The sequence below is a fragment of the Pseudomonas sp. AN3A02 genome (assembly GCF_011765255.1).
GTDB lineage: Bacteria > Pseudomonadota > Gammaproteobacteria > Pseudomonadales > Pseudomonadaceae > Aquipseudomonas.
This window is the reverse complement of sequence record NZ_JAARNI010000002.1, coordinates 677,867-904,174: the sequence shown is the minus strand read 5'-3', so window position 1 is coordinate 904,174 and position 226,308 is coordinate 677,867. Positions and strand designations below refer to the sequence as shown.

204 protein-coding genes and 3 pseudogenes (2 of these 207 only partly in view) are annotated in these 226,308 nt (G+C 61.3%); 127 read left to right on the top strand and 80 right to left on the bottom strand.

Going from position 1 to position 226,308, the window contains the following annotated elements:
* The 4 genes and pseudogenes from HBJ59_RS13955 to HBJ59_RS13940 all read left to right on the top strand — a co-directional run.
* Positions 1-7,241: the 3' portion of an autotransporter-associated beta strand repeat-containing protein gene (locus tag HBJ59_RS13955; protein ID WP_372241472.1), read on the top strand. The gene continues 3,292 nt to the left of window position 1, outside the view; the window shows 7,241 of its 10,533 coding nt (coding positions 3,293-10,533); its start codon lies off the left edge, out of view; its stop codon occupies positions 7,239-7,241.
* Between the two features lie 166 nt (positions 7,242-7,407).
* A pseudogene (locus HBJ59_RS13950) lies at positions 7,408-7,774 on the top strand (type II toxin-antitoxin system RelE/ParE family toxin).
* Entirely contained in the window at positions 7,767-8,072 is a 306-nt protein-coding gene (locus HBJ59_RS13945; protein WP_076016282.1) for an XRE family transcriptional regulator, read from the top strand. Before HBJ59_RS13950 ends, HBJ59_RS13945 begins: the two are co-directional and overlap by 8 nt.
* Positions 8,073-8,188: 116 nt before the next feature.
* Positions 8,189-9,085, top strand: a complete 897-nt coding sequence (locus HBJ59_RS13940) for a LysR family transcriptional regulator (protein WP_076016434.1) — start codon at positions 8,189-8,191, stop codon at positions 9,083-9,085.
* Here HBJ59_RS13940 and HBJ59_RS13935 read toward each other — a convergent pair.
* The gene (locus HBJ59_RS13935) at positions 9,075-9,476 is read right to left on the bottom strand and encodes a RidA family protein (RefSeq protein WP_076016281.1); all 402 of its coding nucleotides are present in this window, start codon (positions 9,474-9,476) and stop codon (positions 9,075-9,077) included. The two genes, HBJ59_RS13940 and HBJ59_RS13935, sit on opposite strands and share 11 nt — an antisense overlap.
* A gap of 107 nt (positions 9,477-9,583) precedes the next feature.
* Positions 9,584-10,138, bottom strand: a complete 555-nt coding sequence (locus HBJ59_RS13930) for a hypothetical protein (protein WP_372241476.1) — start codon at positions 10,136-10,138, stop codon at positions 9,584-9,586.
* Between the two features lie 108 nt (positions 10,139-10,246).
* Between HBJ59_RS13930 and HBJ59_RS13925 the strand changes: the two genes are divergently transcribed.
* Positions 10,247-11,800: a DUF726 domain-containing protein gene (locus tag HBJ59_RS13925; protein ID WP_167663878.1), complete on the top strand. Its 1,554-nt coding sequence runs from the start codon at positions 10,247-10,249 to the stop codon at positions 11,798-11,800.
* A 41-nt stretch (positions 11,801-11,841) separates the two neighbouring features.
* Positions 11,842-13,161, top strand: a complete 1,320-nt coding sequence (locus HBJ59_RS13920) for an Nramp family divalent metal transporter (protein WP_076016278.1) — start codon at positions 11,842-11,844, stop codon at positions 13,159-13,161.
* Positions 13,162-13,171: 10 nt separating this feature from the next.
* On the opposite strand, the gene HBJ59_RS13915 is transcribed toward HBJ59_RS13920, so the two are convergent.
* The 3 genes from HBJ59_RS13915 to HBJ59_RS13905 all read right to left on the bottom strand — a co-directional run bounded on the left by HBJ59_RS13915 (position 13,172) and on the right by HBJ59_RS13905 (position 14,988).
* Positions 13,172-13,549, bottom strand: a complete 378-nt coding sequence (locus tag HBJ59_RS13915; protein ID WP_076016277.1) for a type II toxin-antitoxin system VapC family toxin — start codon at positions 13,547-13,549, stop codon at positions 13,172-13,174.
* Positions 13,546-13,917, bottom strand: coding sequence for a type II toxin-antitoxin system Phd/YefM family antitoxin (locus HBJ59_RS31500; RefSeq protein WP_256576938.1), 372 nt, complete (start codon positions 13,915-13,917; stop codon positions 13,546-13,548). Before HBJ59_RS31500 ends, HBJ59_RS13915 begins: the two co-directional genes overlap by 4 nt.
* A 138-nt stretch (positions 13,918-14,055) precedes the next feature.
* Positions 14,056-14,988: a LysR family transcriptional regulator gene (locus HBJ59_RS13905; RefSeq protein ID WP_076016276.1), complete on the bottom strand. Its 933-nt coding sequence runs from the start codon at positions 14,986-14,988 to the stop codon at positions 14,056-14,058.
* 118 nt (positions 14,989-15,106) lie between these two features.
* Here HBJ59_RS13905 and HBJ59_RS13900 point away from each other — a divergent pair, with 118 nt between their 5' ends.
* From HBJ59_RS13900 to HBJ59_RS13890, 3 genes are all read left to right on the top strand, one after another.
* A complete protein-coding gene (locus HBJ59_RS13900; protein WP_076016275.1) occupies positions 15,107-15,592 on the top strand; it encodes a DMT family transporter in 486 nt (161 codons plus the stop codon).
* Positions 15,593-15,596: 4 nt separating this feature from the next.
* Positions 15,597-16,052 (top strand): DMT family transporter, encoded by a 456-nt coding sequence (locus tag HBJ59_RS13895; RefSeq protein ID WP_003208100.1) that lies wholly within the window; start codon positions 15,597-15,599, stop codon positions 16,050-16,052.
* Between the two features lie 92 nt (positions 16,053-16,144).
* Positions 16,145-16,315, top strand: a complete 171-nt coding sequence (locus HBJ59_RS13890) for a metallothionein (RefSeq protein WP_076016274.1) — start codon at positions 16,145-16,147, stop codon at positions 16,313-16,315.
* A 132-nt stretch (positions 16,316-16,447) separates the two neighbouring features.
* Here HBJ59_RS13890 and HBJ59_RS13885 read toward each other — a convergent pair whose 3' ends face one another.
* Entirely contained in the window at positions 16,448-16,690 is a 243-nt protein-coding gene (locus HBJ59_RS13885) for a DUF6555 family protein (RefSeq protein WP_076016273.1), read from the bottom strand.
* Positions 16,691-16,805: 115 nt separating this feature from the next.
* Between HBJ59_RS13885 and HBJ59_RS13880 the strand changes: the two genes are divergently transcribed.
* The 3 genes and pseudogenes from HBJ59_RS13880 (at position 16,806) to HBJ59_RS13870 (ending at position 18,823) form a co-directional block, all read left to right on the top strand.
* Positions 16,806-17,570 carry a helix-turn-helix domain-containing protein gene (locus HBJ59_RS13880; protein WP_167663877.1) on the top strand — a complete coding sequence of 255 codons (765 nt, stop codon included), beginning with the start codon at positions 16,806-16,808 and terminating at the stop codon, positions 17,568-17,570.
* A gap of 89 nt (positions 17,571-17,659) precedes the next feature.
* Complete coding sequence (locus tag HBJ59_RS13875; RefSeq protein WP_167663876.1) at positions 17,660-17,833, top strand: DUF1427 family protein; 174 nt, start codon at positions 17,660-17,662, stop codon at positions 17,831-17,833.
* Between the two features lie 30 nt (positions 17,834-17,863).
* Positions 17,864-18,823, top strand: a pseudogene (locus tag HBJ59_RS13870) (zinc-binding alcohol dehydrogenase family protein).
* A 126-nt stretch (positions 18,824-18,949) separates the two neighbouring features.
* On the opposite strand, the gene HBJ59_RS13865 reads toward HBJ59_RS13870, so the two are convergent.
* The 3 genes from HBJ59_RS13865 to HBJ59_RS13855 all read right to left on the bottom strand — a co-directional run bounded on the left by HBJ59_RS13865 (position 18,950) and on the right by HBJ59_RS13855 (position 22,070).
* Positions 18,950-19,987 (bottom strand): purine nucleoside permease, encoded by a 1,038-nt coding sequence (locus HBJ59_RS13865; RefSeq protein WP_076016269.1) that lies wholly within the window; start codon positions 19,985-19,987, stop codon positions 18,950-18,952.
* Between the two features lie 20 nt (positions 19,988-20,007).
* Positions 20,008-20,964, bottom strand: a complete 957-nt coding sequence (locus HBJ59_RS13860) for a nucleoside-specific channel-forming protein Tsx (RefSeq protein ID WP_167663875.1) — start codon at positions 20,962-20,964, stop codon at positions 20,008-20,010.
* A 155-nt stretch (positions 20,965-21,119) separates the two neighbouring features.
* Positions 21,120-22,070, bottom strand: coding sequence for an AraC family transcriptional regulator (locus HBJ59_RS13855; RefSeq protein ID WP_167663874.1), 951 nt, complete (start codon positions 22,068-22,070; stop codon positions 21,120-21,122).
* A 214-nt stretch (positions 22,071-22,284) separates the two neighbouring features.
* Between HBJ59_RS13855 and HBJ59_RS13850 the strand changes: the two genes are divergently transcribed.
* Both HBJ59_RS13850 and HBJ59_RS13845 read left to right on the top strand, forming a co-directional pair.
* Entirely contained in the window at positions 22,285-23,595 is a 1,311-nt protein-coding gene (locus HBJ59_RS13850) for a sugar ABC transporter substrate-binding protein (protein WP_167663873.1), read from the top strand.
* Between the two features lie 22 nt (positions 23,596-23,617).
* Positions 23,618-24,391 carry an L-iditol 2-dehydrogenase gene (locus HBJ59_RS13845; protein WP_167663872.1) on the top strand — a complete coding sequence of 258 codons (774 nt, stop codon included), beginning with the start codon at positions 23,618-23,620 and terminating at the stop codon, positions 24,389-24,391.
* A gap of 164 nt (positions 24,392-24,555) precedes the next feature.
* On the opposite strand, the gene HBJ59_RS13840 is transcribed toward HBJ59_RS13845, so the two are convergent.
* On the bottom strand, positions 24,556-25,263 hold the full coding sequence (locus HBJ59_RS13840) for an NUDIX hydrolase (RefSeq protein WP_167663871.1): 708 nt from the start codon (positions 25,261-25,263) through the stop codon (positions 24,556-24,558).
* Positions 25,264-25,410: 147 nt separating this feature from the next.
* Between HBJ59_RS13840 and HBJ59_RS13835 the strand changes: the two genes are divergently transcribed.
* Genes HBJ59_RS13835 through nadE form a run of 3 tightly spaced genes read left to right on the top strand, consistent with a single transcriptional unit; the run spans position 25,411 to position 28,109 of the window.
* On the top strand, positions 25,411-26,058 hold the full coding sequence (locus HBJ59_RS13835) for a nicotinamidase (protein WP_167663870.1): 648 nt from the start codon (positions 25,411-25,413) through the stop codon (positions 26,056-26,058).
* Positions 26,059-26,068: 10 nt separating this feature from the next.
* A complete protein-coding gene (gene pncB / locus HBJ59_RS13830) occupies positions 26,069-27,295 on the top strand; it encodes a nicotinate phosphoribosyltransferase (protein WP_076016261.1) in 1,227 nt (408 codons plus the stop codon).
* A gap of 1 nt (position 27,296) precedes the next feature.
* A complete protein-coding gene (gene nadE, locus HBJ59_RS13825) occupies positions 27,297-28,109 on the top strand; it encodes an ammonia-dependent NAD(+) synthetase (RefSeq protein WP_167663869.1) in 813 nt (270 codons plus the stop codon).
* A 52-nt stretch (positions 28,110-28,161) separates the two neighbouring features.
* On the opposite strand, the gene HBJ59_RS13820 is transcribed toward nadE, so the two are convergent.
* Together HBJ59_RS13820 and HBJ59_RS13815 are read right to left on the bottom strand one after the other, a co-directional pair.
* Positions 28,162-29,592 carry a serine hydrolase gene (locus tag HBJ59_RS13820; RefSeq protein ID WP_167663868.1) on the bottom strand — a complete coding sequence of 477 codons (1,431 nt, stop codon included), beginning with the start codon at positions 29,590-29,592 and terminating at the stop codon, positions 28,162-28,164.
* Between the two features lie 26 nt (positions 29,593-29,618).
* The gene (locus HBJ59_RS13815; RefSeq protein ID WP_076016258.1) at positions 29,619-30,533 is read right to left on the bottom strand and encodes a LysR substrate-binding domain-containing protein; all 915 of its coding nucleotides are present in this window, start codon (positions 30,531-30,533) and stop codon (positions 29,619-29,621) included.
* Positions 30,534-30,922: 389 nt separating this feature from the next.
* Here HBJ59_RS13815 and HBJ59_RS13810 point away from each other — a divergent pair, with 389 nt between their 5' ends.
* The 9 genes from HBJ59_RS13810 (at position 30,923) to HBJ59_RS13770 (ending at position 43,345) form a co-directional block, all read left to right on the top strand.
* Positions 30,923-32,482 carry an ABC transporter substrate-binding protein gene (locus HBJ59_RS13810; RefSeq protein WP_076016257.1) on the top strand — a complete coding sequence of 520 codons (1,560 nt, stop codon included), beginning with the start codon at positions 30,923-30,925 and terminating at the stop codon, positions 32,480-32,482.
* Positions 32,483-32,484: 2 nt separating this feature from the next.
* Positions 32,485-33,426 carry an ABC transporter permease gene (locus HBJ59_RS13805; RefSeq protein WP_167663867.1) on the top strand — a complete coding sequence of 314 codons (942 nt, stop codon included), beginning with the start codon at positions 32,485-32,487 and terminating at the stop codon, positions 33,424-33,426.
* A complete protein-coding gene (locus HBJ59_RS13800; protein ID WP_076016256.1) occupies positions 33,423-34,301 on the top strand; it encodes an ABC transporter permease in 879 nt (292 codons plus the stop codon). Before HBJ59_RS13805 ends, HBJ59_RS13800 begins: the two co-directional genes overlap by 4 nt.
* On the top strand, positions 34,298-35,941 hold the full coding sequence (locus HBJ59_RS13795) for an ABC transporter ATP-binding protein (RefSeq protein ID WP_167663866.1): 1,644 nt from the start codon (positions 34,298-34,300) through the stop codon (positions 35,939-35,941). The genes HBJ59_RS13800 and HBJ59_RS13795 overlap by 4 nt, the downstream gene beginning before the upstream one ends.
* A gap of 112 nt (positions 35,942-36,053) precedes the next feature.
* Positions 36,054-37,307 (top strand): OprD family porin, encoded by a 1,254-nt coding sequence (locus HBJ59_RS13790; protein ID WP_167663865.1) that lies wholly within the window; start codon positions 36,054-36,056, stop codon positions 37,305-37,307.
* Positions 37,308-37,514: 207 nt separating this feature from the next.
* Positions 37,515-38,633, top strand: a complete 1,119-nt coding sequence (locus tag HBJ59_RS13785) for a succinylglutamate desuccinylase/aspartoacylase family protein (RefSeq protein ID WP_076016253.1) — start codon at positions 37,515-37,517, stop codon at positions 38,631-38,633.
* A gap of 164 nt (positions 38,634-38,797) precedes the next feature.
* A complete protein-coding gene (gene rocD / locus HBJ59_RS13780) occupies positions 38,798-39,991 on the top strand; it encodes an ornithine--oxo-acid transaminase (protein ID WP_076016252.1) in 1,194 nt (397 codons plus the stop codon).
* Positions 39,988-42,639, top strand: coding sequence for an aconitate hydratase AcnA (gene acnA, locus HBJ59_RS13775; protein WP_076016251.1), 2,652 nt, complete (start codon positions 39,988-39,990; stop codon positions 42,637-42,639). Before rocD ends, acnA begins: the two co-directional genes overlap by 4 nt.
* On the top strand, positions 42,632-43,345 hold the full coding sequence (locus HBJ59_RS13770; protein ID WP_076016250.1) for a transporter substrate-binding domain-containing protein: 714 nt from the start codon (positions 42,632-42,634) through the stop codon (positions 43,343-43,345). Before acnA ends, HBJ59_RS13770 begins: the two co-directional genes overlap by 8 nt.
* Here the strand turns inward: HBJ59_RS13770 and HBJ59_RS13765 are convergent.
* Positions 43,342-43,704: an NUDIX hydrolase gene (locus HBJ59_RS13765; RefSeq protein WP_076016249.1), complete on the bottom strand. Its 363-nt coding sequence runs from the start codon at positions 43,702-43,704 to the stop codon at positions 43,342-43,344. The genes HBJ59_RS13770 and HBJ59_RS13765 overlap by 4 nt on opposite strands.
* A 141-nt stretch (positions 43,705-43,845) precedes the next feature.
* Between HBJ59_RS13765 and HBJ59_RS13760 the strand changes: the two genes are divergently transcribed.
* Both HBJ59_RS13760 and HBJ59_RS13755 read left to right on the top strand, forming a co-directional pair.
* Complete coding sequence (locus HBJ59_RS13760; protein ID WP_076016248.1) at positions 43,846-44,826, top strand: Gfo/Idh/MocA family protein; 981 nt, start codon at positions 43,846-43,848, stop codon at positions 44,824-44,826.
* A gap of 36 nt (positions 44,827-44,862) precedes the next feature.
* Positions 44,863-45,501: a ribonuclease T2 gene (locus tag HBJ59_RS13755; protein WP_076016247.1), complete on the top strand. Its 639-nt coding sequence runs from the start codon at positions 44,863-44,865 to the stop codon at positions 45,499-45,501.
* A 6-nt stretch (positions 45,502-45,507) separates the two neighbouring features.
* Here HBJ59_RS13755 and HBJ59_RS13750 read toward each other — a convergent pair whose 3' ends face one another.
* Genes HBJ59_RS13750 through HBJ59_RS13740 form a run of 3 tightly spaced genes read right to left on the bottom strand, consistent with a single transcriptional unit; the run spans position 45,508 to position 48,797 of the window.
* Positions 45,508-46,350, bottom strand: a complete 843-nt coding sequence (locus HBJ59_RS13750) for a metal-dependent hydrolase (RefSeq protein ID WP_076016246.1) — start codon at positions 46,348-46,350, stop codon at positions 45,508-45,510.
* 15 nt (positions 46,351-46,365) lie between these two features.
* Complete coding sequence (locus HBJ59_RS13745; RefSeq protein ID WP_076016245.1) at positions 46,366-47,265, bottom strand: SDR family oxidoreductase; 900 nt, start codon at positions 47,263-47,265, stop codon at positions 46,366-46,368.
* The gene (locus HBJ59_RS13740) at positions 47,262-48,797 is read right to left on the bottom strand and encodes an NAD(P)/FAD-dependent oxidoreductase (RefSeq protein WP_167663864.1); all 1,536 of its coding nucleotides are present in this window, start codon (positions 48,795-48,797) and stop codon (positions 47,262-47,264) included. The genes HBJ59_RS13745 and HBJ59_RS13740 overlap by 4 nt, the downstream gene beginning before the upstream one ends.
* A 303-nt stretch (positions 48,798-49,100) precedes the next feature.
* Between HBJ59_RS13740 and HBJ59_RS13735 the strand changes: the two genes are divergently transcribed.
* The 11 genes and pseudogenes from HBJ59_RS13735 to HBJ59_RS13690 all read left to right on the top strand — a co-directional run bounded on the left by HBJ59_RS13735 (position 49,101) and on the right by HBJ59_RS13690 (position 62,938).
* A complete protein-coding gene (locus tag HBJ59_RS13735; RefSeq protein WP_167663863.1) occupies positions 49,101-50,099 on the top strand; it encodes an alpha/beta fold hydrolase in 999 nt (332 codons plus the stop codon).
* Between the two features lie 317 nt (positions 50,100-50,416).
* Positions 50,417-51,697 (top strand): alkane 1-monooxygenase, encoded by a 1,281-nt coding sequence (locus HBJ59_RS13730; protein ID WP_167663862.1) that lies wholly within the window; start codon positions 50,417-50,419, stop codon positions 51,695-51,697.
* Positions 51,698-51,843: 146 nt separating this feature from the next.
* Entirely contained in the window at positions 51,844-52,338 is a 495-nt protein-coding gene (praA, locus tag HBJ59_RS13725) for an alkane oxidation protein activator PraA (RefSeq protein ID WP_017479886.1), read from the top strand.
* Between the two features lie 131 nt (positions 52,339-52,469).
* On the top strand, positions 52,470-52,955 hold the full coding sequence (gene praB / locus HBJ59_RS13720) for an alkane oxidation protein activator PraB (protein ID WP_076016241.1): 486 nt from the start codon (positions 52,470-52,472) through the stop codon (positions 52,953-52,955).
* Positions 52,956-53,298: 343 nt separating this feature from the next.
* Positions 53,299-54,744, top strand: a complete 1,446-nt coding sequence (locus tag HBJ59_RS13715; RefSeq protein WP_076016240.1) for an outer membrane protein transport protein — start codon at positions 53,299-53,301, stop codon at positions 54,742-54,744.
* A 260-nt stretch (positions 54,745-55,004) separates the two neighbouring features.
* A complete protein-coding gene (locus HBJ59_RS13710) occupies positions 55,005-57,542 on the top strand; it encodes an acyl-CoA dehydrogenase (protein ID WP_167663861.1) in 2,538 nt (845 codons plus the stop codon).
* Between the two features lie 18 nt (positions 57,543-57,560).
* Positions 57,561-57,647 (top strand): annotated as a pseudogene (locus tag HBJ59_RS31865) (outer membrane lipoprotein carrier protein LolA); the annotation flags it as partial.
* A 23-nt stretch (positions 57,648-57,670) separates the two neighbouring features.
* Positions 57,671-59,014 carry a 3-oxoacyl-ACP reductase gene (locus HBJ59_RS13705; RefSeq protein WP_167663860.1) on the top strand — a complete coding sequence of 448 codons (1,344 nt, stop codon included), beginning with the start codon at positions 57,671-57,673 and terminating at the stop codon, positions 59,012-59,014.
* Positions 59,015-59,017: 3 nt separating this feature from the next.
* A complete protein-coding gene (locus HBJ59_RS13700) occupies positions 59,018-59,908 on the top strand; it encodes a MaoC/PaaZ C-terminal domain-containing protein (RefSeq protein WP_167663859.1) in 891 nt (296 codons plus the stop codon).
* Positions 59,905-61,203 carry an acetyl-CoA C-acetyltransferase gene (locus HBJ59_RS13695; protein WP_167663858.1) on the top strand — a complete coding sequence of 433 codons (1,299 nt, stop codon included), beginning with the start codon at positions 59,905-59,907 and terminating at the stop codon, positions 61,201-61,203. Before HBJ59_RS13700 ends, HBJ59_RS13695 begins: the two co-directional genes overlap by 4 nt.
* A gap of 31 nt (positions 61,204-61,234) precedes the next feature.
* Positions 61,235-62,938, top strand: coding sequence for an AMP-binding protein (locus HBJ59_RS13690; protein ID WP_167663857.1), 1,704 nt, complete (start codon positions 61,235-61,237; stop codon positions 62,936-62,938).
* 99 nt (positions 62,939-63,037) lie between these two features.
* Here the strand turns inward: HBJ59_RS13690 and HBJ59_RS13685 are convergent, their stop codons facing one another.
* Positions 63,038-63,934: a MurR/RpiR family transcriptional regulator gene (locus HBJ59_RS13685; RefSeq protein WP_076016234.1), complete on the bottom strand. Its 897-nt coding sequence runs from the start codon at positions 63,932-63,934 to the stop codon at positions 63,038-63,040.
* A 303-nt stretch (positions 63,935-64,237) separates the two neighbouring features.
* Here HBJ59_RS13685 and iolC point away from each other — a divergent pair, with 303 nt between their 5' ends.
* The 15 genes from iolC (at position 64,238) to HBJ59_RS13610 (ending at position 82,561) form a co-directional block, all read left to right on the top strand.
* Positions 64,238-66,175 carry a 5-dehydro-2-deoxygluconokinase gene (iolC, locus tag HBJ59_RS13680; protein WP_167663856.1) on the top strand — a complete coding sequence of 646 codons (1,938 nt, stop codon included), beginning with the start codon at positions 64,238-64,240 and terminating at the stop codon, positions 66,173-66,175.
* A gap of 156 nt (positions 66,176-66,331) precedes the next feature.
* Entirely contained in the window at positions 66,332-67,225 is an 894-nt protein-coding gene (iolE, locus tag HBJ59_RS13675; protein WP_167663855.1) for a myo-inosose-2 dehydratase, read from the top strand.
* Complete coding sequence (iolB, locus tag HBJ59_RS13670) at positions 67,222-68,016, top strand: 5-deoxy-glucuronate isomerase (RefSeq protein ID WP_167663854.1); 795 nt, start codon at positions 67,222-67,224, stop codon at positions 68,014-68,016. Before iolE ends, iolB begins: the two co-directional genes overlap by 4 nt.
* Positions 68,017-68,041: 25 nt before the next feature.
* The gene (locus HBJ59_RS13665; protein WP_167663853.1) at positions 68,042-69,544 is read left to right on the top strand and encodes a CoA-acylating methylmalonate-semialdehyde dehydrogenase; all 1,503 of its coding nucleotides are present in this window, start codon (positions 68,042-68,044) and stop codon (positions 69,542-69,544) included.
* A gap of 27 nt (positions 69,545-69,571) precedes the next feature.
* Entirely contained in the window at positions 69,572-70,387 is an 816-nt protein-coding gene (locus HBJ59_RS13660; protein WP_167663852.1) for a TIM barrel protein, read from the top strand.
* Between the two features lie 10 nt (positions 70,388-70,397).
* Complete coding sequence (gene iolD, locus HBJ59_RS13655) at positions 70,398-72,329, top strand: 3D-(3,5/4)-trihydroxycyclohexane-1,2-dione acylhydrolase (decyclizing) (RefSeq protein ID WP_167663851.1); 1,932 nt, start codon at positions 70,398-70,400, stop codon at positions 72,327-72,329.
* Between the two features lie 19 nt (positions 72,330-72,348).
* Positions 72,349-73,359, top strand: a complete 1,011-nt coding sequence (locus tag HBJ59_RS13650) for a Gfo/Idh/MocA family protein (protein ID WP_167663850.1) — start codon at positions 72,349-72,351, stop codon at positions 73,357-73,359.
* 160 nt (positions 73,360-73,519) lie between these two features.
* A complete protein-coding gene (locus HBJ59_RS13645) occupies positions 73,520-74,380 on the top strand; it encodes a sugar phosphate isomerase/epimerase family protein (protein WP_167663849.1) in 861 nt (286 codons plus the stop codon).
* A 131-nt stretch (positions 74,381-74,511) separates the two neighbouring features.
* A complete protein-coding gene (locus tag HBJ59_RS13640) occupies positions 74,512-75,552 on the top strand; it encodes a Gfo/Idh/MocA family oxidoreductase (RefSeq protein WP_167663848.1) in 1,041 nt (346 codons plus the stop codon).
* A 365-nt stretch (positions 75,553-75,917) separates the two neighbouring features.
* Positions 75,918-76,853, top strand: a complete 936-nt coding sequence (locus tag HBJ59_RS13635) for a sugar ABC transporter substrate-binding protein (protein ID WP_010173158.1) — start codon at positions 75,918-75,920, stop codon at positions 76,851-76,853.
* Positions 76,854-76,916: 63 nt separating this feature from the next.
* Positions 76,917-78,470, top strand: a complete 1,554-nt coding sequence (locus tag HBJ59_RS13630) for a sugar ABC transporter ATP-binding protein (protein ID WP_167663847.1) — start codon at positions 76,917-76,919, stop codon at positions 78,468-78,470.
* 60 nt (positions 78,471-78,530) lie between these two features.
* Positions 78,531-79,568 (top strand): ABC transporter permease, encoded by a 1,038-nt coding sequence (locus HBJ59_RS13625; RefSeq protein ID WP_003214704.1) that lies wholly within the window; start codon positions 78,531-78,533, stop codon positions 79,566-79,568.
* 420 nt (positions 79,569-79,988) lie between these two features.
* Entirely contained in the window at positions 79,989-80,393 is a 405-nt protein-coding gene (locus tag HBJ59_RS13620) for a TraR/DksA C4-type zinc finger protein (protein ID WP_010173153.1), read from the top strand.
* 169 nt (positions 80,394-80,562) lie between these two features.
* Complete coding sequence (locus HBJ59_RS13615) at positions 80,563-82,233, top strand: methyl-accepting chemotaxis protein (RefSeq protein WP_372241470.1); 1,671 nt, start codon at positions 80,563-80,565, stop codon at positions 82,231-82,233.
* Positions 82,234-82,357: 124 nt separating this feature from the next.
* A complete protein-coding gene (locus HBJ59_RS13610; RefSeq protein ID WP_003214710.1) occupies positions 82,358-82,561 on the top strand; it encodes a hypothetical protein in 204 nt (67 codons plus the stop codon).
* 4 nt (positions 82,562-82,565) lie between these two features.
* Here the strand turns inward: HBJ59_RS13610 and HBJ59_RS13605 are convergent, their stop codons facing one another.
* From HBJ59_RS13605 to HBJ59_RS13595, 3 genes are all read right to left on the bottom strand, one after another.
* Positions 82,566-82,802: a DUF2789 domain-containing protein gene (locus HBJ59_RS13605; RefSeq protein WP_076016222.1), complete on the bottom strand. Its 237-nt coding sequence runs from the start codon at positions 82,800-82,802 to the stop codon at positions 82,566-82,568.
* Between the two features lie 83 nt (positions 82,803-82,885).
* Entirely contained in the window at positions 82,886-83,116 is a 231-nt protein-coding gene (locus HBJ59_RS13600) for a hypothetical protein (protein ID WP_076016221.1), read from the bottom strand.
* Positions 83,117-83,259: 143 nt separating this feature from the next.
* Entirely contained in the window at positions 83,260-83,463 is a 204-nt protein-coding gene (locus HBJ59_RS13595; protein ID WP_083676703.1) for a hypothetical protein, read from the bottom strand.
* A 465-nt stretch (positions 83,464-83,928) separates the two neighbouring features.
* On the opposite strand from HBJ59_RS13595, the gene HBJ59_RS13590 reads away from it, so the two are divergent.
* The 3 genes from HBJ59_RS13590 to HBJ59_RS13580 all read left to right on the top strand — a co-directional run bounded on the left by HBJ59_RS13590 (position 83,929) and on the right by HBJ59_RS13580 (position 85,714).
* Positions 83,929-84,378: a hypothetical protein gene (locus HBJ59_RS13590; protein WP_178124270.1), complete on the top strand. Its 450-nt coding sequence runs from the start codon at positions 83,929-83,931 to the stop codon at positions 84,376-84,378.
* Positions 84,378-84,575, top strand: a complete 198-nt coding sequence (locus HBJ59_RS13585; RefSeq protein WP_167663844.1) for a hypothetical protein — start codon at positions 84,378-84,380, stop codon at positions 84,573-84,575. The genes HBJ59_RS13590 and HBJ59_RS13585 overlap by 1 nt, the downstream gene beginning before the upstream one ends.
* Positions 84,576-84,697: 122 nt before the next feature.
* Positions 84,698-85,714 (top strand): ABC transporter substrate-binding protein, encoded by a 1,017-nt coding sequence (locus HBJ59_RS13580; RefSeq protein WP_167663843.1) that lies wholly within the window; start codon positions 84,698-84,700, stop codon positions 85,712-85,714.
* Between the two features lie 156 nt (positions 85,715-85,870).
* Here the strand turns inward: HBJ59_RS13580 and HBJ59_RS13575 are convergent, their stop codons facing one another.
* Positions 85,871-87,997 (bottom strand): TonB-dependent siderophore receptor, encoded by a 2,127-nt coding sequence (locus HBJ59_RS13575; protein ID WP_167663842.1) that lies wholly within the window; start codon positions 87,995-87,997, stop codon positions 85,871-85,873.
* 94 nt (positions 87,998-88,091) lie between these two features.
* Entirely contained in the window at positions 88,092-88,481 is a 390-nt protein-coding gene (locus HBJ59_RS13570) for a DUF2946 domain-containing protein (protein WP_003214719.1), read from the bottom strand.
* 93 nt (positions 88,482-88,574) lie between these two features.
* Between HBJ59_RS13570 and HBJ59_RS13565 the strand changes: the two genes are divergently transcribed.
* Complete coding sequence (locus tag HBJ59_RS13565) at positions 88,575-89,012, top strand: DUF3995 domain-containing protein (protein WP_076016215.1); 438 nt, start codon at positions 88,575-88,577, stop codon at positions 89,010-89,012.
* Between the two features lie 88 nt (positions 89,013-89,100).
* Here HBJ59_RS13565 and HBJ59_RS32035 read toward each other — a convergent pair whose 3' ends face one another.
* The 11 genes from HBJ59_RS32035 to HBJ59_RS13515 form a co-directional block, all read right to left on the bottom strand.
* Positions 89,101-89,511, bottom strand: coding sequence for a hypothetical protein (locus HBJ59_RS32035; RefSeq protein WP_372241469.1), 411 nt, complete (start codon positions 89,509-89,511; stop codon positions 89,101-89,103).
* 105 nt (positions 89,512-89,616) lie between these two features.
* Complete coding sequence (locus HBJ59_RS13560) at positions 89,617-90,021, bottom strand: Imm50 family immunity protein (RefSeq protein WP_167663841.1); 405 nt, start codon at positions 90,019-90,021, stop codon at positions 89,617-89,619.
* A 168-nt stretch (positions 90,022-90,189) separates the two neighbouring features.
* Positions 90,190-90,618: a hypothetical protein gene (locus HBJ59_RS13555; RefSeq protein ID WP_076016212.1), complete on the bottom strand. Its 429-nt coding sequence runs from the start codon at positions 90,616-90,618 to the stop codon at positions 90,190-90,192.
* Between the two features lie 127 nt (positions 90,619-90,745).
* The gene (locus tag HBJ59_RS13550; RefSeq protein WP_076016211.1) at positions 90,746-91,390 is read right to left on the bottom strand and encodes a hypothetical protein; all 645 of its coding nucleotides are present in this window, start codon (positions 91,388-91,390) and stop codon (positions 90,746-90,748) included.
* Entirely contained in the window at positions 91,387-96,018 is a 4,632-nt protein-coding gene (locus tag HBJ59_RS13545) for an RHS repeat-associated core domain-containing protein (RefSeq protein ID WP_256670835.1), read from the bottom strand. The genes HBJ59_RS13550 and HBJ59_RS13545 overlap by 4 nt, the downstream gene beginning before the upstream one ends.
* 174 nt (positions 96,019-96,192) lie before the next feature.
* Positions 96,193-96,954 carry an SDR family oxidoreductase gene (locus tag HBJ59_RS13540; RefSeq protein WP_167663839.1) on the bottom strand — a complete coding sequence of 254 codons (762 nt, stop codon included), beginning with the start codon at positions 96,952-96,954 and terminating at the stop codon, positions 96,193-96,195.
* Entirely contained in the window at positions 96,947-97,747 is an 801-nt protein-coding gene (locus HBJ59_RS13535; RefSeq protein ID WP_167663838.1) for an SDR family NAD(P)-dependent oxidoreductase, read from the bottom strand. The genes HBJ59_RS13540 and HBJ59_RS13535 overlap by 8 nt, the downstream gene beginning before the upstream one ends.
* Positions 97,740-98,561 carry a molybdenum cofactor biosynthesis F family protein gene (locus HBJ59_RS13530; RefSeq protein ID WP_076016034.1) on the bottom strand — a complete coding sequence of 274 codons (822 nt, stop codon included), beginning with the start codon at positions 98,559-98,561 and terminating at the stop codon, positions 97,740-97,742. Before HBJ59_RS13530 ends, HBJ59_RS13535 begins: the two co-directional genes overlap by 8 nt.
* An 86-nt stretch (positions 98,562-98,647) precedes the next feature.
* Complete coding sequence (locus HBJ59_RS13525; RefSeq protein ID WP_167663837.1) at positions 98,648-99,307, bottom strand: LuxR C-terminal-related transcriptional regulator; 660 nt, start codon at positions 99,305-99,307, stop codon at positions 98,648-98,650.
* A gap of 51 nt (positions 99,308-99,358) precedes the next feature.
* On the bottom strand, positions 99,359-99,724 hold the full coding sequence (locus HBJ59_RS13520) for a cupin domain-containing protein (protein WP_167663836.1): 366 nt from the start codon (positions 99,722-99,724) through the stop codon (positions 99,359-99,361).
* A 260-nt stretch (positions 99,725-99,984) separates the two neighbouring features.
* Positions 99,985-101,283: an FAD-binding oxidoreductase gene (locus HBJ59_RS13515; RefSeq protein ID WP_076016037.1), complete on the bottom strand. Its 1,299-nt coding sequence runs from the start codon at positions 101,281-101,283 to the stop codon at positions 99,985-99,987.
* Between the two features lie 195 nt (positions 101,284-101,478).
* Between HBJ59_RS13515 and hpaR (HBJ59_RS13510) the strand changes: the two genes are divergently transcribed.
* Complete coding sequence (gene hpaR / locus HBJ59_RS13510) at positions 101,479-101,901, top strand: homoprotocatechuate degradation operon regulator HpaR (protein WP_003209875.1); 423 nt, start codon at positions 101,479-101,481, stop codon at positions 101,899-101,901.
* 132 nt (positions 101,902-102,033) lie between these two features.
* On the opposite strand, the gene hpaI is transcribed toward hpaR (HBJ59_RS13510), so the two are convergent.
* The 8 genes from hpaI to HBJ59_RS13470 all read right to left on the bottom strand — a co-directional run bounded on the left by hpaI (position 102,034) and on the right by HBJ59_RS13470 (position 109,333).
* Positions 102,034-102,834 carry a 4-hydroxy-2-oxoheptanedioate aldolase gene (gene hpaI / locus HBJ59_RS13505; RefSeq protein WP_167663835.1) on the bottom strand — a complete coding sequence of 267 codons (801 nt, stop codon included), beginning with the start codon at positions 102,832-102,834 and terminating at the stop codon, positions 102,034-102,036.
* A gap of 18 nt (positions 102,835-102,852) precedes the next feature.
* A complete protein-coding gene (gene hpaH / locus HBJ59_RS13500) occupies positions 102,853-103,656 on the bottom strand; it encodes a 2-oxo-hept-4-ene-1,7-dioate hydratase (RefSeq protein ID WP_167663834.1) in 804 nt (267 codons plus the stop codon).
* 10 nt (positions 103,657-103,666) lie between these two features.
* On the bottom strand, positions 103,667-104,971 hold the full coding sequence (locus HBJ59_RS13495) for an MFS transporter (RefSeq protein WP_076016041.1): 1,305 nt from the start codon (positions 104,969-104,971) through the stop codon (positions 103,667-103,669).
* Between the two features lie 50 nt (positions 104,972-105,021).
* A complete protein-coding gene (locus HBJ59_RS13490) occupies positions 105,022-105,414 on the bottom strand; it encodes a 5-carboxymethyl-2-hydroxymuconate Delta-isomerase (protein ID WP_076016042.1) in 393 nt (130 codons plus the stop codon).
* A gap of 14 nt (positions 105,415-105,428) precedes the next feature.
* Positions 105,429-106,286, bottom strand: a complete 858-nt coding sequence (hpaD, locus tag HBJ59_RS13485; RefSeq protein WP_017478949.1) for a 3,4-dihydroxyphenylacetate 2,3-dioxygenase — start codon at positions 106,284-106,286, stop codon at positions 105,429-105,431.
* A gap of 148 nt (positions 106,287-106,434) precedes the next feature.
* The gene (gene hpaE, locus HBJ59_RS13480; RefSeq protein ID WP_167663833.1) at positions 106,435-107,895 is read right to left on the bottom strand and encodes a 5-carboxymethyl-2-hydroxymuconate semialdehyde dehydrogenase; all 1,461 of its coding nucleotides are present in this window, start codon (positions 107,893-107,895) and stop codon (positions 106,435-106,437) included.
* A 5-nt stretch (positions 107,896-107,900) separates the two neighbouring features.
* Positions 107,901-108,671, bottom strand: a complete 771-nt coding sequence (locus HBJ59_RS13475; protein WP_167663832.1) for a fumarylacetoacetate hydrolase family protein — start codon at positions 108,669-108,671, stop codon at positions 107,901-107,903.
* A complete protein-coding gene (locus tag HBJ59_RS13470) occupies positions 108,668-109,333 on the bottom strand; it encodes a fumarylacetoacetate hydrolase family protein (RefSeq protein WP_167663831.1) in 666 nt (221 codons plus the stop codon). Before HBJ59_RS13470 ends, HBJ59_RS13475 begins: the two co-directional genes overlap by 4 nt.
* A gap of 143 nt (positions 109,334-109,476) precedes the next feature.
* Between HBJ59_RS13470 and hpaA the strand changes: the two genes are divergently transcribed.
* Positions 109,477-110,379, top strand: a complete 903-nt coding sequence (hpaA, locus tag HBJ59_RS13465) for a 4-hydroxyphenylacetate catabolism regulatory protein HpaA (protein WP_003209891.1) — start codon at positions 109,477-109,479, stop codon at positions 110,377-110,379.
* An 11-nt stretch (positions 110,380-110,390) separates the two neighbouring features.
* On the opposite strand, the gene HBJ59_RS13460 is transcribed toward hpaA, so the two are convergent.
* A complete protein-coding gene (locus HBJ59_RS13460) occupies positions 110,391-111,647 on the bottom strand; it encodes an OprD family porin (RefSeq protein ID WP_167663830.1) in 1,257 nt (418 codons plus the stop codon).
* 212 nt (positions 111,648-111,859) lie between these two features.
* On the opposite strand from HBJ59_RS13460, the gene hpaR (HBJ59_RS13455) reads away from it, so the two are divergent.
* On the top strand, positions 111,860-112,282 hold the full coding sequence (gene hpaR, locus HBJ59_RS13455) for a homoprotocatechuate degradation operon regulator HpaR (protein ID WP_010175430.1): 423 nt from the start codon (positions 111,860-111,862) through the stop codon (positions 112,280-112,282).
* A gap of 87 nt (positions 112,283-112,369) precedes the next feature.
* Positions 112,370-114,760, top strand: coding sequence for a TonB-dependent receptor (locus HBJ59_RS13450; protein WP_167663829.1), 2,391 nt, complete (start codon positions 112,370-112,372; stop codon positions 114,758-114,760).
* Here the strand turns inward: HBJ59_RS13450 and HBJ59_RS13445 are convergent.
* The 3 genes from HBJ59_RS13445 to HBJ59_RS13435 are packed head-to-tail and all read right to left on the bottom strand — an operon-like array spanning position 114,730 to position 119,254.
* The gene (locus HBJ59_RS13445; protein WP_167663828.1) at positions 114,730-115,683 is read right to left on the bottom strand and encodes a sulfonate ABC transporter substrate-binding protein; all 954 of its coding nucleotides are present in this window, start codon (positions 115,681-115,683) and stop codon (positions 114,730-114,732) included. The two genes, HBJ59_RS13450 and HBJ59_RS13445, sit on opposite strands and share 31 nt — an antisense overlap.
* Positions 115,680-117,011: an LLM class flavin-dependent oxidoreductase gene (locus tag HBJ59_RS13440; protein ID WP_167663827.1), complete on the bottom strand. Its 1,332-nt coding sequence runs from the start codon at positions 117,009-117,011 to the stop codon at positions 115,680-115,682. Before HBJ59_RS13440 ends, HBJ59_RS13445 begins: the two co-directional genes overlap by 4 nt.
* Positions 117,012-117,013: 2 nt before the next feature.
* The gene (locus tag HBJ59_RS13435; protein ID WP_167663826.1) at positions 117,014-119,254 is read right to left on the bottom strand and encodes a TonB-dependent receptor; all 2,241 of its coding nucleotides are present in this window, start codon (positions 119,252-119,254) and stop codon (positions 117,014-117,016) included.
* Between the two features lie 205 nt (positions 119,255-119,459).
* Here HBJ59_RS13435 and HBJ59_RS13430 point away from each other — a divergent pair, with 205 nt between their 5' ends.
* The gene (locus HBJ59_RS13430; RefSeq protein WP_167663825.1) at positions 119,460-120,500 is read left to right on the top strand and encodes a LacI family DNA-binding transcriptional regulator; all 1,041 of its coding nucleotides are present in this window, start codon (positions 119,460-119,462) and stop codon (positions 120,498-120,500) included.
* Between the two features lie 61 nt (positions 120,501-120,561).
* The gene (locus tag HBJ59_RS13425) at positions 120,562-121,188 is read left to right on the top strand and encodes a TetR/AcrR family transcriptional regulator (RefSeq protein WP_167663824.1); all 627 of its coding nucleotides are present in this window, start codon (positions 120,562-120,564) and stop codon (positions 121,186-121,188) included.
* Between the two features lie 109 nt (positions 121,189-121,297).
* On the opposite strand, the gene HBJ59_RS13420 is transcribed toward HBJ59_RS13425, so the two are convergent.
* A complete protein-coding gene (locus HBJ59_RS13420) occupies positions 121,298-124,051 on the bottom strand; it encodes a glycoside hydrolase family 3 protein (protein ID WP_167663823.1) in 2,754 nt (917 codons plus the stop codon).
* Between the two features lie 508 nt (positions 124,052-124,559).
* Here HBJ59_RS13420 and HBJ59_RS13415 point away from each other — a divergent pair.
* From HBJ59_RS13415 to gspD, 12 genes are all read left to right on the top strand, one after another.
* A complete protein-coding gene (locus HBJ59_RS13415) occupies positions 124,560-124,787 on the top strand; it encodes a hypothetical protein (RefSeq protein WP_076016050.1) in 228 nt (75 codons plus the stop codon).
* Positions 124,788-124,881: 94 nt separating this feature from the next.
* Entirely contained in the window at positions 124,882-126,606 is a 1,725-nt protein-coding gene (gene gspE, locus HBJ59_RS13410) for a type II secretion system ATPase GspE (protein ID WP_167663957.1), read from the top strand.
* On the top strand, positions 126,603-127,805 hold the full coding sequence (gene gspF, locus HBJ59_RS13405) for a type II secretion system inner membrane protein GspF (protein ID WP_167663822.1): 1,203 nt from the start codon (positions 126,603-126,605) through the stop codon (positions 127,803-127,805). Before gspE ends, gspF begins: the two co-directional genes overlap by 4 nt.
* A 20-nt stretch (positions 127,806-127,825) precedes the next feature.
* Positions 127,826-128,251, top strand: a complete 426-nt coding sequence (gene gspG / locus HBJ59_RS13400) for a type II secretion system major pseudopilin GspG (RefSeq protein ID WP_076016052.1) — start codon at positions 127,826-127,828, stop codon at positions 128,249-128,251.
* A complete protein-coding gene (locus tag HBJ59_RS13395; RefSeq protein ID WP_167663821.1) occupies positions 128,251-128,682 on the top strand; it encodes a GspH/FimT family pseudopilin in 432 nt (143 codons plus the stop codon). Before gspG ends, HBJ59_RS13395 begins: the two co-directional genes overlap by 1 nt.
* A complete protein-coding gene (locus HBJ59_RS13390; protein WP_167663820.1) occupies positions 128,679-129,050 on the top strand; it encodes a prepilin-type N-terminal cleavage/methylation domain-containing protein in 372 nt (123 codons plus the stop codon). Before HBJ59_RS13395 ends, HBJ59_RS13390 begins: the two co-directional genes overlap by 4 nt.
* Entirely contained in the window at positions 129,047-129,679 is a 633-nt protein-coding gene (locus tag HBJ59_RS13385) for a prepilin-type N-terminal cleavage/methylation domain-containing protein (protein ID WP_167663819.1), read from the top strand. Before HBJ59_RS13390 ends, HBJ59_RS13385 begins: the two co-directional genes overlap by 4 nt.
* Positions 129,676-130,398, top strand: a complete 723-nt coding sequence (locus HBJ59_RS13380; RefSeq protein WP_167663818.1) for a general secretion pathway protein GspK — start codon at positions 129,676-129,678, stop codon at positions 130,396-130,398. Before HBJ59_RS13385 ends, HBJ59_RS13380 begins: the two co-directional genes overlap by 4 nt.
* Positions 130,395-131,435 carry a type II secretion system protein GspL gene (locus tag HBJ59_RS13375; protein WP_167663817.1) on the top strand — a complete coding sequence of 347 codons (1,041 nt, stop codon included), beginning with the start codon at positions 130,395-130,397 and terminating at the stop codon, positions 131,433-131,435. The genes HBJ59_RS13380 and HBJ59_RS13375 overlap by 4 nt, the downstream gene beginning before the upstream one ends.
* Positions 131,410-132,021: a type II secretion system protein GspM gene (gspM, locus tag HBJ59_RS13370; RefSeq protein WP_167663816.1), complete on the top strand. Its 612-nt coding sequence runs from the start codon at positions 131,410-131,412 to the stop codon at positions 132,019-132,021. The genes HBJ59_RS13375 and gspM overlap by 26 nt, the downstream gene beginning before the upstream one ends.
* A complete protein-coding gene (locus HBJ59_RS13365) occupies positions 132,018-132,542 on the top strand; it encodes a general secretion pathway protein GspN (RefSeq protein ID WP_167663815.1) in 525 nt (174 codons plus the stop codon). Before gspM ends, HBJ59_RS13365 begins: the two co-directional genes overlap by 4 nt.
* Complete coding sequence (gene gspD / locus HBJ59_RS13360) at positions 132,539-134,773, top strand: type II secretion system secretin GspD (RefSeq protein ID WP_167663814.1); 2,235 nt, start codon at positions 132,539-132,541, stop codon at positions 134,771-134,773. The genes HBJ59_RS13365 and gspD overlap by 4 nt, the downstream gene beginning before the upstream one ends.
* Before the next feature lie 6 nt (positions 134,774-134,779).
* On the opposite strand, the gene HBJ59_RS13355 is transcribed toward gspD, so the two are convergent.
* The 6 genes from HBJ59_RS13355 to HBJ59_RS13330 all read right to left on the bottom strand — a co-directional run bounded on the left by HBJ59_RS13355 (position 134,780) and on the right by HBJ59_RS13330 (position 140,103).
* Positions 134,780-135,355: an HD family hydrolase gene (locus tag HBJ59_RS13355; protein ID WP_167663813.1), complete on the bottom strand. Its 576-nt coding sequence runs from the start codon at positions 135,353-135,355 to the stop codon at positions 134,780-134,782.
* 87 nt (positions 135,356-135,442) lie between these two features.
* A complete protein-coding gene (locus HBJ59_RS13350) occupies positions 135,443-136,000 on the bottom strand; it encodes a helix-turn-helix transcriptional regulator (RefSeq protein WP_167663812.1) in 558 nt (185 codons plus the stop codon).
* 97 nt (positions 136,001-136,097) lie between these two features.
* Positions 136,098-136,760, bottom strand: a complete 663-nt coding sequence (locus HBJ59_RS13345; protein WP_167663811.1) for an RraA family protein — start codon at positions 136,758-136,760, stop codon at positions 136,098-136,100.
* Between the two features lie 25 nt (positions 136,761-136,785).
* On the bottom strand, positions 136,786-138,123 hold the full coding sequence (locus tag HBJ59_RS13340; RefSeq protein ID WP_256670826.1) for an MFS transporter: 1,338 nt from the start codon (positions 138,121-138,123) through the stop codon (positions 136,786-136,788).
* 97 nt (positions 138,124-138,220) lie between these two features.
* Positions 138,221-139,450, bottom strand: a complete 1,230-nt coding sequence (locus HBJ59_RS13335) for a pyridoxal phosphate-dependent aminotransferase (protein WP_167663810.1) — start codon at positions 139,448-139,450, stop codon at positions 138,221-138,223.
* On the bottom strand, positions 139,447-140,103 hold the full coding sequence (locus tag HBJ59_RS13330; protein ID WP_167663809.1) for an RraA family protein: 657 nt from the start codon (positions 140,101-140,103) through the stop codon (positions 139,447-139,449). The genes HBJ59_RS13335 and HBJ59_RS13330 overlap by 4 nt, the downstream gene beginning before the upstream one ends.
* A gap of 104 nt (positions 140,104-140,207) precedes the next feature.
* Here HBJ59_RS13330 and HBJ59_RS13325 point away from each other — a divergent pair, with 104 nt between their 5' ends.
* Positions 140,208-141,092, top strand: a complete 885-nt coding sequence (locus HBJ59_RS13325) for a LysR family transcriptional regulator (RefSeq protein ID WP_167663808.1) — start codon at positions 140,208-140,210, stop codon at positions 141,090-141,092.
* Between the two features lie 1,059 nt (positions 141,093-142,151).
* Here HBJ59_RS13325 and HBJ59_RS13320 read toward each other — a convergent pair.
* Positions 142,152-144,977: a winged helix-turn-helix domain-containing protein gene (locus HBJ59_RS13320; protein WP_167663807.1), complete on the bottom strand. Its 2,826-nt coding sequence runs from the start codon at positions 144,975-144,977 to the stop codon at positions 142,152-142,154.
* Positions 144,978-145,553: 576 nt separating this feature from the next.
* On the opposite strand from HBJ59_RS13320, the gene HBJ59_RS13315 reads away from it, so the two are divergent.
* From HBJ59_RS13315 to HBJ59_RS13275, 9 genes are all read left to right on the top strand, one after another.
* Positions 145,554-145,826, top strand: a complete 273-nt coding sequence (locus HBJ59_RS13315; protein ID WP_003211270.1) for a DUF2282 domain-containing protein — start codon at positions 145,554-145,556, stop codon at positions 145,824-145,826.
* Complete coding sequence (locus tag HBJ59_RS13310; RefSeq protein WP_010175348.1) at positions 145,823-146,251, top strand: DoxX family protein; 429 nt, start codon at positions 145,823-145,825, stop codon at positions 146,249-146,251. Before HBJ59_RS13315 ends, HBJ59_RS13310 begins: the two co-directional genes overlap by 4 nt.
* 45 nt (positions 146,252-146,296) lie before the next feature.
* Positions 146,297-147,064: an alpha/beta fold hydrolase gene (locus HBJ59_RS13305; RefSeq protein ID WP_076016068.1), complete on the top strand. Its 768-nt coding sequence runs from the start codon at positions 146,297-146,299 to the stop codon at positions 147,062-147,064.
* A gap of 24 nt (positions 147,065-147,088) precedes the next feature.
* Positions 147,089-147,361 carry a hypothetical protein gene (locus tag HBJ59_RS13300; protein WP_076016069.1) on the top strand — a complete coding sequence of 91 codons (273 nt, stop codon included), beginning with the start codon at positions 147,089-147,091 and terminating at the stop codon, positions 147,359-147,361.
* A gap of 98 nt (positions 147,362-147,459) precedes the next feature.
* Positions 147,460-148,311 carry a DUF692 domain-containing protein gene (locus HBJ59_RS13295; RefSeq protein WP_167663806.1) on the top strand — a complete coding sequence of 284 codons (852 nt, stop codon included), beginning with the start codon at positions 147,460-147,462 and terminating at the stop codon, positions 148,309-148,311.
* Complete coding sequence (locus HBJ59_RS13290; RefSeq protein ID WP_167663805.1) at positions 148,308-149,084, top strand: DNA-binding domain-containing protein; 777 nt, start codon at positions 148,308-148,310, stop codon at positions 149,082-149,084. The genes HBJ59_RS13295 and HBJ59_RS13290 overlap by 4 nt, the downstream gene beginning before the upstream one ends.
* Before the next feature lie 4 nt (positions 149,085-149,088).
* A complete protein-coding gene (locus HBJ59_RS13285) occupies positions 149,089-149,625 on the top strand; it encodes an alpha/beta fold hydrolase (RefSeq protein ID WP_167663804.1) in 537 nt (178 codons plus the stop codon).
* 91 nt (positions 149,626-149,716) lie between these two features.
* Positions 149,717-151,081 carry an MFS transporter gene (locus tag HBJ59_RS13280; RefSeq protein WP_023658995.1) on the top strand — a complete coding sequence of 455 codons (1,365 nt, stop codon included), beginning with the start codon at positions 149,717-149,719 and terminating at the stop codon, positions 151,079-151,081.
* A 75-nt stretch (positions 151,082-151,156) separates the two neighbouring features.
* Positions 151,157-152,287 (top strand): MFS transporter, encoded by a 1,131-nt coding sequence (locus HBJ59_RS13275; protein ID WP_167663803.1) that lies wholly within the window; start codon positions 151,157-151,159, stop codon positions 152,285-152,287.
* 863 nt (positions 152,288-153,150) lie between these two features.
* Here HBJ59_RS13275 and HBJ59_RS13270 read toward each other — a convergent pair.
* Positions 153,151-153,672, bottom strand: a complete 522-nt coding sequence (locus HBJ59_RS13270) for a DUF3087 family protein (RefSeq protein WP_167663802.1) — start codon at positions 153,670-153,672, stop codon at positions 153,151-153,153.
* 153 nt (positions 153,673-153,825) lie between these two features.
* Between HBJ59_RS13270 and HBJ59_RS13265 the strand changes: the two genes are divergently transcribed.
* Together HBJ59_RS13265 and HBJ59_RS13260 are read left to right on the top strand one after the other, a co-directional pair.
* Entirely contained in the window at positions 153,826-153,999 is a 174-nt protein-coding gene (locus HBJ59_RS13265) for a hypothetical protein (protein WP_167663801.1), read from the top strand.
* A gap of 24 nt (positions 154,000-154,023) precedes the next feature.
* Positions 154,024-154,218: a DUF6021 family protein gene (locus HBJ59_RS13260; protein ID WP_167663800.1), complete on the top strand. Its 195-nt coding sequence runs from the start codon at positions 154,024-154,026 to the stop codon at positions 154,216-154,218.
* A 33-nt stretch (positions 154,219-154,251) separates the two neighbouring features.
* On the opposite strand, the gene HBJ59_RS13255 is transcribed toward HBJ59_RS13260, so the two are convergent.
* Positions 154,252-154,497 carry a DUF6555 family protein gene (locus HBJ59_RS13255; RefSeq protein ID WP_063028819.1) on the bottom strand — a complete coding sequence of 82 codons (246 nt, stop codon included), beginning with the start codon at positions 154,495-154,497 and terminating at the stop codon, positions 154,252-154,254.
* Between the two features lie 158 nt (positions 154,498-154,655).
* Here HBJ59_RS13255 and HBJ59_RS13250 point away from each other — a divergent pair, with 158 nt between their 5' ends.
* From HBJ59_RS13250 to HBJ59_RS13230, 5 genes are all read left to right on the top strand, one after another.
* Positions 154,656-155,486 carry an arylamine N-acetyltransferase gene (locus tag HBJ59_RS13250; RefSeq protein ID WP_167663799.1) on the top strand — a complete coding sequence of 277 codons (831 nt, stop codon included), beginning with the start codon at positions 154,656-154,658 and terminating at the stop codon, positions 155,484-155,486.
* Between the two features lie 124 nt (positions 155,487-155,610).
* On the top strand, positions 155,611-156,363 hold the full coding sequence (locus HBJ59_RS13245) for an outer membrane beta-barrel protein (protein WP_076015765.1): 753 nt from the start codon (positions 155,611-155,613) through the stop codon (positions 156,361-156,363).
* A 236-nt stretch (positions 156,364-156,599) separates the two neighbouring features.
* Entirely contained in the window at positions 156,600-156,968 is a 369-nt protein-coding gene (locus tag HBJ59_RS13240) for a cytochrome c5 family protein (RefSeq protein WP_167663798.1), read from the top strand.
* A 77-nt stretch (positions 156,969-157,045) separates the two neighbouring features.
* Positions 157,046-158,374, top strand: coding sequence for a D-arabinono-1,4-lactone oxidase (locus tag HBJ59_RS13235; protein ID WP_167663955.1), 1,329 nt, complete (start codon positions 157,046-157,048; stop codon positions 158,372-158,374).
* The gene (locus HBJ59_RS13230) at positions 158,374-159,642 is read left to right on the top strand and encodes a DSD1 family PLP-dependent enzyme (RefSeq protein WP_167663797.1); all 1,269 of its coding nucleotides are present in this window, start codon (positions 158,374-158,376) and stop codon (positions 159,640-159,642) included. The genes HBJ59_RS13235 and HBJ59_RS13230 overlap by 1 nt, the downstream gene beginning before the upstream one ends.
* 126 nt (positions 159,643-159,768) lie before the next feature.
* Here the strand turns inward: HBJ59_RS13230 and HBJ59_RS13225 are convergent, their stop codons facing one another.
* Complete coding sequence (locus tag HBJ59_RS13225) at positions 159,769-160,710, bottom strand: transporter (protein ID WP_167663796.1); 942 nt, start codon at positions 160,708-160,710, stop codon at positions 159,769-159,771.
* A gap of 203 nt (positions 160,711-160,913) precedes the next feature.
* On the opposite strand from HBJ59_RS13225, the gene HBJ59_RS13220 reads away from it, so the two are divergent.
* The 3 genes from HBJ59_RS13220 to HBJ59_RS13210 all read left to right on the top strand — a co-directional run bounded on the left by HBJ59_RS13220 (position 160,914) and on the right by HBJ59_RS13210 (position 163,301).
* Entirely contained in the window at positions 160,914-161,951 is a 1,038-nt protein-coding gene (locus tag HBJ59_RS13220) for an AraC family transcriptional regulator (RefSeq protein ID WP_167663795.1), read from the top strand.
* Between the two features lie 111 nt (positions 161,952-162,062).
* Positions 162,063-162,500: a carboxymuconolactone decarboxylase family protein gene (locus tag HBJ59_RS13215; RefSeq protein ID WP_167663794.1), complete on the top strand. Its 438-nt coding sequence runs from the start codon at positions 162,063-162,065 to the stop codon at positions 162,498-162,500.
* Positions 162,501-162,848: 348 nt separating this feature from the next.
* Positions 162,849-163,301, top strand: coding sequence for a DUF6124 family protein (locus HBJ59_RS13210; protein ID WP_076015759.1), 453 nt, complete (start codon positions 162,849-162,851; stop codon positions 163,299-163,301).
* Between the two features lie 27 nt (positions 163,302-163,328).
* Here HBJ59_RS13210 and HBJ59_RS13205 read toward each other — a convergent pair whose 3' ends face one another.
* Positions 163,329-165,473, bottom strand: a complete 2,145-nt coding sequence (locus tag HBJ59_RS13205) for a TonB-dependent siderophore receptor (protein ID WP_167663793.1) — start codon at positions 165,471-165,473, stop codon at positions 163,329-163,331.
* A 190-nt stretch (positions 165,474-165,663) separates the two neighbouring features.
* Here HBJ59_RS13205 and HBJ59_RS13200 point away from each other — a divergent pair, with 190 nt between their 5' ends.
* Together HBJ59_RS13200 and HBJ59_RS13195 are read left to right on the top strand one after the other, a co-directional pair.
* Positions 165,664-166,443 carry an acetoin reductase gene (locus tag HBJ59_RS13200; protein WP_167663792.1) on the top strand — a complete coding sequence of 260 codons (780 nt, stop codon included), beginning with the start codon at positions 165,664-165,666 and terminating at the stop codon, positions 166,441-166,443.
* Positions 166,444-166,940: 497 nt separating this feature from the next.
* Positions 166,941-167,423 (top strand): C39 family peptidase, encoded by a 483-nt coding sequence (locus HBJ59_RS13195; protein WP_218585807.1) that lies wholly within the window; start codon positions 166,941-166,943, stop codon positions 167,421-167,423.
* 68 nt (positions 167,424-167,491) lie between these two features.
* Here the strand turns inward: HBJ59_RS13195 and HBJ59_RS13190 are convergent, their stop codons facing one another.
* The gene (locus HBJ59_RS13190) at positions 167,492-169,357 is read right to left on the bottom strand and encodes a sigma-54-dependent Fis family transcriptional regulator (protein ID WP_076015755.1); all 1,866 of its coding nucleotides are present in this window, start codon (positions 169,355-169,357) and stop codon (positions 167,492-167,494) included.
* 310 nt (positions 169,358-169,667) lie between these two features.
* Here HBJ59_RS13190 and HBJ59_RS13185 point away from each other — a divergent pair, with 310 nt between their 5' ends.
* Genes HBJ59_RS13185 through HBJ59_RS13175 form a run of 3 tightly spaced genes read left to right on the top strand, consistent with a single transcriptional unit; the run spans position 169,668 to position 172,804 of the window.
* Positions 169,668-170,645, top strand: coding sequence for a thiamine pyrophosphate-dependent dehydrogenase E1 component subunit alpha (locus HBJ59_RS13185; protein WP_076015754.1), 978 nt, complete (start codon positions 169,668-169,670; stop codon positions 170,643-170,645).
* A 39-nt stretch (positions 170,646-170,684) separates the two neighbouring features.
* Positions 170,685-171,704, top strand: a complete 1,020-nt coding sequence (locus HBJ59_RS13180) for an alpha-ketoacid dehydrogenase subunit beta (RefSeq protein WP_167663790.1) — start codon at positions 170,685-170,687, stop codon at positions 171,702-171,704.
* On the top strand, positions 171,701-172,804 hold the full coding sequence (locus tag HBJ59_RS13175; protein ID WP_167663789.1) for an acetoin dehydrogenase dihydrolipoyllysine-residue acetyltransferase subunit: 1,104 nt from the start codon (positions 171,701-171,703) through the stop codon (positions 172,802-172,804). Before HBJ59_RS13180 ends, HBJ59_RS13175 begins: the two co-directional genes overlap by 4 nt.
* Before the next feature lie 135 nt (positions 172,805-172,939).
* Here HBJ59_RS13175 and HBJ59_RS13170 read toward each other — a convergent pair whose 3' ends face one another.
* Positions 172,940-173,851 carry a helix-turn-helix domain-containing protein gene (locus HBJ59_RS13170; protein ID WP_167663788.1) on the bottom strand — a complete coding sequence of 304 codons (912 nt, stop codon included), beginning with the start codon at positions 173,849-173,851 and terminating at the stop codon, positions 172,940-172,942.
* A 140-nt stretch (positions 173,852-173,991) separates the two neighbouring features.
* Here HBJ59_RS13170 and HBJ59_RS13165 point away from each other — a divergent pair, with 140 nt between their 5' ends.
* The 7 genes from HBJ59_RS13165 to HBJ59_RS13135 all read left to right on the top strand — a co-directional run bounded on the left by HBJ59_RS13165 (position 173,992) and on the right by HBJ59_RS13135 (position 186,026).
* Complete coding sequence (locus HBJ59_RS13165; protein ID WP_167663787.1) at positions 173,992-175,350, top strand: glutamine synthetase family protein; 1,359 nt, start codon at positions 173,992-173,994, stop codon at positions 175,348-175,350.
* Positions 175,351-175,384: 34 nt separating this feature from the next.
* Positions 175,385-176,473 carry a polyamine ABC transporter substrate-binding protein gene (locus HBJ59_RS13160; protein ID WP_167663786.1) on the top strand — a complete coding sequence of 363 codons (1,089 nt, stop codon included), beginning with the start codon at positions 175,385-175,387 and terminating at the stop codon, positions 176,471-176,473.
* Positions 176,470-177,768, top strand: a complete 1,299-nt coding sequence (locus HBJ59_RS13155) for an FAD-binding oxidoreductase (protein ID WP_167663785.1) — start codon at positions 176,470-176,472, stop codon at positions 177,766-177,768. Before HBJ59_RS13160 ends, HBJ59_RS13155 begins: the two co-directional genes overlap by 4 nt.
* A gap of 956 nt (positions 177,769-178,724) precedes the next feature.
* Positions 178,725-179,636 (top strand): SDR family oxidoreductase, encoded by a 912-nt coding sequence (locus tag HBJ59_RS13150; RefSeq protein WP_076017726.1) that lies wholly within the window; start codon positions 178,725-178,727, stop codon positions 179,634-179,636.
* Positions 179,637-180,120: 484 nt separating this feature from the next.
* Positions 180,121-181,911, top strand: coding sequence for a DUF1302 domain-containing protein (locus tag HBJ59_RS13145; protein ID WP_167663784.1), 1,791 nt, complete (start codon positions 180,121-180,123; stop codon positions 181,909-181,911).
* A gap of 26 nt (positions 181,912-181,937) precedes the next feature.
* On the top strand, positions 181,938-183,305 hold the full coding sequence (locus HBJ59_RS13140) for a DUF1329 domain-containing protein (protein ID WP_167663783.1): 1,368 nt from the start codon (positions 181,938-181,940) through the stop codon (positions 183,303-183,305).
* Positions 183,306-183,545: 240 nt separating this feature from the next.
* On the top strand, positions 183,546-186,026 hold the full coding sequence (locus tag HBJ59_RS13135) for a LuxR C-terminal-related transcriptional regulator (RefSeq protein ID WP_167663782.1): 2,481 nt from the start codon (positions 183,546-183,548) through the stop codon (positions 186,024-186,026).
* A gap of 155 nt (positions 186,027-186,181) precedes the next feature.
* Here the strand turns inward: HBJ59_RS13135 and HBJ59_RS13130 are convergent, their stop codons facing one another.
* Positions 186,182-186,970 (bottom strand): IclR family transcriptional regulator, encoded by a 789-nt coding sequence (locus HBJ59_RS13130; protein ID WP_167663781.1) that lies wholly within the window; start codon positions 186,968-186,970, stop codon positions 186,182-186,184.
* A 119-nt stretch (positions 186,971-187,089) separates the two neighbouring features.
* Here HBJ59_RS13130 and hmgA point away from each other — a divergent pair, with 119 nt between their 5' ends.
* The 4 genes from hmgA (at position 187,090) to HBJ59_RS13110 (ending at position 191,844) form a co-directional block, all read left to right on the top strand.
* A complete protein-coding gene (hmgA, locus tag HBJ59_RS13125) occupies positions 187,090-188,373 on the top strand; it encodes a homogentisate 1,2-dioxygenase (RefSeq protein ID WP_167663780.1) in 1,284 nt (427 codons plus the stop codon).
* A 3-nt stretch (positions 188,374-188,376) separates the two neighbouring features.
* On the top strand, positions 188,377-189,663 hold the full coding sequence (gene fahA / locus HBJ59_RS13120; RefSeq protein WP_167663779.1) for a fumarylacetoacetase: 1,287 nt from the start codon (positions 188,377-188,379) through the stop codon (positions 189,661-189,663).
* 12 nt (positions 189,664-189,675) lie between these two features.
* Positions 189,676-190,311: a maleylacetoacetate isomerase gene (gene maiA / locus HBJ59_RS13115; protein WP_167663778.1), complete on the top strand. Its 636-nt coding sequence runs from the start codon at positions 189,676-189,678 to the stop codon at positions 190,309-190,311.
* Positions 190,312-190,476: 165 nt separating this feature from the next.
* Positions 190,477-191,844: an aromatic acid/H+ symport family MFS transporter gene (locus HBJ59_RS13110; protein WP_167663777.1), complete on the top strand. Its 1,368-nt coding sequence runs from the start codon at positions 190,477-190,479 to the stop codon at positions 191,842-191,844.
* Here the strand turns inward: HBJ59_RS13110 and HBJ59_RS13105 are convergent.
* Together HBJ59_RS13105 and HBJ59_RS13100 are read right to left on the bottom strand one after the other, a co-directional pair.
* A complete protein-coding gene (locus HBJ59_RS13105) occupies positions 191,815-192,639 on the bottom strand; it encodes a class I SAM-dependent methyltransferase (protein ID WP_167663776.1) in 825 nt (274 codons plus the stop codon). The two genes, HBJ59_RS13110 and HBJ59_RS13105, sit on opposite strands and share 30 nt — an antisense overlap.
* A gap of 42 nt (positions 192,640-192,681) precedes the next feature.
* Positions 192,682-193,485: a SirB1 family protein gene (locus tag HBJ59_RS13100; RefSeq protein WP_167663775.1), complete on the bottom strand. Its 804-nt coding sequence runs from the start codon at positions 193,483-193,485 to the stop codon at positions 192,682-192,684.
* A gap of 186 nt (positions 193,486-193,671) precedes the next feature.
* On the opposite strand from HBJ59_RS13100, the gene HBJ59_RS13095 reads away from it, so the two are divergent.
* Positions 193,672-194,691 carry a Glu/Leu/Phe/Val dehydrogenase dimerization domain-containing protein gene (locus HBJ59_RS13095; RefSeq protein WP_076017715.1) on the top strand — a complete coding sequence of 340 codons (1,020 nt, stop codon included), beginning with the start codon at positions 193,672-193,674 and terminating at the stop codon, positions 194,689-194,691.
* 6 nt (positions 194,692-194,697) lie between these two features.
* Here HBJ59_RS13095 and HBJ59_RS13090 read toward each other — a convergent pair whose 3' ends face one another.
* A complete protein-coding gene (locus tag HBJ59_RS13090; RefSeq protein WP_167663774.1) occupies positions 194,698-196,005 on the bottom strand; it encodes an acetamidase/formamidase family protein in 1,308 nt (435 codons plus the stop codon).
* 204 nt (positions 196,006-196,209) lie between these two features.
* On the opposite strand from HBJ59_RS13090, the gene HBJ59_RS13085 reads away from it, so the two are divergent.
* A complete protein-coding gene (locus tag HBJ59_RS13085) occupies positions 196,210-196,935 on the top strand; it encodes a dienelactone hydrolase family protein (RefSeq protein ID WP_167663773.1) in 726 nt (241 codons plus the stop codon).
* Between the two features lie 244 nt (positions 196,936-197,179).
* Here the strand turns inward: HBJ59_RS13085 and HBJ59_RS13080 are convergent, their stop codons facing one another.
* Positions 197,180-197,440: a YebG family protein gene (locus HBJ59_RS13080; RefSeq protein WP_003212789.1), complete on the bottom strand. Its 261-nt coding sequence runs from the start codon at positions 197,438-197,440 to the stop codon at positions 197,180-197,182.
* A gap of 465 nt (positions 197,441-197,905) precedes the next feature.
* Here HBJ59_RS13080 and HBJ59_RS13075 point away from each other — a divergent pair, with 465 nt between their 5' ends.
* Complete coding sequence (locus HBJ59_RS13075; RefSeq protein ID WP_167663772.1) at positions 197,906-198,241, top strand: DUF6124 family protein; 336 nt, start codon at positions 197,906-197,908, stop codon at positions 198,239-198,241.
* A 283-nt stretch (positions 198,242-198,524) separates the two neighbouring features.
* Entirely contained in the window at positions 198,525-199,013 is a 489-nt protein-coding gene (locus HBJ59_RS13070; protein WP_167663771.1) for a phosphate-starvation-inducible protein PsiE, read from the top strand.
* On the opposite strand, the gene HBJ59_RS13065 is transcribed toward HBJ59_RS13070, so the two are convergent.
* From HBJ59_RS13065 to HBJ59_RS13055, 3 genes are all read right to left on the bottom strand, one after another.
* Positions 199,010-199,327, bottom strand: coding sequence for a DUF3509 domain-containing protein (locus tag HBJ59_RS13065; RefSeq protein WP_076017627.1), 318 nt, complete (start codon positions 199,325-199,327; stop codon positions 199,010-199,012). The genes HBJ59_RS13070 and HBJ59_RS13065 overlap by 4 nt on opposite strands.
* Before the next feature lie 300 nt (positions 199,328-199,627).
* A complete protein-coding gene (locus HBJ59_RS13060; RefSeq protein ID WP_076017626.1) occupies positions 199,628-200,923 on the bottom strand; it encodes a serine/threonine transporter in 1,296 nt (431 codons plus the stop codon).
* A 60-nt stretch (positions 200,924-200,983) separates the two neighbouring features.
* A complete protein-coding gene (locus tag HBJ59_RS13055; RefSeq protein ID WP_167663770.1) occupies positions 200,984-202,360 on the bottom strand; it encodes an L-serine ammonia-lyase in 1,377 nt (458 codons plus the stop codon).
* 137 nt (positions 202,361-202,497) lie between these two features.
* Here HBJ59_RS13055 and HBJ59_RS13050 point away from each other — a divergent pair, with 137 nt between their 5' ends.
* A complete protein-coding gene (locus tag HBJ59_RS13050) occupies positions 202,498-203,445 on the top strand; it encodes a LysR substrate-binding domain-containing protein (RefSeq protein ID WP_167663769.1) in 948 nt (315 codons plus the stop codon).
* Between the two features lie 211 nt (positions 203,446-203,656).
* Complete coding sequence (locus HBJ59_RS13045) at positions 203,657-204,067, top strand: HPF/RaiA family ribosome-associated protein (protein WP_010176952.1); 411 nt, start codon at positions 203,657-203,659, stop codon at positions 204,065-204,067.
* A gap of 69 nt (positions 204,068-204,136) precedes the next feature.
* On the opposite strand, the gene HBJ59_RS13040 is transcribed toward HBJ59_RS13045, so the two are convergent.
* The gene (locus tag HBJ59_RS13040) at positions 204,137-205,645 is read right to left on the bottom strand and encodes an MFS transporter (RefSeq protein WP_167663768.1); all 1,509 of its coding nucleotides are present in this window, start codon (positions 205,643-205,645) and stop codon (positions 204,137-204,139) included.
* 104 nt (positions 205,646-205,749) lie between these two features.
* On the opposite strand from HBJ59_RS13040, the gene HBJ59_RS13035 reads away from it, so the two are divergent.
* Complete coding sequence (locus HBJ59_RS13035; protein WP_167663767.1) at positions 205,750-206,622, top strand: LysR family transcriptional regulator; 873 nt, start codon at positions 205,750-205,752, stop codon at positions 206,620-206,622.
* On the opposite strand, the gene fecA is transcribed toward HBJ59_RS13035, so the two are convergent.
* The 3 genes from fecA to HBJ59_RS13020 all read right to left on the bottom strand — a co-directional run bounded on the left by fecA (position 206,623) and on the right by HBJ59_RS13020 (position 210,485).
* The gene (gene fecA, locus HBJ59_RS13030) at positions 206,623-208,968 is read right to left on the bottom strand and encodes a TonB-dependent Fe(3+) dicitrate receptor FecA (RefSeq protein WP_167663766.1); all 2,346 of its coding nucleotides are present in this window, start codon (positions 208,966-208,968) and stop codon (positions 206,623-206,625) included.
* A gap of 90 nt (positions 208,969-209,058) precedes the next feature.
* Positions 209,059-210,000, bottom strand: coding sequence for a FecR domain-containing protein (locus HBJ59_RS13025; protein WP_167663765.1), 942 nt, complete (start codon positions 209,998-210,000; stop codon positions 209,059-209,061).
* Positions 209,997-210,485, bottom strand: coding sequence for a sigma-70 family RNA polymerase sigma factor (locus HBJ59_RS13020; protein WP_167663764.1), 489 nt, complete (start codon positions 210,483-210,485; stop codon positions 209,997-209,999). The genes HBJ59_RS13025 and HBJ59_RS13020 overlap by 4 nt, the downstream gene beginning before the upstream one ends.
* 159 nt (positions 210,486-210,644) lie before the next feature.
* Here HBJ59_RS13020 and HBJ59_RS13015 point away from each other — a divergent pair, with 159 nt between their 5' ends.
* From HBJ59_RS13015 to HBJ59_RS12990, 6 genes are all read left to right on the top strand, one after another.
* Complete coding sequence (locus HBJ59_RS13015; RefSeq protein ID WP_167663763.1) at positions 210,645-210,947, top strand: DUF3649 domain-containing protein; 303 nt, start codon at positions 210,645-210,647, stop codon at positions 210,945-210,947.
* Positions 210,944-212,518 carry a PepSY domain-containing protein gene (locus tag HBJ59_RS13010; protein WP_167663762.1) on the top strand — a complete coding sequence of 525 codons (1,575 nt, stop codon included), beginning with the start codon at positions 210,944-210,946 and terminating at the stop codon, positions 212,516-212,518. Before HBJ59_RS13015 ends, HBJ59_RS13010 begins: the two co-directional genes overlap by 4 nt.
* Positions 212,519-212,845, top strand: coding sequence for a DUF3325 domain-containing protein (locus tag HBJ59_RS13005; protein ID WP_076017618.1), 327 nt, complete (start codon positions 212,519-212,521; stop codon positions 212,843-212,845).
* A gap of 11 nt (positions 212,846-212,856) precedes the next feature.
* Complete coding sequence (locus tag HBJ59_RS13000) at positions 212,857-213,417, top strand: RNA polymerase sigma factor (RefSeq protein ID WP_076017617.1); 561 nt, start codon at positions 212,857-212,859, stop codon at positions 213,415-213,417.
* Entirely contained in the window at positions 213,414-214,403 is a 990-nt protein-coding gene (locus tag HBJ59_RS12995) for a FecR family protein (RefSeq protein ID WP_167663761.1), read from the top strand. Before HBJ59_RS13000 ends, HBJ59_RS12995 begins: the two co-directional genes overlap by 4 nt.
* Before the next feature lie 273 nt (positions 214,404-214,676).
* Positions 214,677-216,917: a TonB-dependent receptor gene (locus tag HBJ59_RS12990; RefSeq protein WP_167663760.1), complete on the top strand. Its 2,241-nt coding sequence runs from the start codon at positions 214,677-214,679 to the stop codon at positions 216,915-216,917.
* A gap of 92 nt (positions 216,918-217,009) precedes the next feature.
* Here HBJ59_RS12990 and HBJ59_RS12985 read toward each other — a convergent pair whose 3' ends face one another.
* The gene (locus tag HBJ59_RS12985) at positions 217,010-217,360 is read right to left on the bottom strand and encodes a glutaredoxin family protein (RefSeq protein ID WP_167663759.1); all 351 of its coding nucleotides are present in this window, start codon (positions 217,358-217,360) and stop codon (positions 217,010-217,012) included.
* Positions 217,360-218,364: a nucleoid-associated protein YejK gene (yejK, locus tag HBJ59_RS12980; protein ID WP_003212745.1), complete on the bottom strand. Its 1,005-nt coding sequence runs from the start codon at positions 218,362-218,364 to the stop codon at positions 217,360-217,362. Before yejK ends, HBJ59_RS12985 begins: the two co-directional genes overlap by 1 nt.
* Positions 218,365-218,760: 396 nt before the next feature.
* On the opposite strand from yejK, the gene HBJ59_RS12975 reads away from it, so the two are divergent.
* Positions 218,761-219,042, top strand: a complete 282-nt coding sequence (locus HBJ59_RS12975) for an HU family DNA-binding protein (RefSeq protein ID WP_017476062.1) — start codon at positions 218,761-218,763, stop codon at positions 219,040-219,042.
* Positions 219,043-219,105: 63 nt separating this feature from the next.
* Here HBJ59_RS12975 and rlmF read toward each other — a convergent pair whose 3' ends face one another.
* From rlmF to HBJ59_RS12950, 5 genes are all read right to left on the bottom strand, one after another.
* The gene (gene rlmF / locus HBJ59_RS12970; RefSeq protein WP_167663758.1) at positions 219,106-220,128 is read right to left on the bottom strand and encodes a 23S rRNA (adenine(1618)-N(6))-methyltransferase RlmF; all 1,023 of its coding nucleotides are present in this window, start codon (positions 220,126-220,128) and stop codon (positions 219,106-219,108) included.
* Between the two features lie 85 nt (positions 220,129-220,213).
* Complete coding sequence (locus HBJ59_RS12965) at positions 220,214-221,176, bottom strand: IS110 family transposase (RefSeq protein ID WP_167663757.1); 963 nt, start codon at positions 221,174-221,176, stop codon at positions 220,214-220,216.
* 281 nt (positions 221,177-221,457) lie between these two features.
* Complete coding sequence (locus tag HBJ59_RS12960) at positions 221,458-222,480, bottom strand: transporter (protein ID WP_167663756.1); 1,023 nt, start codon at positions 222,478-222,480, stop codon at positions 221,458-221,460.
* 100 nt (positions 222,481-222,580) lie between these two features.
* Positions 222,581-223,756, bottom strand: coding sequence for a GAF domain-containing sensor histidine kinase (locus HBJ59_RS12955; protein ID WP_167663755.1), 1,176 nt, complete (start codon positions 223,754-223,756; stop codon positions 222,581-222,583).
* Between the two features lie 185 nt (positions 223,757-223,941).
* On the bottom strand, positions 223,942-224,247 hold the full coding sequence (locus tag HBJ59_RS12950; RefSeq protein WP_076016633.1) for a PepSY domain-containing protein: 306 nt from the start codon (positions 224,245-224,247) through the stop codon (positions 223,942-223,944).
* Positions 224,248-224,387: 140 nt separating this feature from the next.
* On the opposite strand from HBJ59_RS12950, the gene HBJ59_RS12945 reads away from it, so the two are divergent.
* Positions 224,388-225,266, top strand: a complete 879-nt coding sequence (locus tag HBJ59_RS12945) for a sterol desaturase family protein (RefSeq protein ID WP_167663754.1) — start codon at positions 224,388-224,390, stop codon at positions 225,264-225,266.
* Between the two features lie 42 nt (positions 225,267-225,308).
* Here HBJ59_RS12945 and HBJ59_RS12940 read toward each other — a convergent pair whose 3' ends face one another.
* Positions 225,309-226,004 (bottom strand): AraC family transcriptional regulator, encoded by a 696-nt coding sequence (locus tag HBJ59_RS12940; protein WP_167663753.1) that lies wholly within the window; start codon positions 226,002-226,004, stop codon positions 225,309-225,311.
* A protein-coding gene (locus tag HBJ59_RS12935) for a glycerophosphodiester phosphodiesterase (RefSeq protein ID WP_167663752.1) crosses the window boundary here: on the bottom strand, positions 226,005-226,308 show its 3' portion. It continues 824 nt past the right edge of the window; only the last 304 of its 1,128 coding nucleotides appear in the window; its start codon lies beyond the right edge, outside the window — the gene reads right to left on this strand; it ends in the stop codon at positions 226,005-226,007. It abuts the gene before it with no gap.

The following is a 226,308-nucleotide window of genomic DNA, read 5'->3' as shown; positions in this document are numbered from 1 at the left end:
AAAACGGTGCGGCCAACCTGATTCTCAACGGTACCAACACGTTTATCGATGGCACCTCGCTGAATGCCGGTACCTTGACCGTCGGCAGTAATGCGGCCCTCGGCACCGGCGATTTGACGGTGGGCGGCGCAGCGACCCTGGACAGTAATGCCGCAGTGGCGCTGACCAACGGAATTGCCCTCAATGCCGACCTCACCGCCGGCGGCACTCAAGGCCTGACACTGGGCGGCCTTATCGGGGGCACCGGTCAGTTGATCAAGAACGGCGCGGCCAACCTGACCCTCAACGGCATCAACACCTACAGCGGCGGCAGCACCCTCAACGCCGGTACCCTGACGCTGGGCAATGGTGCGGCGCTGGGCAGCGGCAACCTGACCGTGGGTGGTACCTCGACGCTGGACAATAGCGCGGCGCTGACCCTGGGCAATGGGATAACCCTCAACGCTGATTTGAATGTGGCTGGCAATAACAACCTGGCGCTGGGCGGCGTGATCAGCGGCGCTGGCGCCCTGAACAAAAATGGCCTGTCGGACCTGACGCTCAGCGGTACCAACACCTTTACCGGCGCCTTGAATGTCCTGTCCGGCAGCGTCACCACCGCCAGCGCAGGTGCGCTGGGCAATACTTCCGGTGCGAATGTCAGTGCCGGTGCGTCGCTGATCATGGGCAGCGATGCCAGCCTGGCGACCCTCGCTGGCAGCGGTGACGTGCAAGTCAGCGGGAGCAACACGTTGTCGGTGGGCGGCCTCAACGCCACCAGCACCTTCGACGGTGGGCTGAGCGGCACCGGCGTCCTGGCCAAGGTCGGCACTGGCACCCTCAACCTCACCGGCATCAATGGCCTCACTGGCGACACCAACGTCAGCGGCGGCACCCTGAACCTCAGCGGCTCGCTGGGCAGTGCCAATGTCAACGTCAATACCGGCGCGACCTTCACCGGCACCGGCTCGGTACTGGGGGCGCTGAACGTCAACAACGGCGGCCACCTGGCCCTGAGCAGCGGCAATACGCTGTCGGCCGGTTCGCTGGTGATGGCCGGCAGCGGCAACCTGGACGTGGCGCTTGGCGCACCGTCCACCACCTCGTTGCTCAACGTCGGCGGCAACCTGACCCTCGATGGCAACCTGAACGTCACCGATGCTGGCGGATTCGGCGTCGGGGTGTATCGCTTGATCAACTACACCGGCGCGCTGACCGACCTGGGCCTGAATGTCACCGGCGTGCCGGTGGGCTTCGGCCTCGGCGACCTGGTGGTGCAAACCTCGGTGGGCAATCAGGTGAACGTGCTGGTGGCGGCGCCGAATGCCAATATCCGCTTCTGGGACGGCAGCCAGACCATCGCCAACGGCGTGGTGGACGGCGGCACCGGCAACTGGACGGCTGGCGGCACCAACTGGACCTCGGTCAACGGCCTGGTCAACCAGCCATGGGCCGCTGACTTCGGCGTGTTCCAGGGAGCTGCGGGCACCGTGACGGTGGTAGGCGGGCAATCGTTCACCGGGCTGCAATTCGTCACCGATGGCTACAACCTGGTGACCGGCGCGGCGGGGCAATTGACGGCGGTGAACGGCACCGGCGGCAACACCGCGATTCGTGTCGATCCGGGTTCCACCGCGACCATCGGCGTGGGCATCGACGGCAGCGGCACCCTGGCCAAACTCGACAGCGGCACCCTCGTGCTTAATGGCGCCAACAGCTACACCGGTGGCACCGAGCTTCAGGGCGGGACATTGGTGGTGGGCAGCAACACGGCCCTTGGCAGCGGACAACTGAGCACTTCGTCCGGCACCACGCTGGACAGCAACACCGCCGTGACCCTGGGCAACGGGGTGAGCCTGCTCGGCAACCTGACGGTCGGCGGCAGCAATGCACTGACCCTCAATGGCGTGATTGGCGGTGTGGGCGGGCTGGTCAAGAACGGCGCGGCCAACCTCACCCTGGGAGGCAATAACGCCTTCCTCGGCCCGGTTGCGCTGAACGCCGGCGGGCTGATCCTGGCGTCGAATTCGGCACTGGGCAGCGCCACACTCAATGCCGCCAACGGCACCACGCTGGATGCGGCCACTGCAGTGAGCGTGAACAACGCGATCAACCTGGCCGGTAACCTCGGGATCGGCGGCACGGCCGACCTGACCCTGGGTGGCGCCCTCAACGGCGCCGGCAGCCTGACCAAAAACGGCGCGGCCAACCTGATCCTGAATGGCACCAACGGCTTCCTCGGCGGGATTAACTTGACCGCCGGGACGCTCACGGCGGGGAACGCTTCGGCGCTGGGCCTGGGTAACCTGACGGTGGCAGGCGCCTCGAACCTGGACAGCAACACGGCATTGAGCCTGGGCAATAACATCGTTCTGAATGCCAACCTGGGCGTCACCGGCAGCAATGACCTGACCCTCGGCGGCGTGATCAACGGCGCAGGCGGCGTGAGTAAAAACGGCAGCGCCAACCTGACGCTCAATGGCACCAACACCTACACCGGCGGCACCACACTGAACGCCGGCACCCTGACCCTCGGCGGTGCAGCGGCGCTCGGCTCAGGCACCTTGACGGTGGCGGGGCCTTCGATGCTGGACAACAGCTCGGCGCTGGTGCTGGCCAACAACGTCACGGTCAACGACAACCTGAATCTGGCCGGCACCAATAACCTGACCCTGGGCGGCGTGCTGGATGGCGCTGGCACCCTGACCAAAAATGGCGCAGCCGACTTGACCCTCGGCGGCAACAACACTTTCAGCGGCAACTTCAATGTACTCGGCGGTAGCCTGACCACCACCAGTGCCACGGCGCTCGGCAACAACGCCGGCTTGACCCTCGGCGCCGGTACCCAGCTCAACCTCGGCGCGTCCGCCAGCCTTGGCAGCCTGACCGGCAACGGCACGGCACTGATCGGCGCAGGCAATACCCTCAGCCTGGGCGGCGGCAACCAGAGCGGTACCTTTGACGGGGTACTCGACGGTGCCGGGCAACTGAACAAACTTGGCACCGGCACCTTGACCCTCAGTGGCATCAACACCCTGGCCGGCGACACCAGCGTCAACGGTGGCACCCTGAACGTCAGCGGCTCCCTGGCCAGCGGCAATGTCGCGGTCAACAGCGGTGCGACGCTCACGGGCACCGGCAGCCTTGGCGGCGCCGTCACCGTGGCCGATGGCGGGCACCTGACAGGCTCGACCGGCAGTACCTTGTCGGTGGGCTCGCTGGTGTTGTCGGGCAACTCCAACCTGGATGTCGGGTTGGGTACACCGGTCGTCGGTGGCGGTAATCCGCTGATCAATGTCGGCGGTAACCTGACCCTCGACGGTAACCTCAACGTCAGCGATATCGGCGGCTTTGGCAGTGGTGTGTATCGCATCATCAACTACACCGGCGGCCTGACCGATAACGGTCTGGTGGTCGGCGCGGTGCCCGGCAGCGTGACGCCCGGGGATCTGCAAGTGCAGACGGCAGTCGGCAATCAGGTCAACCTGCTGGTGACGGCGCCCAACACCACCGTGCAGTTCTGGGATGGCAGCCAACTGGTGGGCGACGGCACCATTAACGGCGGCAGCGGCAACTGGGGCACTGGCACCACCAACTGGACCAGTGTGGACGGTACCGTCAACCAGGCCTGGGGCAACAGTTTCGCGGTGTTCCAGGGCACAGCGGGCACGGTCACGGTCAATGGAACGCAAAGCATCACCGGCCTGCAGTTCGCCACCGACGGCTACAGCCTGGTGGACGGCACGGCGGGCGCGTTGAACCTGGTCAATGGCGGCACGGGGAATTCGGCGATTCGTGTCGACCCTAACAACACTGCCACCATCGGCGTGGCCATCAACGGCGCCGGCACGCTGGGCAAATACGACACCGGCACCCTGGTACTCAATGGCACCAATGGCTATACCGGCGGCACTGCTCTCAACGGCGGCAAGCTGGTGGTGGGCAATGACAGCGCACTCGGCACCGGCGTATTGACGACGGCCAACGGAACAGCGCTGGACAGCAACACGGCGGTCAGCCTGGCTAACGCGGTGGTACTCAATGGCGCCTTGAATGTCGCCGGGTCCAACGCCTTGACCCTGGGCGGTGTGGTCAGCGGCAGCGGTAGCCTGGTCAAGAACGGTGCGGCCAGCCTGACCCTCAATGGCAACAACACCTACAGCGGCGGGACGCAGTTGGCGGCAGGCATGCTGATCCTCGGCAATAACAATGCCCTCGGCAGTGGCGCCCTGGGTGTTACCGGCAATTCAGTGCTCGACAGCACGGCGGCGTTGCAGCTCAACAACGGGATCAACCTCGGTGCACAACTGGGCCTCGCGGGCACGCAAGACACCACCCTCGGTGGCGTCATCAGTGGCACCGGCAGCCTGGTGAAAAACGGCAATGGCTCACTGCTGCTGACGGGTGCCAACACCTACAGCGGCGGCACCACATTGAACGGCGGCATCACCTCGGGTGACACCAGCAGCCTGCAGGGCGCGATCGCCAACAATGCGACCCTGACCTTCGAACAGGCGGCGGATGGCACCTACACCGGCAACCTCACCGGCGCCGGCGTGCTGAACAAAAATGGTACCGGCGACCTGCTGCTCAGTGGCAACAACACCTTTACCGGCGATACCAACGTCAACGCCGGCGGCCTGTTGGTCAATGGCACGTTGAACAGCGCCAATGTGCTGGTGGACAGTGGCGCCTCCCTGGGCGGTTCGGGACAACTGGCGGGCACCGTCACCCTGGCGAACGGCTCGACCCTGACCGCAGGCACCGGCGGCAACCCGTTGTCGGTGGGCGGCCTCAACCTGTCCTCGGGAACCAACCTGGACTTCAGCCTCGGCGCGCCGGGCGCTTCTACCTCGGTGGTGAATGTGGCCGGCAACCTGACCCTGGACGGCACGCTGAACGTCACCGACGCCGGCGGCTTCGGCACCGGGGTTTACCAACTGTTCCGCTACGGCGGCAGCCTGACCGACAACGGCCTGGCTTACGGCACGCTGCCTTCGGGCATCCTTCCGGGCGCACTGACCTTGCAAACCGCGCTGGCCAATCAGGTCAACCTGCTGGTGCAAACCACCCCGGGGCAAGTCCAGTTCTGGAACGGCGGCACCACCAACCCTGACGGCACGATCACCGGCGGTAGCGGTACGTGGGGCCCAGGCACCAACTGGACCGATCCGAACGGCACCCAGGGCCAGGCGTCGACTAACCAGTTCGCAGTGTTTGGCGGGCAGGGCGGGACCGTGACGGTGCTCGGCAATCAAGGCTTTACCGGCCTGCAATTCCTTGATCCGGGCTACTCGCTGGTGGCCGGCGCAGGCGGCACTCTGAGCCCGACCAATGCGCCGGACGGCAGCTTGGCCGCAGCACGGGTTAACGCTGGCGTGACCACGCAGATCGATGCGCCGCTGGTGGGCACAGGCGGTATCAACAAACTGGATGCGGGCACCCTGATACTGACGGGGGCCAATACCTACACCGGCGGCACCACCGTCAGTGGCGGGACCTTGGCCGGTAACACCACCAGCCTGCGGGGCAATATCCGCAACAACGCGCGCTTACTGTTCACGCAACTGAGCAGCGGGCAATTCAACGGAGTGCTGAGCGGTACCGGTGCGCTGGTCAAGCAGGGCGCGGGTACGCTGCTGCTGACCGGCAACCAGCCGTTCAGCGGCACGGTGGCGGTGGATCAGGGTGTGTTGCAAGTCGGCAACGCGGCCAATCCCAATGCCGTATTCGGCGGGCAGGTTACCGTGGCCAATGGTGCCGGGCTGACGGGCAATGGCAGTGTTGGCTCGCTGGTCAACCACGGTTCGGTGACGCCTGACAGTGGCAAGCTGAGCGTCGCCGGCAACTTCACCAACGCCGCCGATGGCGCGCTGAACCTGGTCATCACCCCGTCCGCCGCCGGCGCCCTGGCGGTTGGCGGCACGGCGGACCTGGCGGGCACGCTGAATGTGGTCAATCTGGCACCGTATGCCGGGCCGACTACCTACACCTTGTTGACCGCCGACGGCGGGGTCACGGGTACGTTCGCTACCACCAACCTTGAGAACCTGGCGTTCCTCAATACCGCGCTCAGTTACAGCCCGAACCAGGTTGCGCTGGCGGTCAGCCGCAATAACGTCAGCTACGCCAGCGTGGCGGCCACCGGCAATCAGCGGGCGGTAGCCGCAGCACTGGGCAGTGGCGCAGCAGTGGGCGGTGCGGTGGTGCAAAACGCACTGCTTAACGGCAGTGTCGCCGAGGCTCGCGCCGCGTTCGACAACCTGTCGGGGGAAATCCACGCCAGTACCGCCAGCGCCTTGCTCGAAGACTCGCGTTACATCCGTGACGCGGTCAATGAGCGCCTGCGCCAACCTGGTTGCTACCGCCAGGACGATCCACGCAGCAGCCTGGCACCGAGCGAAAACCAGTTGAGCAGCGCAGGTTGCCATGGCGAAATGGTCGGTTGGGCACGTGTGCTGGGCACCTGGGGGCATATGGGCGGCGACAGCAACACCGCCAGCCTGGACCGCAACCTCAGTGGCTTCCTGCTGGGTACCGACAAACAACTGGATGACGCCTGGCGAGCCGGTGTTGCCGCCGGCTACACCCGCAGCGACCTCGACGCCAAGCACCGCAACTCCAGCGCCGACGTCGACAGCTATCACCTGATGGCCTACACCGCGTATCAGCAGGAAGCCTTCGCCGCACGGATGGGCGTGGCCTACAGCTGGCACGACATCGAGAGCAAGCGCGATGTGGCGGTGGGGGGTGTCGGTCAACGCCTGAAGGCCGATTACAAGGCTCGCAGCGCGCAAGTCTTCGGTGAAGTCGGCTACACCATTCAAACCGGCAGCGTCGCACTGGAACCGTTCGCTGGCCTGGCCTACGTCAACTACGACAGCGACACCATCAAGGAGAAAGGCGGCTCGGCAGCCCTGCGCGGTGATGCTGATCAGGACATTACCTTCTCTACCCTGGGCCTGCGTGCCGGCCAGACCATCACCCTGGGCAACGGCTCGAAAATCACCCCGCGGGGCAGCATCGGCTGGCGTCATGCCTTCGGTGATACCAAGCCGGATGCCGACCTGAGCTTTATCAACGGCGGTGGAACTTCATTCAGCACCCAAGGCGTGCCGATTGCCAAAGACAGCGCCGTGCTGGAAGCCGGCATCGACTATCAGATCAGCCCCAACGGCAAGCTGGGCCTGGGTTACTCCGGCCAGGTCTCGCGCAACGACAAGGACCATGCGATGACCCTCAGTTTCTCCCTCGGTTTCTGATCAAGGCCGAGTCTCTTCAACCGCCCGAAAGGGCGGTTTTTTTTGGGGCGGATAATCGTGCGGGAATAATCTACAAACACTTTCCCGGGGAAAACGAGAGGCTGTGTGCCCCTCAGGCTTCTACAGTTATGCACTTGAGTTTATATTCCATGGATGGCATATTTGCGTGAGTTGGGACGTTGAATATACGGACGAGTTTGGAGGCTGGTGGGGCGATCTGGATACGAAGGAGCAATCCTCGGTATCGGCCAGCGTGAATTTGCTGGGCCTTTTGGGGCCAGGCCTGGGGTTTCCCCCACAGCAGTGATATCAAGGGTTCGCGGCATGGCAACCTGCGAGAACTGCGGATACAGCACGCGGGGCGACCTTATCGGGTGCTGTACGCATTTGATCCACGCCGGTGTGCCTTATTGCTGATAGGCGGGGACAAAACAGGACGAGGCCGCTGGTATGACGAATACGTCCCGCTGGCTGAGACGTTGTATGACGAACATTTGGAAACACTGCGTAAAGAGGGCCGTCACCATGGCTAAAAAATTTAGTGAGCTTCAAGCTGGCATGACACCGCAAGCTCGGGCCGATGCAGAGCGCATCCTCCAGCAGCACCTGAAAGAAATGCCTCTGCATGAACTGCGCAAGGCGCAACAGATGAGCCAGGACACGTTGGCCAAGGCGCTGAATATCAACCAGGCGGCAGTGTCCAAAATGGAGCGTCGCACCGACATGTATATCAGCACGCTGCGTAACTACATTCGCGCCATGGGAGGGGAGCTGGAGATTGTCGCCACGTTTCCTGATGGCCAGGTAAAGATCGAAAACTTTGCCAACTGAGTCATTTTTTCCGTCAACGCCTGGCCATGTGCCGGGCTTTTTGTTATCTGAATACCTGTCGCCATTGTGCAGCTTTATAGACAATACTTGGAATTCTAGCCCTTTTGGCCATCACCATGAACCAACTCCTCGCCATGCGTGCCTTCGTCCGCGTCGTCGAAACCGGCTCCTTCAGCCGCGCCTCCGACCAGCTGGCGCTGCCGCGCTCCACCGTCAGCAAACTCATCACCGACCTGGAGAAGCACCTTGGCGTCAAGCTGATGCACCGCACCACCCGTGCGCTGTCGGCGACGCCGGAAGGGTTGGAGTACTACAACCACGCGCTGTGCCTGGTGGCCGAGCTGGATGAACTGGACAATGCCCTGCGCGGGCAGAAGCTCAAGCCCAGTGGTCACCTGAAGGTGGATGCGCCGGCGTCCTTTGCCAATTGCCTGTTGATTCCTGCGCTGGTGGATTTTCATCGCGAGTATCCCGACATCACCATCGCCCTGGGCATCAGCGACCGCGCCGTGAATATCGTGGGGGAGGGTGTGGATTGCGTGCTGCGGGTTGGCAAGCTGGATGACATGGCCATGATCGGCCGCAAGGTTGCGGACCTGGAATATGTCACTTGCGCTGCGCCGGGCTACCTGGAACGCATGGGTACGCCTGAGTCTCCCGAAGACCTCGAAAAAAACCACCTCAAGGCCGGCTATTTTTTTGCCGGATCGGGCAAGCCGGAACCGTTGATTTTCGAGCAAGGCACGACTCGATACGAGGTAGGCCAGTGCGCCTTTTCGACTAACGAAGGCAATGGCCTCAAGGAAATGCTGCTCGCTGGCCTGGGCGTCGGGCAGCATTTCAAGGCAATCGTTGACTACTACGTCGAGACTGGCCAACTCGTCCCGGTGCTGGCGGACTGGACTCGACCCGCCACGCCGTTGCACATCATCTACCCACCCAATCGACATCAGAACGCGCGGCTGAAGGTGTTTATCGACTGGGTGATCGAGCGGTTCGGCGTCAGGCAATAATCGCCGTCACGCGGATTTCAATACGCATCGCTGGCAGTCCCAGGGCTTCCACCCCCAGTTCGGTCCAGATCGGCGCGTGATTGGGCATGTAATGGCGGTACCACTTGACCATCTGCTCGTTCACCTCGGGAGGAAAACCGCCCACGTGGTAGGAGTTGACGTGGATCACATGCTCCCAGCCGGCACCCGCTTCTGCCAGGGTGCGATCCAGGTTGTGAAAGGCCAGGGCGATCTCGTCGGTGAGGGATTCGGGGATTTGAAACTGGTCATCCCAGCCGCCCTGGCCTGAGGTTTCGACGCGGTTACCCACTTTTACCGCTTGGGCGTAATGCAGGGTTTCGCGTGCAATGTCGCCGTAACCGGGCGTGATGAAGAATTCGGGCTTGCTCATGGTGTTCCTCGGCTTCAATTGACTACCCGGTGACTGTAGTGGACTGAATCGGTGAACAAAATCCCTGGTTTTTGTCATCACTGTCCATGGCTGTGCACAATCTGCACCTAGCAGTTAAAGACCGGTGCGTAGCGCTCTTCACGTTTTTTGAAGTGGATGGGCGCCATGGGGACTTTTTCACCGTTCACGAAGATATCGGGAAATGTCAGGGTGAAATCGTCCATATCGCCTTGGCCCAAACGCGTACCCGGCTCCTCGCTGCTGTAACGCACCCGGGGATCAAAGCCGGCTTCAAGGGGTTTGATGCTGAGCTGATAGGTTTTGCCCGACGCCAGTTGCACGGTGACCAGTGGCGACGCCGCGCTGACCCACAAAGGCGTGTCAGCTTTCCTGGCCGAGGGGTACAGCCGGCCGAACAGGCGCAATTCGGTGCTGGTTGAGCCGTCCGTCGCCTTAGGCGAGGCGACATACATCAATACGTGCACCCCTTTGAGTTCCGCAGAGAGTGGAGCGAAGCTGATAGCCGCCTCTGGGCCCGGGCAGGTGCGATAGAGCACGGCGTTTTGGCCAACGCTGGATTCGGGGTGCAAATAGGGGCCGGTGCTGCATCCGGCCAGAAGGGCCAGCAGAGAATAGAAAACGTAGCGTTTCAAAGGAACCACTCCATGGTGCATTGAGGGCGCTTGCTGCCCGGGCGGGCAGTTTTTCACATTTACCCCGGCAGTGCTTTGATACTATCGCCCTCCGTCGTCACCAGGAGTCACCGCCGCATGCAACACCAGTGGGATGAAATGCACCGCACCCGCAAGCCCACGTTTGTGTTGTGTGGCGAGCCCCAGGGGGATGTGCTCAATCTCTATGTCCATGGGTATTCGGCGTTCTTCAGCCAACAGCAACTGGGCAATTTCTCGCAGCAACTGGCAACCATCGAAGGCTCGACCAACCTGATGCTGTTCTGGCCGGCGGGGCACTTCCTGGAAAACCTGTTTGCACCGTTCAAGGATGTGATTACTTCGATGCTCGGCGGTGGCAGCCTGGGTGCGGCGACTATCGGGGTGGGCAAGGCGATTGCCTATTTCCTCGACCACTACAAAAGCGTCGAGGCGCGGGTGGATGAGGTCGCCAAAAGTCTGCTGCCCGAGTTGGCCAACTACCTGCACGGCGAGTCGATCAAGGTGCGGCAGATCAACCTGATCGGCCATTCCCTGGGCGCGCGTATCCTGGTCAAGAGCCTGCTGGCCAGCCCCGAAGTGGCGCGTGAATTGCCGCTGAACAACCTGTTGCTGATGGGCGGCGCGATTTGCACGTCCAGCCCGTGGGACCTGGTGTCGGCGCCGCTCAAGGGGCGGGTGATCAACTGCCATTCGAGCAAGGATTGGGCGCTGGCGCTCAAGCCCGACACCGAGCGTTGCATCGGCCGTTATGCCATCCCGCTGACACCCGCGCTAAAGGCCAAGGTCGCCAATGTGCACCTGGCCACTTTTGACCATGCCGCTTACTGGCCGCAGTTGAAGACGGTGGTGCAGTACACCGACCTGCTGCAGGAGCGCCGGGGCATGATCCGCGCTGATCAGCGCAGCCCTGAAGTGCGCTTTGCCGAAGAGGATGTGGACCTGTTCCCGCTGCTGGTGCAGGCGCGGCCGGAGGAGCTGAAGTTCTTCGCCGAACTGATGGCGCAAAAGCGCAGTGCCTCGATCGACGCCACAGTGCGCGAACCCTTGAAGCTGGCCATCGAGCTGCAGCGTATGGGCGGCGACACCTTTATGAACCTGGCCCGGGGTCATGGCGTGAGCTATCGCGAAATCGCCCAGGACGTCGCGCAACGGGTGGGTATCAAGTTTGATGAGCCGATCGAGAAAGTGGCTCTGGCGGATCTGGAACTGCAAATCGCCGAGCGACTGATCGAGCAATACAAGGACAAACTCAGCCAGGCCGATCGCCAAGTGTTCGAGGCGGAACTGAAGGCCGCGGCACAAAAGGAGCAGGGTTTTTTCAATCGTTTCGATGTCGGGCGTTCAGCCACCACCGCCCTGAGCGGCACCGCGCTGGCCGGGTTGACCGGGTTTATCCTGCGCCGGGGCGCGGCCACCGCCATTCCCGTGGTAGGGCAGGCGCTGGCGGCGGCGATGCTGCTGGTGAGCGGCGTGCGGGCGTTTTCCGGGCCGGCGTATTCCATCACCACCCTGGCGGTGCTGGTGATCGGGGTGATTCGCGAGCGTCTGGAGCGTGAGGCACTGAACCAGGAGATGGATCTGGTGGTCCAGGTGGTAGAGGCATTTGATCTGCCCCGGGAGACGGTGATGCGTACCGTCGCGTCTGACTGATAAGCTGCGTTCACGTCTTGTGTGAAAGCCTGGTACCCCGCGTGAAATTCAGCCTGCCAAAAATCGCTACTGCACCGTTCTGCCCGCCGGAAGTCGCCGGCTCCATCGTCGTTGATCCCCGTGCGTCGTTTTTCAAGCGCGTGCTGAAGTTCGCCGGGCCAGGCTTGCTGATCTCCATCGGCTACATGGACCCGGGCAACTGGGCCACGGCCATCGAGGCCGGGTCGCGCTACGGCTACAACCTGTTGTTCGTGGTGCTGCTGGCCAGCCTGGCGGGGATGGCGGTGCAGTGCCTGTGCTCGCGGCTGGGCATCGCCACCGGCAAAGACCTCGCGCAACTGAGCCGCGAGCGTTACAGCCGGCGCTCGTCGTTCGTGCAGTGGATCCTCGCGGAAATCTCGATCATCGCCACCGACCTCGCCGAAGTCCTCGGCTGCGCCCTGGCGTTTCACCTGTTGCTGGGGGTGTCGCTGACCACCGGGATTGTCATCACTGCCTTCGATACGTTGCTGATCCTGGCCCTGCAAAATCGCGGCTTCCGCCGACTGGAAGCGATCATGCTGGCGCTGGTGGCAACCATCGGCGTGTGTTTCTTTATCGAGCTGGTGCTGATCAAGCCTTATTGGCCCGACGTGTTCCGTGGTTTCACCCCGTCGCTGTCGGCCATCAGTGACGCCGCACCGTTGTACCTGGCCATCGGCATATTGGGCGCCACGGTGATGCCCCATAACCTGTACCTGCACAGCTCCATCGTGCAAACCCGGCTGTTCGGCAAGGACCTGGCCAGCCGCCAGGACGCGGTCAAGCTGGCGCGTATCGACACCATTGGCTCACTGGCGCTGGCGCTGCTGGTGAATGCGGCGATCCTGGTACTGGCCGCTGCGGCTTTCCATCAGACAGGCCACACCGACGTGGTGGAAATCCAGGACGCCTACCACCTGCTCGACCCGCTGGTGGGCGGTGCCTTCGCCAGTGTGCTGTTTGGTATTGCGCTGTTGGCTTCCGGCCAGAGCTCCACGTTCACCGGCACCATTGCCGGGCAAGTGATCATGGAAGGCTATCTCAACCTGCGCATTCCCTGCTGGCAGCGACGCCTGATTACCCGTGGCCTGGCGCTGATCCCGGCGTTCCTCGGTGTGTGGCTGATGGGCGACGATGCCATCGGCAAGCTGTTGATCCTCAGCCAGGTGGTATTGAGCCTGCAGTTGCCATTTGCGTTGTACCCGCTGATTCGCATGACGGGGGACAAGCGCCTGATGGGGCCATTCGTGAACAGTTTGCCAACGCGGCTGTTGGCTTGGAGTTTGTTTGTGGTGATCAGCGGGGCGAATGCGTGGCTGATCGGGCAGTGGTTGTTTTGAGCGAAGTGATTTACGTCAAGACGGCCAATGATGTGTATTTCGCCACTATTGGGTCGGAGGTCACTAACTTCATCGGCTCAATGATAGCCGTCGCAATGATGAGCCTATCAAACGGGTCCCTGTGATGGTGTTCAAGGTCCTTGACCGCGATGGCGTGCTCCGGGGTTATGGGCAGTTCCACGTAGCCGCTTTCCAGGCAGTATTCGCGAATTTCGTCCAGGTTGACGTTGAGCTTCCCGAGCCCGACCTTTATCGCCAGCTCCCAGAATGTGGCGGCACTGACGTAAATTTCAGCCGCGTTCTCGATCAGCTTTCTGGCCTTCGCTGACAGTTTTGGATCATCGCTCAGGGCCCAAAGCAGGATGTGGGTATCCAGCAGTATTCTCATGGGTGGTTTCCCTCAAACGCATCCAGCATGTCGTCTGGCAATGGCGCATCAAAGTCATCCGGCACCACCAGTTTGCCCTTCATTGCGCCGATTCGCCGGCCTGTCGGTTTCCCGACAGGAACAAGGCGAGCCATCGCGCGCCCATGCTTGGCTATGGTGATGATTTGGCCGGCGGCGGCATCATCGACCAGTTTTGATAAATTATTTTTTGCTTCACCCAACGGTACGGTAATCATTTGGTCTTCCCGAGGTTTTGGCCAAATATAGCCAAAATTTCGTAAGCAGGCAAAGATCAACCGACTGCTGGTGGAAGGTGATTTTTGCAGGGACGATTGTAGGTTTCCGAACGGGTAATGACTGGCATCCATGACGTCTCTCCTGAAGGAATTCGTCGAAGTCTGCCCGAGTGCAAGAGGTTTTTGACCCATGTTTTGGAAAATCAGATCGGACTTACTTAAGGGGGGACTTTTCCCGACAGTGCGGGCCGAATAGTTTCCCACGGTTACTCAACGGTCCCAGTACGGCACGGCCCCAAAACACTCGACGAAGTAGTCGATCACCGTCCGCACCTTCAACGACAGCCGCCGACTGCCCGGCCACAGCGCCGCAATCTGTTGCGGCTCCAGGGTCGTCGCCACTTCATAGTCGGTCAGCACCGCCTGCAGCGTGCCGGCACGCAGCCCTTCGCCGATCAACCAGGATGGAAACACCACCAGCCCCAGGCCCTGCTCGGCGGCGTGGGTCAGGGTGTCGGCGTGGTTACCGGTGATCGGGCCCTTGACGCTGTAGGACGTCCAGTCGTCCTGGTCGCGGCGGAAGAACCAGCGTTGTTGGCCGGTGACGCCCTTGTAGGCCAGGCATTGGTGGTTCACCAGTTCGTCTGGATGCCGGGGGGTTCCGAAGCGCTCCAGGTAGCCAGGGCTGGCAGCCAGGCGAAAGCGCTGGGGCGCGAAGATTCGCGCCTGCATGCCGGAATCGTTCAGCACGCCAATGCGAAACAGCAGGTCGGTGCCGTCTTGCAACGGGTCGACGTAGGTGTCGGTCTGCTGGATATCCAGTTGCAGCTTCGGATACCGCCGGCACAACTCCCCGAGCCACGGCGACAGATGGCGCTGGCCAAACACCATCGGCGCATTGATACGCACCAGGCCACTGGGTTCGTTTTCCTGTTCCTGCAATGCCTGGCCGGCGACTTCCAGTTGCTCCAGCATCAACCGCGCATGATGCCCCAGCAGGCGGCCGGCTTCGGTAGGGCTGACCGCGCGCGTATGGCGGTACAGCAACTGTTGGCCCAAGGCCTGCTCCATCAACTGGATTTGCCGGGAAATGGAGGAGGGCGCCAGCCCTTCACGGCGTGCGACTTCGGAGAAGCTACCGTAATCCAGTACCGCGACAAACAGGCGAAGCGCTTTGAAACTCAGTTCGTTCAAGCCCTGCATCATGACTCCTTGCTGTGCGAATTACGCAAAGGTGTTGTCGGCATGCTCCCATTTATCGCACAGCAGTGCCACCGGATAATGCGCGCCATTGTTCCTCTCTCTAACGCGCAGGTGATGTATGCAGGCTTCTTCAGTGGCGGGTGTGGCTCAGGCCAGGCCCAAGACGTTTCTTCGGTTGTTGCTATTGCCGCTGGTGATTTTCGCCGGCATGGGCTTGTCGGTGGAGGCCGGCTTGCTGGGCCCGCTGGGTGTGCAGGTCGGCCACTTGTGGGCGACCTTGAGTATCTTCGGCGTCGGCTCGGCGATCCTGTTTTTGCTGTTGCTGTTCAGCGGCCCGCAAAAGGGCCCGGCGTTGACCGACCTGCCGCGCTGGCAACTGATCGGCGGCTTCCTGGGGCCGATGTACGTGGTGGTGTTGACCCTGGCTACGCCACATATCGGCATCGCGATGACCATGATTGCGATCTTGTCGGGCCAGGTAGGCAAAAGCGTGTTGATCGACCATTTCGGCTGGTTCGGCACCGCCCGCAAGCGGGTCAACGTTGAGCGCTGGATTGCACTGGCGTTGATTGTGGTGGCACTTGTTCTGATTGCGCGAGGTTAAATCGATGAACCTGATTCTATTGTTGGTGTTGGTCGTGGCCGCCGGTGCGGTATTGAGTGTGCAGGCCGCCATCAACGGCCGCCTCGGGCAGGCGGTGGGCGTATTGCGCAGCAGTCTGCTGACCTTTGTGGTGGGCGCGATCAGTACGGGCTTGCTGATTCTGTTCTTCGAGCCAGCCCACGCCGTCAGCCTGCTGGACGTGCCGAAATGGCAACTGACCGGCGCGTTGTTCGGGGTGGTGTACATGATGGTGATGGTCGGCGCGGTACCGATTGTCGGCACGGCGGTGGCGACGGTAGCGGTGATCGTCGGGCAGTTGGGCATGGGCATGTTGATCGACAATTTTGGCTGGCTCGGCAACCCGGCGATCGAACTGTCCGGCAGCCGGATCGTGGCGATGCTCTGTTTGGCGCTGGCCCTGGTGTTCATGTATCGCAGCAACGCTCGTCGGGCTGACTGAAGGGTCTTTGAACCTTGAATCATTGCCTATAGTCACTGCTTGAGGTGCCGGCGTTCGCCACACCTGGACGACCACGAAAAAGGAGTCTGACCATGCAAGAGAAAACATGCGCCTGCCCTCACTGCAACTGCCAGTTGGGGAAAACCGCGGTGATGAAGGATGGCAAGGGGTATTGCTGCCAAGGCTGCGCCGAGCATCATGCCCATGGTGAGCCTTGTGCTTCGGCGACCGGGTGCGAATGCGCCAAGTCCGCCCACGGCTAACGCGAACGACCTGTACCTGTAGGAGCGAGCGTGCTCGCGAAAAAACCGAGAGCGGCGCGGGGCACCAAATGCCCCGCGTTATCGTTAACGACCTTCGCGAGCACGCTCGCTCCTACAGTTTTCAGGTAGTTTTCAGGCAGTGGAGCGCGCATCCGAGCGGCGCCACTGCACGTTTTCGATACCGAATTTCTCGGCCTGGGGCTGGCTCGTCTTCTTCACCTGCTCCCGGGCAAAGCGCCCGATACGGCCTACGCCGGCATCGCAACTTGCCCAATGCCAGGCTTCGGCGTTGTCGAGTTTTTCCAGACGGATGATGAACGACTTGGGCTGGCCATGCAGCGTGTAGTCGATCACGAAAAGTTTTGCGTTAGTCATGGACCCGTTAACCCTCCCTGTGTCTTTAAGTGACCCTCCTGACGCGGTAAAAATTCACTCGGATTATCTACCGCAGGTCTTATCATGGCTCTCCGCCCTGAATGATGTGCCCTCCATGGCCCTTGCCGCGCCGCCCGACCTCAGTGATCACGCCGTCCCCGTGCAACCTTTGGCGCGCACTTACCCGCGCGGGTTGTACATCGAGCCCCATCAACACGATTGGGGCCAGTTGCTCTATGCCATGAGCGGCGTGATGTGGGTCGAGACACCCCAGGAAGCGCTGGTGGTGCCGCCCCAGCGCGCGGTGTGGCTGCCGCCGGGTGTCGAGCACGGGATTCGTGTGGTGTCGGACCTGCAGATGCGCAACATCTACCTGCGCCCGGCGCTGGCGGCGACCCTGGACAGCCAAGTGCAAGTGATCGAGGTCGGCGGGCTGCTTCGCGAACTGATCGTGGCGCTGGTGGAGCAGGGCGACCAGGGTGACCAGGCCTACTACGAGGCCGTGGTTGGCCTGACCCTGCTGGAACTGCAGCGGGCCCGGCGCTCGCCGATCCGTATCGCCTTGCCCGTGGGCGCCGACCGACGCCTGACGAGTGCCTGTCAGGCGGTAATGGCGTCACCCTCCCTGGATATTCCTTTTGAACAGCATGCCGAAGCGGCCGGTGCCAGCGTGCGTACGTTGGCCAGGCTGTTTCAGAACAGTCTGGGCATGGGCTTTGCCGAGTGGCGCCGCCAGGTGCAGTTGGCCACCGCCGTAGCCGAGTTGATCCAGGGCCAGCCGGTCAGCGCTATCGCCCGTTCCCTGGGGTATTCGCCGAGCAGTTTCAGCGACATGTTTCGCCGCGAACTGGGGATGGCGCCGTCGCAGTATCCCGTCTGAGGCTTGGCCGAAATCCTGAAGCAGTTGGCCGATGCTTCGGATTTGGCTTCCCTACACTGCCCGCATCAACCCTTGCTGCGGAGTGTTCCATGAATTACCTGATTTCCCTGGCCATCGGCCTGTTGGTCGGCGTGATTTACGGTGCCCTGGACTTTCGCTCGCCCGCGCCTCCTGCCATCGCCCTGGTCGGGCTGATGGGCATGTTGATGGGCGAGAAGCTCTGGCCCATGGGTCGGCAGATGGTCAGCGCCTGGTTGTCCTGAAACCCTTTTTAACCTCGATGGATATTGGCCATGAAAGCACTGCAATTTTCCGCCACCGGCGATCTCGCTGCCCTTGCTTACGTCGACGTCGCCACGCCGGTGCCGGCGGCCGGTGAAGTCCTGGTGCGGATCAAGGCTGCCGGGTTGAACCCCAGCGATGTGAAGAACGTGCTCGGGCGTTTTCCCTACACCACCTTGCCACGCATTCCCGGGCGGGACTTCGCCGGGGTGGTGGTGGAAGGTCCGCAGGAATTGGTCGGCCAGGAAGTCTGGGGCACCGGTCGCGACCTGGGCTTTTTCGCTGACGGTTCCCACGCCCAGTACCTCACCGTGTCGGCCAAGGGCGTGGCGCACAAGCCCAGCCATTTGAGCTTTGCCTAGGCCGCCAGTCTCGGCGTGCCGTACACCACGGCGTGGGATGCCCTTGAGCGCAGCGGTGTCGGCAAAGGCACTCGCTTGTTGGTGATTGGTGCCAATGGTGCCGTAGGCAGTGCGGCTTTGGCCCTGGCGAAAATTCGCGGTGCCCAGGTGCTCGGGGCGGTGCGTCGGCCGGAACAGGTTGAGGCCTTGCGTGAGCAGGGTTTCGAGGGCTTGTTACTGGGCCAGCCGGAAGCGCTGGGAGGGCAGGTTAACGCGCTGTTCGGTACGGGCGCCGATGTGATCTTTGACACCACCGGCTTCTGGTTGCCGGCAGCGGTGGCGGCACTTGCACCTTTTGGCCGTATCGCAATCATTGCCGCGCCGGTGGACGGGCATGTGCAACTGCCGGCCCTGGCGTTGTACCGCAAGGGTGGTTCGGTGGTGGGCATCAATTCGTTGCTCTACAACTGCGAACAGTGCGCGGTGATGCTGGAGCAATTCGGGCGGTTCTTCGATGAGGATTTGCTGCCGTTGCCGACCGGTTTGCGGGAAGTGTCGCTGGCTGAAGGTGTGCAGTGCTTTGAGGAAGTGAATCAGGGCAGTGCAGACAAGATTATCTTCCTGCCCTGACCCGCTCATTGTGGGCTCGGGCTTGTGTGGGAGCGGGCTTGCTCGCGAATGCGGTGGAACAGTGCCGAATGTATTGGCTGACACACCGTATTCGCGAGCAAGCCCGCTCCCACATTTGGTCTTTATTCAGGCTTCGGGAACGCCTTTCTCCCACGCCGACCAATTCTTCAGAATCGCCTGTACCAGCGGATTGCCGGTGCGGTACAGGTTCTCCAGCGCCGGCACGAAACCGCCCTGGTCTGCGTACTTCAACAGGTTGTCCACTTCACTGTAGCCCGGGTACGGCCGATCAAAGTCGGAACCGGCCCGCACCACCGCCAGGCGCTTGATGTCCACCAACCCTTCACGGCTGGCCCGCAGCAACGCTTCATAGGTGGAGTTGTCTTCCTGCTGGGTGGTGCAGTACACACCTTTATTGTCCGTCAGCAACTTGGTCCAGACTTCGGCGCGCTCACTCAGGCGAGTCCCGGAGAACCAGGTATTGCCCGCCAGGGTGTCGCACTGGGTGACCTGCGGCGGCTGATTGGCCGGCGCGTAGGGATAGTGTTTGCGCCAGGCCGTGGACTCCTTGCTTTCACTGAGCTCGACTTTCTGCGACAGCGCAAATGCCTTGGCTTGCAGCTTGGGATTGAGCTCGAACACCTCGGTCTTGTAGTCCAGTGGCGGCTTCTCGTTCGGCCCCTTGGTATTGATGCCGATGTAGCCGGTCGGCCAGTCCTTCGGCGCGTCCCGTGAATCCAGCTCCCATTGGGTGCCGAACTCCACCAGGTAATGCGCCCACGCGGCGGTGCCGATGGTGCCGTGGTGCGGGTTGATCCCGGCAATCCCGGCAATCAGGAAGTAGCTTTGGCGCAGGTCGAACTTGGGCGACAACGCCAGTGCCAGGGTCGAGGCGGCGGCGTTGGTCTGGCCCATGCCGGTGACCAGCAGGCACACGTCCTGGGTGTTGCAGCGAATCACCGGATACTCGGCCGACAAGCCCGGCACGCGTACTTCCTGCTTGAGCTCCAGGCGGTCGATCCAGTTCTGCGCCTCAGGGGCGAACATGGTGATCAGCATCACCTTGGGCTTGATCGGGGCCACTGCATCAGCCAGCACGACCTGCGGCAACAGCGCCCCGGCGGCCAGGCCGATGGCGATAGAAAGGCGGGTAAAGGTCTTCATCTACTGCTCCTTGTTCACACTCAGAATTGATAGCCCACACCAGCGTAGTAACCCCAGCCGTTGGAGCGGGCGCGGAAATTACCGTCGCCAAAGTTCAGCTCGCTGCCGTCTTCCCAGTTGCCGCCGTTGTGGAAGTAACGGCCTACCAGGGTGAAACGCAGGTGAGTGAACGAATACAACAGCACGTTTGTTGCAACCAGGGAGTTGGCGGTGCGCGCAGGGTTGTCTTTGTGCAGGTCCGAGCCGAAATCATAGTTGGTGAAGCCGATATAGGTCAGCGACGCACCATTGTCGAAGCTGCCGATGGGCACGATGTATTTCATCTGCGCACGGTAGCCGTCCCACGAATACTCGTTGCTGGCACCGTAGTTTTCCCACTGGTAACGGCCGTAGAAGTTGGCCGACAGGTTGACCCGCGAGTGGGTCTCGATGTCGGTACCCAGGCCGCTATACAGGGTGTTGGCGCGGTTGGCCTTGTTGCTGCCGTGGTCGTAGATCCAGTCAAACGCCACGTACCACTCTTTGAACGGCCCGATGGCCAGGCTGCGGCCCGCCAGGTAGTCAATGGAGATACGCGGCTCGTGCTCCATGAACACTGGGGAGCCGTGGTCCCACGCGCCTTTGTCATTGCTGTTGCCGATGCCGAAGATCTTCGGGATGTCGACGTAGCCATACAGTTCGAACGGGCCCTTGCGGCCGAAGTATTCGTACTCCAGGTACACGTCATCGGCGGGTTTGGGGCCGAAGCTGATGTCTTTGCTGCCGATTACCGTCAGGTCCTGGTTGAACCAGTCCGACAGATACACGCCTTTTTTGGAAGGGCTGGCTTCGGGGGCCAGGGTTTCGCCCTGTGCTGAGTCATCGGAGGGTTTTTCCTGCGCCAAAATGGGTGCACTGAGTACTCCCGTAACGGCAGCCAGTAGCAGGGAAACAGCAAAAGGGGTGGCCGACGCGGGCCGTCTGGAAGTGGGTTGCATTGAAAATCCCTGTTCTTACGCGGTTGTGGCCCGATTCTTCGGGTTGAGGTGAACCTGGTGGCCAAGTTCGTTCCGCAAACGTTTGCACAGGTTGTACCAATTTGTGTCAATTGCATGAAGGAATTGAGAAAAGTGCGATTTAGTCGGCCTTTTGGTCAGAAATGCGCCTTGGTAAATGGCAGCGCCTGATCACCGTTGCGGTTGAACAGGTACATCGCCGTTTCCCTTCGATACTCGCTGGGTGTCTGGTTCATCTCGATGCGAAAGTGCCGGTTGAAGTTGGAGAGGTTGGCGTAGCCCACTTCAAAGCAGATATCGGCCACTGACATTTCGCTTTGCAGCAACAACCGACAGGCGCGCTGCACCCGGAACTTACGCATCAGGTCGATAAAACCGTGGCCGGTGACGCGCTTGAAGAACCGCGAGAAGCCCGGCTCGCTCATGTCCAGGCGTTGGGCGATCACCGACAGCCGCAAATCGCCGGTCAATTCCGTCATCAGGTAGTCGAAAGCCTTGTGAATGCGCTCCGAACTGCGGGCGTCCAGGCTTGGCGTATAACAGGCACTGGCCAGGCAATGGGCTTCCGCCGACGGCGCCTGCATCAAGGTGTGCAGCAGCTGGATGAACAGAATCAGGCGCGCCAGCCCTTGGGCCGAACCGATGGATTCCAGCAGTTGCGCGGCCTTCAGTGCCGTCTCGCCGGTGAACTCCAGGCCGCGCCGGGCCCGGTCAAACAGGCCTTGCAGGTCGCCCAGCTCAGGCAGCGTGGTGCGCAGGGCCAGCAGCGCGGCACCGTCGAACTGCAACACCACATCGCGCCCCGTCAGGTACTCGCCCGGGGCGAGGTCGCCGATCCAGTCGTGGGGCAGGTCGGGGCCGATCAGCGCCACATGGCCGGCGCCAAATGCGCCGATATAGTCGCCCGCCACCAGCTTGCCGCTGCCCTGGCGGATCAGGTGGATTTCGAATTCGGGGTGATGGTTCCAGCGGGCGAGTTCGAACGGATAGTCATGTTCGTACCAGCGAAAGCCATGCTCGGGCTCGGCCAGAATCACTTCCAGCTCGGCGGGGCGTTGCTCGAAAAGGGCGGATCGGCTTGCGGGCATGGGCTTGGCCCTTCTGGGCTTTTTGGAATGGCACCAAAATACGCCCTTTGTCCAAGTAGCCGCTACCCCGGGTTTTGCCCGCCGCTGATACTTTTTTGATCTTCGCGATGCGGTTAAAAAAGTATCAGCCGGGCATCCGCCAGTCGTTTGTCCGGCCCTGGGCAAGCTGCTGTAATCGGGCCGTCAACAACAAAAACAATAAGTGGAAACCGCCATGTTCAAGATTCCGAAAGCGCTGTTCCTGCTCTCCGGCCTCACGCTCGCGACGGCTGCCCATGCTGCCGAAACCGTGACCATCGCCACGGTCAACAACAGTGACATGATCCGCATGCAACGCCTGTCCAAGGTGTTCGAACAGCAGCACCCCGAGGTGAAGCTCAATTGGGTGGTGCTCGAAGAAAATGTGCTGCGCCAGCGCCTCACCACCGACATCGCGACCCAGGGCGGCCAATTCGACGTGCTGACCATCGGCACCTATGAAACCCCGCTTTGGGGCGCCAAGCACTGGCTGGAACCGATCACGCCGCTGCCCGCCGATTATGACGTGGAAGACATCTTCCCTGCAGTGCGCCAGGGCCTGTCGGTGAACAACACCCTCTACGCCTTGCCGTTCTATGGTGAAAGCACCGTCACTTATTACCGTACCGACCTGTTCAAGCAGGCCGGCCTGACGATGCCGGAACATCCAACCTGGACCCAACTGGGCGAGTTCGCCGCCAAGCTACACCAGCCCGCCAAGGACCAATACGGCCTGTGCCTGCGGGGCAAGGCTGGCTGGGGTGAAAACGTCGCGTTGCTGAGCACCATGGCCAACGCCTTTGGTGCGCGCTGGTTTGACGAGCAATGGAAACCCGAACTGACCAGCCCGGAATGGACCGCGGCGGCAAACTTTTACGTCAACACCCTGAAAAACTACGGCCCGCCGGGGGGTTCCAGCAACGGTTTCAACGAAACCCTGGCGCTGTTCAACAGCGGCAAATGCGCGATCTGGGTCGACGCCAGCGTCGCCGGCTCCTTCACCACCGACAAAACCCAAAGCAAGGTCGCCGACAGCGTGGGCTTTGCTGCCGCGCCGACCGAGGTCACCGACAAGGGCTCGTCGTGGCTGTACGCCTGGTCCCTGGCGATCCCGGCCACCTCCAAGCACAAGGACGCCGCCAAAGCCTTCATCACCTGGGCCACTTCCAAGGAATACATCCAGCTGGTGGCGGACAAGGAGGGCATCACCAACGTACCGCCGGGCACGCGCCAGTCCACCTACAACGCGGCGTACCTGGCCGCTGCGCCTTTTGCCAAGGTGACCTTGCAGATGATGCAACACGCCGACCCGGCGCACCCGTCGGCCAAACCCGTGCCGTACGTGGGCATCCAATACGTGACGATCCCCGAGTTCCAGGCCATCGGCACCTCGGTGGGCAAGCTGTTTTCGGCGGCGCTCACCGGCGGCATGACCGTCGACAAGGCACTGGCCGAGGCGCAGTCCACCACGATGCGCGAAATGAAGCGCGCCGGCTACCCGAAATAACCACCTTAGGGACACTGCATTCATGAAACGACTGGAAGGTAAAAGTGCGCTGGTCACCGGCAGCGCCCGAGGCATTGGCCGGGCGTTTGCCCAGGCCTACATCAACGAAGGCGCCACCGTCGCCATCGCCGATATCAACCTGGAACGGGCTCGGGCCACTGCCGCTGAGCTGGGCCCGAAGGCCTATGCGGTGGCGATGGACGTCACCGACCAGGCGTCCATCGACGCCGCGATCGCCGCCGTGGTAGCGCAGGCCGGCAAGCTCGACATCCTGATCAACAACGCGGCCTTGTTCGACTTGGCCCCCATCACCGATATCACCCGCGACAGCTTCGACCGGCTGTTCTCGATCAACGTCGCCGGTACGCTGTTTACCTTGCAAGCGGCGGCCAAGCAGATGATCAAACAGGGCCATGGCGGCAAGATCATCAACATGGCCAGCCAGGCCGGGCGTCGCGGTGAAGCGTTGGTGGCAGTGTACTGCGCGACCAAGGCGGCGGTGATCAGCCTCACGCAGTCGGCGGGGCTGAACTTGATCAAGCAGGGGATCAACGTGAACGCCATCGCACCGGGTGTGGTGGACGGTGAGCATTGGGACGGGGTGGACGCGATGTTTGCCAAACACGAAGGGCTGCCGCTGGGCGAGAAGAAAAAACGCGTGGGCGCCGAGGTGCCGTTTGGGCGGATGGGCACGGCGGAGGATTTGACCGGGATGGCGGTTTTCCTCGCGTCCAAAGAGGCCGACTACGTGGTTGCCCAGACCTACAACGTCGACGGCGGCAACTGGATGAATTGAGTCGGACGCATCTCCTTGAACCACCGCAGATCAAAAAATGTGGGAGCGGGCTTGCTCGCGAAAGCGGTGTATCAGTCAACCTATCCGGCGACTGACACTCCGCATTCGCGAGCAAGCCCGCTCCCACAGTTTGATCTGCATTGCCCAGGGAAGGGTGCTTGGTCTTATTCGGCAAAACTGCGATCAAAGAAGTACACCGCCCCAGGCTTCAGGTTCTCCACTGTCGCCTGCGGCCGTCCGCCCTCGCCATGCTTCTTGCGCCCCGTCTCCCGCAAAAAGCCGGCCTCAGTCAACTTCAGCAACCGCTGGCGAATACTGGTCTTCAGCACCGGCCGCGCCAGCACCAGCGAAAAGATCGTGGTCGCCTCCGGTGCACTGAACTCATTGCCTAAAAACATCAACGGCAAGCTGCTGTACAGCGACTTGGAAAACAGCCTTTCCTGTACCGCCGCCACAATCGCGTTGTGATCGAACGGCAACTTGACCGCGCCTGCCGCCACCGCATCCAGCGAGAACCACCGCTGATGCCCAGCCAGCGTCACCTCGTCAGCCACAATCGCCAGGTAATAGGTCGACGACGACCAGCACCGCGGATCGCGAAACGCATCGCCCACCGTCCCCACTTGCTCATACCAGGCCAGCGCCAGTCCGACTTTGTCACTGGCCCGCAACCGCTCCACGGCATCCTGAAGGCTCAGATCTTGCACGCCGCCGTTCACCACCACGCCCGGTAACGCCCAGTGCCCGGCGAAGGGCTCGGCTTCGCGCTGGTTGAGCAAGATCTTCAACTCCCCGGAGGCACGGCAATAGAACAGCACGCACAAGTCGACGGTGTGCAGGTAAGCGCTAAGGGTTGGGGGGTGGTCTGGCATGTCGGGTCCTGTGGGCAGCGGTAGGGCACAGTCTAACGGATCAAACGGCGATGTCGTGTACTCGATCCAGCATAGGTATTTAAATGTTTCTTGCTATGAAAGTACATGACGTGTACTTTTGTGTCCAGGCCACAGGAGAACACGCACATGACCGTCTCTAAAAACGCTATCGCCTCATTCGACGTCGACGCCCAGAAGAGCTTCACGCCACTGTGCCCCAATGAATTGCCGGTCGCCGGCGGTGACGAGATCGGCGCCGAGCTCAATTACATGGCCAGCCTCGCCGGGCGCCGTGTCGGCAGCAAGGACGCCCACACCCCGCACGCGCCCTGGGTGGTGCAACACCACAGCGAGATGCTGCAACCCACCGGGCTGGCGCATGCCGACGTCACCTGGGTCGCCCACTGCGTACCGGGCACCGAGGGCTTCACCTTGCTGGACGAACTGCCCACGCCCTATGACTACGACTACTTCATCTGGAAAGGCGTCGAGCCCGACCTGCACCCCTACGGCGCCTGCTACCACGACCTCCACGATAAACTCTCCACCGGCGTCATCGAATACCTCAATGCCCAAGGCGTCCAGCGGGTGATCGTCGGCGGCCTTGCCCTGGATTACTGCGTCAAGACCACCGCCTTGCAACTGCTCAAGGCCGGCTTCGAAGTGATCCTGCACCTGCCGGCGTGCCGTGGCATCAGCGAGGACGGCGGCGTGCAGGCGGTCAACCATCTGCAACAAGTCGGTGTTGTGATTACCCGCAATCGGGAAGAACTGGCCGCGATGGCCGCGCGTTAAGGAGTACCTCATGGAAAGTGCATACGACTACGAAAACAGTGTGATCCAGGGTTTGCTGGACACCGACTACTACACCTTCACCATGATGCAGGCCGTGCTGCACCAGCACCCGAATGTCGATGTGGAATACCAGTTCATCGTCCGCTCCAAAGAGAAACTCGGGCACCTGATTCCCGAGCTGCGGGTCGAGCTGGAAAAACTCGCCGGCCTCAGCATGCGCGAAGGCGAGCTGCGCTTTCTGTTCAACCAGCGCCGTGAGTACCTGACCCCGGATTTCGAGCGTTTCCTGGGCCTGTTCCGCTTCAACCTGCGGTATATCCACGTCAGTGAAATCGACGGCCAACTGAACATTCGCGTGGTTGGCCCGATGCTGCACTGCATCATGTTCGAACAGCCGGTATTGGCCCTGGTCAGCGAGCTGCGCAACCGCGACAAATACCCCGACGTGACCCTCGAAGACGTCACCCGCAAGCTTTATCAGAAGTTCGACTGGCTGGAGAAAAACCTCACCCGCGACGAACTGGCCGACCTGCGCGTCTCGGACTTTTCCACCCGCCGCCGGCTGTCGTTCAAGGCCCAGCGCGAAGTGGTCGACATCATGCGCCGTGACTTTCCCGGCCAGTTCATCGGCACCAGCAACGCGCACCTGGCCTACGAATTCGACTTGCCGCTGATCGGCACCATGGCTCACCAATGGCTGATGGTGCACCAGCAACTGGGCCGGCTGCGGGAAAGCCAGAACGCGGCGCTGGAAAACTGGGTGCGCGAATACCGTGGCCGGTTGGGCATCGCCCTGACCGACTGCATCAGCACCGACTTTTTCCTCAAGGATTTCGACCTGTACTTCGCCAAGCTGTACGACGGTTTGCGCCAGGACTCCGGTGACCCGATCGTGTGGGCCGACAAGGTGCTGGCCCGCTACAAGGAGCTGGGCATCGACCCGATGACCAAGGACCTGATGTTCTCCGACGGCCTGAACTTCGAAAAATGCCTGCCGATCCTGCGGCACGTGCGGGGCAAGGCCAAATTCGGCTTCGGCATGGGCACCAGCCTGGCCTGCGATGTGGACGGCGTAGAACCGCTGAGCATCGTGATGAAACTGGTGCGGGTGCATGGCGAGCCGGTGGTGAAATTCTCCGATGACCCGATCAAGAACGTCTGCGAAGACGCCTCGTTCCTGCAGTACGCGGCGCAGGTGTTCAACGTCAGCAACGTCAATCCGCAATTGGGGGTGTGACATGCACAATCAGGCACGTATCGCACAAGCACTGAATATCAACCGGCTGCTCGGCAAGGGTGGCGAGGGCGCTGAGCTGCAGCGGCGTATCGACTTCATCAAGCGCACGTTGCGCCAGTCCGGCTGCCACGTGTTGGTGCTGGGCATCAGCGGCGGCGTCGACTCACTGACCGCCGGGCGCCTGTGCCAACTGGCGGCGGAGCAACTGCGCAACGAGGACTACGAGGCGCGGTTTATCGCCATGCGCCTGCCCTATAAAACCCAGGCGGACGAACGCGACGCCCAGGCTTCCCTGGACTTTATCGCGCCGGACCAGATCGAGCCGCTGAACATTGCCGCCTGTGTCGACGGGCTGATGGGCAGCCTGTCTGCCGGGCAGGCCAGTGCTGAGCGCATCGACTTTATAAAGGGCAACGTCAAGGCCCGGGCGCGGATGATGGCGCAGTACGCCGTGGCCAATTTGTATAACGGCCTGGTGGTGGGCACCGACCACGGCGCAGAGGTGTTGATGGGGTTTTTCACTAAGTTCGGTGATGGCGCCTGCGACCTGGCACCGCTGTCCGGGCTGACCAAGACCCAGGTGCGCCTGCTGGCCGGCGCCCTCGGCGGGCCACCGCACTTGGTGACGAAAGCGCCGACTGCCGACCTGGAAGAGCTGGCCCCGGGGAAGCTGGATGAGCAGGCCTATGGTTGCAGCTATGACGAGATCGACCGCTATCTGATGGGCGAGGTGGTGAGTGAGCGGGTGAGGACGATTGTCGAGAACGCTTACCTCAAGACGGCTCACAAGCGTGCGCTGCCTATCGTTCCATAATGCCCGGAGCGACGAACATCAAAATGCAGGAGCCGGCAAACCAGCTCCTGCATTAGATCTTCATACCCCTCAAGACTTCCTGTTCCTTCCCGGCACTGTTGACGTTGACCGTACGCGCAACACTCACGCGGTCACCGTCAAACTCACACACTACCCGGTCGCGAAACGCCGTCTGCGGGTAGATCCAGGTCATCTCCAGTGTCCTGGCATCCAGCCAGCGCGAGCCGGCAACGAGCTGCGCATCCTTGAATTCATAACCGTGGTGCAGCGCCCGGCCCGGCATGCTGGTGGTGCCGCTGATCCAGTGATCAATCCCCACCTCAAGGGTATGGCTGGCCGTGCTGTCGGTCAGTTGGAAGCGCAGCACATCGCCCTCAACGGCAAACGCCACTTGCTGCACATCCAGTCTGTTAGGTTCCACTTGATACACACCCGTGAAATCCAACGGCGCTGCGCACACTGAAAGCAGTTCAGGCCGCTGCGCCATGTTCGCCAGGCGTTGCTCCAACCGCGCATCTGCTTCTGGGTCGACGCTGCAATCACCACCAAACGCCGCCGGAAAATGCCGCTCGACAAACGGCATCAGCTCCGCCGAATTCTTCATTCCACCGATCACTACCAGCGTTGCGCCGTACTCGCGAAACACCATCGCCATCTGCACAAACACACCCACCGCACTGAAGGCCTGAGCCGGCTTCATCATCCAGTGATAACCGTAGCGGCTGTCCGGCCCGCCTTGTGGGCGTGTGGCCGCTGCAACCCAAGCCGCTGGCAGAACCTGGTGGCCATGCCACACGCCGCCTTGTGCATGCAGCACACCGAGCTTGAGCATGGCCGAGGTCGGTGCCTTCAAGCCATTGCCGCCGGGGTTCACGCCATCGGGGCCGATGTCCCAGCTTTCATTGTGGATGTCCAGCGGCACAAACAGCCGGGGCTTGAGGTACGCGTGCAAGGTTTGCCCGGTGACCTTGTTGATCAGCGCCGACAGCATGTAGCTGGCCGCACTCGTATAGACGTAGGTGGTACCCGGCGCATAGGCCAGCGGGATTTTGAAGAACTCGGCAATCCAGCTGGTCTCGATGCCGCGCCATACTGCGCCCGAGGTGTTGGCGGCGTGGCCGGTGCGCATGCTCAGCAGGTGCTCCACGGTCATGTCTGCCAGGCGCGGGTCGGCATCCGCCGGCAGAAACTCGGGAAAGAACTCCACCAACCGGTCATCCAGCTTCAACAAGCCTTCATCCAGCGCCAGGCCAATGGCACACGCCGTGAAGCTTTTGGCCACCGAGTGCAGTACCCGCGGCTCGTTGGGGTCCACCGGCCAGCTCCAGCCTTCGGCGACCACGTGGCCATGGCGGTGCAGCATCAGGCCTTGCAGGTCGAGGCCGGCGGCTTTCACTTCATCGAGAAAGGCAATCAGGTGCTCGGGGTCAACGCCGACGCTGCTGGCGCTGGCGCGGGACAAACCATCGTAGGACATGGGCATAAACAGGCTCGTGGGGGAGAGGGGAGTCAACGGCTGCGGTGCACCAGCCGCGAATAGGAAATCAGCATGCTGGTCAGCTCCTGGCTGACGCTGGTGAGCGGTGATGAACGGCGGCTGATCAGGCACACATCGCGCGTCGCCAGCGGTTCTTCGATGGCGATAGTGGTCAGGGCGCTGGAAAACAGCTTCATCCCCGGCAGCATGCGCGGCTCGATGGTCAGGTAATCGGTTTCCGAGACGATGTGCAGGGTTTCCAGCAACGAATCGGTGGTGATCGCGATCTTCGGCGGCGCCAGGCCTTGGGTGCGGAACAGTTCGATCAAGCGGTTTTCCGCACCGCCCACCACGCCGGCCGGCCGCACGCTGATCCACTGGCAGTCGGTAAGGGCTTGCACGGATTTTGCCTGGGCTTGCGGGTGGCCCTTGCGCGCAATAATGCCGGCGTTGGAGCTGTAGAGTCGGTCGATGGCCAGGTCGATATCAGCAACGTTCGGCGCCAGCGGGCACAGCACGAAATCCAGGCGGCCATCGCGGACTTTTTCCACCAGGCCCTTGGTGGTTCCGCTGGCTACGTGTACCTGCATGCGCGGGAAGCGCTGGGTGAAGTTGCTCAGCACGGGCAGCAGCAATTCGGCCAAGGGTTCGGAGGTCACGCCCAGGGCAATATGGCCTTCGGGTTCGCCTTTCCAGGGTTGCAGGTCGAGCAGGGCGCGTTCGCAGTCGAGGGTGATGGAGCGGGCACGGGCCAGGAACACCTCGCCGGCGGGGGTCAGGTTGATGCCCTGGTTGGAGCGTTGCAGCAGCACCACCCCGAGTTCCTTTTCCAGGGTCTGGATCGATTGGGTCAGGGTGCTTTGCGCCACATCCAGCTGGCGTGCGGCAGAACGGAAGCTGCCTTTTTCAACCACGGAGCAGAACGCACGAAGATGGGTGAGGGTCATGACAGTCGGCTCAGTCAGTGCTGCATTTAAACCATTGAATGCCAGCCAGCTTATCTGATGACTATAGGTGCGCACAGATCGGTATGCACGATCACGATCATTATTTCTGATCATTGAAATCGCATTTTTTCCCGCTACAGGCCCTGGTTTCTCGGTACGGTAAGCCCAGGGCGACACACGGACGGTTGATGATCGGATAAACCGAGCCCGATCACTCGGAGCGTTCTTCTCAAGCTCATTGGGTGGCGAATAAGATCGGTCCAGGAACATTCGCAAACCGTTATCAGCGACTAAAACAACAACAACTATTCAGGTGTTCGGCCGTGCCTCTTTTTGGGTCCTGCCAGCGTCCGAACCCAAGCGTAAGGATCATTCAAGGTGCATTTATCATGAACAAGACTTTAATCCTGGCTGGCGCCTTGTCCGCCGCGCTGATGGGCACTGCCCACGCCGAGAATCTGTTGAGAGTCGCGTTGAACGCTGACATTCGCAGCACCGAGCCAGGCGTCAACCGTGACACCAACTCCGACGCCGTCATCCTGCACATTACCGAAGGACTGGTGGCCTTCCGTGAGGATGCCACCGTCGGCCCGCTGCTGGCCAAGGACGTGCAGGTGTCCGACGATGGCCTGCGCTACACCTTCCATCTGCGCAGCGGAGTCAAGTTCCAGAACGGTGCGCCGTTGACCTCTGCCGAAGTGTTATGGACCTGGAAGCACTACCTGGACCCGAAAACCCAATGGCGCTGCGCCCCGGAATTCGACGGCCATGGCGGCGCCAAGATTGTCGACATGAGCGCCCCGGATCCACTCACCGTGGTGTTCACTCTGGACAAGCCTAACGGCCTGTTCCTCACCAGCACCGCGTTGCCGGAGTGCGGTGGCAGCGGCATCCTGCACCCCGACTCGGTGGTCGATGGCCAATGGAAAGCGCCCATCGGCACCGGCCCGTTCCGCTTGGGCGAATGGAAACCCGGTCAATACATCGACCTGCTGCGCAACGCCGACTACACCCCGCGTGACGAGAAAGAACCGGATGGCTACACCGGCAATAAAACCACGACCCTCGACCGTGTACGCCTGCTGGTGATCCCCGACCCGGCGGCGGCCAAGGCGGCGTTGCTGTCGAAGAACGTCGACCTGCTGATTGACGTTACGCCCCTGGACGCTACCGAACTGGCCGCCAACCCGGGCATCAAGGTCACCTCCAGCGGCACCATGTCGGTCAACGCATTGCTGTTCCAGACCCGCGACCCCTTACTGAAAGATGTGCGCCTGCGCCAGGCCATCGCCCACTCGCTGGACTCCGCACAAATCGTCGCCGCCCTGACCGGTGGCCGTTCCCAGGCCAACAACTCGATGGTCGCCAGCGGTAGCCACTACCATCAGGCCGTCGAGAATCAGGGCTTCGATTTCGACCCGGCCAAGACCGCACAGCTGCTGCGGGAAGCTGGCTATAAAGGCCAGCCGATCAAGCTGATCGTCAACAAGCGTTACGCCGCGATTTTCGACATGGGCGTGTTCGTGCAAGCCATGGCCAAGGCCAGCGGCCTTAACCTGGAACTGGAAACCCTGGAGTGGGGCACTCAGTTGGAGCGCTACCAGACCGGTAACTACCAGATGATGGCTTTCCCGTACTCCGAACGCCTCGACCCGGCCCTGAGTTTCGACTCGATGACCGGCAACAAGGACAAGGAAGCGCGCAAGGTCTGGGACAACCCCCAAGCTCAGGAATGGCTGCGTGAAGCCCAGCGTGAAGGCGATATCACCAAGCGCCAGGCCTTGTTCGACCAACTGCATCAGCAGATGCTCAAGGACGTGCCGATGATCCCGATGTACAACGGCAATGCGATTGCAGCCAGCCGTGATTACGTGAAAGGCCTGCGCACCTGGCCGGTGTCCAAGCCGCGCTTGTGGACCGTCAGCGTGCCTGCGACCGGGAGTAACTGAGGATGTTGCGTTTCATCTTCCAACGGCTGGCGATGTCGATCCCGACCTTGCTGCTGATCTCGCTGATGGTGTTCGCGATCATCCGCCTGGTGCCCGGTGACCCGGCGCTGCTGATGCTCGGCGACATGGCCGATGCCCACAGCCTGGAGGTCGCCCGCGCGTCCCTGGGCCTGGACCAGCCGCTGCCGCTGCAGTTTGTGATCTGGCTCAAGGCAGTGCTCAGCGGTGACTTCGGGCATTCCATCACCACCAACGAAGCGGTGTTGCCGCTGATTCTTGACCGCTTCCAGGTGAGTGCCGGGATCGTACTGGTATCGGTGTTGCTCGCGGCGTTGATTGCGGTCCCGGCGGGCTTGCTCTCGGCGTGGAAACAGAACAGTTCCCTGGACTTTGGCGTGGTATCTACCGCCACTTTGTTGCTGTCGATCCCGAGCTTCTGGCTGGGATTGCTGTTGCTCTACGCGTTCGGCATCAAGCTCGGCTGGCTGCCGGTGGTGGGTTACGTGTCGTTCGGCCAATCGCCGTGGAAAGCCTTGAGTTTTATCGTGCTGCCGATCGTCACTCTGACATTGGTGGAACTCGGTGCGATCACCCGCATGGCCCGCGCCAGTGCAATCGAAGTGCTGCGCCTGGAATACATCACACACGCCCGGGCCAAGGGGTTGTCGGAGCGGGCGGTGTTATGGCGCCATGCACTGCGCAACTCGTTTGCGCCGACCCTGACCCTGATCGGCCTGATCCTCGGCAACCTGCTCAGCGGTATCGCGGTGCTCGAAACCGTGTTCACCCTGCCAGGCATCGGCCGGCTGATGGTCGACGCTATCTACGCCCGGGACTACCCGGTGCTGCAAGGCTGCCTGCTGCTGGTGACCTTTGTCTATGTGCTGGTCAACCTGTTGGTGGACCTGCTGTACCCGCTCTTCGACCCCAGGGTTAAGTTATGAATAAGCCTCTACCTGCCGCACCCGAGGTGCTGTTGCCGGCACCGGCGCGTGTCCCCAGGGCCTGGCGTGTTCCGCCGCTGAACGCGTTGATCGGCGCGCTGCTGCTGGCCTTGTTGTTGATCATGGCCTTGCTGGGCCTGGTCTGGACGCCCCATGACCCATTGGCCCTGAACCTGTTGGCGCGCTTGCAGGCGCCCACCGCCGCGCACTGGCTGGGCACCGACGAATACGGCCGCGACGTGCTGAGCCGCTTGATGATTGGCGCGCACACCAGCCTGTGGGTGAGTGTGTTGACGGTGACGCTGGCGATTACTGCCGGCACGGTGCTTGGCCTGCTGGCCGGGTTCCTGCGGGGTTGGGTCGACCGTGGCCTGATGATGGTCAACGATGCCTTGCTGGCGTTTCCCGGAATCCTGCTGGCCTTGGGCTTGATGGCAATCATCGGCCCGAGCCTGTACGGCATCGTCTTCGCCTTGAGCCTGGCCTACACGCCATCGGTGGTGCGGGTGGTGCGCGGCACGGTGCTGTCATTGCGGGAGAAGGAGTTTGTCGAAGCCTCGCGGGTGATCGGCAACTCCGAGCTGTACACCATGCTGCGGCACATCGCGCCGAACTGCGTGGCGCCGGTGTGCGTGCTGGCTACCAGCATGTTCGGCTGGGCGATCCTGGCGGAAAGCTCCCTGAGTTTCCTCGGCCTGGGCGTACCGCCGCCGGCTGCCACCTGGGGCAACATGCTCGCCGCCAGCCGGCCGTATATCGCCACGGCCAGTTGGCTGGGGCTGTTTCCCGGTGTCTGCATCGCCATGGCGTTGCTGGCGTTCAACCTGTGTGGCGATGCCTTGCGCGATCGTCTCGACCCGCGGATGAGTAAATGACCATGACTGACATCCTTCTGGCAGTCGACCAACTGAAAATCCGCGTGGGGGCCACCGGCCCGCTGGCGGTCAACGACCTGAGCTTCACCATCGCCCCCGGCGAAATCGTGGCGCTGGTGGGCGAGTCCGGCAGCGGCAAGACCATGGCCGCCCGCGCCGCCATCGGCCTGCTGCCACCGCCGCTTGAGCAATGCAGCGGCCAGGTGCGCTTCCAGGGCCATGACCTGGGCAGCCTTGCGCCTGAGCAACTGCGCCAGTTGCGTGGGGCGAAGATCGGCATGGTGTTCCAGGAACCCATGGTGTCCCTCAACCCGTCCATGAGCATCGGCGAGCAAATGGCCGAAGGGTTGCGCCTGCACACCAAGCTGACGGACGCGCAGATCCGTGAGCGCAGCCTGGAAATGCTCGGGCATATCGGCATCAAGGACGCCGAACGATGCCTGGCGGCGTTTCCCCACGAGTTCTCCGGCGGCATGCGCCAACGCATCATGCTCGCCTCGGTGATGCTGCTGCGCCCGGCCTTGCTGATTGCCGACGAGCCCACCACGGCCCTGGATTGCCTGGCGCAACTGGACGTGTTGAAGCTGATGCTCGACCTGACCCGCGAGCAGGGCACGGCGATCCTGTTTATCAGCCACGACCTGTCACTGGTGGCTCGCTACGCCGACAAAGTGGTGGTGATGCGCGAAGGCCGCGCGGTGGAGCAGGGCACCATCGAACAGATCCTGCTGGCGCCCAAGGCCGAGTACACCCGGCAACTGCTGGAAGCCCTGCCTCGGCGCGGCACCCTGGCGCCATTGCCCAAGGCCGACCGGCCGTTGCTGACGGTCAAGGACGTGTGCATTGAGCACCCGGGGCCCCGCAGCCTCTGGGGCCGCAGCCAGTTCAAGCGCGTGGTGCATTCGGCCAACCTGTCCATCGCACCGGGGGAAACCCTGGCGTTGGTGGGCGGCAGCGGCTCGGGTAAGACCACTCTGGGCCGGGCGATTGTCGGGCTGAACAGCCCGTGTTCCGGCGCCATCGAGTTTGAGGGTGTGGACATTCTCAAGGCCGGCAACCGCGACCATCGCCTGCAATGCCAAATGATTTTCCAGGACCCGTATTCGTCCCTCGACCCGCGGATGAAGATCGGTGACATCCTCGCCGAACCCCTGCGCCATGTGCCCGGTATGACGCCCGCGCAGCGTCGTGAGCGGGTGGCGAAAACCCTGGTGGACATCGGCTTGGCGGAGCAGTTTGTCGAGCGCTTTCCGCACCAGTTGTCCGGTGGCCAGCGTCAACGCGTGGCCATCGGCCGGGCGCTGGTGCGGCACCCGCGACTGGTGATTGCCGATGAGCCGATCTCGGCGTTGGACATGACCATCCAGAAGCAGATTCTTGAGCTGTTCGAACGCCTGCAGGCGCAGTACGGCTTTGCCTGCCTGTTTATCTCCCACGACCTGGCAGCGGTGGAACGCATCGCCCACCGGGTAGCCGTGATGAGCGAGGGCCGGGTGGTGGAAATGGGCGCCCGCGACCAGATCTTCGACAGCCCGCAACACCCTTACACCCGCAAGCTGCTGGCCGCTGCCAGCCCTTTGGAGAAACTTGAAAACGGTGGCTACCGCATCCGCCAGGGCCCCGTACCGCTAGCGCTGTAACCCAGGACAGGCATCACCCGCCGCGCATATCGCTGATTTGCGCGAACGGCGAAGCCATGCCCGAAGAACAATAAAAACACCAACCCCCACCACACTGCCAGGAGCTAAAAAAATGAAAAAATCCCTGACTCAACTGATCACCGGCGTCGGCGTCGTCAGCAGCGGGCTGGTCCCGTCACTGGCCCATGCGGACTTCATCAAGGACAGCAGCGGTACGCTGGAACTGAAGAACTACTACTTCAACCGTGACTACCGGGAAGCGGCCTCCCAGTCGATGCGCGCCGAGTGGGCCCAAGGTTTTATTCTCGGCATCAAGTCCGGTTTCACCGAAGGCACCGTGGGCTTTGGCCTGGACCTGACGGGCATGCTGGGGGTGAAACTCGACTCCAGCCCGGGGCTGTCCGGCACCGGTTTGCTGCAGCGTGACAGCGACAAAAACGTCTCCGACGAGTACTCCAAGCTTGGGGTGACCGCCAAGGCCCGCTTCGCCAAAAGCGAGCTGCGTGTGGGCTACCTGGTACCGGACCTTCCGATCCTGCAACCCAACACCAGCCGTTTGTTCCCGCAGTCCTTCAGCGGCACCCAGCTGGTGTCCAACGACATCAGCAACCTGAAAATCACCCTCGGGCAGATCGACCAGGCCAAGGACCGTGACTCCACCAACTATGAAGACATGAAGCTGACCACGGTGAGCAAGGTCTACAAGAGCACCGCCCTGAGCGACCAGTTTCGCTTTGCCGGTGGCGACTATTCGCTGACCCCCAGCACCTTGCTCAGCTACCACTTCGCGGCGCTGGACAGCATCTACCAGCAGCAATACGTGGGCTTCAAGAACAACTTCGGCCTGGGGCCGGGCACCCTGAAAACCGACGTGCGCTACTTCAAGTCCGACAAGGACGGTGCGGGCCTGGCAGGCAAGGTCGACAACAGCGCCTTGAGTAGCCGCCTGACCTATCAGTACGGCGGCCACAGCATCGGCGGCGGCTTCCAGCAGCAATACGGCACCACGCCGTTTACCTACCTGGATGGCTCCATCAGCTACCTGTTCACCGAGTACCAGTTCAGCAACTTCACCCAGACCAAGGAGCGCGCCTGGCACGCCCGCTACGACTACAACTTCGCCGACCTCGGCCTGCCGGGCCTGCTGGTTGGCATCAAGTACGCCAAGGGTGATTCGGCCGAGGTGCTCGGCTTCAACCGCGAAGGCCGCGAGTGGGAGCGCGACCTGGACCTGGGCTACGTGGTGCAGAACGGGCCGTTCAAGGGCGTGTCGATGCGCTGGCGCAACGCAATGAGCAAAGGTAACTACTTCAACGACGTTAACGAAAACCGCGTGATGTTGGGTTACACCCTGGCGCTCTGGTAACAGGCTCTTGTGGGAGTGGGCTTGCTCGCGAAGGTGGTGGATCAGTCAATGCATTCGGCGACTGGCACTCCGTTTTCGCGAGCAAGCCCGCTCCCGCACTGATCGGATTACCAGATCAAGATAGTGTGGGCCGCCCTTACAGACGATCACGCCGGCTCGTTAATATTTCTTCAGCGTTCATCACTCGAATATCGAGATTCCCGGTTTATGAAACTTAAATCACACCCCTTGCTGCAAGCGACACAAGGTACCCACAGGCACGTGGACAGTGAGCATTACGGTGCAGTGGGTGCAGGGCGAAAAATCTATATCCAGGCGGCGCTGCATGCCGACGAAACCCCGGCACTGCTGGTTGCCGCGCAACTGCGTCGGCAACTGGCGGAACTGGAAAATGCCAACCGCCTGAATGCAGAAATCGTGCTGGTGGCCGTGGCCAACCCGGCTGGGCTCAGCCAATACATCATGGGCGCGCCAAGCGGGCGTTTCGAACTGGCCAGCGGGCGCAACTACAATCGGGGCTTCCCGGTGCCGTACCAGGCGATCGCCGACAAGATCGAGCACCTGCTGGGGCCGGACATCGACGCCAACCGCCAACTGATCCGCCAGGCCTGGGGCGAGTGCCTGCAGGACTCCCGGCCGCTGGACGAATTCCAGTCGCTGCAACGCACCCTGATGCTGCTGGCCCACGACGCCGATATCGTGCTGGACCTGCACTGCTCCCGCGAAGCGGCGATGCATGTGTACACCGGCGAAGCGGTGTGGGCGACCGTGGAGCCGCTGGCGCGTTACATCGGCTCTGAAGCCTCGTTGCTGGCCACCGATTCCCAGGCCAATTCGTTCGATGAGGCGCTGTACCTGCTGTGGGTCAACCTGCGCGAGCGGTTTGGTGATCGGTTTCCGATTCCGGACAGCAGCGTGGCGGTGACCGTCGAGCATCGCGGCCAGCGCGATGTGTCTTATGAATTGGCTGAACATGACGCCACGGCAATTATTGATTACCTGACGCATTTGGGCGCCATTGAAGGTACGCCACGGCCATTGCCGGCCCTGCGTAACCCCGCGACGCCGCTGGCCGGCAGCGAACAGTTCTACGCGCCGAGTGCCGGGGTGCTGGTGCACCGCGCGGCGGTGGGCAGCCGGATCGAGGCGGGGCAGGCGTTGTTCGATATTGTTGATCCCCACAGTGGGCAGACCACGACTGTTGTCAGCCATAACACGGGCGTGCTGTACATGCGCCGCGACGTGCGCTTCGTCAAACCCGGCGATCCGCTGGGGCGCGTATCCGGTGCCACACCGATTCGCAGCGGCAAGCTACTCAGCGCCTGATTTGCCCGCTATGGAATAGGGGCAAAATGTGGGAGCGGGCTTGCTCGCGAATGCGGTGTGCCAGTCAATGCATGTGCTGACTGACCCACCGTATTCGCGAGCAAGCCCGCTCCCACATTGGATCTTTGTTGTTCATTTATTATTTATTTGGCAGGACATCCCTCATGCACCCCAACCCGGCAATCACCCTCGAAAACCAATTCTGCGCCCACAACTATTCCCCCTTGCCGGTGGTGATCGTCAAGGGCGAGGGCGTATGGGCCATTGGTGATGATGGCAAGCGCTACCTGGACATGATGTCGGCCTATTCCGCCGTCAGTCACGGCCACGTCCACCCACGCATCCGCGCCGCCGCCGTGGCGCAGATCGACAAGATCAGCGTGGTGTCGCGGGCGTTCTACAGCGAGCCCTTGGGTAACTTTCTCAAGACCCTGTGCCGCATCACTGGCTTCGACTCGGCCCTGCCGATGAACAGCGGCGCCGAAGCCGTGGAAACCGCGATCAAGGCGGCCCGACGCTGGGGCTACCGAATCAAGGGCGTCCCGGCCAATCAGGCAAACATCGTGGTGGCCGACAACAACTTCCACGGCCGCACTTCGACCATCGTCGGCTTCTCCTCGGAGGCTGACTACAAAGCTGACTTCGGCCCATTCTGCAACGGCTTCACCGAGGCCCGCTTCGGTGACATCGAGAGCTTTCGCCAGGCCATTACCACCGACACCTGCGCGGTGCTGATCGAGCCGATCCAGGGCGAGGCCGGCATTCGCGTGCCACCCGCCGGCTTTCTGCGGGAACTGCGCCAGCTGTGCGACGAGACCAACACCTTGTTGATCCTCGATGAGATCCAGTCTGGCCTGGGCCGCACCGGCAAATGGTTTGCCTTCCAGCACGAAGGCATTCGCCCCGACGCGTTGATCCTTGGCAAAGCCCTGGGCGGCGGGATCATGCCGGTGTCGGCGTTCGTGGCTGATCACTCGATCATGGATCTGTTTGACGCCGGCAGCCACGGCTCGACCTTCGGCGGCAACCCGTTGGCAGCGGCTATCGGCCTTGAAGCGTTGAAGGTGCTGGAAGAGGAGGGTTTGATCGATAACAGCGCGCAACTGGGCCAGTACCTGGTGGAGCGCCTGAAGGCAATGAACTCGCCGGCTATTCGCGAGATACGCGGGCGTGGCTTGTGGGTGGGTGTGGAGCTGGACCGCGATGCCCGGCCGATCTGCGAAGCCCTGCTTGCCGGAGGTCTGCTGACCAAGGAAACCCACGAAAACGTGCTGCGCATTGCGCCGCCGTTGTCCATTACCCGCCAAGAGCTGGACTGGGGCCTCGAGCGTATCGAGCGGGTGTTCAAACAGCTATGAGCGAGTTTCTCAACCACCTCGACATCGACGGTCAGCGCTTCGCCTGGATCGACCTGCACCAGATGCTAAGCCCGACACAACTGCAGCGGCTGCCGTATTCCCTGCGCATCCTCCTGGAAAACATCGCCCGTTGTGCCCCGTTATCACTGCCCCAGGTGTTAGCAAGGGCCATCGGCGACGGGCCGGATTGCGAGGTGCCATTCCAGCCCAATCGGCTGATGTTCCACGACACCACCTGCTTGCCGGCCCTGGCGGATTTCGCCGGGATGCGCGACGTAGTGGCCGAGCTGGGCGGTGATCCACGGGCGGTGAACCCGTCGATCCCGGCGGTGCTGACCATCGACCATTCGGTGATCGTCGAGCACTACGCCGAGGCCGGCGCGGTAGACGCCAACCTGGACATCGACTTTCGCCGCAACAGCGAGCGCTACCGCTTTATCAAGTGGGCCCAGGCCAGCCTCGACAACTTCAAGGTGATCCCGCCGGGCACCGGCATCATTCACCAGATGAACATGGAGTCCATCGCCCAGGTGGTGTGGGAAAGCGCGCCGCGTGACGGCCACGTGCTGTTGCATCCGGACTGCATGGTTGCCACCGACAGCCACACACCGATGATCAATGCCATCGGTGTGCTGGGCTGGGGCGTCGGCGGGCTGGAAGGGCAGGCGGCGATGCTCGGTGAGCCGGTGCCGATTCCTTATCCGCAGGTGGTGGGCATTCGTGTCACCAACGCGTTGCGCGACGGGGTGACGGCCACTGACCTGGCGTTGACGGTGACCGAGTTGCTGCGTCGGCGCAGCATGGTCGGCAAGTTTGTCGAGTTCACCGGGCCGGGCTTGCCGTCCCTGAGTTGGGCAGCGCGGGGCACGGTGGCGAACATGGCCCCGGAATACGGCGCCACCGTGGTGTTTTTCCCGTTTGATGACGAGACGCTGGCGTACCTGAACCTGAGTGCGCGCCCGCAAGCCTTGATCAACAAGGTGTCGGCCTACATGTCGGCGCAATCGCTATGGCGCCGGGAAGACGTTCCCGAGCCGATGTTCGATGAGTTGATCGAGCTGGATCTGGCGCAGGTGGAACCAAGCGTCGCCGGGCCACATCAGCCACATCAGCGCCAGTCGCTGGCAGACGCTGGCGCCTCGTTTCATCAACACGTGAGCGCTGACCCACAGGATTTCTTCGAGCCGTCGTTCCAGGTGCCCATCACCCATGGCGCGGTGGTCATGTCCGCGATTACCAGTTGCACCAACACCGCCAACCCGGCGCAGATGGTGCAGGCCGGGCTCTTCGCCCGCAACGCCCGCGCCCGTGGGCTGACACGCAAGCCGTGGGTCAAGACGTCGCTGTCCCCGGGCTCGCGGGTGGTGGCCGACTACCTTGAGGCCGCCGGTTTGCTGGAGGATTTTGCCGCGCTGGGTTTCGACCTGGCGGGTTTTGGCTGCATGACCTGCATCGGCAATTCCGGCAGCCTTGAAAGCCATGTGGAAACCTTCGCCCAGCAAGGCTTGAAGGGGGTGGTGGTGCTCTCCGGCAATCGCAATTTCGAAGGCCGGGTCAATCCTAAAGTCCCCGCCGGTTACCTCGCATCGCCCGCGTTGTGCGTGGCCTATGCGATTGCCGGCAGCATCGACATTGACCTGTCGGCCCAGCCCCTGGCGAGGGATGCCCAGGGCCAACCGGTGTTCCTCCATGAGCTGATGCCCAGCGAAGCCGAGGTGGCTGCGCAAGTGGCGCAGGTGGTGCGCCCGGCGCTGTTCCGGCAGCGCCAGGAATTGCTGTGGCAAGGCACTCACCATTGGCAGGCGCTGGAAGCCGACGGCAGTGTGCAGTTTGCCTGGCACCCGGACTCCACTTACCTGCGCCGCCCGCACTACCTCGCCGGGGTAACGCCGGCGCCGGCTTCGTCGTTGTCCATCAGCAACGCCCGGGCCTTGGTGGTGCTGGGGGATAATGTCACCACTGACCATATCTCCCCGGCGGGCAGCATTCCCGCCGACAGCCTGGCCGGGCACTGGCTGCGTGAGCGCGGTGAAGCGCTGGCGGACTTCAACCAGTATTCGACCCGCCGCAGTAACCACGAAGTGATGGTGCGCGGCGCGTTTACCAACCCGCGCCTGAGTAACCTGCTGTCCAGCGATCAGCCCCCGCGCCAGGGCGTCTGGGCCTGGAATGCCGACCACAGCGACTACCTGCCGCTGTACCTCGCCGCGCAGAGCTATGCCGGCACGCCGACGGTGTTGTTTGCGGGGATCAATTACGGCGCCGGCTCCAGCCGCGACTGGGCGGCGAAGGTCCTGACCCTGCTGGGGATCAAGGTGGTGGTGGCCCGCAGTATCGAACGGATTCATCGCAGCAACCTGATCGGCATGGGCGTGTTGCCGCTGGTGTTCGATGAGGGCGCATCGGTGCAGGACTTGAACCTTGATGGCAGTGAATCCCTGAACTTCCTTGGCCTGGATCACCTGCGGGTCGGCGAGAACCCGATTACTTTGCTGATTGAGCGTGCCGCTGGTGAAACAGCGCGCACCGCGCTGACCTTGCGCCTCGACTCGCAGCAAGAGCTTGGTTACCTTGAACACGGCGGCGTCTTGCCCTTTGTGATTCGCAAGACCGTGCAAAGAACTGTTCAAGGAGCGCGTAATGATTGACCCGCAGGTACTGCAACAACTGGCCCCCGAGGGCGTGCTCAGGGCGGCCATCAACTTCGGCAACCCGGTGCTGGCCCAGCGCGGTGAAGGCGGCGAGCCCCAGGGCGTGTCGGTGGCATTGGCCACGGCCCTGGCCGATGAGTTGGGTGTGCGGCTTGAATTAGTCACGTTTGAAGCCGCAGGCAAGGTCTTCGCCGCGCTGGCTGACGACATCTGGCGCGTGGCGTTCCTGGCCATCGAGCCGGTGCGCGAGCAGGAAATCGCCTTCAGCGCGCCCTACGTCATCATCAAGGGCACGTACCTGGTGGCGGTTAATTCTCCTTTAAGCAGCGTTGCGCAACTCGATGCTCCCGGCCAGCGCATTGCCGTCGGCCAGGGCGCCGCGTATGACCTGTACCTGAGCCGCACGGTGCAACACGCCGAACTGGTACGCGCGCCCACCTCGGCGGGGGCGGTGGACCTGTTTATCGAGCAAGGGTTGAATGCGGCGGCCGGGGTTCGGGATTACCTGCGAACCCGGGTCGACGGGCGTTGGCGCCTGCTGGACGATGACTTCATGAGCATCAGCCAGGCCGTCGCGGTACCGGTGGCGCACGCAGCCGCTGCCGCGTTCGTCAAATCCTTTGTCGAACGGCAGAAAGCCAATGGCTTGGTAAAACAGGCGTTGTCGCGCAGTAGGCAAAGCCCGGAGCTGGCGGCTCCTTAGAGACGGCGCAGGAAAGATTTGACAATTTTCTGGGTGGCCTGGGTGGTGTCCAGGTCTTTCATCTGGGTGAAGGGATGCCACTGGCATTCCTTGATTTCACTCAGCGGCCGGGCTTCGTCGATATTCACCACCGACGCCTCGAACACGTGGTGCAGCGTGTCGCTGGCCTTCAGTTCCTGCAACAACAGCAAACCGTCGACGTTCAGCCCGGTTTCCTCTTCCAGTTCCCGCGCGGCCGCGCCCACTGGCCGCTCGTCGCGCTCGACCTTGCCGCCGGGCAGTGCCCATTTCGATCGGGCTTTACGCACGAACAGGATGTGCCCGTCGTGCTCGCAAATCACCGTAGCCCTTATTTTCATCGTCTGTGCCCCCGCAGTGAGATGATTGTCATAAAAGTGTAATGCAATTGTCATGCTCAGTCTTTATCCGGCAGGCTGGAGAGGGGGCCGGAAAACACCGATACTGCCCCATCGAAAAAACCTCACCTGAAGGAGATGCAGATGAACACCGTACGCTGGGGCATGATCGGCTGTGGCAGTGTCACTGAACTCAAGAGTGGACCCGCCTTCTACAAAGCGCCAGGTTCGGCGCTGGTTGCCGTGATGGGGCGCCGCGAGGAAGCCGTGCGCGATTATGCGGCACGCCATGGCATTGCCCGGTTCTACACCGACGCCCAGGCGCTGATTGACGACCCGGAAGTGGACGCGGTCTACATCGCCACGCCGCCCGACAGCCACCTCGAATACAGCCTGATGGTGGCCGCTGCGGGCAAGCATTGCTGCGTCGAAAAGCCGATGTCGCTGAATGCCGAGCAAAGCGCGTTGATGCAACGCACCTTCGAGCAGGCCGGGCTGCACCTGTTTGTCTCCTATTACCGGCGTTCCCTGCCGCGCTTCCAGCAGGTGCGGGACTGGCTACAGGACGGGCGCATCGGCGAGTTGCGCCATCTGACCTGGACCTTGTGCAAGCCGCCGTCTGAAGACGATGCCAGCAGTGCCAACTGGCGCACCGACCCGCTGATTGCCGGCGGCGGGTATTTTGCCGACTTGGCCAGCCACGGTTTTGACCTGTTCCAGTACCTGGTCGGGGATATCGTCGATGTGGCCGGGTTTACCGCGCGCCAGGCCGGGCGTTATGCCGCCGAAGATGCCGTCACCGCCTGCTGGACGTTCGCCTCGGGCGCGTTGGGCATGGGCTGCTGGAACTTTGTCGCGGACCGTCGCGAGGACTTGGTGGAGATGATCGGCAGCAAGGGCCGCATCACGTTCTCGGTGTTCGATGAGGCGCCGTTGCGGCTTGAGGGCGAGACCAGCGAAGCGCTGGAGGTGCCCAATCATGCGCATATCCAGTGGCATCACGTACTCGGGATGAACGCGCATATTCGCGGCGAGAGCAAACACCCGGCGCTGGCGATCGAGGCGTTGAAGACCGATCGGGTCATGGACCGGGTGCTACAACGTAACCCCAACCTGGCGGTCTAGCAGTGCTTCAATTTTCTGTTTTTAAGGAATGAACGGATGAAAATCAAAGCAGCCTGGATTGTGTTGTGGTGGGTACTGGCAAGTGCCGCGACGGCAGCGCCGCGGGCCCAGGGGCAGGCCGGGGAGTTTGATCTTTACGTGCTGTCGTTGTCCTGGTCGCCGACCTTCTGCCTGACGCACCCCGACGACCAGCAATGTTCGGGCAAGGGCTACGGGTTTGTGCTGCATGGGCTGTGGCCGCAATACGCGAAGGGTGGCTGGCCGGCGTCCTGTGCGCCGCAGTCGCGCTTGTCGGATGCCGACTATGCTCGGGGCAAGACGTTGTTCCCGTCGCCCAAGCTGCTCAAGCACGAATGGGCCAAGCACGGCACCTGCAGCGGGCTTGAGGCATCAGCCTATCTGGACAAGACCGACGCGGCGCTGGGCGTGGTCAAGATCCCGCAGCAGCTGGAACCCTTCAATGTCCCCAGCGGCCTCGCTGCGCGGGACATTGAAGCGCTGTTTCGCGAGAGCAACCCGGCCATGGGCAACCACGGCCTTGCAGTGATCTGCAAGGGCGCAGTGCTGACCGAAGTGCGGGTGTGCCTGACCAAGGACCTGGCATTCGCCGGCTGCCCGCGCAGCGTCAAAAGCCAGTGCCGGGATGGCGACATTCGTATCCCGACCCAGCGTTAAGCGGACTCAGGCGGGCCCATAACTTTTATGGGTCTGCTCGATCTCTTCCACCAATTGGTCAATGCCCGCCAGGCGCGCCCGGTTGTCGTGGTCCCAGGGATGAAACCCGGGCTTGAAGTAATGCAACCAGGGCAACGCCATACGCGGAAACACACCCTTGGGCCCATAGAGAAACTTGAGCATCCGCCAGAAGCCCTTCAAATGCCCGCCTGAACGCCGGTCGGCAAACAGCAGGCGCAGGTGGAAATCAAAGATCACCACCCAGAACAGCAGCGTGGTGGTCAGCATGGTGCCGGTGCGCAGTAAATAACGCAGGGGCCCTGGCTTGATCACGCTGTTCCACACATCAAAGGCCACCGCCTTGTGCTCGGTTTCTTCCAGGGCATGCCAGTACCACATCTGCTGATAACCCTTGACCGAATCACCGAACCGCGACGGGTCGCTGAGGAGGATTTCCGCGAGCATCGCGGTGTAATGCTCCAGGGCAATGGTCACCGCCAGATTGAACGAGGCGGGCATGTACTTCTTTTGCGCGTCGAGGATCATCTTCAGCCGGCGATCCAGAGTATGCGCGGGCAGCCCGGCGGCTTGCAGCAGGTCGTTATAGGCCACGTGCTCGCGGCTGTGCATGGCTTCCTGGCCGATGAACCCCTGGATTTCCTTCTTCAGTTCCGGGTCTTCGATGCGCTGGCGATAGTGGCGCACGCTGTCCATGAAGAACAGTTCGCCCTGTGGAAACAGCAACGACAGCGCGTTGAAAAAGTGCGTGATGAACGGGCCTTGTTCATGCCAGTTCTTGATGCGTTCGGCCGGCAGGGCAAAACGGAGGTCGCGGCGAATCGGCAGCATGGTCGGTACTCCAGTTCAGAGACGGTGCTCTTCGTTGGTTTCAAGGACGGGCGAGGGCGCACTGCGATGTTTGGGCGCCATGCGTTTGCTGGCGAACACCACCAGCGCTTGATAGGCGGCCGGCAGGCAGCGGGCGAGCAGGTCCAGGAAGTAGGCGTCGCGGCCGATCAGCACGCGGCGTTTGTTTTTGCGTACGCCGTTCAGGATCACTTTGGCGGCCTGGTCGGCGTCGGTGATGAACAGCTTTTCAAAGTCGGCTCGGGCCTGCTGTTCGCTGTGGATCAGAAAGCCGGTCATGTTGGCGTCGATTCGGCTACTGCGGCAGATGTCGGTGCGGATCCCGCCGGGGTGCACGCAGGTGGCCGAGACCCCGCTTTTTTGCAGGTCGAGTTCCTGGCGCAAGGATTCGGTAAAGCCGCGCACGGCGAACTTGGTGGCGTTGTAGCCGCTCATGCCCGGCTGGGCGAACAGGCCGAACACGCTGGAAGTGTTGATCACATGGCCGTCGCCGCTGGCCTTGAGGTAAGGCAAGAAAGCCTTGGTGCCGTAGACCACGCCCCAGAAGTTGATCCCGACGATCCACTCCAGGTCGGTGTAATCCACGCCTTCGACGGTGCTGGACAGCGCAACGCCAGCGTTGTTGAAGATCATATTGATCTGGCCATGTTCCGCGGCGCAACGGGCCGCCCAGTCTTCCACCGCCTGGCGGTCGGAAACGTCCAGCACCTGGGAGGTCACCAGCACTGGCGCAAGCACCTGGGCCTTGATCAGCGCGACGGTCTGCTCCAGGCCCTGGCTGTTTTTATCCGCCAGCGCCAGGTGGCAGCCTTCACGCGCCAGCGTCAGGGCCAACGCGCGGCCCATGCCTGACGCCGCGCCGGTGATGGCCGCCACGCGGCCGTTGAATGACTTCATGACAGGCTCCCTTCTGCGGTGGGGTGGGTATTTGCGGCCGGGCGCGGGGTGGACGGCACCGGCACCAGGCTGGCGACGTAGTCCTTGAGGGCGAAATGCCGGGTGACCTGCTTGAAACGCCAGGTGGAGCCGGGCCACAGCGTGGTGTTCTTGCCGGTGCGCGGGTCCAGGTACCAGCTCTTGCAGCCGCCGGTGGTCCAGATGGTGCTTTTGAGTTTGTCCTGCAGCCTGGCGTTGTAGGCGAGTTCGACCACGGGCTTGACGTCCACCGTGGCGATGCGATGGCGCTGCATTTGGCGCAAGGCATCGAGGATGTAGGTGACCTGGGCCTCGATCATCAAAATCATCGAGTTATGCCCCAGCCCGGTGTTGGGGCCGACGATCAGGAACAGGTTCGGGTAGCCCGGCACTGTGGTACCCAGGTACGCGTGGGCGCCGTCTTGCCAGGTGTCCATCAGGTCGATGCCGTGGCGGCCGATGATGCAGTCCCGGGGCAGGGGATCGGTGGCCTGGAAGCCGGTGCCGAAGATGATGCAATCGGCCGGGTGCTTGATGCCGTCGGCGGTGATCACCCCATCGGCCTCGATGCGCAGCACGTTGTCGGTCACCACCTGCACATTGCTGCGCGACAGTGCCGGGTAGTAGTCGTTGGAGATCAGCACGCGCTTGCAGCCGATGGTGTAGTCCGGCGTCAGGGTCTTGCGCAGGGAAGGGCGGGCCACTTGTTTGTGCAGGTGGCGCACCGCGATTTTCTGCACCATTTTCATCAGGCGCGGGTGCAGGGCAAAGCCCACGACGCGGCCTTCCAGCGCCCAATAGTACGCACCGCGCACCAGGCGCTGAGTGAAGGGCAGATGCTTGAAAGCCCAGCGCTCGACGCGTGAAATCGGCCGGTCGGGTTTGGGCATGATCCACGGTGGGGTGCGCTGGAACAGGTCCAGATGGGCCACCTGCGGCGCAATCTGCGGCACGAACTGAATGGCACTGGCGCCGGTGCCGATCACCGCCACGCGTTTGCCCTTCAACGAATACTCGTGGTCCCACTGCTGGGAGTGGAAGCGCTTGCCCTTGAAGCTGTCCAGGCCGGGAATGTCCGGCAGCGCCGGGCGCGACAAGCCACCCATCCCGGACACCAGCACCCGCGCGCTGACCTGGCGGCCATTGCTGAAACTCAGGCTCCAGCGCTGTTGCGCCTCATCAAACACTGCCTTCTCCAGCCCCATGCCAAAGCGCAGGAACGGCGCCAGCTCGAAGCGTTGGGCGCACTGTTCCAGGTAGGCGCGGATCTCCGCCTGGGGCGCGAATTGCCGCGTCCAGTCCGGGTTGGGTGCAAAGGAAAACGAATAGACATGGGATTGCACGTCGCAGGCGCAGCCAGGGTAGTGGTTGTCCCGCCAGGTGCCGCCGAGGGCATCGGCCTGCTCGGCAATAAAGAAGTCGTTGAACCCGGCTTCCTTGAGTTTGATCGCCATGCACAGCCCGGCAAATCCGGAACCGATGATGGCGATGTCGACGGTGTCATGGGCATTCATAGGCTGTCCCTCGTGGGCCAGTGGCGCCTTACGGGTTTCGACATCGGATGTGCTCCTTGTTTTTGTTTTGGCTTTTAGATAGAACACCATTGCAAAGAAAAATTGAATTTATTATTTTAAAAAAGATTTTAAATAATCTACCTGAAAATTTCGTCTAGGCTACGACCCAGTTCCTCAAGTGCGACTTATCCGACGGACGAGGGCTTTTACGCACGCAGTTAGGTCCAGGGTGTGGACGATGGCTGAGGTCTTGACCAATTCCGGTCGGGCCGCCAGCAACGCAGGGATGCAGAGGACCGAGCTATGGCTGTCGAGTGGGTTGTCGCTGCGGGTGTGTTTGTAGGGTTAAGCGTAGTGTTGTGGGGCTTCAGTGCCCGGATGACACGGCGTATAGAAGCGGCTGTTCCGATCAACGGGCGCTTTCTGGAGATCAATGGCGAGCGCTTTCATTATGTAGACGAGGGCAAGGGCCCGCCGTTGGTGATGATCCACGGGCTGATGGGCAGCAGTCGCAACCTGACGTATGCCTTGTCGGCCCAGTTGCGTGAGCACTTTCGGGTGATCACCCTGGATCGTCCGGGTTCGGGCTATTCCACCCGGCGTGCCGGGACGGCCGCCGACCTGCCTGGCCAGGCCCGGCAAGTCGCCAGCTTTATCAAGACCCTGGACCTGGATAAACCGCTGGTGCTGGGGCATTCCCTTGGCGGGGCGATTTCCCTGGCCCTGGCGCTGGACCATCCCCACGCGGTGTCCGGATTGATCCTGGTGGCGCCGCTCACCCATCCCCAGCGCTTGCTGCCGCTGGTGTTTATGTCGTTGGCGATACGTCCGGGATGGCTGCGACGCTTTATGTCGCACACCCTGACCCTGCCCATCGGCCTGCTGACCAAAGGCTCGGTGGTCAAAGGCGTGTTCGCCCCCGACCCCGCCCCGGAAGACTTCGCCACTCGCGGCGGTGGCTTGCTGGGCATGCGCCCCGACAACTTCTATGCCGCCTCCACCGAGATCAACCTGGTCAACGATTTCCTGCCGGACATGGTCAAGCGCTACCCGCGACTGACGCTGCCCATCGGACTGATCTATGGCGCGCAAGACAAGGTGTTGAACTTCCGCAAACACGGCCAGGCCCTGGCCAGCCTGGTGCCGGGCCTGAAGCTGCAGTTGGTGGAAGGGCGTGGGCATATGCTGCCGATTACCGCTACAGAGCGTGTGGCGGCCGTGGTCGAGCAGGTGGCCAAGCGTGTCCGGCCCCCGGAAAGCGCCACGGTGGTGCATCCGTCGTTTGCCGTGGTGAGTAAATAGTTGTGCGACTGAACTCACGGTTCGACCCCGTCAATGCTTGCCCTAGACACCTGACCAATCGGCTGAAAAAGAGACTGCCCGGTCACGTTCATAAGGGTTCAAGAATTTAGTTGACGACCTAACGATTCCGCGCTATTTATTTAAAAAAATATTTCAATGTCTAATTTGAAATAATTTTTGAAATGCCTAAGAGCGAATAAAATAATGAAAAAAACGCCTTTTATCGCATGGTTGAATTCTCGGAGCAGTCATCGCTCCGTGTACCTGTTCAGTGTTGATTTTTGCTCCCTGCCTACCTGCCTCGTACGGAGGTTGCCATGAATCAGACCCTGGCCGCCCCGAACGTCTGGACCGACGCCAAGCGCCACCTGTGGTGGCTCGGCATCATGCCCCTGGCAACCCCCTTGCTCTCAGGCGCCCTGGCCATCACCACCGGTGTGCAACAACTGTGGTGGGTTGGCGTTCTGGTGATCTTCGGCCTGATCCCATTGATCGACGGCCTGCTGGGTGAAGACGTCAGCAACCCGCCGGAATCCGCCGTCAGCAACCTCGAATCCCAAAGCTACTACCGCTGGATCGTCTACACCGGCGTGCTGTTTGTCATCGCCTCGGTGCTGGTCACCGGGTGGCTGGCGGCAGGCGGGATCGACTGGATCATCAGCGGCGGTCTGCTGCACGCCACCGCTGCGCTGGACCCGTCGAGCTGGCTGGCTAAAACTGCCGCATACATCACGGCCCGCACCCAACTGCACGGCGAAATCAGCTGGTTCACCTACCTGGGCATGGCGATGTCCACTGGCGCCGCCACCGGCATCGCCATCAACACCGCCCATGAGCTGGGGCACAAACCGCGCCTGCTGGAAGTCATCCTGGCCAAGATCACCCTGGCACCGACCTTCTACGGGCACTTCTATACCGAACACAACCGTGGCCACCACGTACGCGTTGCCACCCCGGAAGATCCGGCCAGTTCGCGGTTGGGGGAGAGCTTCTGGGCCTTCCTGCCGCGCTCGGTCTGGTTCAGCGCCCGCTCGGCATGGAACCTGGAACGTGAACGCCTGCGCAAACTCGGCCTGCCGGCCTGGCACTGGAAGAACGCCGTGCTCAGCGCCTGGATGTACAGCGTGGTGTTGTGGGGCGCGATGATCGCCTGGCTCGGTGCGGCAGTGATTCCGTTCCTGATCATCCAGGGCATCTACGGCTTCTCGCTGCTGGAAGTGGTGAACTACGTTGAACACTACGGCCTGAAGCGCCAGAAGTTGCCGAACGGGCGTTATGAACGCTGCTCGCCCCGGCATTCGTGGAACAGCAATCGGATTGTGACCAATATCTTTCTGTTCCAACTGCAGCGGCACTCCGACCATCACGCCAATCCAACCAGAAGTTATCAATCCCTGCGTCACTTTGATGAATCGCCGCAACTGCCATACGGCTATGCCAGCATGATTGTCTGGGCTTACGTGCCGTACTTGTGGCGACGACGCATGGACCACCGAGTCCTTAATCATTATGCCGGGGATATTACCCTGACCAATCTTCAACCTTCACAACGTTTGAAGTACATGGAGAAGTACAGCAACACCACCAAACCCTTCTAACGTAAGCGGTCAGTCGTAGGACGTACTCGGGATCTGTGTATCGCGCAGGTTTTCATCGCCCAGGCTTTACCGGTTTCGAGTACGGCTTAGTTGCAAGAAAGTTGTTTGACCCGAACAAAAATAAAATTAAGGGAAGGACGTACACCATGCAAAATCCTGCCAAGTTCACCACGCACATTGTATTGGCCGCCCTGGGCCTGATCGTTTACCACCAGGCCCAGGCCGCCCGTATCGAACCCGCCGGCAGCGCGTTTACTGCTCAGGGCCCCATCAGCTTTTCCAAGGGCGCGCTGATCAGCGCGGACTGCACCATCAAGGTCGCCGGCAAGGTGGCGGCGGATGGCTCGTCTGTGAACGTCGATAAAGTCGAGTTCGACGGCGGCCTCAAGTGCAGCCGGGTGGAAGCGATCAACTTGCCGTGGGTATTGGTGGCGAAAGATACCAAGAGCGGCTCGATGTCGAAGATCGCCGTGGATGTGCACGCCTTTGGCTTGGGCGGAAAATGCGGGCCTTCTACCGCCGATGGCACGTGGGATAACGCCACGGGCAAGTTAGAGGCTGCCAATGTGCCTATCGGCGAAGACTGCACGATTAAAACGGTGTCGATCAAGATGCCGCCGACTTTCAAAGTTGTTGAGTAACAGTTAGGCGTTGTAGCGGTAATTGAATTGAAATTTGGCTGGAAAGGGAAGTTCTGCAGATTCACCGTGACCTCTCGATCATGGCCATTACCCCTGGCGAAACGACTCGCCATAACATGTGAGGAAAAACAATGAAAAGCTTGAAAACCCTCGTTTGTGCAACTTCTTTCGCAATGTGCTTCGGCGCAGCTTCCATGGCAAGTGCGGCCTCCATCTCACCGGATGGTCCGTTCTCGACCAGCGCCGGCACCATCGTCGTGAAGTCGCCTTCGTCCTTCGGTGCCGCCGTGACCTGCGGCATCACCTTTACCGGCAACGTTAGCGGTGGCGTGGCCTCGATCAACGGTGCATCCCTGACCGGTGGCGGTCTGTGTGGCCTGCCAACGCTGACCAACCTGCCTTGGGTACTGACGGCTGCAACGGGTACCACGGGTAGCGTCACCAACGTCGGCTACAAGATCACCTCGATCCCGGCCACCAACTGCGGCCCAACCACCATCGCTGTGACCTGGACGCCAGGCACCAAAACGCTGTCGGCAGCCAATCAGGCGCTGACCGGCAACTGCACCGTGGTTTCGCTGAGTGTTGTTGCCCCAACGCTGACCGTTAACCCGTAAGCGCGACTCCGTAAAGGGCTGATCACCCCGTTCAAAGACCGGTGCCTCGTGTGAGGCACCGGTTGGGGAAACCACCGGTGGAGCCGGTTGGATACTTTCAAGCCCCGATGACCTGTGGTCTGAGTCCGTCGGGGAGAACAGGACCCACGTGTTGAGCGCAACCCGTCAAGCCATGAATGGCCACTGCACCCTGGTGTCGTTGAACGCCACGCTGACCGGTTCGCTCACCCGCAATCCCTGAATACCGATACACCGTTCCAGGACAGGCGTTCTTTGAAAGACGTTCTGTGGTTATACGACCCACCGGCAGGGGCCGGGTGTAAATAATAATAAGGAGTGCCGCATGAACAATAAGAAACAACACGCTCACACGTTACTGGGACTGGCCCTGTTGGGGGGCTTGATGACCGCGGGGCAAGTCCAGGCGGGTGGGTTCTCCACACCGACCTACGGCGCGCCTGGATGGGGTCGTGCGTTTGGTGGCGGTTCACTGTTCAAAAATGACCCCAGTGCCGCGTACAACAACCCGGCAGCCATGGCCTTTATAGATTCAACCATCGCGCAACAGACCGTTGACTACGCTCGGGTCAAGATCAAATACAGCGGCCAGGCCTATGACTACGCGGGCAACCCGGTGACCAATACGCCCGTACTGGATGACCTGGGCAATACAGGCGACCCGGCCCTTAACAATAATAATGGCGGGCAAGGCGGCTTCACTGCTTGGCTGCCAACCGGCTTTCTGGTGATTCCCATGGGCGACCGTTTCGCCTTTGGTCTCAGCCAAGTCGTACCGCAGGGTATGAAAACCACCTGGAACGAAGATTCAAAACTGCGGGATTTCGCGGTCGATACCAAAATCGAGACCATTGGTCTGACCGGCTCCCTGTCGTTCAAGGTGAATGATCAGTTCTCGGTCGGTGGTGGTGCCATCGTCCAGCGCAGTCAAGGGTTTGTTAGCCAGAACATTGATTTGCTGGCCGCTGCGGATGTTTCTCCTGGGCTGGGAGGCTCAGGGTTCCCCACGGGGCTGGGGCATTCCTTGATGCGTGTGAAAGTCGATAACATCTCTGTGGGCTGGTTTGGTGGCGTGGTTTGGAAGCCGACGCTGCAAGACACACTTGGCTTGAACTATCACGCCAAGATCAAAAACAAGATGACCGGCAAATACAATATCTACACCGATGCCATCGGCCGTAACGCGATGACCAATCCGATCGGTCCAAACGGCGAAACCCTGGTTGAAATCGCCTACCCGGGTCTCAAGCTGTTCCCGGACGGTGCCCACGCCAGTACCCAACTGGATATCCCGGCGACCGCGTCGATTGACTGGGTTCACCAGTTCAACGACCGCTGGACGTTGGGGGTGAGTGCCACCTGGACTGAATGGTCTTCCTTCCAGGACCTGACGCTCAAGTCCCAAGGCACCACCATTGTTGCCATTCCCTACAACTACAAAAACGCCTGGATGACCTCGATTGGCGGCGACTACAAAGCCACCGACGAACTCACCCTGCGCGCTGGTGTGGCTTACGACCAGACACCTACCCGCAACTCCACCCGGGACCCGCGAATTCCGGACGGTGACCGTTACTTCCTGGCCTTTGGTGCCGGTTATGACATCAAGGCGGTTCCTGGCCTGTCGGTGGATGCCGCGTACTCGCACCAATTCGTGCAGAAGGTCAACCTGAAGACCAAGAACGTTGATCGTCTCGGTGGGGCGCAGTTGGATGGCGAGGCTGAATCCTCAGGGGATGTGGTCAGCTTGTCGGCAACCTATAAGTTCTAAGGTTGTCGAGGGCAGTCGTGGAGAAGGGCAGCCAGCGCATCTTGCTGCCCGGCTCCACGCTGTCGTCCGATTTCGATTCCTTGCGCTTAACCTGCAAGGCTGACTTTGTTCAGCCGCTATTTTTTCGTCCAAGCATTAAATAAAAATTTCAAAACAAAATTTGAATTTATCTTTTCAAGTTTGTAGTGTGGCTTTACGTCACAGGTCATTCCGATCTGCCCGGGCGTTTGCCGTACCCTGAATTGAGTAGAGGTATCCCCATGGTTATCTGGTTATTGGCGGGACTCGCAGCAGCGATTGCCCTGGCATATCGACAAGCCGCTGCCACCTTCTGGCTGGGTGCCGGCCTGGTCTGGCTGGTGGTCGGTTACCTGTTCAGCGTGGTGGCCGGTTTCGGCGCCAGCGTGGTGGCGTTGCTGGTGGTATTGCCCGCGTTGCTACTGACGATCAAACCCCTGCGCCGCGCGCTGTTGACCAGCAAGGCCCTGGGCCGTTTCCGCAGCATCATGCCGGCGATGTCCGACACCGAGCGCGCTGCTATCGAATCCGGCACCGTGTGGTGGGACGCCGAGCTGTTCAGCGGCAAACCGCGCTGGGAGCGCCTGCTGCAAGCCGCACCGGCCAGCCTCAGCGCTGAAGAACAGGCCTTTCTCGACAACGAAGTGGAGACCCTGTGCGACATGTCCAACGACTGGGAAACCACCCAGGTCTGGCAAGACATGTCCCCCGAAGGCTGGCAGTACACCAAGGATGCCGGCTTCCTCGGCATGATCATTCCCAAGCAATACGGCGGCAAAGGCTTCTCCCACTATGCGCATTCGCAAGTGGTAATGAAGCTCTCGACCCGTTGCTCGGCGGCGGCGATTTCGGTGATGGTGCCCAACTCCCTGGGCCCGGCAGAACTGCTGCTGCACTACGGCACCGACGCCCAGCGCAACTATTACCTGCCACGCCTGGCCCGTGGCGAAGACATCCCGTGTTTCGCCCTGACCAGCCCGTATGCCGGCTCTGACGCCGGGGCAATTCCAGACCTGGGCATCGTCTGCAAAGGCCTGCACGAAGGTGAGGAAGTGCTGGGTTTCCGCGTGACCTGGGACAAGCGCTACATCACCCTCGGCCCAATCGCCACCGTGCTCGGCCTGGCATTTCGTGCTGAAGATCCTGAGGGTTTGCTCGGCCAGCCCGGCTCCCTGGGCATCACCTGTGCGTTGATCCCGACCACCCATCCGGGCGTGAACAGCGGCCGGCGTCACTGGCCACTCAACGCCGTGTTCCAGAACGGCCCAACCACCGGCAAGGATGTATTTATTCCGCTGGAATGGGTAATCGGTGGCCGCGAACAAGTCGGCAATGGCTGGCGCATGTTGATGGAATGCCTGGCGGCTGGCCGGGCGATTTCGCTGCCGTCGGCCAACGTCGGCCTGGGCAAGGTGGCCGTACGCGGTACCACCGCTTATGCGGCGATGCGCAAACAATTTGGCCTGCCTATCGGCAAGTTCGAAGGCGTGCAAGCGCCCCTGGCACGCATGGCCGGGCATCTGTATGCCTGCGACGCAGTGCGCAAGGTCTCGGTGGCGTCACTGGATGCCGGTGAAAAGCCTTCGGTGATCTCGGCCATCGCCAAATACCATGTCACCGAGCGGGCGCGGATCATCGTCAACGACGGCATGGACATTGTGGCCGGCAAGGGCATCTGCATGGGGCCCAACAACTTTCTCGCCCGGGCTTACCAGCAAAGCCCCATCGCCATCACGGTGGAAGGCGCGAACATAATGACCCGCTGCCTGATCATCTACGGCCAGGGCCTGATTCGTTGCCATCCCTATGTGTTCCGCGAGATGGAAGCGGCGCGCAACACCGACCGGCGCAAGGCCCTGGTGGATTTCGACAGCGCGATGTTCGGGCATCTGAGCTTTGTGCTGGCCAATACCGTACGTGCAGCGGTGCATTCGCTGACGGGCGGGCGGTTGATTTCCGTGCCCGGCAAAACCGATCCCGCGCTGGCGTCCTACTACCGCCAGGCCAATCGGTTGTCGGTGGTACTGGCGTTGATCTCGGACATTTCCATGGGCGTGCTGGGCGGTGCCCTCAAGCGCAAGGAAAGTATCACCGGGCGGCTGGGAGACATTCTGTCCCAGCTGTACATCCTGTCCTGCGTGCTCAAGCGCTTTGAAGATGATGGCCGGCCCCAGGCAGATTTGCCGCTGGTGCATTGGGCGGCCCAGGACGCGTTGCTGCGTGCCCATGAAGCCCTGGCTGAAGTGCTCGACAACTATCCGTCGAAAGCCGCAGCGGCGGTGGTGCGTGGCTTGACCTTCCCGTTTGGCATTCCCCTGCGCAAACCGTCGGATCGCCTGCTGGCGCAAGTGGCGGAGCTGGTGCAAGTGCCGGGGGAAACCCGCGACCGCTTGCTGGGCAATTCCTACATTCCGCGTCCGGAAATCGACAAGCTCGCGTATGGCGAACTGGGCTTCCGTCTGTTGCCACAAGTGGAACTGATCGAGGCGCGGCTCAAGGGTGCGATCAAGCAAGGCCTGATCGAACCGATGCCGATTTCCGGTGTGGCGTTTACGCCGTGGCGAGTCAAGGCACGGGCGCTGGACCTGATCAGCGACGACGAAGACAGCTTGCTGGCGCGCTATGTGGAATACGGCGATCACGCGATCCAGGTGGACGATTTTCCGCAGGACTTCGGCTTGCTGGAAGCCTTGCAACAGCGCCAACAGGCACTGGAACAGGCCGCCAAACCGACCGCCAAACGCCGCGCCAACCAAAGCGAAAACGCGCCGGTCAACTGACCCACTGTAGGAGCGAGCTTGCTCGCGAAGGTCGTTAACGATAACGCGGGAAACCTGACACCCAACGGCGCTCTTCGGTTTTTCGCGAGCAAGCTCGCTCCTACAGAGAATTACGACAGGATCCTTTTATGAGTGACAGCTACCTCTCGTTCGTCAATTCGCCTTGGGGCCGCTGGCTGGCCCGAACCGCGGGCCTGCCGCAACCCCTGGCATTGCAACGCCATCGCAGCGGCCAACACGGCCTGGCCAACCCGGTGATCGTCGCCGGGGCAGGGCGCCTGACTGCTGAGATCCAGCGCATCTTCAGCGCCACCGACACGGTGCCCGCCACCGCCGCGACCCTCAAGGCGCCCTCTACGGTCAAAGTCCAGGGCGCGGTGTTCGACGCCAGCGACATCGCCGACCTCAAGCAACTGGACGAGCTCTACGCATTCTTCCACGCCAATGCCAAGCGCCTGGGCCAACACGCCCGAGTGGTGGTGCTCGGTACCGCGCCGGAGTTGTGCAAGGACTTGCCCCAGGCCATCGCCCAACGCGCCCTCGAAGGCCTGGTGCGCTCACTGGCCAAGGAGCTGCGCCGGGCAATCACCGTGCAGTTGATCTACGTCGCCCCGGGTGCCGAAGGCGCGCTGGAAAGCAGCCTGCGGTTCTTCCTGTCGCGGCGCTCGGCCTATGTCTCGGGGCAGGTGGTGCGCCTTGAGAAACCAGTCGACACCCAAGCCGACATCAACTGGGACAAACCTCTCAGCGGCCGCCGTGCCTTGGTCACCGGCGCGTCCCGTGGCATTGGCCTGGCAATCGCCCAGGTGCTGGCCCGTGACGGCGCGCAGGTGGTCTGCGTGGATGTGCCCCAGGCCCAGGAATCCCTGCAACAGGCGGCCAGCAGTGTCGGTGGCAGCGCACTGGCGCTGGACATCACCGCCACCGACGCCGCGCAGCAACTGCAAGCCCATATAAGCCAACACGGCGCATTCGACGTGGTGGTGCACAACGCCGGGATCACCCGCGACAAGACCATCGCCAAGATGACCGAAGCGGCGTGGCGCAGCGTACTGGCGGTGAACCTGGAAGCGCCGCTGCACCTGAGTACCGCATTGCTGGAAAACCAGGGCCTGAACCCCGGTGGGCGGATCGTGTGTGTCTCGTCGATTTCCGGCATTGCGGGCAACCTCGGGCAAAGCAACTACGCCACGTCCAAAGCCGGTGTGATCGGTCTGGTGCAAGGTCTGGCACCTCAGGCGGCGGCGCAGCAAGTGACCGTGAATGCGGTGGCTCCCGGTTTTATCGAAACCCAGATGACCGCGAAGATCCCGCTGATGATTCGCGAAGCGGGGCGGCGGATGAATTCCATGTCTCAGGGCGGGCAACCCATCGACGTGGCAGAAACCATTGCCTGGCTGGCGCATCCGGCTTCCGGCGGGGTCAATGGCCAGGTGGTGCGGGTCTGCGGCCAAAGCCTGTTGGGAGCCTGACCTATGGACTATGTAACGCAGATTATTGACCCGCCGCCATCACGCTCGCGGCTGTTGCTGGACGGGGTATTGGCCCTGCGCAAACCCAAGGTGGAAGGTACGCCGACGTTACCGAAAGACCGCTTGGTACGGTCGGCCGTTGAGCTGTCTGCCCAGGGGATTGCGGCCTACGGTCGGGCCTGCGGTTTCCGCCGTGAGCAAGGCGTGCCGCTGTCCTATCCCCATGTGCTGGCGTTCCCGCTGCACCTGATGCTGCTGACCCGGCCGAGCTTCCCGTACCCGGCCAGCGGCATGGTGCATTTGGCCAATCGCATCCGTCAGCATCAACGCCTGGACGCGGGCCAGGCCCTGCGGCTGGAGGTGTATTGCGAGCGCTGGGTCGCCCATCCCAAGGGCCAGGCCCTTAGCATCGCCACCCGCGCCTACAGTGCGGGTACCCTGGTGTGGGAGAGCGACAGCCTGTACCTGCGCCGTGACGTAAAAGACCCGGTCGGCGAACCGTGGAACGACGTGCTGCCGTTGCAAGAGGAAGGTTTGCTGCGCACCCAACGTTGGGTGCTGCCGGCCGATCTCGGGCGGCGTTTCGCCAAGGTCTCGGGGGATTTCAATCCGATTCATACCTCGGTGATCGGCGCCAAACTCTTCGGCTTTCGCCGGGCCATCGCCCACGGCATGTGGACCCTTGGCCGCGCACTGGCCGCCCAGCAACCTCCGGGTGGACTGGAGCAGGCCGAAGCCCACTGCGACTTCAAGTTGCCGATCTTCCTGCCCGGCCAGGTCGCCTTGTGGAACGTCCCGCCAACCGGCGCGCGTCGTGAGTTTGAAGTGCGCAATTTCGCCGGTGACAAACCCCATATGCGTGGGCTGTTTATCTGGAATGAGAACCCTCGATGAGTGACTACAGCTTCAACCCGGCCCCGACCCGCCGCGTGGCGATTATCGGCGGCAACCGTATTCCGTTCGCTCGTTCCAATACCGTGTATGCCCATGACAGCAACCAGGATTTGCTGGTCGCTGCCCTGCAAGGCCTGGTGGATCGCTACAACCTTCACGGCCTGCGCCTGGGCGAGTTTGCCGCCGGTGCGGTGATCAAGCATTCCCGGGATTTCAACCTGGCCCGGGAAAGCCTGCTGTCCACCACGCTGTCTCCGGAAACCCCGGCGTACGACCTGCAACAAGCCTGTGGCACCGGCCTGGAGGCCGCGTTGCTGGTGGCGAACAAGATCGCCCTTGGGCAGATCGAAGTGGGCATTGCCGGTGGTTCCGACACGACGTCCGATGCGCCCATCGGCATCAACGAGTCCCTGCGCCGCACGTTGCTTTCAGCCAACCGCGCCAAGGGTACCGGCGCCAAGTTGAAGGCACTGATGAGCGTGCGCCCGTCGATGTTCTTCAAGCCGCTGTTGCCACGCAATGGCGAGCCGCGCACTGGCCTGTCCATGGGTGAACACTGTGAAGAAATGGCCAAGCGTTGGCAGATCAAGCGCCTGGCCCAGGACGAACTGACGCTCACCAGCCACCAGCGGCTGGACGCGGCGTACAAGCAGGGTTTCTTCGATGATTTGATCAGCCCGTATCGCGGCCTGGCCCGGGACAACAACCTGCGGGCCGACACCAGCCTGGAGAAACTCGCCGGCCTGTCCCCGGCCTACGACCGCCAGAACGGCACACTCACCGCCGGCAACTCCACGCCCCTGACCGATGGCGCCTCAGTGGTGTTGCTGGCCAGCGAGGAATGGGCCGCCGAACGCGGCTTGCCGGTTTTGGCCTATTTGAGAACCGGCGAAACCGCAGCGGTGAATTTCGTCGACGGCACCGAAGGCCTGCTGATGGCCCCGGCCTACGCCGTGCCACGCATGCTCAAGCGCGAAGGCCTGACGTTTGCCGACTTCGACCTGTTCGAGATCCATGAAGCCTTCGCCGCCCAGGTGCTGTGCACCCTCAAGGCCTGGGAAGACCCGGACTACTGCCGCGACCGCCTGGGCCTCGACGCGCCGCTGGGCAGCATCGACCGCGCCAAAATGAACGTCAACGGCGGCTCCCTCGGCTGCGGTCACCCGTTCGCTGCCACTGGCGGCCGGCAGCTCGCAGCACTGGCCAAGGCTATTCACCAGCGGGGCGGCGGCCGAGGCTTGATTTCGATCTGCGCGGCGGGCGGGCTGGGCATTACCGCTATCGTCGAAAAGTAGTTCCCACCATAAAAACAACAAGGAGACTGCCATGAACGCTGTAAGCCTGGAACAGACCGAACGCCTCTGGTTGAACGCTTACCTGCCCGGCGTACCGGCAGACATTGATGCAGGCATCGAGGAATACCCGTCGTTGCGCGAGGTGTTCCTGGAACACCTGCACAAATTTCGCGAGCGCGTGGCCTACGTCAGCATCGGCACCGAGATGACCTACGCCGACTGGGAAGTACAGGGCATCGCCTTTGCCGCGTGGCTGCAAGCCCAGGGCGTGAAGAAGGGCGATCGAGTGGCGCTGATGATGCCCAACTGCTTGCAATACCCGATCTGCCTGCTGGGCACGATCCTCGCGGGCGCCGTGGTGGTCAACGTCAACCCGCTCTACACCGCCCGGGAGCTGCAGCATTTGCTCAAGGACAGCGGAGCGGAGACCCTTGTGATCTTCGAAAACTTCGCCCACACCTTAGAGAAGGTGGTCGCGGCCAGCACCGTCAAACGTGTGGTGATTGCCGCCATCGGCGATTTGCTTGGCACCTTCAAGGGCGCGGCGATGAACTTCATCCTGCGCAGCGTGCAGAAGCAGGTTCCGCGCTTCAACCTGCCGGGGGCGGTGCGCTTCAACAAGGTGCTGAAGCAGGGACGCGGGCAGACCCATCTCGCGGTGCCGATGAATCGCGAAGACCTGGCCTTCCTGCAATACACCGGCGGCACCACCGGCGATGCCAAGGGCGTGATGCTCAGCCATCGCAATATTATCGCCAACCTGTTGCAGGCCAAGGCGTGGGTCGGTGATCAACTCGACCAGAACCAGCAGGAAACCAACGTCACGCTGCTGCCGCTCTACCACATCTTTTCCCTGACGGTGAACTGCCTGATGTTCATGTGCCTGGGCGGGCGCAACATCCTGATCGCCAACCCGCGGGACGTGAAACGGGTGCAGATGATCCTGCGCAAGGAGCGTTTCAACGGGATTGCCGGGGTGAACACGCTGTTCAATGGCCTGCTGGAAAACAAGGAGTTCTGCGCCCGGGACTTTTCCGATTTGCGCATGGTGATTGCCGGCGGCATGGCCACCCACACCGCCGTGGCCAAGCGCTGGAAGGAAGTCACCGGCTTGCCGATCATCGAAGGCTACGGCCTCACCGAGTGCTCGCCGGTAGTGAGCATCAGCCCCATCGACATCTCACGCATGCGCGAGATGGAATTCACCGGCAGCATCGGCGTGCCGCTGCCGTCGACCTGGGTGCGGTTTGTTCGTGAAGATGGTGAACTGGCGGAGCTGGGCGAGCAGGGCGAACTCCAAGTACGCGGGCCGCAGGTGATGCAGGGTTACTGGAAGCGCCCGACGGAAACGGCCGAGGTGCTGGATGCCGAAGGGTGGCTGTCCACCGGCGATATCGGGGTGATGAATGAGCAGGGCTTCATCCGCCTGGTGGACCGCAAGAAAGACATGATCCTGGTGTCCGGGTTTAACGTGTACCCCAACGAGATCGAAGACGTGGTGGCGCTGCATCCCGGCGTGGCGGAAGTGGCGGCGATCGGGGTGGAGGATGGGGTGACCGGCGAGCGGGTGAAAATCATCGTGGTGCGCAAGGACCAAAGCTTGACCCAGGAGCAGATTCTGGCGCATTGCCGGGAATATTTGACGGGGTACAAGGTGCCGCGGTTCGTGGAGTTTCGTACGCAAGAGTTGCCCAAGACGACGGTGGGCAAGGTGCTGCGCCGGGCACTGCGCTAAATGTAGGAGCTGGCTTGCCAGCGATGACGGTGTGTCAGCCTGTACATCTGGCACTGATCCACCGCCATCGCAGGCAAGCCAGCTCCTACATGATCGCCGTCAGTCGTCGAATCCCACCTGCTCATGTATCTCATCGACCTTCAATTCCAGCCGATACGCCACGGCAATAAACAATGCCTGGCACAGGCACAGCGTCGCGCTCAGTGACCTGAACGCAAACGACGAGCCTTCATTCACCAGCAACACCGTGCTCGCCCGCTTGGCCAGGGGCGACAGGTTGCTGTCGGTGATAATCAGCGTCTTGGCCTGATGGTGCTGGGCAATCCGCAGGCAGTGCTGGGTTTCCTTGCCGTAGGGCGTAAAGCTGATGGCAATCACCAGGTCATTCGCCCGTACGCTGCGCATCTGCTCGCGGTAGCTGCCGCCCAACCCCGACACCAGGTGAATGCGCTTGTTGGTGTGCTGCAGGTTGTACACCAGGTAATCCGCCACGGCGAACGAGCGGCGCACGCCCACCACGTAGATATTGTCGGCATTCACCACCAGGTCCACGGCCTTGTCGAAGGCCACGTCATCCAGTTCCAGCCCCAGGCGTTCGATCCCCGACAGCGTGGCATTCACGCACTCACGCGCCAGATCGCCGCCGCTGGCTTTCTGTGACTTGTTGGCGATCATGCTGCGGATGCGCTGCTGGTAGTTCTGCACCGGCGTGGTCTTGTGGGTGTAGGCCTCGCGGAACAACGCCTGCATCTCACTGAAGCCACTGAACCCGAAACGCTGGGAAAACCGCACGATGGCCGACGGGTGCACTTCGCATTCCCGGGCAATGTCGCTGATGCGGTCGACCATGATCCGGTCGCTCTGCTGGCTCATGTAGCTGGCGATGCGCTTGAGCTGGCGCGGCAGGCTCTCGTACTCATCGGTGATCAGCTGCAACAACCGCTCGGCGTTCAGCGGCGGGCTGGCGAGTGCGTCTTCCGGGGCGCTCTGGGACATAGGGAATCCTTCTGGCTTGTTCTTATAGGGCGCGTTGAGTCGCCCCAGACAATAAGTCGATGTGCGCAAGTCTACAGGGTAGGCGCAAAAAAATACCTCGGCATCCTGGCCCTCGGTGCAGCTGAAACGATGCACCGTGGCTGGAACACGCCAATGGTGGCTTATTGGAAAATATATTCCACAAAAAATATTTATAGAATAAATATTGATTGGCGTCGCCAGACGTTCTAGTCTGCTTGCACCAAGAGCGTATGCCGCCACCACGACGGCACACGCAGGCTGATAAAAATAACAGGAGCCAGCATGGGCCAGACTCGTTTTGCCAGTGGGCGTCAATTGGATCTGATTTGCCTGGGACGCCTGGGCGTCGACCTTTACGCACAACAAGTGGGTGCACGGCTGGAGGATGTCTCAAGCTTCGCCAAGTACCTCGGCGGTTCCTCCGCCAACATCGCGTTCGGCACCGCGCGGCTGGGGCTCAAGTCGGCGATGTTGAGCCGGGTAGGGGACGACCATATGGGGCGTTTCCTGCTGGAGTCCCTGGCCCGTGAAGGTTGCGATGTCAGCGGCATCAAGGTCGACCCGGAACGCCTCACCGCCCTGGTGCTGCTGGGCCTCAAGGACCGCGAAACCTTCCCCCTGGTGTTCTATCGCGAGAACTGCGCCGACATGGCCCTGCGCGCGGAAGACATCAGCGAAGCGTTCATCGCTTCCAGCAAGGCGCTGCTGATCACCGGCACGCACTTCTCCACCGACGGCGTGTACAAGGCCAGCGTCCAGGCCCTGGACTACGCCGAGAAACACAACGTCAAACGCGTGCTCGACATCGACTACCGCCCGGTACTCTGGGGCCTGGCCGGTAAGGCCGACGGTGAGACCCGTTTTGTCGCCGACCAGAATGTCAGCCAGCATGTGCAAAAAATCCTCCCGCGTTTTGACCTGATCGTCGGCACCGAAGAAGAATTCCTGATTGCCGGTGGCAGTGAAGATTTGCTCACTGCACTGCGCACGGTGCGTGGCCTGACTTGCGCAACCCTGGTGGTCAAGCTTGGCCCGCAGGGCTGCACGGTGATCCACGGCGACATCCCGGCCCGCCTCGAAGATGGCGCGATCTACCCTGGCGTACGGGTGGAAGTGCTCAACGTCCTGGGCGCCGGTGATGCCTTTATGTCCGGCTTCCTCAGTGGCTGGCTTGAAGACGCCAGCGACGAGCGCTGCTCCCAGCTGGCCAATGCCTGCGGCGGCCTGGTGGTGTCGCGCCATGCCTGCGCACCGGCGATGCCGACCCGCGCCGAACTCGATTACCTGTTCAACAGCCCGGTGCCGATTACCCGTCCAGACCAGGACGCGGTGCTGCAACGCCTGCACCGGGTCAGCGTGCCGCGCAAAGCCTGGAAGCAGCTGTTTGTGTTTGCCTTCGATCATCGCTGGCAGTTGGTGGAACTGGCCCAAAAAGGCGGCCAGGACCCGGCGCGCATCAGCGCCCTCAAGCAACTGTTTATCCAGGCCGTGGAACGGGTTGAAAGCAAACTGGTGGAGCAGGGCATCGAGGCTGACGTCGGGATTCTGGCCGATCAACGCTTTGGCCAGGACGCGCTGAACGCCGCCAGCGGTCGCGGCTGGTGGATCGCCCGTCCCGTTGAAGTCCAGAACTCACGACCGCTGGCCTTTGAACACGGCCGCTCGGTGGGCAGCAACCTGATTGCCTGGCCCCAAGAGCAAATCATCAAGTGCCTGGTGCAATTCCACCCCGACGACGAGCCGCTGCTGCGCCTGGAACAGGAAGCTCAACTCAAGGCCCTGTATCAAGCGTCCCTGGTCAGCGGGCATGAGTTGCTGCTGGAAATCGTGCCGCCCAAGGATCATCCGTCCACCTATCCCGACGTGCTCTACCGCAGCCTCAAGCGCCTGTACAACCTGGGTATCTACCCAGCGTGGTGGAAGATCGAGGCGCAGTCGGCCGCAGACTGGAAAAAGCTCGACGAACTGATCCAGGAACGCGATCCCTACTGCCGGGGCGTGGTACTGCTGGGCCTGAACGCTTCCGCCGAATGCCTGGCCGATGGCTTCCAGCAAGCCAGCCAGAGCCAGACCTGCCGCGGTTTCGCCGTGGGTCGCACGATCTTCCAGGAGCCAAGCCGTGCCTGGCTGGCGGGGGAGATTGACGATGAGGGGTTGATTCAACAAGCCCAGGGCATATTTGAACAGCTGATTAATGCTTGGCGCAGCGCCCGCGGTTAATTGATTCCACTGTAGGAGCGAGCTTGCTCGCGAAGGTCGTTAACGATGACGCTGGCATTCTGGATGAACGCGGCGTCCTCAGGTTTTTCGCGAGCAAGCTCGCTCCTACAGAAAGCCCGATTTCACGTTATCTGAAAAACAATAATAGGTGCAGCCATGCCCGCTATCCGAATTGGCATCAACCCGATCTCCTGGAGCAACGACGACCTGCCGGCCCTGGGCGGCGAAACGCCGTTGAGCACAGCCCTCAGCGAAGGCAAGGACATCGGCTATGAAGGTTTCGAACTCAACGGCAAATTCCCCAAGGACGCCAAAGGCGTTGGCGATGTCTTGCGCCCGTATGACCTCGCGCTGGTCTCCGGCTGGTACTCCAGCCGCCTGGCCCGGCGCTCGGTGGCGGAAGAAATCGAAGCCATCGCCAGCCACGTCGAACTGCTTCGCGAAAACGGCGCCAGCGTGTTGGTGTACGGCGAAGTCGCCGATTCGATCCAGGGTTCGCCGGTGCGCCTGATGGAGCGCCCGCGTTTCCACAGCGAACAGGCCTGGCAGGAATACGCCGACAAACTCACCGAACTGGCGCGCTTCACCCTGTCCCAGGGCGTGCGCCTGGCGTACCACCACCATATGGGCGCCTACGTCGAATCCCCGGACGACATCGACCAACTGATGCGCCGCACCGGCCCGGAAGTCGGCCTGCTGTTCGACTCGGGCCACTGCTACATGGGCGGCGGCGAACCCATCGAGGTGCTGCGCAAGCACATCGACCGCATCTGCCACGTGCACTTCAAGGACGTGCGCAAACCGGTGGTGCAACTGGCGCGCAACCAGATGTGGAGCTTCCCGGACTGCATCGTCAACGGCACCTTCACCGTGCCCGGTGACGGTGATATCGACTTCGCCGCATTGCTGGACGTGCTGCTCGCCGCCAATTACAAGGGCTGGCTGGTGGTGGAGGCGGAACAGGATCCCGCCGTGGCGCCGAGCTACATCTATGCGAAGAAGGGCTACGACACGCTGCGCGCGCTTCTCAATGAGAGGATTGGACAATGAGCCTGTTGGTCAAAAGCAGCAAACGCGGGCAAACCATGGTCGCCCTGGAAGAAGGGCGCCTGGAATATGTGGGCTTCGCCGCCTACCGTCTGAGCCTGGGCGAAACTTTGCCCGTGACGGCCGGTGATAAAGAGCTGTGCCTGGTACTGCTCAGCGGCCGGGTGAATATCCAGGGCGAAGGCTTCAACTGGGAAAACCTCGGTGATCGCCACTCGGTCTTCGAAGATAAATCTCCCTTCGCCGCCTACCTGCCACCGGGCACCGACGCCCAGGTCACCGCGTTGAGCGACGTGCAGATCGCCGTCTGCGCCGCTCCCGGCTCAACCGATGCAGGCCTGGCGCCACGCCTGATCCGCCCCGAGCAATGCAAGCGCAGCGTACGCGGCAAGGGCGCCAACACCCGCTATGTGTGCGACATCCTGCCCGACAGCGAGCCCGCTCATTCGCTGCTGGTGGTGGAAGTGCGCACGCCCTCCGGTCACTCGTCGAGCTACCCGCCCCACAAGCACGACACCGACGACTTGCCGCACCAGAGCTTTCTCGAAGAAACCTATTACCACCAGATCAACCCGCCCCAGGGCTTTGTGTTCCAGCGGGTCTACACCGACGACCGCAGCATCGACCAGGCCATGGCCGTGGAAAACAGCGATCTGGTGGTGGTGCCCAAGGGGTATCACCCGGTCAGCGTCCCGTATGGCTACGAGTCTTACTACCTGAACGTGATGGCCGGCCCCAAGCGCGCCTGGCACTTCCATAACGACCCGCAGCACAGTTGGCTGCTGGATCTTTAAGCACTTTCGACGGAGAACAAGAACAATGAGCAACGCCCCGGTAATCGGCCATTACATCAACGGCCAGGTGCAGGACAGCGGCAGTGAGCGCTTCAGCAATGTGTTCAACCCGGCCACCGGCGAAGTCCAGGCCCGCGTCGGGTTGGCCAGCCAGAAGACCGTCGATGAAGCCGTCGCGTCGGCACTGAAAGCCTTCCCCGCGTGGTCCGAGCAATCGTCCCTGCGCCGTTCGCGGGTGCTGTTCAAGTTCAAGGAATTGCTCGACCAGCACCATGACGAATTGGCGGAAATCATCAGTCGGGAACACGGCAAAGTGTTCTCCGACGCCAAGGGCGAAGTCACTCGCGGCATCGAGATCGTCGAGTACGCCTGTGGCGCGCCTAACCTGCTGAAAACCGATTTCAGTGACAACATCGGCGGCGGCATCGACAACTGGAACCTGCGCCAGCCACTGGGCGTGTGCGCCGGCATTACCCCGTTCAACTTCCCGGTGATGGTGCCGCTGTGGATGATCCCGATCGCACTGGCCACCGGTAACTGCTTCATCCTCAAGCCGTCCGAGCGCGACCCGTCCGCCAGTTTGCTGATGGCCCGACTGTTGACCGAAGCCGGGCTGCCCGACGGTGTGTTCAACGTGGTGCAGGGCGACAAGAGCGCGGTCGACGGCCTGTTGCAGCACCCGGACATCGAGGCGATTTCGTTTGTTGGCTCCACGCCAATTGCCGAGTACATCCACCAGCAGGCCACTCAGCGCGGCAAGCGTGTGCAGGCGCTGGGCGGGGCGAAGAACCATATGATCGTGATGCCGGACGCCGACCTGGATCAGGCGGCAGACGCCTTGATCGGCGCGGCTTACGGCTCGGCCGGCGAGCGCTGCATGGCAATCTCGATTGCCGTGGTGGTGGGTGATGTCGGTGACAAGTTGATCGAAAAACTGCTGCCGCGTATCGACCAGTTGAAGGTCGGCAACGGCATGCAGAAAGACAGCGAAATGGGGCCGTTGGTCACCGCCGAGCACAAGGCCAAGGTTGAAGGTTTTATCGACCAAGGCGTGGCCCAGGGCGCGAAGCTGATCGTCGACGGTCGTGGCTTCAAGGTACCGGGCGCGGAGGGCGGCTTCTTCGTCGGCGCGACCTTGTTCGATAACGTCACCACCGAGATGAGCATCTACCAGCAAGAGATCTTCGGGCCGGTGCTGGGCATTGTGCGGGTGGCGGATTTTGCCAGCGCCGTGGCCTTGATCAACGCCCATGAGTTCGGCAACGGCGTGTCGTGTTTCACCAGCGACGGCGGCATCGCCCGCGCCTTTGCCCGCACCATCAAGGTCGGCATGGTCGGCATCAACGTGCCGATTCCGGTGCCGATGGCCTGGCATTCGTTTGGTGGCTGGAAGCGCTCGCTGTTCGGCGACCACCACGCCTACGGTGAAGAAGGCATTCGTTTCTACAGCCGCTACAAAAGCGTGATGCAACGCTGGCCTGACAGCATCGCCAAGGGCCCTGAATTCAGCATGCCAACCGCCAAGTAACTTTTTCGAGTGTGGAGCACAACAATAATGAAGTCGCCTCTACGTTTTGCCCTGAACCGCATGGTCGCCCCCAGCCTTTCCCTGCCGGACTTTATCCAGCTGGCGGTGACCCTGAAATGCGACGCCATCGAGATCCGCAACGACCTCAAGGGCATCGAGATTGAAGACGGTACTCCCCCCAGCCGCGTGCGTGAATTGTGCGCGGTGCACGGCATCACCGTGCTGTCGATCAACGCGCTGTACCCGTTCGACGTGTGGAATGACGAGCGCCGCGCCCAGGCCATCAAGTTGGCCGCCTATGCCCGCGAATGCGGTGCGCAGGCGTTGGTGATGTGCCCGTTGAACGACCGCGCCGACCCGCGCAGCGAAGCCCAGCGTGCAGCCGGTTTGCGCACGGCATTGAGCGAACTGGCGCCGATCCTGCGGGAATACGGGATTCTCGGTTTTGTCGAACCCCTGGGGTTTGAAGAATGCTCCCTGCGCCGCAAGCGCGTGGCGGTGGATGCGATCAAGGCCATCGGTGGCCTGGATGTGTTCCGCGTGGTGCATGACACGTTCCACCACCACCTGGCCAGCGAACATGAGTTCTTCCCCGAGCTGACCGGGCTGGTGCACATCTCCGGCGTGGAAGATGCCGACGCACCGCTGAACTCGATCCGCGACGGTCACCGCGTGCTGGTGGGAGAAGGCGATATCCTCGGCAATACCGCGCAGATCGACACCTTGCTCAGCACCGGCTACAGCGGTTACCTGTCGTTCGAACCGTTCGCCGAAAGCGTGCACGGCCTGGCAGATATCAAGCAGGCGTTGGGGGCGAGTATCGCCCACCTGCAGAAACGATAAGGGGCACCCCATGACCACAACCCGATTGACCATGGCCCAGGCCCTGGTGAAGTTTCTGGATAACCAGTACATCGAAGTCGATGGTGTGCAAAGCAAGTTTGTCGCCGGTATTTTCACGATTTTCGGCCACGGTAATGTGCTGGGCCTGGGCCAGGCCCTGGAGCAGGACAGCGGCGACCTGGTGGTGCATCAGGGCCGCAACGAGCAAGGCATGGCCCACGCAGCGATTGGTTTTTCCAAGCAGCACCTGCGCCGCAAGATCTACGCGTGCAGCTCTTCGGTAGGGCCGGGCGCGGCGAATATGTTGACCGCTGCGGCGACCGCGACGGCCAACCGGATTCCGCTGCTGCTGTTGCCCGGTGATGTCTACGCCAGTCGCCAGCCCGATCCGGTACTGCAACAGATCGAGCAGTTCCACGACTTGAGCATCAGCACCAACGACGCGTTTCGTGCGGTCAGCAAATACTGGGACCGCATCAACCGCCCGGAACAGCTGATGACGGCGGCGATTCACGCTATGCGCGTGCTCACCGACCCGGCGGAAACCGGCGCCGTGACCCTGGCGTTGCCGCAGGACGTGCAGGGTGAAGCCTGGGATTACCCGGATTACTTCCTGCAAAAACGCGTGCACCGTATCGACCGTCGCCCGGCGACCGAAGCGATGCTGGGGGATGCCGTGGCGGCGTTCAAGGGCAAGCGCAAGCCGCTGATCGTGTGTGGCGGCGGGGTCAAATACTCCGGCGCGAATGCCGCGCTGCAAGCCTTTGCCGAGCGCTTCGACATTCCTTTCGCGGAAACCCAGGCGGGCAAGAGTGCGGTGGTTTCAAGCCATCCGCTGAACCTCGGCGGCCTCGGTGAAACCGGCTGCCTGGCGGCGAACCTGCTGGCACCGGAGGCCGACCTGATCATTGGTATCGGCACGCGCTATACCGATTTCACCACCTCGTCGAAGTCACTGTTCAAGCATCCCGAGGTGCAGTTTCTCAACCTCAATATCAGCCCGTGCGACGCACTGAAACTCGATGGCGTGCAGTTGTTGGCGGATGCCAAGGTCGGCCTGGAAGCTCTGGCTGAAGCCTTGGGCGACTACCGTTCCAACTGGGGCGATCAACCACGGGATGCCAAGGCGCAATTGGACGTCGAGGTCGATCGCATCTACCAGGCCGAATACCAGACTGAAAACTTCGTCCCGGAAATCCATGACCACATGGACCCGGCGGTGCTGCGTGAATTCATCGAGCTGACCGGTTCCTGCCTGACCCAAAGCCGCGTACTCGGTGTGCTCAACGACACCCTGGCCGACGACGCAATCATCGTCGCCGCCGCGGGTAGCTTGCCCGGTGACTTGCAGCGCAGCTGGCGTAGCAAGGGCGTGAACACTTACCACGTCGAATATGGCTATTCGTGCATGGGTTACGAGGTCAACGCCGCGTTAGGCGTCAAGCTGGCCGAGCCGGAGCGCGAGGTGTACGCACTGGTGGGCGACGGCTCCTACATGATGCTGCACTCGGAGCTGGCCACCTCGATCCAGGAGCGGCGCAAGATCAACGTGGTGCTGCTGGACAACATGACCTTTGGCTGCATCAACAATTTGCAGATGGAACACGGCATGGACAGCTTCGGCACCGAGTTTCGCTTCCGCAATCCCGAGACCGGCAAGCTCGACGGTGGTTTTGTACCGGTGGACTTTGCCATGAGCGCGGCGGCCTATGGCTGCAAGACCTACAAGGTCAACACCGTGGAGCAGCTGCAGGCGGCGCTGGCCGATGCGCGCACGCAAACGGTGTCGACGCTGATTGATATCAAGGTCCTGCCGAAAACCATGATCCACAAATACCTGTCGTGGTGGCGAGTCGGTGTGGCGCAGGTGTCCACCAGCGAGCGCACCGACGCGGTGGCCAAACAACTCAATGAACGCTTGGCCAAGGCCCGGCAGTACTAATAACAAGAGGAGTGTTTTCATGTCTTTGAAGTTGGGTGTTATCGGTACTGGCGCCATTGGCCAGGATCACATTCGTCGTTGCAGCCAGACCTTGCTCAACAGCCAGGTAGTGGCCGTGACCGACATCAACCTTGAGCAGGCTGCCAAGGTCGTCTCGGACCTGAAACTCACCGCCGAGGTGTATCCGGACGGCCACGCGCTGATCAACTCGCCGCAAGTCGAGGCAGTGCTGGTGACCTCCTGGGGCCCGAGCCACGAAGAATTTGTTTTGGCGGCGATTGCCGCCGGCAAACCGGTGTTCTGCGAGAAGCCGCTGGCGGTGACTGCCGAAGGCTGCCGCAAGATCGTCGAGGCCGAAGTGGCCCACGGCAAGCGCCTGGTGCAGGTGGGTTTCATGCGCCCGTATGACCAGGGCTATCGCGCCTTGAAAGCCGTGATCGACAGCGGCCAGATCGGCGAGCCGTTGATGCTGCACTGCGCTCACCGCAACCCGACGGTGGGTGAGAACTACAAGACCGACATGGCGATCACCGACACCTTGATCCATGAGCTGGATGTGTTGCGCTGGTTGCTGGCCGATGACTATGTGTCGGTGCAAGTGGTGTTCCCGCGTAAATCGAGCAAGGCATTGGCCCATCTGCGTGACCCGCAGATCGTGCTGCTGGAAACCGCCAAGGGCACGCGCATCGATGTGGAAGTGTTTGTGAACTGCCAGTACGGCTACGACATTCAGTGCGAAGTGGTGGGGGAGACCGGTATTGCGAAATTGCCGGAGCCGTCCCAGGTGCAGATGCGCAGCGGGGCCAAGCTGTCCAACGCGATCCTGATGGATTGGAAAGACCGGTTTATCGCGGCGTATGACGTTGAGTTGCAGGCGTTTATCGACGGCGTAAGGGCAGGGCAAGTGGGTGGGCCGTCGGCGTGGGATGGTTTTGCGGCGGCGGTGGCGGCGGATGCGTGCATTGAGGCGCAGAACAGTGGGCAGATTGTGAAGGTGGGGCTGCCAGAGCGTCCGCATTTCTACGGCTAACCACAACCCTCACTGATGGAACGCAGTCAGTGTGGGAGCGGGCTTGCTCGCGAATGCGGTGGGTCAGTCAATGCAAATGTCGACTGAAAAACCGCCTTCGCGAGCAAGCCCGCCCCCACATTTGACCGAGTTCCTACCTCAAATTCGGGAGATCTCAAGCATGCGCATCGCCCTAGACCCCTACATGTACCGCCACCTGCCTCTCGGCCAAATGGTCGACAAGGCCGCCGAGCTCGGCTACCAGCACATCGAACTCTCGCCCCGGGAAGACTTCCTGCCTTTCTACAAGGCCGCCCGGGTCGACCGGGCGCGCATCAAGGAGTTTCGCAAGGCCCTGAGCGACGCCGGCGTGCAACTTTCATCCCTGCTGCCCATGTACCACTGGGCCGCCGCCGACGAAGGCCTGCGGGTTGCCGCCGTACGCAACTGGAAACGCGCGATCCAGATCGCCGTGGAAATGGACTGCGAGCTGGTCAACACCGAATTCACTGGCCAGTCGGACAACCCGCTGGTGTGTGAAAACCAGTTCATGCGTTCCATGGACGAGCTGATACCGGAGTTCGAACGCGAAGGCGTCAAGCTGGATATCCAGGCCCACCCGTACGACTTCTGCGAGCGCAACAACGAGTCGGTGGACATCATTCGCGGCCTAGACCGTGACTGGATCAACTACCTCTATGCCGCGCCGCACACCTTCTTCTACGACGACGGCAAGGGCGATATCGCCTCGATGCTCAAGTACGCGGGCTCCAAGCTCAGCCACTTGATCATCGCCGACACTTACAACCACCGCGCTTCGTCCAACCTGCGTTACATCGTCAACCCGCCGGGCGTGACTGCCACCGTGCACCAGCACCTGGACATCGGCCAGGGCGAGGTCAACTGGGAGGCGTTTTTCGGCACCCTGCGGGAAATCAAGTTCGACGGCATCGCCACGGTGTCGGTGTTTGCCTGGGAAGACCGGCCGGATGAATCCAACCGGATGATGCTGGAGCGGGTTACCCGCGAACTTTGCTGTTAGATCGTGGTGGCTTGCTCTGTGGCGAGGGAGCTTGCTCCCGCTGGGGGGCGAAGCGCCCCCAAAAGCTTGCGACTGCTACGCAGTCGAGCGGGAGCAAGCTCCCTCGCCACAATTAACCAAGGAGTATTTTTATGCGAATCGGACTGGTTGGATACGGCAAAGGTGGCCGTGTATTTCATGCACCCCTGATAGCCAGCCTGCCGGGGGCGACCTTTGTCGGCGTGGTGACACGGTCACCCGAACGTCGCCAGCAACTGGCGACGGATCACCCCGGAGTGAAGGCCTTCGACAGTATCGGGCAGATCACCGAAGCCGGTGTCGACGTGCTGGTGATCTCCACCACCCTCAAGGGCCGTCCGGCGCTGGTGCTGGAGGCCATTGAACACGGTGTGGCGGTGGTCAGCGACAAACCCTTCGCCAGCAATGCCGAACAGGCCCAGGCCTTGATTACCGCCGCCGAGCGGCAGGGCGTGCTGCTTAGCGTCTATCAGAATCGCCGCTGGGATTCGGACTTCCTGACCCTGCGCAAACTGATCGACGCCGGTGCCCTGGGTACCGTCACCCGCTTTGAATCCCGCGTGGAGCGCTACAACCCGGGCTCCGTGGGCAACGCCAGCGGCGGCGGATTCCTGCGGGACCTGGGCAGCCATCTGGTGGACCAGGCCATGCAGCTGTTCGGCCCGGTGGACCGGGTGTTCGCGCAGTTGCACTACACCGCCGATGAGCCCAACGTGGATCACGGCTTCTTTGTATCGCTGACCCACACCAACGGGGTGATTTCGCACCTGTGGGGCAGTGCCCTGCAAAACAGCCAGGCCCCGCGTTTTCGGGTGAACGGCACCGCCGGTTGTTATACCGTCGAAGGGCTGGACGGTCAGGAAGACGCGCTGCTGGCCGGCAAGACCCCGAAAACCGAAGGCGAGCACTGGGGCGCCGAAGAACACCGACGCTGGGGCTGGTTTGAGCAAGGTCCGGATCGTGAGCGGGTGCCGTCGGAAAAGGGCCGCTGGAATCAGTTCTACAGTCAGTTGCAAAGCGCCGTGCACGGTCATGGCGAGTTGCCGGTGAACGTCCTGGATGCGCTGGCAACCACCCGTGTACTGGACGCGGCGCGCCTGAGTTCCGAGCGTCAGCAGGTGGTGGAAATGGCGGCTGTGGAGGCTCACAGATGAAAAATAGAATAAAATTCTAAAACAGGTTGATATGGAAATTATTTTCCAATAAAGTCATTCCAGGTTGCATAAAGTACGTTCGGACCCGATTCGGGCGACTCGACAAAAACAAGATCAAAACAACCAGGTACCGTCAGATGAAAATCTTCAACGCTGTACTGCGAGTTTTACGTCCTGCCCTCAAGCCTCGCGGTCTGCCCCGCGCCCGGCCGTTTTACTTCTCCCTCCTGAATGTCCTGTGCGTCGAAAGCAAGGGTTCCCTGGTGTGCTGCATTCCGGGGGCGCCGATCGTTCGACTGCCGACCGCTTCGCTCTGAAAAACGCAACGTCCACAAAACCAACAAGAAATTGGAGACAGACCGTTCATGAAGACCCCGATCCGTTTTACCGCGCTGGCCCTTTCCATGATGCTCGCCAGTGGTTTCGCCACGGCGGCCGATATCAAGGTGGGCGTGAGCATGTCGGCGTTCGATGACACCTTCCTGACTTACCTGCGCGAGGACATGGACAAGCAAGCCAAGTCCTACCCCAAGGGTGACGGCGTGCAGTTGCAGTTCGAAGACGCCCGCGCCGACGTGGTCAAGCAACTGAGCCAGGTCGAGAACTTTATCAGCCAGAAAGTCGACGCCATCATCGTCAACCCGGTCGACACGGCGTCTACCGCCAATATCAGTAAAGCGGCCCTCGCAGCGGGCATTCCGCTGGTGTACGTCAACCGTCGTCCCGACCAGACGGATCTGCCCAAAGGCATCGTGGCCGTGACCTCCAATGACGTCGAGGCGGGTCGCCTGCAAATGCAGTACATCGCCGAAAAGCTCGGCGGCAAGGGCAAGATCGTGATCCTGTTGGGTGACCTGGCGAACAACTCCACCACCAACCGCACCAAGGGTGTTAAGGAAGTGCTGGCCAAATACCCGGACATCAAGATCGAGCAGGAACAGACCGGCATCTGGCTGCGTGACAAGGGCATGACCCTGGTCAACGACTGGCTGACCCAGGGCCGTGAATTCAACGCGGTGCTGGCCAACAACGATGAGATGGCGATCGGTGCGTCCATGGCGTTGAAGTCGGCGGGGACCAAGCCGGGCACCGTGTTGATCGCGGGGGTGGATGGCACGCCGGACGGCCTGAACGCGATTACCAAGGGTGACATGGCCGCCTCGGCGTTCCAGGATGCCAACGGCCAGGCCGTGGGCTCGGTGGAAGCGGCACGCAAGATGGCCAGGCACGAGCCGGTCGAGCAGAACGTGGTGATCCCGTTCAAGCTGATCACCCCGGACAACGTCAAAGACTTCAAGTAGCCCTTAATAACAACAATAAACCGGCAGGGCAGCCACGGCGGCCCTGCTGACGGAGTACCCGATATGTTTGCTCAAGCGACTGCTTCCCAGCCTCCCGGTATCCAGCCCCTGGTACTGGAAGAACCCTATCTGCTGGAGATCTCCAACATCAGCAAAGGCTTTCCCGGCGTCGTGGCCTTGGCCGATGTGCAACTGCGGGTGCGCCCCGGTTCGGTGCTGGCGCTGATGGGAGAGAACGGCGCGGGCAAGTCGACGCTGATGAAGATCATCGCCGGCATCTATCAGCCCGACGCTGGTGAAATCCGCCTGCGGGGCAAGCCGATTGTGTTTGAGACACCGCTGGCGGCGCAGAAAGCCGGCATCGCGATGATCCACCAGGAACTCAACCTGATGCCGCACATGAGCATCGCCGAGAACATCTGGATCGGCCGCGAACAGCTCAACGGCCTGCACATGGTCAACCACCGGGAAATGCACCGCTGCACCGCCGAACTGCTGGCGCGGCTGCGGATCAACCTAGACCCGGAAGAACACGTCGGCAACCTGAGCATCGCCGAGCGGCAGATGGTCGAGATTGCCAAGGCCGTGTCCTATGACTCAGACATCCTGATCATGGATGAGCCCACCTCGGCGATTACCGACAAGGAAGTGGCCCACCTGTTTTCGATCATTGCCGACCTTAAGTCCCAGGGCAAAGGCATCATCTACATCACCCATAAAATGAACGAAGTGTTCGCCATCGCCGATGAGGTGGCGGTGTTCCGCGATGGTGCGTACATCGGCCTGCAACGGGCCGACAGCATGGACAGCGACAGCCTGATCTCGATGATGGTGGGGCGTGAGCTGAGCCAGCTGTTCCCGGTGCGCGACAAACCCATCGGTGATCTGCTGCTGTCGGTGCGCGACCTGCGCCTGGACGGAGTATTCCAGGGCGTGTCGTTTGACCTGCACGCCGGGGAGATTCTCGGCATCGCCGGGTTGATGGGCTCCGGTCGTACCAATGTGGCCGAAACCATTTTTGGCATCACTCCAAGCTCCGGTGGCGAGATCCAGCTGGACGGCAAGACCGTGCGCATCACCGACCCACACATGGCCATTGAGAAGGGCTTCGCGCTGCTGACCGAAGACCGCAAGCTCAGTGGTCTGTTCCCGTGCCTGTCGGTCCTGGAAAACATGGAGATGGCCGTGCTGCCGCTTTACTCCGGCAACGGCTTCATCCAGCAAAAAGCCCTGCGGGCCCTGTGCGAAGACATGTGCACCAAGCTGCGGGTGAAAACCCCGTCGCTGGAGCAGTGCATCGACACCTTGTCCGGTGGCAACCAGCAAAAAGCCCTGTTGGCCCGCTGGCTGATGACCAACCCGCGGCTGCTGATCCTCGACGAACCCACTCGCGGTATCGACGTGGGGGCCAAGGCCGAGATCTACCGGCTGATTTCCTACCTGGCCAGCGAAGGCATGGCCGTGATCATGATTTCCTCGGAGCTGCCGGAGGTGTTGGGCATGAGCGACCGGGTGATGGTGATGCACGAAGGCGAACTGATGGGCACCCTGGATCGCAGCGATGCGACCCAGGAAAAAGTCATGCAACTGGCTTCCGGTATGACGGCGGTCCACTAACGAACAGACGGCGCCGGCCCGTTGCGGCCGGCGCAACGCGATAAAAAAAGGTGAGTGGTTATGAACGCGATACTGGAAAGCAAACCCGAGGAAAAGAAGCCCGCCGCGGCGCCGGTCAAGCACCGTCGACGCATGCCCACCGAGCTGAGCATCCTGCTGGTGCTGATTGGCATCGGCCTGGTGTTTGAGTTGTTCGGCTGGATCGTGCGCGACCAGAGCTTCCTGATGAACTCCCAGCGCCTGGTGTTGATGATCCTGCAAGTGTCGATCATCGGCCTGCTGGCGATTGGCGTGACCCAGGTGATCATCACCACCGGTATCGACCTGTCCTCGGGCTCGGTACTGGCCTTGTCGGCGATGATCGCCGCCAGTCTGGCGCAGACTTCCGACTTTTCCCGTGCGGTGTTTCCGTCATTGACTGACCTGCCGGTGTGGATACCGGTGGCGATGGGGCTGGGTGTGGGGCTGCTGGCGGGGGCAATCAACGGCAGCATTATCGCGGTCACCGGGATTCCACCGTTTATTGCGACCCTCGGCATGATGGTCTCGGCCCGTGGCCTGGCGCGTTACTACACCGAAGGTCAGCCGGTGAGCATGCTCTCGGATTCCTACACGGCGATCGGCCACGGCGCGATGCCGGTGGTGATCTTCCTGGTGGTGGCGGTGATATTCCATATCGCCCTGCGCTACACCAAATACGGCAAATACACCTACGCCATTGGCGGCAACATGCAGGCGGCGCGCACCTCGGGGATCAACGTCAAGCGCCACCTGATCATCGTCTACAGCATCGCCGGCTTGCTGGCCGGCCTGGCCGGTGTAGTGGCCTCGGCACGGGCTGCCACCGGGCAGGCGGGCATGGGCATGTCCTATGAGCTGGACGCGATTGCCGCAGCGGTGATCGGCGGCACCAGCCTGGCAGGCGGAGTAGGGCGCATCACCGGAACCGTGATCGGCGCGCTGATCCTCGGGGTGATGGCCAGCGGGTTTACCTTCGTCGGCGTGGATGCGTACATCCAGGACATCATCAAGGGCCTGATCATCGTGGTGGCGGTGGTGATCGACCAGTATCGCAACAAGCGCAAACTCAAGCGCTAACACGGTCCTGAAACTTACACAGATCAAATGTGGGAGCTGGCTTGCCTGCGATAGCATCAACTCGGTCAATCTTCCAGACCGAGTCGCCTGCATCGCGGGCAAGCCCGGCTCCCACATAGGCGTTTTGCCACCAACGTTTAACCGTTTGTCTTCTATATAGCTCCACAACACTGAATTTCTTGCTATAAACGCACTCCGATGACCGTTCGCCGAGCCCGTCCTGGTGCCTTTGCGGGTTATCTTGGAAAAAATGCCTGTCATTTCAGTTGCTGAGCCCTCAAGTCGGCCTTAGACTGCCGCCCCTCGTAAATTGAGTGCCGGGTGGCGCTTGAAATGGACGGCGCCTTTCCGAGACCTGCTGAGGTCGGCCGGAACGCTCCCTTATTCGCCTTAATGCACGTATTTTTTATAGAGAAATCAATGACAAAGGAAAAGTTGCTGGCCATGCCGGCGGATGACTACATGAATGCCGAGCAGCACGCTTTTTTCGAGCAGTTGTTGCAAGACATGAAAGTGGAACACCACGAGCGCATCGAGCAGAACCGCATCGCCATCGAAAGCCTGGACACCCCGGCTGACCCGGCTGACGCCGCTTCTGTCGAAGAAGAGCGCACCTGGCTGGTGAATGCCATCGACCGCGACCAGCGCATGCTGCCGCAACTTGAGCAGGCCCTGGGCCGTATCAAGGAAGACTCCTTCGGCTGGTGCGATGACAGCGGCGAGCCTATCGGCCTCAAGCGCCTGCTGATCAGCCCGACCACCAAGTACTGCATCGAAGCCCAAGAGCGCCACGAGCAAATCGACAAGCACCAGCGCCAAGCCTGATGCCGCCCGTGTAGGAGCGAGCTTGCTCGCGAAGGTCGTTAACGATAACGCGGGAAACCTGATACCCAACGGTGCTCTCAGGTTCTTCGCGAGCACGTTCGCTCCTGCATAGATTTCGCCCGTGTTACCCCCGTTTATTGATCTGCTGCAAGCCCCCCACTAAAGGCCCATGGATAATGGCTACATAGTGGCGTCTAATGCAGTCACAATAACGACAAGCAGCGGGGTAACGAACATGGCTGGAGACGGATCTCTCATGGGCGCAGCAGTGTCACCACCAGTGGTGGCGCGTCAGTTGCCCGGCTGGTTGACGCCGCTCCTGCAAAGTACCGCCCTGGTGCTGTTGCTGCTGGGCCTGGCGTTCGCCCAACTCTCGATTTACCTGTGCCTGCCGGTCGCCCTGCTGCTGATCTGGCTGCCCCGCCTGACACATCGCACCCCCAGCGTTACCGCGTCCGAAGCCACCGATGCTATCGGCGAGCTGACCCGCGACCTGTCCTACACCACCAGTCATAACGCATTGTCTGCTGCCGGCGTGGCCTATTCGGTCAAGCAACTGGCGGCCAGGCTGCAATCACAATTAGGCGCGGCGCAGCAGATCGTCAGCAGTGCCGAAGTGATGATCGGCACCGAGAAAGTCACTTCGGAACTGAGCCGCCAAGCCCTCGGCGCTGCCAGCCAGGCCCATCAACGCAGTACCGAAGGGCGTGAAGTGCTGGCGCAATCCATCACCCGCATGCACCAGCTCAGCCAGCGCGCCAACGACAGTCGCCAATTGATTGAGGCGTTAAGCCAGCGCAGCGAAGAAATCCAGCGCGTCACCCTGGTGATTCAGTCGATCGCCAGCCAGACCAACCTGTTGGCCTTGAACGCGGCGATCGAAGCGGCTCGGGCCGGTGAGCATGGTCGTGGGTTTGCGGTCGTCGCCGACGAAGTGCGTGGCCTGGCCGGACGAACCGCCACGGCTACCGATGAAGTCGGGGTGATGGTGGCGGATATCCAGCAAAGGACCGCCCAAGTGGTGGAACAGATCCGGCAATTGTCAGCGGATTTGCAATCCGGTGTAGAGCAGGTAGAGCACGCCGGGGAGCAACTGGAGAGCATCGCCACCCTTGCAGCGAATGTGGAAGGGCAGGTCAACGTGATCGCCCAAGGCACAGACACCAATCGCGCCCAACTCGACAGCCTGTTCCATGCAGTGGAGCAGATGCGCAGCGATTTGACCGTCAGTGACCAGCAGACCCAACAGCTGGCTGCCGCCGCCGTGCAAATGGAAGGGCAGGCTGAAACCATCAGCGAGCGCCTGGCCGAGGTCGGCCTGGACGACTATCACCAGCGCATCTACGACCTGGCCCGCGAAGGGGCGAGCCGGATCGCCGCGCAGTTTGAAGCCGACGTGCTGCAAAACCGCATCAGCCTCGATGACCTGTTCGACCGCAGCTACACCCCCATTCCCAACACCCGGCCGAGCAAATACCACACGCGTTTTGATGGCTATACCGATCAGGTACTGCCAGCGATCCAGGAAGCCTTATTACCTCGGCACGAGGGACTGGTGTTCGCGATTGCCTGCACGCCACAGGGTTACGTGCCGACCCACAACAAGGTGTTTTCCCAGGCGTTGACCGGTGATGCCCAGGTAGACGCGGTACAAAACCGCACCAAGCGCAAGTTTGAAGACCGTACCGGAATCCGCTGCGGCAGCCACCAGCAGGCGGTGTTGTTGCAGACCTACACTCGCGATACCGGTGAATTGATGCACGACCTGTCGGTGCCGATCACGGTCAATGGCCGACATTGGGGCGGCCTGCGCCTGGGCTACAAACCCGAGGGGCGCTGATTCAGCGGGGGATTGTTGCAGGTTATGCAAGGGAGCTATTCCGGGGATAGCTTTTTCCAACTGGAGGAAAACCGTAGCATGGCGAACATTGTTAGCCAGCTAACTAATTCTCTGGAGGCATTCCATGCAAACCAAAGTCGATGTCGCCGTGATGATTGGCAGTGGCGTACCACCCACCCTGCGCGCGCTGGGGCAAAAGGCCTGTTGGGTGGTGTTGCTTAACGGCGAGCAGCGCGGCACGGCGTTTGCCAGCCGCGATGAAGCCGAAGAGTGCAGGGCTGCCTGGGAGGCGTTGTTGCACCTGGAGCAGTCAGACAGCCTGCATTGAAAGGTTAGCGTGGCTGGTGCAGGCGCTGGTTCAGCTCATCGACCGCAATCGCCCAGACGGCGTCTTCACGCAGTTCATCCTTAAGGAATTGGGCTTGTTGCGGTGACCAGAAATCCGCGTCAATCAGCTTTACATCGTTGGGCAGGGTGTGTTCGCCGATAAAGGCGTCAATCGCCTCGGGGGACGATTCCAGTCCAAGTTGTTCAAACAAGGCTTCGAGGGTGTAAGTCGGCGCTTCCATATCGTTCTCCATGCAGGCTGATCATCGTATGCATGGGAGGTTTGAGGCGGGGCAGAGTTCGATCGGATTTTCGCGCCGGTTAATCAGGAAGTCAGCGCGCCTGAATCGACGGCGGCCTTAAGGGCTTTGGCAGCATCCTTGGCAGCCGTGTTGGCGGCGTCTACGGTTTTGAACCAGCGGTCCTTTTCTACCTGGTGGGTCGTCACGGTGGTCAGGGGAGCCTTGGCCCGCATCACAATCACGGCTTGGAACTCACCGTCTACTTCCCTGGCTTCGCCATGGATGAAAAATTCGCCAATATCAAATTCCGTCACGTATAGCCTTCCCTTGGAGGTAATTGCGCTGATGAAACCTGAACCGCAAGGGGACAAATCTCAATGGACGGACCAGTATGGCAGTTGTTACGCGCTGGCGGCGCAGTAAAGTCAACCAGATGACGAAACGCCAACCCAGGTATTCAACCTTGGGTGGCGCAGAGGATCGCTTCCAGTTGCCTGGCCAGTTCGCACGCCTCGCTATGGCCACTGCGAAAGCCCTTGATGCGTCCGCTGGGCACTTCAAGGATATGAAAGAAGTTTCTTCCGGCAGGCAACACACGGTAGAGCGCCGAATGCAGGCCACCGTCGTGGGTGTATAGGGAGTAGAATTGGCGGTCATCCATAAAAGATGAACCCGTGTTCGAGGGTGTGGCAATCGGTTGAGGTCGTTGCATAATCAGCTCCTGTCGATCGAACTTGCGGACCCGTTTGCAGTATTTCGGGTGGTTTTAACCCGTGGTGCTGTTTTAGTATTGTCGTCAGCATCTGGCGTTCGGTTCCATCCGAAGCATTAATTTCTGTGTTTGATGTCGGAAACTGCATTTTTTAAAGGGTTATTATCTGAAGTGGGTCGGCCAGTGTTCTCTGGTCGTTAAACCTGTGATCTCCTGCAACGCCTGACGACCTGCGTAAGGTGCGTCGGGCACGTCTGTACTAGTCTTGCGGCTTGGCAGAGTGATCTTCTTCAGTTTTTATCAATGAATTTGTTGTGTGATCGTGCCGTTTCGGCCGTTTTTTTGTGCTGCCCGCTTGGGCGGACAGCACCCTTTTGATGTGGGGGCGTTTCCTTGGCAGTCAGTAATCTGGATATGCACGCGTTATTCGTGCTGGGTGATTTGCGCGCAAAGTTGGTCAAGCAGTTTCAATCCCGTTTCGTCTACGTCACTGAACAGACACCTGAAGGTATCTACATCGCCGAGATCGACACCGAAGCGGCGCTGGTGGTGGACGATAAGCCGCGCCTGGAGCTCAAGGTCGGTGATCATTTCCGGGCGGCTGTATTGCCCAGTCGCGAAGGCGGCAAGTTCGAGCTGAAGTTTCGCGATATCAAGTTGACGGTGTATGGCCTGGGCGATTACGCCTTTGTGTCCACGACTGACGGCCAGGGCATTGTGTTCAAGGAAGGCCACAGTGTGATGTTGGTGTTTGCTGCCAATGAGCAATTGGTAGAAGGCTTGACCAAAACCCTGAAGGCCGTCACCGGCAAGGCCGCCAAATGGCGCAAGGGTGAGCTCGTGACCTTCAAGGCCAGCGAGTAATGAGCCAGGGTAGGGCGCAGTTTCACGAGCAGTACCTGCTCGATGCCCAAGCCAGGGCGGCGCAATTGTTTGCCCGCAAATCCGAGTTGCAGGGCGCCTGGTTAAACTGGGTCGCCGGCCAGTTGTATGAACTCAAGCCCGCCGAATTCGCCAGCATGGTGCGCCGCGAGTTGCAGCGGTTGACCAATCCGCCGTAAAAGCATGCGACATGCCATGTTCGCCGGAACCTCTACTACAGTTGAGTTGACTTAAGTATTCAGAGGCTTCGCGGTGTTACAGCAAAGCCGTTCGCTATTGCTGTAGGCATGAGGTGCAAAGCATGAAAGGAATTCGAGCGCTGTTGGCGGCCTCGCTGACGACCCTGAGTTTGTCGGCGGCGTCGCTGCCCGTATCGGCCGCCCAGGCGCCGATTCATTTTGCAGACCTGAACTGGGAAAGCGGCAGCCTGATCACCGAGGTGCTGCGGGTGATTGTCGAAAAGGGCTATGACCTGCCCACCGACACCTTGCCCGGCACCACCATTACCCTGGAAACGGCCCTGGCGAAAAACGACATCCAGGTGATCGGCGAAGAATGGGCCGGCCGTAGCCCGGTGTGGGTCAAGGCCGAGGCCGAAGGCAAAGTGGTGGGGCTCGGGGATATCGTCAAGGGCGCCACCGAAGGCTGGTGGGTGCCGGAGTACGTGGTCAAGGGCGACCCCGCCAAGGGCATCAAGCCCCTGGCGCCGGAACTGCGCAGCGTGAAGGACCTGGCGCGCTACAAGGACGTGTTCAAGGACCCCGAAGCGCCGGCCAAGGGCCGTTTCCTCAACAGCCCGATTGGCTGGACCTCGGAAGTGGTCAACAAGCAAAAGCTCAAGGCCTATGGGCTTGATGATAGCTACGTGAATTTCCGCAGTGGTTCGGGTGCCGCGCTGGACGCCGAGATTGCCTCGTCGATCCGCCGGGGCAAACCGGTGCTGTTCTATTACTGGTCACCTACGCCGCTGATGGGGCGCTACAAGCTGATCCAGCTGGAAGAGCCGCCATTTGATGCCGAGGCGTGGAAGACACTGACGGATTCGGACAATCCCGATCCGAAACCCACCCGTTCGCTGGCTTCCAAGCTGAGCATTGGTGTGTCTACACCGTTCCAGAAAGAGCATCCTCAGATCGCCGAATTCTTTGCCAAGGTCGACTTTCCGATCGAACCGTTGAACAAGGCGCTGGCCGAGATGAGCGAGAAGCACAGCCAGCCACGTGAAGTTGCCCAGGCGTTCCTCAAGGATCATCCGGAGATCTGGAAGGCGTGGCTGACTGAGGATGTGGCGCAGAAGGTCGAGACCAGCCTGAAATAGCACCGATATAACAGCCCGATTGAGATCAAAAATGTGGGAGCGGGCTTGCTCGCGAAAGCGGTTTTGCAGGCAACATTTGTATTGACTGACTCGCCGCTTTCGCGAGCAAGCCCGCTCCCACACTGACCTCATTTTTACCTTGAAACTTGCAGGGACTTAGAACTTGGTCTGCACCGCCAGCTCGAACGTCCTCGGCGACCCGAGGTAATACGCCGGCGACACATGGGCAAACTCGGCATACACCTCATTCGTCAGGTTACGCACCCGGCCCGTCACGGAGGTGTGTTGATCGACCTTGTAAGTCAAAAACGTCCCGAACAAGGTATACGCCGGCACCGTCAGGGTGTTGGCGTTATCGGCATACGCCGACGCCACATACCGTGCATCCACACCCCCTTGCCAATCCTCCGCAAAATCATAGGTCAGCCACAAATTGCCCACCTGCTTGGGCACATTGGTCGGCGTATTGCCCTTGCGCGACACCACCGCACCGCTGACGGTTTTCTCGTTGAAGTCCTCATATTCGGCATCGACCCAGGCATAGTTGCCCTCCACCAATAGCTTGGGCGTGACCCGCAACGAACTCGCCAGTTCGATCCCCTTGGACGACTGTGCACCCACCGGAATACTGTTGGTCGGGTCCTGCGGGTCGGTCACGGCGAAGTCCTTGCGCTCGATCTTGTAGGCGGCGACGGTGGCCGAGCCGCGACCGTCCAGGTAGTCGAACTTGCTGCCCACTTCCCACTGCTTGCCGGTGGACACGTCGAACACCTGGGTGGTGCTGCTCGGCTGTTCGGCGGCGGTGCTGTATTGCACGTAGACATTGGCTTGTGGAATGAACTGATACGTCAGGCCGATGCGTCCGGTCACCGGCTCCCAACTGCGCTTGACGTGCCGGGGATTGCTGGCGGTGATGGCGCGGTGGTTGGTGACCTCAAGGTCAATCGCGTCATAGCGCAGGCCGGTGAGCAGCGACAATTTATCGGTCAGCCCCAAGCGGTTTTCCACGAACAGCGCCTTGGTGGTGACGGCGTTGGTCTTGTCCGGATCGAAGCCGGGTTTGGTGCCGGGAAGGTCATAGAAATGCCCCGGATCGTAATTGTTCGGATCCACTGTGTTTTTGGCGGATACGTTCAACGGGTTGCTGGTGGTGCTGTTGACCTTGTACTCAAAGCCGCCCGACCAGGTTGTGCTCAAGCCGAAGAACGTGTCGTCATGGCGCAGCTCGAACTGGTTGCCGTTCTGCTCACCCTGATGCCGCACCTGATAGGCCGTCGAGCGATTCACCGCGCTGTTATCGGCGTTGTACTGGTAGGTTTCCAGGTTGCGATAGTCGCGCTGGCTGTCGAGGTGATAGAGCGTGTTTTTCAGGGTGGTGCTGTCGTTGATCCGGTAGTCGATGATCGAGCGCACCCAGATTGTGCGTTGCTCATAACGACCGTCGGCGACGTTGTAGTTGTTGAAGCGGTTGTGCTTGTCGATCTTCAACTCGCCGGACTTCGGGTTAAGCACCGGCGTGCCCCAGTAGGGGCTGTCTTCGTGTTCGTCCTGGTATTCCAGGGCCAGGGTGTGGGACAGGTTCGGGGTGAAATCACTCAGCAGGGAAAACGCCACGCTCCAGGCATCGCGCTGTTGGCGATCGATATAGGTGTGGTTGGTGTTGCGGCTCACGTCCAGGCGCGCGTAGTGCTGGACCTCAGCGCCCGGCTCGGTCAGCGCGTGGTTCAGACCGAAGGCCATCCCGGCGGTATCGTAGCTGCCATACGTCAGTTGCCCTTCGGCAGCCTGTTCTTCACGGGTGGCCAGCTTGGTCACATAGTTCAGCGAGCCACCGACGGAACCGGCGCCGTTGATCAGCGAGGAGGGGCCGCCGACCAATTCGACCCGATCATAAATCCATGAATCCACCGGGCGAGCCAGGCCGCCGGACACCGCGACGCCATTGAACATCTGGGTAATCTGGCTGCTGGTAAAACCCCGATAAGAGATAAAACCGCCAAACCCCGGCGGTGCGCTGGCGTTGACCCCGGGCAGGGTATTGGCCGCGTCCTGAAACGTCTTGGCGCCTCGGCGCTCGATGTCGTTGCGATTGGCAATGGCGATGGACGCCGGAGTTTCCCGCACGCTCAGCCCCAGGCGCGAAGCCATGCCGCTGGACTGATCCAGGGCCAGGCCGGCATCGCCGGTTTGCTCGCCATCAATGGTGGTCGGTGCCAGCTCAATCGCCCAGGTGCTGACAGGCAGGCAGCCGAACAGGCCCGCCAAAAGGGGTAAATGTTTCATGGTTGAATCCTGAAAAACATGGCTTGAAAACAACCCACAGCCGTCCGCACTCCGAAGGAGGCAGCCGCATGGGCAAATCAAAAAAGCGCAGGTATCAGGCGAAGGCGGGTGGGGCGCGCGGATTAGCCGCAGGCCAGGTGAAGCGGGCAGGAATGTCAGCGCTGGCAACGATGGCTGGCGGCGGCGCATGGGGTTGCGGCAGCACCGCCACATTGAGGCTGGAGTTGAGCGCCGGGCCCATGCCGCCGGTGGAGCACAGCGGGCAACCGAAGGCTTTCGAGAGCGTGGGCAGGGATTCATCGGTGGACTTGTAAGGCGCCGGCGCCTGGGTGCGCGGGTCCACCGTACAGAACTGGCCGCCGATACCGTTGAGCTGCATCCCGACCATTTGCCCATGACCAATGCTGCAGGCGAACACATTGAACAGGACGCAGCAATAGAGCATCCAGGCAATGAGCGAGCGGTCGGTACGGGCGAGTTTCATGGGGCGGCACTTTACCATCAGCCGCCGACGAATTGCCTGCAAAAAATCTCAAGAGGTCTATCCTCTTTCGGACTTTTCCAAGGATATCCAGCCATGAGCTTTTTAGTCGCGCGATGGATTGTCGGGGTTTTTGGCTGTATCAGCCTGGTGCATTTGTACTGGGCCGCCGGTGGCAAATTGGGCGTTACCGCCGCCATTCCGCAGCTGCCGGGTGAATTCGCCAGCGGGCCACGCCCGGCGTTCAAGCCGTCGGCGCTGGGTACGTTGCTGGTGGGCGTGGGGTTGGTGGCGATTGCGGTGTTGGTGTGTTTGCGGGCCGGGCTGTATTTCGAGCCGGTGTCCAATCATGCGTTGCAGTGGGGAATTAGTGCAGTGGCACTGGTGATGTTTGCCCGGGCGATTGGGGATTCGGAGCTGGTGGGGTTTTTCAAGAAGGTCGGCGGGTCGCGGTTTGCGCGGCTGGATACGTTTTTTTACTCGCCGCTGTGTTTGGTGCTGGGGGCGGGGTTGTTGGTGGTGGCGTGGAGTTGAGGGCGAGTGTTTACCGCGAAAGAGTGAGTTTTGCGCTGGGTAAACTCGAATGCTCGCCTGGTGACAGCTGGTCAGGGGGCGAGCAGGGTCAAGGATTCAGGAAGTATAGGTTGGACATTGAATCAGTGATTTTTTGTGCTTTTCCTTGTGCTACATAATTATTGAATTCAAGTTTGAGTGTGTTCTGGTTAGTGTACTTTTTGTACCGGTGTGGTACTTCGCATGCGTATATATAAAGCCGCCACGGGTCGAAGCCGTCCACCCTTTCGTTTGGGCCGTAGTCGAAATCGATACATACTCCGGAAAAATCGACTCTGCAGCCAATTCCGTGTAGTTCGTAGGAGATGTTGTCAGTGATCCTCCCGCGTTGCGGGATGTCTTTGCTGCGCCATAGCCGGAGGATGTTTTTTGTTCTGAAGGTATGTTCAAGTAAATTGGTCGCTCTTTTTACTTGAGCTAGGTACTCATGAATTAGGTTTTCTAGATTTCGATTTTTCATGTTGTTGACTTTGTGATAAGGCGCTGCGTGTTTATATAAGTATTTTTTTTGCATTTGAACAATGGTGTGGCATCGCTCTCGTATCTATTGCTAGCCAGATCGTTACTAATAGCACGCTGAGTCAGGGTCATTTGTATAGACCGATGGGCCGCAAAGCGATGGATGTTTGGTTTTAAGTTCGATCAAAGATTTAGATGATTGAGCACGAACCAAAAAATAGCTTTCATGTTTTTCGATGGTAAGCTTCATTTTTTGAGTGTTGGGTATATTTTTTATTAGTACGTCGCTAAGGCCACCGCAGCTCAACCCTAATCTGCAAGTGTTGAATCCTGCTGTAACCCATTTAATAGGTGGGTTGTCAGGGATTTCAGAGATGTCAAATGCTATGTGGATGTGTGAATGATCGTTATTGATGTCTACTGAGAATAAAGTGATTTCTCCGATGGGTATGGGGGTTGTGAACACCTTGTTGAACAAAATGCTTCCGTCAAAGTCGTTCCAGAATTTCATTTTTTTTCCTTAAACAAATAGTGTTCTTTCGCTCCGAGAATTTTGCCGTTTCGTGGTTTTCGATTCGGAAAAATGGGTTGATCTATTTGAAGTTTGGATATTTTGGTAGGTATATCTGATCACTTCTATCGCATTATCCATTACCCCCCCTATGGGAAGCTGCCGACTTCAAGCCTCGTCGTACGGCAGGTCGGCGTAATCTATGTGACCTTCAAATGCTAGGCAGGCGATCCAATGTAGCTGTTCAGGAAAAATGTAGGTGTGCTGAGGGAACTCTGCAAAGATATCAAGTGCTCTCCTTAGGTCGGCTATCGCTATTGAGTAAGCATATTCAATAGCTGAATCGCCTAGGAAAATCACCCTCTGAACCCCAAGACTATTCAGCTTTTCTGAGATTTCACTGAATGCTAAGGATTTATCTATATGGCTCAGGTCGGTTGCGTTCTGCAGGATCTTCCAGTTGATTTGACTTCCAGAAAAGGTGATTTTTTGTTGTATTTTATTTATAAGGTTTTCCTCATCTTTTTTAGGAAGTCGCTCGTAATGAATGTTGTCTGTTTTTAGGGATTTTTCAAGTTCGGTATCGAAGTGGTTCATGTTTATTTGATTGCCTTGTTGGTTTTAAAATGTGATGAGTTCTTGGGGAGTATGGTGTGGATTTTTTGATGCAAAAATATATGTGCGCGCCAGTGTTGTTGTAGTTGTAGCGGATTCAGGTGTTCGTTTATGATTTGGTGTGTATGTACCTGTAGACATCTTGTTGGGTGATTTCTCGGATTTCATTTTTTTTGATTGCGCTTACTAAGTTTTCTTGAGCATCAATCATGCTTATAAATTGAGCGGCGGCATGTGTTTCTGAATCAAAAAACCTGCAAAGTATCGTATGTGTTTGATTTTTAAGGAAGGTGCTTGTGCTTTCGGTAGTGGCTCTTTTCTCGAAAATAGTCATGTCGATCCAAAGCTGTTCTATTGCAGCACCGGATTTTTGCATCACTAAAATAGTTTCGCTTGAGCCTTCCAGAGCGGAATTTATTATTTTTTTTGGATTGGTTGGAAGGTTTTTTATTATAGAGTATATGTTTGTGTTTATGTTTTTTTCGAATACGTCTCCATTTTTTATTTGGTCAGATAATCTCTTTTTTAGTAGGTACTCCTCTGTCTTTGAGAAGAACTCGCCCCATCCTATCGACCGCCATTCTCGTTTGATCGGCCACTCTTCAAGTAAATATTCAGCTACATTGCACCAGGAGCTCCAGACTCCATGGAAGTCATGATCGATTAACGTTAATGTGGAAAATCGAGCATCATCTATCTGCTCTATTTCATTCCAAGGTTTTACTCCAACTTCATTTATGTATGCTGTTTTCATGGTTTTTCCTTGAAATACGTATGTGAGTCATCGCCTATCTTCAAAGGTACTTTTATTTCGTCAACTGTGTTTTTTGTGTTGAAGTGTGGGCCGTGATTGCCCTCTACATGACCTAGCGAGTGCTCATAAATTTTGGTCATATGGCCTTCTTTAAGGCTAAAAACATATGTCCTGCCCGATATGTATTTATCTTGATCACGGATCTTATCTCTTTCAACCGCTATAGGCTGCGTGCTTCGTGGAATACCACCAATCTCTTTAGCTCTTCTCAGCGCTGCATTTCTTGAGAGCTTACTATCGAAGCCTTTAGGCGGCTCTACGTCGCCCTCGTTTACCTTGGCTTTGCTCGCTGGGTCTTCAGCACGATGTGTCGGCTTACATCCATCTCCTCCCGGACAGGTACTCAACCCCAACGGATCCACCCACCCCGTCGGGTTGGGCACGTATTGGTAGCCGTTCAGCCCACCCGCCAGCTTCACGGGATCGGGCGTCAGGTAGCGGCCAATATCCGGATTGTAGTAGCGATGGCGGTTGTAGTGCAGCCCGCTTTCCGGGTCGAAGTATTGGCCCTGGAAGCGCAGCGGGTTGGTGATGGTGTTGACGTCGAGCTTGGCGATTTGGCCGTAGGCGCGGTAGTGGGCGGACCAGACGATTTCGCCGTCGGGCGCGGTGAGTTCCTGTGGGGTGCCGAGGTGGTCAAGTTGGTAGTGGAAGGGTTTTACGTCTTCCGGGCCGTAGCCTTTGAGCAGTGCTAACGGGCGAAAACTGTTGGGTTCGTAGAGGTAGCTTTGGTGGTGATCGGCGCTGTATTCGGCGATCAGGGTGTCGCCTTGCCAGAAGAATTCGGTCTCGCCGTTGACGACTTTGGCGATGCGCCGTCCAAACGGGTCGTAGCGATATGCGGCCTCGGTACCGTCCGGTTGGGTGACGCCGATCAGGCGGTGCTGGCAGTCGTAGCGGTATTCGGTGACCAGTTTTTGAGCGCGGCCCCGGCGTTCACGCAGGAGGTTGCCGAAGGCGTCGTAGTCGTAATGACGGTCGCCTTGCATCAACAGGCGGTTGCCTTTGACGATGCTGGGACCGACGCGGTCTTGCATCAGCAGGTTGCCCGCCGGGTCATGGACGAAGCGTTCTTGCAGATCGTGCGAATGGTTGGCGCGGGTCAGGCGGTCGAGCGGGTCGTAGTGGTAGTCGTGCTGGCCTTTACGGGTGTCGAGGATGCGGGTCAGGTTGCCGCGTTTGTCGTAGTCGTATTGGCGGCGTTGGTGGCGTTGTTCTTGTTGGGTGATGGCGTGGGCGTGCAGGCGGCCCTGGTCGTCGTGGTGGTAGTGGCTGAGAAGTTGGCCTTGCTGGCGCTGGTGTTCACGGCCGGATTTGAACAGGTGCGAGGTGAGCGGTTTGCCATTCAGTTCGACGGTGGCAAGGTCGCCGCCTTTGTCGTGGTGAAAGGTGAGGCGGTTGTTGTCGGGCAGGCGCAGGTAGTTGAGTTGCCCACATTCGTCGTAGCGGTAGCGCAGCGTGCCCCAGCCTTGGTGCTCGGCGGTGAGGCGGTTTTGCAGGTCGTATTCGTAGTGGAGCGGCCAATTACCGTCGTCGACGTTGAGGAGATTGCCGAGGCGGTCGTAGGTGTAATTGACTCTGCTGCCGTCAGGCAGGGTTTTTCGTACAAGGCGACCGGCGCTGTCTCGCTGATAACCGGTAACCAACTGACTGCCGTCATCGCCGTATTCGGTCTTTTCCAGCAGGTGCCCGGCGAGGTCGTAGGCATAGGCGGTGCGGCGCCCATCAAATCCGGTCTCCTGCTGGATCAGGCCGTTGGCGTGGTACTCAAGCCGATAGGTTTCCCCAGCCTCGTTTTCGATCTCGGTGAGTAACAGCCGGACATTGTCATAACGGTATTTGAGCTGCGTGCCGTCGGGATTTATCCGACGGCTGATCAGATGCAGGCCGTCGGCATACTCATAGCGAGTAACCCGCCCCAGCTCGTCACGTTCGGCAGTGATTTTTCCGTACGGGTTGTAGCTGAATTCGCGAGTGCCGCCGTCGGGCTGAATCACTTTCAGCAGGCGCCCCACGGCGTCCCACTGATACTGGGTCAGCGCGCCATGCTCATCCTCGCAAGCCACCTGTCGCCCCAGGTCGTCATAGCGATAACGCCGCACTCCGCCATTCGCCAGCTTCTCTTCGGTGAGCTGGCCACGCTCGTTCCAGATCAGCCGCTGGCTGCTGTTGTCCGGATACCAGACGCCTGTAAGCTTTCCGTGTTGGGTGTAGGTGTATTCGGTGTAGTTACCATCCGGATCGGTCTTGCGGGTGATATCGCCTTGGTCGTTACGCTGGTATTTCCACACCGCGTCACCACGACGTACAACCCGCACGAACCCGTTGTCATGCTCGTAGGACGTGGGTGCATCGTCACCGGGAAACAGCGCAATCAACCGACCGGCTTCGTCGTACTGATACGCCGTGACCGCTCCCAGCGGGTCCTGCTCGACCGTCAGGCGGCCTTTTTCATCGTAGGATTTGAAGTGCTGCGCGCCGTCCGGATCGATCCGCTGCACCAGCCGTGCGCGCTGGTCGTGGACGTAGACTTCCTGGCTGCCATCGGCGTTGTGCACGGTGACAGTGCCGTTGTCGTCCCACACATACCGCGTGTCCATCTGCGAAAAGCTGGCCCAGTGCCGGATGCAGCGTGCCGCCTTGCCAGACCTTTCCCACTCCCAAAAGAAACTCGCCCCACCGGCTAGCTCCCGCTCCAGGATCACCTGTTGATCGTCGTAGCGATAACGTTCGCTTTCGCCGATAGCGTTGGTCGCTTCGATCAACCGCCAAGCATCGTCGTACGTGTAGGAAACAACGTTCTGTTCGGTAACCCAGCTGAGTTCCCGCTGCACCTGATAGTCGACTGCAACGATGTGCCCCCGGTCATACCGCAGCAGCAATCCCTGGCCGACGTGGTTATCGATCCGCTGGATCCGTCCTGAATAGTCGCGGGAAATGCGCAGCCGGTTGTCATACGTATCGCTGATCGACGTCAGAACACCGTTGCGGAAGTGGTAGAAAAAGGACGCCTGAGCCAGCACCAGTTCATCGGGCAACGAGCCCAGATAAACCGCCGCTTCCGCCAGGCTATTGGTGATGGCCGGCCGCGCAGCAGAGGGCAGGGGAAATGTGGTGCTGCGATTCTCGTGATCGGTCCACACCACCGATTCGCCGCTCACCACCAACCGCTGAGCCAACGAATGACTCCAGCCAAACCCCAACCCGCAATCCACTTCCACGGCACTGCTGCGATACAACCGCGTCCAGGCAAACGGCAGCACACCCTCCAACGAGCCGTCAGTGAGAGTCAGCAGCTCCTCACCGGTAACCATCGAAACCGGGCAGCCATCGGTACAGGTATTCGCCGAACAGACCGAAGCATCCCCATTGGGATTTTTCGCCGAAGCAGGCACATCATCCACAGGCTCCTGCTTCACCAGCGCTGTTCGCGCCGTTTTGGGCTCCCGCACCATGGGTGCCGGGTTCGAAACTTCCTCCACGCCAGCCTTCAACGGCACCGCCGCAGCCTTCACCGGCACGGCATGACTCTGAAGCGATAACGGCTTAAGCACCTCCGCATGCCCATCCAACGGGGCCTTACCACCCAGCTTGGCAATCTGCTCCAACCACTCCCGTGCCTGCTCGGACTTGACCTTGCCCAGCACCTGCGCACCCAAGCGCACCGCCACACCCATCCCGCCGGTAGCCCATAGCAACAGCAGGTTGAGCAGCACCTCGGTGGTGATTTCCCCGAGCAACTCAAGCATGTAATGCGGTGGCAGCATGCGCATCCAACTGACCATTGCGGACAGGTAGATGAACAGCAACGGTTCATCACTCAGGATCAGCAACCCTTTGGCAATCGCCTCATTACTGAGCTGCAGCAGCGCTCCAAGCTCGGCCTGGGAGAGGTACTGCAGCAGCTTTTCGCTGTTGGGCCTGATATCTGCCAGCCACTGGTACAGTTGCGCAATACCGTCCCACAGACCGTAAAGCACGTTGCCAAAGCCTTGCGCGTACGCCTGTTGCAGCGAGGTGTACCGATCGACAAAGTCAGCCTTGGAATAGCTCTCCCATATCGGCTTGAATGTGCTCGTCCACTCGTCACGCAAGCGGCCTTCCAGCGAGCTGATCTCGGACTGATAGGAGGCATACAGCGCCTTGACGTGGTCCTTGGAAACGTTGGGGTAAAAGCTGACCCGGTACTGCCGGTCGACGGTGCACTCGGTGACTTCGAGAATGCCGCTGGGGCCGATGGTTTTATGGATGGGGTCGCCGAGGGCGCCACCGTCTTGCGCGACTTCCTGCAGCATCACTGGCGTATTGCCGATGGGCACGAAACGCGTGCTATGGAACATATGCACCAGCTTCAACGACGCGTTGGCTTTGCAGGTCGCGACGGTGCTGCTGGGATAAAGAGAACGGGTGATGGGCGCAACCAGCGCAACTTCATCCCCCACCTTGAACACCTGCTCGACATCCAGCGCCGAAAAGCTCCAGAAGCTCTCGGCCCATGCGTCGTAGGTGTTCAGGCAGTGCGTGAAGTCGTTGAGAACCCCGCCGACGTCGCGCGTCTTCGGGTCCATCGCCGCCACGACCAGAAAGCCTATGGCGGGAATCAAGAGACAGCCCCATCGGGCAGGGCATTAATCGGAAAAAGCATCGGCGTTCCCTCGCACTGTGTGATCAGGCGAGGGACTTTGCAGCGGTTCTCAAGGCGGGGGAGTAGAGGTTATCCGGCCGTTCGGTAGGACGTTTCGTTAAACCTCCGGCAAGGTCGAGCCGCCGTCTACCACCAGCGTTTGTCCGGTGATGTAACCCGCCAGGTCCGATGCCAGGAACAGCATCGCCCCGGCAATATCCGCTGGCGCACCCAACCGTCCCAGCGGCACCCGGCTGGCGATCTGTGCGTTCACCTGGTCATCCCCCAGATTGCCCATGGCGGGCGTGGCGATCATGCCGGGTTCCACCCCGTTGACCCGCACGTTCAAACTGGCCAGTTCCAGCGCGGCATTGCGAATGAACCCGTTGACCCCGGCCTTCGACGCCGCATAGTGGCTCAAACCCGGAAATGCCACCCTCGGCCCAGTGACTGAAGATGTGACCAGCACGCAGCCCCGACCCTGACGGCGGAACATGGGCAACGCCGCCTGGGTCAGCCAGAACAACGCCGAGAGATTGACCGCCAAGGTGCGGTCGAGCATCGCCGGAGTGATTTCGGCAAAGGGCGTCAGCGGAAAATACCCGGCGTTATGCACCAGAATATCTAGCCGCCCCCAACTTTGTTCCAGCCCGGCAATCAGCGCGAAAACCGCAGCCGCATCCGCCAGATCCACAGTCACCGCTTCCACCTGGCAGCCGCGCCCGCACAGTTCCAGCGCGAGTGCCTGGGCCAGTTGCAGATCGGCGATCATCACCCGCGCACCTCGCAGCGCAAAGGCTTCGACGATGGCCCGACCGATGCCCTGGGCGCCACCCGTCACCAATACGCTGCGCCCGCTGAAATCCAGGTCCTCATCCATGATTCAGCTCCATATGCGCGTAGGCCAACGTCGGTACATCGACGATGCTCGAACCACCGTCCGCCACCAGCGCCGCACCCGTAATGATCGACGCTTCACTGGACGCGAGGAAGCGGCACACCCTGGCGATTTCTTCAGCGCTGGCGGGGCGTCGCAACGGCACGTCGGCGCACACCCGGTCGTAGGCGTTTTGCAGTGTCTCGCCATGAAAATCCATCAACGGCTGCATTTCTTCATCCGCCATCGGCGTGCGCACCCAGCCCGGGCATACCGCATTTACCCGCACCCCGCGCGGGCCGTAATCCCGGGCCAGCGAACGGTTGAGCCCAAGCAATGCATGTTTGGCTGTGGTGTAGCCGCACACTTCGGGCCCGGCGGCCAGTGAGGCAATCGAACCCATCAGCACGATGTTCCCGCCACTCTCCAGCAGCAGCGGCAAACACGCCCGCGCGCTGTAGAAAGCGCTGTCGAGGTTGCTGCGCAGCGCCGCTTCCCAGGTCTGCGGGCTGGTGTTGGTGGCGCTGCCCATGCCATGGCCGCCCGCGCAGGCCAGCAGCACGTCGATCCGCCCGAAGCGCTGGCGAATCTGCTCCACAAAGCCCGCCCACGTGACAGGGCAGGCCGCATCACCCACCAGCACCAAACCTCCGGTTTCCCGCGCGACCTGCTCCAGCGGCTCGCGACGACGGCCGATCAGCACCACATGCGCACCCTCGGCGGTGTACAGCCGGGCGCACGCGGCACCGATGCCCGTGCCGGCCCCGGTGATCACAATCGTGCGCGGCTCAGTCATCGGGATGCTCCGTGCGGTTGAGTACCTGGCAGTAGGAGCTGATGGGGAAGTTCGACAGCTCATCGAAAGCCGCCCCGGCATAGCCGAAGATCTTGCCGTCGCTGCGGTGCTGTTGCAGGTCGATCAGCACCAGGCCAAGGGTGGGGATGATTTTTTCGCGCCAGACGAACAGGTACAACTGGTCGGCGATCTTGTAGTAATGGCAGCGGTCGGTGTCGCACAGGCCTTGCTCGACGCCCTTGAGGCATTGCCAGGCGTAGAACTGGTGGTTGAGGTAGATGTGCTCGTAGACCTCGCTCGGGCTGTAGCGGTACTGGTTGCGCAGGCCGGTCAGTTCGGTGGTGGGCGCGTGGGGGCACTGGCCGGCTTGCCAGGGGCGGTCGAGGCTGCCGTGGAGGAATTCCACCTCCACTGAAGTCAGCGGTTTGCCGGCCAGGGCGCGGCTGTAAAGGCCTTCGCGGGTTTGTTCCTGGGTGGGCATGCGCCCGAGCACGGCGGTGAACGAGGCGCTGGCGGTGTCGAGCACCAGGCTGACCGACCAGGCTTGGGCGCCTTCGCGTTTGATGAAATCCACCAGGTACAAGCCGGGGCGCACCGAGGTCGCGCGGTAGGATGCGCTGCCGCTGGAGTGACCGTCGGCCGCGACCCAGGACAGACTGTCGCGCTCGAAACGGTGCTCGATCTGCCAGCCATTGGCGAAGTACAGGGTAAAGGTCTTGCCGCTCAGGTCCGCCAGGTTCGGCAGGATGAACGCTTCGGGGGCGAAGCCGTCGGCCAGGGCGCCCACGGTGATCCAGTCAGAAGGTGTGGTCATTTGCGATGCTCCGGTTGAGTGGGTGAACACCTCGGATCATCGCGCCCGGGAGCAGGCCCGGGTATCAACCGGATGGTTGAGGCGGGCTACAGAAACAGGCTGCCCACCAGTTCGGTGCGGCTGCTGACGCCGGTCTTGCGAAACAGGTTGATCAGGTGGGTCTTGATGGTGGGCAGGCCGACTTCCAGCTCCCGGGCCAGCTGTTTGTTGCTGGCACCCTGGCGCAACAACAGGGCGATCTGGCGCTCCTTGGGCGTGAGGTCGGCCAGTGCATCTTCAGCGGGTTGCATATTGGCCACGGCCAGTTGCAGCAAGGTTTGCAGTGCATTCAGCTGGGCCAGTTGCTCGCCGGTGAAGGCGCCCTGGTCGGCGGTGCGCAGCAACGAAATCGCCGCCTGGGGCTGGCCGCCACGCTGGGCGAGGATTTCCACCACATCCACCACGCCATACCGCCGCAGAAAATCCCCATAGCGCCGAGTATCCCGCACCGGCTGGCGGGCCATGGCAAAACCCAGCGGCACCACCGCCAAGCCACTGGACAGGCAGTTGCGTGGTTGCAACGGGTCGAATTGGCGGTAGTTGTCCAGGTAGTCGCGGTGCATCTCGCCGCTCATGCCGTGCAACTGGAAATCCCGGGCTTGCAGGTGGCGGTCGACACAGTAGAACGCGGCCTGGCTGACCGGAATCAAGCGGGTGAAAGCCTGCAGGCACTGGCCGGCGACTTCGTGGACGGGGAGGGCGTGCATGGTAGGTCACCTGCGCCAAAAGGCTGCCGACGGGTGCGGCAGCCGGGGCCATCACACCACGGCAAAGTAGTGTTTGACGAAACTTTCGCTGACCACTTCCCACAGCACGGGAGTGCCCTTGGTCACGAACCAGCTGTCGCCGGCCTGGTAGCGGGTGCTCTGGCCGGTGGATTCATCGGTGAGTACCACCTCGCCGGAGACCACGGTGGCTTGTTCGGCGAAGGGATAGACCATGCGGAATTTGCCCTGGGTGGTGCCGAAATAAGCGCTGCTGACCGGGTCGGTGGGGGCACCGAAGGTCATTTTGCCGAAGGCCCGGACTTCGCCTTCGAGGATGGTCGAACCGAGATCGGCGACGGTGCCCCAGGCGTCGAGTTCGGATAGCTGGATGTCTTTCTTGAGGGTAACGAGGGTCATGGCAGTTGCTCCTGATGAGAAAAAATTAGCGATCAACTGTAGGAGCGAGCTTGCTCGCGAAGGTCGTCAACGATGACGTTGGCGTCCTGGATGAACGCGGTGCCCTCGGGTTTTTCGCGAGCAAGCTCGCTCCTACAGGTGTCAGGTGTCAGGTGTTAGGTGTTAGGTGACAGGTGTCAGGTGTCAGGTGTCAGGTATTAGGTGACAGGTGACAGGTGACAGGTGACAGGTGTCAGGTGTCAGGTGTCAGGAATCGGGCTTTAGCGGCGGCCGTTCCAATAACCGGAAAGCTGGTGCCAGGACTTGCCGGCGGTGAGCAGCAGTGGGCGAATCGCGTCTTTGCCGATGATGGTCGGGCGGTGGATCGAGCTGACCAGGTCATACCGCGCCGAGCCTTCGCTCATGCCTTCGGCCAGCACCTTGCAGATGATGTGGCTCGGCGTCACGCCGAAGCCTGAATAGCCCTGCACATAGAACGCGTTGCTGCGACCGGGCAGGGTGCCGATCTGCGGGAACAGGTTCGGGCTGCAGGCCATCGGGCCGCCCCAGGCCAGGTCGATCTTCACGTCCTTGAGGTACGGGAAGATCTTCAGCATCAGGTTGCGGTTCCAGGCTTTCAAATCGCCGGGAATGTGCTCCACCAATGGCGTGGCGGCCCCGAACAGCAGACGGTTTTCGTTGGTGACGCGGTAGTAGTCGATCACCGGGCGAATGTCGCTGTAGGCCCCGCGAATCGGGCTGATGCGGTTGATCAGTTCTTCGGACAACGGCTCGGTCATCATCTGGAACGCGTAGGTGTTGATGGTCGAGCGGTGCAGTTCCGGTTCCAGTTTGTTGAGGAAACTGTCGCAGGCCCACAACAGCTTGCTGGCCTTGACCGAACCGCGGCCGGTGCGCACGGTGATGCGTTCGCCGTAGCTGACTTCCAATGCCGGGCTGTTCTCGAAAATCTGCACGCCGTGGCCGGCCAGGGCCTTGGCCTCGCCCAGCAGCAGGTTCAACGAGTGCACATGCCCGCCGCCCATGTGCAGCAGGGCGCTGCTGTAGGCGTCGGAGCCGATGATCTGCTTCACGTCGGAACCGCCAAGGAAGCGGATCTCGTGTTGGGTGTTGATGGACTTGAAGTCTTTTTCCCAGGCGCGCAGGGTCTTTTCCTGGCGGGCGTTGAAGCCCATGTAGCCGTAGCCATGGCAGAAGTCGGCATCGATGTCGTACTTGGCGATGCGATTCTTGATGATGTCGGCGCCCAGGTCGCTGATCTCGAAGATCTGACGCAGGCCGTCTTCACCCACGTCCTTCTTGATCTTCTCCAGGTCGTGGCCGATGCCGGCCATGATCTGCCCACCGTTGCGCCCGGTGCCGCCAAAGCCCAGGTAACGCGCTTCCAGCACGACGATGTTGGTGATGCCTTTTTCGGCGAGTTCCAGGGCGGTGTTGATCCCGGAAAAGCCACCGCCGATGATCACCACGTCGGCTTCCACATCCTGTTCCAGGGTGGGGAAGCTGAGGTTGTATTTCTTGGTTGCCGTGTAATAGGTCGGCGTTTCGATATTGATCATTGCGCTGCCTGACAGTGAAGAGCTAATGAGTGTATTAAGGGCGTTGGCGCGCTGGATGTCTTGATTCTGTGTGCCGGGCTTTTTGATCCTGCGCGCCAGAGCCTTCGCCGGGTTCACAAGTTATAGCGTGAGGCGGGGAGGAGAGTGTTAGAGTTTCGTTAAAACATTAACTAAATCTATCGTGACCCTGAGCCTATGTTGAAACCCAGACAATCCCTGACTTTGACCCTGTTGCAGGCCCGTGAAGCGGCCATGAGTTTTTTCCGGCCCTCGCTGAATGAGCATGGGCTGACCGAGCAGCAGTGGCGAGTTATTCGAATTCTCAGCCAGCATGACGAGCTGGAGATTTACCAACTGGCGGAACTGGCGTGCATTCTCAAACCGAGCATGACCGGCGTGCTGGTGCGTATGGAGGCGGCGGGCATGGTGCACCGGCGCAAGGCCGAGCAGGATCAGCGGCGGGTGCTGGTGACGCTGGCGGAGAAGGGCAAGGCCAGTTTCGAGTCGATGAGCCAGTGTATGGAGGAGAATTATCAGCGGTTGCAGGAGCAGTTTGGGGAGGAAAAGTTGCAGGTGTTGTTGGGGTTGCTGGATGAGTTGAAAACCATCAAACGCTGACACACCGCCGATCCAAATGTGGGAGCGGGCTTGCTCGCGAAAGCGATGTATCTGTGCCAGATTTGTCGGCTGACACACCGCTTTCGCGAGCAAGCCCGCTCCCACATTTTGGATCTTTGTCGTTTCAAAGAGTTAGTACACGCCGCCGGTAGTCGCAGGTGCTGCGGTGTCTTTGAACTTGGCAGCCAACCCCTGCAACCCGCGCATCAGCACCGTCGTATCCACCCCCACCGCCACAAACGCCGCCCCCAACTCGATGTACCGCCGCGCCAATTTCTCATCCGCACTCAGGATCCCCGCCGCCTTGCCAGCCTTTTGAATCCGCCCAATCGCGTCCTCAATCGCCGCCTGTACCTCGGGATGCCCGGGATTCCCCCGATGCCCCATGGCCGCACTCAAATCCGCCGGCCCGATAAACACCCCGTCCACCCCTTCAACCGCAGCAATCAGGTCGAGGTTGTCCAGGCCTTCACGGTTCTCGATCTGCACCAGCAGGCACATCTGCGCATCCGCTTCATCCAGATAACCCGGAATGCTGTTCCAGCGCGACGCCCGTGCCAGCGCGCTGCCAACACCCCGCACGCCAAAGGGCGGATAGCGCACGGCCCGCACTAACTGTTGAGCCTGCTCTGCCGTCTCTACCATCGGCACCAACAGCGTCTGCACGCCAATATCCAGCACCTGCTTGATCAGCGCGGTATCGCCGATCACCGGGCGAATCACCGGTTGGCTGTCGTAAGGCGCAACGGCCTGCAACTGGCCGAGCATGCCGCGCAGGTCATTGGGTGCGTGCTCGCCGTCGATCAGCAGCCAGTCGAACCCGGCATTCGCCGCCAGTTCGGCGCAATAGGCGTCGGCCAAACCGAGCCACAGGCCGATCTGGGTTTCGCCACGTTGCAGGCGCTGCTTGAAGCGGTTGATGGGCATGTCCATGAAGCAGTCCTCCAGTATTCAGACAAAGCGGCAGGAGATGGAACCGAGCATGTCGTAGTCGACATGGAAGGTGTCGCCCGGATTCGCCGCCACCGGGCGGGTAAACGAGCCGCCGAGGATGATTTGGCCGGGTTGCAAGGTCACGTCGTAGGGCGCCAGTTTGTTCGCCAGCCAGGCCACGCCCTTGGCCGGGTGGTTGAGCACGGCAGCCGACACCCCGGACTCTTCGATCACTCCGTTGCGGTACAACACCGCCGGCACCTTGCGCAGGTCGATCTCGGTGGGGCGTACGGCGCGGCCGCCCATGACTACGCCGGCATTGGCGGCGTTGTCGGAAATGGTGTCGAACACCTTGCGCGTGGCGTTGGTGTGCGGGTCGATCTGCTGGATGCGCGCGTCAATGATTTCCAGGGCCGGGATCACCCATTCAGTGGCGTCCAACACGTCGAAGATCGTGCAGTTCGGCCCCTTGAGCGGCTTGCCGAGGATGAACGCCAGCTCCACTTCCACCCTTGGCACGATGAAGCGCTCGAACGGAATATCGGTGCCTTCGTCGAAGAACATGTCATCGAGCAGGGCGCCGTAATCCGGCTCGGTGATGTTCGACGACACCTGCATCGCCCGGGACGTGAGGCCGATCTTGTGCCCGACCAGCTTGCGCCCGTCCTTGATTTTCTGTGCCACCCAGGCGCGCTGGATGGCATAGGCATCGTCAATAGTGATGTTCGGGTGTTCCAGGGAAAACTGGCGCACCTGTTCACGGGAACGCTCAGCCTGGTCGAGGCGGGCGGCGGCTTGCTGGATGTGGGCTTGATCAAGCATGACGAAATCTCTACTGGGGATTGACGATGGCAGCGTGGGTGCGCAGCACCAGCAGGCCGCCGAGGGCGATAAGCAGCGCCAGCACATACAGGGCCAGGCTCGCGCTTTGGGTGGTGTCGCGCATCCAGCCGATCAGGTACGGCGCGAGGAACGAAGCAATGCTGCCGAACGAGCTGATCAACGCGATGCCGGCCGCCTGGGTGCTGTTGGACAGGAACGCCGGCGGCAATTGCCAGAACATCGGCAACGCGGCGCTGGCGCCCATGCCGGCCAGGATCAGGCCGCCCAGCACCAGGGTCGGATTGGTGGGCGAGAGCCCGGCCACGGCGATGCCGATGGCCGACATCAGCAACGGCACGCACAGGTGCCAGCGGCGTTCGCGGTTGCGGTCGGATGAGCGTCCGCAGCCGATCATGAAGAAGCACCCGGCCAGGTACGGCACGGCGCTCAGCAGGCCGACCTGACTGTCGCGGCCGATGCCGGCGCCGTGAATCAGGGTGGGCATCCAGAACGCCAGGGTATTCACCGCCAGCATTACCGCGAAGTACACCGCCACCAGCAGCCACACCTGCGGGTCACGCACGATGCCGCCGAAGGAGGTGATGGATTTGCGCTGTTCTTCACTGCTCAGTTGCTCGCGCAGTTGCTGCTTTTGCGCCGGTTCCAGCCACTTCACGGTTTCGAAGCTGTCGGGCAGGTATTTCAGAACCACCAGACCGAGCAGCACCACCGGTGCGCCTTCGATCAGGAACATCCACTGCCAGCCCCGCAGCCCGCCGAAATCATGGAAGTGCTCCAGGATTGCACCGGACAACGGCCCGCCGACCACACCGGCCATGGGCACCGCAATTGCAAACAGCGCGGTGACTTGCGCCCGGCGCCGTGCCGGGTACCAGCGGTTGAGAAACACCAGGATCCCCGGGAAGAAGCCGGCTTCCGCCACCCCCAGTAGAAAGCGCAACACGTAGAAGCCCGTGGAGCTTTCGATCCACAGCATGCTGGTGGACAGCACGCCCCACACCACCATCAGGCAGGCGATCCAGCGCCGCGGCCCGACCCGGTCCAGGGCCATGTTGCTCGGTACCCCGAACAGCGCGTAGGCGATGAAAAACAGGCCGGCACCGAGGCCGTACACCGTGTCGCTGAAATGCAGGTCGGTACTCATCTGCATCTTGGCGAAGCCGATGTTGATCCGGTCCAGATGGGCAAACAGGTAGCAGATCAGCAGCAACGGCATCAGTCGCCAGGTGACGATGCTGTGGGTGCGCTGATGTTCGATCAGGGTGGTGCTGTCGGCGGTATTGGCTGTGCTCATGATGTTGTTCTTTTTTGTTTGAGTGCCATGGGCGGAAAGGTGGGCTGCGGTCAGCCCGCCTGGTTCTTCAGGAATGCGTGCACGTTGTTCTGCTTGAAATTCAGCTCGGGGTGCAGCTCGATCATCTCGAACGACAACGCCAGCAGCCGTTGGGATTGCAGCTCGGCGAAGTGTTCGGTGATGACGTTGAACAGGGCTTCAGCCACCGTCTTGCGGGTTTCCAGGTCTCGCCCGTGGCCGACCTTGAGGGTCATGTGGACGAAGGCGTAGTCATGCTTGCCGTCGGCCATGCGCCAGGTGTCCAGGCGCACCCCGCGACTGCGAATACCCCCGAGGGGAAACACGCCGCTGTCGCCCAGCACGGCGTGAACCTGCTCGAACAAAGCGGGCAGGTTGGCTTGCTGTTCGAGGTTGTCGGTGTATTCGGCGATGAAGTGCGGCATGTGCGGCTCCCGGATCAGAGGGGAAAAATGGCATTGATCTGGCCGGTGCCCGAGCTGCCGAACGGCTGGGTGATGATCTCGGCCGGCTGGTTGTAGTCCGGCCCGCCCAGCAGTCCCAGGAGCATTGCGGTGTCGTGCATTTTGCCTTCGCCGAAGCAGTGCTCGGCGTAGTCCGGCAGCATCGCGCAGAACTCTTTGAAGCGGCCTTGCTTCCACATTTCCACCACGTGCAGGTCCATCTGCTTGTCGAATTCACGGGTCCAGTTGTGGATGTTGGCTTCGGCTTCGCGGTCGTCCGAGAAACGGTGGGAGAGGGAACCCGAGGCCAGCACCAGGACTTTGCGGTCGCTCTTCTCGATGGCCCGGCGCACGGCGGCGCCAAACGCGAAGCTGTCTTCCAGGCGGTGCCAGGCGCACCAGGCGGCGATGGAGATCACGTCGAACTTCTGCTCGTCGGGCACGCCCATGTGCATGTAGCGCATCGGGACCAGGGTGCCGTATTCCAGCTCCAGGCTCGGGATGTTGTGGGCCATGGTGCGCACGCCGGCCAGGTTGGCCTCGGCGGCGATCAACTCGCCCAGCTCCGGGCAGCCCGGGTACTCGTACTCCATGTTCTTGATGAAGTGCGGCAGTTCGTTGCTGGTATAGGTGCCCTTGAAATGCTCGCCACAGTTGACGTGATAGCCGCTGTTGACCAGCCAGTGCACGTCGAACACCACGGCGGTGTCGGCCCCCAGCTCACGGGCGCGCCGCCCGATTTCCTTGTGCCCGGCGATGGCTGCTTCGCGGCAACCGTGGTGCTTGCCGGGCAGTTCCGACAGGTACATCGAGGGGACGTGGCAGATCTTCGCTGCCAGAACCACTTCGCCCATGATCATTCTCCTGAGTATTTATTTTTTTGTAGGAGCGAGCTTGCTCGCGAAAAACATCAACGATAACGCAGCACTTCTGTTAGCCCGCAGCGCCTGCGGGTTCTTCGCGAGCAAGCTCGCTCCTACAGGGAGCGTTGTTATATCCGGGTTACACACCCCAGCGCGGGATGTGGTGACTGCCCATGGAAATGCACACGTTCTTGATCTCGGCAAACACTTCGAAGCTGTACTGGCCGCCCTCACGGCCGGTGCCGGAACCTTTTACCCCACCAAACGGCTGGCGCAAGTCCCGCACGTTCTGGCTGTTGATGAACACCATGCCGGCTTCGATGCCGTAGGCCAGACGATGCGCCTTGCCGATGTCCTGGGTCCAGATGTACGACGCCAGGCCGTACTCGGTATCGTTGGCCAATTGCAGCGCTTCGGCTTCGTCCTTGAACGGAATCAGGCACACCACCGGGCCGAAGATCTCTTCCTGGGCGATGCGCATCTGGTTGTTCACATCGGCAAACACCGTGGGCTGGATAAACTGCCCGCGGCTCAAGTGCGCCGGCAGGTTGGCCGGGCGTTCCAGGCCGCCGGCCAGCAGGGTGGCGCCTTCCTCGAGGCCAATCTTGATGTAGCCGGTAACCTTGTCGTAGTGGGCCTGGGTGATCATCGAGCCGACCTGGGTTTTCGGGTCCTGCGGGTCGCCGACGATCAGGCGCTTGGCGCGGGCGGCAAACTCGGCGACGAACTGCGGATAGACGCTCTCCTGAATGAAGATCCGGCTGCCGGCGGTGCAGCGTTCACCGTTCAGCGAGAAGATGGTGAACAGTGCCGCGTCGAGGGCGCGTTCCAGGTCGGCGTCTTCAAAAATCAGCACCGGCGACTTGCCGCCCAGTTCCATGGAGTACTTTTTCAACCCTGCGGTCTGCATGATTTTCTTGCCGGTGGCAGTACCGCCGGTAAAGGAAATCGCCCGCACGTCGGGGTGGCGCACCAGTGCATCACCGGCGGTGGCGCCGTAGCCCTGGATCACGTTCAGCACGCCTTTGGGAATCCCGGCTTCGACCGCCAGGCGCCCCAGTTCATTGGCCGTCAGCGGCGACAGCTCGGACATTTTCAGCACCGCGGTATTGCCCAGCGCCAGGCACGGCGCAGTCTTCCAGGTGGCGGTCATGAACGGCACGTTCCACGGCGACACCAATGCGCACACACCCACCGGCTGGTACAGGGTGTAGTTGAGCATCTGGTCGTCCACCGGATAACTGTGGCCATCCATGCGGGTGCAGACTTCGGCGAAGAAGTCGAAGTTGTGGGACGCCCGGGGAATCAACACGTTTTTGGTCTGGTGGATCGGCAGGCCGGTGTCGAGGGTTTCCAGTTCGGCCAGGTGTGGCACGTTCTGTTCGATCAGCTCGCCGAGCTTGCGCATCAGGCGGGCACGTTCCTTGGCCGGTGTTCCCGCCCATTTCGGAAAGGCTTCCTTGGCCGCCGCTACCGCCTGCGCCACTTCCTCGGCGCCGCCGCTGGCGACTTCACCGATGGCTTCGCCGGTGGCCGGGTTGTAGTTGATGAAGGTGTCTTTGCTTTCGACCTCACGGCCGTTGATCCAGTGTTTGATCATGTTGCTCAAGCCTCTTTCCGGGCGGCGAAAAAGTCCGCCTCGCTGACAATTCGATTAACCAGGCGACCAACGCCTTCCACTTCTACGACCACTTCATCCCCCGGCACCACATCGGCCAGGCCCTCCGGCGTGCCGGTGGCGATCATGTCGCCGGGCTGCAGGGTCATGAAGCTGGACAGGTATTCGATCAAATACGGGATGTCGAAAATCATGTCTTTCGTGCTGCCTTCCTGGCGCAGTTCACCGTTGATCCAGGTGCGCAGTTTCAGGTTGCTCGGGTCTGGCACGTCGGCGACGTCGACTATCCATGGGCCGACAGGCGTGGTGGCGTCGCGGTTTTTCACCCGCAGGTTGGGGCGGTAGTAGTTTTCCAGGTAGTCGCGGATCGCGTAGTCGTTGCACACCGTGTAGCCGGCCAGATACTCCAGGGCGTTCTCGCGTTTGACGTTGCGCGCCGGTTTGCCGATGACCGCCACCAGTTCGCACTCGTAGTGCATGTAGGCGACGTTGTCCGGGCGCCAGGTCACCTGGTTGTGGCCGGTGTAGGTGCCGGGAGACTTGATGAACGCCAGCGGTTCGGTCGGCGGCTTGAAGGCCAGTTCGGCGGCGTGGTCGGCGTAGTTCAGGCCCAGGGCAAACATGCTCCCGTTGGCCGGTGGCAGCCATTCGACCTGGTCTTCAGCCAGCAGGCGACCGTCGGCCAGGCGCACGGCGTTCTCAGCTTCGACCTGTACCGAATGGACTTCACCTTCAAAGCGAATACGCGCGTGTTTCATGACAGCTCCTCTGCCTTGATGTGGTTGACCAAGCGGCCCAGGCCGCTGATCTCGACTTCAACCGTGTCGCCTGGATGCACATCCACGCGGCCTTCGGGAGTGCCGGTGATCAGCACATCGCCCTCGTGCAGGGTCATGAACTCGCTGATCTCGGCGATCAATTGCGGGAGGCTGCGCACGAAGTTGGCGGTGGAGTTTTGCTGGCGCAGTTCACCGTTGACGAACAGCTTCACGCTCAGTTGGTGCGGGTTGGCGACCTGGTCGCGGGCCACCAGTTCCGGGCCCAAGGCGCAGAAACCGTCCCGGCACTTGGCTTTCACCGCAGGGCGGTAGTAGCTGTCTTCCGGCAGGCTGAACTCATTGATGATGGTGTAGCCGGCCACATGCTCCAGGGCGTTTTCGACGCTGACACGGCTGGCGCTCTTGCCAATCACCACCCCGAGTGCCGGGCCGGGTTGCAGGCGTTCACCTTGAGGGTGCAGCACCACGCCGTCGTGGCCGTTGCGGGTGTTGGGCGTCTTGATGAACAGCACCGGCTTCACCGGTGGTTTCTGGTAAGGCGCTTGTTCGAATTCGGCGAGACGTTGGTTCAGCAACCCCTGGTAGTTCAGCGCAACGCCGAACAGGGTGCCGTTCGCAACATCATGCAGGGCACGGCTCATGCTTTTCTCCTGGCAGTGGCGGGGCAGATTCGGGCCTGCTCCGTGGGATATTCGTTAACCTGTTAACGTTATAATTAAGATGTTAACTATCGTCAAGCGTGGCAATATTTCAGGGCACTCAAAACAACAAAGAGAATGCAGTGATGAGCGATCGTCAGCCGATCCCCAACATCAACATCGGGCAGGTCTACGACCAGCGTTACAGCGATGCCGAGGTGCACTACGACCGGCTCGGCAACCTGGCGGGATTTTTTGGCCGGAACATGCCGGTGCATCGTCATGACCGGTTTTTCCAGGTGCATTACGTCAAGACCGGCGCGGTGCGGGTCTATCTGGACGACCAGCAGTACCTCGAATCCGGGCCGATGTTTTTCCTCACGCCGCCGACGGTGGCGCATTCCTTCGTCACCGAAGCCGACGCCGACGGCCATGTGCTGACCGTGCGCCAGCAACTGGTGTGGGCCTTGATTGACGCCGACCCAAGCCTGGCCCCCGGCGCACAATTGCCGGCGGCCTGTGTGGCGTTGGCGCGGCTGGCGCCGGAGTTTCAGCCCGAGGTACGCCGCCTGGAATTCCTGTTCGACGAGCTGTGCAGCGAGATCAACGCCCAGGCCAGCGGACGCGGTTCGGCCCTCGACAGCCTGACGCGGCTGATCATGATCAGCCTGCTGCGGCTCTGCGCCAATTCCCTGGAGGCTCGTCCGGCACGTCACGAAGACCTGCGAATCTTCCACCGCTTCAACGAACTGATCGAAGACCACTACCTGCAACACTGGCCGCTGTCGCGTTATGCCGACGGTATCGGCGTCACTGAAGCGCGACTCAACGAGGTGTGCCGGCGGATCGCCGACCTGCCATCGAAACGCCTGATCCTCGAACGGCTGATGCAGGAAGCCCGGCGCCTGCTGCTGTTCACCGGCAGCTCGGCGAATGAAATCTGCTACCAGTTGGGGTTCAAGGACCCGGCGTATTTCAGCCGGTTCTTCCAGCGCTACGCGCAAATGACGCCGGGGGAGTACCGCCAGCGTCAATCGGGGTTGCGTTGAGGCGCCCGGCGTTACCACAGGGCCACGGTGTAGCCGATGATCACCCGGCTTTCGTCGATATCGCTGGTCAGGCCGTTGCTTGAGCGCAGGGTGGCGTTGCGCAGCCGCACGTTGACGTTCTTCAGCGGGCCGCTTTGCACGGTGTAGATCAGGTCGGTATCGCGCTCCCATTCCCGGCCGTTGCGCACCGTGGCGGTTTGCGCGTGGCTGCCGTCGACGTAGCGGGTCATGAAGGTCAGGCCGGGCAGGCCGAGGGCGGCGAAGTTGTAGTCGTAGCGCGCTTGCCATGCATCGGTGTTGGCCTTGGTGAAGATATTGATGGTCACCAGGTTGACCGAGTACGGGTCTTGCCCCGGGAAGGCAAAGTCGCCGTCGCCGGAAAGGTTTTGATAGCCCAGGCCGAATTTGTGCGCGCCTACCGACAGGCTGAACATGCCGTTGAAAAAGCGGTTGTCGATCCGACCGCCGTCGACCCGGGTAGGGCTGCGCAACAGCGTGCTGCCTTGCTCGCGGGTGTCGAAGTAGCGCAGGTCGGTGCGCAGGTTGACGCCCTGGGCCAGCGGCAGGTCATGCACCAGGCCGATGAAATTCTGGCGGTAGATGTCCTGCATCTGCGCGTAGTAATAGGTCGCCGCCAGGTGCGGATTGATTGCGTAGGTGCCGCCGGCCAGGTCCAGGTGGCTGCTGGTGACGCCGCCGTAGCTCATGGATTCGTTGTTGGAGGAGTCCCGCAGGTTCTGCTTTTCCAGGCGGCCGACGTTCAACGTCAGGCCGTCGATGTCCTGGGAGGTCACCAGTTCACCGTTGTAGGTCGACGGCAGCAGCCGGGTGTCGTTGTAGGCGGCCACCGGTAAAACCGGTTGCAGGGTGCCGAGCTTGAGCACGGTTTTCGACAGGCGCAGCTTGGCGGTCAGGCCGAGTTCGCTGTAGCTGTCGGCCGGCTCGCCGCTGGCGCCAGACGGCAGCAACCCGGTGCCACGGCGGTCGCGGCTGGAATCGAGTTTCAAGCCCATTTCACCCAAGGCATCCACGCCAAAACCGACCACGCCTTCGGTGTAGCCCGACTCCAGGCGCAGCACAAAACCCTGGGCCCATTCGTCCGCTTTGTTCTGCGGCGCGTTGGCCTGGCGAAAGTCGCGGTTCATGTAGAAATTGCGCAGGTCCAGGCTGGCTTTGCTGTCCTGGATGAAGTCGGCGTGGGCGACCAGAGGGGTAAACGCGGCGCACAGGCCAGCGCTTGCCGCCTTGCGAAAGAGGCACGAATGCATGAGGGGCGTTCCTTTTGTTGTTTTTGTTGGTATGCGCCCTCTGCTAGGTCAGGGGCGGCATATTGTTAACATGTTATCTATAGGCTGAATAGCGGGATTAGCAGGTTTTTTAAAAATCGTTTCTAAATTAATGATTTGTTCCATGCCTCGGGTTGCATGCACACGGTACCGACTCTAAGCTTCGACGCTTCGACCTTTGATACGCGTGAACCATGCCCACCCCTAGACCGTCCCTTACGCTCACCTTGCTCCAGGCCCGCGAAGCGACCATGGCGTTCTTCCGGCCATTGCTCAATGAACATGACCTGACCGAACAGCAATGGCGGGTGATCCGCATCCTGCGTCAGCAGGGCGAACTCGAAAGCCATCAACTGGCGCACCTCGCGTGCATCCTCAAGCCGAGCATGACCGGCGTGCTGGGCCGGCTGGAGCGTGACGGCATCGTGCGCCGGCGCAAATCCGCCGAAGACCAGCGCCGGGTCTTCGTCGCCCTGACCGAACAGGGCCAGCAGTGTTTTGTCGACATGAGCGCCGGGATGGAAAGCAACTACCAGAAGATTCAGGAGCAGTTCGGCGAGGAATCCCTGGAGCAGTTGATGGAGCTGCTCCAAAAGCTGAAAGGCATCAAGCCGTAATCCTCAAAAAAATTGGCTGAAGCCTGTCCCTTTTTTTCACGTGGCTGGTCATTCCAGGTAAGTGAACAAAATCGAGAGCTTCTTCCAATGCCCGCAATCCGCCCGCTGCTGAATTTCAGCCTGATGCTGAGCCTGAGTGCCAGCCCGTTGTTCGTCCCCATCAGTTATGCCGAAGACGGCGCGTCCCGGCGCAGCTACCAGGTGCCGGCCGGCAGCCTGAGCGCCGCGCTGACCCGTTTCGCCGGCCTGGCCGGGGTCAACCTCTCGGTAGACCCGGCGCTGGTCAGCGGCCGTAACAGCAGCGGGTTGTCCGGCGAATACGGCGTCGAAGAAGGGTTTGCCCGCTTGCTGCAAGGCTCGGGCCTGCAACTGCAACCCCTGGGCGAGCAGGCCTACATGCTGACCCCGATTCCGGAAGGCGGCAGCCTGCAACTGGCACCCACCTCGATTCTTGGCACCGTCGGCGATGCCGGCAGCGAGTCCTTCGCCGGGGGCCAGGTGGCACGCCGTGGCTCCCAGGGTTTGCTGGGCTCACGGGATTTCATGGAAACCCCGTTCAGCATGACCACCTACACCAGCGAGGCGGTCAAGAACCAGCAGGCGCGAACCCTCGGCGACCTGATCGCCAGCGACCCCTCGGTGCGTGCCACCAACCCGGCGGGCGGGCGCTATGAACAATTCACCATTCGCGGTTTCAGCCTGTTTAACAGCGATGTCGCCTACAACGGCCTCTACGGCGTGCTGCCGACCTACACCATCGACATGGAAATGGCCGAGCGCGTCGACATCGTCAAAGGCCCCAGCCAACTGATCAACGGCATCTCGCCGCGGGGCAGCGTCGGCGGCGGGATCAACGTGGTGCCCAAGCGCGCTACCGACAAGCCCATCACCTCGTTAACCGGCAGTTGGGCCTCCGACAGCCAGGCGGGCGGGGCCGTGGACATAGGCCGGCGTTTTGGTGAAGACAATAAATTCGGCCTGCGTTTCAACGGCGTGAAGCAGTCCGGCGACACTGCCTGGGACGACCAGAGTGTCGATCGCGAAATGGCCGTACTGGGCCTGGATTTTCGCGGTGAACGCCTGCGACTCTCCACCGACATCGGCCGCACCGAGCGCGACACCGACGCCCCGCAGGAGCGCGTGCAAGTTGGTCCCAATGCCAAGGTGCCGAGTGCCAACGACGTGCGTCACAACTACGCGCAACCCTGGAGCAAGGCGAGCACCAACGACACCTTCGGCACGGTCAACGGCGAGTTCGACCTCAGTGACAACGTGATGCTCTATGGCGGTGTCGGCGCGCGCAAAAGTAACCATGACTTCCTGCGTCATGCGGTGTCGGTGAGCAACAACGCCGGTGACTTCAGCGTGCAGCCCCGCGACTTCACCCGCGACGAAAACGTGCGTACCGCCACGGCGGGCGTGCGCAACTGGTTTCATACCGGCCCGGTCAGCCATGAGGTCAACCTGGCGGCCAGCTACTTCTATATGGACTTCGAAAACGGCGGCGCACGCTATGCGCCAGGTTCGAGCAATATCTACAATCCGGTAGAAACACCTACGCCAAGCCGGCCAACGCGATTTGACTCGAAGGTCTACACCGAAAACCGCTTCAGCGGCGTGGCGTTGTCCGACACTCTGGGCTTCTTCGATGACCGGTTGCTGCTGACCCTCGGTGCGCGCTGGCAGCGGGTCAAGGTGGATGACTGGACCGATGACGTCAAAGGCGACACCGCCTACGACGAGGAAAAAATCTCACCGTCGGGCGGCATCCTGTTCAAGGCCACCGACAAGCTGTCGCTGTACGCGAACTACATGGAAGGCCTGAGCCAAGGCAAGATCGCGCCGTCGACCTCGATCAACGAGGATGAAATCTTCCCGCCCTTCATCAGCCGCCAGGTTGAAGTCGGTGCCAAGTACGACGCGGGGGCGTTCGCGGTCACCGCTGCGGTGTTCCGGATCAAGCAGCCGGCCTACGAGACCAACGCCACCACGCGGGTCTTCGGCCCCAACGGCAAGCGCCAGAACGACGGCGTCGAACTCAGCGTGTTCGGCGAACCGCTCAAGGGCTTCCGCCTGCTGGGCGGGGTGATGTACATCGACAGCGAATTGACCAACACCACCAACGGCACCTTCGACGGCAACCGCGCGCCGGCCACGCCCAAGTACAACGTCAACCTCGGCGCTGAGTGGGATGTGCCGACCGTTGAAGGCCTGACCCTGACCAGCCGCGGGATCTATTCCAGCTCCCAGTACCTGGACCAGTCCAACGTCAAGGAAATCGACGCCTGGACCCGTCTTGATGTTGGCGCACGCTACGCCTTCAAGGTCGACGACAAGCACATCACCCTGCGGGCCAACGTCGAGAACGTGGCCAATCGGCGCTACTGGAGTTCGGCCGGTGCCTCGGATGACAGCGAGCCGGGTTTGACCTTGTCGACGCCGCGTACTTACTTGCTGTCGGCCACCGTCGACTTCTGAGGAGCCTGCCACATAGCCTTCTGCACATCGATGGGCTTGGGCAGCAGGCGGTTCTGGTAAAACAGGTCCGCCGTCTGCTGCTGCGCCTGAAGGATGTGCGCATCAATCGGCAGGATCGGCGATGGCGGCCGGTTATCGACATAACGTGCAATCACCCCGGTCGGCAAACCCATGAAACGGGTCAGCACCTGCAGGCTGTCTTCGCGCTGGCTGCGGGTCAGGGCTTCGGCGGCGCTGAGTTCGTCGAGCAGGGCGTGGATGAAAGCACCGTTGGCCTGAGCGTAATCACGGCGTGCGGTATAGATTGGTCCAGACAGGTTCAAGCCTTCGCCATTGGCGAGCACGCGGCTGGGGCTTTGGCTCAGGGCCAGTGACGAGTAGGGCTCCCAGATCGCCCAGGCGTCGACACTGCCTTGCTCGAAGGCGGCGCGGGCATCGGCCGGTGGCAGGTAAACCGGCTTGATGTCCTTGTAGCTCAGGCCGGCGTTGTTCAAGGCCCGCAGGATCAGGTTGTGAGAGCTGGAGCCTTTCTGGAAGGCGACTTTCTTGCCCTTGAGGTCGGCGATGCTGTGCAGTGGGCTGTCGGCCTGCACCAGAATGGTTTCCGCCGTCGGCTTGGGCGGTTCAGCGCCGATGTAGACGAGGTCGGCGCCCGCCGCCTGGGCGAACAATGGCGGGATATCCCCGGTGGATGCCACGTCCAGCGCGCCCACGTTCAAGGCCTCGAGCATCTGCGGGCCAGCGGGGAATTCGATCCATTGCACTTTGGTCTGGTCGAAGCGTTTTTCCAGCAGGCCATGTTCCTTGGCGAGCACCAGGGCGATCGAGCCTTTCTGGTAGCCGATCCTCAGGCTGGCCGGCTCGGCGGCCATCGCGGTTTGAGTCAGGGCCAACAGCGCAAACAATAGTGCAGACATTCTCATGCCGGTTGCTCCGCAAAGCGATTGGCCGGCCGCGCCAATCCAAGGTTTTCACGCAGGGTGGTACCGGCGTATTCGGTTCGGAACAGCCCGCGCCGTTGCAGTTCCGGCACCACCCATTGGGCGAAATCTTCCAGCCCGCCCGGCAGGTGCGGCACCAGCACATTGAAGCCATCGGCGGCGCCATTCTCGAACCAGTGTTGCAGTTCATCGGCGATCTGCGCGGGCGTGCCGATCAGGCTGTAATGCCCGCGGCCACCGGCGATGCGACGGCCCAGTTGCGCCAGGCTCAGCTGTTCGCGGCCCGCCAGTTCGGTCAGCAGTTGCTGGCGGCTGCGCTGGCCGCTGTCGGTCAATGGCAGGTCTGGCAGCGGGCCGTCGACCGGGTAGCCGGACAAGTCGAAATTACCCAGCATGCGCCCCAGCAATGCGACACCCACCTGCGGTTCGACCAACTGCTGGAAGGCCTCGAATTTGTCGCGCGCTTGCGCTTCTGTCTGCCCGACCACCACAAACACCCCCGGCATGATCTTCAGCGCATCCGGTTCCCGCCCGTATCGAGCCAGGCGACCCTTGAGGTCGGCATAGAACGCCTGGGCGTTGGCCAATGATGTCTGGGCGGTGAACACCACTTCGGCAGTTTGTGCCGCTAATTCACGGCCCGCCTCGGAAGAGCCGGCCTGGACAATCACCGGTTGGCCTTGAGGTGAGCGCGCCACGTTCAGCGGGCCTTTCACACGAAAGTGTTCGCCCACATGCCCGAGTACATGCAGTTTCGCCGGGTCGTAGTAGCTGCCACTGGCCTTGTCGCGCACAAAGGCATCGTCTTCCCAGCTGTCCCACAACCCCGTCACCACCTGATGAAACTCCCGGGCACGGCTGTAGCGTTCGCCGTGGCCGAGGTGTTCGTCGCGGCCAAAATTCTGTGCTTCGGCGGCGTTGTCCGAGGTCACCAGGTTCCAGCCTGCACGCCCTCCGGACAGGTGATCCAGTGAGGCGAACTTGCGCGCCACATGGTACGGCTCGTTGTAGCTGGTGGTGGCCGTGGCGATCAGGCCGATGTGTTCAGTCACCGCGCTCAATGCCGACAGCAACGTCAGTGGCTCGAAATGGTCCGAGCGCGCCATGCGGCTGGCAATCTCCCCGGTGGCGGCGGCAATGCTGTCGGCCACGAACAAGGCGTCGAATTTTGCCGCCTCGGCAATCTGCGCCAAGCGCTTGTAGTGGGCGAAATCCAGCCCGGCATTGGCCGGCACATCGGGATGGCGCCAGGCAGCGACGTGGTGCCCGGTGGCCATCAGGAAAGCACCGAGTTTAAGTTGACGGGGCATGCTTAGAAATCCTTGCGCAGTTGCACGCCGAAGTAACGTTCATCGTCACGGGGCACGGCGCGGTAGATGTAGCTGCCGCCACTGGCCAGCAGCGGTGAATAGGACTTGTCGGTGAGGTTCTTCGCCAGCAGGGCCACGCGCCAGCCGTCGCTGTAGTCGGCCAGGGCGACGCTGGCGTTCCAGATACCGTAGGCGCCTTGCTTGGTGTCGACGTTCTGGCTGATGTCGTACTGCACTTCGCTCTGCCAGCTGTAGTCGGTACCCAGTTCGATATCCAGGCCGTTATCCAGCGGGATGCTGTAGTCGGCGCGCACGTAGCTTTTCCAGTCCGGGCTGAAGGGCAGCGGCTTGCCGTTGACGTTGCAGGACGCCGCCGCGCCAGGCGGGCAGGCGAACTCATCGATGCGGGCCCGGGTGTAGGCCAGCGCGCCGGAGAGCTTCAGTTGTTGAGTGGCCTGCAACGCGTAGTCGAGTTCGACGCCTTCGGTGCTGACGCTGCCGGCGTTGATCAAGCGCGTCACCACTTGCCCGGCGACGGTGTCGAAGAAGTTCGCCTGGTAGTTGTCGTAGTCGCTGTGGAAGATCGCCAGGTTGGTGGTCAGGCGATTGTTCCAGCTGGTGGCCTTGATCCCGACTTCCCAGGTGTTGGAGGTTTCCGGTTTCAGCGCGTCGGTGTCCCGTGGCTGCATGTTGAAGAACACGTTGTAGGCCGGGCCCTTGTAGCCGCGGGAGTAGGTCAGGTAGCTGGTGACGGTGTCGCTCAGGTCGTATTGCACCCCCAGCCGGCCGGACCAGCCGTCTTCGTCCACCGAGCCCGAACTGCTGGTGGCCGGTTGAATGCCGCTGACCGTGGTGGCAGAGGTGGAGACACGTCGGTGATCGTATTCCAGGTCGTCGTGGGTATAGCGCAGGCCGGCGATGCCACGGAAAGCCGAGGTGAAATTCAGCGTGGTCTCGCCGAACACCGCGTAGCTGTCGCTGGTGGTGCCGTAGTCGGCGATGCCGCGGTCGGTGCGTGTGGTGGTGGTCAGGGTGCGCTGGTAGGTTTCCTGATCCTTGCCGTGCATGTAGAACAGGCCGCCGACGTATTCGAGGAATTCGCCTTTGGGCGAGGCCAGGCGCAGCTCCTGGGAGTATTGGTCGAACGCCAGTTGGCCTTTGTCGGCGGTGCCGGGGAACGCGGCGGTCACGGTGCCCAGGCGGTCGCCGTCCTGGTACTGGGTGTTGTCCCAACCGCGCCAGGCGGTGATCGAGGTCAGGGTGTAGTCGCCGAGGTTCCAGTCCAGTTGGGCAGACAGGCCTTTGTTGGTGTCCTCCACGTGGCTGCGGGTGTCGGTGTTGATGTCGCGGTTGTCGCTGGAGCCGCGCACCGGGTTCAACGCATTGGCGAACGCCGGGGTCAGGGATTGGCTCACCACGCCATTCGGCGCGTCGTCGTGGGACTGCATGTAGTCGGCAATCAGGGTCAGTTTCACGTCGTCGTTGGGGGTGAACTCCAGTTTGCCGCGCACGCCCTGATGGTTGTAGCCGTTCACTTCCTGGCCGTTGTGCTTGTTGTCGACGTTGCCGTCGTAGGTGCCGAACAGGCCGCTGATGGAGCCCTTCAGTGTGCCGGGAATCAAGCTGCCGCCCAGGCCGAAGCGGGTGCGGCTTTCATTGCCGCTGAAGTAGGACTGGTCGATGTAGCCGTGGGTCTCGGCCGTCGGCGCCTTGCTGGTGATATTCAGCACGCCGGCCGAGGCGTTCTTGCCGAACAGCGTGCCTTGGGGGCCGCGCAGGACTTCGACGCGTTCCAGGTCCAGCAGGTCCAGGGTGGCCTGGCCGGGGCGGGCGTACACCACGCCGTCAATCACCGTCGCCACGGTGGGCTCAACCCCGGGCGAAGTAGAAATCGTGCCCACGCCCCGCACGAACAGCGAGGTGTCCTTGTTCGACGCGCCGGTGCGGAAATTCAGCGAGGGTACTTGCTGCACGATACTGGCCACGCCGTTGCGATTGTCACGCTCCAGTTGTTCGCCATCGAGTACCGAAACCGCCACCGGGACTTTTTGCAGCGACTCTTCGCGGCGGGTGGCGGTGACCGTCACCGGCTTTAGGGTGGGTTCCTGCTCGTCGGCGGCGAATGCAGCGGGAACGGGCAGGGCGGCGAGCCCGGCGAGTAACCAGCCCAGATGGGCGCGGCGCCCGGTGGCGGCGCGTATGGATTGCGAAAGTTTTTGAGGTTGCCCCGGCTGTGTGTGCATGCTCTGACCGCTCGAAATGTGCCCTGAACCGCTGCCGTTCTGTGACGACAGCGCCGTTGAATCTGTCTTGGGCATTCGCTCGAGCGAGTAGCAGACAAAACGCTTTGGTAGCGCTAACATCGGCATTATTGGTAGGTGTGACATAGAGCGTCAAATACTAAAAAATTAGTTTTATATTCTTTTAGGTTTTTAACAGGATCGTCCCTTGAGCGAAGACAAACCCCGGAAACGCCGTGGCGCCGGCCGCGTCACCTTGAACACCGTGGCGCGCCAGGCCGGTGTTTCAGCGATCACCGTGTCGCGCTATTTCAACCAGCCGGAGCAGGTCTCGCCCGAACGCCGCGAACGCATCGCGGCGGTGGTCGCCGAGCTGGGATACGTGCCCAATCTGGTAGCGGGTGGGCTGGCGTCGGCACGAGGCCGGATCGTCGCCATGGTGATTCCGAACATCTCCGGGCCGATCTTCGCCAATACCATCCAGGGCTTCAGCGACACCCTCAGCCGCCACGGCTACCAGCTGCTGCTGGCGTCCAGTTACTTCAGCGCCGAGCAGGAAGAAAACGCAGTACGCGCGTTCCTCGGCTGGTCCCCGGCGGCATTGGTGCTCACCAGCCGCTTCCATAGCGCGGGCACCGAGAAGATGATCGCCGAGGCGGATATTCCGGTGGTTGAAACCTGGGATTACCAACCCGAGCGGGAGCCGTTGCAGATTGGCTTCTCCCATTACGAGGTGGGCGTGACGGCCGCGCGCTACCTGCATGGCAAGGGGTATCGGCGCATCGCGTTCGTGCAGAACAGCGCGCCAGGGGACTTCAGTGCACTGGAACGCCGGGATGGCTATAGCGCAACCCTGATTGAGCTGGGCATGCAGCCGTGGGTGTTTGCCCCGGACGCCGATCGCGCGCCCTTTGAGGCGGGCAAGCAAGCCATGCACGTGTTGATGAGCGCCGCCACGCCGCCCGACGCAATCATCTTCGCCAATGACAACCTCGCCGCCGGTGGCTTGCTGGCGGGGCAACGGGCAGGGCTGAAAATCCCCGAGGATTGTGCGGTGCTCGGCTTTGGTGATTACCCGTTTGCCGAAATGCTTCTGCCGAGTCTCAGCACCATCAAGCCGCCCGCCCTGGAGATTGGCGTGCTGGCGGCGACGCGGGTGCTGGAAAGCCTGGGCGTGTTGCCGGTTGAGGACGAGGTGCAGCGCTTGAACCTGCTGGAATGCCGCTTGATCGAGCGCGAGAGCGGCTGAGGTTTATTTGCGGCGCCTGGCCATTTTGGATACGGTGCAGGCCTGCCCAAAGGACCTGCCAATGACCGAACCACAACCCGCTGCCGTGCCCAAATCCCGCCGTGCGCCCAAAGGTGAAAAACGCCGGGAAGAACTGTTGGACGCCGCGCTGCAGGTGTTTTCCCTCGAAGGCTACAGCGGCGCCTCGATGGCGCAGGTGGCGGCGATCGTTGGCATCTCGGTGGCCGGCCTGCTGCATCACTTTCCCAGCAAGATTTCGTTGTTGATGGGGGTGCTGCAACGCCGGGACCAGGTCAATCAGCGGATTGCCGATGAGGTGCGGGCCGAGAAGTCATTGTCCGGGTTGCTCGGCAGCCTGCGGGCGATCAACCGCTCCAACGCGACAGCGCCGGGGGTGGTGCGGGCTTTTACGATTCTGAATGCGGAAAGCCTGCTGGACACACACCCGGCCTGGGGTTGGTTTCAGGAGCGCTATGCGGGCATTCATCGGCGCATGCACGGGCAGTTTGCAGACCTTGTGGCCATGGGCGAAGTGCGCGGTGATGTGGACATCGCCGGGCTGGTGGAGGAGATCCTGGCCATGATGGACGGCTTGCAGATCCAGTGGTTGCGCTTTCCCGATCAGGTGGACCTAGTGGCGCGTTTCGATACCTACATCGCGCGGGTCGATGCGGCCATACGCGCGTGAAGGTAGGAGCGAGCTTGCTCGCGAAGGACGTCAACGATAACGCGGGCATCCTGGATTAACGCGGTGTCTTTGCGTTTTTCGCGAGCAAGCTCGCTCCTACAGGTTTTTATCAGTTACCCACAGCACTGCCCTGGCTGCTGTCATCCGAGGTGTCGTAGCCGTCACCGTCGCTGGTGCCGGAATCACCCTGGTTCTGATGCAGCACACCACCGGTCTTGACCGTTGGCAGCTCACGCAGCGTGGAGTTGAGTGCCGAGCGTGGCAGCGGGTTGCTGGTGGTGGTCGACAGTTCCTGGCGGAACGGGTTGACCAGCTTGGCGTTCAGGCGAATGTCCTGGGACGAGGCGCCGACCGACAGGTTGAAGCTGTCGGCGTCCACCACCCATTGCTTGCTCGCCACATCGAAGTACGCCAGTGAGCGGTCGTTGAGTTCGATGGTCACGCGCTTGCTCTCGCCGGGCTTGAGGAACACCTTCTTGTAGCCCTTGAGTTCCTTCAGTGCCCGTTCGACTTTCGGGTGGTTCTGGCCCACATACAGCTCGGCGACTTCAGCGCCCGCCACCTTGCCGGTGTTGCTCAGGTCGAACGATACCTTGATCGGCGCGCCCGCCACCGCGACACCGGGTGTCACGCTGATGTTGCTGTAGCCGAAGGTGGTGTACGACAGGCCGTAGCCGAACGGGTAGAGCGGCTTGATGCCTTTTTTCTCGTAGCCGCGATAACCCAGGAACAGGTCGTCCTTGTAGCTCATCTGCGTGAGGGTTTCCTGATTGTCGAATTTCGGGAAAGTCGCGTAGATCGGGTTGTCTTCGATATTGCGCTCGATGCTGATGGGCAGCTTGGCCGATGGATTGACCTTGCCCAGCAAAATCTCCGCCAGGGCCTGGCCGCCGTTCTGCCCCGGGTAGAACGCATGCAGCGCCGCCGGCACCTGGTCGATCCAGTCGCTCATCTTCAGCCCGGTGCCACCGTGCAGGGTGACCACGGTGTTCGGGTTGACCTTGGCAATGCTCTGGATCAGCAGGTTCTGGTACTCCGGCAAATCGAAGCTGTGGTCGAAGCCTTCACCTTCGTACTCATTGCTGTTGCCTGCCGCCACCAGCACCGCGTCGTACTGGGCCAGGTCCTTGGGCGCCACCAGCGAGGCCCAGCCCATTTGCACGCCTACCAGGCCGCCCATGGTCGAGATGTAGCCTTTGCGGCGCGAGTACTCAAGCTTGATGTCCACGGCTTTGCCGGCTTCAAGATTGACCTTGGCGAACACCGGAATCGTCGGCGGGATGCTGTTGTTGGGCAGTGGGTTGCCGTCGCCGTTGTCGAGCACTTTCTGGCCATTGACGTACAGGCGCACGGCACCGTCGGCGCGCACCTTGAACACCTGTTCGCCGCTGACGGTCGGGGTGATCTGGCCGCTGTAGCGGATCGACGTGGCGGCGGTGTTGCCATTCACCGGCAGACTGTCGGTGGACCAGTCGAGGTCGACATGGTTGTCGGTGCGGGTGGCAGCCGGGTCGCCGGACCAGTTGGCATTGCTGAAGAACTCGGTCTTCAAGCCCTTGACGCTGTTGCCGTCGCTGTCGGTGTGGGTCCAGTTGGACGCCGTCTGGTCCAGGGACAGCCCTTCGATGAACTCGACCTTGGCGTTCGGCGCCAGTTGCTGCAGGCCACTCAGTTCACTGATGTAGTTGGCGGCCATCACATTGGCGCTGCCGAATCCGGTGGGCGGTGCGTATTTGGCCAGGTTGCCGACCACGGCGATGCGCTTGACCTTCTTCGCGTCCAGGGGCAGCAGGCTGTCCTGGTTTTTCAGCAGCACGATGCCTTCGCGGGCCGCATTCAACGCCACGCGGTTGCTGGTTGCGCTGTTCATGTTATGGGTGGTCAGCGGCGCCTTGCTGTCGAATTTGTACAGGTAGATCTGCTTGAGGATGCGCCGCACCTTGTCATCGATGGTCGCGCCGGCGAGTTCGCCACTGTCGAGGAACGGCTTGAGTACAGTGCTGTTCATCTGGTAGCCCATCATGTCCAGATCGGTACCCGCCTGTGCCGCCGGCAAGCCGTTGACCACAGCGTTGTAGTCACTCTGCACAAAGCCCGGATAGCCCCATTCGGTCTTCAGGATGTCGTGCATCAGGTGCTTGTTCTCGCAGGCGAACTCACCGTTCACCTTCTGGAACGAACACATCATCATCGCCACTTTGCTGTTCTTCGAGGCGGATTCGAAGGGCGGCAGGGTCATTTCCCGCAGCACCCGTTCGCTGATGGTCTCGTCGAGGTGAAAGCGGTTGCTTTCCTGGTCGTTGGCGGCGAAATGCTTGGCGTTGGCCCATACCCCGCGTGACTGGATACCATTGATCACCGCCGGCCCCAGGCTGGCGCCAAGGAATGGGTCTTCACCGGACAGGTACTCAAACGCCCGGCCGCTGTAAGGCATGCGGTACAGGTTCACCCCGGGCCCGGTGACGAATTGATAACCGCCGCTTGCGGTGTCGTAACCCAGGGCACGGCCCAGGTCGATGGCGCGGCGCGGGTTCCAGCTGGCCGCCAGGTTCGGGCCGGAGGGGTACACCACGCCCTGGTCGTTGCCTTCGCTGGTGTAGCGCACACCCACGCCACCGTCGGCGCCATGAATCTGCGGCACGCCATACTGAGTCAGCGGCTTGACGTCCCAACCACCGGTGCCGCCGATATAGGCGAGTTTTTCTTCCAGGGTCATCTTGGCCAGGGTCTTGTTTGCGGCCTTTTCGGCACGGTTTACCCGCGCTTCATCGAGGGCGGGGCTGGTGGCCGCATGCACCTGGGACACAGCGAGCGCCAGCAGGGCGAATGCCGACTGCGCACCGATCATTTTGCGTTTACTCATGGGACTCTCCGACAACTGATTATTGATAGCTGGGTGCCGAGAAGTGCATTTCGTTGTGCACGCTCGTCACTTTTTTACGGGCAATAGTTCACCCTTGTCGCAACTTTTTGCCGATGGCTAATTGCGATTACGGGGCGGATTCCGCAGTTTTAAAAGTGTAATAATTGAACTAGTTATTGTTTTGAGTAGTGTCTATGCGATATCACGAGATGGCATTTTGAACCGCTAAAACGCCGTAATTAAGTCAATTCTTGCCGTAAAATGTCAAACGAAAGCTAATATCTGCGTAAAATAAGAAATATTTTCTTACGTTTATGAACTTAGATTAAACCTACTAGTCGATTGGTTTAAGGAAATATGCGCAGTCATGGCTAACTAGTGGCGTTCGCCAGTAGTTCTAAATGGCCATAATCCAAATGGGCTGTAATACAAAATGCTTTGGTGTAGGGTCTTGACCCTGTCAGGACCGTGCTTGGGCGATTGATTGTTTTTTATCTGGAGAAAGTTAATGAAGATTTCCCTGTTGAGTGCCGGTGTTGTACTGGGCGTTGCGCTAAGTGGGGCGGCAATGGCCGTCGAGTCGACGGACGCTGACGCGAAGTCCGGTGCCGCCGATTCCACGGTGATCACCCAGGCCCACGATGCCAAGGCGGCGAAGAAGCAGAAGGCCGAAACCACCAAGGGCGGCCGCCCGCTGAGTAACAGCCAGGCGACTGCGCCAAAAACTTCCAACTAAGGTTGGATGCACCTGTTTCCGGGCGCCTTACCAGCAGGCGCCACGGCAACAGTTTTTTTAAATAGCCCCTCAGATTTCGCAGATGCCCCAGCCCATGCCGTCCACGCCCATCGATGCTTGCCGAATGCAGATTCCGGATACCGAACAGGTGTGTGCATGGCTGATGCAGCAGGCCGGTTTGAAAACCGTCGACCTGGAACGCGCCCGACGGTTATCTCAGGAGTCCGACGACCCTGAACTGCTCGGCCTGCTGACGCGTCTGGGGCTGGTTTCCGAAGTGGAGCTGGCGCGGGCCTGGGCGGATTTGCTTGGCGCTCCGTTGCTGCTGGCGGACGCCGCACCGCCCGTGCTCGATCCGCTGCCGGCGCTGACCGAACGCTTCATGCGTCATTACCAGGTGGTGCCGGTGGGCTGGAGCCACGGCGGCTTGCGTGTGCTGGCGGCCAACCCGGCGCTGCTGTATCCGTTCCAGGCCCTGGCGTATGCGTGCGGCGTGCCGGTGTGGCTGGCGGTAGGCCCGCGCAATGAAGTCGAAACCCTGATCGAGCGCTATTACGGCCAGGGCCGTTCGGCCATGGGCACCCTGATCGAAAATCTCGACGAGCAGGGCGGCGCCCTGGAAGACATCGAACACCTCAAGGACATGGCGTCCGAGGCGCCGGTGATTCGCCTGGTCAACCTGATCCTGCAGCGGGCCGTTGAGAATCGAGCGTCGGACATCCATATCGAACCCTTCGAAAACCAGCTCAAGGTGCGCTACCGCATCGACGGTGTACTGCATGAAGCCGAGGCGCCGCCATCGAGCTCCTCGGCGGCGGTGATTTCCCGGGTCAAGATCATGGCGCGGCTGGACATCGCCGAGCGGCGCTTGCCGCAGGACGGCCGGATCATGTTGCGCATCCAGGGCAAGGAGCTGGACCTGCGGGTGTCCACGGTGCCCACCAGTTTTGGCGAGTCGGTGGTGATGCGCCTGCTGGACCGCCAGACCGTGCAGTTCGATTTCCAGAGCCTGGGTTTTGATGGCCAGCGCCTGGAAACCTTTCTTGAAGTGCTCGAGCGACCCCACGGCATCCTGCTGGTCACCGGCCCCACCGGCTCGGGTAAAACCACCACGCTCTATACCGCGCTGTCGCGGCTCAATACCGCCGAGCGCAAGATCATCACCGTCGAAGACCCGGTGGAATACCAACTGGAAGGCATCAACCAGATCCAGGTCAAGCCGGCCATCGGGCTGGACTTCGCCGGGGCGCTGCGCTCCATCGTGCGCCAGGACCCGGACGTGATCATGATCGGTGAAATCCGCGACCTGGAAACCTGCCGCATTGCTATTCAATCGTCGTTGACCGGGCATTTGGTGCTTTCTACTTTGCACACCAACAGCGCCGCGGCGAGTATCACCCGCCTGCTCGACATGGGCGTAGAGAGCTACCTGATCGCGTCCACCGTCAATGGCATCCTCGCCCAGCGCCTGGTGCGCCGCCTCGACCCGGCGACCCGCGAGGCGTTCGAAGCCCCGCCGGAACTGATCGAGGAACACGGCCTCGACCGCTTCACCGACCAGCGCCCGATCCTGCTGTACCGGCCCCGCGCCGACGCTCCGGGCGGCGGTTACCACGGCCGCAGTGCAATCACCGAATTGCTGGTAATGAATGACGAACTGCGCAGCTTGTTGATGCGCCAGGCCGACGCCGCGACCCTCGAACAAGCCGCCCGCCGTGGTGGCTTGCGCACCCTGCATGAAGAAGGCCTGCGCCAGGCGGTGGCCGGTGTCACCTCACTTGAAGAAGTGCTGCGCGTCACTCGTGGAGAGGGCGCGTGAGCCTGTTCAAATACCGCGCCCTGGACAGCCAGGGCACCGCGCAGAACGGCACCCTCGAAGCCAAGGACCAGGCCGCCGCCGTCGCCGCGCTGCACAAGCGTGGGCTGCTGTTGTTGCAGATTGATCCCGCCAGCGCCCAGGGGCTGCGCAACGCTTTCGGGCGCGGCCATTTGAATGGCGCGGCGCTGGTCAGTTTTACCCAACAATTGGCCACGCTGCTCGGCGCGGGCCAGCCGCTGGAACGCTCGCTGGGCATCCTGCTCAAGCAACCCGGCCAACCGCAAACCCGCGCGTTGATCGAGCGCATCCGCGAGCACGTCAAGGCCGGTAAACCCTTGTCGGCAGCGCTGGAGGAGGAGGGCAGCCAATTCTCGCCGCTGTACCTGAGCATGGTCCGCGCCGGTGAGGCGGGCGGCGCGCTGGAGAACACCCTGCGCCAACTCAGTGACTACCTGGAACGCAGCCAGTTATTAAGAGGCGAGGTGATCAACGCGTTGATCTATCCCGCCTTCCTGGTCGTCGGCGTGCTCGGGTCCCTGGCGCTGTTGCTGGCCTACGTGGTGCCGCAGTTCGTGCCGATCTTCAAGGACCTGGGCGTGCCGATTCCGCTGATCACCGAAGTGATTCTGGGACTCGGCCAGTTCCTCGGCGCCTATGGCCTGGCGGTGCTCGCCGGGTTGATCGTGACTGTCTGGGGCCTGGCGGCACGCCTGCGCAACCCTCGACACCGTGAAGCGTACGACCGGCGCGTGCTGGGTATCCGAGTTATAGGCCCGCTGTTGCAGCGGGTCGAAGCCGCACGCCTGGCACGCACCCTTGGCACCTTGCTGAGCAACGGCGTGGCGTTGCTGCAAGCGCTGGTGATCGCTCGCCAGGTCTGTACCAACAGAGCCTTGCAGGCACAAGTGGCCCAGGCCGCCGAGTCGGTGAAAGGCGGCGGCACCCTGGCCAGTGCGTTTGGCAGCCAACCGCTGCTGCCGGACCTGGCGCTGCAAATGATTGAAGTCGGCGAACAGGCCGGTGAACTGGACAGCATGCTGCTCAAGGTCGCCGACGTGTTCGACGTCGAAGCCAAGCGCAGCATCGACCGCCTGCTCGCCGCCCTGGTGCCGTCCCTGACCGTGGTCATGGCGGTGCTGGTGGCGGTGATCATGCTGGCGATCATGCTGCCGTTGATGAGTCTGACCAGCAATATATGAAAACCCGAGGAAGCAAGCCGATGCGCCATACCCGTTTCAAACCCGCCCGCCGCCAAGGCGGTTTTACCTTGCTGGAAATGCTCGCGGTGATCGTGTTGCTGGGGATCGTCGCCACCATCGTGGTGCGCCAAGTGGGCGGCAATGTCGACAAGGGCAAGTACGGCGCGGGCAAGGCGCAACTGGCCAGCCTGAGCATGAAGATCGAGAGCTACGGCCTGGATGTGGGGTCGCCGCCCAAGAGTTTGCAGCAACTGGTCGAGAAATCCGGCAACGCCGCCGGTTGGGCCGGGCCGTACGCTAAGCCCTCAGACCTCAAGGACCCGTTCGGCCATGCCTTCGGCTATCGTTTCCCCGGTGAACATGGGGCCTTCGACCTGATTTTCTACGGTCAAGACGGCCAGCCCGGCGGCGAAGGCTACAGCGCTGACTTGGGCAACTGGGAATAATGCAGGCCCTCCAACGCGGCTTTACCCTGCTGGAGATGCTGGTGGTCATTGTGTTGATCAGCATCGCGGCCGGGTTGGTGGGATTTGGCCTGCAACAAGGCCTGCGGGTTGCCAAAGAGCGTCAGGCGGTTGGGCAGATGGTCGATGCCCTGCGCAGCACGCGGGCGCGGGCGATTGTCAGCGGCACCTCGGCCAGGACCGTATTCGACCTGGCCCAACTGAGTTTCCATGCGCCGGGACGCCCGGTCAAACACTGGCCGGCCGACCTGCAAGTGACCCTGCACACCGCCGAGCAAGCAGGCTCTGCGGTGGAGTTTTACCCTGACGGCAGTTCCACCGGCGGCAACCTGTTGTTGGCCAATGGCTCGCGGCGTTGGCGCATCGATATTGGCTGGCTGACTGGCAGCGTGCAGTCCAAGGCGTTGCCATGAATCGCCAGTCGGGTTTCACCTTGCTGGAAATGCTTGCTGCACTGACCCTCATGGCCATTTGCAGCACGGTGTTGCTGGTCGCTTTCGGGCAGAGCGCGCGCTCGTTGTTGCAGGTCGCCCACAGCGACCGCCTGACCCATGCCGCCTTGAGCGTGATGGACCAGGAAGGATCCGGCCCGCTGGCCAGCGGCACTCGCCAGGGCAGCCTGGGCGACGGTATCGATTGGCAATTGACGATCGCCCAGCAGCCGACCCGTATCGGTCAGCCGCGTTTGTTTCGCCTTGACCTTACCGTCAGTGAGGCCCGGCGCCAGGCCCATTTCAGTACCTTGAAATTGCGCGCCGTCACCGACAGGGCGGGCCCGTGAATCAGCGTCAACAGGGCTTTACCTTGCTGGAAATCATGATCGTGCTCAGCTTGCTGGGTGTATTGCTGACACTGGTGGGCGGCGCGTTGTTGGGTGCCAACCGCGCGGTGCTCAAGGCCCAGCGCTACACGGTCAGCCTCGATGAAATGCGCGCCGCACAACAGTTTTTGCGCACCTCTATCAGCGAGGCGCTGCCGCTGGACGTGACTGAGGACGACAGCCAAACCAACGGTTTTTTTGCCGGATCCGCCCAACGCCTGCAATTCGTCGCGACCTTGCCCGGTGTGCTCGGTGGCGGTATCCAGCGCTTCACCTTGCAGTTGGCCGGGCCCGAGGAGCAGCGCGATTTGCAAGTGGCGTTCGCGCGGTTTGAGTCCAGTGCCCAAGTGAGTGTGCCGGCCACCCGCAGCGAGCCGCAGGTGTTGCTGAAGAACGTCGAGGACCTGCAATTCAGCTATCGCGGCGTGTCGCCCAAGGGCCAGGCCACCGGCTGGATCAGTGACTGGCCGTGGACCAAGCGCTTGCCTTATGCAGTGCGCATTGTGGCGCGCGTCAACGGGCCGGTGCCGTGGGTGACCCAAGTGGTTGCCCTGCGCCTGAATCTGTCCGGCGGAGCATCAGACCAATGAAGCGTCAGCGTGGCGTTGCACTGCTGCTGGTGCTGTGGGTGCTGGCATTGCTCAGCCTGCTGCTGGGCGGCCTGGCCGGTTGGGTGCAACTGGAAAGCCGCCAGGCCCTGTGGCATCGCCAGCACACCCAGGCGCTGCTGGCGGCGGAGGCGGGCGCGGCGTTGGCCATGCAGGCTGTGGCCGACCCGTTGCAGCGCAAACAATGGATTGCCGACGGCCGCGAAATGCCCTTGGTGTTTGATGACGCACAGCTGCTCGTGAGCCTGCACAGCGAGCGCGGCAAGCTGTATTTGAACAGCGCCGAGGCGGCCGACTTCGCCCGTCTGGCCCTGGCTTGCGGCGCCACCCAGGCCCAGGCCAGCCGGCTCGCCAGTGACCTGGAAGTGCGGCGCAACGAAGGCCTGCCGCCGTTCCGTGTGGTGGAAGAACTGCGGCAATTGCCCGGCATGACCCAGGCGCTGTACAGCCGGCTGGTCCCGGAAATCAGCTTGTGGAGTGGTCTGGACCGGCCCGATCCTGCTTTCGCCAGCCCATTGATGCGCCAGGCGTTGAACCTGCCCCGGCAGAGCGCGACGGGCGCCGACCCTGGCGACGTGCTGGTGATCGACAGCCGCGCACAACGGCCCGGCGGCTATCACGCCCGGTTGCAAGCCACGGTGTTATTGAGCCCCGCGCAAGGCAGCGCACAACCTTATCGAGTCCTACGTTGGCAAGAATGAACGAACACTTATCCGCACGGCTGCAAGTGCTGGTGGCACCTTTCGCCCAGCGCTGGCGCGGCAGTGTGCTGCAATTGGGCTGGCAGCTGTGGCTCAAGGAGCTGCATGGCTGCCTGCCGGATTGGTTGTCGCTGCATGACATCCCCGAGCATGTCTACCGCTGGCCGTTGACTGCGCCCGTGGAACAGCTCACCGGCGAGGCGCGTCGGGTGCTGGTACTGCCACCCTCGGCGGTGCTGGTGCAAACCGTGCAGTTGCCCCCGGCCGCCGCGCGTAACCTGGCGACAGTGGTGGGTTATGAGCTGGACCGTTTTACCCCGTTCGATGCCGCCCAGTTGTACTTCGTCGTGCGCCAGGAGCGCCGTACACCCACGCACTTGCAGGTGACACTGGTGGCGATCCTGCGCGAGCGCCTTGACCAGATGCTTGATGAATGCGCGGCCCTTGGCTTGCAGCCCCATGCCGTGGATGTGGCCGACGGGGTCGGGCTGATGGGTATCGACCTGCTGCCGGCGCCATTGCGTCCGCGCCAGCGTCCGGCCGGGAAGGGTTTGCAACGCAGCCTGCCGTGGCTGTGCGGTGCCTTGCTGATTGCCGCGATGCTGCTGTGGCTCAACGACCGCCAGCGGGTACTCGACGTCATGGATGCGCAGGTGCAACAACAAAAAGCCCAGGTCGCCGAGATCCAGAGCCTGCGCCAGCAACTGCTCAACACCCGTGGCGCCGCGCAATACCTGATTCGCCGCAAGTCGGCACAGCCGCCGTTGGCCGCGCTGCTGAATGAGCTGACCGCGTGCCTGCCCGCCGACACCTGGATCGACCAGTTGGAAGTCAACAACGGCGCCGACGTTTCCTTCTCCGGACAGAGCGCCAAGGCCAGCGCCTTGATCACCCGGATCAAGGCCTGTCACAGCCTGGAAAACGCCCAGTTCGAGGGGGTGATCCAGCCCGATGCGCAAACCGGCAAGGATCAGTTTTCCCTGCGCGCCCACTTGCACCAGGAGGCCGCCGATGCGCCGACCACTGACACCCCGTGAACGTCGCGGCGCGGCCTTGCTGATCCTGGCGCTGGTGCTCGGCAGCGGTTACTGGCTGCTGATCGACAGCTGGTTCGCCGGGCCATTGCGCGCCATGGGCGAGCAGGCCGAGCAACTGCGCGAACAGCAGCAACGCTATGCCGGCCTGTTGCACCAGGGCGCCGCCTTGCGCGAGCAACTGGAGCACGCCCGTCAGGACCCGGCCAGCAGCACCAGCCTGTTGCCCGGGGATGACCCCAGCGCCGTGGCGGCGGACCTGATGCAGCGCATCGCCGACCTGATCAACAGCCGCGCCAGCCTCGGCGGCGGCTGCAGCCTGACCCAGCGCATGCCCATCACCCCGGAGCAGGACGACACCGAGCCCTATCGCCAGGTTAAAGTCAGCCTGACCCTCAACTGCGCCATCGAGCCCCTGACCGCGATCCTGCATGAACTGGAGTACCAGCGACCGTTCCTGTTCGTGGATGAAATGAGCATCCGCCGGGCCCCTAATGCCCCCGCCAGCGGCGGTGCCGGAAAGCTGGTGGTGCACCTGTTGGTGCGCGGTTATCTGCAACCGGCAGCGGCCACGCAGGCCCGCCGATGATCAATTCATTGCGCCCTCTGGAGTGGGGATTGCTCGGTGTAGCCGGGCTGCTGGGCCTGCTGATGGTGGGCATCTTGAGCAGCATCGGCGATGCGCCCCAGTGGCTGGATGAGCCAGCCTCCGCTACGCGCGCCAATGCTTCGGCCAAGGTTCATGTGGCCCCAAGTGCGACCCTGGAAAGCCTCGCCGGCACCTGGCAGGCGCCGCTGTTCAGCCCCGACCGTAGCCCCGATGCCGCCGTGGGCCAGGCCGAGATCTCCAGCCTGTCGAGCCTGAAGCTGACCGGCGTGCTGCTCGACGGCGACCTTCGCGTCGCGCTGCTCAAACCCGCAGACGGCCCGCCACTCAAGGTCCACCAAGGCCAGACCCTGCCCAACGGCTGGCGCCTGGAACACCTGACACCGCTGCTCGCCCGTTTTGTACTGGAGGGCCGCACGCAAACCCTGAGCCTCAGCGTTCCGCGTTTGCCGCCGCCGTCCACCACACCCCCGATTTCCCTTCCTCACGAGCCCGCCCCTTGATCGATACTTCCCCTCGCGCCTTGCGCACCACCGTGTTTTGCCTGGCCACCGCCGTCGCCCTGGGCGGCTGTGGGTCATTCCCCGATCACCTCGACCCGGACGATGCCTTGCTCCACGAGGCGATGCAGGGCACCGGTTCGCAACGGCCCGCCGTGGACCCGGCCAGCGAGTCGCCTGCGGCTGAAAGTCGCCAACCCCAGGCGCCCACGCCGCCCCAGCGCCAGTTGATTCGCGGTAACCAGCAGTTCGTGCGCCAGCCCGCACCGGCGCCGGCGGTCAAGGATGAAGCCAGTGGCGACATCGTGTTCAACTTCGCCGACCAGCCGATTGAAGCGGTGATCAACAGCGTCATGGGCGACCTGTTGCACGAGAACTACAGCATCGCCCAGGGCGTGAAAGGCAACGTGAGCTTTTCCACCTCAAAGCCGGTGAACAAGAAGCAGGCGTTGTCGATCCTCGAAACCCTGCTGTCCTGGACCGATAATGCGATGATCCGCCAGGGCCAGCGCTACGTGATTCTGCCCGCCAACCAGGCGGTGGCGGGCAAGCTGGTGCCGGAGATGAGCGTGTCGCAACCCTCCAGCGGGCTCTCGGCGCGGCTGTTTCCGTTGCGCTATATCTCGGCCACGGAAATGCAGAAACTGCTCAAGCCGTTCGCCCGGGAAAACGCGTTCCTGCTGGTGGACCCGGCGCGCAATGTGCTGAGCCTGGCCGGTACGCCGGATGAGTTGGCCAACTACCAGGACACCATCGACACCTTCGACGTCGATTGGCTCAAAGGCATGTCGGTCGGGGTGTTCGGTTTGCAGCGGGCTTCGGTCGCGGAGTTGATGCCCGAGTTGCAAAAGATGTTCGGCCCCGACAGCGGCATGCCCCTGGCGGGCATGGTGCGCTTCTTGCCGATCGAGCGGACCAATTCGGTGGTGGCGATCTCGTCCCAGCCGCAGTACCTCAGCGAAGTCGGCGACTGGATTCATACGATCGACGAAGGCGGCGGCAACGAGCCGCAAATGTACGTCTATGACGTGCGCAACATGAAGGCCACAGACCTCGCCAAGTACCTGCGGCAGATCTACGGCACCGGCGCGATCAAGGACGATACGCCAGCCAAGGTGGCGCCGGGTTTGCGCACGGCGACCTTGTCCTCACTCAATACCAGCGGCGGCACCTCGGGTGGCCTGAACAACAGCGGCAATAACGCGGGCCTCAGCAACAACAACCAGGCCGGCGGCGACGACGAAGATCAGGCCCCGAGCGCCAACGAAGACAGTGAAAGCGCAGAGCAGGGCGCCGCCGACGGTACTGCCGCCAAAAGCCTCGACGCCGGTACCCGGATCACCGCGCAAAAAAGCAGTAACCAGTTGCTGGTACGCACCCGACCGGTGCAGTGGAAGGAGATCGAATCGGCGATCAAGCGCCTCGACAACCCGCCGCTGCAAGTGCAGATCGAGACGCGCATCCTCGAAGTCAAACTCACCGGCGAACTGGACCTCGGGGTGCAATGGTACCTGGGCCGTCTGGCGGGCAATTCCACCAGCACCACGGTGGCCAATACTCCTGGCAGCCAGGGCGCGCTGGGCGGTGGCGGGGCGGGATTGGGCGCGGATTCGCTGTTCTATTCCTTCGTCAGCTCCAACCTGCAAGTGGCCTTGCATGCCCTGGAAACCAACGGCCGCACCCAGGTGCTGTCGGCGCCGTCGCTGGTGGTGATGAACAACCAGCAGGCGCAGATCCAGGTGGGCGACAACATCCCCATCAGCCAGACCACCGTCAACACCGGCAATTCCGACACCACTTTGAGCAGCGTCGAATACGTGCAAACCGGGGTCATTCTCGACGTGGTGCCGCGCATCAACCCGGGCGGCCTGGTGTACATGGACATCCAGCAACAGGTCAGCGATGCCGAGAACCAGACCACCAACAGCAGTGACACGCCCAACAACCCGCGCATCTCCACACGCTCGGTGTCCACCCAGGTGGCGGTGCAAAGCGGCCAGACCGTATTGCTCGGCGGGCTGATCAAACAGGACAACGCCGAGAGCGTCAGTGCGGTGCCGTACCTGGGGAAAATCCCGGGGCTGCGCTGGTTGTTTGGCAACACCAGCAAGTCCAAGGATCGCACCGAACTGATCGTGCTGATCACGCCGAGGGTGATTACCAGCAGCAGCCAGTCGCGGCAGGTGACGGATGACTATCGCCAGCAGATGCAACTGTTGCGGCCGGCGAACTAGTTCGCGCTACCGGTTGGGAGTCAGGATTTTTGCTTCTGTGTCCTGGTCGATGATCTCGCGCAGCGTCTGGAAAATCGGCTCGGCGCTGGTGTGTTTCTTGCCGTAGGCCAGATTGAAGGCGTAGTCGAAGTCGGGCGGGTTCAGGCCCTGGTTGTGTTGCAGCAGGGTCTCCAGCTTGTCCAGGGCCTTGACTGCCCTGGCCTCGGCAGACCGGGCGTTTTCGTAGTCGTCCCACAGGGCCAGAATGTCGGCTCGCAGCGGTTCATCCAGTGCCCGGGTCAACAGCAGCAGGTCGTCGTGTTCTTGCTGGCTCTTGTTGGGGAACTGCGCCTGGTTGACCGCCGGGATGTCGCCGTGGATGGCCTCTCCCAGGTCGTGGACTACGCACATCTTGAGAATTTTCAGCAGGTCGAGGCCGGCCAGCTCATCCCCGAAGGTAATTGCCATCAGGCACAGGCGCCAGCTGTGTTCCGCGGTGCTTTCGGTGCGGCCGGAAGAGGTATGCGCGCTTCTGAGCACGTCCTTGAGTTTTTCCGCTTCGCGCAGGAAGTCGAGGCGGCCCTTGAGTTTTTCGATGTCCATGAATCTGCCCCGGCAGGGTCGCGGTTAAGGATTCAAGACTAGGCGCGGTGGTGCGAAGCGTCCACGCATAAAATATGCGCCGGGGAGTTAGAGCGTCTCGACCAGCCGCGCGGCGGTGCCATCGCTCAGGGGGATGCGGGTCCAGCGGCACAGGCTCTGGCGGATCGGTACAACCGTGGAGTCGTTGGTGCCGGTGATGAACTCCAGGGCCGGCGGGGCGAGGCTGTCGCGCCAGCCCGAGTCATCCAGCGCGGACTCCATGCGCAGTATTTCCGGCGTCACGAAGCGCCACAGTGAATGCCCCAGAAGGTCCGCCAACGGGCTGCTGAACTCGGCGGCACGGGAGGCCGAGCAAGCCAGCAGACGATGGGTCAGGTCACATATCAGGTGCATCGGGCGCGGACTTTCCTTGACCAGCCGGGCGAGGGCCTGATCGGCGGCGGCTTTCAGGCGTGCGGCCAGCAACTGTTCAAGTTGTCGGTGCGCCGCAGGCTCCATGGCCTGCACGCCACTTTCCCAGCGGGAAATCGTCGACTGGGTGACGTTGAACAACTCGGCGGCGTGAGTCTGTTTGACGCGGTGCAGCAGACGCCATCGTCTCAACGCAATGCCGGGCAGGGCAGGCTTGAGCAACAGGTCGGACATTTTTCACATTCCGGGGAAGGCGGTGAGGGCGGGTAGTGTGAGGAATGCAGGGGCCGCTGCGCAAATCTGTTGGATCAGCGGAGCGGCCCGGTGCGTCTCAGCCCTTGCGTTGCAGGGTGTGATAACCCAGCACTGCCCGCGCTTCCCTCAATGATTTGCCTTCATCGAGCAATCCCCGGATACGTGCTTCCACCGCTTCAATCGAGCGCGCACAGGCTGCCACTTCATGGGCCCGCTCACGCGGCACGATCACCACGCCGTTGGCGTCGGCGATCACGATGTCCCGGGCGCGCACCCGGGCCTGGCCGACGGACACCGGCTGGTTTACCGCTTCCACTTCAACCCGGTCCTTGCCGGTGCGCATGAACCGGCCCTTGGTGAACAGCGGGTAACCGTCGCCCAGGGCCTTGCTGACGTCGCGGCACACGCCATCAATCACCGTCGCGGCGATCCGCTGGCTGCCTGCGTACTGGGTCATGATGTCGCCCCACACCGTGCAGTCGGTGCGTCCGTCATTGTCGATCACCACCACATCGCCTTCGGCCACGTCATCGATAAAGTCGCCTACGGTGCCCGGCGGGTTGCTGGCGCTGACGTAGCGCACGGTGAAGGCCGGGCCGACCACCACCTGGCGATAGTTGTCCAGGGGCATGATTCCCAGGCACTGGCCGGGCAGGCCGAGTTTGTCCAGGGCATCGGACACGCCCGGGGTGTCCAGGCCTGCAAACAGGGCAACCAATTCTTGGTCTTGGGGCGACATGGGTAACTCCTCGTGGGGTGACAAATCAGGTCGGTTGGCTGGAGGCCGGGCGGGGCTCGGCAATGGTCAGCAAAATGATGAAGCTGATGAACGAGCCGATCGCCAGCCAGGCGAACACGTAGTTCCAGCCGTAGTTGTCCAGCAGCAGGCCGGTGATGAAGGGCGTGGCGGCGGCGCCCAACTGGCCGATCATGTTCACGATGGCGTTGGAGATCGGGAAGGTCTTCTTGGTGGTCAGGCCCATCGGGTAGACCATGTAGGACGAGAAGCCGAGGCTCAGCACCACGCCGGTCAGCATCAGCAGCAAGCCGTAGGGCAGGGGCTCGGCCGGTGAGTTGATCAGCAGGTACATCATCAGCGAGGTGCCGACCGCCGACAGCAACATGCCCGGCTTGCGGCGCCCGCCCATCAGGCGGTCCGAGCAGAAACCACCCAGCAGGTTGCCCAGCACCGCGCCCACCCAGGGCGCTGCCGAGACCAGGCCCATGTTCATGATCGAGAACTGCTTGACGGTCATCAGGTAGGTTGGAATCCACGCCAGCAACACGCTGGAGACGCCGAGCTGGAAGCAGTAGCTGGTGGCGCAACCCCAGATGTTCCACGACTTGAACACCTGGCGGTTGGTTTCCAGGGGTGTTTCATCGCGGGTGCGGATCACCCGGTCGAGCTTCTCAACCCAGGCCGGCGTCTTGTGTAAGCGGGCGGTCTGGCTGATTGCCGTGTCCTCGACGATGTACTGCAGTTCGGCCGGGTTGACGAAGCGGCTGCGGGACGGATGGTCGGTGACCAGGAAGTACCAGACTACCGCCAGCACGATGCCCGGGATCGCAAAGAAGTAGAAAATCTCGCGCCAGCCCCATACCGAAATGATCACGGCACACAGCGGCGGCACGATCACCGGCCCGAACTTCACGGCCGAGAGGAAGATCCCCGACGCCGTACCCTTTTCCCGTGCCGGAAACCAGTTGTTGATGGTGGTGGTCATGCTGATGGGCAGCGGGCCTTCGGCGATGCCCAGGCCCAGGCGATAGAGTTTCAGCGCCAGCAGTGAGCTGGCGGTGCCCACCAGCCCGGTCAACAGGGAGGTCAGCACCATGGCCCCCGGTAGGATCCGGCTGACGCCAAAGCGCCCGAAGGCAAAGCCCGACGGCAGTTGTGCCAGGGCGTAAGCCAGCAGGAACAGGCTGACCAGGCCGCCGGCCTGGGCATTGCTCATTTCAAATTCCTGGCGAATAAACGGCAGCGCCACACCGAGGTTGGCCCGGTCGGCGGCGGCCACGGTGTAGATCAGGAAAATCAGCGCCGCAACCACCCAGCGGTATTGGCTGCGCACAGCGGGTTTTATGACTTCAGGCATAGACATGAGGGCGGACCTTGTTGTTGTGAGTGTTGTCCTGTTCGGCCCCAATCTTAAGAAGGGCCGAACGCCACCATTAGCGATATTTATCTATGTGAATTCATCACTTTTTTTCTTCGGTCAGCAGGTGGCTGCAGAAGTTGCGGATTGCCTCGCACGCCTGGCGCAACGACGCATCATCCAGGGCATAGGCAATGCGGATGTAAGGCCCCAGGCCAAAGGCGCTGCCGTGGACCACGGCCACATTGGCCTCCTCCAGCAGCGCCAGGGCGACATCTTCATCGCTGTGCAGTACGCGGCCGCCCGCCGAGGTACGCCCGATCAGCGCCGTGCAGGAGGCGAACGCATAGAACGCACCGGCGGGGCTGATGCACGTCAGGCCTGGCGTGTCATTCAGCAACTTCACCATCAAGTCCCGGCGCGCCTGGAACACCACGCGGCTGTTGCGGATAAAATCCTTGGGGCCTTCCAGCGCGGCAAGTGCCGCTTGTTGCGAGACCGAGCAGGCGCCAGAGGTTTGCTGGCCTTGCAGCTTTTCCATGGCCTCCAACAACCAGCGTGGGCCGGTGGCGAAACCGATGCGCCAGCCCGTCATGGCGTAGGCCTTGGACACGCCGTTCATGGTCAATGTACGCGGTGCCAGCCGGGGTTCAACCTGGGCCAGGGTATGGAACACCTGGCCGTCAAAGATCAGGTGCTCGTAGATGTCGTCGGCCAGGATCAGCACCTGCGGGTGGGCCAACAGCACTTCGGCCAGCGCCCGTAGCTCGCCCTCGCTGTACACCGCGCCGGTGGGATTGGACGGTGAATTGAGGATCAGCCAGCGTGTTTGCGGGGTGATTGCAGCGGCCAGGGCCTCGGGTGTCAGCTTGAACCCACTGTCGGCATCGCAAGTGACGATGCGCGCTTTGCCGCCGCACAGTTGCACCATCTCCGGGTAACTGACCCAGTACGGTGCGGGCACGATCACCTCGTCGCCTTCATTGAGGGTGGCCGCCAGGGCGTTATAGATCACCTGCTTGCCGCCGTTGCACACGAGGGTGTCCTGCCAGGACACGTCCAGGCCGTTTTCGCGCCGGAACTTCGCTGCCACCGCCTCCCGTAGGGCCCGCGCACCGGCCACCTGAGTGTAGCGGGTATGCCCGGTTTCGATGGCCTGGATCGCAGCCTCGCGGATATGCACCGGGGTGTCGAAATCCGGCTCGCCGGCACACAGCGAAATAACCTGCGCGCCTTGTGCCCGGCGTTCGGCGACGCGGTCCATGATGCGATAGGTGGCGGACGGTTGTGCGCTGGCCAGGCGCGGGTTCAGCCGCTGGATATCGGCGCTCATCGGGTGATCGCCTCAAACTGTGCGTCGTGCATCACCTCGACCACCGAACGCCCGCTGCGCACCGCGTGCACCATGCCGTCCTGGCGGCGGGCGATGCGCTCGCCCAGGTCCAGGACCTTTTCGATCACCGCCTGGGGCACGAACACCGTGCCGCAGGTATCGGCGATCACGTAGTCGTCCTCGCTGACGCTCACGCCAGCAACGCTGAGCGTCACGCCGGCGTCGAGCTGCACCACGCGGTTGCGCGCGCTGATCATGGTCACGCCCCTCCCGTACACCGGATAGCCGATGGCTTCGCTGCCGTCGATATCGCGGCTGAAACCATCAATCACCGTGCCGCGTATGTGTTTGCGCGCTGCGGCGTTGGCGATGATGTCGCCCCAGCAGGAAATGCCCTCGATACCGCCGGCAATCACCAGCACCCGGTCGCGGGTTTCGACCTGTTCGATCACCGGCGTGATCAAGTGCACGGTGGGGGCGATGTCGGACTTGGGGCCGAGCAGCACGGTACTGGCGCGGCCAACGATCTTCGGGCAGTTCCACAGCGGGCGCAGGCCCACGGTGGCGCCGGGCAGGCCGAGGAAGTCGAGGGCGTCGGACACGGTGTTGGTGTCCAGTGCGGCCAGGCGATCGAGCAAACGGTCAGGGGTCATGGGCAAGCCTCGGGTGACGGAGGCGGCCAGTGTCAGTGAGTGGCTATGATAGGTATATTACGAAGTACAGAAGCCTTACATACGCTTAACCTATGGATAAAACCATGATCAATTTTCGCCTGATTCGCCACCTCTGGTTGTTCCTTGCGGTGGCTGAGGAGCAGAACTTCGGCCGTGCGGCGAAGCGCCTTGGCATGTCCCAGCCACCGCTGAGCGAGCAGATCCAGGTGCTGGAACAGGCGCTCAAGGTCAAGCTGTTCGACCGCTCCCGACGCGGCGCAAAACTCACCCCGGTGGGCGCGGCGATCCTGCCAGCGGTGCGCAAGTTCGCCGAGCAGTTGGAGCGTCTGGAACTCGCGGTGGAGGAAGCGGTGGCGGGGCAGTCGGGGATGTTGACCATTGGTGCGATCTCCACGGCGATGTTTGATGTGCTGCCGGGGTTGATTGAGCAACTGAAGCTTGATTATCCGCAGCTCACCGTTTCGGTGCGGGAAATCGACAGCGTCGAGGCGTTGCCGGCGCTGGAGGCTGGGGATATCGACCTGGCGTTTGCCCGGTTGGATGGCGACCTTGGGGCTTCGGTGCAGTCATTGCCATTGACGGAGGACCGGCTGGTGGTGGCGTTGCCGGCGGATCACCCGCTGGCGAGCCGCACGCGCATCAGTTTGTCGAGTCTGGCTAACGAGCCGTTGGTGATGTTTTCGCGCAACGTCAGTCCGGTGTATTTCGACAGTTTGATCGCTACCTGTCGTGCCAGTGGGTTTTCGCCTCGGGTGCTGCATGAGGTGCGGTCGGTGGCCTCGCAGATCGCGTTTGTCAGCTATGGGCAGGGGATTGCGTTGGTGCCGGCGTCGTTGAAGAAGCTGGCGCCGGCTAATGTGGTGTTTCGTGGGTTGAGTCAGAAACTCAATGTGGTGACTACGGCTGTCGCGTGGAATACCCAGCGGCCGAATCCGGTGGTGGAGGCGGTGATTGCGCGGTTTCGCTAGGGGGTTGGGGTTGAGTACATATCCGTTATTTAGGTAACGGCCACTTAGGGTTCCGCTCTTACAGCGGGTCACTTTTGGCAAACGCCCCAAAAGTAACCAAAAGGTCTTTGCCCCACCACTCGGTGCCTCGCCTAGGCTCGGCATGCCCGCACTCCGGCCCGGTTCCACGGGCCGCCGCGACGGGCCATCCATGGCCCGGCGCGGCTAAATCGGCTTCCCTGCCGATTTACCCGCTCCACCGTGCCTACTTGCGGCCATCGTGGTTAACGGGGCGCCTAAGATCAAAATCAAAAGCAAGAGCACAGCGGCCTCCCGGCCGGCTTGAGTGTTAAAAGCAAAAGCAAAAACCAGAGCGAAAGCCAAATCAGAAGCTGATGTAGCTCTGCTTTTCTGTGGGAGCTGGCTTGCCTGCGATGCAGACAACTCGGTGTATCAGGCAGACCTAGTTGATGCTATCGCAGGCAAGCCAGCTCCCACATTTGACCGCCAGATCAAAAGCCAGAGCGAAAACAGATCTGCTTTTCTGTGGGAGCGGGCTTGCTCGCGAAAAACCTGAGAGCGCCGCGTTCATCCAGAATGCCCGCGTCATCGTTAACGACCTTCGCGAGCAAGCCCGCTCCCACATTTTGACCGTGCCCGCTTTAGATTTTGATTTGGCTTTTGCTCTTCAACACTCAAGCCGGCCGGGAGGCCGCTGTGCTTTTGCTTTTGATCTTGATCTTAGGCGCCCCGTTAAACCACGCTGGCCGAACGCAGGCTTTGGAGCGTGGGTAACCTGGCAGGACGCCAGGTTAGCCGTCCTGGGCCAAGGATGGCCCATGACGGCGGCCCACGGTCCAAAGCCGGAGTGAGGGCACACCGAGCCTAGGCGAGGTGCCGAGTGGTGGGGCAAGAGCGTTTTGCTTACTTTTGCGCTCTTCAAAAGTGAGCCGCTGTAAGAGCGGAACCAATAGCCGCCGTTACCGAAGAAACGGATATGTACCCGACCCGATCAGAAACCCTGCCCCATAACATTACCCGCACCCCAGAACACTCAAGTGCGTACCGAATAACGGCCGCCTACCGATGCTGAAACCGGGGCAACGAAGCAATCCGCATCTTCGGTTCCTGCAACCTGGCCAGGTCACTGGCAATCTGCGCCCGCCAAAAGTGCGCCCCGGCCAACTGCGCATCCACCCACGCCTGGCGCAGCAACACCTTGGCCTTGTCCACCGACCCATACTGGGCCTGACGCAAGATCAGCTGTGCCTTGATACGCAACATCTGCGGCACGAACCAGTGCTCATGCCGCCCCAGCGCCAATTGCAAGGTGTCTTCCAACACCTCCAGCGCCAGCTTCTCCAGCCCCAGTCGCGCCAGCCCCAAGGCGTATTCACAGCGCAGCAAGCTATACAACTGGCTGTCTCCCTGCCCACTCAAGTGATGCAACGCCTCACCCAACAGCGGCACACCTTCCTCAGGCGAGCCCTGGCGAATCAGCAAAATACTCTCGAAACACAACCGAAACTGGCGCCAGATATGCAAGTCTTGTTGGGTGGTGCTGCTCTGCAGCAAGCCCAGGTAATAACGCACCTTGGGCAGGTTGGACGCCAACAACGCCAGGGGAATCGCCCCCAGGCACAGGGTGTACCAGAGGGTCGCGGGGTGATCGAGGGTGATGGCTTCATCGACGCAACTGCCGATCAGGCGCAGCGCCGGGTCAACATCGCCTTCCAGCAACTGCACCTTCGCCTTGAGGCAGCGGGCGGCGATGCGCTGGTCGAAATGCACGTCGATAATGTGCGAGCGCGGCGCCGACGGTGACCCCAGCGCCTCGTCGATATTCTGCCGGGCACCGGCCAGGTCGCCCATGTGAAACAACGCCACTGCACGCATGCGTTTACCCAGCAGTTGCTGGTTGCCGCTGTTGCTCAGGCTGATGTAGCGCTCGGCCAGTTCCAGCGCTTCGGCGTACTGGTTGCAGCCGCAGCGGTCACTCCACAGGCCCCACAGCGCCCGCAGTTTGTGCTCGGCATCGCCCAGGTCGCGGGCGTCTTCGCGCACTTGGCGCCAGGCTTCGCGCATGGGCCCGCCGGTGCCGTAGGTGAGCATCAGCACGCTGGCCAAGGCCGTTTGCAATAGCATGCGCTGGCGCAGCGGCAGCGGGGTGGTGTCGGCGCTGGCCAGGCCTTTGTCGACCCAGGTACGGCACTCGCTGACCAGCGACAGGCGCAGCCACAACGGCACGCCGCCCAGTGTCAGTTCGATGCCGGTAGGCAGGTCACCCGAGGCTGAAAAGGCCCACTCCAGTGCGGCGCGGACTGTGTTGATTTCCGGGCCATAGAGGCCAACCCAGGTCTCGGGAGAAAGGCTGTCGAGGGTTTGCCCGGCTTCCTGCAAAACCCCGAGGGCATACCGTGCATGACGCCGGCGGGTGGCGTCGGCTTCGCCGTGTTCGTTGAGTTTTTCCAGGGCGTAGGCGCGGGTGGTTTCCAGCAGGCGGTAGCGCTTGAGCAACTGCGATTCACCGGCGATCAGCAGCGACTTGTCCATCAGGCTTTCCAGCAAGGGCAGGGCGTTGCGGGCGTCGAGGGTGCTGCTGACGGTCATGGCTTTGACTGCATCCAGGGTGAAGGAACCGGTGAACACCGCCAGTTGACGCAGCATGGCCTGCTCGTCGCCGGTGAGCATCGAGTAGGTCCAGTCCAGCGTCGCGCTCAGTGAACGATGGCGGGCGAGGGCGGTGCGTCGGCCGGTCATTTGCAGGCGGAAGCTGCCGTCGAGCAAGCCCACCAGGTCCTGAATGCCGAAGGTGCGCACCCGCGCCGCAGCGATTTCGATGGCCAGGGCATTGCTGTCGAGCTTGCGGCAGATGGCGCTGGCAGCGGCGACGTCGGTGTCCTTGAACACGAAGCCGGGATCGAGGGCCTTGACCCGTTGGATGAACAACGCGATGCCCGACCAGGTCATGGCTTGCTCGGCGCTCAGGTTTAAGTCTTCGTCCGGTACCAGCAGCGGTGCGAGGTCGTGCACCCGTTCGCCTTCGGCCCGCAGCGGTTCGCGGCTGGTGGTCAGCACGCAACACTGGGGCGCGCAGCGCAGCAGCACTTCGACGGCGTCGGCGGTGGCTTGCAGCACGTGCTCGCAGTTGTCGAGCACCAGCAGCAACGGGCTGTTGGCGAGCATCGAGGCCACGCTTTGCAAGGGGTCGTCACTCACGCTTTGAATGCCCAGCGCGTTGGCGAGCATGCCGGCCACCCATTGGCCGCTGGTGGCGGGGGCCAGGTCGACGAAGCACATGCCCTGGTGAAAGCGGCCCTGCAGCAGTTGCGCCACTGCCAGGGCGACCGTGGTCTTGCCGATGCCGCCTGGGCCGGTGATGGTCACAAAGCGCTGGCTTAGAAGCTGGTCAGCGAGGCTCAGGATCAGTTGTTCGCGACCAATCACCGTGGTGGGCGGCGGTTGCAGGTTCGGTGCCTCCATGGTCGGGGCGGGCAGCAGGGCCTGGATCATAGCGCCTTCACTCACCGCCTGCATCGTCACGGGCGCGACAAACCGGTAACCCCGGCCCGGTACGGTGACGATGTAGCTGAAGTTGCCGTCATCCCCCAGCGCCCGGCGCAGCGCAACGATCTGTGCGCGCAGGTTGCATTCCTCAACCACCACCTTGGGCCAGGCGAAGGAGATCAGTTCGGACTTTTCCAGCAACTCGCCAGCCCGGCTGGCGAGGGCGATCAGCAAGTACAAGGCGCGGCTGCCGAGGGTCACCGGCTCGCCGTTGCGCAGCAATACATGCTGGCGCGCCAACAAGAGAAAGGGGCCAAAACCGATTGCGCTCTCGGTGTGGTCCGGGGCCTGGGGGACGAGGTCCGTGAAGGACACTGCGTGGTATTTGCTCGAACTCATCAATTTGTCCTTTTTTGTAGTCGGGCTTGTTATTGGCGATCAGGCCATTCGCCCTTTTGGGTGCTTACGTGCGGCAGCAGGCTTGGAGAGTTGAAGTCGATCAAAAAGGTGAGAATTGCCGCCCTCCTTTGGGGCATGGACATTGTTATAGGGCGCGGGGCCGTTGGGGTTCAGGCGATGAGACTGTTTCAATTCAGAAACATTTTATTACTAGAAAACCTGATGTAGCAGAATGTATGCCAGTTGGCATGTAACAAAGATGACAACAACCGTATGAAATTTATGGTGATTTTTAAGGTCGTCGGAGGCGGCGAGAGAGGAGTGTTCGGAAAGGCGAATATTTCTAATTGTGTCGTTCGGGATGCCGAATAAAACGGTGGTGGTTTGGCGCGGTTTTTTTGGCTGTGTATCAGACTGTGTATCAGCACCCATCTGATACAGCGGCATGATTAGCAGGAGGGAACGCGACACAGACGGGATACACGCCTGGCTTTAAATCTGTCTACCAGATGGCGCAAGTGGTCACGCACCGCACAAGCGCCCTGGCCACATTCAGTCAAGCCAGGAGATTCAACCATGAAGCGCCACTACGCGGCCCTTGCTGCCACCCTCGCACTGTCCCTCGGTGCCTTCGCCGCCACCGCCCATGCCGAGGATGCCAAGCCTCAGGAGAAATGCTTCGGCGTGTCCCTCGCCGGTGCCAACGATTGCGCCGCCGGTGCCGGGACTTCCTGCGCCGGTACCGCCAAGGCGGATTACCAGGGCAACGCCTGGGTGCTGGTGGACAAAGGCACCTGCACCCAGATCAAAACCCCCAAAGGCTTCGGCAGCCTGACGGAACAACCATGATTGCCCTGGCCCCTGCGGTGCTCAAGCGTGTGCTGCCTGAGGCGCTGCTGTTGCTGGTGGCTCGCGTGGGTATCGCTTCGGTGTTTTTCCTCTCGGGCCGCACCAAGGTGACCGGTTTTCTGCAACTCAAGCCGTCGACCTACACCTTGTTTCGCTCGGAATACGCCTTGCCGCTGGTGCCGCCGGATTGGGCGGCACACCTGGCGACCTACGCCGAGCATCTGTTCCCGCTGTTGCTGGTGCTGGGCCTGCTGACCCGCCCGGCGGCCGCCGCGCTGTTGGGCATGACCCTGGTGATCGAGGTGTTCGTGTACCCCGATGCCTGGCCGACCCACCTGACCTGGGCCGGGCTGTTGTTGCCGCTGCTGGCGTATGGCGGCGGGGCCTGGTCACTGGACCGCGTGTTGTCCGGCCAACGCCGTTAACCCTTTCACAACAATGATCAGGCCCCAAGGCCTGTGGAGAGTCGCATGCGTATTCTTTCTTCCCTGGCGATCGCCATGGCACTCGCTGCACCGTTAGTGGCCTCGGCCGCCGATGCAGCCAAGCCTCAGCCGGGCACCGGTAAAAGCGTGGTGATCGTGCCCGGTTCCTTCGTCGACGGCTCCGGCTGGCGAGTGGTGCACGACATCCTGATTCACAAGGGCTACAAGGTCACCGTGGTGCATCAGGGCCATGAAAGCCTCGCCGCCGACGTGGCCGAGGCCCGCGAGGTGCTGGAACAGCAAGTCGGCCCGGTGGTGCTGGTGGGTCACAGTTCCGGCGGCGGGGTGATCTCGATTGCCGGTGACCGCGACAAGGTCAAGTCGATGGTCTATGTCTCCGCCCTGCAACCGGAAGTCGGCGAGAACATGAGCCAACTGCTGTCTTCGATGCCGGCGCCGAGCAATGACGTCAAGCAGACCCGCGACGGGCACCTGTTCTTTGATCGCACCAAATTCAATGCCGACTTTGCTGCCGACCTGACCACCAACCGCACCGACTTCATGGCCGCCTCCCAGGTGCCGGCCACCACTGCGCTGTTCGGCGGCACCGTGTGGGCTGCGGCCTGGCACAAGAAACCGACCTACGCCGTGGTGTCCACCGAAGACCGTGCTCTGAGCCCCGATCTGCAGCGCTGGATGTACAAGCGCGCCGGCTCGAAAGTCACTGAAATCAAGGCCAGCCACTCGGTGTACATCTCCCAGCCCGAGGCTGTGGCGAAGGTCATCGAAGACGCTGCATCCGTCATCAAATAAACCCCACCCTGAGGAGTAATACCCATGAGCACATCCATTAAATCCCGTTTGAGTCTTGCTACTGCTGCCGCCCTGATCGCCATGGCGTCGGCGTCTTTTGCCGCTGCCGCCAGCGCCGCCGACCAGCCGGAACAGCCGGGTCGCTGCTACGGCGTGAACAACTGCAAAGGCGAAAGCCTGTGCGCCACGGCCAAGAACGATTGCAAGGGTCTCAACAGCTGCAAGGGTGAGGGCGTTGTCGTTAAGACTCCGTCTGAGTGCTTGAAGCTGGGCGGTACCACGACTGAGCCGAAGTAAGACCGTTAACGATGACGTGGGTTGCTTGGCAGCCCGCGTTGTTCTCGGGTTTTTCGCGAGCAAGCTCGCTCCTACAGTTTTTTAACGGAGACCATGTGATGCCGACACCCAACCCGCGTTTTCCGGGCTATGGCCTGGGGCTGCGCAAGGAGCACTACAGTGAGTTCCTGGAGACCCCGGTGGCGGTGGATTTCGTTGAAGTGATCTCCGAGAATTTCATGGTCGCGGGCGGTCAGCCCCGGCATATCCTGCGCCAGATTCGTGAGCGGTATCCGGTGGCGCTGCATGGGGTGTCGATGTCGATCGGCACCGCCGAGGGCCTTGATCGCGATTACTTGAAGCGCCTCAAGTCGCTGGTGGACGAGATCGAACCGCTGTTTGTGTCCGACCACCTGAGCTGGTCCCGCAGTGGAGGCTTCAACTCCCATGACTTGCTGCCGGTGCCTTATACCGATGAGGCACTGGACCGGGTCTGCGCCAATATCGACATGGCTCAGGACGTGTTGGGCCGCGCGATGCTGTTTGAAAACCCGTCCAGCTACCTGGCCTTTGATGGCGCATCCATGAGCGAGTGGGAATTCATCGCCGCCATGTCCCGGCGCACCGGCTGCGAGCTGTTGCTGGACGTCAACAATGTGTTTGTCAGTGCCAGCAACCATGGCTTCGACGCCCTGGCCTTTCTCGATGGGGTTCCGGTCGAGCGGGTGCGGCAGATTCACCTGGCCGGGCACAGTCAGGGCCGCGATTTGCTGATCGACAGCCATGACAGCCCGGTGTGTGACGGGGTCTGGGATTTGTATGCCAAGGCCGTTGCGTTGCTCGGTCCGGTCGCCACGATGATCGAGCGCGATGACGAGATTCCGCCCTTGGCCGAGCTGCTGGAGGAACTGTCCATCGCCCGTATGCTGGGGGCTTCCGAGGCCTGCAAGCGTGCGCAGGTGCGCTCATGAATCTCGCCCAATGGCAGCAGGCGTTTCACACCTGGCTGGTGAGTGCCTCGGACGAGTCGGCCCAGTTGCTGGGTAACAAGGCCGCAGGCCTGGCGGTTTACCAGAACAACTACCGCGCGCAGTTGGTGGGTTGCCTGGAGCAGGCATTTCCCAACCTGCGGCGCTGGCTGGGGGATGAGGCGTTTCTGGCTGCGTGCGTCAGCCATATCGACCGGCATCCGCCCCATGCCTGGACCCTGGACGTCTATCCCGAGGGCTTTCACCTGACCCTGGGTGAACGGTTCCCCAACAATCCCGACGTGCATGAACTGGCCTGGATCCAGTCGTCGCTCAACGAGGCATTTGTCGCCGCCGATGCCAGCCCGTTGCCCATGGATGTGCTGGCGGCGGTGGATTGGGACACGGCACGCCTGCAACTCACGCCGTCGCTGCGTTGCCACCGGCTGACCACCAACGCCGAGGCGATCTGGTCGGCGTTGTGGCAGCAAACCCCGGCGCCCGAGGCGGTGATGCTGGCCGAGGCCGGTGGGTTGCTGGTGTGGCGTCGGCAGTTCACCTCGCGCTTGCGGCAAGTCGAGGCCCTGGAATTCCAGGCGTTGGTGCATCTGCAAGGCGACGGCAGTTTTGCCGGGCTGTGCGAGTTTCTGGTGGAGCGCCTGGGGGAAGAGGAGGGCGTGGCGCAAGCCGGTGAGTGGCTGGCCGGCTGGATCGGCAGTGAGTTGATCGTGGGGGTCGTTGACGACCTTCCTGTGGCGTATTTTTCGGAGCTATAAACCCATGTCTTTTTTCAATCGTCGTCGCTTTCTGATTTCCAGCGCCATTGCCTCGGTCGCGCTGTCACTGCCGGTATTGGCGGCGCCTGCGCGTTGGACGATTCGCCAGGTCAGCACCGACCTGCTGGATATCGGCTACTACGAAGCCGGCCCGGAAGACGGCCGGCCGGTCATTTTGCTGCATGGTGCTGACGGCGACCTTGAGCGTTTTGCCGAGGTCGCGCCGCATCTGGTGTCCCAGGGCTTTCGGGTGGTCATCCCGTACCTGCGGGGCCATGGCAGCACCACGCAACTGGACAAGGCTGCGCCCGCCGTCACTCAGGAAGTCGTTCTCGGCCAGGACGTGCTGGACCTGATGAACGCCTTGCACATCCCTGAAGCGGTGCTGGGTGGGTTCGATCTCGGCGGCCGTGCCGTCACGGCAGCGGCCACCTTGCGGCCGAGCCGCTGTGTAGCGCTGGTCACCGTCAACAGCGCGCCGCAGCCCGCCCTGGCCGAGGTGCTGGTGCAGATGGCCCGGATGGGCAGCTGGCGCACCTGAACATGAATATTTGGACAGCCGCGCATTTGCCCGCTGAAAAAAAAGGCCGCTGCCCGTAATCTAGAGGCCTTACCACGTGTGCGGATTGTCCATGTCTTCAGTAGCTGATGGGTTGCCCAGTGATAAACGTCTCGCGGCGGTTGTCGCCATTTCCCTGGGGATCGGCATGGCGACCCTCGACACGGCCATCGTCAACACCGCGTTGCCGACCCTGGCCGAAGGCATTGGCACCGACTCCGCCTCGGTAATCTGGGTGGTCAATGCCTACCAGTTGGCGACCATCGCTGCGGTGCTGCCCTTTGCTTCCCTGAGTGATGTGGTCGGCCACCGCCGGGTGTTCCTCGGCGGCTTGCTGGTGTTTGTAGTGGCGTCTCTGTTCTGCGGGCTGGCTTGGTCGCTGCCGACGCTGACTGCCGCCCGGGTGGTGCAGGGCCTGGGCGCGGCGGCGATCATGAGCGTGAACATTGCGCTGTTGCGGCATATCTACCCGGCAAAAATACTCGGCCGGGGGCTGGGGTATAACTCGCTGGTGGTGGGGCTGGCCTTTACCCTGGGGCCTACGGCGGCGTCGGCGATTCTGTCGGTGGCCACCTGGCACTGGTTGTACCTGATCAACCTGCCTCTGGGCGCATTGGCTTTGTGGCTGGGGGTGCGTGCGATTCCGGTGATCCCGATCACCGGGCATGCCTTCGACCGGCTGGCGGCGATTCTCTGCGCCGGGTTGTTCGCCCTGCTGGTGCTGGGCCTGGGTTCGGCGGTGCACGGCGCGCAGGCGGTGTTGACCCTGGGACTGATCGCCGTGGCGCTGCTGTGCGGGCTGTTGCTGATCCGCCGTCAGGCCGGGCACCCGGCGCCGATGCTGGCGGTGGACTTGTTCAAGCGCCCGCTGTTCACCTTGTCGGCCCTCACCGCGATTTGCGCGTTCAGCGCCCAGGGCCTGGCGTTTGTGTCGCTGCCATTCCTGTTGCAAACGGTGCTGGGTCACAGCCAGGTGGCCACCGGCTTCCTGATGACGCCGTGGCCGGCGGTGGTGGCAGTGATGGCGCTGATTGCCGGCCGGCTGGCGGACCGTATCTCCCTGGCGTTGCTGTGTGGCATCGGCCTGGTGATGTTGAGCGCGGGCATGGCCTCGTTGGCGACCCTGGGCAACGACGCCTCGACCTTCGATATCGGCTGGCGCATGGCCCTGTGCGGCGCCGGGTTTGGTTTCTTCCAGTCGCCCAACCTCAAGGCGATCATGACCAGTGCGCCTATCGCCCGCAGTGGCGGTGCCAGCGGGATCGTCGCCACGTCGCGGTTGATGGGGCAGACACTCGGCGCTTCGCTGGTGGCGTTGTGCTTCCACCTGTCCCTGAGCAGCGGTCCGCAGTACGCGTTGTGGCTGGGGTGCGGGTTCGCACTGGTGGGCGCGGTGGCCAGCGGGTTGCGCCTGATGCAGGACGGCGCCAAGGTTTAATTATTTGGGCCTTGTAAAACATTGAGGTAGGCGGCTACCGTGGCCGTCTAAATAATTCTGAATGTTTCAGCCTTTATGTCTGATCTGGCCCAACGCAGTGCTGATTCCCACTCCCGCCGTGCCGCGCTGACCCTTGGCCTGTGCCTGCCCAGTGATGTGTTGCTGTACCTGGTGCTGCCGATGGAGTCCCAGGCGTTTGGTATCACCCTGGCCCAGGCCGGGGTGCTGCTGGCGGCCAACCGCCTGGTGCGGATCTTCGGCTACAAGCATGTTCTGAATTTCTATGCCCGCAACGGTGATCGGCTGACGTGCTCCATCGCCGCCGGCGCGGCGGCGGTGTGTGCCCTTGGCAACTCGATGCTGTCCGGCTTTGCGGCCTTGCTCGGGCTGCGGTTGGTCTGGGGGCTGTGTTTTGCTGCGTTGAACCTTTCCACTCAAGTGTTGGCCACCTCTGAACCGCTGGGTGCAGCGTGGCGGGCGGGGCGGTCGCGGGCGTTGATTGCCCTGGGGCCGATGCTGGCTTTGCCGTTGGGTGGGTGGCTGACGTTACAGGTGGGGCCGCGGCCGATCTTTTGGATTCTGGCGGTGTGTTGCCTGGTGGGGTTGTGGATGGCGCGGGGGTTGCCGACTGCGGGTCACAATTTGCATGGCACGCCGGGGCGGCGGTTCAAGTTGCCTGACAGTGTGGCGACCTGGTCGTTTATCGAAGGGGTGGCGCTGGATGGGCTGTTTATCTTTGGTTTGTCGATTCAGGCGCAGAAGATGCTGGGTGGGAATGCGGTATTGATTGCCGGTGGGTTGATGGCGCTGCGATATGTTTCGGAGTTGCTTCTGAGTCCGCTAGGGGGGCGCTTCGCTCAGCAGTTTGGTGCTACTTCGATGTTGTTGCTGTTTTCGTTTCTTAGTGCGTTGGCGTTGGGGGCGTTTGGTAGTCACTGGGTGATTGTGGGGGCGGCGGCGGTGTTGGTGTTGCGCGCGTTGCAGTTGCCGCTGGTGACGACGTTGGTGGCGGAGCGTAATCCGGGGGCGATGCGGGTTTCTGCGTTGGCGTCGAATGCGGTTTGGCGGGATGTGGGGGCGGGGCTTGGGCCATTGCTGGCGGGGTTGTTGTTGCCGGTGGCGTCGGCGCCTTGGGTGTTTGGCGTGGCGGGGGCGGCGATTGCGGTTAGTGCGGTGTTTTGCTGGCGGGCGAGGGGGTTAGCATGAGATGTGGGGATTGAGTACATATCCGTTTCTTCGGTAACGGCCACTTAGGGTTCCGCTCTTACAGCGGGTCACTTTTGGCAAACGCCCCAAAAGTAACCAAAAGGTCTTTGCCCCACCACTCGGTGCCTCGCCCAGGCTCGGCATGCCCGCACTCCGGCCCGATTCCGCGGGCCGCCGCGACGGGCCATCCATGGCCCGGCGCGGCTAAATCGGCTTCCCTGCCGATTTACCCGCTCCACCGTGCCTACTTGCGGCCATCGTGGTTAACGGGGCCCGCAGATCAAGATCACAAGCAGATCAAAAGCAGAGCACAGCGGCCTACCGGCCGGCTTGAGTGTTAGAAGCAGAGGCAAGATCCAGAGCGAAAGCAGAGCTGCTTTTCTGTGGGAGCGGGCTTGCTCGCGAAAAACCTGAGAACGCCGCGTTCATCCAGAATGCCATCGTCATCGTTAACGACCTTCGCGAGCAAGCCCGCTCCCACATTTGGACCGTGCCCGCTTTAGCTTCTGATTTCGCTGTTGCTGTTGCTGTTGCTTCACCACACTCAAGCCGGCCGGTAGGCCGCTGTGCTCTTGATCTGCTTGTGATCTTGATCTTAGGCGCCCCGTTAAACCACGCTGGCCGAACGCAGGGTTTGGAGCGTGGGTAACCTGGCAGGACGCCAGGTTAGCCGTCCTGGGCCAGGGATGGCCCATGACGGCGGCCCACGGTCCAAAGCCGGAGTGAGGGCACACCGAGCATTAGCGAGGTGCCGAGTGGTGGGGCAAGAGCGTTTTGCTTACTTTTGCGCTGTTCAAAAGTGAGCCGCTGTAAGAGCGGAACCATAGGCGGCCGTTACCGCAGCAACGGATATGCCCTCCCAATCAGCGAGCCTTAACAGCCTCAACCCACCCCGGATCCAACCGCGTCTGGTCAGGCTCAATCCCCAACCCCCGCATCCTCTCCAGGTGCTCATCAACCTCCCGCACCAACTGCGCCTGAGAACTCGAATTGGCGTCCAGCTCGTGCATCTGCATCAACCCAAGGTGATAAAACCGCAGCAACTTGATCGCCACCGGATCATTCACCTTCACCCCGTCAGTCACCTTGTGCATCACGTTCGTCACACTCATCAAACTGCGCTTGAGCTGCCACCCATACACCGCCGGCGCCAGCCACGCCTGGCTCCAGAACGGCCCCCGCACCAGCCCCACGGTAATCAATACCCCGGCAAACACCCCACCCACGTTGAAGCGAAAGTTATCCCCCCCAGGCTCGCCAAACACCATCACCGCCAGGCTGGAAAGCACCATCGCCAACACCACAAACAGCCCCGCGACGATCAGCGTGCTGCGGCGGGTCTGCTGGCGAAAGGTAATCGGGTCGCAGGGTTTTAGCTCAAACATCCGGGTGCAGTCTCCATGGGCAAAGTAGGGGTATCGCATCGGCCGGCATCTTCTCATGCTTCGCCCGTCGGAGTGACGGTAATCAGGTTGAACGATGGCACACAGCAATTTCTCTAAACCTCGTAGGCAACCGACCCCCAAGCGAGGTGAACCATGACCCGGTACCAGCAACAGCCGCCCGGCACACCCAACCCCGACCGCACCCCCGGCGAAGAGGAGCGCGACAACGACGCCCTGCGCCCCAACGATCCCGCCGAACGGCAAGACGACGAAGAGCGGGTCGAAGAAGACCTGGAAAACCTGCACGACAAGGCCCGCCCGCTGTAAACCCGGCGCGCCAAGGAGAGAGTTATGACTAATAGTACAAGCGGCCCGCATTCATCAGAGCATTCCAGCGGCAAGGACGACTTGGATTTCGACCCCGATTCCCCGGACGTCGCCGACCCGCAGGTCGACCCGGTAGGGCCCGCGATTGCACCGTTGGACAAGCCTGAAAAAACCGGCAAGAAGCCGGCCTATGATCCCTTGGGTGATCTGAAACCGTGAAATGAGCCCCGCCATCGAGCGGGGCTTTTTTCATCAGCCAAGCCGTTTCGGGGCTACCCAGGTCACCTCGGTGATGCCGAACTTCTCCGCCCAGGGCCGAGTGGTTTTTTTCACCCGCTCATGGCCCGGTCGGCCTATCCGCCCCACGTGGGCAATGTCGGCGTCAACGGCCGCCCAATGCCACGCTTCGGCGTTGTTCATGACCTCGGCACGCACCACAAAGGTTTTCGGTTCGCCGTGTAGCAAGTAGTGGATGGTGTAGATCATTGCGGTACTCATGATGCCTCCCTGTCTTGTAGTGAATGGATATAAAACAGTTCAGAAAGGTTCAGAAAGTTTCTGCATCTGAGGGCTTGCATTTGATTCAAATCACATTTGGCAAATAGCCACCTTCAGGGTATTAGTGATGCGTTCGCCAACGACTCCAGGATCGCGTCATGCCAGAGCTGACCCACAGCCGCCTCTACCTGCAACGTCTGGGCTACGACACGCCGCCGCCGCCCACTCTGCAAACCCTGCAGGATCTGCAGTTGCGCCACGTCAGTACCTTCGCGTTTGAAAGCCTGTCGACCTTGTTGCATGCACCTGTGCCCATCGATTTACCCAGTGTCGAGCACAAAGTCCTGTTCGACGGGCGCGGTGGTTATTGCTACGAGCTGAACCAGATGTTCCTGGCCTTGTTGCAGGAATTGGGCTTCGACGCGCGGGGCATCACGGGTCGCGTGGTGATGGGCGGGCCGCCCGATGCGCTGACGGGGCGCACCCATCGCCTGAGCCTGGTGACCCTGGACGGCATGCGTTACATCAGCGATGTCGGCTTTGGTGGCATGGTGCCCACCAGCCCGTTGCAACTGGACACCGACGCTACCCAGGCCACGGCCCATGAACCCTATCGCCTGAGCCTGAACGAGGGCAGCTACACCTTGTGGGCGCAGGTCGCCGGTGAGTGGCGCGGCTTGTATGTGTTCGACCTGCAGTTGCAGTCGCGCATCGACTACGAAATCGGCAACTGGTACGTCTCCACCCATCCGGACTCACCGTTCTTCGGTCAGTTGAAAGTCGCGCTGATCGGCCCGGGATTTCGCCGCACCCTGAACAATGGCCAGTACGCGGTTCACTACCTGGACCGGGCCAGCGAGAAGCGCGCCATCGAGGATGTGGACGAGCTGCTGACGCTGCTGCAAGCCAGCTTTGGCATTCGCCTGCCGGAGCATCCACAGTTGCGGCCAATCGTCGCTGGTTTACTGGCCAATGTCCAAGAGGCTTGATATAGAGCCTCCGCTGAATCGTTTTACTTTCAAAAAAGGCGCAAATTAATTCGAACCTTTCGTCAAAACGAGGGTTCGAAGCGTTTCCTGAATAATTTGCCACCTACAATGGAGACGTAAAACGATGTCCAAACTATTCGGAAAAATCCTCAAGAATTCCTCGGTCCTGGCCCTGATTGCAGCACCTGGTGTGGTGTTCGCCGCAGCGCCGACTGACCCGATTTCCACCTTCGGTATCCTCGGCAGCTACAACGACTTCAAACTCGAAGGCGGTAGCCAGAGCGACAAGGACCACATGCCTGAAGCCGGCCTGTTCTACAACTTCGGCAACAAGCTGACGGCTGAATCGGGCTTTATCTACCAGGCCGGTATCGAGGCCAAGTACGGCGAGAAGAGCGACAACAAGCTCAAGGAAGGCCAGGCCGACCTCGACCTCGGCTGGCGTGCCGCGCTGGACGCACGCAACTTCGTCGACGTGCTGGTGGGTGGCGGCTACAGCTGGACCCGCTACGAGCCGGACTCGGGCGACTACGACATGAAACTCACCAACAAATCGCCGTTCGCCAAGGCGGCCCTGGGCTACAACCACCAGTTCGACGACATGACCATGCGTGTTGAACTGGGTGCCCGTCATACCATCGACGGCCGCGCCAAGCTCAAGGTCGACGGCATCGGCAGCGACACCGTGGACCTGAAGGACCGCACCAACCCGTACGCCGAAGTCAGCCTGCTGATGAACCAGAAAGGCGACCTGCCGGTGATGGCGGGCCTGTACTACACCCGCACCGAGTACAAGCTCGATGGCGACTCGTACGTAGCCGACAACACCAAGCTCAAGCGTGACGAGTATGGGTTCAAGGTCGGTATCGCGTTCTAAGCCCACCTCGATTCTAACTGTGGGAGCGGGCTTGCTCGCGAATGCGGTGTGTCAGTCATCAGATCTGTTACTGATACACCGCATTCGCGAGCAAGCCCGCTCCCACATTTGATCGGCGTTGCTGCTCAATCAACTGTCCGCCCAAGCCCCCCTTTCTGTCCCCCAATACCCTCAACGCCGCGCCCTGGCTGCCTTAGTGTGGATCACGCTTTCACACAATAAGAGAAAAGGTGGCTATGCGGGCAATCAACCCCCGTCGCATCAGTCTGCTGCTGGCGGTGACCTGCCTGCTGACAGCCTGTGACGACAAACCGAAACATCCCCCCGAACGTGCCACGGCGGCCAATGCAATGCCCGGCGATTCAGCCCTGGCCCAGGTCTACGACAGCAGTTGCAAGCTGTGCCACGCCAACCCGGCCTCCGGCGCTCCGCTGACCGGTGACGGCCCGGCCTGGAGCCCGCGCATCGCCCAGGGCCCGGACACCCTGCTGGACCACACCATCAACGGTTACAACGGCATGCCCCCGATGGGCCTGTGCGTGCAGTGCTCCGAAGAGCAATTCCTGGGGCTGATCAGCTTTATGTCGGGCCGACACATCCAATAAGAATAACGGGGTAGGCGATGGCGCTTTCACGGCGAGAATTATTGCAACGCGGCGCGGTAGCCGGCGCGTTCATGGCATTGACCAGTAACCCGGTGCTGGCCCAGTTGGCCCGGGCACCGCGGCTGATTCCCTGGCGCAACTGGTCGGGGGCGCAAACCTGTTTGCCCCTGGCCCGGCTGGCGCCGAAGAACCTCGATGAACTGGTGCAGGTCATCCGCCAGGCACCGGGCAAGGTGCGGCCGGTGGGCTCGGGCCATTCGTTCAGTGCGCTGGTGCCCACCGACGGCACGCTGCTGTCCCTGAGTTATTTCAACGGTCTGCTGGAGCACGATCCGCACACCTTGCAGGCCACCTTCGCCGCCGGCACGCCGATGTCGCGCATGGGCCAGGCATTGAAGGACGTGGGCCAGGCGCTGCCGAACATGGCGGATATCGACTACCAGACCCTGGCCGGTGCCATCTCCACCTCGACTCATGGTACCGGCGTGGGCTTCACCTCGTATTCCGGTTGCATCACCGGCCTGCAACTGGTGACCGCCCAGGGCGAGGTGCTGGACTGCGACGCCAACCGCCACCCCGAAGTGTTCAGCGCCGCGCGAGTGTCCCTCGGTGCTCTCGGCGTGGCCACCCAGGTCCGCCTGCAAAACCGCGCAACCTACCGCCTGCGAGAGCGCCAATGGATCGCCAAGACTGAAGAACTGCTGGAGGACGTGGCAAAAAACACCCGGGAAAACCAGCACTGGGAAATGCTCGTGGTGACCCACTCCGACTACGCGCTGTCCATCGCCCTGAATGAAACCACCGACCCCGAAACCCCGCCCATCGACCCGGCGGAGGCGGGCGGCAACGAGTTTGTGTCGATCATCGAAAAACTCGACAAATACGGCAGCGATTTCCCCGACGCCCGCCGCGCCTTGCTCAACAGCCTGCGCTTTTTCGCCAGCTTCGATGACCGCGTGGCCGAGTCGTTCCAGGTGTACGCCAACGTGCGCAATGTGCGCTTCAACGAGATGGAATATTCGGTGCCCGCCGAACACGGCCCGGCCTGCCTGCGGGAAATCCTCAAGCTGATCAACGACAAGGACCTGCGCACCTGGTTTCCCATCGAATACCGCTACGTCAAGGCCGATGACATTCCGCTGAGCATGTTCGAGGGCCGCGACAGCTGTTCGATCTCCGTGCACCAGCACTACACCATGGACCACCACAATTTCTTCGCCGCCGTGGAACCGATCTTCTGGAAATACGCCGGCCGCCCGCACTGGGGCAAGTTGCACGCCCTCAACGCGCGCACCTTGCAGCCGCTGTATCCGCGCTGGGAAGAATTCAGCCGGGTGCGCCGCGAGCTGGACCCCAGCGGCAAATTCCTCAATGCGCACCTGTCATCAATTTTGGGAGTGGCCTGATGAACCGCAGACATTTCATGCTCGGTACCGGCGTGTTGCTGGTGGGTGGTGCGATTTTGCTCAGGCCGGGCGACCGGGGCAGCCCGTACACCGAGTATTTCCGTAGCCTCAACCAGGAACTCAAGGCCCATGGGCCGATGCGCCCGGTGATGCTGATCGACCTGGACAAGCTGGACCACAACATCGACGTGGTGATGCAGTCGGTGCAGCGCGGCGGCAAACACCTGCGGCTGGTGGAGAAATCCCTGCCGTCGCCGGGGCTGCTGGCCTACATCGCCAAGCGTGCCGGCACCCAGCGCCTGATGTCGTTTCACCAGCCATTTCTGAACCACGACGCCCAGGTCTTTCCCGACGCTGACATCCTGCTGGGCAAGCCGTTGCCGGTGCGTTCGGCCGAGCTGTTTTATCAGACCCACAAAGGCCCGTTCGACCCGTCCCGACAGCTGCAATGGCTGCTGGACACGCCCGAGCGCCTGCAGCAATACCTGTCGCTGGCCCAGGGGTTGGGCACCAAGTTGCGAGTCAATATCGAGCTGGATGTGGGCCTGCATCGCGGCGGCATCAGCGACAACGCGGTGCTGGGGCAGATGCTGACGATGATCAGCGCGCATCCGCAGCAGCTGGAGTTCAGCGGGTTTATGGGCTACGACCCGTTCGTGGGCATGGGCGTGCCGGGAATCCTCGGCTCGCCCCAGGCGCTGTTCGACAAGGTCATGCAGCGCTACAACGGCTACGTGGATTACACCCGCCAGCACTTTGCGCCGCTGTGGCGTGACGGGCTGACATTGAACACGGCGGGCAGCCCGAGCTATCGCATTCACGAGCAGGAAAAGCTCAGCAGCGAGGTGTCGGTGGGCACCGCGTTGCTCAAGCCGACGCACTATGACTTGCCGTCGCTGAGTGAGCATGTGCCGGCGGCCTATATCGCCACGCCCGTGTTGAAAAGCACCGGGCCGGTGGATATCCCGGCGCTGGACGGCAAGTCGCGGTTGTTCTCGTGGTGGGATGCGAATCAGCGCGCCACGTTCTTTATTTATGGGGGGAACTGGATGGCCGAGTTTGAATCGCCCCAGGGCTTGCAGAGTAATGACCTGTACGGGCGCAGCTCCAATCAGGAGATGGTCAATGGCTCGCCCAAAGTGGGGCTGAACGTGGATGACCAGGTGTTTCTGCGCCCGACCCAGAGCGAGTTTGTGCTGTTGCAGTTCGGGGATTTGCTGGCAGTGCGGGGCGGGAAAATCGTCGATACCTGGCCGGTCTACACCTGACAACGCCGTCCCACTGTAGGAGCGAGCTTGTTCGCGAAAAACCCAAGGACGACGCGGGTCTTCCAGCAGACCGCGTTATCGTTGACGTTTTTCGCGAGCAAGCTCGCTCCTACAGTTTTTGCCGGGTTACAGGGCAAACGGAATCGTCAACTTCGCCCACAACATGTCGCCTTCCGGCCGGTTCTGTACATCAAACTCCTTGGCCCAGCGCACCTCGGCACTCGCGTACTTGAGGAAGGTGAAATACACCGCCGGACCGATCGCAAACACCTGGCCCTTGACCCCGTCATCCACATCCTCGCCGTAGATGTTCACCACGGTACGCCCGTACTGCTTATCGTCGGTGGTCTGCTTGAGGTAATAACCGTTGAGCCCAAGGCTGAGGTTATCCGTCACCTTGTAGCTGGCCGAATAATCGAAGTGAAAAATCTGTCCCGAACGGTAATGAGTATCGGGGTTTTCCTTGTTGAAACTATAGGTGGTCTTGATCGACAGCTCGGTGCGCTCATTGGGCAACCAGGTCGCCGACACCAGCGGCTTGTAGGTGTAGAAATTGTTGCTGGTATTGGCCAGGCGCGTGGCGTCGTACTCACCGGTGGGCAGGGTGATTTCCAGGGCGGTGCCCACGGTCAGGTTCTTGCCCAGGTCCCAGAGGATGATCGGCGCCACCGTAGTGTCGCCCATGCTTTCCCGAGTGTCGGACATGCCGAACAGCGACACCTGTTGCTTCAGGTACGGCTGGGCGATGTAGCCGCCCAGGCGCCCGCCGAACACCCGCAGCGGGCTGAGGTAATCCAGGCGCGGGATGATCGCATCGGACTTGATCTTCACGTCTGGCACCTTGCCACCCAACGAGCTGATATCGAGTTTCTTGGCCTCGTAATGGTTGTAGTAAATGTTGAAGGCGAACATGTGGTCCGGCAGGTTGTTGACGTCCAGCGGCAGGATGTAGAAGCCATCGGTGCCGGGGCCGATGTTGTCGACGCCGCCTTCGGTGGCCAGGGCCGGCAGGCTGATGAGGGTCAACAGGGCGAGTTGCACGGGGTAAAACGCACGGGTCGGGTTCATGGCTGGGCTCATTATTATTGTTAGGGCGACGCTACCTATAGAAATAAGCCCTGAACGGCCAGCGGGGCAGGGTATTGGCGGCCACATAGGGGGACTTTGGCGGACAGCTTTCATCCAGAGTGCAGCAGTTCTTGCAAGCGCCTATGATTGTCAGGATGTTTCAAAAACAAGAACTGAAGCACTCAGTCGGGAATCGAACACCCATGCAAAGGAAAGCCGTTGATCCGCACTATGACTTGGCCCTGGTCTCGCCATTTCTGCTGCAAACCCTCGGACAAGTGGTCGCGCAAAGGGGCGCGAGTGCCGAGCACCTGTGCCGTGGCCTGGGATTTACCCTGGCCGACCTGGACGACCCGGCCCAGCGGATTTCCTATCGCCAGGCGGTAGCGATGATCCAGCGTGCACTCAAGGTGTTGCCCGACCAAGGGCTGGGCCTGTGGGTGGGCCATCAGAATGTGCTCGGTACCCTGGGCCTGCTTGGCCATGTGATTTCGCTGTGCAAGACGTTGCGCGATGCCTTCGCCATCGGTGAACGCCACCAGCACACCTCCGGCGGTATCGCCACCTCGCGCACCCATGAAGGCCACCAGGAAGTGTTCGTCGATATCGAATGCCTGCTGCCCTACGCCGAGGTGCAGGTGTTTGCCGCCGAGGAGTTCTTCGCCAGCCTGATGGTGTATGGCCGGGCCCTGGTGGGCGAGGGCTTCATGCCGCTGCGGGTCGAATTTATCCACGCTGCGCCCGTCTACGTCGCCGACTATCACCAGTTGTTTGGCGCGGATGTGCGTTTTGGTTGCCTGCATAACCGCATGGTCCTGGCCAGCCACTGGCTGGACGTGCGCCTGCCCAATCACCACGCCCTGGCCCTGCGCCAGGCCCTGGAATTGCTGGAGCTGGAAAGCGCCCAGTTGCATCAGAAAATGGATTTGATCCAGGCGGTGGAGCGCGCGATTTCCCGGGATTTGCAGGGCAGCCAGCTGGAAAAGGTCGCCAGTGACCTGAACATGAGCGGACGTACCTTGCGTCGACGCCTGACCGAGCACGGGTTGACCTTTGAAGGCTTGCTGGAGCAGGTGCGCAGGGCGCGGACCATGGGGTTGTTGAGCAACCCGGGGTTGTCCATCGAACGGATCACCGAGGAAGTCGGCTACAGCGATGTGCGCAGTTTTCGGCGCGCGTTCAAGCGCTGGACCGGGCTGAGCCCCAGTGCATTCCGTGGCGAAGGCGCAGGGCCGGGGTGATCGTCAGGATTGGCCCCATTGGCTACCTGATCTTTCCCCGGATTGGCTATTTGCCCAACGCACCCGTCTCACTACTCTAGACACCAATCCCCACTGTTCTGGAGTATCACCATGCAAGCTCGTACCGACTTCTACACCGCCTCCCCGGACGCCATGAAAGCCATGCTGGCCTTGGAGGCTGCCGTCGGCAAACTGTCCATCGAACTGCCGCTGTTGGAGTTGATTCGCCTGCGTGTGTCGCAGATCAACGGCTGCGCCTTCTGCCTCGACATGCACACCGCTGACGCCCGCAAGGGTGGCGAGACCGAGCGCCGCCTGTACACCGTGTCGGCCTGGCGTGAAACGCCGTTCTTCACCCCCCGTGAACGCGCCGCACTGGCCTGGGCTGAAAGCCTGACCCTGCTCAGCCAGACCCACGCCCCGGATGCCGACTTCACCGAACTGGCCGCCCACTTCAGCCCGCAAGAGCAAGTCGACCTGAGCGTGGCGATCGCCACCATCAACAGCTGGAACCGCCTGGCGGTGGGCTTTCGCAAGATGCCTAAATAACCCCGCGTTACCTGTGGCGAGGGCGCTTGCTCCCGCTGGGCTGCGTAGCAGGCCCACAGAATTTTCCCACGAGATGCCGGGATTGCTTCGATTTGGACCGCAGATTAACCTCCCCCGGTTGCTGACACTCAGCAACCGGGCTTCGCGGCCCGCTAACTTGATGCATAATTGCCACCGCTTTGCGCCGGACACTTTGGTGTTCGGCGTTTCGTGTTATGGCAGCTGTGCGTGGGATACCTTCGGGTATGCCGAGTTCCAAGTTCTCGGTCCGCGAACCTGCGTACAGCTGCCACCTTCCATCGCGTCGCGGCGATCAGGTGCAGCTCCAGCCAAACTTGGAGATATGTCATGCACAAAGTCACGCCGAATCCCCCGCCTAAAGATTCAGCAGCGCTGTTGGACGCTGCGAGTCGCGCTGCCCATCACGCTCTTCCACCCCCGCCACACACCAACGGCTACCTTCCTCTGTTTTCCATCAATGCTGCCGCCAATACGGAGGCGCTGCTGGCCAACGCCTATGAGACCCTTAATGGCGCCTGCGGCCTTGTTCAGGATCTGGCGGAGACAATGGACGGCAAGCAACGTTGTCAGTTACTGGCCATCGGGCAGTTGCTGGAGTTGACGGCATTGTTGGTTGATCGGGCGATGAAGCAGAAATGTCCGGTCCAGGCGGTTAAGGAACCGTATTCAACCTACGAAGCAGATCCAGTGTGGGAGCTGTCGAGCCCCGGCGAGGCTGCGATGGCGGCGGCACAGTCAATATTGATATTGGCTGAGCCACCGCCATCGCGGCCTCGCTAAAGCTCGACGGCTCCCACCTTTGTTCTTCTAGAAGTTAACTGTTGCACTCAAGCGCGCCGTCAACGGCGCACCCTGGAACAGGTAGTCATCGCCCATGTATTCGCCGGCGTCACGCCAGTAACGCTTGTCGAACAGGTTGTCGACGCTCAGGCGAAACACCGTCTCATAGCCATCGAGCTTGGTGGTGTAGCGGCTGCCCACGTTGACGATGGCGTAGTCGCCCACTTCCACATCACCGGTGCGATTGGCGTACTTGTTGGCGCTGTATTGCACGCCGCCGAGCAACGCCAGGCCGTCGACCCAGGGCAGGGCGTAGTCGGCATACAGGCTGGCGCGCAGTTTCGGCACGTTGATCGCCTGATGGCCTTCGTATTCCGGCGTGCCGCTGCCCGTCACCCGTGCACGGATGGCCGCGACGCTGGCGGCGATCTGCAAGCGCTCGGTGGCCCAGCCGTTGGCGGATAACTCCAGGCCGGTGTTCTTCTGTTGGCCTTGTTGTACGTAGGTGAACGTACCTGCGTCGTCGGGTTTGGCGTATTGATAGGCCTGGCGAGTCTGGAAGATCGCGGCGGCGAAGCTGATGCGGCGCCAGTCGTATTTCACACCGGCTTCGATCTGGCGGGAAACTGTTGGGGCGAGGGTGTCGTCGTTGTTCAGTGCAAACCAAGGGGCTTGTCCACCGAGGGATAGGCCTTTGCTGTAGCTGGTATACAGCGACAGGTTCTCAATCGGCTTGTAGATCAGCGCCGCTTGGGGCAGGAACACATACTGCTGAGTGTGGCGGGACTCGTTGCCGTCTTTATTGAACGCCTTTTCGTCGAGACGTACTTCGCGACCGCCCACGATGGTCTGCCATTGTTCGTTGAAGCTGATGCGGTCGGTGACGAACAGTCCGTACTGGCGGCTGTCGAGGTTGCGGTGGCTGTCGTTCAATGCACCGGCGTAACGTGGAAAGTTATCAGGCTCCTGATTGATGTTGCCTGTGCCGATCCACTCGTTGATCGATTCCCGCTTGTCGATCACGCGGCGAAACGCGCTCGTACCAAACGTCAGTTCATGCCCCAGCCCACCGGTATTGAACAACCCGGTCATCGTTGCCTGGATTTCATCATCGCGGCGGGTGTCATCCGGGCTGCGGAAGTCGTAGATGCCATAGTCGCCTTCCGGGCTGAAGTAATTACCGTTGCCAGCCGTGTCGCCACCCCACGCAAACGAACTGTAATCATCAATCACCACCTTGCTGCGCGCCGCGCTCACGCTGCCTTTCCACTGGTCACTGAAGCGATACTCAAACTTGCCATTGAGGTTCAGCGAATCGATCCCTACCTGATTCGCGCCGCTCTGATGCCCCAGCAGTTTTTTCGGTGACGCGTTGTGCGGCACCTCGGTCCCGCCCAGCAATTGATAACCCGGCACCGAGCGCTGCTGCTTGTTCTGATACTCGGCATCCAGCTGCAATACCGCGTCGGGGCTGATGTTCCAGTCGAACGCCAGGGACATGAAATCCCGGTGGCCATTGGCATGTTCGACATAAGCGTTGAGGTCTTCATGGGCCACGTTCGCGCGCAGGCCGAACTGCTGCTCGCTGCCAAACCAGCCGCCGACATCGGTGGCCAGGTAGCCGCTGCCGCGATCATCGGTGGACACCGTCACCGAGCGCACATCCTCCGGGCGCTTGGTCACGTAATTGATCACGCCGCTGGGCTCGGAGATCCCGCTTTGCAGGCCCGACAATCCCTTGAGCAACTCCACGCGCTGCTTGTTCTCCAGGGCAACGTTTTGCTCGCCGGTGATGGTGCGGCCATTGATCTTGTAACTGCTGGCAGCATTCAGCGAGAAGCCGCGCACCACGAAGTTTTCGTAGTAGCCGATGGGTGCATAGCTGTCGCCCACCGATGCGTCATTGCGCAGCACTTCGCTGAGCAAGCGCGCCTGTTGATCCTTGATCAGCGACTCGTTGAACACCGCGATCGAGGCCGGCGTGTCGAGCAATGGTGCCTCATCGAAACCGCCCACCGATGCGGTGTCGCTGTTATAGCCGGATTCATCCTGGCCCTGGACCTTCACCTCCGACAGCTCGATATCAGCCGCCTGGCTGCTACCAATGCCTGCGCTGAGCAACAGGCCGAGGGCAAAACGTGAAGGAACAGCGGGGCGAAGACGCAAAACCATGGGGGAAGGCCTGAGAGCGCAGAGCGGAGGGCGCATAAGCTAGGCATAACGGCGGCGTTTTACAAGTTTTCGAGAATGGTTCGCTTTGAGACGTCCCGTCTCAGCCCGCAGATCAATCCTGCTGCTCCTCGACAGCGGCCCCCGGCAACTGCGATAGACAAGGCTTCTCTCACCGTTGAAGGGGATCGTCATGAGTATCGCTGGAAAAGTTGCACTGGTGACCGGCGCCGGGCAAGGCATCGGCCGGGCCATCGCCCTGCGCCTGGCGCGGGACGGCGCCGACATTGCGTTGGTGGACATCAACAGCGCCAAGATTGAAGCGGTGGCGGCCGAGGTCGTTGCACTCGGGCGCAAAGCCTCGGTGTATGTCGCCGATGTCTCGAAGTTGGAGCAAGTGGTCGCGGCGGTGGAACATGCCCACCAGACCCTGGGCGGCTTCGACATCATCATCAACAACGCCGGCGTCGCACAGATTGACGCACTGCTGGACGTGACTCCGGAACAGGTCGACCGCACGCTGCGCATTAACGTGCAGGGCACACTCTGGGGCATCGAGGCCGCGGGCAAGAAATTCAAGTCGCTGAAGCAGAAGGGCAAGATCATCAATGCCTGCTCGATTGCCGGCCATGAGGGCTTTGCATTGCTGGGGGTGTACTCGGCCACCAAGTTTGCCGTGCGCGCGCTGACCCAGGCCGCCGCGAGGGAGTTGGCCAGTGACGGGATTACCGTCAACGCCTACTGCCCGGGTGTGGTGGGCACGGATATGTGGGTCGAGATCGACAAACGCATGGCCGAGATTACCGGCGCCGAGGTAGGGGCGACGTACAAGAAGTATGTGGACGGGATTGCGTTGGGCCGGGCGGAAACGCCGGAGGATGTGGCGGGGCTGGTGTCGTACCTGGCGGGGCCGGATTCGGATTACATGACCGGGCAATCGCCGTTGATTGATGGTGGGATTCTCTACCGCTGACCCGGCAGAATCACTCGGTCAAAATGTGGGAGCGGGCTTGCTCGCGAATGCGGTGGTTCAGTCAAGATATCCAGAGACTGATACACCGCATTCGCGAGCAAGTCGAATCGTCGCACCGCCGCTCCCACATTTTTTACCGTGCTGTGTCAGTGCTCGTGCTTGCGACTCTAGATATATAAGTGCGGAGTGTAAGTGCTGAATGAATTGACGGTTCTAGTTTTAAGGAATCTTCTGTAGGAATCAGTTACCGAGTTTGGATTAGCAGAAAAAACTTATGGAAGTGGGTTGTGCTGAATAGGGTTTCATTGTTTTATATTTGTAGTGTCTGTGGTGTGTTTTTTAAAGTTTATTCCGTTTTTACTGGCTGAGGTTTAGTTATGGTCGCATGCGTTCCTTATTTCTGCCAATGGGAATCCCGACTTTTGGCTGCCGATATAATTTCTGGCGAGAAGACGGTTTCTGAGGATCCGCTTTGGATAAACTCTGGAGCCCGATGCGTGGATGAGTATGCATTGTGGGCTAATCACGTATGTGGCATGGCCTGCCTTAAGATGCTTCTTGCCGCCAAGACGGGTCTCGTTCACTCAACGTTCAGCCTTCTGGAAAAGGCGTTGGCCTACGGAGCCTACGTAGTCGATGGCGAAAGTATCCATGGGATGATTTACGCGCCGGCGATTGAGATGTTAAATAAAGAATTTGGTCTTAAGGCACAGATTGTCACCGGTATCTCTGCGGAGGAGATCAAGCCGATGTTTACTGACGGTCATTTCTTTATTGCGTCTGTGCACCCTTCTATTCGATGGCCTGAGCAAGAGCCGCCAAAGAAAGGAGGTCATCTTGTATTGGTAACAGACGCAACTGACGACTTCCTGAAGTTTCATAACCCATCGGGTCATAACTCACATTCGCAGGAAAACGTCGTCATGAATGTTGAGTCCTTCGGAAGGTACTTTGCGGGTCGAGGAATCTTAATTAGATAAGAGTAGAAGTGGTTTTTGATAACGCCTGTCTGGGGTAGGCAGCTATAAGCTGCCATTCGATGGGCTTGTCAGTGCTTCCCGGGCATATCGATTCCCAGTTGGTTAACCCGTCGATACAAGGTCGCCCTGGAAATCCCCAGCGCCTGCGCCGCCGCTAGCGGCTTCCACCGATGCCGAATCAACGCATCCAGCACTAGCTGCCGTTCCGGACTCACGCTTTCCTGCTCTTCCACCGCAACCACCTCACCGCGAACTTCCACTGGCAAATCCGCCAATTGAAGCGTCCCGCCATCGCACACCGCACACGCATACGCCAACACATGCCGCAGTTGCCGCACATTCCCCGGCCAGGCATAGCCCAGCAGCAACTCCAGCGCCGCCGCTGCGATTCCCACGGCTACACCGTTGTGCCGCGCCTCCTGCTCCAGAAGCCGATTGATCAACGCCAGTTTGTCCGTGCGCTCGCGCAATGGCGGCACACAGAACCGCGCACAGCCCAACCGGAAATACAAATCCTCGCGAAAGCTTCCAGCACTCACCAGCGCCGCCAAATCCCGATGGCTGGCGCAGATCACCTGGATATCCACCGCACGGGTTTTTGCCCCGCCCAACGGAGCGACTTCACCTTCAGCCATCACCCGCAGCAGTCGCGTCTGCAACGCCAGTGGCATGTCGCCGATCTCGTCGAGAAACAACGTGCCGCCATCGGCCTGCAACAGCAGCCCGGTCATGCCCTTGCTGGAGGCACCGGTAAAGGCGCCGGCCACGTAGCCGAACAGTTCGCTCTCAATCAGGTTTTCCGGGATCGCCGCGCAGTTCACCGCCACAAAGGGGCCGTCGCGACGGGCGCTGCGTTCATGCAACTGGCGGGCAAACACTTCCTTGCCGGCACCGGTTTCGCCCTGGACCAGCACCGGCAGGTTGCGGTCCTTGACCCGCACGGCCAGGCGCAGATGCTCTTCAAAACGCGGGTCTATCTGATTGGCCAAGGACGTTACCGCCCGCGCCGCTTTACGCCGTGGCGCGCTGACCCGCACCTGCAACGCCCCCGGTTCGCCGAGCCAGTGCAATTGCTGCGTCGATTGATCGGTCACGGCGCGCAGCGCGTCCAGGTCAAACACTTCGCCGATATGCTCCGGCAACTGTCCGAAGCGCACCCTCAGGGCCTGCCGCGCCTTGCTGTTCAAGGCTTGCAGTCGCCCGTCCTGATCCCACGCCAGCAGCATGTCCGGCTGGCTGTCGACGTAACCCGGCGTGCTGTGGGCCTGCAACACCCAATGCTGCTGGGCGCTGTGCATGAAAAACGCGTTCTCGATGGCCCGTGCACTCTGCGCCACCATCTGCCGCACCAGGTGCTGGCTGCGCCGATCATCCGGGGACTTGAGGGCAGAGGCATCCATCACGCCCAGCAGGTTGCCCTGGGGATCGAAGATCGGTGCGGCAGAGCAGGTCAGGCCGATAAACGCCGCGCGAAAGTGGTCGCGCTTGTGCACGGTGACCGCGGCCTTGCTGGTCAGCACCGTGGCCACGCCGCAGGTGCCTTCCTCGGCTTCCGACCAGCAGGTGCCGAGGTACAGGCCGGCCTTGCGGCAGTCGTTACGAATGCCGGCGTCCACGCGATGGTCGATGGTCTGGCCCTGGGCGTCGGTGAGCATCACGCAGTAATCGGCGTGGCGCACCCGGTTATGAATCTGCCCGACTTCCTCACTGGCGATACGCATGAACAGCTCGGCGCGCTCGCGGCATTCCTTGAGCAGGGTGCTGGTGAGGATGCGCGGCCCTTGCAGGGAACCGGGGTCGAGGTGGTGCTGCTCCATGGAGCGGCGCCAGGAGTCAAAAATCAGCGACGGCACCGGCGCCTGGGGCAGGCGGTCGGCGTTGCGAACCACGCGGCTGACGCAGTCGACATGGTCCTTGGAGTTCACGGCGAGCATTGAAGCCTCCGGTTCTCGATCCTTGTTGTTATGCCCGCCATTAAGCGCCCATGGGCCGGGAGGAACAAGGGCGGCCTGACCAACTGCCCGAGGTGAGACGCAGCGTCTCATCCCGCCTGAGACGCTGCGGGCAGGTTGCAACGGCGCGTCTCATTGAACGGGCCACAGTGGCATGCCCGGGTCTTCCGGCAGCTGCTCTGGATCAAGGCTTTCCCAGGTTTTCCAGCGGATTGGCACAGGCCGTGCTGAGTGCTTTGCAGCTGGCCTGATCCAGCCTTTTGTGTGTCGAGACAACCTGGAGAACAACAAGATGTCCACTCACCTGTCCACCGATCAATTGCTCCATGCCTACACCGTGATGCGCACCATCCGTGATTTCGAAGAACGCCTGCACGTGGAATTCGCCACCGGCGAGATCCCCGGTTTCGTGCATTTGTATGCCGGCCAGGAAGCCAGTGCAGCCGGGGTCATGGCCCACCTCAACGATGAAGATTGCATCGCCTCCAACCATCGTGGCCACGGCCATTGCATCGCCAAGGGTGTGGATGTGTTCGGCATGATGGCCGAGATCTACGGCAAGAAAACCGGGGTGTGCGGCGGCAAGGGCGGCTCCATGCACATCGCCGACCAGGAGAAGGGCATGCTCGGCGCCAACGGCATTGTGGGGGCCGGTGCGCCGCTGGCAGCCGGTGCGGCCCTGGCCGCGAAACTAAAGGGCAGCGCGGGTGTGGCCGTGGCGTTTTTTGGCGACGGCGGCTCCAACGAGGGCGCTGTGTTTGAAGCCATGAACCTGGCCTCGATCATGAACCTGCCGTGCCTGTTCGTGGCCGAGAACAACGGTTATGCCGAAGCCACCGGGTCCGGCTGGTCGGTGGCCTGCAAGGACATTGCCGAGCGCGCCGTGGGCTTTGGCATGCCGGGCGTGATCGTCGATGGCAACGACTTTTTTGCCGTACACGCCGCCCTCGGCGTTGCGGTAGAGCGTGCCCGCAGCGGCAAAGGGCCGACGCTGGTGGAAGTCAAATTGAGCCGTTTCTACGGCCACTTCGAAGGCGATGCGCAAACCTATCGCGGCCCGGATGAAGTGAAGCACCTGCGGGAAACCGGCGACTGCCTGAGCCTGTTTCGCCAGCGTTGCACCGCCGAAGGCTGGCTCGACGCAGCGCAGTTCGAACGCATCGACACCGAAGTTGCGCAACTGATCGAAGACGCCGTGCGCCTGGCCAAGTCCGATCCAAAACCCCAGGCCGCCGACCTGCTCAGTGATGTCTACGTCGCCTACCGCTAACCGCCACCCACTACAAAAACAATCCGTGGAGAAGTCATCATGGCTAGAAAAATCAGCTATCAGCAGGCAATCAATGAAGCCCTGGCCCAGGAAATGCGCCGCGACCAGAGCGTGTTCATCATCGGCCAGGACGTGTCCGGCGGCACCGGCTCACCGGGTGAACAGGACGCCTGGGGCGGCGTGCTCGGCGTCACCAAGGGCCTGTATCCGGAATTCCCCGACCGCGTGCTCGACGCACCGCTCTCTGAGGTCGGCTACGTGGGCATGGCCGTCGGCGCGGCCACCCGCGGCATGCGCCCGGTGTGCGAATTGATGTTCGTCGACTTTATCGGCTGCTGCCTTGACCAGTTGCTCAACCAGGCGGCGAAGTTTCGCTACATGTTCGGCGGCAAGACCACCACGCCGCTGGTGGTGCGCGCCATGTACGGCGCCGGCCTGCGTGCCGCCGCCCAGCATTCGCAGATGCTCACCTCGATGTGGACCCATATTCCCGGGCTCAAGGTGGTGTGCCCGGCCACGCCCTATGACGCCAAGGGCATGCTGATCCAGGCGATCCGCGACAACGATCCGGTGATTTTCCTCGAACACAAAATGCTCTACAGCCTCCAGGGCGAAGTGCCGGAAGAGCTGTACACCGTGCCGTTCGGCGAAGCCAACTTCGTGCGTGAAGGCAATGACGTAACCCTGGTGACCTACGGGCGCATGGTGCATATCGCCATGGAAGCCGCGGCCAACCTGGCGCGCCAAGGCATCGATTGCGAAGTGCTGGACCTGCGCACCACCAGCCCGCTTGACGAAGACAGCATCCTTGAAAGCGTGGAGAAAACCGGGCGCCTGGTGGTGATCGACGAATCCAATCCACGCTGCTCGATTGCCACGGATATCAGCGCTCTGGTGGCGCAACGCGCGTTCAGCTTCCTGCGCGCGCCGATCGAAATGGTCACCGCGCCCCACACGCCGGTGCCGTTCTCCGATGCCCTGGAAGACCTGTACATCCCCAACGCGGCGAAGATCGAAGCTGCGGTGCTGAAGATTACCGACAAGAGGAACGCCGCATGATCCATACACTGACCATGCCCAAGTGGGGGCTGTCGATGACCGAGGGCCGGGTTGATGTCTGGCTCAAGCAGCCGGGCGACCGGGTGGAGAAGGGCGAGGAAGTACTGGATGTCGAGACCGACAAGATCTCCAGCAGCGTCGAGGCGCCATTCAGCGGAGTGCTGCGGCGTGTGTTGGCCCAGAGCGATGAGACCTTGCCGGTGGGGGCATTGCTGGCAATCGTGGTGGAAGGCGAGGCCAGCGAGGCCGAGATTGATGGAGTGATCGAGGCGTTCCAGGCGGGGTTCGTTTCCAATGCTGCCGAGGCTGAAGCCAGCGGGCCATCGGCACATAAGGTCGAAGTGGGCGGGCGCTTGTTGCGCTATCTGGACCTCGGGGAGGGCGGCACACCGCTGGTGCTGATCCATGGTTTTGGTGGCGACCTGAATAACTGGCTGTTCAATCACCCGGTGCTCGCGGCTGAACGGCGGGTGATCGCGCTGGATTTGCCGGGGCATGGCGAGTCGGGCAAGTACCTCAAAGCCGGCGACCTCGAGGAGTTGAGTCAAGCGGTGTTGGCGCTGCTGGATCATCTGAAGATTGACCGCGCGCACCTGGCGGGGCACTCGATGGGTGGGCTGGTTTGCCTGAACATCGCGCGATTGGCACCGCAGCGTGTGGTGTCGTTGACCCTGATTGCCAGCGCTGGCTTGGGTACGGAAATCAACGGTGATTACCTGCAAGGTTTTATCGAGGCCAATAATCGCAATGCACTCAAGCCGCAACTGGTGCAACTGTTCAGCGACCCGGCGCTGGTGACCCGGCAGATGCTGGAAGACATGCTCAAGTTCAAGCGGCTGGAGGGGGTGGATCAGGCGTTGCGCGAGATCACCGGGGCGTTGTTCAGTAGTGGTCGGCAGTTGGCGGACCTGCGCAATGTTGTCGGGCAGCAGCCGAGCCTGGTGATCTGGGGCAGTGAGGACGCAATCATTCCAGCGAGCCATGCCCAGGAACTGGAGGCTCAGGTGGAGATACTGCCGGGGCAGGGGCATATGGTGCAGCTGGAGGCGGCGGAGCGGGTGAATCAGTTGATGCTGGCGTTTCTCAAAAAATATTCCTGAAAAATAAGGGCGCTTTTGTGGCGAGGGGGCTTGTCCCCCGTTGGAGTGCGAAGCGCTCCCGCTTTTTTTTGGGGCCGCTTCGCAGCCCAACGGGGGACAAGCCCCCTCGCCACAGAAATCCCATCATCAGAAAGGTCAGCGGTGTTTTTGGTGGCGTTTCAGGGTCTCGCTGGGCAACTCCTGAAACAACGCCCGATAACTGTTTGAAAACCGCCCCAAATGCCAGAACGACCAATTCATCGCGACTTCCGCCACGGTGGTGTCCACTGACGGCGGGTTCAACAACTCCCGCCGCGCACTGTTCAACCGGCGCAACCTCAACCATTGCGCCGGGCTCATCCCGGTGTACGTCTTGAACCCCTGCTGCAACTGGCGCAACGGCACGCCGGCAATGCGCGCCAGCTCCAGCAGGTTGACGGTTTCATCCGGCACATCCGCCGCCCATTCGCCAATGCGCGCCATGATGATTCGCTCCTCGGTGCGCCGCTGCAATGAACCCTTGTCCAGGCACACGCAGGCGTTGTCGAGGATGAACAGGCAGTCGTCCAGGAGTTGTTGGGTGAGGGCATCACGACTTGGCGGGTCAAACGTGGCGGACAGTCGGGTCAACGTGCCGCTGAGCCAGCGACTGAACAAGGCGTTTTGCAGGGAGTTGAGCGGGGCCATGAACAACCCCTCCAACTTCGCCACATCCAGGCCATGGCGCTGGACGAACTGTGGCCCGAACACCACCGCCACTTCGCGGTAGTTTTCCGGGGTGATCCAGGTGTTGCGGCTTTCGCCATTGAGCACATACAGCGCGTTGTCGCTGCCATCGAAACAGAACGCCAGGGAGCCCGGTGGCGCGTTGAAGTTCTGCTCCACACGGGTGTTCATTCGCTCTTCATACACCTCGACACCTTGCAGGTCGAGGTAGCGGATCTGCCCGGCAAAATGCCCCGGGGACATCTGCTGGTACTGCTGCACCCAACCGGGTGTCGCACTGCATTGAGCGGCCACGTCACCGGTGGTGAAGGCCTGTACGCGCAAAGCTGTTGCCTGTGTCATGGGTGACCTGGGCGCACTCTATTGGTGCGTTGTGGTTGGTGCAAAGTGGATAGATGCCGTCGGACGGCTGGCCCAAGATAGACCTCAATGCGCGGCGAGGGAAGCCCGCGGCGCATCATCCAACCCATGACGAGGTCCTTATGAACGCCCCCTTCGATCAGCTGTCCGCCTGGCTGAAAGAACACAAGATTACCGAAGTCGAATGCGTGATCAGTGATTTGACTGGCATCGCACGCGGCAAGATTTCGCCCACCAACAAGTTCCTGCATGAGCGAGGCATGCGCCTGCCGGAGAGTGTGTTGCTGCAAACGGTAACCGGGGACTTTGTCGACGACGACATCTACTACGACCTGCTGGACCCGGCCGACATCGACATGATCTGCCGCCCGGTGTCCAACGCCACCTACGTGGTGCCATGGGCCATCGAGCCCACTGCCATCGTGATCCACGACACCTTCGACAAGCAGGGCAACCCCATCGAATTGTCGCCGCGCAACGTGCTGAAGAAAGTCCTGCAGCTGTATACCGATCAAGGCTGGCAGCCGATTGTTGCGCCGGAAATGGAGTTCTACCTGACCCAGCGCTGCGAAGACCCGGACCTGCCGCTGAAGGCCCCGCTGGGCCGCTCCGGCCGCGCCGAAAGTGGCCGCCAATCGTTCTCCATCGATGCCGCCAATGAATTCGATCCGCTGTTCGAAGACGTCTACGACTGGTGCGAAGCCCAGGGCCTGGACCTCGACACGCTGATCCACGAAGACGGCCCGGCGCAGATGGAAATCAACTTCCGCCATGGCGATGCCCTCGACCTTGCCGACCAGATCACCGTGTTCAAACGCACCCTGCGGGAGGCCGCGCTCAAACACAACGTTGCCGCCACCTTCATGGCCAAACCCGTGGCCGACGAGCCCGGCAGCGCCATGCACCTGCACCAGAGCGTGGTGGAAATCGCCACCGGCAAGCAGGTGTTTGTCGATGAGCATGGCAACAAGAGTCAACTGTTCCTGAACCACATTGGCGGCTTGCAGAAGTACATCCCCAAGCTGCTGCCGATGTTTGCGCCCAACGTGAACTCATTCCGCCGCTTCCTGCCGGACACCTCGGCGCCGGTCAACGTGGAGTGGGGCGAAGAAAACCGCACCGTCGGCCTGCGCGTACCGAGCTCCAGCCCCGACGCCATGCGCGTGGAAAACCGCCTGCCGGGCGCCGACGCCAACCCGTACCTGGCCATCGCCGCCAGCCTGCTGTGCGGCTACCTCGGCATGATCGAAAAGGTCGAGCCCAGCGCCCCGGTGGAAGGCCGCGCCTACGAGCGGCGCAACCTGAGGCTGCCGATCACCATCGAAGACGCCCTGGCGCGCATGGAAGAGTGCGACACCGTCAAGCAGTACCTGGGGGACAAGTTTGTGCGCGGCTACGTCGCGGTCAAGCGCGCCGAACACGAGAACTTCAAGCGGGTGATCAGCTCCTGGGAACGTGAGTTCCTGCTGCTGAGCGTCTGAGAAACCACACTAAAAAAACCATAGGGGTGTCGATATGCGTCTGGTGAAAAAGCTACTCCCGCTGGCCTTGGCGGCGTTGTTCAGCAGCGCGGGCCACGCCGCGCAGACGGTCAGTGTGTACAACTGGACCGACTACATCGGTGAGACCACCTTGGCCGACTTCCAGGCCAAGACCGGGATCAAGGTGATCTACGACGTGTTCGACTCCAACGAAACCCTGGAAGGCAAACTGCTTGCCGGCCGTACCGGCTACGACGTGGTGGTGCCGTCCAACCACTTCCTGGCGCGCCAGGTCAAAGCCGGTGCGTTCCTCAAGCTGGACCGCTCGCAGCTGCCCAACTTCAAGAACCTCGACCCCAAGCTGCTCAAGCTGCTGGAGAAAAACGACCCGGGCAACGAGCACTCGGTGCCATACCTGTGGGGCACCAACGGCATCGGCTACAACGTGGACAAGGTCAAGCAGGTGCTGGGCATCGACCATATCGATTCCTGGGCCGTGCTGTTCGAACCGGAGAACATCAAGAAGCTGCACGAGTGCGGCGTAGCGTTCCTCGACTCGGCGGATGAACTGTTCCCGGCGATCCTCAACTACATGGGCAAGGACCCGCGCAGCGAGAATCCCGAGGACTACAAACAAGCCGAAGCCAAGCTGCTGACCCTGCGGCCGTACATCACTTATTTCCATTCCTCCAAGTACATCTCGGACCTGGCCAACGGTGATATCTGCGTCGCCTTCGGTTATTCCGGCGACGTGTTCCAGGCCGCCAACCGCGCCAAGGAAGCCAAGAACGGCGTGAACATCGCCTACTCGATTCCCAAGGAAGGCAGCAACCTGTGGTTCGACCTGCTGGCCATCCCGGCAGACGCGGCCAACCCGAAAGCGGCCCATGCTTTTATCAACTACTTGCTGGACCCTGAAGTGATCGCCAAGGTCAGCGCCAGCGTCGGCTACGCCAACCCGAACCCGGCGGCCAAGGTCTTCATGGCGCCAGAGCTGGTGAACAACCCCGAGATCTACCCGTCCCAGGAAGTGCTCGACAAACTCTACATTTCCACCACCCCGACGCCTGCCGTCATGCGCTTGATGACGCGGTCCTGGAGCAAAGTGAAGACCAACAAATGAACCGTTCCTCGTCCGACCACGCCCGATCCTATTACCTGGCTTCGGCCAACGCCATGCCCCAGCGCCCAGCGCTGGGGGCAGACCTGACGGCCGATGTGTGTGTGATCGGCGGTGGGTTCACCGGGGTCAATACCGCCATCGAATTGGCCCAGCGTGGGCTATCGGTGATTTTGCTGGAGGCCCGGCGGATTGGCTGGGGTGCCAGTGGGCGCAATGGCGGGCAGTTGATTCGCGGGATTGGGCATGACGTATCGGGCTTTGCCAAGTACGTGGGTGAGGAGGGCGTGCGTTACCTGCAGCAGGCCGGGATCGATTCGGTGGCGCTGGTCGGGGAGCGGATTCGCGAGCATGGGATTGACTGTGACCTGCGCTGGGGGTTTTGTGAGTTGGCGAATACGCCGGCGCAGTTCGCGGCGTTTCAGGGGGAGCTGGAAAGCCTGGCGGCCTTGGGGTATGCGCCTGAAATCCGGCTGGTGGCGCCGCAGGATATGGCGCAAATCGTGGGCTCAGGTATGTATGCCGGTGGTTTGGTGGACATGGGGTCCGGGCATTTGCATCCGCTGAACCTGGTGTTGGGGGAGGCGGCTTTGGCCGAATCACTTGGGGTGCGGATCTTTGAAAACAGCCCGGTGCTGGAGTTGGTTCATGGCGATACGGTGCAGGTGCGTTGCGAGTTTGGCACGGTGCGCGCTGGCAGTTTGGTGTTGGCGTGTAATGCGCATCTGGAAGAGCTGGAGCCGAAGTTGAGTGGCAAGGTGTTGCCGGCGGGGAGCTATATCATTGCGACCGAGCCGCTGTCGGTTGGGGTGGCTGATCAGTTGATTCCGCAGAATCTGGCGTTGTGTGATCAGAAAGTGGGGTTGGATTATTACCGGCTTTCGGCGGATCGACGGTTGTTGTTTGGGGGGGCTTGTCATTATTCGGGGCGTGATCCGGTGGACATCGCGGGGTATATGCGGCCGAAGATGCTCAAGGTTTTTCCGCAACTGGTGGATACGGCGATTGAGTTTCAGTGGGGGGGGAAGATTGGGATTACGGCTAACCGGTTTCCGCAGGTGGGGCGGTTGAAGCAGCACCCGAATGTGTTTTATGCCCAGGGGTATTCGGGGCATGGGTTGAACGTGACTCACTGGTGTGCGCGGTTGTTGGCTGAGGGGATTCAGGCTGGGCAGAGTCGGGGGTTGGATATTTTCAGTCAGGTGCCGCATATGACGTTTCCTGGGGGGAGGGTGTTGCGTTCGCCGCTGTTGGCGTTGGGGATGTTGTGGTATCGGGTGCGGGAGATGGTGGGGTGATTGGTTGTGTACATATCCGTTTTTTCGGTAACGGCCACTTAGGGTTCCGCTCTTACAGCGGGTCACTTTTGAAAAGCGCAAAAGTAACCAAAACGCTCTGCCCCGCCTGTCGGCGCCTCGCTGTGGCTCGGCGTTCCCTCACTCCGGCATTGCTCCGCGGGCCGCCGCGACGGGCCATCCATGGCCCGGCGCGGCTAAACCGGCGTCCTGCCGGTTTACCCGCTCCTCAATGCCTGCGTTCGGCCTCGGGCTGAATGGGGCAGTCAGATCAAGATCAAAAGCAAGAGCACAGCGGCCTACAGGCCGGCTTGAGTGTTAGAAGCAGAGGCAAGATCCAGAGCGAAAGCAGGGCTGCTTTTCTGTGGGAGCGGGCTTGCTCGCGAAGAACCAGAGGGCGCCGCGTTAAATCAGAATGCCAACGTCATCGTTAACGACCTTCGCGAGCAAGCCCGCTCCCACATTTGGACCGTGCCCGCTTTAGATTCTGATTTTGCTGTTGCTTCACCACACTCAAGCCGGCCGGTAGGCCGCTGTGCCCTTGATCTGCTTTTGATCTTGATCTTAGGCGCCCCGTTAAACCACGCTGGCCGAACGCAGGTATTACGGAGCGGGTAAACCGGCAGGACGCCGGTTTAGCCGCGACGGGGCAGGGACGCCCCGTCGCGGCGGCCCGCGGAGTAATGCCGGAGTGCGGGCACACCGAGCTCAAGCGAGGTGCCGAGTGGTGGGGCAAGAGCCTTTTGGTTACTTTTGGGCTCTTTTCAAAAGTGACCCGCCGTAAGGGCGGAACCCATACAAGCCATCACTCAAATAACGGATATGTACTCACCCCAAGGCCCCGCCAATCATCCCCCAGCCTTATCGCGCACCATTCACCCCCAACCGTATTTATTGTGACCACAAGCCCCGTGCCTGACACTCAACCCATCCACCCCTAACCACCCCTGGAGTCCCCAATGAGTGAGCCTGTGCAGTTCCAAGACAAGGTCGTGATCGTCACCGGTGCCGGCGGCGGACTGGGCCGCGCCCATGCACTCCTGTTCGCCAAACACGGCGCCAAAGTGCTGGTCAACGATCTTGGCGGCTCAACCCAGGGCGAAGGCGCCAACGCCTCAGCGGCGGACCGCGTCGTAGCCGAAATCCGTGAAGCAGGCGGTATAGCCGAAGCCAACCACGACTCCGTCACCGACGGCGACAAAATCGTCCAGAACGCCCTCGACGCCTTCGGCCGCATCGACGTCGTCGTCAACAACGCCGGCATCCTGCGGGACAAAACCTTCCACAAAATGGAAGACAGCGACTGGGACCTGGTCTACCGCGTTCACGTCGAAGGCGCCTACAAAGTCACCCGCGCCGCATGGCCACACTTGCGCGAGCAAGCCTACGGCCGCGTGATCTTCACCGCCTCGACCTCGGGCATCTACGGCAACTTCGGCCAGTCCAACTACGGCATGGCCAAACTCGGCCTGTACGGCCTGACCCGCACCCTGGCGCTGGAAGGCCGCAAGAACAACATCCTGGTCAACGCCATCGCACCTACCGGCGGCACACGCATGACCGAAGGCCTGATCCCGCCGCAAGTCTTCGAACGCCTCAAGCCGGAATTGATCAGCCCGCTGGTGGTGTACCTGGGCAGCGAGGCATGCCAGGAAACCTCCGGGCTATTCGAGGTGGGCGGTGGCTGGATCGGCAAGACCCGCTGGGAGCGCAGCCTGGGGGTTGGCTTCGACCCTGAAGCAGGGTTCTCGCCGGATGACGTCGCCGCCCACTGGCAGCAAATCTGCGATTTCGACGGGGCCGCTCACCCCAAGGACAACATCGAAGCCTTGAAAGAGATGATGGCCAATCTGCAGAAATACAGCCTGTGATCGTTGCATGAAAAAGTTTTAATCAGTCGGGGCGCCATGGCGCCCCGGTTTATTTCAGGCATAAAAAAAGCCGCTGCAAAGGCAGCGGCTGAAGTAAGACGTTTGATCAAGGAGCAATAAATCAACGTCAGTGAACGCGGGTAACAGATTGAAAATAGTGATCAATCCATAAAAACTTGCTGTTCTTCCAGGTTCTGGAAGCGGGCGGTTTGCCCTGAAAGCCAAGCAAGAATAGGCTTTTGTTACAGAATGAAAAATAGCGATTCGAGACAAGGACTGTTACCAAACTGGCAACAGTGGCAATAACTCCCTATCCATCCTCCTGATAATCCTCCATCCATCTCGTCCATACCCTCGCCAATACCCCGGCCAGAGCGCCCTTTCATCCTTTCGAGCGACAACACGAATACCTCCTTGGTGCGCTTATCGCTCCTGATCGCGGGCAGTAGGGTGGGGCCTTCTGTCACACCACCGGGGAAGACGCATGACAAGAACAACAATGCGCGCCATCTTCAGGCCACAGGCGCTGGCCGCTGCGGTTGCTTTGGGTTGCTGTGCCCAGGCGCAGGCTGTTTCGTTCAACATCGGCGAGATCGAAGGGCAATTCGATTCCTCGCTGTCGGTCGGTGCCAGTTGGGGCATGCGCGACGCCGACAAGAAGCTGGTGGGTATTCCCAACGGCGGAACGGGCCAGGCTTCCACCGGCGATGACGGTCGCCTGAACTTCAAGAAGGGCGAGACCTTCTCCAAGATCTTCAAGGGCATCCACGACCTGGAGCTCAAGTACGGCGACAGCGGCGTGTTCGTGCGCGGCAAGTACTGGTACGACTTCGAACTGCAGGACGAAGACCGCGAATTCAAGCAGATCAGCAATAACCACCGGGACGAGGGCGCACGCTCTTCCGGCTACGAATTACTCGACGCGTTTGTCTATCACAACTACTCCATCGGCGATTTGCCGGGCAACGTGCGCGTCGGCAAGCAGGTGGTCAGCTGGGGTGAAAGTACGTTCATCGGCAACTCCATCAACAGCATCAACCCCATCGACGTTTCCGCCTTCCGCCGGCCCGGCGCCGAGATCAAGGAAGGGCTGATTCCGGTCAACATGGTGTTTGCATCCCAAAGCCTCACCAACCAGTTGAGCGTTGAAGGTTTCTACCAGTTGAACTGGGAAAACACCGTGGTGGACAACTGCGGCACCTTCTTCGGCAACGACGTGGTGGCCCATGGCTGCAACGGCAACTACACCGTCGGCAGCCCGGCGATTGCGCCGTTGCAACCAGTGGCGGCGGCGTTTGGCCAGGGCTTCCAGGTCACGAACGAAGGCGTGGTGGTGCAGCGTGCAAAAGACCGCGAGGCGCGCGATGGCGGCCAGTTCGGGATGGCGCTGCGCTGGCTTGGGGATGACACGGAGTACGGCTTGTACTTCATGAACTATCACAGCCGCACGCCCACCGTCGGTACCATCACCGCCAACACCAACCTGGCAACCATTGGCCGTATCGTCAATGCCGCCAACGGGATTGCACCGGGTTCCGGGTCTGGGCTGGCGCAAAGCACGATGCTTGGTCGCGGCCAGTATTACCTCGACTACCCGGAAAACATCCGCCTGTTCGGTGCCAGCTTCTCGACCACCTTGCCCACCGGCACGGCCTGGACCGGCGAAATCAGCTACCGCCCGAATGCCCCCGTACAACTCAACACCACCGACCTGACGCTGGCCTTGGTCAACCCGATTGCCGGTAACGCCGCGTCACCGATCGCCAGTTCCTTCGGTTCCGATAACGCTGGCTATCGCCGCAAGGAAATCACCCAGATCCAGAGCACCATGACCCAGTTCTTCGACCAGGTACTGGGCGCTGAACGCCTGACCCTGGTGGGCGAAGCGGCTTTCGTGCACGTCGGCGGGCTGGAGGCGAAATCCAAGCTGCGCTATGGCCGCGATTCGGTCTACGGCCAATACGGCTTCGGCGGCGACACCGACGGTTTTGTCACGGCCAACTCCTGGGGTTATCGCGCCCGGGCCATCCTCGATTACAACAACGTGTTCGCCGGGGTCAACCTCAAGCCCAACCTGTCGTGGTCCCAGGACGTCAGCGGCTACGGCCCCAACGGCCTGTTCAACGAAGGCGCCAAGGCCCTCAGCGTTGGCGTGGACGCGGACTACCGCAACACCTACACCGCGAGCCTGAGCTACACCGACTTTTTTGGCGGTGACTACAACACCCTCACCGACCGCGACTTCATCGCCCTCAGCTTTGGCGTGAACTTCTGATTTGGCTTAAAGAAGGACAAAAGACTATGCGCAAGATGATTCTGCAATGCGGCGTGTTGGCACTGAGCCTGTTGGCGGCCAACGTGATGGCCGCGGTGTCGCCGGAAGAAGCGGCCAAGCTTGGCACCACCCTGACTCCGGTGGGTGCCGAAAAGGCCGGTAACGCTGACGGCTCGATCCCGGCATGGACCGGTGGTATCCCGAAAAACGCCGGGGCGGTGGACAGCAAAGGCTTCCTCGCCGACCCGTTTGCCAGTGAAAAACCACTGTTCGTGATTACCGCCGCCACGGTCGACAAGTACAAGGACAAACTGTCCGAAGGCCAGGTGGCGATGTTCAAGCGCTACCCGCAAACCTACAAGATCCCGGTGTACCCGACCCACCGCACGGTCAACTTGCCACCGGAAATCTACGAGTCGATCAAGCGCAGCGCGTTGAACGTGCATGCGATCAACGACGGCAATGGCCTGGAAAACTTCACCGGTAACCGCTACTACGCCTTCCCGATTCCGAAAAATGGCGTGGAAGTGCTGTGGAACCACATCACCCGTTATCACGGCGGCAATCTGCGCCGCATCATCACCCAGGCCACGCCGCAGACCAACGGCAGCTACACGCCGATCCGTTTCGAAGAAGAAGTGGCCGTGCCGCAGCTGATACCGGACATGGACCCGGTCAAGGGCGCCAACGTGCTGACCTTCTTCAAACAATCGGTGACTGCCCCGGCGCGCTTGGCCGGCAACGTACTGCTGGTGCATGAAACCCTCGACCAGGTGAAGGAGCCGCGCCTGGCCTGGGTCTACAACGCCGGCCAGCGCCGGGTGCGCCGTGCGCCGCAAGTGGCCTACGACGGGCCGGGCACCGCGGCCGACGGCCTGCGCACCTCGGACAACTTCGACATGTTCTCCGGCGCCCCGGACCGCTATGACTGGAAGCTGGTGGGCAAGAAGGAGATGTACATCCCCTACAACAGCTACAAGCTCGACTCGCCGACCCTCAAGTACGATGACATCATCAAGGCCGGCCACATCAACCAGGATTTGACCCGCTACGAGCTGCACCGGGTCTGGGAAGTGATCGGTACCGTAAAACCGAGCGAGCGGCACATCTACGCCAAGCGCCACATGTACATCGACGAAGACAGCTGGCAAGTGGCGCTGGTGGACCACTACGACGGCCGTGGCCAACTGTGGCGTGTCGCTGAAGGTCACGCGCAGTTCTACTACGACCACCAGGTGCCGGCCTACACCGTCGAGACCCTGTACGACATCATCGCCGGACGCTACATCGCCTTGGGGATGAAGAGCGAAGAGAAGAGCAGCTTTGTGTTCGGCTTTGCGGCGAAGGCGGCGGACTACACGCCGGCGGCATTGCGTTCTGAAGGCGTGCGCTAAAACCTGATTGGAACAGGGTCAAACTGTGGGAGCGGGCTTGCTCGCGAAAGCGGTGTATCAGTCAATATATCCGGTGACTGACACTCCGCCTTCGCGAGCAAGCCCGCTCCCACATTTACGGTGTTCCACCTTTGGAACATATGCCCGGTAATCAGCCTGCTGAATACTCCTCAACAACCGCCAGACACAGGACTAGGGTAGGGCGCACGCCGCCTAATAATAAAAAACAGGGACGCAGTAATGACCGCCATGACCCGTTGTCTGGATCGTCCTGGATTCATGCCACGCTTGTCTCCCCATCATCTGTTGCGCCCGCGTTTGTCCGGGCCGTTGCTCAACGCCTCGGCGCGGGTGAAGCTGCTCTGCGCCCCGGCCGGCAGTGGCAAGAGCGCGTTGCTTGCCGAATGCGCATTGCAGGCACCTGCGGATTGCCAGGTGTATTGGTTGCCGCTGAATGGGGCGGCCCTGGATTTGTGTCAGCGTCTGGCCCAAACCCTCGGACTGGTGTTTGTCGATGAACCCACGCTGCTGCTGGCCCTCAACCGCTGGCAAGCGCCGGCCTGGCTGTTTCTCGATGACTTCTGCCGGGTGCCGGCACCTGAACTGGACGCGCTGCTCGATCGCATTCTGGCGGCCAGCAGTCCCGTTTTAACCTGGTGGATTGGCGCGCGGCGGCGGCCGGCGTGCAACTGGCCACGGCTGTTGCTCGACGATGAGTTGTGGGAGTGCAACGCAGCCGAGTTGGCGTTTGATCACACCGAGATTCAGCACTTGGCCGGGCCCTGCGCCGACAAGGTGCTGAAGTTCAGCGCCGGCTGGTGCGCCGGCGTGCGCATCGCATTGCTTGAGAGCGACGGGCACCCCGAAAAAACCTTGCTCGACTACCTGCAACACGAGCTGTTCAGCGGCCTGGCGCCGGAGCTGGCCGAAGCCTGGCGCGTGCTTGCGCACTTGCCACGTTTCAACCCGAGCCTGTGTGATCACCTGTTCGGCTTCGGTGATTATCTGCGTGACTTGCAGACGTTGGGCGCCTTTATCGAACCCTGGGAAGACTCCACCGACTGGCTGCAAATCTTCCCGCCGCTGGCGCAACTGTTACTCGACGAACCGTGGCCGGCCAAGCGCTCCTGGCACCGTCGCGCCTGCCAGTGGTTTACCGCCGCCGAGGACTGGCAAGCCGCGTTTGAGCAGGCGCTGCTGGCCGAAGAGTACGAAGTGGCCGTGAGCCTGTTGCAGCACTTCAGTTTTGAAGACCTGTTCCGCCAGCAAAATGCGGTGCTTTTGTTGCGCCTGCATGAGCAGCATGGCGATGAATTGATGCTGGGTTCGGCGCAGCTGGTGGGCCTGGTAACGGCGGCGTTGCTGTTTGCCGGGCGCTTTGACCAGGCAGCGTTATGTATCGATCAACTGGCGCGTTTCACCCCGCAACCGACTGCGCATTCGCAGCGCTATCTATTGGCCCGCTGGCAGGCGCAATGGGGTTGGTTGTTGCACCTGGGAGGCGAAGCCGTACGCGCCCGGGAACATTTTCTGGAAGCCCTGCAAGACTTGCCCGAGAGTGCCTGGACCTCGCGCCTGATGTGCCTGTCGGGCCTGACCCAGCAAGCCTTGCTGCGTGGCGAGTTGGACGTCGCCCAGTCGTTGAACCGTGAAGCACTTTGCCTGGCGCGTTCCCATGGCTCGTTGCTGCTGGAGGCGTTGCTGGAACTCGATCATGCGCAGTTGCTGGAGCAGCGCGGTGCGCCGTATCGGGCCCAGAGCCTGCTGGAAAACGTTCAGCGCATGCTCGTGCAACAGCGGCTTAAAGCCGGGCCGTTGATGGGGCGGATTTCCTTGCGGCGTGGGCATCTGGCCTTGCGCCAGGGGCACGACGCCGTGGCCGCCGAATGCTTCGAATCCGGCCTGGGCATGTGCCTGCACAGCCAGGACAAACGCGTGCTTTATGGCTACCTCGGTCTGGCTTTATTGGCCGCCAACAAAGGCGATTACGCCGAGGCGTTTATCCAGTTGCGGGACGCCGAGCGCCTGATGCAGCAACGCCAGGTGCCCGACACTGTGTACCGCGCCGTGTTGCTGTTGCTCAGCGGGCATTTCTGGCTGCAACAGGGCCGCGCCGAACTGACCCTGGAAGCGGTGACCCGCGTGCTGCGGCACTACCGTGGCCCGAAGGCCAAACAGGCGCCGCCGGCCACCCTTGAATTGATCCCACGACTTGAGTATTTGCAGGTGCTGGCGGAAGTGAAATTGCGCCGCGCCGAAGAGCCTATCGCTCGCCTGAGTGCATTGCTGGAAACTGCCCGTCAGCGCGGCATGCTGTGCCTGGAAGCGGAGCTGCACTTGGTGTTGGGGGAAGTGGCCTGGCAAGTCGGCGATCGACCATTGGCCGTGCGCTCACTGGAAACCGGGTTGGGACTGGCAGGACGATGCCAGGTGCAACAGGCGATTCGCGAGTTGCGCCTCAGGCAGCCGGGGTTGTTGAGTGCGTTGGGGCTGGAGCCGCAAGAGTGCCTGGCGACGGCGGGGGAAAACCCTCTGAGCCAGCGCGAGCTTGAGGTGCTGCAATTGATTGCCCAAGGCAATTCCAATCTGGAAATTGCCGGGCAGTTGTTTATCTCGCTGCACACGGTGAAAACCCATGCGCGGAGGATTCATAGCAAGTTGGGGGTGGAGCGGCGTACCCAGGCGGTGGCGAAAGCCAAAACCTTGGGATTGATGGCCTGAAGCCAAGCGCCCTTTCTCAAACAATGAAGATCAAATGTGGGAGCGGGCTTGCTCGCGAATGCGGTGTATCAGTCACTGATGCTTTAACTGACAGACCGCATTCGCGAGCAAGCCCGCTCCCACATTTTGCTTTGTTGTGTGCCTGATACTGGGAGTCAGGGCTGATAACCCATGCGCCAACTCACCGCCTGGGTTGCCGCCAACAAACGCTTCGCCGCCGGGCCGTCTTCGTCGGCATGGAACAGCGACGTCGGCCCCACCACGGTCAATACCGCCGCCACCTGCCCGACCGCGTTGAACACCGGTGCCGACAATGCGTCCACACCCGGCATCAGCAAACCGTGCACAAAGTGCAGGCCACGCTGGCGGATCTGCTCGCAAGCGGTGGCGTAGGCCTGGTCATCCGCCAACGCATGGGCGATGCCCGCCTGAATCTCCCGCTCGCGCAACTCCACGGTTTCCCGCGACGGCAGAAACGCGCTGAACACCAGCCCGGTGGATGAACTGAGCAGCGGCAACACCGAGCCCAATTGCGTCACCACCGTTACCGCGCGCACCGCCGGCTCGATGTGCACCACGGTCGCGCCCTGGTTGCCCCAAACGGCCAGGAAGCAGGTTTCATTCAACTCGTCCCGCAGTTCCGCCAGGGGCAGGGCGGCGACTTTCAGCACGTCCATGCTGCCCAGTGCGGCCAAACCCACGCGCAAGGCTTCGCGGCCCAGGCCGTAATGGTTGGTGGCGGTGTTCTGTTCGGCAAAACCGGAGGCAATCAGCGCCTGCAAATAGCGGTGGACCTTGCTTGCCGGCATTTGCACATGTTCGGCGAGGCGCGACAGCGAGGTGGCCGGCGACAGTTCGGCCAGGGCCTTGAGGATGTCGGTGCCCACTTCAGCCGAGCGGACTTTCTGTTTACCGGTGTCGCGAGGGGCGGGCGGCTTTTCCATGGAAGGCATGAATCCGAAAGACGAATGGGCGTCTTTATAGCTTGACGGTCAACAGGTATCAAATTACGTTATGCGTAACTGGATTACGATAAAAACAACTTCCGCTCAGAGGACGATCCATGACCCTCGAATACCAATCAGGCTTCGGCAATGAATTTGCCAGCGAAGCCTTGCCCGGCGCACTGCCGGTCGGCCAGAACGCTCCGCAAAAAGCGCCCTACGGGCTGTACACCGAACTCTTCTCCGGCACTGCCTTCACCATGGCCCGCAGCGAAGCCCGGCGCACCTGGTTGTACCGCATCCAGCCGTCGGCCAATCACCCGGCGTTCGTCAAGCTGGAGCGGCAACTGGCCGGTGGCCCGCTTGGGGCTGTGACGCCTAATCGCCTGCGTTGGAACCCGTTGGATATTACCGCTGAGCCGACAGATTTCATCGATGGGCTTGTAGGCATGGTCGCCAACTCGGGGTCGGAAAAGCCCTCAGGCATCAGCATCTACAACTACCGCGCCAACCGTTCCATGGACCGGGTGTTCTTCAACGCTGACGGCGAGCTGTTGATCGTTCCCGAGCAGGGCCGCCTGCGTATCGCCACCGAACTGGGTGTGCTGGACGTCGAGCCGCTGGAAATTGTCGTGCTGCCACGCGGCCTGAAATTCCGCGTCGAGTTGCTGGATGCACAAGCCCGCGGCTACGTCGCTGAAAACCACGGCGCGCCACTGCGCCTGCCGGACCTCGGGCCGATCGGTAGCAATGGCCTGGCCAACCCACGGGATTTCCTCACCCCCGTCGCCCATTACGAAGACCTCAAGCAACCGACCACGCTGGTGCAGAAATTCCTCGGTGAACTCTGGGGCTGCGAGCTGGACCATTCGCCGCTGAACGTGGTGGCGTGGCACGGCAACAACGTGCCGTACAAATACGACCTGCGCCGCTTCAACACCATCGGCACCGTGAGTTTCGATCACCCGGACCCGTCGATCTTCACCGTATTGACCTCGCCCACCAGCGTGCACGGTCTGGCCAACCTCGACTTCGTGATCTTCCCGCCCCGCTGGATGGTCGCCGAAAACACCTTCCGGCCACCGTGGTTCCACCGCAACCTGATGAACGAATACATGGGCCTGATCCAGGGCGCCTACGATGCCAAGGCCGAAGGCTTCGTGCCCGGCGGCGCGTCGTTGCACAGCTGCATGAGCGCCCATGGCCCGGATGGCGAGACCTGCACCAAGGCCATCAACGCGACGCTTGAGCCCCACAAGATTGATAACACCATGGCCTTTATGTTCGAGACCAGCCAGGTGCTGCGTCCTACACAATTCGCGCTGGAATGCTCACAGCTGCAACCTTCTTACGACGCTTGCTGGGCCTCGCTCCCTGCAACCTTCAACCCGAATCGGAGATAACCCATGACTCAGCCTAATCTCACCCGCAGTTGGGTGGCTTCCGCCAACGGTCACCGGGATTTCCCGCTGCAAAACCTGCCCTTGGGTGTGTTCAGCGTTAACGGCGCTGAACCGCGCAGTGGCGTGGCGATCGGCGATCATGTTTTCGATCTGCATGCCGCGTTGGAATTTTTTGACGGTGAGGCTCGCCGTGCGGTTGAAGCCACCGCTGGCGGTCAACTGAACGCGTTTTTTGAACTGGGCCGTGGCCCGCGTGTGGCCCTGCGCGAGCGCCTGCTGGAACTGCTGGCGGAAGGCAGCGACCTGCAAGGCAAACTGCAAGCAGCGCTGCACCCGGCTGCCGCTTGCCAGATGCACCTGCCGGCCAAAATCAATGATTACACCGACTTCTACGTCGGCATCGAGCACGCGCAAAACGTCGGCAAACTGTTCCGTCCCGATAACCCGCTGCTGCCCAACTACAAATACGTGCCGATCGGTTATCACGGCCGCGCGTCGACGATTCGTCCGTCGGGCACCGACGTTCGCCGCCCTAAAGGCCAGACTCTGCCAGCCGGTCAAACCGAGCCGACCTTCGGCCCCTGCGCCCGCCTGGATTACGAGCTGGAACTGGGCATCTGGATCGGCCAGGGCAATGCCATGGGCGACTCGATTGCCATTGGTGACGCCGCTGATCATATCGCCGGTTTCTGCCTGCTCAACGACTGGTCGGCGCGGGATATCCAGGCCTGGGAATACCAGCCGCTGGGCCCGTTTCTGTCGAAGAGTTTCATCACCAGCATTTCGCCATGGGTGGTGACGGCTGAAGCCCTGGAGCCGTTCCGCAAGGCACAACCGGCGCGCCCTCAAGGCGACCCGCAACCCCTGCCGTACCTGTTGGACAAGCGCGACCAGGCCGCCGGTGGTTTTGATATCGAACTGGAAGTACTGCTGACCACCGCCTCGATGCGTGAGCAGAACCTGCCGGCCCATCGCTTGACCCTGAGCAACACCCAACACATGTACTGGACCGTCGCACAAATGGTTGCGCACCACAGCGTCAACGGCTGCCAGTTGCAGGCCGGCGACCTGTTTGGTTCGGGCACCTTGTCGGGGCCGGAAGCCGGTCAGTTCGGCAGCCTGCTGGAAATCACCGAGGGCGGTAAAAAGCCGATCGAATTGGCCTCCGGCGAAGTACGTAAATTCCTCGAAGACGGCGACGAAATCATCCTGCGCGCGCGCTGCAGCCGCGACGGGTTTGCCTCCATCGGCTTCGGCGAATGCCGGGGTACCGTGGTCGCGGCGCGCTGAGAGGGCAGGGCCATGGAACTCTATACCTACTACCGCTCCACTTCGTCGTACCGGGTGCGGATCGCGCTGGCCCTCAAGGGCCTGGACTTCACCGCGGTGCCGGTCAACCTGCTGGTGCCCAAGGGCGGCGCCAACCATCAGCCGGAGTACCTGGCGATCAATCCGCAAGGTCGTGTACCGGCCTTGCGCACCGATGATGGGGATGTGTTGATTCAGTCGCCAGCGATCATCGAATACCTGGAGGAACGTTATCCACAGGTGCCGTTGCTCTCCAGGGATCTGGCAACCCGCGCCCATGAGCGCGCGGTGGCGTCGATCATCGGTTGCGACATTCACCCGCTGCACAACTCCAGTACCCAGAATCTGCTCAAGCAGTGGGGGCACGATGAAGCGCAGGTGCTGGAGTGGATCGGGCACTGGATCAGCCAGGGGCTGGCGGCGGTTGAGCAGTTGATTGGTGATCAGGGTTATTGCTTTGGCGACCAGCCGGGGATAGCGGATACGTTCTTGATTCCACAGTTGTATGCGGCGGAGCGGTTCAAGGTCTCGTTGGCGGCGTATCCGCGCATTCAGCGGGTGGCGGGATTGGCGGCGCAGCATCCGGCGTTCATGGCGGCTCACCCCGCCAACCAACCTGATACGCCATAAGTCTCCAGGCTCACACCGGCCAAATGTGGGAGCGGGCTTGCTCGCGAATACGGTGTATCAGTCAGCAGATGTATTAACTGGCACACCGCTTTCGCGAGCAAGCCCGCTCCCACATGTGATCTTCAGCGTTTCCCAAATATATAAAAACAATACAGGTCCCTTGCGATGCACAATCAGATTGCCAGCTTTCGTGCGGCACTCGACGCCCGCCCGGTGTCGCGCTACCAGTGGTTGATTCTCCTGTTGCTTGCGCTGTTACTGGTCACCGACGGCTACGATGCCCAGGTCCTGGGCTACGTAGTACCGGCGCTGGCCAAGGACTGGGGCCTGGAAAAAGCCGCGTTCGGCCCGGTGTTCAGCGCCAACCTGCTGGGGCTGACCCTCGGCTCCCTGGCCGTCACACCGCTGGCGGATCGCTTCGGGGTGCGGCGCATCCTGCTGTGCTGCGTGCTGATCTACGCCAGCCTCACGGTGCTGATGGTGTTCGCCAATTCCCTGAATACCCTGATGGCCGCGCGCTTTATCTGCGGCATCGGCATGGGCGGTGCAATGCCCAGCGCCATGGCCTTGATGTCGGAGTATTCGCCGCCACGCTTGCGAACGTTGATGGTGACGCTGGCGGCCTGTGGCTTCTCTTTCGGCGGTGCGGCCGGTGGTTTTGTCGCGGCCGGGTTTATCGACAGTTTCGGCTGGCAGGCGGTGTTCCTCGCCGGGGGTGTGACGCCGTTGCTGTTGTTCCCGTTTCTCGCCTGGATGTTGCCTGAATCGCTGCCGCGCTTGCTGCGTGATGCACCGCCCTATGCGCGCCTGCAGAAAGTCACCGCGCGGATGCTGCCCGACTGGCAACCACCGGCGGCGAGCGAGGAACAAAACCGCCAGGAGCAAGGCAGCAAATTGACGGTGGTGGAGCTGTTCCGCCATGGTTACGCGCGCCCGACTTTGCTGTTATGGGCGACGTTTTTTGTCAGCCTGATCCTGCTGTATTTCATGATCAGCTGGTTGCCTTCGCTGTTGCTGGAAAGCGGCTTGGGCCTGAACGAAGCCAATCTGGTGACCTCGATGTTCCTGTTCGCCGGGACACTGGGTGCCATCGGCATGGCCTGGTTTGCCGACCGGTTGAAAAGCAAAGTCCGCCTTTTGTCCGGTGTGCTGGCAGCGGCGGCGGTGTGCACCATTTTGCTGGGACTGAACCACGACAACCCGCGTTATCTGGTGGCCTGCGTGTTTGCGGCGGGCTTCTGCATCATCGGTGGCCAACTGACCCTGAACGCGTTCGCCAGTAACTTCTATCCGGCTCACGTGCGAGCAACCGGTACTGGCTGGGCGTTGGGAGTCGGGCGGTTCGGCTCGATCCTCGGCCCACTGTTCGGCAGCATGCTGCTGGCGATGCACATACCGGTGCAGCAGATTTTCTTTTTCTGCGCGATTCCGGCGGTGATAGCGGCGTTGCTGATTATTCAGGTGCGTTCGCCCAAGGGCGCAGCGCCAACAGGCCCTGATACGTTATTGGCGCCTGGCGCTGATCACGCGTAATCCCCAGCCGGTGGACACGCTGCCATCGTTCTGCCGAAGGTGAGCGATGGCGGCCAGGAAGCTTTCTTTCAGGCGGGCCTTGGCAGGGATTGTCAGCCGGTCGATATCGTAGGTTTCTTTCAATGACGTCCACAGTGCCGCTGGCTGAGGCTGCCAGTGGACGTCGATGTCTTCGAAGCGGATGTCAGTGAAATGATCTGCCAGCAAGGCTCGCCAGCCGTCTTCGTCGCGCGTGCGCGGGTCGCCCATTGGCAAGTGCGGCAGTTGGTCTTCCTTGGCGATTGGACGAAAGGCGTCCAGAAACGCATCGCCGACAGGGCCCAGTAGAAAACTCCTGCCGATCAGCACCGCCAATGTGCCGCCACTGCGCAGTACCCGCTGTACCTCTTGCAGTACCTGTTCAAGATCATCCATCAGCATGATCGCCATGTGCGACAGCAATACGTCGACGCTGGCCGTGGCCACGCTCAATGCCTGGGCGCGTTCCTTGAGCAGGGTGACCTCAACTGGAAGACGCTCGCGGGCGGCGTCGAGTTCGGCCTGGCTCATGTCGACACCGATCAATTGCAGCCCGGGTTGCTGGCGGTCAGCCAGCAGCTTGAGCAGATAACCATCACCGCAGGCCAGGTCCAGCACGTTCAACGGGCTTTGCGCGGTGGGCACGTGCGCAGTCAAGGCAGCATAGGAGGAGCTGTATTTCACCGCCGGCAGTTCGGCGAATGCCGCGCTGGTGGTGCCGGGCTGGCGCTGGTGAAAATCTTCGAGGTAACGTTCGGCGGGGGAGCGCAGGGGCATGACAACCTCATCCATGGGGCGGTACAGCTTACGCCAAGCGGGTCAATGCACCACAGAGTTGGGCGGCAAATGCCCCAGGCGCTCGGTCAGGCGTAGACGCTGGATCGGGTCTTCGCTGAGCATCAACGCGTGTTCCAGGTCAAAACGCTCGGCATTCGGGCAGTCCAGGCGCTGATACAAACTGGCTCGGGCCAGGTAATCGGCGGCGCTGGCATTGCCCAGCTCCAGCACGCGTTCGGCATCTACCAGAGCGGCCAGGTGGTCGTCGTTGGACAGGTGCAACTGGCGCAGATTGCGCGACAGCCGCTGCAGGATCGAACGCGGCTCGGCAGTGTGCAGGTGGTCGGCCTGCAACTTGAGATTGGGGCCGTACTGGCGAGTCAGCAGGTCGCGGCAATCGTTGGGGTACAGGCGTCGGCCGCCGCAGGGGTCGAGTAGATGATCGGCGCCCGGTACGCGCAACAGGAAGTGTCCCGGAAAGTTGACGCCGACCAGCGGAATGTCCAGGCGCCGCGCCAGCTCCAGGGCAATCAGCCCCAACGCCAGTGGCTGCCCGCGTTTGCGCTTCAACACCTTGTCCAGCAGCGCGGCGGCGGGGCGCAGCGGGGTATGGTCATCCTGGGCGAACCCCAGGTCATTCATGCGCCGCAGCAAGGGTTGCCCGAGCTCATCCGCCGGCAGCATCGGCATGCTGAGGCTGACCAACTGTTGCAACACCTTGAAGTCCTGCAGGATGGCCGCCGGGTCTACCGCCGGGTCGTGCTCGGCCGCCATCCACAGCGCGGCTTCAAACAGCGCGGGCGGTGACCGTTCAAGGCAGGCAAAAAAGGCGTCGCGGGGCTTCATTGGGTTCTCCGGCGGATGTCTCGTTTTAGCCTTGCTGCGAACTTTCGTCCAGTACCTTAAGACGTGTCCTACCTGTTTATGTCGCAAACCCTTTAAAACCGGTGGCCTTATTCCTGCACGCTCGGGCAGGGTTTCGCTGGCAGTCCTATACTTGGCGCCTACCAGAAGTGATTCGGGAGCTCGACGATGTTTGCGCTCATGCACAGCACCCGCCTTGAATCGCTGCACCTGAGCGTTGACCCGGCCACCGGGTTAAAGGCGGTCATTGCCATCCATAACAGCCGCCTGGGCCCCGCCCTTGGAGGTTGCCGTTACCTCTCTTACCCCGACGATGAAAGTGCCGTGGAGGATGCCGCGCGCCTGGCCCAAGGCATGAGCTACAAGGCCGCACTGGCGGGGTTGCCGGTGGGCGGCGGCAACGCGGTGATCATCCGTCCCGCCCATGTGGAAAGCCGCGCCGCGCTGTTTGAGGCCTTTGGTCGCTGCATCGAGCAGCTCGACGGTCGCTACATCACCGCCATCGACAGCGGCACTTCGGTGGCCGACATGGATTGCATCGCCCAGCAGACCCGCTATGTCACCAGCACCACGGCGGCTGGCGATCCGTCGCCCCACGCGGCGATGGGCGTGTTCGCCGGCATCCGCACCACCGCCATGGCCCGTCTGGGCAGCGATAATCTGGAAGGTTTGCGCGTGGCGATCCAGGGCCTGGGCAACGTCGGTTATGCCCTGGCCGAGCAACTGCACGCCGCCGGCGCGGAATTGCTGGTGAGCGACATCGACCACGGCAAGGTGCAACTGGCCATGGAACAGCTGGGCGCGCACCCGATTGCCAACGAAGCCCTGCTCAGCACCCCGTGCGATATCCTCGCGCCGTGCGGCGTGGGCGCGGTGTTCAACCGCTACACGGTCGCGCAGTTGCGGTGCGCGGCGGTGGCCGGCTCCGCGAGTGCGCAGCTGACCAACCTGCAAGTGGCCGATCAACTGGAAGGCCGTGGGATTCTTTACGCGCCGGACTACGTGATCAACTCCGGCGGGCTGATCTACGTTGCCCTCAAGCACGGCGGCGCGGAGCTGGAAACCATCACCGCGCACCTGTCGAACATCGGCACCCGCCTGACCGAAATCTTCGCCCATGCCCAGGCTGAAAAACGCTCACCCGCGCGGGTGGCGGATGAGCTGGCGGAGCGGTTGCTGTACCGCTGACGCGGGTCAAAGCTGATATTTCTCCCGGGCCAGTTGGCCCACGCCCATACGATCAAGGATGTGCATGGGGCACAGGATCGTGACCCGCACGGCTCCCGGCAGGCGGCTGATTTCGATGGAGCCGTTGATAGTCGCGCGGTTGCGCACTTCGTCGATCGGCAGCCCGGTCACGGCGGCTGCGCGTTCCAGTCCGTTGTCCGTCGCGACGTTCAGATTGGTCCCACTGCCGATAAAGGTGATGGGCGCATTCTCCTCGATCTCTACCTGGCCCCAGCGCTCACCCAATGCCTTCACCCGCAGGCGTTGCTCCACGGTCATCGGGCGTGCCATGGGCGGCAGGTCGTCGAGGTTTTGCAGCAGGATCGGGCCGTCCAGGTTCAGGCCTTTGATCACCTGCACCGTCAGTTCGGTTTCCCCCGACACATCGGTGGCGTGCCCGGCAATTTCGCCGTTGCCTTGCTGGGCATGCATATCGCCCATGTACACCCCGGCGCCGGGGACTTTCACCGGGCAGATCAGGATGCAGCCTTCGCGCACGGAATTGGTGTCCATGTGGCCATCGGTTTTCGCGGTGTGCAGTTCTTCGTGGGTCATGCCGTAGCGATGGGGCGCGTCCACCAGGTACTGGCCGAAGTCGCCGCAGTTGTGGGAATCCGGCAGATCCCGCGAAGGCGTGGTGCCGATGTTGCCCAGGAACGGGCGCATATGCGCGGCCAGACCGGGGATGTCGGCGCGGGCCAGCGACAGGATTGAATGCTGGGCAGACAATTCGGGCAGCGCCGACATGTCCGAGGCTTTGCCGGCCAGGCGATCCGCCACGGCCTGATTGACCGTCAGGCTCACCTGATGCTCGGCATCCAGGACGATCACGTAGCCATTACTGAAACGGAATGCACTGACTTCAGCCCCGCAGGCATCGCAGCGGATAGCTTCTTCGCCAATGCCTTCGACGTGGCTGGCGGGATGCTCTTGCCCGCAATTGGAGCAGAACTTCGCGACGAACGGGTCGCCGTGGTAACGCCCTTCGACAAAACTCATGACGCCCGACGATGTGGCCAAGGAGGTGACCCGCATGCGCTTGATCTTCAGCGCCACCGCGTCGCCGATTTCGGCCCCGGCGATAAACACCGGCTGGGTCACTTCATGGCCACCCTCAAAGGCCGGCGTAATCATCGGGCCCCAGCAGCCTGGCGGGGTACCGGTGATCAAGGTGCCACCGTCGGCCAGCGGGCCGAGCATTTTCTGGCTGGGGCCGAGCAGCCCATTGGTGTAGGAGGTGACGGTGAGACGGTCAACAGAAGGGAGGTTATTCATTTTATTTTCCGGGCCCTGGGTGATTGAATGTTGAACAGGCTTCATCACTTAAACGCCGGTGTGTATCTGTCGTGTGTCGCGCTGCCGCGATTGCCGGTACGTGTGTATCTGAGGGGCATCCATACACACTTTGATACACCCGCAGTGGCGGTCACGGGCAAATACAGATATCTCTGTTATCAAACCCATCAGAACGAGGTTGGCATGTCCAAACAAACAGCAGGGCGCTCCAGCGGGCGCATGATCACCTTCAAACGCCCGGATGGCGCAGACGTTAACGGCTACTTGGCCAGCCCGGCGGTGCTCGAAGGTGCGCCGGCGATTGTGGTGATTCAGGAATGGTGGGGCCTCAACGATCAGATCAAGGGCGTTGCCAATCGACTGGCCGAATGCGGCTACCGGGTGCTGGTGCCGGATCTTTATCGCGGCGCGTCCACGGTGGAAGAGGAAGAAGCTCATCACCTGATGGATGGCTTGGATTTTGGTGATGCGGTTTCCCAGGACATCAAGGGTGCCGTGCAGTACTTGCAGGCGGACTCGACAAAAGTCGGCGTGACGGGTTACTGCATGGGCGGGGCGTTGACTTTGCTGGCGCTGAACGCGATTCCGGAAGTGGCGGCGGGCGTGGTGTGGTACGGCTTCCCGCCGCTGGAATACCTGGATGCGTCGAAGATCAAGGCGCCGCTGATTGGGCACTGGGGCACACAGGATGCCTTCTTCAACATCGACACCGTGGCGGAGCTGGAGTCAAAACTGCACGCAGCCGGTGTGGACGCGACCTTCCATCGTTACCTGGCGCGTCATGCGTTTGCCAACGAGACAGCGATTGGTGATGGTCGTATTGCGGACACGCAATACGATGCCGCCTGGTCGCAACTGGCGTGGGACCGGACGCTGACGTTCTTTGGCAAGACCTTGTGGCAGGCGTAAAACACACTTCACCGGCCTATACATAACCCTGTGAGGGGGCATGCCCTGTGGCGAGGGGGCTTGTCCCCCGTTGGGCTGCGAAGCGGCCCCAAAACCAACGATAGAGTTTCAACTGACGGAATGCGGCGTTCTTACTGGGGCTGCTGCGCAGCCCAACGGGGGACAAGCCCCCTCGCCACACACAAGCCCCCTCACAAGACAAACCCCCCCAGCTACAACAATCCCACTGGCTACTGGCAATGCATCACTCAGCCGCTGGCTGCCCAATCTCCGCCAACGCACTCGCATTGTTCTTGAACGCCGCCGCAAACGCCGCGCGGTTCTTGGCCATGAAAATACCGGCATCTTCAGCCTGCTTCTCGCTCAAGCCTTCGACGTTTTTCAACAGCACTTCCATCAGGGACTCTGCCAGTTCAAGCATCTGGTCGTGTGCGTCGGCAAGTTTGCGATCCACGAATGTAGTCTCCAGGTCACGGGTACTGCGATACAGGGTTTCAACAGCCATTTTTCGGCCTCGTCATCGGTGCAGTATTGAAGGGAGTTGCCCTTGGTTCGGGTGTCGCCAAGCGTTCTCGCGACTACTGTATTTATATACAGCTAAAAGCATAAGCCAATCCATGGGCTTTGGGTAGTGGCTTTTCAATGTAGTTGGAATCCGGGGGTTTGCAGCAAGAGAAATTTCTGACAACTTGCCGGGGTTGCGCCGGTTTCGTCCGTTCGCTTACCTTCCTCGGGCGCTGCAAATGCAGCGAACGGGCTTGGCGGCTCGGTAACGAAAGGCGTAACAACGTCCCAACAAGATTGCAGACGCTTCCTGGCGTTTGTATTCCTGTGTCATGACGGGTTGCGCATGGACCCTTCGGGGTGCCGGTTTTCTTCTTTCGTACCGGTCCGCCAACCTTGTGCAATCCGTCACCCAATCTGCTTGGCGGCAGATGGGGACGGCCCTTAATACGAAAGAGTCTGTGCCATGAAAAAGCTTACCCCAAGTCCCCCTTACGATTCACACACTGACACCCGTCTTCAAGCCGCAGCCAACCGCGCCATTGATCACTATCTGCGCCCTGAAACACCTGAACCACCTCCCGAACCCTCCTCGATTCTTTTCAGCGTTACGCCCAATGCCGACACGGAAACGTTACTCGCCAACGCCAGCGAAACCTTGAACAGTGCCCGTGAAATGGCCTGTAGCCTGGCTTTTGAGCTTGAGGGCCCACAGCGAAGTTTGCTTCTGGCGATCCACCAACTGCTCGAAATGAGTGGGTTATTGGTCGATCAAGCGTTGGATCAAGTCGCCCCGACCTGACCTGAATCCCCGGTTACCCGGATCGTTACCACGCTCTGCGTGGGAATGCATACCGTGACGCTCTGCTTCACCTCTACCGAAACCATGGGACGCGGAGCGTCCGGGGCGGCATTCCCACGCAGAGCGTGGGAACGATCATCACACCCGGCAAGCAGCAAGATAAGTGCCTCATATCACCCCGCCACCATCTCACTTCCTGTTCCCTGGCCTTTTTTCTGCATGCAGAGAAACCGTCACGTCCAAACTGCATTATCCGGTCGAGCCGACCTAAGGAAGCATCATCGTGAAAATCAACTGGGCTGAAAACCTGCGCAAGACCGTGCACCAACTGGCCGAGTCCTTGGGAAATCTGTTCGTCGAGACGTTCCACTACCTGGCGCTGTTCGCCATTGGTGCGGTGACTGCCTATGCAGCGGTTATGGAGTTTCTGGGGATGCTGGAAACGGGGCACATCAAGATCGATGACATCTTGCTGCTGTTCATCTACCTGGAACTGGGGGCGATGGTCGGGATTTACTTCAAGACCAACCACATGCCGGTGCGCTTCCTGATCTACGTGGCGATCACCGCGCTGACCCGCTTGCTGATCTCCAACGTCTCCCACCACAACCCGCCAGACATCGGCATCATCTACCTGTGCGGCGGGATTTTGCTGTTGGCATTCGCGATTCTGGTGGTGCGGTATGCGTCGTCGGCGTTTCCGTCGGTGAAGGTCGAAGGCCCGCGCCGCAAGGGCGAAGCGAGCCTTGAAACAGAGAAAGGCGAGGTTTAGAACCCGACGTTCAGCGGCGGCCTGGTGACGGGCGGCCGCTGCAACACTTTGTGACTGTCCCCATCGGTCATCACCGCCAATATCTCGATCGCGCTGTGCCCCTGCTCGATCGCAATCCCGAATTGCACACTTTGCACCAGGCGTTTCAGGCGCTGTGGGTCGTTGCGTTGTTCGGCGCTGATCATGCGTTTGGCCACGACGCCGTCTTCATCGGACAGGGTCAGCATGATGCTGCCGTCCAGCCGCTGGATGCTTAAATTGACCCGGTATTTCGGGGCGAAGGTGTCGGTGATGATCTGAAAAGGGTTGTCCATGGTGCGTTACCGCCTGATAAGAACATGCAGTCATTGACGACCGGTGTCGGGATTAGTTCGCGTTTCCTGACCACCGGCCATTCGCTCGCTGAGGCTTTCACAAGGTCCGTTTTCCTCAGTAGCTGTACAGCAAAGGGCGTGCCGTACAGCAATCTGCCTGCCATCGAATGACCCCTGTGGGAGCGGGCTTGCTCGCGAATGCGGTGTGTCAGCCAATGAATCCTCAGCTGAACGACCGCTTTCGCGAGCAAGCCCGCTCCCACATAGGGTTGGCGGTGTTTTTGCGCGCGGTGATCCGTTTCAGGGCATCACGGAAAAAACGATCGCAGACAGCGCAATCAAGCCGACCAACACCACAAACACGTTGGACGCCTGGCCCGAGTACTGGCGCAAAGATGGCACCCGGCGGATGGCGTACATCGGCATCAGGAACAACAGGCAGGCGATGATCGGCCCGCCCATGGTTTCGATCATGCCGAGGATGCTCGGGTTGAAGGTGGCCACGGCCCAGCAGGTGAGCACCATGAACAGCGCGGTGCAGCGCTCCAGCCACTTGGCGGACATCGAACGGTTACGTCCGCGCAGGGATTTGACGATCAGGCCCTGGAAGCCTTCGCTCGCGCCGATGTAGTGGCCCAGGAAGGATTTGGTGATTGCCACCAGCGCGATCAACGGCGCGGCGTAGGCGATCACCGGGGTCTGGAAGTGGTTGGCCAGGTACGACAGGATCGAGATGTTCTGCGCCTTCGCGGCAGCGAGGTCAGCCGGCGACAGGGCCAGCACGCAACTGAAGCAGAAGAACATCACCGTCAGCACCATCATGCTGTGGGCCATGGCCAGGATGCCGCTGCTTTTGCGCTCGGCTTGCGGGCCGTACACGCGTTTCTGGTCGACGGCGAAGGCGGAGATGATCGGCGAGTGGTTGAAGGAAAACACCATCACCGGGATAGCCAGCCACAAGGTCTTGAAGAACGCCGGCAGCGGCATGCCTTCGCTGGCGGAGGCGAAGAACGCGCCGTTCCAGTTGGGGATCAGGCTCACCGCCAACAGCAGCAGGGCGGCGACGAACGGGTACACCAACACGCTCATGGCCTTGACGATCACGCCCTGGCCGCAACGCACAATGGCCATCAGGCCGAGGATCAACACCAGCGACAGGATCGCCCTGGGCGGCGGCGCCATGTGCAGTTGGTGTTCCATGAAGCTGGTCAGGGTGTTGGTCAGCGCCACGCTGTACACCAGCAAAATAGGGAAGATCGCGAAGAAGTACAGCAAGGTGATCAGCTTGCCGGCGCCGATGCCGAAGTGTTCTTCCACCACGTCGGTGATGTCGCCGGATTTGCCCGACAACACAAAGCGCGTCAGCCCACGGTGGGCGAAGAAGGTCATTGGGAAGGCCAGCAGCGCCAGCACGATCAACGGCCAGAAGCCGCCTACGCCAGCGTTGATCGGCAGGAACAGGGTGCCGGCACCGATGGCGGTGCCGTAGAGGCCGAGCATCCAGGTGGTGTCGTGTTTGTTCCAGCCTTGTGTAACGGTGGTCGGCGTCAGGTCTACAGCGGGATTTTCGGCAGCAGGTGTACGTACATCGGTCATCGTTATTGCCTCGTTATTGTTTTTGCGCGGGCTCACGTTGGGGCGATCAGGGAATGCTCCTCAGCACTCCACCCAGCTGACCGCCAGGCCGCCCCGTGAAGTTTCTTTGTATTTGTCGTGCATGTCGGCGCCGGTGTCGCGCATGGTGCGGATCACCCGGTCCAGGGAGATGAAGTGCTTGCCGTCGCCGCGCAGGGCCATTTGCGTGGCGTTGATCGCCTTGACCGCGGCGATCGCATTGCGCTCGATGCACGGCACCTGGACCAGCCCGCCAACCGGGTCGCAGGTCAGGCCGAGGTTGTGTTCCAGGCCGATTTCGGCGGCGTTTTCCAGTTGTTCCGGGGATGCACCGAGTATGTCGGCCAAACCTGCGGCGGCCATGGCGCAGGCCGAACCGACTTCGCCCTGGCAGCCGACTTCGGCGCCGGAGATTGAGGCGTTTTTCTTGCAGAGGATGCCGACGGCGGCGGCGGCCAGGAAGAAATTCACCACGTCATCGTCGGACGCGTCCGGGTTGAACTTCATGTAGTAGTGCAGCACCGCCGGGATGATTCCCGCCGCGCCATTGGTCGGCGCGGTGACCATGCGACCACCGGCAGCGTTTTCTTCGTTGACGGCGAGGGCGAACAGATTGACCCATTCCATGGCCGACAAGGTCGACGTGATGACGTTGGGTTTGCCGATCTCCAGCAGGCTGCGGTGCAATTTCGCCGCGCGCCGTGGCACATCCAGACCGCCGGGCAAGATGCCTTCGTGGCGCAGGCCCTGTTCGACGCATTCACGCATCACCGACCAGATATGCAGCAGGCCGCTGCGGATCTCGGCGTCACTGCGCCAGGCCCGTTCGTTGGCCATCATCAGTTCGGAAACCCGCAAGCCGTGCTTGTTGCACAAGGCCAGCAGTTCGACGGCGCTGGAGAAGTCGTAAGGCAATTGCACTTCGCTGGTCGGCGCGATGCCGGATTCGGCTTCCGCCGCTTCGATGATGAAACCGCCACCCACCGAGTAGTACGTCTGCTCGCTCAACAGGCCGTTTTCGCCGTAGGCGTGCAGGGACATGGCGTTGGGGTGGTAGGGCAGGCTTTCGTCCAGCAGCAGGAGGTCGTGCTGCCAGTTGAAGGCAATCGACGTGCGGCCGGCGAGCAGCAATTGGCCGGACTCGCGCAATTGCTGGATGCGAGGGCCAATGCTGGTGGGGTCGATGCTGTCTGGCCATTCGCCCATCAGGCCCATCACGCAGGCGCGGTCGGTGGCGTGGCCAACACCGGTGGCGGACAGCGAGCCGTATAAATGCACTTCTACACGACGGGTTTCGTCGAGCAATTGCTGGTCGATCAGCGCCTGGACGAAGGTCGCCGCCGCCCGCATCGGGCCCACGGTATGGGAGCTGGAAGGACCAATGCCTACCTTGAATAGATCGAAAACACTGATAGCCATGCTAAACCCTTACAAGCAATGGAGTAGGAATCGCTGCCATCTTTTGTAGGACAAGCGGAATTAGCGCGATACTGAGCCTCTGGATCGGCAGTGACCAACGAATTATCCTAAGACACCCTTTAGCAGGACTAAACCCTATGGCTCGCCCGCTTCATGGCCAGACCTACGTCTGGTTGCACGTTTTTTCCTGTGCGGCACGGCATTTGTCGTTCACCCGCTGCGCCGAAGAACTGCACATCACCCCGGGCGCGGTCAGCCAGCAGATTCGTCAGTTGGAGGAGCGTTTGGGCTTCCGGCTGTTCCATCGACGGGCACGCGGGGTTGAGCTGAGTGCAGAAGGCCAGCGGCTGGCGATTACCGTGGGTGAGGCCTATGGCAGCATTGATGCCGAGTTGCAGCGCCTGGACGCCGGGATGATCAGCGGCACCTTGCGCTTGCGTTCGATTCCGTCGTTTCTCGGTAAGTGGCTGACCCCGCGTTTGCCGCGTTTGCAGCAGCGCTTCCCGGACATCCAATTGCGCATGGTCGCCGAAGACAGCAGCATCGCCTTGCACGAGGGCGACTTCGACCTGGCCATTGACCTTAACGACGGCAGCTACCCCGGATTGTTATCCACAGCCCTGCTGGATGAGCAGATCTTCCCGGTGTGCGCACCGAGCCTGCTGCGCGGGCGGCCGCCGCTGCATAGCCCCGCCGACCTGGTGCATTTCCCGCTGCTGCACGACATTACCGCGTGGCGTGGGAGTTATGAGTACGCGGAGTGGGAGTTCTACCTGAACGCCATCGGCTACGACGCTGCCGACGTACGGCGCGGGCATACCTTTAACCGCAACCACCTGACCATCGAGGCGGCGATTGCCGGCATGGGCGTGGCGATTGCCCGGCGTACCTTGCTTAACGATGAGTTGGAGCGCGGCACCTTGATCGTGCCGTTCGGCCTCGCTGTACCCAATCACAAACGTTACGTGCTGCTGTATGCCCCGGGCGCGCTGAGCCATCCGGGCGTGCGGGCGGTGCATGACTGGCTGGTGGAGGAAGCGGAGATTTTTCGCGGATTGCACCCGTTGGGAGAGGGGCAATTGTAAGGAAGTTGGCGGTAAGAAGATGTAACCAACTCCCCACCCTAACAGCGTTTTTGGTTGTAGTCAGGGTTAATTTGTAATGTGGGATTTATCTTTGCAAAGGGGTTGAAATGTTCCTCCGTCTGCTCAATTGTGTAATCAGGAGGTCATGGTTTTCACCCATCCGGTGAAGCAGGAATGGCCTTCGGCGAGCTAGCTGAAATAAGGGAAAACTATGCAAATCCAAGTCAATAGCGATAACCATATTGAAAGCAGCATCCGACTGGAGGAGTGGGTACGTACCACCATTGAGAGCACGCTCGAACGTTATGAAGAAGATCTGACCCGCGTCGAGGTTTATCTGCGGGACGAGAACGGTGACAAGCCCGGTCCACACGATCTGAGTTGCCGACTGGAAGCACGGCCAAAAGGCCATCAACCGATTTCGGTCCTCCATAAAGCCGATACGCTGGAACAGGCGATCGATGGCGCAGCTACCAAGCTGGAGCATGCCCTGGAGCATCTGTACGGCAAACTGCGCGGCAAACCACGCGCCGCGGGTCAAAGCCTGCCCAATACCAAGGCCGACGAGGCCGAGCTTGAAGAGGAATTTCTGGAAAACGAACAGGCTGCGCTTAACGGCTGATAGCTGATACTTTTTTCAACCCCACTGAAAACGGGCCTGCAGATGCAGGCCCGTTTTTCGTTTAAAGCGTCAGCGCGGGCTGCGCCGGAAAAAACAGGCGCTCAAGACGGCCAGTGCGCAAGCGCCCAAGCCTGCATACAACATGGCCCCACCTGCACCGTTGCGTAGCGCGGCCTGGGCAATCAACGAGCCCTGCGGCAACACGTCCAGCTTGCCGGCGGCGATGTCCTGGCTGAGGGTGGCCAACTGCGCCGTGTCGGGCAATGCGTCAGCCAGGTGGTGAGCGATCCCGAGTATCAACACCAAGCCCATCAACGCGATATTGAGCGCCAGGGTAATCAGCCGTGCACTGAAGTCGATGCCCGACGCCATCCCCGCGCGGTCGGATGAGACTGAGCCAGTGGTGGTGTTGGTGGTGGGCGAGTTGGTAAACGCCAAGCCGCTGCCGGCAATCCCACAGGCGATCAGGATCAGTACCACACTGGGCTGGTCGCTATGGTTGATCGCGGCCATGGCCACAAAACCCACGCCCATCAGGCCCAGGCCCAACGGAATGATGCGTTCGGCGCCGTAGCGCAGCGCCAGGCGTTCGGCCAGGGGCGGTACCACCAGCGTGGGCAGGGTATAGGCGAGCAGGGCGAGCCCGGTGAGCATGGTGTTGTAGCCCAGGCCGGCCTGGAAATACAGCGGCAGGTAGATCATGAAGGGCCAGAAGCTGAAGTTCATGCCGATCGAACCCATCAACGCGCCGTTGAAGCGCGGGATGCGGAACACCGAGAAATCGAACATCGGATGCGGGCTGCGCCGCTCCACAACCACGAACAACAGCAGGCTGGCTACCGATAATCCGGCCCAGCCGAGCATGGCTGGGGTGGCAAAGCCGCTCTCGGTGCCCTGGGTGATGAAGTAAACCAGGGCGAACACCGCCAAAGTGAGGGTGGCCATGCCGGCGATGTCGAGGCGATGAGCGGCCGGGTCGCGGGATTCCTGCACGCTGATGCGCAGCAATACCAGGGTGAACACGGTCAGCGGCGCATGCACCAGGAACACCCAGCGCCAATCCGCGACTGCCAGGATCAACGCCCCCACCATCGGCCCGAAGCCCAGGCCCACACCGGCAATCACACCCCAGATGGCAAAGGCTCGCGCCCGGGCCGCCGGTTCGCGGAACTGGTGCGACAGAATCGCGAACTGGCAGATCATCATCGCCCCGCCACCCACGCCTTGGACAAAACGCGCCGCGATCAGCGTAGACGCATCGTTGGCCAGCCCACAGGCCAGCGATGCCAGCCCGAATACCCACAGGCACAGCACCAGCATGCGCCGCCGGCCAAAGCGATCGGCCAGTGTGCCCGCCGCCATCAGCACGCTGGTGCAGGCCAGGGTGTAGGCATTCATGATCCATTGGGCGTCCTGGAAGCCGGTGCCCAATTGCTGTTCGAGGGTGGGCAGGATGACCGGCACGCTGGAAATCTCCAGGCCGAACATCAGCGCCACCAGGCACACGGCGGTGAGCGCCAGGCCGTCTCTGGCGGTACGCGGCGGGTTGATGGCGGATACAACGGCGTCGGATGACATGGCCTCTTCCTTTCGATGGGGGAAGCTGTCATTTTCACGGGAATGCAGTTCTTTATTAGCGATACTTATTCCATGGATAAGGGATCTAAAGGCGACAATCGATCATGGCCACTCCGCGTTTTGATGGTGTTGAACTGTTTTTACAAATCGTCGAGAGCGGCAATCTGACCGAGGCCGCCGAACGGCTGAACCTCACGCGCTCAGCGGTGGGCAAGGGCTTGGCGCGTCTGGAAGCGAGGCTGGGGACGTCCCTGTTGCAACGCTCTACCCGGCGCCAGCGTCTGACCGAGGACGGGCAGGCCTATTACGAGCATTGCCTGCGCGCGCTGGCGGAACTGGAAGCCGCCGAATCCGTGCTGGAAAGTGGTCGCCAGCAGCCTCGTGGACGGTTAAGGGCCAGCTTGCCTTTGGCGTTCGGTCACCACTATGCGGCGCCGGCGTTGTGGGGGCTGATGGACCATTTTCCGCAACTTGAGATCGAGATTTCCTTCTCCGACCGGCTGATAGACCTGGCCCAGGAAGGCTTCGACCTGGCGGTGCGCATCGGCGCATTGCCCGACACCGACCGCTTGAGCGCAAGGCGCCTTGGCGAGCAGGCGATTGCCCTGGCGGCGTCGCCCGCGTACCTGCAGCGCACCCGTCGAATCGAATCCATCGCGGACCTGGCCGGGCATCGAGGCATTGCCTATCGCAGCAATGCCCCGCACCGGGCGCGGGTGGCCTCGCCGTTGATCCTGGATGACCTCCAGGCCGTGGCCGATGCCGCCATCGCCGGGGTCGGCCTGGCCTGGTTGCCCAGTTGGCTGATCGCCCACTACGTACTGCGCGGGCAACTGCAGGCGGTACTGCCGGACCACCGCGAGCAACCGATGCCGATCCATGTCATCTGGCCCACGGCGACGCACATGCCGGCCAAAACCCGGTGTGCCATCGACGCGTTGGTGGCCGGCACACCTTCGTGCCTGGCGGGTAGCTGATCAGAACGCGATGGACGTCTGCACGTACAGCGTGCGCGGCTCGCCGACGTATTTGCCCTTGTTGTTATCGTCAAACGAGCGGGTGTAGTACTGCTTGTTGAAGATGTTTTTCACACCGACCGCCACGTTCAAATCCGACAGCTGCGGGCCGAAGTCATACGCCGCGCGGCTGCTGAACAACATGTAGCCGGGGATGCGTCCGGTGCTGCCATCGGCGCTTTCCGCTTCAGTGTTGGCGTTGTCGGCGAACTGGCTGCTCTGGTAGCTGCTGTCCACATTCAACTTCCAGCGACCTTCGGTGTAACCCACGCCCAGGGTGCCCTTGTGCTTGGAGGAGAAGGGCACGCGGTTGCCTTTGTTCGGGCCGTCTTCGCGGATGGTGGCGTCAACATAGGCGTAAGTGGCGTACACATCAAAACCGGCGAGCGCCGGGCTCAAGCCGTCGAGGGCATAGTTGATGCTGGACTCGATGCCCTGGTGACGGGTTTCGCCACGGGCGATCACCGTGTCGTTGGTCTGGTTGCTGTCGTACTGATTGTCAAAGTTGATCAAGAACGCGCCGATTTCGGCCCGCAGGGTGCCATTGTCGTAACGGGTACCGAGTTCCCAGGTGCGGGCTTTTTCCGGCTTCACTTCGCCGCTGGTCACGCGGTTGGGCATCTGGCTGTACTGCACGCTGCCGAACGAACCTTCGGTGTTGGCGTAGAGGTTCCAGTCGTCGGTCAGGTGGTAGAGCACGTTCAACGCCGGCAGGGCGGTGTTGTAGTCACCTTTGTATTTGACGTTGCTGAGGTTGTTGGTCTGCTGGGACTCGATCATCTCGTAGCGGATGCCTGGGGTGATGGTCCATTTGCCGATATCAATCCGGTCATCGACGAAGAACGCATTGGCCTCGGTGCTGCCCCGGGTGTCGCGGTCGTTGCGGCTGTCGGTGGTGGGCAGTTGCTGGTTGGCGGTAATTGGCGTGCGGTAGCGCATTTCGTGGCCGGCTTCGTTGATGTAGCGATAGCCCACGCCCACTTCGTGGCTGGTCGGGCCGAGGTCGAAGCCTTGGGCGAAACGGGTCTCCAGGCCGCGCACCCAGTACTCGCGAGGCGACAGGGAGAGGAAGTTGCCCTGGTCGAGGTAGCCGCTACGCAGGGTGGTGGTGAAGAAGCTGTTGACGGTGAATTCCCGGCGATCTTCCTGGTAGCGGTAACCGGCGTTGAACATGGTGCGGCGCCCCCAGAACTGGTCATAGGGGCGGGTGGACTGGTACGGGTCGGCCTTGTAGGCCGCGGTGCTCAAGCCGCCGGGCATATCGGCCTTGCCTTCGTAGTACTGCGCCATGGCGTTGAAGCTGTTGGCGTCGTCCAACTGGTACTTGCCCTTGAGGATCAGGTCGTCGATGCGGGTGTCGCTGTTCTCGCGCCAGTCACCGCCACGGGTGCCGGAATACAGGATCGCGCCGCCCAAACCGTTGTCTGCGGTGCCGCCCGCCAGCAGGTTGCCGGTGGTCTTGAAGCCATCGTGGCTGGAAGACGGGCTGGTTTCGGTCTGCAGGCCGCCTTTCACCGTTGGGGCCTCGGGAATCGCGCGGGTGACGAAGTTGACGATGCCGCCGACGTTCTGCGGGCCATAGCGCACCGCGCCGCCGCCGCGCACCACGTCCACCGCGTCCATGTTGCCCATGCTGATGGGCGCGAACGACAACTGCGGCTGGCCATACGGTGCAAACGGCACCGGTATGCCGTCCATCAATACTGTGGAACGTGAGGCCAGGCGTGGGTTGAGCCCGCGAATACCGAAGTTCAGCGCCATGTCGTGGCTGCCGGTGCCGTTGTTTTCCGGAGCGTTGACCCCGGGAATGCGGTTGAGCACATCGCGGGCCTGGGTGGCGCCCTGGCGTTCGAATTCTTCGCGACGGATCACGTCCCGCGCGCCCGGGTGTTCGAAGACGTTGGTTTGCGCCGCGTCCCCCAGCCAGTCGCCGACCACGTTGGAGGTGCCCAATTCGAGGGTGGCCGGAGCATTCGCCGGTTGCAGGCTGAAGGCATTGTTGCCCTCGGCGCGGGCTTGCAGGCCGGTGCCTTTGAGCAAGGCATTCAGGCCCTCTTCAGCGGTGTAGTTGCCCGACAGGCCGTGGCTTTGCACGCCGGCGGTCACGTCGGAGCCAAATGAAATCAGCACGCCGGCTTCACGGCCAAACTGGTTCAGCGCCGCTTCAAGTGACGTAGGGGCGATGCGGTAGGGCTTGGCATCGGCCGCCAACACGTAGGGCACGGCGCTGAAACTGAGGCTGGCCCCCAGCAACAAATGGCGCAGGGTGCGAGCGAGGGGCGTCAAGCGAGTCGGTTGCTGGGGCATGAAGTGCGGTCCTGAGAAGAAAGGATCAAGGTGGCTTTCCTTCTCTGTCACGCGAGGTGCGGAAAACGGCTCACGGGTTGTGAAAATAATTCAGGCGCGGGCTTCGACGGTCACCCAGTAGCGGGTAAACCGCCGAACCTTGACCGGCAGGCTGACTTGCAGCAGGTCCAGGATTCGCTCGCTGTCGTCCAGCGGGTAGCTGCCGGAAATCAGCAGGTTGGCCACTTGCGGGTCACAGTTGAGCTGACCACGGCGATAACGGCTCAGCTCGGCGAGGAAATCTGCCAGGCGCATGTGGGCCGCCACCAGCATGCCATCGGCCCAGGCACCGCTGCCGGCGTCGGTGGGGCGGGCGGTGTCCCAGCCTTTGCGGGTGAAATTGACCTGATGGGCGTTGTCGACGGTCAGCGGCAAACCGCTATAGGTGTTGGGCATCACGTCAACGTGCCCGTCAAACACCGCCAACTGCGTGTGATCATTGAACTGCCGTACGTTCAGCCGTGCCGCCTGGGCGCTGAGCAAGCCCTGGGCGGTGACGATCCGCAGCGGGGCCTTGCCGGTTTTGGCGGTCAACTGGATTTCGCCTTCGAGCAGGCGGATCAAGCGTTGTTGACCCTCAAAATGCACATCCACGGCACTGCCGGTGTTGAGCTGCAACTGGCTGCCATCTGCCAGCTGGAACGTGCGCCGCTGGCCGATGGGGCTGCGGTAGTCGGCGCTCAACGGCGGCAGGATATGTTGCTGGCGCAAACCCCAGGCCGCTGCCGACCCGGCGCCGAGTATCAGCAACAACTTCAGGGCCTGACGGCGACTGTTGGATTTCGGTGCATTCAAGGCGGCGTGGGCCAGGGGCGATGGCATCCCGCGCAGCCGCTGGTTCACTCGCTGGATTTGCTCCCAGGCCCGCTGATGTTCGCTGTGGGCGTCCAGCCAGTGTTGCCAGGCCGCCTGTTTGCGCGGGTTGAGCGGGCCCTGCTGCATTTCCATCAGCCAGTGCACCGCTTGTTCGGCGACTTGCGTTGAGAAACTCATAGGGCGAAGTAGCAGCGCATCGCCGCTTTATGCAGGTGACGCTTGACCGTGGCGATGGAGATCCCCAGTTCCGCGCCGATTTGCGCGTAGGTCAAGCCGTCGAGCTGGGCCAGCAGGAACGCGCGTTTAACCTGGGGCGCCAAGCCCTCCAGCAACTGGTCCAGCTCCATCAAGGTTTGCAGGATGATCGCCCGCTCTTCTTCCGACGGCGCCACGTGTTCGGGCATCTGCGCCAAGGCGTCGAGGTAGGCGCGCTCCAGGTCCTGGCGGCGGTAATGGTTGAACAGCACGCGCTTGGCGATGGTGGTAAGGAAGGCGCGGGGCTCGATCAGCGTCGGGGTTTCCCGTGCGGTCAGCACGCGAATGAAGGTGTCCTGGGCCAGGTCGGCGGCGCTTTCCGGGCAGCCGAGCTTGCGACGCAACCAGCCGGTGAGCCAGTGGTGATGGTCGTGGTACAGCACTTCGACGGTGTTGGACGGCTGCAACGCGCACACTCCGCAAGCATGGGCATGCTTTAGAGAACAAGAATTGTTCGCATTGTAGGGCGCGTAGGCGGGTTCGGCAATTACCAGTGATGCGTTCTCTTTTGCTTATGAGAACCTTTATCATTAATATTGCGTGCTGACGAACCTGGCGCCCTGTGCATGAAACGCAAAACCTCACTTCCCGTTTCCTACCGTATTGCCGTGACTTCGCGCGTGCTGGCGGCTGTGGTCGGCGGTTACTTGCTGGCGTCCCTGGCCAGCGTGTGCATGACGTTGTGGCTGCCCACCAGTCGCGCCGATGCGGTGATCAGCGGCATGCTGAGTTCGTTTGTGTTCTATCTGTTGGCGGTGATCTGGTGTTTCGCCTGCCGTACCGCCTGGCGCGCCTGGTTTGGCGTGTTGCTGCCCAGCGCGATGCTGGCCACGTTCGCCGGGTTGACGTACTGGATGACACGCACATGAAAGAGGGCTTCCGCCAGGCCATGGCCTGGTTGCACACCTGGGCTGGGCTGATCTTTGGCTGGCTGCTGTTTGCGATTTTCCTGACGGGCACCTTGTCCTATTTCAAGGACGAAATTACCCACTGGATGCAGCCTGAAGTGCAGGCGCATCCCGTGGACGACGCCCGTAGCCTGGCCGTCGCCCAAGCGTATTTGCAGCAACAGGCACCCAACGCAGCGCGCTGGTTTATCAACGTGCCGAGCCCCCGTGAACCCGGCCTGTCGGTGATGTGGCAAGACAAGGTCGACCCGGGCAAGCGCGGCAATTTCGTCGAGAAACTCCTCGATCCCGTCAGCGGCCAGCCGGTCCACGCCCGGGAAAGCAGGGGCGGCGAATTCTTCTATCGCTTCCACTTCCAGCTGCAAATGCCGTATCCGTGGGGGCGCTGGCTGTCGACCATCGCCGCGATGGTGATGTTCGTGGCCCTGATCACCGGGATCATCACCCACAAGAAAATCTTCAAGGACTTCTTCACCTTCCGCCCGCGTAAAGGCCAGCGCTCCTGGCTCGACGGGCACAACGCCGTGGGCGTGCTGGTGTTGCCCTTTCACTTGATGATCACCTACAGCAGCCTGGTGATTTTCATGAGCATGGTGATGCCGGCGAGCATCCTCGCCTCTTACGGCAACGACACCCGTGCGTTTTTCAACGATGTGTTCCCGGCCACCGACAACGCGCCGGCCCTTGGCCAACCCGGGCAGCTGTTGCCGCTGGGGCCGATGTACGAGCAGGCGCGCGAGCAGTGGGCGGGCGGGCATGTCGGGCGACTGGTGGTGAATAATCCAAGCGATGTGAACGCCTCGGTCAATGTCTTCCGCGCCGGGTCGGATCGAGTGGTGCACGACTTTGGCAGCACCGTCTCATTCAACGGCACCACCGGCGAACTGCTGCGGGTGAGCGGTGAGCAGTCGCTGCCGGCGGCGATAGGTGGCAGCTTCTACGGTTTGCACATGGGCCATTTCGCCGGTCCGGTATTGCGCTGGCTGTATTTCATCTGCGGCCTCGCAGGCACCGCGATGATCGGCACCGGGCTGGTGATGTGGCTGGGCAAGCGTCAGCTCAAGCACACCAAAACCGGGGTGATGCCCTTTGAACTGCGGTTGGTGGAAGTGCTGAATATCGCCAGCATGTCCGGCTTGATGATCGCCATCGCCGCGTTCTTCTGGGCCAACCGCCTGTTGCCGGCAAGCTTTGCCGGGCGCTCGGACTGGGAAGTACAAGCCTTCTTTATTGCCTGGGGCTTGAGCGTTGTGCACGCGATTGTCCGCCAGGGTCGACGCGGCTGGGTTGAGCAATTGGGCGTGGGCGCGCTGCTGTTTATCGGCGTGCCGGTGCTCAACGCGCTGACCACGTCGCAGCATTTGGGCGTGTCCCTGGCCAACGGCGATTGGGCCATGGCCGGCTTCGACCTGACGTGCCTGGGCAGCGGCGTGTTCCTGGCCTGGGCTGCGTGGAAAATGCAGCACCGCCGCGTCCCTCAACCCAAGGCCGAACGCGCCCGGCCGTTGACCCTCAAGGGCGAGGTGAACTGAATGTTCCTGGCGCTGCTGCTGTGTTACGCAGGGTTTACCGCGTTGTGCCTGTCCATGGACAGGCACCATGGCGAACTGCTGCGCAGTAAACCCTCACCCCGCCGGCGCCTGGGTTTGCGCGTGGGCGGCTGGCTGCTGTTGATCGTCTCGATCTGGCCGGCGGTGCTCGCGACCGGTTGGAGCCAGGGCCTGGTGGAATGGTGCGCGGTGTTGATGCTCAGTGGATTGCTGCTGGTGTTGCTGTTGCCGTATCGGCCAAGGCTGGCTTTGATTCTGGCGGGCGTCGGCCTGCTGGCCAGCCCGGTTGCGGCCTTCGCGACCCTTTGAGTCCACCGTTGATGATCATCACGCCTCCCGAATCCAAAGAGCAGCACGCAGACGCGGCAGGCGGACGGGCGCATTTCCTGCAAGTGTTCCTGTCCCAGCGCTCGCAGATGGAAGCGCTGGTCAGCCGCCGCGTGGGTTGCCGTGCGACGGCGGCGGACCTGGTGCAGGATTTGTTCCTGCGCTTCTGGCGCCGGCCACTGGTGCAGGTCGAGGAGCTCAGCACCTACCTGCTGCGTTGTGCCGGCAATATCGCCATCGATCACCTGCGCAGCGAAGGCGCCCGGGTGCGCAGCAGTGAAGGCTGGCTGCCGGAACAACAGGATAACCAGGGCTCCGAGCCCCAGGCTGCGCTGGAGGCGGGCAATGATCTGCGCCATGTCGAAGCGGCCCTGCGCAGCTTGCCGGAGCGCACCCGACAGATTTTCCTGCTCAACCGCATCCATGGCCGCAAGTACGCGGAAATCGCCAAGGCCATGGGCCTGTCCCAAAGTGCCGTGGAAAAACATATGATGCGCGCGCTCGAAGCCTGTAAGGCCAGCCTTCGTGAACCATCGCCAAGGAAAGCCCCGTGAACGCCACTGCCCGCGTCACCCCGACGCCCGACCAGGAACAGGCCGCATTGGCCTGGCTGAGCTTGTTGCACGACCAGCCCAGCAGTGGCGACCAGTCCACGTTCAGCCATTGGCTGCGGGCCGACCCGGCGCATGTCGAGGCCTATGCCCAGGCCCAGGTGCTGTGGGAATTGAGTGAAGTACCGGCCAGAACGTTGGCGGATGAGGATGCCCTGGCGCTGCAGGGTTACTTGAACGCGATGAATACCTCAAAGCGCTCCAGCGTGCGGCGCTGGTCTGGCGCCCTGGCCATGGCCGCCTGCCTGCTGGTGATGATCTCGATGGGCGCCGGCTGGCAGCCGTCACGCTGGGTCGATGACTTCGGCGCGGATTACGTCACCGCGCCGGGTGAGGTGAAGACCGTGACCCTGGCCGATAAAAGCCTGGTTACCCTGGACGCCGACAGCGCGATCTCCGTGGATTTCAAGCATGGCGAGCGCCATATCCAGCTACGCCGTGGCGCCGGTTTTTTCAGTGTGACCCACACGGGCGAATCCTTCGTGGTCGAGGCCGGCAGCGGCGAAGCGCGGGTGCTCGGCACGCAGTTTGAAGTGCGCCTGCAACCGGCGGGTGCGCAGGTGACGGTGTTGTCCGGCCGGGTTGGGGTTACGCCGTCGAAGTATGCTCAGCAACAGATTCTGACGGCCGGCCAGCAAGTGGCCTACGCCGATGGTGTCGCCGATGAGCTGCACGCAGTCGACAGCGAATCGCGCCTGGCCTGGCGCGACGGTTGGCTCAACTACTACAAGACGCCCCTGGCCGACGTGGTGCAAGACCTCGGTCGTTACTACCCCGGGCGCATTCTGCTGCTCAACGAAGACCTCGGCACGCGCCGCGTCAGCGGCAGTTTCCCGAGCAAGGATCCGCAAGCGGTACTCAACGCGCTGCAGGCCGTCCTGGGGTTTGAACAGCACACGCTGCTCGGTCGGATGATCGTATTGCGCTAGATACAGGTTGCTACGCTGCAATGGCGTAGCACTGTCATTACTTGCACCTTTCCTCCTTGAAGATCCCCATGCTTTGGCACCTCGGTGTCCGTAGACCTTTCATTTAACCTTCATCGCAATCGCCAAAACCTGTAACCAAACCGTTACGTGATGCACGGATGATCCTCGGATTCCTGAGCAGGTGGTCAGGAAGATTGGCGGCGCTGTTCACCCAGCCCAAATCGCCAAGACCTCCCCCATAACAACAGATGGATGCATGTAAGGGATCTACTCGTGACCTACAACAAACTCTACGCCCTGCTTTTAGCATCGGGCCTGGGCGGCTTTGCGCCGCTGGTTCTGGCAGACGACTCCCAGGATGTCGGTTCGGTGCACGTCGCCGGCGAACGTACCCTGGGCACCGGCCACATGATTCAGGAAGAAAGCGCCAAGGCCCGGTCCACCGTGACCAAGGAAGCCATGGACGAAATGTCCCCGACGGCCAACGCCATCGACAAGCTCAAATACACGCCGGGCATTAACGTTTCGAACGATGACGCCAGCGGCATGAGCGGCACCAGCTTCACCATGCGGGGTATGAACTCCGACCAGGTCGGGGTTTCCATGGACGGCGTGCCGATCAACGACTCCGGTAGCTACGGTGTGTACGCCAACCAGCTGGGCGACCCGGAAAACGTCGGCGAAGTGTTTGTCACCCAAGGCTCCTCCGAAGCGGACGGCCCGCACATTGGTTCCAGCGGCGGCAACATCGGCATGGTCACGATCCGGCCGACCAAAGAGCCAGGCTTGTTCGTCAAACAATCCATCGGCTCGAACAACCTGACAAAGTCTTTCGCACGGCTCAACACCGGCGACCTGGGCGGCTTCAAGAGCTGGGTCTCGGCCTCTCACACCGAAGGCGACAAGTGGCGTGGCAAGGGTACTGTGCGCGGTGACAAGGTGGAGTGGAGCACGCTGTTCGAAGACGACAATGGCAACTCCAGCAACTTCACGATGAAGTACAACAAGCAGGAAAACTACAACTACAACACCCTGAGCAAGGCCCAGTTCCAACAACAGGGGCGGCGCCTGGATTACTCGGAAACCCCGGTCTACAAAAACGGCTTGCTGTCGTCTTCCTACAAGCTCAACCGCAACCCTTTCGAAAGTGTCATGACCACCTTCACCCAGCGCTGGCGCTTGCGTGATGACCTGGCCCTGACAGTTGCGCCTTACTATTACTGGGGCAACGGCGGTAGTTTCAGCGGCCAGACCGCGACCAACCTGGGGCCGAAGTCCGACAAGGCCGGTAACTACGACCTGGGTAACCTCAAGTCGGCCAACTACTACCGGCCGTCCTGGACCGAAACCTGGCGCCCAGGTGTCACGGTCAAAATGAAATGGGACATCAACGAAGAGCACAGCCTGGATTACGGCTACTGGTACGAGCGCGCTCGCCAGCGCCAGACCCAGCCGTATATCGGGATCAACAGCGAAGGTGCACCGGACGACATCTGGGGTGATTACAACAGCGGCGGCCAGGTGGTCGACAAGAACGGCAAGACCGTCCAGGGCCGCCACCAGTACACCGTGACCCCGGCCCAGAAACTGTGGGTGCAGGACAGCTGGCAAGCCACGCCAGACCTGAGTTTTGTCGGCGGGCTGGCCTACCAGTACGTCGAGCGTGACGGCGACAACCTGGGCAGCCTGTACGACAAGCCGGAAAAGCGTAACGCTCGTTACCATCAGTTCCTGCCGAACTTCAGTGCCAAGTACCAGGTCGACGAGAGCAACCAGGCGTTCTACAACGTCACCCGCAACATGCGCACCCCGCAGAACTACGTGCTGTACAACAAGGGTGACTCCCTTAACCTCAACCCCGAGTTGAGCTGGAACCAGGAACTGGGCTGGCGCTACACCGAAGAAAAAATGGCGCTGAGCGCCACCCTGTTCTACATCACCTTCAAGGATCGCCAGTTGTCGACCACCGACTTGAACGGTGACTACGTGATGGCCAACGTTGGTGATGTGACCAACAAAGGCCTGGAGCTGGAGTGGAGCGGCCTGCTGCCTTACAACTTCAACTACTACGCGTCGTACACCTATACCAAGTCCGAGCAGCAGGACGATTTTGTCAGCAAGAACGTGCTGTTGCCGACCAAGGGCAACCAGTTGGCCAACGTGCCGGAAAACATGCTCAACCTGGTGTTTGGTTACGACGACAAGCGCTACTACGGCAACGTTGCCGGCAAGTATGTCGGGGCGTTCTACGGCGATTTGACCAACAACGAGAAAATCTCCGGGCGCACCGTGTTTGACCTCAACGCCGGTATCTACTTGCCTGTGGACAAGAAGGTCTTCAAGTCGGCTGCGCTGCGCTTCTCGATGCTCAACGTGTTTGATAAGGAATACTTGAGCTCGGCACGTACGGTGTCGTTCAACTCGGCGCCGGTGAATGGCCTGACGGCCAGTTCGGCGTATTACAACGTGGGTGAAGAGCGTACGGCGATGGTTTCCCTGGAAGCCAATTTCTAGGGTTCTATACGGTTATGAATGGCCGCGAATGGCCTGTGGCGAGGGAGCAAGCTCCCTCGCCACAGGTTCTGGTGCAGGCCGCACGGTCTGGCTTACTTCAGCGCAGCCATGATCGCTTCAGGGTTGTAGTCGCGAATCAGCGTGCCGTTCACGTCCACAAATGGAATCCCGCCGCCGCCCAGTGCCTCGTACGCCTTGCGCGCCTGGGCGTCCTTGTCGATATCAAACTCCCGGTAGGGAATCCCTTTCGAATCCAGAAAACGTCGGATCTGCTTGCAGTAGCCGCACCACTCAGTGGAATACAGCACCACACGCGCCGCCGCGCGTGTCTGCTCCGGCACCACCTGGGAGGGGTTGAACAGCCGCTCGATCTTGCCCCAGTTCTGGAAAACCACCACCACCAGCAACACCAGCAGGACTTTTTTCAGAACCCCGCCCAGCATCAGTTGCGACGCTTGAGCTGGTCGGTCAACTGGGTCGGCAGGCCCTTGATGATCAAGGTGCCGGCGGCTTCGTCGTATTCGATCTTGTCGCCCAACAGATGCGCTTCAAAGCTGATGGACAAGCCTTCGGCGCGGCCGGTGAAGCGACGGAACTGGTTCAGGGTGCGTTTATCCGCCGGGATTTCCGGCGACAGGCCGTAGTCCTTGTTGCGGATGTGATCGTAGAAGGCTTTTGGCCGATCTTCATCGATCAACCCAGACAACTCTTCCAGGCCCATTGGCTCGCCGAGCTTGGCCTGGCTGCTGGCGTAGTCCACCAGGGTCTTGGTTTTCTCGCGGGCGGACTCGTCCGGCAAGTCTTCGCTTTCGACGAAGTCGCTGAAGGCCTTGAGCAGGGTGCGGGTCTCGCCCGGGCCGTCCACGCCTTCCTGGCAGCCGATAAAGTCGCGGAAGTACTCCGAGACCTTCTTGCCGTTCTTGCCCTTGATAAAGGAGATGTACTGCTTGGACTGCTTGTTGTTCTGCCACTCGGACACGTTGATCCGCGCCGCGAGGTGCAGTTGGCCAAGGTCGAGGTGGCGCGACGGCGTCACGTCCAGTTGGTCGGTCACCGCCACGCCTTCACTGTGGTGCAGCAGGGCGATCGCCAGGTAATCGGTCATGCCCTGTTGATAATGGGCAAACAGCACGTGGCCGCCGGTAGAGAGGTTGGATTCTTCCATCAGCTTTTGCAGGTGTTCCACGGCAATGCGGCTGAACGCGGTGAAATCCTTCCCGCCGTCAAAATATTCCTTCAACCAGCCGCTGAACGGGTGCGCGCCGGACTCGGCATGGAAAAAGCCCCAGGCCTTGCCTTGTTTGGCGTTGTAGCTCTCGTTGAGGTCGGCAAGCATGTTCTCGATCGCGGCCGACTCGGCAAGCTCGGAGTCGCGGGCGTGGAGAACTGCGGGTGTGCCGTCGGGTTTTTTGTCGATCAGGTGGACGATGCAATGACGGATCGGCATGGGCTTCTCGGCAGGTGAAGGGGAGTGGTTGAGCTCCCGGAAAAAGTCGCCAGTGTACCGCACCCGCTAGGGATGGCGTTGTTCGGAGGGCATTTTGAGAGCCCTCCGACGGGCCATATGCCTTTTTTTCACGGTTTAGAGCGATAAAGCTGACCAAATGGGTATGTTGAGGCGGATATTTCCCCGTCTCTGTGCTAGTTTTGCCCCGTCTTACGCGCAGTCTGGGCGTTAAGCGTGCATTCAGCATTTGTCAGGTCGAACCAAACCCGGTTTCAGGTATCTATAACCCCGATCTTCGTGGTTATAGCCCTTGGGTGCCAGGCCTTGATGGCAGGGCTCGATGGCTGACACTGCACTCTGCAATCCAAATGAATTTGATAGGGAAGGAACACCACAATGGCTATTACTAAAGACCAACTGATCGCTGATCTGGCTGAATCCACTGGCGCCACCAAAGTTCAAGTGCGTGCAGTGATTGAACAACTGAGCCAGATCGTTGCTGATCAGCTGGAAAACGGCGGCGAAATCACTCTGCCAGGCGTTGGCAAACTGAAAGTGACTGAGCGTCCTGCCCGTACTGGCCGTAACCCTTCGACTGGCGCTGCCATCGAAATCGCTGCCAAGAAAGTTATCAAGCTGGTTGTGGCAAAAAGCCTGACCGACGCTGTTAACAAGTAAGACGCAGCAAAAAAAACCGTGCTCCGGAGCGATCCGGGCACGGTTTTTTGTTGCCTGCGGTTTTTAATCCTTGCGCGCCCAACGCTGGCGCCACACCTGTTGCTCGCTCGGGGTCTGGAAGGTCCAGGCAACAAAGCGGCTCTGCTTCTGGCCCTGGGACATCTCCACCACCTGGCTCTCCAGCACACCGGCCTTTTTCAGCGCGGTCTGGATCGCCGGCAGGTTTGACGCTTTCGACACCAGAGTGCTGAACCACAGGACTTTATGTTGGAAATGCGTGCTTTCAGCGATCAACTGCGTCACAAACCGCGCTTCACCGCCTTCACACCACAATTCCGCCGACTGGCCACCGAAGTTCAGTACCGGCAACTTGCGCTTCGGATCAGCCTTGCCCAGTGCTCGCCATTTACGCTCGCTGCCCTTGGTTGCTTCATCCATGGACGCGTGGAAGGGCGGGTTGCACATGGTCAGGTCAAACCGCTCACCCGGCTCCAGCAGGCCCAGCAGGATCTGCTTGGGATTGGTTTGCTGGCGCAACTGGATGGCCTTGTTCAGCCCGTTGGACTGCACGATCGCCTTGGCGGCCGCCACGGCCGTCGGGTCGACTTCCGAGCCGAGGAAATTCCAGCGGTACTCGCTGTAGCCGATCAACGGGTAGACGCAGTTCGCGCCCATGCCGATGTCCAGCACCTTCACTGGCGCGCCACGGGGGATCACGCCTTCGTTGACGCTGGCCAGCAGGTCGGCGAGGAAGTGCACGTAGTCGGCACGCCCCGGGACCGGTGGGCACAGGTAATCAGCCGGGATGTCCCAGTGATTGATGCCGTAGAACGCCTTGAGCAACGCCCGGTTAAACACCCGCACCGCGTCGGGGCTGGCGAAGTCGATGCTTTCCTTGCCGTACGGGTTGATGATCACGAATTGCGCCAGTTCCGGCGTGGTCTTGATCAGCGCCTGGAAGTCGTAACGGCCCTGGTGGCGGTTACGCGGGTGCAAGGTGGCCTCTTTGCGCGGAACGACGGGCTTGGCCGGCGTAGTGGATTTAGGCTTCTTGCGCGGTGCTTTGGGTGTGCTGGGGGCGGTCATGGGCTGCGTCGATTCTGGAATTTGGCTCAAAGTGGCGGGCATTGTCCCACATTCTTGAGTCGAACTCGGTCAAATGTGGGAGATTCTATGGTTTAGGGGAAGCCCCCAAAACCGCTTTCGACTGGTATTCACTTTGGTTTTTCATGAGGGAGAACGCGATACGCGCTAGCTTGCGAGCGATGATAACCAAGGCCTGAGTCGTTTTCAGGCCTCTGCCCAGATAGCCTTGATAGAGCGGTTTCCAAGCGTTTGACTTGATACCTGCTGACGCCGCGTTATGCAGCAACCGACGGATCTCCGAGTCCCCCTTTTTACTCAGTGATCGACGTCCGCTCATTTGCCCCGAGTCAGACACCCTCAAGTCCATTCCTAGGAACGCGATATAGGCATCGGCACTTTCAAACTCGCCTCGTTGAAACGCCATCGTCAGTGCTACCGCAGTGAGAAAACCAATCCCCTCAACGGCCTGGCAGCGTTTGATCTGATGCAACAGACCTGCCTCAGTGATGGCATCTAATATCCGTTTTTCAATAAGCCCTTCGTGTCTCGCAAGGCAGGCTGAGACACTTTTTGATGAGGCCTTAAGTAGTGGCTCACCTGCCCAGCTTTGGTTAAGGCCAACTCGCATCTTCACCAACGCTGCCCGTCGGCGAAGCAAGCTTTGAAGCTTGGTATAGACCTTCGGCGGCGGGTTCCAGGCACGTAAATCAGCCTGCTCATTTTTCAAATAACGGGCCAGTAAACGCGCATCGCTGGCGTCTGTTTTCGCCCGCCCACCCGTGCTTTTGCGGTAGTGATTAAGACGGTAGCCATCAATCACGTAAACCATATGGCCCATCCCATGAGCCAAGTTGACCGTATCCAGGTGATAGATATTGGTCGCTTCGATCGCGATGCCACTGCCCTCGGGCAGAGATTTGAGCCACGCCTTCAGCTCGGTTTTATTGTTCGGCACAATCTTCAATTCGTCTGTTTCAAAGTGACAGGCCACGACTTCAGCCTTAGCGACATCCACGCCGATGATTGATTGCAAGACAGTCATTGCCATGAAAAACGCTCCGGGTTAGGGTTTATGGGCTTGTCGGGGCTTCACCGTTGCGCTGGCTTGCTTCTATCGTCGGTCATGGCCGATGCATTCCTTATCGGCGCTTTGGTGAAGGGGTGGGGCGAAGTCTCCCACGGTCTGTACTGGCTAGAGTCAGATGCTGGCTTTTAGTCCCACCACCCCTACAAGTCTAACCATACAAGCTGGCTTGCCTGCGATAGCGGTGTATCAGTCACCACCGCTATCGCAGGCAAGCCAGCTCCCACATTGAGCGCATTTCAAATTCAATAATCCTTGCGCTTGCGAAACGCCCAGCGTCCGGCAATCAGGGTAAACGTCGCCACCAGCGCCACCAGAATCCAGAAGCCTTCCGGGTCAGTGGAAAGCGGCACGCCCCCAACGTTCATGCCAAAAAAGCCGGCAATGATGTTGATCGGCAACGCCAGCACCGTGACCACGGTCAGGGTGAACAGCGTACGGTTGCTCTGCTCGTTGAGGTTGGCGGCGATCTCTTCCTGCAGCAGCTTGATGCGCTCACCCAACGCCATCAGGTCGTTGATGATCAGCGCAAACTCCTCGGTGGATTTGCGCAGCTCCTTCACGTCTTCCTTCTGTAACCATTGCGGCGGGCGGTTGAGCAGCCGCAGCAACGAGCCCGGCTCCAGCGCCAGCAGCCGTTGCAGGCGCACCAGCACCCGGCGCGCGGCGCCCAGTTCGGCGCGGTTGGTGGACAGGCGCGACGACAGCAACTGGTCCTCGATCTGGTCGACGCTGAGGCTGGTCTTGCGCACGATCTGCGTCAGCACTTCGCCCTGGTCCCGCAGTAAATGCACCAGCAGTTCCAGCGGCGAGCGAAAGCGCTCGCCGGCCTTCACCGACGAGCGCAGCTTGTCCACCGAGTGCAGCGGTTGCAGGCGCGCGCTGATTAGCAGCCGGCTGCGGGCGCACACCCATAAGGTGGAAATGTCTGAAGACACCATGCTGCTGAAGTTGAAGACCACGTCGTTGACCACCGCCAGCAACGCCGAGTCCACGTGTTCGATACGGGTGGAGCGCGAGCCTTCGTGCAAGGCTTCAAAGAATTCTTCCGGCAGATTCAGGTGCGCCTGCATCCAGCGTTCGCAGGCGGCGTGGGCCAGGTTCAGGTGCAGCCACAGAAACTCTTCGGGGTCACCGGGTTGCTGCAAGGCCGCCAGGGCGGTGGCTGAGTCAATCTGTTCGCCCTTTTCACCGGGGCGAAAACGAAAACCGTAAAGCAAACCAAACAGGTCCGAGTCCTGGTGGCTGTGGTCGATGCTGTGGTTCATGGACGCTCGCAGGGAAAGTGCCTGTAGGAGGTTTCACAGGTTCACTTGAGCGCATCATGGCAAGGGTATTTGACGGTTTTGTGACGGTTCGAGGTGAGCGTCAATCGCCAGTGGGCAAGCTGAAGGTAAACACCGTGCCGTCCTGCTCGTGGGAAGAAACTTCCAGCCGCCCGCCGTGGGCGTCGGCAATCTGTTTGACGATGTACAAACCCAGGCCCAACCCGGCCTGGGGCAGGGCGCCCGTCGGTCGGGAGTAGGGCTGGAACAGCAGTGGCATGGCTTGGTCACTGATCAGCCCAAGGTTTTTCACCGATAACTCAAACGTGCCGGCGTTGACCTGCGCACTGACTTCAACCGGCCCTTCCGGGTTGCCGTGGCTGATGGCGTTGGCCACCAGGTTGGAGAGCAATTGCGCCAGACGTTCGCGGTCGCCTTTCACACCGTTGAGATTGCCGATGCTGGCGTGAATCAGCCGCTTTGGATGCACGTGCTGCACCTCTTCCACCACATGCTGCAATGTGTCTTCAAGCCCAGTGCATTCACTGATGTTCACCGGGATGCCGCTGCCCATTCGCCCGCGGGCAAAGTCCAGTACGTCTTCCACCAGTTGCGAGGCCCGGCGGCCGCTGGCCAGCATGTGCCGCACCAGCGTGTCGGTGGCCGGGTCCGGGTGTTTGCGCAGTAGGCGTTCGGCGCCGACGTTGATCGCGAATAACGGGTTGCGTAGGTCGTGGCCAAGCACGGCGATGAACTGTTCCCGCAGTTCGGCGGTTTCCCGCTCCTGCTGCAAGTCGGCTTCGGTTTGCTGGAGGCTTTCTTCGGCTTCGATTTGCAGCGACAGCACCCGGGCAAACGACTCCATGGTGGACTGGATGGTGCTGCTGCGCAGCTGCGCCGGATTCGGGTCCAGGGCGCAGATGGTGCCGAAGAAACGCCCGTCGGTGCGGAACACCGGCACCGAGATGTAGCTTTCAAAGTGGTAGATGCGTGGCGTGTGGTGGTCGCGATACAGCGGGTCTTCGCTGGCTTTGTCGATCACGATCGAGACGTGGGAACCGCGGATTTCGTGGCACAGGGTGGTGGTCAGGTCCAACTCGCCACCCACGGGCAGGCCGAAGTCCAGTTGGTCGCGCACGGCGCAGGCGGTCCATGAATCGTCGGTGACCCGCGCTACGGCCGCGAAACGCAAGCCGGTCATTTCACTGATCACCTGCAGAATCGCCGGCACAGCGCTGATTCGGCCAATGGTGGCAATGTCGGCGGCTTTTTGCCCCATGGCGCGCGGTCTCGATCCTGATGCTGCTGGCGTTGTGCCTTGGCTGGTGGTTGGGATTCTAGCGAGCTTGGCGGCGCAAGGTACAAATTCGTTCACGCTAATTAGACTATTTGCTCTTCTGGGCGACCAACGCGCATAAAAAAGCCGCGCGGCCCGAAGGCGGCGCGGCGTTTTTAGGGTTTAACTCAGGTGTCTTGCTTGTTTTCCAGGACTTCACCGGTCTTGGCATCCAGCTTCACATCCCACTTCACATTGGCGGTGTCACGCAGTTCGGTCTCGTAGACCAGGCGGCCGGCTTTGTCTTCCAGTTCGGTGTCAACGATGGTGGCGCCTTTGTGCTGGGCCACTGCCTTGGCGTTGAGTTTTTCGAAATCCATGATGGCGCCGGACTTGAGCAGGCCCGGAATATGGTCCGGGCGAACATCGGCCTGGGCGAAACCTGCAGTAAGCGTCAGGGCGGTAGCAGCGAACAGAGCGGTCAGGTTTTTCATGGTGTATTCCTTGGGGTGAGCTGTTTAAGTGGGATCAGGTTAACCAGCGCAACTTAACTCTCCCTTAAAATTGCGCCGTTTGTTCAATCGGCGGCGGAGTGCGGGGTTTCATGCTGGCGTCTCAATCATGGGAGGCACAGATGAAACAGTTAATGGCCTGGGCCTACGCGCCCTTGTTCTGGGTGGGATTTATCGGGTGGGCGCTGTGGCTGATACAGGTGAACGCGCCGCAATGGCTGGCACTGGTATTTGTCTGCGCGGTGGTGGTGTCGTTTATTGCGGAGTGGTGGTTGCCCTATGAGCCGCAGTGGAATCGCAACCAAGGTGATCGTTGTCGCGACTTGATTCATGCGTTGGTCAATGAAGGTCTCAATGCAGCGGGCTTGTTGATCTTGCCGGTGTTGACCGCGTTGCTGGCCGTTGACGGCGTATGGCCGCGGGCGTGGCCGCTCTGGGAGCAATTGCTGCTGGCGATCTTCATCGCCGATGCGGGCATCACCCTGATGCATTACGCCAGCCACCGAGTCGCCGCCTTGTGGCGCCTGCATGCGGTGCATCACAGCGTGCAGCGGTTGTACGGTTTCAATGGCTTGATGAAGCATCCGTTGCACCAGATGCTCGAAGCCACGGCGGGTTTGTTGCCGCTGATCCTGCTGGGCATTCCCACGGACGTTGCGCTGCTGCTGGCCCTGGCGATTGCCGTTCAACTGCTGTTGCAGCATTCCAATGTCGACATGCGCCTGGGGCCGCTGCGCTGGGTGTTCGCCTGGGCGCCGGTGCATCGTTTTCATCACATGAAATATGGCCGGGCGGGGGATGTGAATTTTGGCTTGTTTTTCAATCTGTGGGATTGGCTGTTGGGCACGGCGTTTTACAGCCATGACTATCGAATGGGGCAGGGCGATCTGGGGATTGGCAGCCGGCCGGATTTTCCGCGGGAGTATGTGGCGCAGCTGCGCGATCCATTCAGGGCTGTGCGATTGAGCAAGGAGCCGCCGGTTCCCACCGACCGACTGTAGGAGCGAGCTTGCTCGCGAAAAACCTGAGGGCACCGCGTTCATTCAGGATGCTCGCGTCATCAGTGGGAGCAGTGTCAGTTGCAGGTTGCGCAACGACGCCCCGGCCGTGACGCCAAATAGTTGCTTCATGGTCCGGGAAAAATGCGCCGAATCAGCGAACCCGGCGCCATGGGCGGCCTCGGTCAAGGTGCTGCCGCCCAGCGCCAGTCCCAGCGCCACACGCAAGCGCCGCCACAGCACCAGGCGGCGCACGGGCAAACCCAGTTGGTTGGCGAACAAACGCTCCAGTTGGCTCAACGAAACATGTGCCGCCTGGGCCAGGGCTTGGGCCGAGACCTTGCCGCTCAGTTGCTGATCCAGCGCCAACAGCGCGCGCTCCACCCGGGCATCTTCCAGTGCGCGTCTCGGCAATTGGCGCAGCGTGCGCTCGAGCGATTCCAGAGACAGTTCACTCTCGGCCAGGGCCGCCTGCAAAAGGTCGAGTTCAAAAGCGCCGGGTTCGGCATACACCATCAACACCTCTCCGTCGGCGTGGAGGAGGGCGTGGGGCATTCTTGAAGGGATAAATAGGCGATGGGCCGTGGTGACACGGCCATCGAGGCTGGCCGTGATCGGCTCGCCCGGGGAGAACATCAACTGATGGGCATAGTGCGCATGGGGCGCGGTGCGCCCCGCAATACCCAGGATCAGCCCGTAATCAGGCCCCAGCCACAGGCGACCTGACCATTCGGAACTCACTCAGTAACCGTTGTCCTGCAGCAGATCGGCCACACTCGAGGACGGCCAGCGCTTGTAGTACTTCAGCAGTTCGGCGGCGCGGTTGGTGAAGATGCCATCGACGCCGGCTTTCATCACCTTGTCGAAGTCCACCGGCTCATCCACGGTATACACGTGCACCAGCAGGCCCTTGTCGTGGGTCAACTGGTTCATCTCGGGTTTGACCAGGTCGGAATAGCTCTGGTCTCCCAGGTTGGTCAGCTGTGCCGAAGGGCCGGTACCGATGGCGCCCAGGCTCTTGGCCTCGTCGACCCATTTTTCGAAC

What these genes read in the sequence shown, in the direction of transcription:
- HBJ59_RS13945 (WP_076016282.1), top strand. Translation starts at nt 7,767, where the DNA reads ATGGCTAAAAAATTTAGTGAGCTTCAAGCTGGCATGACACCGCAAGCT.
- HBJ59_RS13940 (WP_076016434.1), top strand. Translation starts at nt 8,189, where the DNA reads ATGAACCAACTCCTCGCCATGCGTGCCTTCGTCCGCGTCGTCGAAACC.
- HBJ59_RS13935 (WP_076016281.1), bottom strand. Translation starts at nt 9,476, where the DNA reads ATGAGCAAGCCCGAATTCTTCATCACGCCCGGTTACGGCGACATTGCA.
- HBJ59_RS13925 (WP_167663878.1), top strand. Translation starts at nt 10,247, where the DNA reads ATGCAACACCAGTGGGATGAAATGCACCGCACCCGCAAGCCCACGTTT.
- HBJ59_RS13915 (WP_076016277.1), bottom strand. Translation starts at nt 13,549, where the DNA reads ATGAGAATACTGCTGGATACCCACATCCTGCTTTGGGCCCTGAGCGAT.
- HBJ59_RS31500 (WP_256576938.1), bottom strand. Translation starts at nt 13,917, where the DNA reads ATGGATGCCAGTCATTACCCGTTCGGAAACCTACAATCGTCCCTGCAA.
- HBJ59_RS13905 (WP_076016276.1), bottom strand. Translation starts at nt 14,988, where the DNA reads ATGCAGGGCTTGAACGAACTGAGTTTCAAAGCGCTTCGCCTGTTTGTC.
- HBJ59_RS13900 (WP_076016275.1), top strand. Translation starts at nt 15,107, where the DNA reads ATGCAGGCTTCTTCAGTGGCGGGTGTGGCTCAGGCCAGGCCCAAGACG.
- HBJ59_RS13895 (WP_003208100.1), top strand. Translation starts at nt 15,597, where the DNA reads ATGAACCTGATTCTATTGTTGGTGTTGGTCGTGGCCGCCGGTGCGGTA.
- HBJ59_RS13890 (WP_076016274.1), top strand. Translation starts at nt 16,145, where the DNA reads ATGCAAGAGAAAACATGCGCCTGCCCTCACTGCAACTGCCAGTTGGGG.
- HBJ59_RS13885 (WP_076016273.1), bottom strand. Translation starts at nt 16,690, where the DNA reads ATGACTAACGCAAAACTTTTCGTGATCGACTACACGCTGCATGGCCAG.
- HBJ59_RS13880 (WP_167663877.1), top strand. Translation starts at nt 16,806, where the DNA reads ATGGCCCTTGCCGCGCCGCCCGACCTCAGTGATCACGCCGTCCCCGTG.
- HBJ59_RS13875 (WP_167663876.1), top strand. Translation starts at nt 17,660, where the DNA reads ATGAATTACCTGATTTCCCTGGCCATCGGCCTGTTGGTCGGCGTGATT.
- HBJ59_RS13865 (WP_076016269.1), bottom strand. Translation starts at nt 19,987, where the DNA reads ATGAAGACCTTTACCCGCCTTTCTATCGCCATCGGCCTGGCCGCCGGG.
- HBJ59_RS13860 (WP_167663875.1), bottom strand. Translation starts at nt 20,964, where the DNA reads ATGCAACCCACTTCCAGACGGCCCGCGTCGGCCACCCCTTTTGCTGTT.
- HBJ59_RS13855 (WP_167663874.1), bottom strand. Translation starts at nt 22,070, where the DNA reads ATGCCCGCAAGCCGATCCGCCCTTTTCGAGCAACGCCCCGCCGAGCTG.
- HBJ59_RS13850 (WP_167663873.1), top strand. Translation starts at nt 22,285, where the DNA reads ATGTTCAAGATTCCGAAAGCGCTGTTCCTGCTCTCCGGCCTCACGCTC.
- HBJ59_RS13845 (WP_167663872.1), top strand. Translation starts at nt 23,618, where the DNA reads ATGAAACGACTGGAAGGTAAAAGTGCGCTGGTCACCGGCAGCGCCCGA.
- HBJ59_RS13840 (WP_167663871.1), bottom strand. Translation starts at nt 25,263, where the DNA reads ATGCCAGACCACCCCCCAACCCTTAGCGCTTACCTGCACACCGTCGAC.
- HBJ59_RS13835 (WP_167663870.1), top strand. Translation starts at nt 25,411, where the DNA reads ATGACCGTCTCTAAAAACGCTATCGCCTCATTCGACGTCGACGCCCAG.
- pncB (WP_076016261.1), top strand. Translation starts at nt 26,069, where the DNA reads ATGGAAAGTGCATACGACTACGAAAACAGTGTGATCCAGGGTTTGCTG.
- nadE (WP_167663869.1), top strand. Translation starts at nt 27,297, where the DNA reads ATGCACAATCAGGCACGTATCGCACAAGCACTGAATATCAACCGGCTG.
- HBJ59_RS13820 (WP_167663868.1), bottom strand. Translation starts at nt 29,592, where the DNA reads ATGCCCATGTCCTACGATGGTTTGTCCCGCGCCAGCGCCAGCAGCGTC.
- HBJ59_RS13815 (WP_076016258.1), bottom strand. Translation starts at nt 30,533, where the DNA reads ATGACCCTCACCCATCTTCGTGCGTTCTGCTCCGTGGTTGAAAAAGGC.
- HBJ59_RS13810 (WP_076016257.1), top strand. Translation starts at nt 30,923, where the DNA reads ATGAACAAGACTTTAATCCTGGCTGGCGCCTTGTCCGCCGCGCTGATG.
- HBJ59_RS13805 (WP_167663867.1), top strand. Translation starts at nt 32,485, where the DNA reads ATGTTGCGTTTCATCTTCCAACGGCTGGCGATGTCGATCCCGACCTTG.
- HBJ59_RS13800 (WP_076016256.1), top strand. Translation starts at nt 33,423, where the DNA reads ATGAATAAGCCTCTACCTGCCGCACCCGAGGTGCTGTTGCCGGCACCG.
- HBJ59_RS13795 (WP_167663866.1), top strand. Translation starts at nt 34,298, where the DNA reads ATGACCATGACTGACATCCTTCTGGCAGTCGACCAACTGAAAATCCGC.
- HBJ59_RS13790 (WP_167663865.1), top strand. Translation starts at nt 36,054, where the DNA reads ATGAAAAAATCCCTGACTCAACTGATCACCGGCGTCGGCGTCGTCAGC.
- HBJ59_RS13785 (WP_076016253.1), top strand. Translation starts at nt 37,515, where the DNA reads ATGAAACTTAAATCACACCCCTTGCTGCAAGCGACACAAGGTACCCAC.
- rocD (WP_076016252.1), top strand. Translation starts at nt 38,798, where the DNA reads ATGCACCCCAACCCGGCAATCACCCTCGAAAACCAATTCTGCGCCCAC.
- acnA (WP_076016251.1), top strand. Translation starts at nt 39,988, where the DNA reads ATGAGCGAGTTTCTCAACCACCTCGACATCGACGGTCAGCGCTTCGCC.
- HBJ59_RS13770 (WP_076016250.1), top strand. Translation starts at nt 42,632, where the DNA reads ATGATTGACCCGCAGGTACTGCAACAACTGGCCCCCGAGGGCGTGCTC.
- HBJ59_RS13765 (WP_076016249.1), bottom strand. Translation starts at nt 43,704, where the DNA reads ATGAAAATAAGGGCTACGGTGATTTGCGAGCACGACGGGCACATCCTG.
- HBJ59_RS13760 (WP_076016248.1), top strand. Translation starts at nt 43,846, where the DNA reads ATGAACACCGTACGCTGGGGCATGATCGGCTGTGGCAGTGTCACTGAA.
- HBJ59_RS13755 (WP_076016247.1), top strand. Translation starts at nt 44,863, where the DNA reads ATGAAAATCAAAGCAGCCTGGATTGTGTTGTGGTGGGTACTGGCAAGT.
- HBJ59_RS13750 (WP_076016246.1), bottom strand. Translation starts at nt 46,350, where the DNA reads ATGCTGCCGATTCGCCGCGACCTCCGTTTTGCCCTGCCGGCCGAACGC.
- HBJ59_RS13745 (WP_076016245.1), bottom strand. Translation starts at nt 47,265, where the DNA reads ATGAAGTCATTCAACGGCCGCGTGGCGGCCATCACCGGCGCGGCGTCA.
- HBJ59_RS13740 (WP_167663864.1), bottom strand. Translation starts at nt 48,797, where the DNA reads ATGAATGCCCATGACACCGTCGACATCGCCATCATCGGTTCCGGATTT.
- HBJ59_RS13735 (WP_167663863.1), top strand. Translation starts at nt 49,101, where the DNA reads ATGGCTGTCGAGTGGGTTGTCGCTGCGGGTGTGTTTGTAGGGTTAAGC.
- HBJ59_RS13730 (WP_167663862.1), top strand. Translation starts at nt 50,417, where the DNA reads ATGAATCAGACCCTGGCCGCCCCGAACGTCTGGACCGACGCCAAGCGC.
- praA (WP_017479886.1), top strand. Translation starts at nt 51,844, where the DNA reads ATGCAAAATCCTGCCAAGTTCACCACGCACATTGTATTGGCCGCCCTG.
- praB (WP_076016241.1), top strand. Translation starts at nt 52,470, where the DNA reads ATGAAAAGCTTGAAAACCCTCGTTTGTGCAACTTCTTTCGCAATGTGC.
- HBJ59_RS13715 (WP_076016240.1), top strand. Translation starts at nt 53,299, where the DNA reads ATGAACAATAAGAAACAACACGCTCACACGTTACTGGGACTGGCCCTG.
- HBJ59_RS13710 (WP_167663861.1), top strand. Translation starts at nt 55,005, where the DNA reads ATGGTTATCTGGTTATTGGCGGGACTCGCAGCAGCGATTGCCCTGGCA.
- HBJ59_RS13705 (WP_167663860.1), top strand. Translation starts at nt 57,671, where the DNA reads ATGAGTGACAGCTACCTCTCGTTCGTCAATTCGCCTTGGGGCCGCTGG.
- HBJ59_RS13700 (WP_167663859.1), top strand. Translation starts at nt 59,018, where the DNA reads ATGGACTATGTAACGCAGATTATTGACCCGCCGCCATCACGCTCGCGG.
- HBJ59_RS13695 (WP_167663858.1), top strand. Translation starts at nt 59,905, where the DNA reads ATGAGTGACTACAGCTTCAACCCGGCCCCGACCCGCCGCGTGGCGATT.
- HBJ59_RS13690 (WP_167663857.1), top strand. Translation starts at nt 61,235, where the DNA reads ATGAACGCTGTAAGCCTGGAACAGACCGAACGCCTCTGGTTGAACGCT.
- HBJ59_RS13685 (WP_076016234.1), bottom strand. Translation starts at nt 63,934, where the DNA reads ATGTCCCAGAGCGCCCCGGAAGACGCACTCGCCAGCCCGCCGCTGAAC.
- iolC (WP_167663856.1), top strand. Translation starts at nt 64,238, where the DNA reads ATGGGCCAGACTCGTTTTGCCAGTGGGCGTCAATTGGATCTGATTTGC.
- iolE (WP_167663855.1), top strand. Translation starts at nt 66,332, where the DNA reads ATGCCCGCTATCCGAATTGGCATCAACCCGATCTCCTGGAGCAACGAC.
- iolB (WP_167663854.1), top strand. Translation starts at nt 67,222, where the DNA reads ATGAGCCTGTTGGTCAAAAGCAGCAAACGCGGGCAAACCATGGTCGCC.
- HBJ59_RS13665 (WP_167663853.1), top strand. Translation starts at nt 68,042, where the DNA reads ATGAGCAACGCCCCGGTAATCGGCCATTACATCAACGGCCAGGTGCAG.
- HBJ59_RS13660 (WP_167663852.1), top strand. Translation starts at nt 69,572, where the DNA reads ATGAAGTCGCCTCTACGTTTTGCCCTGAACCGCATGGTCGCCCCCAGC.
- iolD (WP_167663851.1), top strand. Translation starts at nt 70,398, where the DNA reads ATGACCACAACCCGATTGACCATGGCCCAGGCCCTGGTGAAGTTTCTG.
- HBJ59_RS13650 (WP_167663850.1), top strand. Translation starts at nt 72,349, where the DNA reads ATGTCTTTGAAGTTGGGTGTTATCGGTACTGGCGCCATTGGCCAGGAT.
- HBJ59_RS13645 (WP_167663849.1), top strand. Translation starts at nt 73,520, where the DNA reads ATGCGCATCGCCCTAGACCCCTACATGTACCGCCACCTGCCTCTCGGC.
- HBJ59_RS13640 (WP_167663848.1), top strand. Translation starts at nt 74,512, where the DNA reads ATGCGAATCGGACTGGTTGGATACGGCAAAGGTGGCCGTGTATTTCAT.
- HBJ59_RS13635 (WP_010173158.1), top strand. Translation starts at nt 75,918, where the DNA reads ATGAAGACCCCGATCCGTTTTACCGCGCTGGCCCTTTCCATGATGCTC.
- HBJ59_RS13630 (WP_167663847.1), top strand. Translation starts at nt 76,917, where the DNA reads ATGTTTGCTCAAGCGACTGCTTCCCAGCCTCCCGGTATCCAGCCCCTG.
- HBJ59_RS13625 (WP_003214704.1), top strand. Translation starts at nt 78,531, where the DNA reads ATGAACGCGATACTGGAAAGCAAACCCGAGGAAAAGAAGCCCGCCGCG.
- HBJ59_RS13620 (WP_010173153.1), top strand. Translation starts at nt 79,989, where the DNA reads ATGACAAAGGAAAAGTTGCTGGCCATGCCGGCGGATGACTACATGAAT.
- HBJ59_RS13615 (WP_372241470.1), top strand. Translation starts at nt 80,563, where the DNA reads ATGGATAATGGCTACATAGTGGCGTCTAATGCAGTCACAATAACGACA.
- HBJ59_RS13610 (WP_003214710.1), top strand. Translation starts at nt 82,358, where the DNA reads ATGCAAACCAAAGTCGATGTCGCCGTGATGATTGGCAGTGGCGTACCA.
- HBJ59_RS13605 (WP_076016222.1), bottom strand. Translation starts at nt 82,802, where the DNA reads ATGGAAGCGCCGACTTACACCCTCGAAGCCTTGTTTGAACAACTTGGA.
- HBJ59_RS13595 (WP_083676703.1), bottom strand. Translation starts at nt 83,463, where the DNA reads ATGGATGACCGCCAATTCTACTCCCTATACACCCACGACGGTGGCCTG.
- HBJ59_RS13590 (WP_178124270.1), top strand. Translation starts at nt 83,929, where the DNA reads ATGCACGCGTTATTCGTGCTGGGTGATTTGCGCGCAAAGTTGGTCAAG.
- HBJ59_RS13585 (WP_167663844.1), top strand. Translation starts at nt 84,378, where the DNA reads ATGAGCCAGGGTAGGGCGCAGTTTCACGAGCAGTACCTGCTCGATGCC.
- HBJ59_RS13580 (WP_167663843.1), top strand. Translation starts at nt 84,698, where the DNA reads ATGAAAGGAATTCGAGCGCTGTTGGCGGCCTCGCTGACGACCCTGAGT.
- HBJ59_RS13575 (WP_167663842.1), bottom strand. Translation starts at nt 87,997, where the DNA reads ATGAAACATTTACCCCTTTTGGCGGGCCTGTTCGGCTGCCTGCCTGTC.
- HBJ59_RS13570 (WP_003214719.1), bottom strand. Translation starts at nt 88,481, where the DNA reads ATGAAACTCGCCCGTACCGACCGCTCGCTCATTGCCTGGATGCTCTAT.
- HBJ59_RS13565 (WP_076016215.1), top strand. Translation starts at nt 88,575, where the DNA reads ATGAGCTTTTTAGTCGCGCGATGGATTGTCGGGGTTTTTGGCTGTATC.
- HBJ59_RS32035 (WP_372241469.1), bottom strand. Translation starts at nt 89,511, where the DNA reads ATGAAAAATCGAAATCTAGAAAACCTAATTCATGAGTACCTAGCTCAA.
- HBJ59_RS13560 (WP_167663841.1), bottom strand. Translation starts at nt 90,021, where the DNA reads ATGAAATTCTGGAACGACTTTGACGGAAGCATTTTGTTCAACAAGGTG.
- HBJ59_RS13555 (WP_076016212.1), bottom strand. Translation starts at nt 90,618, where the DNA reads ATGAACCACTTCGATACCGAACTTGAAAAATCCCTAAAAACAGACAAC.
- HBJ59_RS13550 (WP_076016211.1), bottom strand. Translation starts at nt 91,390, where the DNA reads ATGAAAACAGCATACATAAATGAAGTTGGAGTAAAACCTTGGAATGAA.
- HBJ59_RS13545 (WP_256670835.1), bottom strand. Translation starts at nt 96,018, where the DNA reads ATGGACCCGAAGACGCGCGACGTCGGCGGGGTTCTCAACGACTTCACG.
- HBJ59_RS13540 (WP_167663839.1), bottom strand. Translation starts at nt 96,954, where the DNA reads ATGGATGAGGACCTGGATTTCAGCGGGCGCAGCGTATTGGTGACGGGT.
- HBJ59_RS13535 (WP_167663838.1), bottom strand. Translation starts at nt 97,747, where the DNA reads ATGACTGAGCCGCGCACGATTGTGATCACCGGGGCCGGCACGGGCATC.
- HBJ59_RS13530 (WP_076016034.1), bottom strand. Translation starts at nt 98,561, where the DNA reads ATGACCACACCTTCTGACTGGATCACCGTGGGCGCCCTGGCCGACGGC.
- HBJ59_RS13525 (WP_167663837.1), bottom strand. Translation starts at nt 99,307, where the DNA reads ATGCACGCCCTCCCCGTCCACGAAGTCGCCGGCCAGTGCCTGCAGGCT.
- HBJ59_RS13520 (WP_167663836.1), bottom strand. Translation starts at nt 99,724, where the DNA reads ATGACCCTCGTTACCCTCAAGAAAGACATCCAGCTATCCGAACTCGAC.
- HBJ59_RS13515 (WP_076016037.1), bottom strand. Translation starts at nt 101,283, where the DNA reads ATGATCAATATCGAAACGCCGACCTATTACACGGCAACCAAGAAATAC.
- hpaR (WP_003209875.1), top strand. Translation starts at nt 101,479, where the DNA reads ATGTTGAAACCCAGACAATCCCTGACTTTGACCCTGTTGCAGGCCCGT.
- hpaI (WP_167663835.1), bottom strand. Translation starts at nt 102,834, where the DNA reads ATGGACATGCCCATCAACCGCTTCAAGCAGCGCCTGCAACGTGGCGAA.
- hpaH (WP_167663834.1), bottom strand. Translation starts at nt 103,656, where the DNA reads ATGCTTGATCAAGCCCACATCCAGCAAGCCGCCGCCCGCCTCGACCAG.
- HBJ59_RS13495 (WP_076016041.1), bottom strand. Translation starts at nt 104,971, where the DNA reads ATGAGCACAGCCAATACCGCCGACAGCACCACCCTGATCGAACATCAG.
- HBJ59_RS13490 (WP_076016042.1), bottom strand. Translation starts at nt 105,414, where the DNA reads ATGCCGCACTTCATCGCCGAATACACCGACAACCTCGAACAGCAAGCC.
- hpaD (WP_017478949.1), bottom strand. Translation starts at nt 106,286, where the DNA reads ATGGGCGAAGTGGTTCTGGCAGCGAAGATCTGCCACGTCCCCTCGATG.
- hpaE (WP_167663833.1), bottom strand. Translation starts at nt 107,895, where the DNA reads ATGATCAAACACTGGATCAACGGCCGTGAGGTCGAAAGCAAAGACACC.
- HBJ59_RS13475 (WP_167663832.1), bottom strand. Translation starts at nt 108,671, where the DNA reads ATGAAACACGCGCGTATTCGCTTTGAAGGTGAAGTCCATTCGGTACAG.
- HBJ59_RS13470 (WP_167663831.1), bottom strand. Translation starts at nt 109,333, where the DNA reads ATGAGCCGTGCCCTGCATGATGTTGCGAACGGCACCCTGTTCGGCGTT.
- hpaA (WP_003209891.1), top strand. Translation starts at nt 109,477, where the DNA reads ATGAGCGATCGTCAGCCGATCCCCAACATCAACATCGGGCAGGTCTAC.
- HBJ59_RS13460 (WP_167663830.1), bottom strand. Translation starts at nt 111,647, where the DNA reads ATGCATTCGTGCCTCTTTCGCAAGGCGGCAAGCGCTGGCCTGTGCGCC.
- hpaR (WP_010175430.1), top strand. Translation starts at nt 111,860, where the DNA reads ATGCCCACCCCTAGACCGTCCCTTACGCTCACCTTGCTCCAGGCCCGC.
- HBJ59_RS13450 (WP_167663829.1), top strand. Translation starts at nt 112,370, where the DNA reads ATGCCCGCAATCCGCCCGCTGCTGAATTTCAGCCTGATGCTGAGCCTG.
- HBJ59_RS13445 (WP_167663828.1), bottom strand. Translation starts at nt 115,683, where the DNA reads ATGAGAATGTCTGCACTATTGTTTGCGCTGTTGGCCCTGACTCAAACC.
- HBJ59_RS13440 (WP_167663827.1), bottom strand. Translation starts at nt 117,011, where the DNA reads ATGCCCCGTCAACTTAAACTCGGTGCTTTCCTGATGGCCACCGGGCAC.
- HBJ59_RS13435 (WP_167663826.1), bottom strand. Translation starts at nt 119,254, where the DNA reads ATGCACACACAGCCGGGGCAACCTCAAAAACTTTCGCAATCCATACGC.
- HBJ59_RS13425 (WP_167663824.1), top strand. Translation starts at nt 120,562, where the DNA reads ATGACCGAACCACAACCCGCTGCCGTGCCCAAATCCCGCCGTGCGCCC.
- HBJ59_RS13420 (WP_167663823.1), bottom strand. Translation starts at nt 124,051, where the DNA reads ATGAGTAAACGCAAAATGATCGGTGCGCAGTCGGCATTCGCCCTGCTG.
- HBJ59_RS13415 (WP_076016050.1), top strand. Translation starts at nt 124,560, where the DNA reads ATGAAGATTTCCCTGTTGAGTGCCGGTGTTGTACTGGGCGTTGCGCTA.
- gspE (WP_167663957.1), top strand. Translation starts at nt 124,882, where the DNA reads ATGCCGTCCACGCCCATCGATGCTTGCCGAATGCAGATTCCGGATACC.
- gspG (WP_076016052.1), top strand. Translation starts at nt 127,826, where the DNA reads ATGCGCCATACCCGTTTCAAACCCGCCCGCCGCCAAGGCGGTTTTACC.
- HBJ59_RS13395 (WP_167663821.1), top strand. Translation starts at nt 128,251, where the DNA reads ATGCAGGCCCTCCAACGCGGCTTTACCCTGCTGGAGATGCTGGTGGTC.
- HBJ59_RS13390 (WP_167663820.1), top strand. Translation starts at nt 128,679, where the DNA reads ATGAATCGCCAGTCGGGTTTCACCTTGCTGGAAATGCTTGCTGCACTG.
- HBJ59_RS13380 (WP_167663818.1), top strand. Translation starts at nt 129,676, where the DNA reads ATGAAGCGTCAGCGTGGCGTTGCACTGCTGCTGGTGCTGTGGGTGCTG.
- HBJ59_RS13375 (WP_167663817.1), top strand. Translation starts at nt 130,395, where the DNA reads ATGAACGAACACTTATCCGCACGGCTGCAAGTGCTGGTGGCACCTTTC.
- gspM (WP_167663816.1), top strand. Translation starts at nt 131,410, where the DNA reads ATGCGCCGACCACTGACACCCCGTGAACGTCGCGGCGCGGCCTTGCTG.
- HBJ59_RS13365 (WP_167663815.1), top strand. Translation starts at nt 132,018, where the DNA reads ATGATCAATTCATTGCGCCCTCTGGAGTGGGGATTGCTCGGTGTAGCC.
- HBJ59_RS13355 (WP_167663813.1), bottom strand. Translation starts at nt 135,355, where the DNA reads ATGGACATCGAAAAACTCAAGGGCCGCCTCGACTTCCTGCGCGAAGCG.
- HBJ59_RS13350 (WP_167663812.1), bottom strand. Translation starts at nt 136,000, where the DNA reads ATGTCCGACCTGTTGCTCAAGCCTGCCCTGCCCGGCATTGCGTTGAGA.
- HBJ59_RS13345 (WP_167663811.1), bottom strand. Translation starts at nt 136,760, where the DNA reads ATGTCGCCCCAAGACCAAGAATTGGTTGCCCTGTTTGCAGGCCTGGAC.
- HBJ59_RS13340 (WP_256670826.1), bottom strand. Translation starts at nt 138,123, where the DNA reads ATGTCTATGCCTGAAGTCATAAAACCCGCTGTGCGCAGCCAATACCGC.
- HBJ59_RS13335 (WP_167663810.1), bottom strand. Translation starts at nt 139,450, where the DNA reads ATGAGCGCCGATATCCAGCGGCTGAACCCGCGCCTGGCCAGCGCACAA.
- HBJ59_RS13330 (WP_167663809.1), bottom strand. Translation starts at nt 140,103, where the DNA reads ATGACCCCTGACCGTTTGCTCGATCGCCTGGCCGCACTGGACACCAAC.
- HBJ59_RS13325 (WP_167663808.1), top strand. Translation starts at nt 140,208, where the DNA reads ATGATCAATTTTCGCCTGATTCGCCACCTCTGGTTGTTCCTTGCGGTG.
- HBJ59_RS13320 (WP_167663807.1), bottom strand. Translation starts at nt 144,977, where the DNA reads ATGAGTTCGAGCAAATACCACGCAGTGTCCTTCACGGACCTCGTCCCC.
- HBJ59_RS13315 (WP_003211270.1), top strand. Translation starts at nt 145,554, where the DNA reads ATGAAGCGCCACTACGCGGCCCTTGCTGCCACCCTCGCACTGTCCCTC.
- HBJ59_RS13310 (WP_010175348.1), top strand. Translation starts at nt 145,823, where the DNA reads ATGATTGCCCTGGCCCCTGCGGTGCTCAAGCGTGTGCTGCCTGAGGCG.
- HBJ59_RS13305 (WP_076016068.1), top strand. Translation starts at nt 146,297, where the DNA reads ATGCGTATTCTTTCTTCCCTGGCGATCGCCATGGCACTCGCTGCACCG.
- HBJ59_RS13300 (WP_076016069.1), top strand. Translation starts at nt 147,089, where the DNA reads ATGAGCACATCCATTAAATCCCGTTTGAGTCTTGCTACTGCTGCCGCC.
- HBJ59_RS13295 (WP_167663806.1), top strand. Translation starts at nt 147,460, where the DNA reads ATGCCGACACCCAACCCGCGTTTTCCGGGCTATGGCCTGGGGCTGCGC.
- HBJ59_RS13290 (WP_167663805.1), top strand. Translation starts at nt 148,308, where the DNA reads ATGAATCTCGCCCAATGGCAGCAGGCGTTTCACACCTGGCTGGTGAGT.
- HBJ59_RS13285 (WP_167663804.1), top strand. Translation starts at nt 149,089, where the DNA reads ATGTCTTTTTTCAATCGTCGTCGCTTTCTGATTTCCAGCGCCATTGCC.
- HBJ59_RS13280 (WP_023658995.1), top strand. Translation starts at nt 149,717, where the DNA reads ATGTCTTCAGTAGCTGATGGGTTGCCCAGTGATAAACGTCTCGCGGCG.
- HBJ59_RS13275 (WP_167663803.1), top strand. Translation starts at nt 151,157, where the DNA reads ATGTCTGATCTGGCCCAACGCAGTGCTGATTCCCACTCCCGCCGTGCC.
- HBJ59_RS13270 (WP_167663802.1), bottom strand. Translation starts at nt 153,672, where the DNA reads ATGTTTGAGCTAAAACCCTGCGACCCGATTACCTTTCGCCAGCAGACC.
- HBJ59_RS13265 (WP_167663801.1), top strand. Translation starts at nt 153,826, where the DNA reads ATGACCCGGTACCAGCAACAGCCGCCCGGCACACCCAACCCCGACCGC.
- HBJ59_RS13260 (WP_167663800.1), top strand. Translation starts at nt 154,024, where the DNA reads ATGACTAATAGTACAAGCGGCCCGCATTCATCAGAGCATTCCAGCGGC.
- HBJ59_RS13255 (WP_063028819.1), bottom strand. Translation starts at nt 154,497, where the DNA reads ATGAGTACCGCAATGATCTACACCATCCACTACTTGCTACACGGCGAA.
- HBJ59_RS13250 (WP_167663799.1), top strand. Translation starts at nt 154,656, where the DNA reads ATGCCAGAGCTGACCCACAGCCGCCTCTACCTGCAACGTCTGGGCTAC.
- HBJ59_RS13245 (WP_076015765.1), top strand. Translation starts at nt 155,611, where the DNA reads ATGTCCAAACTATTCGGAAAAATCCTCAAGAATTCCTCGGTCCTGGCC.
- HBJ59_RS13240 (WP_167663798.1), top strand. Translation starts at nt 156,600, where the DNA reads ATGCGGGCAATCAACCCCCGTCGCATCAGTCTGCTGCTGGCGGTGACC.
- HBJ59_RS13230 (WP_167663797.1), top strand. Translation starts at nt 158,374, where the DNA reads ATGAACCGCAGACATTTCATGCTCGGTACCGGCGTGTTGCTGGTGGGT.
- HBJ59_RS13225 (WP_167663796.1), bottom strand. Translation starts at nt 160,710, where the DNA reads ATGAACCCGACCCGTGCGTTTTACCCCGTGCAACTCGCCCTGTTGACC.
- HBJ59_RS13220 (WP_167663795.1), top strand. Translation starts at nt 160,914, where the DNA reads ATGCAAAGGAAAGCCGTTGATCCGCACTATGACTTGGCCCTGGTCTCG.
- HBJ59_RS13215 (WP_167663794.1), top strand. Translation starts at nt 162,063, where the DNA reads ATGCAAGCTCGTACCGACTTCTACACCGCCTCCCCGGACGCCATGAAA.
- HBJ59_RS13210 (WP_076015759.1), top strand. Translation starts at nt 162,849, where the DNA reads ATGCACAAAGTCACGCCGAATCCCCCGCCTAAAGATTCAGCAGCGCTG.
- HBJ59_RS13205 (WP_167663793.1), bottom strand. Translation starts at nt 165,473, where the DNA reads ATGGTTTTGCGTCTTCGCCCCGCTGTTCCTTCACGTTTTGCCCTCGGC.
- HBJ59_RS13200 (WP_167663792.1), top strand. Translation starts at nt 165,664, where the DNA reads ATGAGTATCGCTGGAAAAGTTGCACTGGTGACCGGCGCCGGGCAAGGC.
- HBJ59_RS13190 (WP_076015755.1), bottom strand. Translation starts at nt 169,357, where the DNA reads ATGCTCGCCGTGAACTCCAAGGACCATGTCGACTGCGTCAGCCGCGTG.
- HBJ59_RS13185 (WP_076015754.1), top strand. Translation starts at nt 169,668, where the DNA reads ATGTCCACTCACCTGTCCACCGATCAATTGCTCCATGCCTACACCGTG.
- HBJ59_RS13180 (WP_167663790.1), top strand. Translation starts at nt 170,685, where the DNA reads ATGGCTAGAAAAATCAGCTATCAGCAGGCAATCAATGAAGCCCTGGCC.
- HBJ59_RS13175 (WP_167663789.1), top strand. Translation starts at nt 171,701, where the DNA reads ATGATCCATACACTGACCATGCCCAAGTGGGGGCTGTCGATGACCGAG.
- HBJ59_RS13170 (WP_167663788.1), bottom strand. Translation starts at nt 173,851, where the DNA reads ATGACACAGGCAACAGCTTTGCGCGTACAGGCCTTCACCACCGGTGAC.
- HBJ59_RS13165 (WP_167663787.1), top strand. Translation starts at nt 173,992, where the DNA reads ATGAACGCCCCCTTCGATCAGCTGTCCGCCTGGCTGAAAGAACACAAG.
- HBJ59_RS13160 (WP_167663786.1), top strand. Translation starts at nt 175,385, where the DNA reads ATGCGTCTGGTGAAAAAGCTACTCCCGCTGGCCTTGGCGGCGTTGTTC.
- HBJ59_RS13155 (WP_167663785.1), top strand. Translation starts at nt 176,470, where the DNA reads ATGAACCGTTCCTCGTCCGACCACGCCCGATCCTATTACCTGGCTTCG.
- HBJ59_RS13150 (WP_076017726.1), top strand. Translation starts at nt 178,725, where the DNA reads ATGAGTGAGCCTGTGCAGTTCCAAGACAAGGTCGTGATCGTCACCGGT.
- HBJ59_RS13145 (WP_167663784.1), top strand. Translation starts at nt 180,121, where the DNA reads ATGACAAGAACAACAATGCGCGCCATCTTCAGGCCACAGGCGCTGGCC.
- HBJ59_RS13140 (WP_167663783.1), top strand. Translation starts at nt 181,938, where the DNA reads ATGCGCAAGATGATTCTGCAATGCGGCGTGTTGGCACTGAGCCTGTTG.
- HBJ59_RS13135 (WP_167663782.1), top strand. Translation starts at nt 183,546, where the DNA reads ATGACCGCCATGACCCGTTGTCTGGATCGTCCTGGATTCATGCCACGC.
- HBJ59_RS13130 (WP_167663781.1), bottom strand. Translation starts at nt 186,970, where the DNA reads ATGGAAAAGCCGCCCGCCCCTCGCGACACCGGTAAACAGAAAGTCCGC.
- hmgA (WP_167663780.1), top strand. Translation starts at nt 187,090, where the DNA reads ATGACCCTCGAATACCAATCAGGCTTCGGCAATGAATTTGCCAGCGAA.
- fahA (WP_167663779.1), top strand. Translation starts at nt 188,377, where the DNA reads ATGACTCAGCCTAATCTCACCCGCAGTTGGGTGGCTTCCGCCAACGGT.
- maiA (WP_167663778.1), top strand. Translation starts at nt 189,676, where the DNA reads ATGGAACTCTATACCTACTACCGCTCCACTTCGTCGTACCGGGTGCGG.
- HBJ59_RS13110 (WP_167663777.1), top strand. Translation starts at nt 190,477, where the DNA reads ATGCACAATCAGATTGCCAGCTTTCGTGCGGCACTCGACGCCCGCCCG.
- HBJ59_RS13105 (WP_167663776.1), bottom strand. Translation starts at nt 192,639, where the DNA reads ATGCCCCTGCGCTCCCCCGCCGAACGTTACCTCGAAGATTTTCACCAG.
- HBJ59_RS13100 (WP_167663775.1), bottom strand. Translation starts at nt 193,485, where the DNA reads ATGAAGCCCCGCGACGCCTTTTTTGCCTGCCTTGAACGGTCACCGCCC.
- HBJ59_RS13095 (WP_076017715.1), top strand. Translation starts at nt 193,672, where the DNA reads ATGTTTGCGCTCATGCACAGCACCCGCCTTGAATCGCTGCACCTGAGC.
- HBJ59_RS13090 (WP_167663774.1), bottom strand. Translation starts at nt 196,005, where the DNA reads ATGAATAACCTCCCTTCTGTTGACCGTCTCACCGTCACCTCCTACACC.
- HBJ59_RS13085 (WP_167663773.1), top strand. Translation starts at nt 196,210, where the DNA reads ATGTCCAAACAAACAGCAGGGCGCTCCAGCGGGCGCATGATCACCTTC.
- HBJ59_RS13080 (WP_003212789.1), bottom strand. Translation starts at nt 197,440, where the DNA reads ATGGCTGTTGAAACCCTGTATCGCAGTACCCGTGACCTGGAGACTACA.
- HBJ59_RS13075 (WP_167663772.1), top strand. Translation starts at nt 197,906, where the DNA reads ATGAAAAAGCTTACCCCAAGTCCCCCTTACGATTCACACACTGACACC.
- HBJ59_RS13065 (WP_076017627.1), bottom strand. Translation starts at nt 199,327, where the DNA reads ATGGACAACCCTTTTCAGATCATCACCGACACCTTCGCCCCGAAATAC.
- HBJ59_RS13060 (WP_076017626.1), bottom strand. Translation starts at nt 200,923, where the DNA reads ATGACCGATGTACGTACACCTGCTGCCGAAAATCCCGCTGTAGACCTG.
- HBJ59_RS13055 (WP_167663770.1), bottom strand. Translation starts at nt 202,360, where the DNA reads ATGGCTATCAGTGTTTTCGATCTATTCAAGGTAGGCATTGGTCCTTCC.
- HBJ59_RS13050 (WP_167663769.1), top strand. Translation starts at nt 202,498, where the DNA reads ATGGCTCGCCCGCTTCATGGCCAGACCTACGTCTGGTTGCACGTTTTT.
- HBJ59_RS13045 (WP_010176952.1), top strand. Translation starts at nt 203,657, where the DNA reads ATGCAAATCCAAGTCAATAGCGATAACCATATTGAAAGCAGCATCCGA.
- HBJ59_RS13040 (WP_167663768.1), bottom strand. Translation starts at nt 205,645, where the DNA reads ATGTCATCCGACGCCGTTGTATCCGCCATCAACCCGCCGCGTACCGCC.
- HBJ59_RS13035 (WP_167663767.1), top strand. Translation starts at nt 205,750, where the DNA reads ATGGCCACTCCGCGTTTTGATGGTGTTGAACTGTTTTTACAAATCGTC.
- fecA (WP_167663766.1), bottom strand. Translation starts at nt 208,968, where the DNA reads ATGCCCCAGCAACCGACTCGCTTGACGCCCCTCGCTCGCACCCTGCGC.
- HBJ59_RS13025 (WP_167663765.1), bottom strand. Translation starts at nt 210,000, where the DNA reads ATGAGTTTCTCAACGCAAGTCGCCGAACAAGCGGTGCACTGGCTGATG.
- HBJ59_RS13015 (WP_167663763.1), top strand. Translation starts at nt 210,645, where the DNA reads ATGAAACGCAAAACCTCACTTCCCGTTTCCTACCGTATTGCCGTGACT.
- HBJ59_RS13010 (WP_167663762.1), top strand. Translation starts at nt 210,944, where the DNA reads ATGAAAGAGGGCTTCCGCCAGGCCATGGCCTGGTTGCACACCTGGGCT.
- HBJ59_RS13005 (WP_076017618.1), top strand. Translation starts at nt 212,519, where the DNA reads ATGTTCCTGGCGCTGCTGCTGTGTTACGCAGGGTTTACCGCGTTGTGC.
- HBJ59_RS13000 (WP_076017617.1), top strand. Translation starts at nt 212,857, where the DNA reads ATGATCATCACGCCTCCCGAATCCAAAGAGCAGCACGCAGACGCGGCA.
- HBJ59_RS12985 (WP_167663759.1), bottom strand. Translation starts at nt 217,360, where the DNA reads ATGCTGGGCGGGGTTCTGAAAAAAGTCCTGCTGGTGTTGCTGGTGGTG.
- yejK (WP_003212745.1), bottom strand. Translation starts at nt 218,364, where the DNA reads ATGCCGATCCGTCATTGCATCGTCCACCTGATCGACAAAAAACCCGAC.
- HBJ59_RS12975 (WP_017476062.1), top strand. Translation starts at nt 218,761, where the DNA reads ATGGCTATTACTAAAGACCAACTGATCGCTGATCTGGCTGAATCCACT.
- rlmF (WP_167663758.1), bottom strand. Translation starts at nt 220,128, where the DNA reads ATGACCGCCCCCAGCACACCCAAAGCACCGCGCAAGAAGCCTAAATCC.
- HBJ59_RS12965 (WP_167663757.1), bottom strand. Translation starts at nt 221,176, where the DNA reads ATGGCAATGACTGTCTTGCAATCAATCATCGGCGTGGATGTCGCTAAG.
- HBJ59_RS12960 (WP_167663756.1), bottom strand. Translation starts at nt 222,480, where the DNA reads ATGAACCACAGCATCGACCACAGCCACCAGGACTCGGACCTGTTTGGT.
- HBJ59_RS12955 (WP_167663755.1), bottom strand. Translation starts at nt 223,756, where the DNA reads ATGGGGCAAAAAGCCGCCGACATTGCCACCATTGGCCGAATCAGCGCT.
- HBJ59_RS12950 (WP_076016633.1), bottom strand. Translation starts at nt 224,247, where the DNA reads ATGAAAAACCTGACCGCTCTGTTCGCTGCTACCGCCCTGACGCTTACT.
- HBJ59_RS12945 (WP_167663754.1), top strand. Translation starts at nt 224,388, where the DNA reads ATGAAACAGTTAATGGCCTGGGCCTACGCGCCCTTGTTCTGGGTGGGA.